This is a genomic window from Mycobacterium sp. NPDC003323 (assembly GCF_053589535.1).
Genome location: NZ_JBSFSB010000011.1, coordinates 1 through 163,864, shown reverse-complemented (window position 1 = coordinate 163,864; position 163,864 = coordinate 1). Strand labels below are relative to the sequence as shown.

The 163,864-nt window shown below is 68.2% G+C and carries 175 protein-coding genes, 2 pseudogenes and 1 riboswitch; of the genes and pseudogenes, 110 read left to right on the top strand and 67 right to left on the bottom strand.

The features are described 5' to 3' along the window. From ACWDUN_RS22470 to ACWDUN_RS22435, 8 genes and pseudogenes are all read left to right on the top strand, one after another. On the top strand, nt 1–2,226 hold a 2,226-nt coding region (locus ACWDUN_RS22470), incomplete at its 5' end, for a beta strand repeat-containing protein (RefSeq protein ID WP_449932210.1). Between the two features lie 22 nt (nt 2,227–2,248). Continuing rightward, nucleotides 2,249–3,748, top strand: coding sequence for a M28 family metallopeptidase (locus ACWDUN_RS22465; protein ID WP_449932209.1), 1,500 nt, complete (start codon nt 2,249–2,251; stop codon nt 3,746–3,748). Continuing rightward, nucleotides 3,745–5,169 carry a M28 family peptidase gene (locus ACWDUN_RS22460; protein WP_449932208.1) on the top strand — a complete coding sequence of 475 codons (1,425 nt, stop codon included), beginning with the start codon at nt 3,745–3,747 and terminating at the stop codon, nt 5,167–5,169. The genes ACWDUN_RS22465 and ACWDUN_RS22460 overlap by 4 nt, the downstream gene beginning before the upstream one ends. 8 nt (nt 5,170–5,177) lie before the next feature. Continuing rightward, the gene (locus ACWDUN_RS22455; protein WP_449932207.1) at nt 5,178–5,438 is read left to right on the top strand and encodes a hypothetical protein; all 261 of its coding nucleotides are present in this window, start codon (nt 5,178–5,180) and stop codon (nt 5,436–5,438) included. A 68-nt stretch (nt 5,439–5,506) separates the two neighbouring features. Further along, a pseudogene (locus ACWDUN_RS22450) lies at nt 5,507–7,602 on the top strand (MMPL family transporter). A 44-nt stretch (nt 7,603–7,646) separates the two neighbouring features. Then, nucleotides 7,647–8,714 (top strand): type III polyketide synthase, encoded by a 1,068-nt coding sequence (locus ACWDUN_RS22445; RefSeq protein WP_449932206.1) that lies wholly within the window; start codon nt 7,647–7,649, stop codon nt 8,712–8,714. Nucleotide 8,715: 1 nt separating this feature from the next. Further along, the gene (locus ACWDUN_RS22440; protein ID WP_449932205.1) at nt 8,716–9,210 is read left to right on the top strand and encodes an isoprenylcysteine carboxyl methyltransferase family protein; all 495 of its coding nucleotides are present in this window, start codon (nt 8,716–8,718) and stop codon (nt 9,208–9,210) included. Next, on the top strand, nt 9,207–10,223 hold the full coding sequence (locus ACWDUN_RS22435) for an NAD(P)/FAD-dependent oxidoreductase (RefSeq protein ID WP_449932204.1): 1,017 nt from the start codon (nt 9,207–9,209) through the stop codon (nt 10,221–10,223). Before ACWDUN_RS22440 ends, ACWDUN_RS22435 begins: the two co-directional genes overlap by 4 nt. Here ACWDUN_RS22435 and ACWDUN_RS22430 read toward each other — a convergent pair. The 8 genes from ACWDUN_RS22430 to thiC all read right to left on the bottom strand — a co-directional run bounded on the left by ACWDUN_RS22430 (nt 10,204) and on the right by thiC (nt 18,203). Then, entirely contained in the window at nt 10,204–11,460 is a 1,257-nt protein-coding gene (locus ACWDUN_RS22430) for a uracil-xanthine permease family protein (protein WP_449932203.1), read from the bottom strand. The genes ACWDUN_RS22435 and ACWDUN_RS22430 overlap by 20 nt on opposite strands. Next, a complete protein-coding gene (locus tag ACWDUN_RS22425; protein ID WP_449932224.1) occupies nt 11,460–12,668 on the bottom strand; it encodes an APC family permease in 1,209 nt (402 codons plus the stop codon). Before ACWDUN_RS22425 ends, ACWDUN_RS22430 begins: the two co-directional genes overlap by 1 nt. 24 nt (nt 12,669–12,692) lie before the next feature. Beyond that, nucleotides 12,693–12,929 carry a hypothetical protein gene (locus tag ACWDUN_RS22420; protein ID WP_449932202.1) on the bottom strand — a complete coding sequence of 79 codons (237 nt, stop codon included), beginning with the start codon at nt 12,927–12,929 and terminating at the stop codon, nt 12,693–12,695. Nucleotides 12,930–12,979: 50 nt separating this feature from the next. Further along, a complete protein-coding gene (locus tag ACWDUN_RS22415) occupies nt 12,980–14,455 on the bottom strand; it encodes a flavin-containing monooxygenase (protein ID WP_449932201.1) in 1,476 nt (491 codons plus the stop codon). A 10-nt stretch (nt 14,456–14,465) separates the two neighbouring features. Continuing rightward, nucleotides 14,466–15,221, bottom strand: coding sequence for a septum formation family protein (locus tag ACWDUN_RS22410; RefSeq protein ID WP_449932200.1), 756 nt, complete (start codon nt 15,219–15,221; stop codon nt 14,466–14,468). Further along, the gene (locus ACWDUN_RS22405) at nt 15,218–15,832 is read right to left on the bottom strand and encodes an alpha/beta hydrolase family protein (protein ID WP_449932199.1); all 615 of its coding nucleotides are present in this window, start codon (nt 15,830–15,832) and stop codon (nt 15,218–15,220) included. Before ACWDUN_RS22405 ends, ACWDUN_RS22410 begins: the two co-directional genes overlap by 4 nt. Then, nucleotides 15,832–16,665, bottom strand: coding sequence for a bifunctional hydroxymethylpyrimidine kinase/phosphomethylpyrimidine kinase (thiD, locus tag ACWDUN_RS22400; protein ID WP_449932198.1), 834 nt, complete (start codon nt 16,663–16,665; stop codon nt 15,832–15,834). Before thiD ends, ACWDUN_RS22405 begins: the two co-directional genes overlap by 1 nt. Next, entirely contained in the window at nt 16,662–18,203 is a 1,542-nt protein-coding gene (gene thiC / locus ACWDUN_RS22395) for a phosphomethylpyrimidine synthase ThiC (RefSeq protein ID WP_449932197.1), read from the bottom strand. Before thiC ends, thiD begins: the two co-directional genes overlap by 4 nt. Further along, nucleotides 18,196–18,304, bottom strand: a riboswitch (TPP riboswitch). (Overlaps the previous gene by 8 nt.) 430 nt (nt 18,305–18,734) lie before the next feature. Between thiC and ACWDUN_RS22390 the strand changes: the two genes are divergently transcribed. Both ACWDUN_RS22390 and ACWDUN_RS22385 read left to right on the top strand, forming a co-directional pair. After that, complete coding sequence (locus ACWDUN_RS22390) at nt 18,735–18,986, top strand: hypothetical protein (RefSeq protein ID WP_449932196.1); 252 nt, start codon at nt 18,735–18,737, stop codon at nt 18,984–18,986. Between the two features lie 202 nt (nt 18,987–19,188). Next, the gene (locus tag ACWDUN_RS22385; RefSeq protein ID WP_449932195.1) at nt 19,189–19,830 is read left to right on the top strand and encodes a class I SAM-dependent methyltransferase; all 642 of its coding nucleotides are present in this window, start codon (nt 19,189–19,191) and stop codon (nt 19,828–19,830) included. Here ACWDUN_RS22385 and ACWDUN_RS22380 read toward each other — a convergent pair. From ACWDUN_RS22380 to ACWDUN_RS22360, 5 genes are read right to left on the bottom strand one after another with little or no spacing between them, the layout of a single operon-like run. Beyond that, nucleotides 19,817–20,464, bottom strand: coding sequence for a hypothetical protein (locus ACWDUN_RS22380; RefSeq protein ID WP_449932223.1), 648 nt, complete (start codon nt 20,462–20,464; stop codon nt 19,817–19,819). The two genes, ACWDUN_RS22385 and ACWDUN_RS22380, sit on opposite strands and share 14 nt — an antisense overlap. After that, nucleotides 20,464–21,234 (bottom strand): exodeoxyribonuclease III, encoded by a 771-nt coding sequence (locus ACWDUN_RS22375; RefSeq protein ID WP_449932194.1) that lies wholly within the window; start codon nt 21,232–21,234, stop codon nt 20,464–20,466. The genes ACWDUN_RS22380 and ACWDUN_RS22375 overlap by 1 nt, the downstream gene beginning before the upstream one ends. After that, the gene (locus tag ACWDUN_RS22370; RefSeq protein ID WP_449932193.1) at nt 21,234–24,584 is read right to left on the bottom strand and encodes an ATP-binding protein; all 3,351 of its coding nucleotides are present in this window, start codon (nt 24,582–24,584) and stop codon (nt 21,234–21,236) included. Before ACWDUN_RS22370 ends, ACWDUN_RS22375 begins: the two co-directional genes overlap by 1 nt. Further along, entirely contained in the window at nt 24,581–25,252 is a 672-nt protein-coding gene (locus tag ACWDUN_RS22365; RefSeq protein WP_449932192.1) for a DUF4194 domain-containing protein, read from the bottom strand. Before ACWDUN_RS22365 ends, ACWDUN_RS22370 begins: the two co-directional genes overlap by 4 nt. Next, entirely contained in the window at nt 25,249–26,658 is a 1,410-nt protein-coding gene (locus ACWDUN_RS22360; protein WP_449932191.1) for a DUF3375 domain-containing protein, read from the bottom strand. Before ACWDUN_RS22360 ends, ACWDUN_RS22365 begins: the two co-directional genes overlap by 4 nt. A gap of 176 nt (nt 26,659–26,834) precedes the next feature. On the opposite strand from ACWDUN_RS22360, the gene gjpA reads away from it, so the two are divergent. After that, a complete protein-coding gene (gjpA, locus tag ACWDUN_RS22355) occupies nt 26,835–28,286 on the top strand; it encodes an outer membrane porin GjpA (protein WP_449932190.1) in 1,452 nt (483 codons plus the stop codon). Between the two features lie 22 nt (nt 28,287–28,308). On the opposite strand, the gene ACWDUN_RS22350 is transcribed toward gjpA, so the two are convergent. After that, a complete protein-coding gene (locus ACWDUN_RS22350; protein ID WP_449932189.1) occupies nt 28,309–29,175 on the bottom strand; it encodes an N-acetylglutamate synthase, CG3035 family in 867 nt (288 codons plus the stop codon). Nucleotides 29,176–29,178: 3 nt separating this feature from the next. Then, nucleotides 29,179–29,772, bottom strand: coding sequence for a peptide deformylase (locus tag ACWDUN_RS22345; protein WP_449932188.1), 594 nt, complete (start codon nt 29,770–29,772; stop codon nt 29,179–29,181). A gap of 126 nt (nt 29,773–29,898) precedes the next feature. On the opposite strand from ACWDUN_RS22345, the gene ACWDUN_RS22340 reads away from it, so the two are divergent. From ACWDUN_RS22340 to ACWDUN_RS22320, 5 genes are read left to right on the top strand one after another with little or no spacing between them, the layout of a single operon-like run. Then, nucleotides 29,899–30,207 carry a DUF3263 domain-containing protein gene (locus tag ACWDUN_RS22340; RefSeq protein ID WP_019513723.1) on the top strand — a complete coding sequence of 103 codons (309 nt, stop codon included), beginning with the start codon at nt 29,899–29,901 and terminating at the stop codon, nt 30,205–30,207. Nucleotides 30,208–30,226: 19 nt separating this feature from the next. Next, nucleotides 30,227–30,697 (top strand): LytR C-terminal domain-containing protein, encoded by a 471-nt coding sequence (locus ACWDUN_RS22335; protein ID WP_449932187.1) that lies wholly within the window; start codon nt 30,227–30,229, stop codon nt 30,695–30,697. A 10-nt stretch (nt 30,698–30,707) separates the two neighbouring features. Next, nucleotides 30,708–31,397: a superoxide dismutase[Cu-Zn] gene (gene sodC, locus ACWDUN_RS22330; protein WP_449932186.1), complete on the top strand. Its 690-nt coding sequence runs from the start codon at nt 30,708–30,710 to the stop codon at nt 31,395–31,397. Continuing rightward, nucleotides 31,378–32,508 carry a glutamate--cysteine ligase gene (locus ACWDUN_RS22325; RefSeq protein ID WP_449932185.1) on the top strand — a complete coding sequence of 377 codons (1,131 nt, stop codon included), beginning with the start codon at nt 31,378–31,380 and terminating at the stop codon, nt 32,506–32,508. The genes sodC and ACWDUN_RS22325 overlap by 20 nt, the downstream gene beginning before the upstream one ends. Before the next feature lie 5 nt (nt 32,509–32,513). Further along, nucleotides 32,514–33,131, top strand: a complete 618-nt coding sequence (locus tag ACWDUN_RS22320) for an LON peptidase substrate-binding domain-containing protein (protein ID WP_449932222.1) — start codon at nt 32,514–32,516, stop codon at nt 33,129–33,131. On the opposite strand, the gene mnhG is transcribed toward ACWDUN_RS22320, so the two are convergent. From mnhG to ACWDUN_RS22265, 11 genes are all read right to left on the bottom strand, one after another. Next, on the bottom strand, nt 33,132–33,473 hold the full coding sequence (gene mnhG / locus ACWDUN_RS22315) for a monovalent cation/H(+) antiporter subunit G (RefSeq protein ID WP_449932184.1): 342 nt from the start codon (nt 33,471–33,473) through the stop codon (nt 33,132–33,134). Then, nucleotides 33,470–33,751, bottom strand: a complete 282-nt coding sequence (locus ACWDUN_RS22310; protein ID WP_449932183.1) for a monovalent cation/H+ antiporter complex subunit F — start codon at nt 33,749–33,751, stop codon at nt 33,470–33,472. Before ACWDUN_RS22310 ends, mnhG begins: the two co-directional genes overlap by 4 nt. Beyond that, complete coding sequence (locus tag ACWDUN_RS22305) at nt 33,751–34,284, bottom strand: Na+/H+ antiporter subunit E (protein ID WP_449932182.1); 534 nt, start codon at nt 34,282–34,284, stop codon at nt 33,751–33,753. The genes ACWDUN_RS22310 and ACWDUN_RS22305 overlap by 1 nt, the downstream gene beginning before the upstream one ends. Before the next feature lie 28 nt (nt 34,285–34,312). Further along, entirely contained in the window at nt 34,313–35,902 is a 1,590-nt protein-coding gene (locus ACWDUN_RS22300; RefSeq protein WP_449932181.1) for a Na+/H+ antiporter subunit D, read from the bottom strand. Next, entirely contained in the window at nt 35,902–36,366 is a 465-nt protein-coding gene (locus ACWDUN_RS22295; RefSeq protein ID WP_449932180.1) for a Na(+)/H(+) antiporter subunit C, read from the bottom strand. Before ACWDUN_RS22295 ends, ACWDUN_RS22300 begins: the two co-directional genes overlap by 1 nt. After that, nucleotides 36,363–39,230 carry a Na+/H+ antiporter subunit A gene (locus ACWDUN_RS22290; RefSeq protein ID WP_449932179.1) on the bottom strand — a complete coding sequence of 956 codons (2,868 nt, stop codon included), beginning with the start codon at nt 39,228–39,230 and terminating at the stop codon, nt 36,363–36,365. The genes ACWDUN_RS22295 and ACWDUN_RS22290 overlap by 4 nt, the downstream gene beginning before the upstream one ends. Nucleotides 39,231–39,375: 145 nt before the next feature. Continuing rightward, complete coding sequence (locus ACWDUN_RS22285) at nt 39,376–41,574, bottom strand: AAA family ATPase (RefSeq protein ID WP_449932178.1); 2,199 nt, start codon at nt 41,572–41,574, stop codon at nt 39,376–39,378. Continuing rightward, nucleotides 41,571–42,431, bottom strand: a complete 861-nt coding sequence (pssA, locus tag ACWDUN_RS22280; protein ID WP_449932177.1) for a CDP-diacylglycerol--serine O-phosphatidyltransferase — start codon at nt 42,429–42,431, stop codon at nt 41,571–41,573. Before pssA ends, ACWDUN_RS22285 begins: the two co-directional genes overlap by 4 nt. Continuing rightward, nucleotides 42,428–43,138, bottom strand: a complete 711-nt coding sequence (locus ACWDUN_RS22275) for a phosphatidylserine decarboxylase (protein ID WP_449932176.1) — start codon at nt 43,136–43,138, stop codon at nt 42,428–42,430. Before ACWDUN_RS22275 ends, pssA begins: the two co-directional genes overlap by 4 nt. A gap of 26 nt (nt 43,139–43,164) precedes the next feature. Then, entirely contained in the window at nt 43,165–44,367 is a 1,203-nt protein-coding gene (gene moeA / locus ACWDUN_RS22270; protein ID WP_449932175.1) for a molybdopterin molybdotransferase MoeA, read from the bottom strand. After that, complete coding sequence (locus ACWDUN_RS22265; protein WP_449932174.1) at nt 44,367–45,287, bottom strand: SDR family NAD(P)-dependent oxidoreductase; 921 nt, start codon at nt 45,285–45,287, stop codon at nt 44,367–44,369. The genes moeA and ACWDUN_RS22265 overlap by 1 nt, the downstream gene beginning before the upstream one ends. 38 nt (nt 45,288–45,325) lie before the next feature. Between ACWDUN_RS22265 and ACWDUN_RS22260 the strand changes: the two genes are divergently transcribed. From ACWDUN_RS22260 to ACWDUN_RS22250, 3 genes are read left to right on the top strand one after another with little or no spacing between them, the layout of a single operon-like run. After that, complete coding sequence (locus ACWDUN_RS22260) at nt 45,326–45,820, top strand: PH domain-containing protein (RefSeq protein ID WP_449932173.1); 495 nt, start codon at nt 45,326–45,328, stop codon at nt 45,818–45,820. Continuing rightward, nucleotides 45,817–47,172 (top strand): PH domain-containing protein, encoded by a 1,356-nt coding sequence (locus ACWDUN_RS22255; protein WP_449932172.1) that lies wholly within the window; start codon nt 45,817–45,819, stop codon nt 47,170–47,172. The genes ACWDUN_RS22260 and ACWDUN_RS22255 overlap by 4 nt, the downstream gene beginning before the upstream one ends. Nucleotides 47,173–47,181: 9 nt before the next feature. Next, nucleotides 47,182–47,997: an HAD-IIA family hydrolase gene (locus tag ACWDUN_RS22250; RefSeq protein WP_449932171.1), complete on the top strand. Its 816-nt coding sequence runs from the start codon at nt 47,182–47,184 to the stop codon at nt 47,995–47,997. On the opposite strand, the gene ACWDUN_RS22245 is transcribed toward ACWDUN_RS22250, so the two are convergent. From ACWDUN_RS22245 to ACWDUN_RS22235, 3 genes are all read right to left on the bottom strand, one after another. Next, nucleotides 47,994–49,733 (bottom strand): DEAD/DEAH box helicase, encoded by a 1,740-nt coding sequence (locus ACWDUN_RS22245; RefSeq protein ID WP_449932170.1) that lies wholly within the window; start codon nt 49,731–49,733, stop codon nt 47,994–47,996. The two genes, ACWDUN_RS22250 and ACWDUN_RS22245, sit on opposite strands and share 4 nt — an antisense overlap. Before the next feature lie 76 nt (nt 49,734–49,809). Then, a complete protein-coding gene (locus tag ACWDUN_RS22240) occupies nt 49,810–50,304 on the bottom strand; it encodes a cupin domain-containing protein (RefSeq protein ID WP_449932169.1) in 495 nt (164 codons plus the stop codon). Nucleotides 50,305–50,314: 10 nt separating this feature from the next. Then, nucleotides 50,315–51,211: an SDR family NAD(P)-dependent oxidoreductase gene (locus ACWDUN_RS22235; RefSeq protein ID WP_449932168.1), complete on the bottom strand. Its 897-nt coding sequence runs from the start codon at nt 51,209–51,211 to the stop codon at nt 50,315–50,317. 79 nt (nt 51,212–51,290) lie between these two features. On the opposite strand from ACWDUN_RS22235, the gene ACWDUN_RS22230 reads away from it, so the two are divergent. Together ACWDUN_RS22230 and groL are read left to right on the top strand one after the other, a co-directional pair. Further along, nucleotides 51,291–51,827: a TetR/AcrR family transcriptional regulator gene (locus tag ACWDUN_RS22230; protein WP_449932167.1), complete on the top strand. Its 537-nt coding sequence runs from the start codon at nt 51,291–51,293 to the stop codon at nt 51,825–51,827. Nucleotides 51,828–51,992: 165 nt separating this feature from the next. Continuing rightward, entirely contained in the window at nt 51,993–53,618 is a 1,626-nt protein-coding gene (groL, locus tag ACWDUN_RS22225; protein WP_449932166.1) for a chaperonin GroEL, read from the top strand. Nucleotides 53,619–53,731: 113 nt separating this feature from the next. Here groL and ACWDUN_RS22220 read toward each other — a convergent pair whose 3' ends face one another. Beyond that, nucleotides 53,732–54,541, bottom strand: coding sequence for an endonuclease domain-containing protein (locus tag ACWDUN_RS22220; RefSeq protein WP_449932165.1), 810 nt, complete (start codon nt 54,539–54,541; stop codon nt 53,732–53,734). A gap of 62 nt (nt 54,542–54,603) precedes the next feature. Continuing rightward, nucleotides 54,604–54,951 (bottom strand): pyridoxamine 5'-phosphate oxidase family protein, encoded by a 348-nt coding sequence (locus tag ACWDUN_RS22215; RefSeq protein ID WP_449932164.1) that lies wholly within the window; start codon nt 54,949–54,951, stop codon nt 54,604–54,606. 31 nt (nt 54,952–54,982) lie between these two features. Here ACWDUN_RS22215 and ACWDUN_RS22210 point away from each other — a divergent pair, with 31 nt between their 5' ends. Further along, complete coding sequence (locus tag ACWDUN_RS22210; RefSeq protein WP_449932163.1) at nt 54,983–55,792, top strand: SDR family NAD(P)-dependent oxidoreductase; 810 nt, start codon at nt 54,983–54,985, stop codon at nt 55,790–55,792. Here ACWDUN_RS22210 and ACWDUN_RS22205 read toward each other — a convergent pair. After that, nucleotides 55,761–56,333, bottom strand: coding sequence for a carboxymuconolactone decarboxylase family protein (locus ACWDUN_RS22205; protein WP_449932162.1), 573 nt, complete (start codon nt 56,331–56,333; stop codon nt 55,761–55,763). The genes ACWDUN_RS22210 and ACWDUN_RS22205 overlap by 32 nt on opposite strands. Further along, nucleotides 56,330–58,054, bottom strand: a complete 1,725-nt coding sequence (locus ACWDUN_RS22200; RefSeq protein WP_449932161.1) for an N-acyl-D-amino-acid deacylase family protein — start codon at nt 58,052–58,054, stop codon at nt 56,330–56,332. Before ACWDUN_RS22200 ends, ACWDUN_RS22205 begins: the two co-directional genes overlap by 4 nt. Before the next feature lie 22 nt (nt 58,055–58,076). Between ACWDUN_RS22200 and ACWDUN_RS22195 the strand changes: the two genes are divergently transcribed. From ACWDUN_RS22195 to ACWDUN_RS22175, 5 genes are read left to right on the top strand one after another with little or no spacing between them, the layout of a single operon-like run. Next, a complete protein-coding gene (locus ACWDUN_RS22195; RefSeq protein ID WP_449932160.1) occupies nt 58,077–58,460 on the top strand; it encodes a VOC family protein in 384 nt (127 codons plus the stop codon). A 25-nt stretch (nt 58,461–58,485) separates the two neighbouring features. Beyond that, nucleotides 58,486–58,998, top strand: coding sequence for a mycothiol transferase (locus ACWDUN_RS22190; protein ID WP_449932159.1), 513 nt, complete (start codon nt 58,486–58,488; stop codon nt 58,996–58,998). Nucleotides 58,999–59,051: 53 nt separating this feature from the next. Next, a complete protein-coding gene (locus ACWDUN_RS22185; protein WP_449932158.1) occupies nt 59,052–60,563 on the top strand; it encodes an aldehyde dehydrogenase family protein in 1,512 nt (503 codons plus the stop codon). 60 nt (nt 60,564–60,623) lie between these two features. Continuing rightward, a complete protein-coding gene (gene ppk2 / locus ACWDUN_RS22180; RefSeq protein WP_449932157.1) occupies nt 60,624–61,481 on the top strand; it encodes a polyphosphate kinase 2 in 858 nt (285 codons plus the stop codon). A 15-nt stretch (nt 61,482–61,496) separates the two neighbouring features. Next, nucleotides 61,497–62,348: a hypothetical protein gene (locus ACWDUN_RS22175; RefSeq protein WP_449932156.1), complete on the top strand. Its 852-nt coding sequence runs from the start codon at nt 61,497–61,499 to the stop codon at nt 62,346–62,348. Here ACWDUN_RS22175 and ACWDUN_RS22170 read toward each other — a convergent pair. The 3 genes from ACWDUN_RS22170 to ACWDUN_RS22160 are packed head-to-tail and all read right to left on the bottom strand — an operon-like array spanning nt 62,321 to nt 65,326. Continuing rightward, entirely contained in the window at nt 62,321–62,602 is a 282-nt protein-coding gene (locus ACWDUN_RS22170; protein ID WP_449932155.1) for a hypothetical protein, read from the bottom strand. The genes ACWDUN_RS22175 and ACWDUN_RS22170 overlap by 28 nt on opposite strands. 10 nt (nt 62,603–62,612) lie before the next feature. Next, nucleotides 62,613–63,308 carry a hypothetical protein gene (locus tag ACWDUN_RS22165; protein WP_449932154.1) on the bottom strand — a complete coding sequence of 232 codons (696 nt, stop codon included), beginning with the start codon at nt 63,306–63,308 and terminating at the stop codon, nt 62,613–62,615. Between the two features lie 5 nt (nt 63,309–63,313). Further along, nucleotides 63,314–65,326 carry a prolyl oligopeptidase family serine peptidase gene (locus tag ACWDUN_RS22160; protein ID WP_449932153.1) on the bottom strand — a complete coding sequence of 671 codons (2,013 nt, stop codon included), beginning with the start codon at nt 65,324–65,326 and terminating at the stop codon, nt 63,314–63,316. 34 nt (nt 65,327–65,360) lie between these two features. On the opposite strand from ACWDUN_RS22160, the gene ACWDUN_RS22155 reads away from it, so the two are divergent. From ACWDUN_RS22155 to ACWDUN_RS22130, 6 genes are read left to right on the top strand one after another with little or no spacing between them, the layout of a single operon-like run. Next, nucleotides 65,361–65,831, top strand: a complete 471-nt coding sequence (locus tag ACWDUN_RS22155; protein WP_449932152.1) for a DUF779 domain-containing protein — start codon at nt 65,361–65,363, stop codon at nt 65,829–65,831. A gap of 31 nt (nt 65,832–65,862) precedes the next feature. Continuing rightward, nucleotides 65,863–67,428, top strand: a complete 1,566-nt coding sequence (locus tag ACWDUN_RS22150) for an ABC transporter substrate-binding protein (RefSeq protein WP_449932151.1) — start codon at nt 65,863–65,865, stop codon at nt 67,426–67,428. Then, entirely contained in the window at nt 67,416–68,384 is a 969-nt protein-coding gene (locus ACWDUN_RS22145) for an ABC transporter permease (RefSeq protein ID WP_449932150.1), read from the top strand. Before ACWDUN_RS22150 ends, ACWDUN_RS22145 begins: the two co-directional genes overlap by 13 nt. Beyond that, a complete protein-coding gene (locus tag ACWDUN_RS22140) occupies nt 68,381–69,181 on the top strand; it encodes an ABC transporter permease (protein WP_449932149.1) in 801 nt (266 codons plus the stop codon). The genes ACWDUN_RS22145 and ACWDUN_RS22140 overlap by 4 nt, the downstream gene beginning before the upstream one ends. Next, a complete protein-coding gene (locus ACWDUN_RS22135) occupies nt 69,175–69,942 on the top strand; it encodes an ATP-binding cassette domain-containing protein (RefSeq protein WP_449932148.1) in 768 nt (255 codons plus the stop codon). Before ACWDUN_RS22140 ends, ACWDUN_RS22135 begins: the two co-directional genes overlap by 7 nt. Beyond that, a complete protein-coding gene (locus ACWDUN_RS22130; RefSeq protein ID WP_449932147.1) occupies nt 69,939–70,553 on the top strand; it encodes an ABC transporter ATP-binding protein in 615 nt (204 codons plus the stop codon). The genes ACWDUN_RS22135 and ACWDUN_RS22130 overlap by 4 nt, the downstream gene beginning before the upstream one ends. Here the strand turns inward: ACWDUN_RS22130 and ACWDUN_RS22125 are convergent. Continuing rightward, nucleotides 70,525–71,400 (bottom strand): cyclopropane mycolic acid synthase family methyltransferase, encoded by an 876-nt coding sequence (locus ACWDUN_RS22125; protein WP_449932146.1) that lies wholly within the window; start codon nt 71,398–71,400, stop codon nt 70,525–70,527. The genes ACWDUN_RS22130 and ACWDUN_RS22125 overlap by 29 nt on opposite strands. Nucleotides 71,401–71,546: 146 nt before the next feature. Between ACWDUN_RS22125 and lpdA the strand changes: the two genes are divergently transcribed. From lpdA to ACWDUN_RS22110, 3 genes are read left to right on the top strand one after another with little or no spacing between them, the layout of a single operon-like run. Next, nucleotides 71,547–72,941, top strand: coding sequence for a dihydrolipoyl dehydrogenase (gene lpdA / locus ACWDUN_RS22120; RefSeq protein WP_449932145.1), 1,395 nt, complete (start codon nt 71,547–71,549; stop codon nt 72,939–72,941). A gap of 10 nt (nt 72,942–72,951) precedes the next feature. After that, on the top strand, nt 72,952–73,227 hold the full coding sequence (locus tag ACWDUN_RS22115; protein ID WP_449932144.1) for a hypothetical protein: 276 nt from the start codon (nt 72,952–72,954) through the stop codon (nt 73,225–73,227). Nucleotides 73,228–73,275: 48 nt separating this feature from the next. Continuing rightward, entirely contained in the window at nt 73,276–74,355 is a 1,080-nt protein-coding gene (locus ACWDUN_RS22110; protein WP_449932143.1) for a diguanylate cyclase, read from the top strand. A 15-nt stretch (nt 74,356–74,370) separates the two neighbouring features. On the opposite strand, the gene ACWDUN_RS22105 is transcribed toward ACWDUN_RS22110, so the two are convergent. Together ACWDUN_RS22105 and ramB are read right to left on the bottom strand one after the other, a co-directional pair. Continuing rightward, nucleotides 74,371–74,922, bottom strand: coding sequence for a carboxymuconolactone decarboxylase family protein (locus ACWDUN_RS22105; RefSeq protein WP_449932142.1), 552 nt, complete (start codon nt 74,920–74,922; stop codon nt 74,371–74,373). A gap of 10 nt (nt 74,923–74,932) precedes the next feature. Next, entirely contained in the window at nt 74,933–76,360 is a 1,428-nt protein-coding gene (gene ramB / locus ACWDUN_RS22100) for an acetate metabolism transcriptional regulator RamB (RefSeq protein WP_449932141.1), read from the bottom strand. Between the two features lie 61 nt (nt 76,361–76,421). On the opposite strand from ramB, the gene ACWDUN_RS22095 reads away from it, so the two are divergent. From ACWDUN_RS22095 to ACWDUN_RS22080, 4 genes are all read left to right on the top strand, one after another. After that, complete coding sequence (locus ACWDUN_RS22095) at nt 76,422–77,219, top strand: acyl-ACP thioesterase domain-containing protein (protein WP_449932140.1); 798 nt, start codon at nt 76,422–76,424, stop codon at nt 77,217–77,219. Nucleotides 77,220–77,468: 249 nt separating this feature from the next. Next, a complete protein-coding gene (aceA, locus tag ACWDUN_RS22090) occupies nt 77,469–78,755 on the top strand; it encodes an isocitrate lyase (protein WP_449932139.1) in 1,287 nt (428 codons plus the stop codon). A gap of 80 nt (nt 78,756–78,835) precedes the next feature. After that, nucleotides 78,836–79,690 (top strand): 3-hydroxybutyryl-CoA dehydrogenase, encoded by an 855-nt coding sequence (locus ACWDUN_RS22085; RefSeq protein WP_449932138.1) that lies wholly within the window; start codon nt 78,836–78,838, stop codon nt 79,688–79,690. Between the two features lie 121 nt (nt 79,691–79,811). Further along, nucleotides 79,812–80,684, top strand: a complete 873-nt coding sequence (locus tag ACWDUN_RS22080) for a cyclopropane mycolic acid synthase family methyltransferase (protein WP_449932137.1) — start codon at nt 79,812–79,814, stop codon at nt 80,682–80,684. A 6-nt stretch (nt 80,685–80,690) separates the two neighbouring features. On the opposite strand, the gene ACWDUN_RS22075 is transcribed toward ACWDUN_RS22080, so the two are convergent. Together ACWDUN_RS22075 and ACWDUN_RS22070 are read right to left on the bottom strand one after the other, a co-directional pair. Next, nucleotides 80,691–81,563, bottom strand: coding sequence for a polyphosphate kinase 2 family protein (locus ACWDUN_RS22075; protein ID WP_449932136.1), 873 nt, complete (start codon nt 81,561–81,563; stop codon nt 80,691–80,693). Between the two features lie 6 nt (nt 81,564–81,569). Beyond that, nucleotides 81,570–82,271: a TetR/AcrR family transcriptional regulator gene (locus ACWDUN_RS22070; protein WP_449932135.1), complete on the bottom strand. Its 702-nt coding sequence runs from the start codon at nt 82,269–82,271 to the stop codon at nt 81,570–81,572. Between the two features lie 78 nt (nt 82,272–82,349). Here ACWDUN_RS22070 and ACWDUN_RS22065 point away from each other — a divergent pair, with 78 nt between their 5' ends. From ACWDUN_RS22065 to ACWDUN_RS22045, 5 genes are all read left to right on the top strand, one after another. Then, nucleotides 82,350–83,639 (top strand): DUF445 domain-containing protein, encoded by a 1,290-nt coding sequence (locus tag ACWDUN_RS22065; protein ID WP_449932134.1) that lies wholly within the window; start codon nt 82,350–82,352, stop codon nt 83,637–83,639. A gap of 88 nt (nt 83,640–83,727) precedes the next feature. Next, nucleotides 83,728–84,186 (top strand): helix-turn-helix domain-containing protein, encoded by a 459-nt coding sequence (locus tag ACWDUN_RS22060; RefSeq protein WP_449932133.1) that lies wholly within the window; start codon nt 83,728–83,730, stop codon nt 84,184–84,186. 11 nt (nt 84,187–84,197) lie between these two features. After that, complete coding sequence (locus tag ACWDUN_RS22055; RefSeq protein WP_449932132.1) at nt 84,198–84,818, top strand: heparin-binding hemagglutinin; 621 nt, start codon at nt 84,198–84,200, stop codon at nt 84,816–84,818. A 40-nt stretch (nt 84,819–84,858) separates the two neighbouring features. Further along, a complete protein-coding gene (locus ACWDUN_RS22050; RefSeq protein WP_449932221.1) occupies nt 84,859–85,140 on the top strand; it encodes a DUF2516 family protein in 282 nt (93 codons plus the stop codon). Nucleotides 85,141–85,144: 4 nt separating this feature from the next. Then, the gene (locus tag ACWDUN_RS22045) at nt 85,145–85,549 is read left to right on the top strand and encodes a DUF2599 domain-containing protein (RefSeq protein ID WP_449932131.1); all 405 of its coding nucleotides are present in this window, start codon (nt 85,145–85,147) and stop codon (nt 85,547–85,549) included. On the opposite strand, the gene ACWDUN_RS22040 is transcribed toward ACWDUN_RS22045, so the two are convergent. The 4 genes from ACWDUN_RS22040 to ACWDUN_RS22025 are packed head-to-tail and all read right to left on the bottom strand — an operon-like array spanning nt 85,550 to nt 88,524. Next, nucleotides 85,550–86,398 (bottom strand): LmeA family phospholipid-binding protein, encoded by an 849-nt coding sequence (locus ACWDUN_RS22040; protein WP_449932130.1) that lies wholly within the window; start codon nt 86,396–86,398, stop codon nt 85,550–85,552. It abuts the gene before it with no gap. Beyond that, on the bottom strand, nt 86,395–87,201 hold the full coding sequence (locus tag ACWDUN_RS22035) for a carbon-nitrogen hydrolase family protein (RefSeq protein WP_449932129.1): 807 nt from the start codon (nt 87,199–87,201) through the stop codon (nt 86,395–86,397). The genes ACWDUN_RS22040 and ACWDUN_RS22035 overlap by 4 nt, the downstream gene beginning before the upstream one ends. Nucleotides 87,202–87,211: 10 nt before the next feature. Continuing rightward, the gene (locus ACWDUN_RS22030; RefSeq protein WP_449932128.1) at nt 87,212–88,039 is read right to left on the bottom strand and encodes a class I SAM-dependent methyltransferase; all 828 of its coding nucleotides are present in this window, start codon (nt 88,037–88,039) and stop codon (nt 87,212–87,214) included. Then, nucleotides 88,018–88,524: a DUF2505 domain-containing protein gene (locus ACWDUN_RS22025; protein ID WP_449932127.1), complete on the bottom strand. Its 507-nt coding sequence runs from the start codon at nt 88,522–88,524 to the stop codon at nt 88,018–88,020. Before ACWDUN_RS22025 ends, ACWDUN_RS22030 begins: the two co-directional genes overlap by 22 nt. 25 nt (nt 88,525–88,549) lie before the next feature. Here ACWDUN_RS22025 and ACWDUN_RS22020 point away from each other — a divergent pair, with 25 nt between their 5' ends. Together ACWDUN_RS22020 and ACWDUN_RS22015 are read left to right on the top strand one after the other, a co-directional pair. After that, a complete protein-coding gene (locus ACWDUN_RS22020; protein ID WP_449932126.1) occupies nt 88,550–89,602 on the top strand; it encodes a UDP-N-acetylmuramate dehydrogenase in 1,053 nt (350 codons plus the stop codon). A 15-nt stretch (nt 89,603–89,617) separates the two neighbouring features. Further along, the gene (locus ACWDUN_RS22015) at nt 89,618–90,898 is read left to right on the top strand and encodes a L,D-transpeptidase (RefSeq protein ID WP_449932125.1); all 1,281 of its coding nucleotides are present in this window, start codon (nt 89,618–89,620) and stop codon (nt 90,896–90,898) included. 14 nt (nt 90,899–90,912) lie between these two features. Here the strand turns inward: ACWDUN_RS22015 and ACWDUN_RS22010 are convergent, their stop codons facing one another. Beyond that, a complete protein-coding gene (locus ACWDUN_RS22010) occupies nt 90,913–91,671 on the bottom strand; it encodes an SDR family oxidoreductase (RefSeq protein ID WP_449932124.1) in 759 nt (252 codons plus the stop codon). Between the two features lie 225 nt (nt 91,672–91,896). Here ACWDUN_RS22010 and ACWDUN_RS22005 point away from each other — a divergent pair, with 225 nt between their 5' ends. From ACWDUN_RS22005 to regX, 6 genes are all read left to right on the top strand, one after another. Then, a complete protein-coding gene (locus tag ACWDUN_RS22005) occupies nt 91,897–93,171 on the top strand; it encodes an ROK family protein (protein ID WP_449932123.1) in 1,275 nt (424 codons plus the stop codon). Nucleotides 93,172–93,215: 44 nt separating this feature from the next. After that, nucleotides 93,216–94,535 (top strand): D-inositol-3-phosphate glycosyltransferase, encoded by a 1,320-nt coding sequence (mshA, locus tag ACWDUN_RS22000; protein ID WP_449932122.1) that lies wholly within the window; start codon nt 93,216–93,218, stop codon nt 94,533–94,535. Beyond that, a complete protein-coding gene (locus ACWDUN_RS21995) occupies nt 94,532–95,026 on the top strand; it encodes a YbjN domain-containing protein (RefSeq protein WP_449932121.1) in 495 nt (164 codons plus the stop codon). Before mshA ends, ACWDUN_RS21995 begins: the two co-directional genes overlap by 4 nt. 23 nt (nt 95,027–95,049) lie before the next feature. Next, nucleotides 95,050–95,793 (top strand): phosphoglyceromutase, encoded by a 744-nt coding sequence (locus tag ACWDUN_RS21990; RefSeq protein WP_449932120.1) that lies wholly within the window; start codon nt 95,050–95,052, stop codon nt 95,791–95,793. 105 nt (nt 95,794–95,898) lie between these two features. Continuing rightward, entirely contained in the window at nt 95,899–97,077 is a 1,179-nt protein-coding gene (locus ACWDUN_RS21985; protein ID WP_449932119.1) for a sensor histidine kinase, read from the top strand. A gap of 13 nt (nt 97,078–97,090) precedes the next feature. Continuing rightward, nucleotides 97,091–97,777 (top strand): two-component sensory transduction protein RegX, encoded by a 687-nt coding sequence (regX, locus tag ACWDUN_RS21980; RefSeq protein WP_449932118.1) that lies wholly within the window; start codon nt 97,091–97,093, stop codon nt 97,775–97,777. Between the two features lie 9 nt (nt 97,778–97,786). Here regX and ACWDUN_RS21975 read toward each other — a convergent pair whose 3' ends face one another. Further along, nucleotides 97,787–98,596, bottom strand: coding sequence for a hypothetical protein (locus ACWDUN_RS21975; protein WP_449932117.1), 810 nt, complete (start codon nt 98,594–98,596; stop codon nt 97,787–97,789). Between the two features lie 28 nt (nt 98,597–98,624). Here ACWDUN_RS21975 and ACWDUN_RS21970 point away from each other — a divergent pair, with 28 nt between their 5' ends. The 9 genes from ACWDUN_RS21970 (at nt 98,625) to ACWDUN_RS21930 (ending at nt 105,901) form a co-directional block, all read left to right on the top strand. After that, nucleotides 98,625–99,605 carry a Ppx/GppA phosphatase family protein gene (locus ACWDUN_RS21970; RefSeq protein WP_449932116.1) on the top strand — a complete coding sequence of 327 codons (981 nt, stop codon included), beginning with the start codon at nt 98,625–98,627 and terminating at the stop codon, nt 99,603–99,605. Further along, complete coding sequence (locus ACWDUN_RS21965) at nt 99,602–100,639, top strand: FUSC family protein (RefSeq protein ID WP_449932115.1); 1,038 nt, start codon at nt 99,602–99,604, stop codon at nt 100,637–100,639. Before ACWDUN_RS21970 ends, ACWDUN_RS21965 begins: the two co-directional genes overlap by 4 nt. Nucleotides 100,640–100,649: 10 nt before the next feature. Beyond that, complete coding sequence (locus tag ACWDUN_RS21960) at nt 100,650–101,495, top strand: sugar phosphate isomerase/epimerase family protein (protein ID WP_449932114.1); 846 nt, start codon at nt 100,650–100,652, stop codon at nt 101,493–101,495. 20 nt (nt 101,496–101,515) lie between these two features. After that, on the top strand, nt 101,516–102,295 hold the full coding sequence (locus tag ACWDUN_RS21955) for a thioesterase family protein (protein ID WP_449932220.1): 780 nt from the start codon (nt 101,516–101,518) through the stop codon (nt 102,293–102,295). 27 nt (nt 102,296–102,322) lie between these two features. Next, on the top strand, nt 102,323–103,174 hold the full coding sequence (gene proC / locus ACWDUN_RS21950; RefSeq protein WP_449932113.1) for a pyrroline-5-carboxylate reductase: 852 nt from the start codon (nt 102,323–102,325) through the stop codon (nt 103,172–103,174). Between the two features lie 137 nt (nt 103,175–103,311). Next, on the top strand, nt 103,312–103,542 hold the full coding sequence (locus tag ACWDUN_RS21945; RefSeq protein WP_057170115.1) for a cell division/environmental response transcriptional regulator: 231 nt from the start codon (nt 103,312–103,314) through the stop codon (nt 103,540–103,542). Between the two features lie 69 nt (nt 103,543–103,611). Then, nucleotides 103,612–103,713, top strand: coding sequence for a 30S ribosomal protein bS22 (locus ACWDUN_RS21940; RefSeq protein ID WP_003402602.1), 102 nt, complete (start codon nt 103,612–103,614; stop codon nt 103,711–103,713). Between the two features lie 29 nt (nt 103,714–103,742). After that, nucleotides 103,743–104,798 (top strand): SDR family oxidoreductase, encoded by a 1,056-nt coding sequence (locus ACWDUN_RS21935; RefSeq protein ID WP_449932112.1) that lies wholly within the window; start codon nt 103,743–103,745, stop codon nt 104,796–104,798. Between the two features lie 38 nt (nt 104,799–104,836). Beyond that, nucleotides 104,837–105,901, top strand: coding sequence for a lysophospholipid acyltransferase family protein (locus tag ACWDUN_RS21930; protein ID WP_449932111.1), 1,065 nt, complete (start codon nt 104,837–104,839; stop codon nt 105,899–105,901). Here ACWDUN_RS21930 and ACWDUN_RS21925 read toward each other — a convergent pair. Further along, complete coding sequence (locus tag ACWDUN_RS21925) at nt 105,898–106,428, bottom strand: FAS1-like dehydratase domain-containing protein (protein ID WP_449932110.1); 531 nt, start codon at nt 106,426–106,428, stop codon at nt 105,898–105,900. The genes ACWDUN_RS21930 and ACWDUN_RS21925 overlap by 4 nt on opposite strands. A gap of 26 nt (nt 106,429–106,454) precedes the next feature. Continuing rightward, complete coding sequence (locus tag ACWDUN_RS21920) at nt 106,455–107,255, bottom strand: HAD family hydrolase (protein ID WP_449932109.1); 801 nt, start codon at nt 107,253–107,255, stop codon at nt 106,455–106,457. Nucleotides 107,256–107,293: 38 nt separating this feature from the next. Between ACWDUN_RS21920 and ACWDUN_RS21915 the strand changes: the two genes are divergently transcribed. The 9 genes from ACWDUN_RS21915 to ACWDUN_RS21875 all read left to right on the top strand — a co-directional run bounded on the left by ACWDUN_RS21915 (nt 107,294) and on the right by ACWDUN_RS21875 (nt 114,126). Then, entirely contained in the window at nt 107,294–107,545 is a 252-nt protein-coding gene (locus ACWDUN_RS21915; protein ID WP_449932108.1) for a glutaredoxin family protein, read from the top strand. A gap of 74 nt (nt 107,546–107,619) precedes the next feature. Next, nucleotides 107,620–108,966, top strand: coding sequence for a glutamyl-tRNA reductase (locus ACWDUN_RS21910; protein ID WP_449932107.1), 1,347 nt, complete (start codon nt 107,620–107,622; stop codon nt 108,964–108,966). Next, nucleotides 108,963–109,898, top strand: coding sequence for a hydroxymethylbilane synthase (gene hemC, locus ACWDUN_RS21905; protein ID WP_449932106.1), 936 nt, complete (start codon nt 108,963–108,965; stop codon nt 109,896–109,898). The genes ACWDUN_RS21910 and hemC overlap by 4 nt, the downstream gene beginning before the upstream one ends. Then, nucleotides 109,895–111,535 (top strand): uroporphyrinogen-III synthase, encoded by a 1,641-nt coding sequence (locus ACWDUN_RS21900; RefSeq protein ID WP_449932105.1) that lies wholly within the window; start codon nt 109,895–109,897, stop codon nt 111,533–111,535. Before hemC ends, ACWDUN_RS21900 begins: the two co-directional genes overlap by 4 nt. Next, the gene (hemB, locus tag ACWDUN_RS21895) at nt 111,536–112,516 is read left to right on the top strand and encodes a porphobilinogen synthase (RefSeq protein ID WP_449932104.1); all 981 of its coding nucleotides are present in this window, start codon (nt 111,536–111,538) and stop codon (nt 112,514–112,516) included. It abuts the gene before it with no gap. Beyond that, nucleotides 112,513–112,932, top strand: coding sequence for a hypothetical protein (locus ACWDUN_RS21890; protein WP_449932103.1), 420 nt, complete (start codon nt 112,513–112,515; stop codon nt 112,930–112,932). The genes hemB and ACWDUN_RS21890 overlap by 4 nt, the downstream gene beginning before the upstream one ends. A gap of 12 nt (nt 112,933–112,944) precedes the next feature. Then, nucleotides 112,945–113,388, top strand: coding sequence for a hypothetical protein (locus tag ACWDUN_RS21885; protein ID WP_449932102.1), 444 nt, complete (start codon nt 112,945–112,947; stop codon nt 113,386–113,388). Nucleotides 113,389–113,401: 13 nt separating this feature from the next. Next, entirely contained in the window at nt 113,402–113,896 is a 495-nt protein-coding gene (locus tag ACWDUN_RS21880) for a DUF3093 domain-containing protein (protein WP_449932101.1), read from the top strand. Beyond that, the gene (locus tag ACWDUN_RS21875; RefSeq protein WP_449932100.1) at nt 113,893–114,126 is read left to right on the top strand and encodes a hypothetical protein; all 234 of its coding nucleotides are present in this window, start codon (nt 113,893–113,895) and stop codon (nt 114,124–114,126) included. The genes ACWDUN_RS21880 and ACWDUN_RS21875 overlap by 4 nt, the downstream gene beginning before the upstream one ends. 8 nt (nt 114,127–114,134) lie before the next feature. On the opposite strand, the gene ACWDUN_RS21870 is transcribed toward ACWDUN_RS21875, so the two are convergent. Next, complete coding sequence (locus tag ACWDUN_RS21870; protein ID WP_449932099.1) at nt 114,135–115,814, bottom strand: DUF222 domain-containing protein; 1,680 nt, start codon at nt 115,812–115,814, stop codon at nt 114,135–114,137. Between the two features lie 214 nt (nt 115,815–116,028). Between ACWDUN_RS21870 and ACWDUN_RS21865 the strand changes: the two genes are divergently transcribed. From ACWDUN_RS21865 to ACWDUN_RS21850, 4 genes are read left to right on the top strand one after another with little or no spacing between them, the layout of a single operon-like run. Then, nucleotides 116,029–116,904: an oxygenase MpaB family protein gene (locus tag ACWDUN_RS21865; RefSeq protein ID WP_449932098.1), complete on the top strand. Its 876-nt coding sequence runs from the start codon at nt 116,029–116,031 to the stop codon at nt 116,902–116,904. Next, complete coding sequence (locus ACWDUN_RS21860) at nt 116,891–117,481, top strand: TetR/AcrR family transcriptional regulator (protein WP_449932097.1); 591 nt, start codon at nt 116,891–116,893, stop codon at nt 117,479–117,481. The genes ACWDUN_RS21865 and ACWDUN_RS21860 overlap by 14 nt, the downstream gene beginning before the upstream one ends. Nucleotides 117,482–117,518: 37 nt before the next feature. Then, complete coding sequence (locus ACWDUN_RS21855) at nt 117,519–117,680, top strand: hypothetical protein (RefSeq protein ID WP_449932096.1); 162 nt, start codon at nt 117,519–117,521, stop codon at nt 117,678–117,680. Nucleotides 117,681–117,689: 9 nt separating this feature from the next. Then, a complete protein-coding gene (locus ACWDUN_RS21850; RefSeq protein ID WP_449932095.1) occupies nt 117,690–118,169 on the top strand; it encodes a pyridoxamine 5'-phosphate oxidase family protein in 480 nt (159 codons plus the stop codon). Here the strand turns inward: ACWDUN_RS21850 and ACWDUN_RS21845 are convergent. After that, nucleotides 118,153–118,536, bottom strand: a complete 384-nt coding sequence (locus ACWDUN_RS21845; RefSeq protein ID WP_449932094.1) for a nitroreductase family deazaflavin-dependent oxidoreductase — start codon at nt 118,534–118,536, stop codon at nt 118,153–118,155. The two genes, ACWDUN_RS21850 and ACWDUN_RS21845, sit on opposite strands and share 17 nt — an antisense overlap. A gap of 9 nt (nt 118,537–118,545) precedes the next feature. Next, nucleotides 118,546–119,727 carry an MFS transporter gene (locus tag ACWDUN_RS21840; protein WP_449932093.1) on the bottom strand — a complete coding sequence of 394 codons (1,182 nt, stop codon included), beginning with the start codon at nt 119,725–119,727 and terminating at the stop codon, nt 118,546–118,548. Nucleotides 119,728–120,017: 290 nt separating this feature from the next. Here ACWDUN_RS21840 and hemL point away from each other — a divergent pair, with 290 nt between their 5' ends. Genes hemL through ACWDUN_RS21805 form a run of 7 tightly spaced genes read left to right on the top strand, consistent with a single transcriptional unit; the run spans nt 120,018 to nt 126,892 of the window. Then, on the top strand, nt 120,018–121,337 hold the full coding sequence (gene hemL, locus ACWDUN_RS21835; RefSeq protein WP_449932092.1) for a glutamate-1-semialdehyde 2,1-aminomutase: 1,320 nt from the start codon (nt 120,018–120,020) through the stop codon (nt 121,335–121,337). A 26-nt stretch (nt 121,338–121,363) separates the two neighbouring features. Beyond that, nucleotides 121,364–121,951, top strand: a complete 588-nt coding sequence (locus ACWDUN_RS21830; RefSeq protein WP_449932219.1) for a histidine phosphatase family protein — start codon at nt 121,364–121,366, stop codon at nt 121,949–121,951. A gap of 29 nt (nt 121,952–121,980) precedes the next feature. Beyond that, entirely contained in the window at nt 121,981–122,532 is a 552-nt protein-coding gene (locus ACWDUN_RS21825; RefSeq protein WP_449932218.1) for a TlpA disulfide reductase family protein, read from the top strand. A 7-nt stretch (nt 122,533–122,539) separates the two neighbouring features. Continuing rightward, a complete protein-coding gene (locus tag ACWDUN_RS21820; RefSeq protein WP_449932091.1) occupies nt 122,540–123,271 on the top strand; it encodes a cytochrome c biogenesis CcdA family protein in 732 nt (243 codons plus the stop codon). Then, nucleotides 123,268–124,836 carry a cytochrome c biogenesis protein ResB gene (gene resB, locus ACWDUN_RS21815; protein WP_449932090.1) on the top strand — a complete coding sequence of 523 codons (1,569 nt, stop codon included), beginning with the start codon at nt 123,268–123,270 and terminating at the stop codon, nt 124,834–124,836. The genes ACWDUN_RS21820 and resB overlap by 4 nt, the downstream gene beginning before the upstream one ends. Nucleotides 124,837–124,840: 4 nt before the next feature. Further along, nucleotides 124,841–125,809 carry a c-type cytochrome biogenesis protein CcsB gene (ccsB, locus tag ACWDUN_RS21810; RefSeq protein ID WP_449932089.1) on the top strand — a complete coding sequence of 323 codons (969 nt, stop codon included), beginning with the start codon at nt 124,841–124,843 and terminating at the stop codon, nt 125,807–125,809. 3 nt (nt 125,810–125,812) lie between these two features. Continuing rightward, complete coding sequence (locus ACWDUN_RS21805) at nt 125,813–126,892, top strand: nucleotide-binding protein (protein WP_449932088.1); 1,080 nt, start codon at nt 125,813–125,815, stop codon at nt 126,890–126,892. On the opposite strand, the gene ACWDUN_RS21800 is transcribed toward ACWDUN_RS21805, so the two are convergent. Next, nucleotides 126,889–127,050 carry a hypothetical protein gene (locus ACWDUN_RS21800; protein WP_449932087.1) on the bottom strand — a complete coding sequence of 54 codons (162 nt, stop codon included), beginning with the start codon at nt 127,048–127,050 and terminating at the stop codon, nt 126,889–126,891. The genes ACWDUN_RS21805 and ACWDUN_RS21800 overlap by 4 nt on opposite strands. A gap of 77 nt (nt 127,051–127,127) precedes the next feature. On the opposite strand from ACWDUN_RS21800, the gene ACWDUN_RS21795 reads away from it, so the two are divergent. After that, nucleotides 127,128–127,400, top strand: coding sequence for a DUF4229 domain-containing protein (locus ACWDUN_RS21795; protein ID WP_449932217.1), 273 nt, complete (start codon nt 127,128–127,130; stop codon nt 127,398–127,400). Nucleotides 127,401–127,463: 63 nt separating this feature from the next. After that, nucleotides 127,464–129,692: a DPP IV N-terminal domain-containing protein gene (locus tag ACWDUN_RS21790; RefSeq protein ID WP_449932216.1), complete on the top strand. Its 2,229-nt coding sequence runs from the start codon at nt 127,464–127,466 to the stop codon at nt 129,690–129,692. On the opposite strand, the gene ACWDUN_RS21785 is transcribed toward ACWDUN_RS21790, so the two are convergent. Next, entirely contained in the window at nt 129,669–130,412 is a 744-nt protein-coding gene (locus ACWDUN_RS21785) for a helix-turn-helix domain-containing protein (RefSeq protein WP_449932086.1), read from the bottom strand. The two genes, ACWDUN_RS21790 and ACWDUN_RS21785, sit on opposite strands and share 24 nt — an antisense overlap. 65 nt (nt 130,413–130,477) lie before the next feature. On the opposite strand from ACWDUN_RS21785, the gene ACWDUN_RS21780 reads away from it, so the two are divergent. Next, a complete protein-coding gene (locus ACWDUN_RS21780) occupies nt 130,478–131,161 on the top strand; it encodes a DUF3159 domain-containing protein (protein WP_449932085.1) in 684 nt (227 codons plus the stop codon). On the opposite strand, the gene ACWDUN_RS21775 is transcribed toward ACWDUN_RS21780, so the two are convergent. Beyond that, nucleotides 131,100–131,969, bottom strand: a complete 870-nt coding sequence (locus ACWDUN_RS21775; protein ID WP_449932084.1) for a 1,4-dihydroxy-2-naphthoate polyprenyltransferase — start codon at nt 131,967–131,969, stop codon at nt 131,100–131,102. The genes ACWDUN_RS21780 and ACWDUN_RS21775 overlap by 62 nt on opposite strands. 83 nt (nt 131,970–132,052) lie before the next feature. On the opposite strand from ACWDUN_RS21775, the gene ACWDUN_RS21770 reads away from it, so the two are divergent. From ACWDUN_RS21770 to ACWDUN_RS21735, 8 genes are read left to right on the top strand one after another with little or no spacing between them, the layout of a single operon-like run. Next, the gene (locus ACWDUN_RS21770) at nt 132,053–132,274 is read left to right on the top strand and encodes a hypothetical protein (protein WP_449932083.1); all 222 of its coding nucleotides are present in this window, start codon (nt 132,053–132,055) and stop codon (nt 132,272–132,274) included. Continuing rightward, on the top strand, nt 132,271–133,050 hold the full coding sequence (locus ACWDUN_RS21765; RefSeq protein WP_449932215.1) for an S-methyl-5'-thioadenosine phosphorylase: 780 nt from the start codon (nt 132,271–132,273) through the stop codon (nt 133,048–133,050). The genes ACWDUN_RS21770 and ACWDUN_RS21765 overlap by 4 nt, the downstream gene beginning before the upstream one ends. Further along, nucleotides 133,047–134,078, top strand: coding sequence for an NAD-dependent epimerase/dehydratase family protein (locus ACWDUN_RS21760; protein ID WP_449932082.1), 1,032 nt, complete (start codon nt 133,047–133,049; stop codon nt 134,076–134,078). Before ACWDUN_RS21765 ends, ACWDUN_RS21760 begins: the two co-directional genes overlap by 4 nt. Nucleotides 134,079–134,131: 53 nt before the next feature. Next, nucleotides 134,132–134,794, top strand: coding sequence for a glycosyltransferase family 2 protein (locus ACWDUN_RS21755; RefSeq protein ID WP_449932081.1), 663 nt, complete (start codon nt 134,132–134,134; stop codon nt 134,792–134,794). Further along, on the top strand, nt 134,794–135,453 hold the full coding sequence (locus ACWDUN_RS21750; protein ID WP_449932080.1) for a TIGR04282 family arsenosugar biosynthesis glycosyltransferase: 660 nt from the start codon (nt 134,794–134,796) through the stop codon (nt 135,451–135,453). The genes ACWDUN_RS21755 and ACWDUN_RS21750 overlap by 1 nt, the downstream gene beginning before the upstream one ends. A gap of 1 nt (nt 135,454) precedes the next feature. Continuing rightward, a complete protein-coding gene (locus ACWDUN_RS21745; RefSeq protein ID WP_449932079.1) occupies nt 135,455–136,084 on the top strand; it encodes an SAM-dependent methyltransferase in 630 nt (209 codons plus the stop codon). Beyond that, nucleotides 136,081–137,181 (top strand): molybdopterin-dependent oxidoreductase, encoded by a 1,101-nt coding sequence (locus tag ACWDUN_RS21740; protein ID WP_449932078.1) that lies wholly within the window; start codon nt 136,081–136,083, stop codon nt 137,179–137,181. The genes ACWDUN_RS21745 and ACWDUN_RS21740 overlap by 4 nt, the downstream gene beginning before the upstream one ends. Further along, on the top strand, nt 137,178–137,639 hold the full coding sequence (locus tag ACWDUN_RS21735) for a hypothetical protein (RefSeq protein ID WP_449932077.1): 462 nt from the start codon (nt 137,178–137,180) through the stop codon (nt 137,637–137,639). Before ACWDUN_RS21740 ends, ACWDUN_RS21735 begins: the two co-directional genes overlap by 4 nt. Here ACWDUN_RS21735 and ACWDUN_RS21730 read toward each other — a convergent pair. Then, nucleotides 137,565–138,920 carry a hypothetical protein gene (locus tag ACWDUN_RS21730; protein ID WP_449932076.1) on the bottom strand — a complete coding sequence of 452 codons (1,356 nt, stop codon included), beginning with the start codon at nt 138,918–138,920 and terminating at the stop codon, nt 137,565–137,567. The genes ACWDUN_RS21735 and ACWDUN_RS21730 overlap by 75 nt on opposite strands. A gap of 72 nt (nt 138,921–138,992) precedes the next feature. On the opposite strand from ACWDUN_RS21730, the gene ACWDUN_RS21725 reads away from it, so the two are divergent. Together ACWDUN_RS21725 and ACWDUN_RS21720 are read left to right on the top strand one after the other, a co-directional pair. After that, complete coding sequence (locus ACWDUN_RS21725; protein WP_449932075.1) at nt 138,993–140,120, top strand: nitronate monooxygenase; 1,128 nt, start codon at nt 138,993–138,995, stop codon at nt 140,118–140,120. Between the two features lie 10 nt (nt 140,121–140,130). Then, nucleotides 140,131–140,970, top strand: a complete 840-nt coding sequence (locus ACWDUN_RS21720; protein WP_449932074.1) for an adenylate/guanylate cyclase domain-containing protein — start codon at nt 140,131–140,133, stop codon at nt 140,968–140,970. Here the strand turns inward: ACWDUN_RS21720 and ACWDUN_RS21715 are convergent. Together ACWDUN_RS21715 and ACWDUN_RS21710 are read right to left on the bottom strand one after the other, a co-directional pair. Further along, on the bottom strand, nt 140,894–141,610 hold the full coding sequence (locus ACWDUN_RS21715) for a cutinase family protein (protein ID WP_449932073.1): 717 nt from the start codon (nt 141,608–141,610) through the stop codon (nt 140,894–140,896). The genes ACWDUN_RS21720 and ACWDUN_RS21715 overlap by 77 nt on opposite strands. 155 nt (nt 141,611–141,765) lie before the next feature. Continuing rightward, a complete protein-coding gene (locus tag ACWDUN_RS21710; RefSeq protein WP_449932072.1) occupies nt 141,766–142,410 on the bottom strand; it encodes a phosphate signaling complex PhoU family protein in 645 nt (214 codons plus the stop codon). Between the two features lie 44 nt (nt 142,411–142,454). Here ACWDUN_RS21710 and ACWDUN_RS21705 point away from each other — a divergent pair, with 44 nt between their 5' ends. The 3 genes from ACWDUN_RS21705 to ACWDUN_RS21695 are packed head-to-tail and all read left to right on the top strand — an operon-like array spanning nt 142,455 to nt 144,287. After that, nucleotides 142,455–143,123, top strand: coding sequence for an AzlC family ABC transporter permease (locus ACWDUN_RS21705; protein WP_449932071.1), 669 nt, complete (start codon nt 142,455–142,457; stop codon nt 143,121–143,123). Continuing rightward, a complete protein-coding gene (locus tag ACWDUN_RS21700) occupies nt 143,116–143,439 on the top strand; it encodes a branched-chain amino acid transporter permease (protein WP_449932070.1) in 324 nt (107 codons plus the stop codon). The genes ACWDUN_RS21705 and ACWDUN_RS21700 overlap by 8 nt, the downstream gene beginning before the upstream one ends. A 23-nt stretch (nt 143,440–143,462) precedes the next feature. Next, the gene (locus ACWDUN_RS21695) at nt 143,463–144,287 is read left to right on the top strand and encodes a GNAT family N-acetyltransferase (protein ID WP_449932214.1); all 825 of its coding nucleotides are present in this window, start codon (nt 143,463–143,465) and stop codon (nt 144,285–144,287) included. Here the strand turns inward: ACWDUN_RS21695 and ACWDUN_RS21690 are convergent. The 3 genes and pseudogenes from ACWDUN_RS21690 to ACWDUN_RS21680 all read right to left on the bottom strand — a co-directional run. After that, a complete protein-coding gene (locus tag ACWDUN_RS21690; RefSeq protein WP_449932213.1) occupies nt 144,281–144,907 on the bottom strand; it encodes a pyridoxamine 5'-phosphate oxidase family protein in 627 nt (208 codons plus the stop codon). The genes ACWDUN_RS21695 and ACWDUN_RS21690 overlap by 7 nt on opposite strands. Next, nucleotides 144,885–146,000: an o-succinylbenzoate--CoA ligase gene (gene menE / locus ACWDUN_RS21685; RefSeq protein WP_449932212.1), complete on the bottom strand. Its 1,116-nt coding sequence runs from the start codon at nt 145,998–146,000 to the stop codon at nt 144,885–144,887. The genes ACWDUN_RS21690 and menE overlap by 23 nt, the downstream gene beginning before the upstream one ends. 93 nt (nt 146,001–146,093) lie before the next feature. Continuing rightward, nucleotides 146,094–146,429, bottom strand: a pseudogene (locus ACWDUN_RS21680) (DUF3349 domain-containing protein); the annotation flags it as partial. 114 nt (nt 146,430–146,543) lie between these two features. On the opposite strand from ACWDUN_RS21680, the gene ACWDUN_RS21675 reads away from it, so the two are divergent. Genes ACWDUN_RS21675 through ACWDUN_RS21665 form a run of 3 tightly spaced genes read left to right on the top strand, consistent with a single transcriptional unit; the run spans nt 146,544 to nt 148,410 of the window. Continuing rightward, a complete protein-coding gene (locus ACWDUN_RS21675) occupies nt 146,544–147,782 on the top strand; it encodes an anion permease (RefSeq protein WP_449932069.1) in 1,239 nt (412 codons plus the stop codon). A gap of 27 nt (nt 147,783–147,809) precedes the next feature. After that, entirely contained in the window at nt 147,810–148,094 is a 285-nt protein-coding gene (locus ACWDUN_RS21670; RefSeq protein WP_449932068.1) for a hypothetical protein, read from the top strand. 7 nt (nt 148,095–148,101) lie between these two features. After that, nucleotides 148,102–148,410 carry a DUF3349 domain-containing protein gene (locus tag ACWDUN_RS21665; RefSeq protein ID WP_449932067.1) on the top strand — a complete coding sequence of 103 codons (309 nt, stop codon included), beginning with the start codon at nt 148,102–148,104 and terminating at the stop codon, nt 148,408–148,410. Here the strand turns inward: ACWDUN_RS21665 and ACWDUN_RS21660 are convergent. After that, a complete protein-coding gene (locus ACWDUN_RS21660) occupies nt 148,319–148,948 on the bottom strand; it encodes a TetR/AcrR family transcriptional regulator (protein ID WP_449932066.1) in 630 nt (209 codons plus the stop codon). The genes ACWDUN_RS21665 and ACWDUN_RS21660 overlap by 92 nt on opposite strands. Before the next feature lie 172 nt (nt 148,949–149,120). On the opposite strand from ACWDUN_RS21660, the gene ACWDUN_RS21655 reads away from it, so the two are divergent. From ACWDUN_RS21655 to ACWDUN_RS21640, 4 genes are read left to right on the top strand one after another with little or no spacing between them, the layout of a single operon-like run. Continuing rightward, nucleotides 149,121–149,549, top strand: coding sequence for an MmpS family transport accessory protein (locus ACWDUN_RS21655; protein WP_449932065.1), 429 nt, complete (start codon nt 149,121–149,123; stop codon nt 149,547–149,549). Continuing rightward, the gene (locus ACWDUN_RS21650) at nt 149,546–152,464 is read left to right on the top strand and encodes an MMPL/RND family transporter (protein WP_449932064.1); all 2,919 of its coding nucleotides are present in this window, start codon (nt 149,546–149,548) and stop codon (nt 152,462–152,464) included. The genes ACWDUN_RS21655 and ACWDUN_RS21650 overlap by 4 nt, the downstream gene beginning before the upstream one ends. Further along, on the top strand, nt 152,464–152,811 hold the full coding sequence (locus tag ACWDUN_RS21645) for a DUF732 domain-containing protein (protein ID WP_449932063.1): 348 nt from the start codon (nt 152,464–152,466) through the stop codon (nt 152,809–152,811). The genes ACWDUN_RS21650 and ACWDUN_RS21645 overlap by 1 nt, the downstream gene beginning before the upstream one ends. Before the next feature lie 5 nt (nt 152,812–152,816). Then, nucleotides 152,817–153,260 carry a DUF5078 domain-containing protein gene (locus ACWDUN_RS21640; protein ID WP_449932062.1) on the top strand — a complete coding sequence of 148 codons (444 nt, stop codon included), beginning with the start codon at nt 152,817–152,819 and terminating at the stop codon, nt 153,258–153,260. A 234-nt stretch (nt 153,261–153,494) separates the two neighbouring features. Here the strand turns inward: ACWDUN_RS21640 and ACWDUN_RS21635 are convergent, their stop codons facing one another. Genes ACWDUN_RS21635 through ACWDUN_RS21625 form a run of 3 tightly spaced genes read right to left on the bottom strand, consistent with a single transcriptional unit; the run spans nt 153,495 to nt 155,871 of the window. Next, the gene (locus tag ACWDUN_RS21635; protein ID WP_449932061.1) at nt 153,495–154,067 is read right to left on the bottom strand and encodes a TetR/AcrR family transcriptional regulator; all 573 of its coding nucleotides are present in this window, start codon (nt 154,065–154,067) and stop codon (nt 153,495–153,497) included. 2 nt (nt 154,068–154,069) lie between these two features. Continuing rightward, the gene (locus tag ACWDUN_RS21630) at nt 154,070–154,441 is read right to left on the bottom strand and encodes a VOC family protein (RefSeq protein WP_449932060.1); all 372 of its coding nucleotides are present in this window, start codon (nt 154,439–154,441) and stop codon (nt 154,070–154,072) included. Between the two features lie 20 nt (nt 154,442–154,461). Next, nucleotides 154,462–155,871, bottom strand: a complete 1,410-nt coding sequence (locus ACWDUN_RS21625; protein WP_449932059.1) for a PucR family transcriptional regulator — start codon at nt 155,869–155,871, stop codon at nt 154,462–154,464. A gap of 142 nt (nt 155,872–156,013) precedes the next feature. On the opposite strand from ACWDUN_RS21625, the gene ACWDUN_RS21620 reads away from it, so the two are divergent. Genes ACWDUN_RS21620 through ACWDUN_RS21600 form a run of 5 tightly spaced genes read left to right on the top strand, consistent with a single transcriptional unit; the run spans nt 156,014 to nt 160,721 of the window. After that, nucleotides 156,014–157,459 (top strand): amino acid permease, encoded by a 1,446-nt coding sequence (locus ACWDUN_RS21620; RefSeq protein ID WP_449932058.1) that lies wholly within the window; start codon nt 156,014–156,016, stop codon nt 157,457–157,459. Then, a complete protein-coding gene (locus tag ACWDUN_RS21615; RefSeq protein ID WP_449932057.1) occupies nt 157,456–158,157 on the top strand; it encodes an SDR family NAD(P)-dependent oxidoreductase in 702 nt (233 codons plus the stop codon). Before ACWDUN_RS21620 ends, ACWDUN_RS21615 begins: the two co-directional genes overlap by 4 nt. Further along, on the top strand, nt 158,154–158,903 hold the full coding sequence (locus ACWDUN_RS21610) for an SDR family NAD(P)-dependent oxidoreductase (RefSeq protein WP_449932056.1): 750 nt from the start codon (nt 158,154–158,156) through the stop codon (nt 158,901–158,903). Before ACWDUN_RS21615 ends, ACWDUN_RS21610 begins: the two co-directional genes overlap by 4 nt. Further along, entirely contained in the window at nt 158,900–159,889 is a 990-nt protein-coding gene (gene speB / locus ACWDUN_RS21605) for an agmatinase (RefSeq protein WP_449932055.1), read from the top strand. Before ACWDUN_RS21610 ends, speB begins: the two co-directional genes overlap by 4 nt. Next, a complete protein-coding gene (locus ACWDUN_RS21600) occupies nt 159,882–160,721 on the top strand; it encodes a polysaccharide deacetylase family protein (protein ID WP_449932211.1) in 840 nt (279 codons plus the stop codon). Before speB ends, ACWDUN_RS21600 begins: the two co-directional genes overlap by 8 nt. Nucleotides 160,722–160,797: 76 nt before the next feature. Here the strand turns inward: ACWDUN_RS21600 and ACWDUN_RS21595 are convergent, their stop codons facing one another. After that, nucleotides 160,798–162,885 (bottom strand): FUSC family protein, encoded by a 2,088-nt coding sequence (locus tag ACWDUN_RS21595; protein ID WP_449932054.1) that lies wholly within the window; start codon nt 162,883–162,885, stop codon nt 160,798–160,800. Nucleotides 162,886–162,904: 19 nt separating this feature from the next. Next, the gene (locus ACWDUN_RS21590; RefSeq protein ID WP_449932053.1) at nt 162,905–163,774 is read right to left on the bottom strand and encodes an SDR family oxidoreductase; all 870 of its coding nucleotides are present in this window, start codon (nt 163,772–163,774) and stop codon (nt 162,905–162,907) included. Between the last annotated feature and the right edge of the window lie 90 nt (nt 163,775–163,864).

The following is a 163,864-nucleotide window of genomic DNA, read 5'->3' as shown; positions in this document are numbered from 1 at the left end:
ACGGTGACGATCACCCTCGGCGAGGATCCGTCGGATGTGCTGTCGTTCACGCCGTCGGGCAATATCACCGGGTCGTATGCCAACGGTGTGTTGACACTGACCGGAAACGATTCCGCGGCGGCGTATCAGGCTGTGTTGCAGTCGGTGTCGTTCAGCACCGGCAGCAACGCCCTGATCGGGATCCGCACCATCGAGTTCGAGGTGACCGACGCCACGGGCCAGACCTCCGCGCTGCCGGGCATCACCGCACTCACCGTGGTCGCCGCCCTGAATGGCGCACCCACCATCGTCGCGACTCCGGTGGGAGCGGTGACGGCAGGTCAGTCGACCACGGTGTCGCCGATCGTGGCGATCGTCAATGAGCCCGGCCAGAACCTGTCCGGCGCGACGGTGACGATCGCCCTCGGTGAGGATCCGTCGGATGTGTTGTCGTTCACCCCGTTGGGAAACATCAGCGGTACGTACGCAAATGGTGTGCTGACACTGACCGGTGACGATTCCGCGGCGGCGTATCAGGCTGTGTTGCAGTCGGTGTCGTTCAGTACCGGCAGCAACGCGCTCATCGGGATCCGCACCATCGAGTTCGAGGTGACCGACGCCGCGGGCCAGACCTCCGCGCTGCCGGGCATAACCGCGCTCACTGTGTCGGCGGCGCTCAACACCGCGCCGACCGTGCTGACCCTTCCGGCGGGGGTGGCCACCGCGGGTCAGTCGACGACGGTGTCGCCGATCGTCACCATCGTCAACGACCCGGGTGAGGAACTCTCGGGAGCGACCGTCACCATCACCCTGGGCGGCGACCCGACGGACGTGCTGTCGTTCACCCCGTCGGGAAACATCAGCGGTACGTACGCAAATGGTGTGCTGACACTGACCGGTGACGCTTCCGCTGCGGCGTATCAGGCGGTGTTGCAGTCGGTGTCGTTCAGCACCGGCAGCAACGGCCTCATCGGAATCCGCACCATCGAGTTCGAGGTCACCGACGCCGCCAACCAGACCTCCGCGCTGCCGGGCATCACGGCGCTGACGGTGGTGGCACCGGTGAATGTGGTGCCGACGATCGTGGCGTTGCCGGTGGGTGTGGTGACCGCGGGCCAGTCGACGACGGTGTCGCCGATCGTCACCATCGTCAACGACCCGAGCGAAGAGCTCTCGGGCGCCACGGTCACCATCGCGCTGGGCGGAAGCCCCTCCGACGTGTTGTCGTTCACTCCATCGGGCAACATCACCGGAACATATGCGAACGGCGTGCTGACACTCATGGGGAACGCATCCGCGGCGGCCTACCAGACGGTGCTGCAGTCGGTTTCGTTCAGTACCGCGAGCAACACCCTGATCGGGGTGCGGACCATCGAGTTCGACGTCACCGACGCCGCGGGCCAGACTTCGGCGCTGCCGGGTGTCACGGCACTGACCGTGGTCGCCGTGCTCAACGCCGCACCGACCATCCTGGCCACCCCGGTCGGCGGTGTGACAGCGGGCCAGTCGACGATCGTCTCGCCGGTCGTCACCATCGTCGACGACCCCGGCCAGAACCTGTCGGGGGCGACGGTCACGATCTCGCTGGGCGGCGACCCCACCGACGAGTTGACGTTCACCCCGTCGAACGGCATCACCGGGTCCTACGAGGACGGTGTCCTCACGCTCACGGGTAACGCTTCGGCGGCCGCGTATCAGACCGTCCTTCAATCGGTGACCTTCTCGACCGGGTCGGGCGCACTGATCGGAGTGCGGACCATCGAGTTCAAGGTGACCGACGCGCTGGGTGCGACCAGCCTGCTGCCCGGACTGACGGCGCTGACCGTGAGCGGGATCAATCTGCCGCCGTTGGTGGTCACCTCCCTCGTCGGCAGTCTGCTCTATACCGCCGGGAGTCCGGCCGTGACCGTCGACCCGCTGATTGCGGTGACGGATCCGACCTCGGACAAACTGTCGAGCGTCACGTTGGCGATCACCGTCGGGCATGACACCGATGACGTGCTCAGCTACACCCGGCCCGCGGGCAACCCGGTCACCGCGAACTACAACTCGGCGACCGGCGTGCTCACCCTGACCGGGGATGGGACACCCGCGCAGTATCAGGAGGCGCTGCGCGCGGTGAAGTTCTATACGCCGCAGGTGCTGCTGGCCGGTAGCCGGACGTTCACGGTGTTCGCCACGGACACCGGCGGACTGTCGAGTCTGCCGCTGCTGATCGCGTTGGTGCTCCTCAGAGATATTCTCTGACCGTCGGCTACCGTGGGTTTCCATGCAGCGCACCTCACGGTCCCTGGTGGCCATGCTGGCCCTGACTGCCCTCGTCGCGGCATGCGGGCACGACGACGTACCGCAGTCTGCGCAGGAACCGGATGTCGCGGCAGCCGACTACGCCGAGGAGGTCAGCAAGCGGCTCGAGGCCGACGCCATGATGGCGCACCTGACCCGGCTGCAGGAGATCGCCGATCAGCACGGCGGCAACCGCGCCCTGGGGACCCCGGGCTATCAGGCCAGCGTGGACTACGTGGTGAAAGCGCTGCGTGACAAGGGCTTCGAGGTGCAGACGCCGGAGTTCGAGGTCCGCATCCCCTTCGCCGAAGAACCGACCGTCGAGGTTGCCGGATCCCGGGTCGCCGCCCTGCCGATGAGCTTCACCATCGGCACGCCTCCCGAGGGCGTGCGGGGACCGTTGGTGGCCGCCCCGGTGGACGAGACACCGGGCTGCGCCGATGCCGATTATGAGGGGTTGGCCACCCAGGGCGCGGTGGTGCTGGTCGACCGTGGCTCGTGTCCGTTCAGCGACAAGCAGGCAGTTGCCGCCAAACGCGGGGCGGTGGCGCTGCTCGTCGCCGACAATGTCGAGCGCCCGGTCGACGAGTTCGGCGGCACCCTGGGCAGCAACACCGAGGTGACCATCCCGGTGTTGGGCATCACCAAGAGCGAGGGTGCCCGGTTGCGCGCCAACCCGGCCGAGACCGAGATCAGGCTCGAGGCGGGCGTCAATGTGGAGCGCAGTCAGAACATCATCGCCCAGACCAGCACCGGGGCCACCGACAACGTCGTGATGGTGGGCGCCCACCTCGACAGCGTGCCCGAGGGCCCCGGGATCAACGACAACGGTTCCGGTGTGGCCGCGGTACTGGAAACCGCACTGCAACTCGGTAGCGCTCCCGAGGTCCGCAACGCGGTGCGCTTCGGATTCTGGGGCGCCGAGGAGGTCGGCCTGATCGGCTCGGACCGATACATCTCCTCACTCGACGTCGAGGCGCTGAAAGATATTGCGCTGTACCTGAACTTCGACATGGTCGGCTCTCCGAACCCGGGATACTTCACCTACGACGGCAACCAGTCCGCGCCTCCGGCACCCGACGGCAGCGTGCCGCGCGTCCCGGAGGGCTCGGCGGGAATCGAACGGATGCTCGTCGCTTACCTCGACGCCGCCGGCAAACCGGCCCAGGACACCAGCTTCAATGGCCGGTCCGATTACGATGCCTTCACCAAAGCCGGAATTCCCTCCGGTGGGCTGTTTTCCGGCGCAGAGGAGAATATGACCGCCGAGCAGGCCGAGATCTGGGGTGGGCAAGCCGACCAGCCCTTCGACCCCAACTACCACAAGGCCACCGACACCCTCGAACACGTCGACGCCACCGCCATGGAGATCCTTGGGCGCGGTGTCGCGTATGCGACGGCGCTGTACGCCCAGGACATCGGCGGCCGCAACGGAGTACCGGTGCGGGAGGACCGCACCCGTCATACCCTGACCAACTCATGAGACGCCTGCTCGCGGCGGCCGCCACCACGCTGGCGCTGGCGTCGTGCAGTCCGGCACCCGAGCCCGCCCCGCTGGGACCGCGAGATCTCGCCGACGACGTCACCGCCGAGGCCATCTTCGCCCACCTCGAGCGATTCGACGACATCGCCGAGTCCAACGACGGCAGCCGAGCCGTCGGCACGCCCGGCTACGACGCCACCGTCGACTACATCTCCCAGGTGCTGCGCGACAAGGGGTTCGAGATCAGCACGCCCGAGTTCGAATGGCTGAAGATGGGCGATCCCGGCAAGCCGACGCTGGAGGTGGCCGGGCGAAGCTATCCCGTCACCCAGGCGTCACCGCTGGCGTCCACCCCGCGCGGCGGTGTCCGCGGGCTGTCGCTGCGCCCCGACGAACCCGCCGGGTGCAAGGCCGCCGACTACGGCGATGTCCGCGGCGCACTCGTCATCGTCGACGACACCGAATGCTCGGTGGTCGCCAAACAGAACGCCGCGGTCGCCAAGGGAGCGGTCGGCCTGCTGGTGATCAGCGACGGCGGCACCAAGGGCCTGTTCGAGCCGGGTTACTACCAGAAGCTGACACTGCCGGTCGCCGTCATCGACCGCACCACCAATGCCGCGCTGCGCCGCACCGACGACCCGGTGCGACTGGTACTCGACGGGCAGGCCAGCGTCGCGCGATCCAAGAGTGTGATCGCACAGACCTCCACCGGGGACACCGCGAATGTGGTGGTGGCCGGCGCGCATCTGGACAGCGCCCCGCGCAGCCCCGGCATCAACGACAACGCGACCGGGGTGGCGGCACTGCTGGCCATCGCCGATCAGCTGGGCTCGGCGGCGCGCATCGACAATGCCGTGCGGTTCGCCTTCTGGGGGTCGCAACGCCTCGGCGCGGCGGGAAAGTACCTGACGGGTCTGGACGACGGTGGGATCAACGATATCGCCGCCTATCTGGACGCCAACATGATCGGCTCTCCGAATCCGGGTTACTTCACCCTGGACGGAGATCAGTCCGGCCAGCCGAACCCGGCCATCGCGGCGGACTCGGTGCCCGAGGGCTCGGCGGGTATCGAGCGCACGCTGGCCGGCTATCTGAACCTCGCCGGTGTCCGGCCGGCCGACATGCCGCTGGACATGACCGGTGATTACGGTCCGTTCCTGACCGCCGGGGTGCCCGTCGGCGGGCTCACCACGGGAGCCAATCAGCAGAAGACGACGGTCCAGGCCCGGCTGTGGGGCGGACGCGCCGGGGCGCCCTTCGATCCGAACTACGGTGGCCCCCGGGACGGGATGGACAATGTCGACCACCGCGCCCTGTCAATCACCGCACCGGCACTGGCCTACACGATCGGCACCTATGCCCGGTCGATCGAGGGCGTCAACGGCGTGCCGGCCCGCGACAGCCGCAATCGACGAGGTTAGGAACCGACATGTACCTGCGCATCGACACCCGGGTGACGCCGCCTGCCGTCGAGGTCGTCGAACCCGAGGACTTCTCCGCCTTCAAGGTCGTCGTGCTCACCGCGGCCCACTCCTGGGTCGACCCCGCTGATCTCACCGAACTCGCCGGCCGCACCGACGACCCGGAGTGGCGCCGGCAACTGACCGGCATGCTGTCCTACGCCGAGAGCAAGGGTTGGCTGGACGAGCAGGGCCGTATCCGCGGGCATGTCGAGGTGCAGACCCCGTAACGCCGCGCATCGGGCACCATGTTCGGGTGGACAACCCCGGCGTCCTGGCACGCCTCGCCCGATACGCCATGGCGGCACCGAAACGGATCCTGGCCTTCGCGGCCCTGATCGCCGTTGCTGCAGCAATTTTCGGGGTGCCGGTCACCCAGGAACTTTCCGCAGGCGGCTTCCAGGACCCGGCCGCCGAATCCTCGGAGGCCGCCGAGTTGCTGACCGGGAAATTCGGTCAGGGCGATATGGAACTGCTGATCATCGTCACCGACCCGGCCGGGGCAACCGGTCCGGCCGCCCGCCGGGTCGGCACCGAGATCGCCACGGCGCTCGATGAATCCGAGCACGTCGCCGAGGTGACCTCGGCCTGGACCGCGCCCCCGCCCGCTGCCGGTGAGCTCATCAGCAGGGACGGCACCGCAGGGCTGATCGTCGCCGGCATCACGGGCGGGGAACAGCACGCCCAGGAGCACGCCAAAGCCCTCACGGACCGATTGGTGCACGACCGCGACGGCGTGACCGTCCAGGCCGGCGGCATCGCGATGGTGAACACGCAGATCACCGAACAGTCCCAGCGCGACCTGCTGGTGATGGAGTCCATCGCGATCCCGTTCAGCTTCCTGGTCCTGGTGTGGGTGTTCGGCGGGCTGTTGACCGCGGCGCTGCCCGTCGTGGTCGGGGTGATGGCCATCCTTGGTTCGCTGGCCGTGCTGCGGTTGATCACCTTTGCCACCGACGTGTCGGTGTTCGCGCTCAATCTGTGCATGGCGATGGGACTGGCCCTGGCAATCGATTACACGTTGCTGATGGTCAGCCGCTACCGCGATGAACTGGCCGACGGCGCCTCGGCCGAGGACGCCCTGGTGCAGACCATGGTGACGGCGGGTCGCACCGTCGTGTTCTCGGCGACGACGGTCGCACTGCCGATGTCCACGCTGGTGCTGTTCCCGATGTACTTCCTGAAGTCGTTCGCCTATGCCGGCGTGGCGACCGTGGTCTTCGCCGCCATCGCCGCGCTCGTCATCACCCCGGCGGCACTGGTGCTGCTCGGCGACCGGGTCAAGGGCAAGCGCGTCCGCACACCCACACCGGTGCAGCAACAATTCTGGTACCGCTCAACGAAGTTCGTGCTGCATCGGGCCGCCCCGATCGGCGTGGCGGTGGTGGTGCTGCTGGTGTTGCTCGGGTTGCCGTTCACCGGGGTCAAATGGGGTTTCCCCGATGACCGGGTGCTGCCCATGTCGGCATCGGCGCATCAGGTCGGCGACCGGCTGAGGGAGGACTTCGCCAACAACTTCGCCACCGAGATCAGCGTCGTGATCCCGGACTCCACCGGGGTCGCGCAGGCCGAACTCGATTGCTTCGCCCGTGAGTTGGCCTCGGCGCCCGATGTTCTGGGGGTGGCGCCGCCGGTTCAACGGGACGGCAGCGCATTCTTGCGAGTGTCGAGTTCGGCGCCGCTGTTCTCCGAGGCCTCCGCGGCGCAGCTCGACCGGCTGCATGCGATAGCGGGCCCCGACGGACGCCGGGTGGTGCTCGGCGGGGTGGCCCAGACCGACCGCGACAGCGTCGCGGCGATCGGCGCCAAGCTACCGCTGGTGTTGACACTGATCGCGGTGATCACCTTCTGCCTGCTGTTCTTGTTGACCGGCAGCGTGGTGTTGCCGGCGAAGGCGTTGGTGCTCAACATCTTGTCGCTGACTGCCACTTTCGGTGCCATGGTGTGGATTTTTCAGGACGGTCACCTCGGCGCGCTGGAACAACCGCGACGGGGACCCTGGTGGCCAATGTGCCGGTGCTGCTCTTCTGCATCGCATTCGGCCTCTCGATGGACTACGAGGTGTTCCTGCTCGCGCGCATCCGGGAGTACTGGTTGGCATCGGAGCGCACATCGGCCGATGTCGGGGAGAGCGTCGCACTCGGACTGGCCCGCACCGGCCGGGTGGTAACCGCTGCGGCACTGGTGATGTCGATCTCCTTCGCCGCGCTCATCGCGGCCAATGTGTCGTTCATGCGGATGTTCGGACTTGGGCTGACACTGGCGGTGTTGATGGATGCCACCCTGGTCCGGATGGTGCTGGTGCCCGCGTTCATGCAACTGATGGGCCGGTGGAACTGGTGGGCTCCGAAACCGTTGGCCAAACTGCACGATCGGATCGGATTGAACCACTGAAGGTAGCGCCCCGTATCAGGGGTATGGGAACTAATCTCGCGGAAATGCCCCGATACAGCACCATCGCCGGCGTGCACGGCGTTCTGCCGCCGCACCGCTACACCCAGGATGAGATCACCGAGGCGATCCTCGCGCTGCCCGGATACGAGGGTGTCGAAGACATCGTCCGCGGCCTGCACAAGAGCGCCAAGGTCAACAGCAGATATCTGGTCCGCCCGCTCGAGGAGTATCCCGGGCTCACCGATTTCGGTGCGACCAACAACCTCTTCATCGACCGTGCAACCGAACTCGGCGCGGCGGCATTGACGGGGGCGCTCGACGAGGCGGGACTGCGGCCCGAGGATGTCGACCTCATCATCACCACCACGGTGACCGGCGCGGTGGTGCCCTCCCTCGACGCGCGCATCGCCGGCCGCATCGGGTTGCGTCCCGATGTGCGCCGGGTGCCCATCTTCGGTCTCGGATGCGTCGCCGGCGCCGCCGGAATCGCCCGGCTGCACGACTACCTGCGGGGTGCCCCGGACAAGGTGGCGGTGCTGGTCTCGGTCGAACTCTGTTCGCTGACAAGCAAACACCATCCGTCGATGCCGACGCTGGTGGCCGGGGCGCTGTTCGGTGACGGGGCATCGGCCGTCGTGGCCGTGGGGGAGCGGCGCGCGCAGCAGCTGAACCCCGTCGGCCCCGACGTGCTGGACTCGCGCAGCCACCTGTATCCGGACTCGCTGCACGCGATGGGCTGGGATATCGGCACCCAAGGCTTCGAGATCGTGCTCAGCGCCGAAGTGCCCTCCTTCGTCGGCCGCTACCTGGGTGCTGACGTCACCGGGTTCCTGGCCGATCACGATCTCGACGTCACCGATATCGGTACCTGGGTCAGTCATCCCGGCGGACCCAAGGTCATCGAGGCCATCATCGACACGCTGTCGCTGCCGTCGGACGCCCTCGACCTGACCTGGCAATCGCTCGCCGAGGTCGGCAACTTGTCGTCCTCGTCGGTGCTGCACGTCCTGCGTGACACCATTCGTAAACGCCCGGCACCCGGCAGCCCCGGTGTGCTGATGGCGATGGGACCCGGTTTCTGCTCCGAACTCGTGCTGTTGCGGTGGCGCTGACATGCGGAGCTTTGTGGTCCTGATCCTGCTGGTCGGTGTGGAACGCATCGCCGAACTGGTGGTGTCGAAGCGAAACCTGCAGTGGAGCACGGCCAATGGCGGCCGCGAGTTCGGGGCCGGGCACTACCCGGTGATGGTGGCGCTGCACAGCGGGCTGCTGGTCGGTGCGGTGGCCGAGGCACGCATCCGCAAGCGTTGGATCTGGCCGGCCTTCTGGGTGGTGGTCCTGGCCCAGGCATTGCGCTGGTGGTGCATCACCAGCCTGGGAAAGCAGTGGAACACCCGGGTCGTCGTGGTACCGGGTGCGCCGCGGATCACCGGCGGACCGTACCGCGTTGTGCCCCATCCGAATTACGTCGCGGTCGTCCTGGAAGGAGCTGCGCTTCCGCTGGTGGGTGGCGCCTGGATCACCGCCGCGGTGTTCTCCCTCGCCAACGCCTTGTTACTGCGCACCCGGATCCGGGTGGAAAACGAAGCGCTGCAGAGCTTGACGTGATCGATCTGCTGGTCGCCGGCGGCGGACCGGCCGGACTGGCCACCGCGGTCCACGCCGCGCAGGCCGGGCTGGACACCGTGGTCGTCGAACCCCGACGCGGACCGATCGACAAGGCGTGCGGCGAGGGCTTGATGCCCCATTCGCTGGCGCATCTGCACAAGCTCGGCGTCGAGCCCGCGGGCCGGGCGTTTCACGGCATCCGTTACCTGGATGGCCGACGCACCGCCGAGGCCCGATTCACCAGGGGGCCCGGTCGCGGGGTGCGCCGCACCGTGCTGCACGCCGCGCTCGCCGAGGCCGCCACCGCCGCCGGGGTGCGGATCGTGCACGCCGACGTCGGCGACATCACCCAGGACGACGACTCGGTGTGCGCGGCCGGATTCCGCGCCCGCCATCTGGCTGCCGCCGACGGCCTGCACTCGCCGATCCGGCGCTCGCTCGGATTGCAGGCCACCGAGTCCGCGCGCCGGAGGTGGGGCATCCGCCGACACATCCAGACCGCCCCGTGGTCGGACTGCGTGGAGGTGTACTGGGGCCGCGACACCGAGGCGTACGTCACCCCGGTATCAAATGACTGTGTGGGCGTTGCAATCCTGAAGACCACCAAGGGCGGATTCGATCAGCACCTGCAACAGTTCCCGACGCTGATGGACCGGTTCCACGGGCTCCCGCACGGACCGGACCGCGCCGCGGGCCCGTTGCGGCAGCGGGTGCGACACCGTGCCGCCGGCCGGGTCCTGCTGGTCGGTGACGCCGCCGGCTATGTCGACGCGCTGACCGGAGAGGGGATGGGGCTGGCCTTCGGTGCCGCCGACCTGTTGGTGGACTGCATCGTGTCCGATCGCACCGATGATTACGACCGGCGTTGGCGTGCGCTGACCCGTCGCTACCGGGTCCTGACCGCGGCCCTGTTGCACGCCACGGCGATCGGGCCCGTGCGAACCGCGATCACCCCGGCTTCGGCGGCACTGCCCGGAATGTTCTCCCGGGTGGTCAACGCGCTCGGCGAATAGCGGCCAGCCCCGTCATGCCGTGGTGGACGGCCAGCGCCGCGATGGCACCGAGCGCGATACCGGTGAACGTCAATGATCCGGCCTGCCATGTGAAATCGGCGATGCCGATGATCAGCGGGATGGCCGCGGTCATCTGGTTGACCGGCTTGGAGAAGTCGACGTGATTGGTCAGCCAGATCCGGATGCCCAGCACACCGACCAGACCGTAGAGAACGATCGTCGCGCCACCGAGCACGCCGGGCGGAATGGCCGAGATCGCCGCACCCACCTTGGGGCACAACGACAACAGGATCGCCACCACGGCCGCCACCCAGTACGCGGCGGTGGAGTAGATGCGCGTCGCGGCCATCACCCCGATGTTCTCGGCGTACGTCGTCGTCGCCGAACCACCCCCGGCGCCGGCCAGCACGGTGGCCACCCCGTCGGCGGCAAGCGCCCGACCCATCAACGGATCCAGGTCGGTGCCGGTCATCTGGCTCACCGACTTCACGTGCCCGATGTTCTCGGCGACCAGGGCGATCACCGCGGGCAGGAACATCGGCAGCACGGCGAGGCTGAGGGTCGGCGTCTGGAACTCGGGTAGCCCGAACCACGCGGCCTGCGCGATCGCCGAGGTGTCCACTTCACCCAGCGCCAACGCCAGCAGATATCCGATGACCACCGCCACGAAGATGGCCAGCCGGCCGATCAGTCCCTTGAAGAACGCCAGCGCTCCGACCAGCAGCACCAGGGTGACCATCCCGACCAGCGGTCCCTGCTCGAAGTTGTTCTTGGCCGCCGGGGCCAGATTGAACCCGATCAGCGCGACCACCGCGCCGGTCACCACCGGCGGCAGCGTAAGGTCGAGCCAGCGGGTACCGATCAGGTGCACCACCGCGCCGATGATGATGAGCAGCAACCCGATCGCGATCAGGCCACCGAGCGCGCTGCCGGTGCCCTCTGCGGCCACGGCCGCGGTCACCGGGGCGATCACCGCGAAGCTCGACCCGAGATAACTCGGCAGCCGGTTGCCGGTGATCAGCAGGAATCCGATGGTGCCGATCCCGGAGAACAGCAGCGTCGTCGCCGGCGGGAAGCCGGTGAGCACCGGCACCAGGAAGGTCGCCCCGAACATCGCCACCACATGTTGGGCGCCGATACCGAGGGTGCGCGGCCAGCTCAGCCGTTCGTCCGGGGCGACGACATCGGCGTCGGGTCCGACATACTTCCAATTCGGCTTCAAGGACAGCTTTGCCATCAGGACACGGTAAACCGTCGCCCGGCATACAGCGCGGCACCGAGCGCGATCACCGCCGAGCCCCACACCACCGAGGTCAGCGGCAAGGTGAACGCCAGCACCACACAGCCCGCGAATCCCACCACCGGGATCACCCGCCGGGCCGGCCGCAGCGTCCAGGCACTGGCATTGGCGATCGCGTAGTACACCAGCACCGCGAACGACGAAAAGCCGATGGCCCCACGCACATCGACGAAGGCGGCCAGCACCGCGACCGTCACCCCGACCGTGACCTCCGCGCGGTGCGGTCCGCCGAACCGTGGGTGCACCGCGGCCAGCGCCGAGGGCAGATGGTGGTCGCGCGCCATGGCCAGCGTCGTCCGGGACACCCCGAGCACCAGCGACAGCAGCGCTCCCAGCGCGGCCACCGCCGCGCCGATCTGCACCACCGGGGCCAAATTCGCGTGCCCGGCCGCGGTCACGGCATCCGCCAACGGTGCGGTCGCCGTGGCCAACCCGTCGCTGCCCAGGACCGACAGCACCGCAACGGCCACCACCGCGTACACCGTCAAGGCGATGGCGAGTGCGATGGGGATGGCCCGGGTGATGGTGCGGGCCGGGTCGCGCACCTCCTCACCGAGGGTGGCGATGCGCGCGTAACCGGCGAAGGCGAAGAACAACAGCCCGGCCGCCTGCAGCACACCCCACAGGTCGGCATCGGCGCCCACCTGCAGCCGGGCCGCCGAGCCCGCCCCGGTCAGTGTCACCACCACGGCGGCCAGCACCGCCAACACGATGGCGACGATGATCCGGGTCAGCAGCGCGGATTTCTGAACTCCCGCGTAGTTCACCGCGGTCAGTGCGACGACGGCCGCGACCGCCACGGCATGGGCATACTCCGGCCAGGCATACACGCCCACGGTCAGCGCCATGGCCGCGCAGGACGCGGTCTTGCCGACGATGAAGCTCCAACCGGCGGTGTAACCCCAGAAGGCGCCGAGCCGTTCCCGACCGTAGACATAGGAGCCGCCGGACTGCGGATAGATCGCCGCCAACCGCGCGGTGGAGGTGGCGTTGCAGTAGGCCACGACGGCCGCGACCGCGAGACCGATCAGCAGACCCGAACCGGCGGCCGCGGCCGCCGGGCCGAGTGCGACGAAGATGCCGGCCCCGACCATCGAGCCCAGTCCGATGACGACGGCATCGAAAGTTCCCAGCCGCCTTTGCATGTGCACGGCAGCAGTGTAGGGCGGCTACCTGTTACGTGCAGCGTTGGCGCCCAGGTACACGACGTACCCGAGCGCGCCGAGCACCGCGAGCTTGCGGGTCTGGGGGACCAGCAGTCCGACACCGATCGCGGTCTCGATGGTGCCGTTGGTCTTGATGTGCCGGGCGGTGTCCCGCGGGAAGGCGGGCTTGGTGATCGGCTCGAAGAGCTGTGGAGCGACGAAGTGTGCCAGACCGGCGCCGACCAGGGAAACCCCTGCCACAGTGGTACCGGTCGAACTCTTCTTCTCGGCCAACGGAATTCCTCTCAGGCTCAGTTGATTGCGTAGTCGCTCAGCGGGAACTCGGAGGCTTCCCTGATCGCGGTGTCGGTGGTGGTGGGTCGCAGCAGCGTCGGCTCACCGGCGGGGTTGTAGTAGTAGGACCGCGCGCTGGCGCAGTTGCCCAGGGTGAACAGGGAATTGCCCAGCAGTTCGGTCATCCGGTCCAGGTACCGGGTGTTGGCCTCCTCGGTCACCTCGAAGGTGGTGGCCTTGCGACGCTGCACCTCGGAGAACAGCCGGTCCATCAACCGCATCTGATACTCCATGGTGTTGAAGAAGTTCAGCCCCAGGAAGGCGTACGGACTGGCCAGACTCAGGTAGTTCGGGAAGTAGGGCATCGACACACCCTGATAAGCCTGAAAGCGTGTCTCACGCCACCACTTTCCGAGGTTGCGACCGTCGCGGCCGATGACCTCGATGGCGGGGAAGTTGGCCTCCCACAGGTCGAAACCGGTGGCCAGCACCAGGGTGTCCACCTCGTTCTTGGTGCCGTCATGGGCGACGATGCCGTCGGACTGGATGTGGTCGATCCCGACATCCTGCAGATGGACATTCCGCCTGGTGAACGCGCGGTAGTAGCCGTTGCTGAATGTCGGCCGCTTACAACCGAAGTCGTAATCCGGGGTGAGTCGCCGACGCAGCTCCTTGTCCCGGATCGTGATGAACCGGTGCAGCTTGGACAGGTCGGCGGCCGAGATGTTGCCGCGCCCGCGGAACGTCTTGTAGTAGACGACGCCGATCGTCACCATCCACTCGTAGATGGAGTCGGTGAGCCAGCGCAGCACGCGCTGGGTGGCCGGGACGCGCGCGAACAGCTTCTTGGTGCGCGGGCCGAACCGCAGGTCGATCTTGGGCACCACCCAGATCGGCGTGCGCTGGTAGACGGTCAGGTCGGCGGCCGAACGGGCCAGCTCCGGGATGAGCTGCACCGCGGTGGCGCCGGTGCCGATGACCGCGATCCGGCGACCGGCCGGATCGAACTCGTCATCCCAGTCGGCGGTGTGGATGACCCGGCCGGCGAAGCTGTCGATACCGGGGATGTCGGGCAGCTTGGGCTGGGACAGGAAGCCGGTGGCCGTGATCAGGTAGCGCGTGGTCAGCGTCTCACCGCCCGCGAGGTTCACCTGCCAGGCCTTGGCGTCGTCATCCCAGCGCGCGCCCTCGACGACGGTGTTGAACCGCATGTGGCGGCGCACGTCGTACTTGTCGGCGACATCGTCGGCGTACTGCTTGATCTCCGGACCGGTGGAGAACAGCCTCGACCAGTTGGGGTTGGGCTCGAAATAGTAGGAGTAGGTGGTGGTCGGGACATCGACGGCCAGCCCGGGATAGTGGTTCACATACCAGGTGCCGCCCAGATCGTCCTCGCGGTCGAGCAGGACGATGTTGTCGATTCCCAACCGTTTGAGCTGGATCGCGGCGCCGATACCGGCGAAACCCGCGCCCACGATGACGGCGTCGAACATGCTTGAGACGCTACTCCTGCAGCGATCCGGTACGCGGCACGTCGGTGGTGGCGATGCACGTCACCGCGCGGTCGCCGCGCTTCCAGGAGTCCTCGGTCGGGTACAGCACGAACATGCCGACCTCGGGATCGGCCATGGCGGCCGGGGAGAACTCCTCCAGCGCCGGCTGGCAACGGTCCTGGTAGTCGAGGATCGTGGCCTGACCAGGAAAATCGCCACCGGGCACATCGACGACGAAGTAGACCTCGCCCTTGTGCGGCTCGGCGCAGTCCACGGTCTTGACCGACGCGACCAGGCTGGCGTCCGAGGGGATCTCCGACAGGCAGTCACCCAGCCCGATGTCGGCAGCGTTCACCGAGTTCGGATCGAAGATGTCGGCGAACTCACTGTCGGCGATCTCGTCCTGATTGGCCACGATCAGCGCCACCGCGGCGATACCGACGATCACCCACAGTGCCGAGAGGACCAGGCCGGCGATGGCCATCCCGCGGCCACCTTGGCCCTTCCTGGCCTTGCTCAGGCCGACGATGCCGGCAACGACGCTGATCAGCACGCCACCGATGACGCCGAAGATCAGCGAGACGACGGCCCACCAGTTGGTGCCGGACTGCTGCGGTGGCGACGGGTACGGCTGGCCGTATGCGTTGGTGTACGGCTGAGGCGGGGGTGGGGGCGGCGGGAGGTGTCCGGCCGGCGGCGCGGGGTACTGCCCAGACGGAGGTGGGGGCGGCTGGTAGCCCTGCGGGTACTCCGGCGGCTGTGTCATGAAAGAAAGATAACCGCGGCCGACACGGTGAGCACCGGCACGTCCAAAGTCTTGGAAACAAGATCATGACGGGCGCCGGTGATCGCCACGATTTCGGTCGATCCGGTGACCAGTCGGGCGGCGTCGCGGACCTCGTCGAGGGTGCCGAACGGATCGGCGGTGCCGTGGGTGAAGACCGTCGGCACGGTGATATCGGGCAGGTGCTCGGTGCGGGCACGCTCGGGCTTGCCGGGCGGGTGCAAGGGATACGACGTCAGGGCCAGGACGTCCGGGCCCGCCTCCCGAGCGGCCACCATCGACGTCATCCGTCCGCCGTAGGAGTGTCCACCGGCGATGACGGGACCGTGCCCGAGCCCGCGCGCCCAGGCGATGGCCTCGGCGATGCCGTCCTGGTCGGACGCGGCGGAGTTCGACGGCGGCCCCTTCGGCCGTCGGCGGCGGTAGGGCAGGTTGTAGCGGACGGCCAGGTATCCCCGGCGAGCCCATTCGTCGCAGAGTCCGACCAGCAGCGTGGCGTCCCGGTTTCCGCCGGCACCGTGGGTCAGCAGCACCGTCCCCTGCGGTGTGCCGGCGGGTTCGTGCGCGATGCCGGCGATCTGCTCGAGGGTCATCACTGCAGCCGGAACAGCGGATTCACCGGACCGTGGCCGTGGCCCAGGGGATAGGCGGCGCGGATGCACTCGGTGATCCAGGCTTTGCCGAAGGCGACCGCGTCGGGGACCGAGAAGCCGTGCGCCAGAGCCGACGCGGTGGCCGCGGCCAGGGTGTCACCGGCACCGTGGTCATGGCCGGTGTCCACCCGCGGCTCGCTGAACTCGTGGAACTCGGTGCCGTCGAACAGCAGGTCCGGGCTCAGTTCCGAGGATCGCAGGTGTCCGCCCTTGACCAGTGCCCATTGCGGGCCCAGCGCGTGCAGTGCCCGGGCGGCGTCCTTCTGGGTGGCCGGATCGATTACGTCGATCCCGGTGATCAGGCGCACCTCGTCGAGGTTCGGGGTGACCAGGGTGGCCAGCGGGAACAGTTCGGAGCGTACCGAGTTCAGCGCCGAGGGATGCAGCAGCGGGTCACCGTGCATGGAGGCGCACACCGGGTCGACGACCAACGGGACGGTGCCCGCCAGCCCTTCGGCCCGCCACGTCTCGGCGACCACACCGATGATCTCCGCCGAAGCCAGCATCCCGGTCTTGGCGGCCTGGATGCCGATATCGGAGGCCACCGCGCTGATCTGTCCGGCGATGATGTCCAGCGGGATCTCGTGGAAACCCTTGACGCCCACCGAGTTCTGTACGGTCACCGCGGTCATCGCCACGGTGCCGTGCACGCCGAGCATGGCGAAGGTGCGCATATCCGCCTGGATGCCCGCGCCGCCACCGGAATCGGACCCGGCGATCGTCATCACCCGCAGCGGCGTCCGACCCGGTTGGGGAAGCGGTAGGAAGTTCATGGCACCAAGGGTAGATAGACGCGATTACCGTGTTCCGCGAACTCCACCGATTTGTCGTTCATGGCATCGCGGATGTCCTGCGTGATGCGCATGGAGCAGAATTTGGGGCCGCACATGGAGCAGAAGTGCGCGGTCTTGGCGGGTTCGGCGGGCAACGTCTCATCGTGGAAGTCGCGGGCGGTGTCCGGGTCCAAGGACAGCGCGAACTGGTCGGCCCACCGGAACTCGAACCGGGCCTTGCTCAGTGCGTCATCGCGCTGCTGTGCCCGCGGATGGCCCTTGGCGAGGTCGGCGGCGTGCGCGGCGATCCGGTAGGCGATCACCCCGTCCTTGACGTCCTTGCGGTTGGGCAGTCCCAGGTGCTCCTTGGGGGTGACGTAGCACAGCATGGCGGTACCGGCCTGGGCGATGATCGCGGCGCCGATGGCGCTGGTGATGTGGTCATAGGCCGGTGCGATATCGGTGGCCAGCGGGCCCAAGGTGTAGAACGGGGCCTCCTCGCAGAGTTCCTCCTCCAGGCGCACGTTCTCGACGATCTTGTGCATGGGGACGTGTCCGGGACCTTCGATCATCACCTGCACGCCATGAGATTTCGCGATCTTGGTGAGCTCGCCGAGGGTCTCCAATTCGGCGAACTGGGCCGCGTCGTTGGCGTCGGCGATGGAGCCCGGCCGCAACCCGTCGCCCAGGGAGAAGGTGACGTCGTATCGGGCCAGGATCTCGCAGATCTCGTCGAAGTGGGTGTACAGGAACGATTCCTGGTGATGAGCGAGCATCCAGGCGGCCATGATGGAACCGCCACGGCTGACGATGCCGGTCACCCGGTCGACGGTCAGCGGGATGTGTGCCAGCTTCACCCCGGCGTGCACGGTCATGTAATCGACACCCTGCTCGCACTGCTCGATCACGGTGTCGCGGTAGGACTCCCACGTCATCTTGGTGGGATCGCCGTTGACCTTTTCCAGCGCCTGATACATCGGCACGGTGCCGACCGGGACCGGTGAGTTGCGCAGGATCCATTCCCGGGTGAGGTGGATATCGCGGCCGGTGGACAGGTCCATGATGGTGTCCGCACCCCAGCGGGTGGCCCACACCATCTTGTCGACCTCTTCGGCGATGGAGCTGGTGACCGCCGAATTGCCGATGTTCGCATTGACTTTGACGCCGAACGCCTTGCCGATGATCATCGGCTCGCTCTCGGGGTGATTATGGTTGGCCGGGATCACGGCCCGTCCGATGGCGACCTCGGAGCGCACCAGTTCGGTCGGCACGCCCTCGCGTTCGGCGATGAACGCCATCTCGGCGGTGATCTCGCCGTTGCGTGCGCGTTGCAGCTGGGTGCCACGGTCGCGGACCACGCCGCCGCGCCGCGGTAGGCCACGTTCCAGATCGATCAGCGCGTTGTCGTCGGTGTACGGGCCGGAGGTGTCGTACAGATCGAGGTGCTCGCCGGTGCTCAGATGCACGCGGCGAAACGGCACGCCGGTGGGCGAGTAGTACTTGGAGCTACCGGAAATGGGACCAACGGACACACTCATCTACACATCTCCCTACGCCGGCATTACCCGGTCAGGTTCGTACGGTCGACGGCCCTAGCCGTCCTCTCAGCGCGCTGGTGCGTGCTCCCGTGTGGACTCGTACAAGGTAACGCATCGCGCTGCGAATGCCGAGGGATCATCGAGGCGGATCGGCGGGGTCGGTTCGGGCCGGTCCGATGCCGCGGCAGTCCGACTCGACCCCGCAGATCCCGGCTGACCGAAGTTGCCAGTTCTTTGCTGAACTCGCAGACCGGCGACACGTACGCGCCCGTGCCGATCTTGCTGGACAAAGCTAGCATCTCTGCAGTTGGAAGGCTGTTTCTAGGCGCGTTGATATTTGCGTATGCAATTCACCCGAAATTCCGACGATGGCGAATTCAAGATCGTAACCTTGCGAGCGGAAATTCCAGATCTTGAATCGGAAATTGGTTGTAACAAGATCGGCTCTAGCTGGGATAACGTAGATGGCAACGGTCCGTCGACTTCGTCGTCCGGATCAGCACAGCGACATATTCCAGGGGGAATAGCAAAATGAAGAAGCTGATTGTGGGGGCAATCGCCGCAGGGTTTGCCGCGGCGGCGGTCGGGGTAGCTGCGCCGGCGCAGGCCGAGGATGCGTGGGAGAGCCCGTGGGACTTCTACGGTGAGGAGATCATCGAACTGCCCTTCCTCGGCAGCATCCGATTTGTCGACGGGCCCGATCTCGAACGCAACTTTCAGGGCGTAAAGAGTCCTCGGGGTCCGGCATCCAGCCCGCGTGAGGCCGGCAACCCCTCCGAATAATCCCCGTTCCCCGATTCCGGGGAACTGCGAGCGAAAGCCCCGCATCCGATCATGGTGCGGGGCTTTCGGCGCGTCGGTGCCTTACCCGTATCCCGGCCGGCGCCACCGCCACGATGCGCTCGGCATTGCCATGGCCGAACGTGCGTACTGTGCGACCGCCGCGAGATTCTCGGCGTAGCGCCCCGCGCCTACACTCGGGACAGTGACCACCGCGCAACGCCGGGCTTTCAACGACGCCATCACCAAATTCTGGAGCTTCGCCGCCCCGGCCTATGACACGGGTTGTCTGCAACGTCTGGTGTACAAGCCGGCCCAGGATGAGGTAATCGCCCAGCTGCGCCAACGCGGTTGCACGCAGATCGCCGATATCGCCTGCGGCACCGGCATCCTGGCCGACCGCATCCAGCGCGAGCTGCGACCCGAGGAGGTCTACGGCCTGGACATGTCCGACGGGATGCTGGCGCAGGCGCGGAAACGTTCCGCTCAGATCCGCTGGATGACGGCGCCGGCCGAGGAGTTGCCGTTCCGGGACGAGTTCCTCGATGCGGTAGTCACCACCTCGGCGTTCCACTTCTTCGACCAGCCGTCGGCGCTCGCGGAGTTCCACCGCGTGCTCGGCCCGGGCGGGATGGTCGCCGTCACGACGATGAGTCCGCGCCAGCCGTTCCCCCCGCTGCATGCGCTGTCGGCCGGCCTGGGCGCGCCCGCGCATGCGCCCACCCCGGACGCGATGCGTCAACTCTTCGAGGACGCCGGTTTCCTGGTCGACGACCAGCATCGGGTGCGGCGACCGTTCTGGACGCCGATCTCCGACCTGATCACCGTCGGCATCAAACCGTCCTGAGCCATTTCTCGCCGGCCTTGGCGGCACGGTGCAGCGCCCCGTACTCACCGAGATAGGCGGCCAGCGCGCCGACCAGCGGGATCATGCCGACATAGCGGTAGATCGCCCGTGGATGCGGGCGCTTGGCCAGCTCATCGCCGACCGCGTTGAGGATGCCCGCCAGGTGCCACAGCTTGGCGACGAGTCCGTCCGGCCACGGCTCGTCGTCATCCGGCGCCGGCGGATCCGGGATGGTCCGCCCGCACAGCACTGCGGCCAGCATCCGCACCCGGGTCTGGCGATCGGTCACCCCGTGCTCGCGCGCCACCGCGCACAGGATCAGCGCCTGCGAGGCGAACCCGAGTAGATCCTGGATCGGTAGCCGGCTCACGATGGCCCCCAGCGCACCGGGCCAGGCCACCGCGACCGTGTCCAGCGCGCCCACCCGCCAGATCCACCAGCTGATCCGGGCGTCGCGGTCCTTGCGCTCCCAGGCGTCGGTGCCCGGCGCCTCGAGGAATTCCAGGTGCGCTCGCACACCGAGGGGGTCGAACTCGGCAAGTACGTCGAGGATCAGATCGGCCAACGCGACGGCGCGGCTCAGCGCATCGGCGACATCGGTGTCGGAAAGCTCGACCTTGGGCAGGATGTCCATCACGACGACAACTCCACCAGCACCGGGGCGTGGTCGCTGGGCGTCTTGCCTTTTCGTTCCTCGCGGACGATCTCGGCATGGGTGACCCGCTGCGCGAACTCGGCCGAGCCGAGGATGAAGTCGATCCGCATGCCCTGCTTCTTCGGGAATCTCAGCTGGGTGTAATCCCAGTAGGTGTACACGCCGGGGCCGGGCGTGTGCGGTCGCACGACATCGGTGAACCCGCTGTCGAGCATGGCCTGGAATGCCGCGCGCTCGGGCGCCGAGACGTGCGTGGATCCCTCGAAGAACGCCGGATCCCAGACATCCTCGTCGGTGGGCGCGATGTTCCAGTCACCGACCAGCGCCACCGGACCGGCCCATGCCGATGCGGTATTTTTCAGCGCGGCAAGCCATTCCAGTTTGTAGGGGTAGTGCGGATCGGCCAGCGTCCGGCCGTTGGGCACGTACAGACTCCAGATCCGCACCCCTGCGCAGGTGGCACCGATGGCGCGGGCCTCCGCGACCCCCTGCCATGCCGGCTGGCCGTCGAAACCGATCTGCACATCGTCCAGGCCCACCCGGGAGGCGATCGCCACCCCGTTCCACTGGTTGAGCCCGACATGCGCCACGTCGTACCCCAACGCCGCGAACGGCATCGTCGGGAACTGCGCGTCGGTGCACTTGGTCTCCTGCATGGCCAGCACGTCGACATCGGCGCGGGCCAGCCAGTCGGTCACCCGGTCCACCCGGGTGCGAATCGAATTGACGTTCCAGGTCGCTACGCGCATCAGACAGGCTCCGGGACTTTCAGTTCACGCCGCAGCGCCGTGAAATCGGTGATGGTCTTGGTGGTGACGTTGGCCACCGGCCGGGCGTTACGGCCGCTGGGCTCGGTCTTGGACACCATCACCACACCCTCGATATAGGGCTGGATGGTGGTGGCGTTCTGCACGGTGGCGACGATGACGAGCTGGAAGCCGAACTTGCGGAACGCCTGCAGTGCCTGCTGGGCGAACTGGGGGTCGGACTTCGAGAACGCCTCGTCGAGCATCAACTGGGCGAAAACGGGCTTGTTGTCCCCACTTTCGGGGTTGGCCAGGTTGAAGCTCAGCGCACCGGCGAGGCAGAACGCCATCAACTTCTCCTGCTCACCGCCGGAGTTGTCACCGGCGTTGCTGTGCGTGCGGATCAGATCCTCGGTGCGCACATCCCATTCGGCGCAGTCGAAGGTGAACCGGTTGCGCACGTCCAGCGCGTCGCGGGTCCACACCCGATCCTCGGGAGTATTGCCCGCCAACCGGTTGCGCAGCCGCAAGATGTCGGCGTACTGCTCCAGGATCGCCTTCTTGTCGCCCAGGCCCACCTCGGCGATGCGCCGCGAGATGGCCTTGACGATATCGGTGAGCTCGGAGACCGCGGCCAGACTGCGCGGGGTGGCGCGCAGGGTCAGCCGGGTACCACGGTTGAACTCCACCGCACCCAGACCGGTGTTCACCCGGTCGATCTGCTCGGCGATACGCCGGGCCTCCTGCTCGGCGACGCGGTGCAGGGTCAGGATCGCATCGGGGGCCTGCTCGGTGATCAGCCGCATCATCCGCTCATAGGCGTCCGGCAGTTCGCGTTCGTCGATGTGTCGGCACACCGCCACGTAATCGTGCACCCGCTCGTCGAGATCATCGGAGTCATTCGGGATGGCGTCCGGGAACGACGTGTCGTAGGTGGCGATGATGCGCGCCAACTCGTCGTGAGAACGCCTGCGGCTCTCGGTGAGTCGATCCCGCTCGCGCCGGATCGCGGCGAACAACGCCTCTCGGTACGGTTCGGGATTGAGCAACTCCAGGGTCACCGGGATCTGCGTGGCGTAGCGGTCGAGCAGATCGGTGGCCGCCTCCGACACCGTGGTCGGGTTGAGCCGGTCCTGCAGGTCGAGTAGTCGGGTGCGACGGGCGTCCAGATCGTCTCGGCGGGTCTGGATGGCACCCCGGCGCGTCATCAGCGTCTGGATGTCGTTCCAGCACTCCTCGGCCCGGATGCTCAGCGCCTCCACATCCGGGTTGTCGGCGATCAACAGGTCATACTGTTCGCGCAACCGGTCGGCATGCCCGTCGGCGGTGTCGGTGTCGATATGACTCCACTGCGGGAACTGCTCACAGATGGCCTTGCAGGCGGCGGCCTGATCGCGCCACTTCTGCCGTTGCGCGGCAATGTCGTCGGCGGCCAGCCGGGCGCTGGCGAAGACGTCCTCGGCGTCGGCGAGCTCGGCGGTCAGGGCGTCCAGCTTGGCGGTGATATCACCCTGATAGATGTACTCCGACGGTTTCAGCGGGCGCCGGTCGTCCTTGATGGCCAATCGGTCGGAGTCCTTATACAGGCCGGTATCGGTGACCGCGCGGCGGAACCGGGCGAACAGGTCCGGGCTGTCGACACAGATGTGGTCACCGGCGGCGGCCAGCACGTCCAGCGCCTCGGGTGCGCACGGATGGTCGGGGTTGACGACGAAGAGCTTGCCCGCCAAGGTGTTCGGCTCAGGCTCCCGGTCGGGCGGATTGACCCGCACATGGTGTAGCGCCAGGCGGCCGCGCATGTTGTTCTCGTTGACGAAGCGCAGCACCTTCGCATAGTGCTGATCCGGCACCAGCAGCCGCAGCCCGACGGAGCGCAACACCTTCTCCACCGCCGCCCGCCAGCGGGTCTCCTCGGGACGCAGGTCCATCAATTCGGCGACGTAGGGCAGCGCCGAAGGCTCGATGCCCACGGCGGCGCAGATGTGTTCACGCATCGTGACGGCGAACTCCGGCAGTGCGGAGCCGACCTGCTCGACGCGCTTGAGCTCCTTGGCGGCGTGATCGCGCGCCATCCGCGCCGCCTTCTGGGCGTACTCGGCGTCGGTGGAGGACTCTCTGCCACGGTCGAGCTGGACCGCAAGTCCGGCGGCCTGCTTGCTCAACTCCTCACGCAGATTCCAAAACTCGTCGGCGTTCTCGGGCACCTCTTGGCCGTGCGCGCTCACCATCTCGGCGTAGGCGGCGTAGCGGCGGGTGACCTCCTCGGCTTGCGCCTCGGCCGCAGCCACCTGGGACTGCAGCGGACCGATACTGGCACTGGCACCGCTGATCTGGGCGTTGAGGGCATCACCTTCGGCCTTGGCGAGATTGAGCTGTCGGGTGATGTCGGCGTACTCGTTCTCCAACTGATCGATGGTCCCGTCGAGCGCCTCGATCTGCGCAGGAGCCTGTCGCAGCCGAAGATGATCGGTGTGCGCGCGCACCATCGGCATGTCGACGAGGTCGATGATGCCCAGATCGGAAGACTCCGAGGCATAGCGCACCTGGATGGACTCGATATCCCCGAGGATCTTGCGCTTGCGTTGCGCGACGGCGAGCAACTCGCGCGCCTCCACCAGCGGGTCGATCTGTTTGAGCGCCTCGGGAAGCCGGGCCAGACTGTCCGGCTCGTCGAGCATGAAGTCGCGGACGAACTGCTCCAGACCGCCGACGCTCTTGAGTGATTTCGCCTTGCCCAGCAGCTGCTGGGCGGCCTCGGAGGCCCGGATGCCGATCGAGGCGTACAGCTGGGCCAGATACTGCGATTCGACTTTGGTGGAGAACCGCCACCCGGACTGTTTGCCGTCGGTGAACACCTTGCTGTCGAATCGTCCCGCCGCCCAACGGTTGCAGACGTTCTCGATGTCCAGGTCACCATCGCCGAGCACGAAACGACTGGAGGAGTCCGAACGGGATTCGCCGGTCAGCCATTTGAGCACCAGCCCGGTGATGGTGCGCCCGGTATTGGAGGTGTAGGTCACCGCGACCGCCGACCAGGTCGTGCCGTCGCCGCGCAGGTACATCACCTGGCTGGTGCCGCCGTCGCTGCGCTGGCCCCACGCGCCGCGCACGTATTTGTCGACGGTGCGTCGGCCCGCGCTGGAACCGGCCGCGGTGTTGTCGCCGGATGCGTTGAAGTTGCGCCGGTTGAACGGCAGGAATCCCAGCGAGATGGCATCCAGCAGTGAGGATTTGCCGCTGCCGGAGGACCCGGCGATCAGCGAGCCGCCCGCGTTGAACGGGATGGAGTGGTAGCCGTCGAAGACGCCCCAGTTGATGACCTGCAACCGGGACAGATGGAACTGCTCGCTCACTCGGCACCACCTTTCAGCAGCTGCTCGAACTGCTGTTGCAGTTCGGTGATCACCGAGGCGGTCATGATGGCGGTGATGACCGGGCTGACGGTGTAGGAGTCCTCGTCGTCGCGGGTGCGGCGCAGGATGTCCAGACCGGCCAACCGGGCGACCGCCGCATCGATGCGCGCGGTGAAGGTGACGGTGTCGCGGTCGGTGTCGTTGAGCACGCCGGAGAAGAGACCGTGGATCTCGTCGCGGGTGATCATGAAGCTGACGTCGCCGCCGGCACGCATCATCTGCGCCAGGTGCAATGCCAGGATGGAGTCGTAGGTGCCCAGCGGTTCCCGGCGCAACAGCTTGGCGCCCTTGGTGGGTTCGTAGCGCGCCTGCTCGATATAGGCGATGTCGACCTGTGCCGAGATCTGCAGTTGTAGATCGAGTTCAGACAGCCGCACCGCCAGATCGTTGCGGTACTCCAGGATCCAGCTGTAGATGTCCGGGTCGGACTCGCTGCTGATATAGCGGCGGGTCAGCAGATGCTGCAGCGCCCAGCATGCCCGGTCGGGCATGACGCTGACATCACCGTCGAAACGGGGCTTGCGGGTACCCGTGCTGCGCCCGGTCCGGTCGACCTCCGGCAGGGAGGCGAAGTCGATTTCCGGTTTCGGCGTGGAGGTGTCGGTCATGAGGCGCCTTCGGTGATCGGCTCGGTGAACATCAGGTGCGGGACCTCCATCTCGCGGTCTTGTCCGTCCAGCGAATGGAAGCGGATGGTGACCGAATCCGTCGATACCGGTGCCGGCTGCTTGAGCGCCCAGGACCACAGCACGATCACATGACCCAGGTACGGCGAGTCCAGCATCGACAGCGCATCCGGAAGAGACACCGGCAGAGCGGAATTGAGCATCGCGGTCAGAGCGGGCGCGTCGACCTGCGTGGTCAGTGAGGAGAACGTCGACAAGTCGACCTCGCCGGCGGCGACCTCGGCGGGTTTGGGGGAGGACAGATCGTTGATCCGGAAGCTCAACGCGCCCACCGAACTGATGGCGTGGCGGGCCAGTGGAACCTCGATGGCCAGCCGTGAGTCGGTCAGTGACTCCTTCAACAGGGCGCGGGCGGCACCGATCGCCTCGTTCAACTGACGTGCGACGCCGCGGCTCTGCTCCAGCGTGCCGAAGGCCGTGAACCGCTTCACCCGCTGCGCGCAGCGCTGCTGGATGCGTTCCACTTCGTCGATCTGATGGCCGACCAGTTCGAAGAAACCCGCCATCACCCGCCGCAGCGCGGGGTCGAGGTCGGGAAGCGCCGAGGCGACCGTGGCGATATCGGCCTCGAACTCGGCGCGCTGGGTGGGATCGTTGATCATGCGCAGGAACACCCGGTGCGAATCGCGGCCGGCGGAATCCCAGGCGGCCTGGTAGTCGGCGTACATGCGGCGCTGCCGGTCGCGGTATTCGGTATTGGTCTCGATGGGGTCGTCCAATGCCGCGGTGGCCTGCTCGATCATGTTGCCGTACAGGCCGATATCGGTGATCAGGCGTTCCATCTGCATGGCGATGGCCCGTGCCTCGTCATGCATGGAGGTCACGTCGGGATCCGGGCGCAACCCGGCGTCGAGTTCGTCCAGTTCGGCGTGCAGCGCCGCGATCTCGGCTTCGATACCGGCGCGGATCCGGTCGGGGTCGCCACCGGCGCGGATGGCCACCTGCTTGAGCCGGGCGGCGATGCCATTGATGGACCCGCCGGTGGCGATGGTGTCGTTGCGACGGACGCCGCGGACGAAGTCCAGGGCGCGCCGGGCGTCCTGGGTCAGGTAGCAGACGTTTCGGTCGGCTTGGGCGACCCGGTGCAACCAGCCCTGACTGGACCAGGACTTGATCAGCGCGAGCCCGGACTGCTCGCCCTCGGTGGCCAGGTCCGCCATATCGCGTTCCAGTCGCACCACCAGATCGGCCTCGGCGATGACGCCGTCGAACAGGTGGCGCTCCATGAGGGTCGCGTACACGGCCAGGTTGGACGTCGCCAGCAGACGCAGCGCGCGTGAGGCTTGGACCTCACGGTTGGCGTCGAGTAGATCAGCGGGCGGCAGCACGACGATCCAAGATACTTGGCGTCGGCCCGACGGCACACTCGCGGCGAGCCGGTATCGCGCTGACCATTGCCAACGAAATAGTTGACACCTGTTTGCGTATTCTGGATACGCCCTACTTCTCGGTAATTTACTCTTCGGTAGGTTCCGCCCCCTACCCCTTGAAGTCAGGAGCATTCATGCAGGTCGCAGCACATTCTCGGAGGTCTCTCGCCGTCTGCGTGGCGGCAGCCGGCGTCGTCGCGATGGCCCCGGTGACCGTGCCGGACTCGGTACCGACTCCGCCGGCCCTCACCTCGGCCGCGGTACAGCTGACGGCGGCCTATGACCCGCTCGAACCCTGGATCCAGGCGTTCGAGACGGCCTACGCGGGTGCCGATCAGATCGGTGAGAGCTTCTCCGAGGCGCCTGCGATCCTGCTCCGACAGTTCCTGTCCAACCAGGCCGGCTATCTGGAGCAGGTGCTGAAGAACCCGGGCAAACTCGGCGACGTCATCGGTCAGGTGCTCGACAACGCCCGGTCCGCAGTGCAGGCGGCCACATTGTTCGGGGTGGACCCCGGCGTGCAGACCGACGCGGGCCTGCAGACGCTGGACGGCTGGCACGCCATCCTGCTCCAGTCGATCCCGAAGATCCTGCCCGAAGGCACGCCCCCGCAGGTTGTCCCGCTGCTCAAGGAGGTACTCAACCTCGTCTCGTCGCCGGTCAGCGGGATCGCGATGGGATTGATCGGGCCGCTCGCGAGCCCGGCCGTGGCACTGGCCAACAGCTTGCACGCTGTGGTCACCTCGGTCCTCGCTGGTGACCTCGCGGGTGCGGTGCAGGACCTGATCAACATCCCGGCGAAGATGGTGGATGCGTTCCTCAACGGGGCCACGCTCAACCTCGACGGTCTGGTGCCGATGCTCAATGCGGCGCGTCTGCTCACCGACACCACGTTGCACAACTTGGACATCGAGTTCGGTGGGTTGTTCAGCGCGGGCGTCACGGGCATCGCGAATGAAGGCATCGGCGGGTCGATCTTCAATGCCATCGGCATGAACACCACCACCGGCATGATGGGCTTCCCGCTCACGCTGGACATCGCCGGTCAGCGCATCGGGCCGCTGGCGGCATTGGTGACCTTCGGTCAGATCATCGCCAAGGCGATCGGCTGGCCGGGGGTGACGACCGGCGCCGCGACGGCCGCGACGGCCGAGACGGCCGAGTTGACCAACGATTCACCGACGGCGCTGCCGAACGCCTCGGCGGTGACGGTCAGCCTGTCGACTCATGCCGAGGGCACACCGGGCGGATCCGAAACCCTCTCAGCGGCAACGGAAACAGATTCCGACGAACAGGCCGAAGCGGAACTGGAGACAAAGCCGGGCAGCGAGGTTGAGGCTCACGCCGAGACCGAGGCCGAGAAGGAGGCCGACGAACAGGCCGAAGCGGAAGCCGCGGCCGAGAAGGAGGCCGACGAACAGGCCCAAGCCGAAGCCGAGGCGGAAGAGGAAGCGGAGGAAAACGCGGAGGAAAAGGTCGAGGCCGAGCAGGACGCCGACGCCGACACCGACACCGACACCTCCAACACCGACACCGACGCCTCCGACAAGGACACCGACACCGGCGAGAACAGCGGATCCGAGTAACGGATAACGCCGGATCGGCGCATCAGATCAACTGGGACGCGGGCACATAGCGGTGCCGGTGGTGCAGTCGGAACCCCAGAGATCCGTAGAGCGTCAGCGCCGGGGTGTTGTCGTCGAGCACCTGCACGTAGGTGCGGGTCGCGCCCAGTTCGGCACCCCAGGACGACAGGGCCGCGAAGATCGACCGGGCCAGCCCCTGTCGGCGCGCCGATTCGGCGACCCGCACACACGACACACCGAGCCAGCGGGTGCCGTCCGGGGCCGTGGTGACCGCGCCACGGCCCACGGCGGCACCCGCACCGGCGAAGGTCACCTGCCCGTCGATCACCGCGGTGAGGATCTCCACCGGCACATCGCGCTCGTAGGTTCGCAGCCACCGGGCATCGGGGATCGGCGACAGCGAGGCGTCCGTGAACGGGGCGGGGGACAGATCACGCACCAGCATGCGCGTCGGTTTGATGCCCGGCGCCTTGGTCGGCAGCAGCCGCTCGGGCAGCGCCAGCCAGGGATCCAGATCGCGCTCGGCGTACCAGGCGATGATCTGCGGCACGGACGCCACCGATGCTGAGAACAGCAGCGGCACAGCCGAGTTGGCGCGGCTGGTGTGGCCGGCGCCGGCGCGTAGCAGCCAGCCGTCGTGCCAATGCTGTGCGGTGCCGGGCCAGGCCAGCGCCGCGGCGTGCTCCAGGGCCCGGATCTCGGAGTTGCGAACCGGGGTGTGCGACAACTCGCGCACCGACACCACGTCGGCCGGGTCGATCTCGATCACCTCACCGGATTTGGTGCGCACCACCACCGCGGGCTGCAGCGCCTCCAGATGACCGACGACGTCGGTCAGGCCGCCGGGGATCTGGTACCGAAGCGACACCCGGGCACCGACGGACACCATGCGCTAGTGGCCGAACGGGTCGGGGTCCTCGCCGGGCATCCAGCTCAGACCCGGAACGCCCCATTTGTTCGCCTTCACCATCTTCTTGGCGGCCCGAGCGTGCCTGCCGATCAACCGGTCCAGGTAGGTGAAGCCGTCCAGGTGCCCCGTCTCGTGCTGCAGCATCCGCGCGAACAGTCCGTTGCCCTCCAGCGTGATCTCGGTGCCGTCGGCGTCCAGGCCGGTGACCCGGGCCCACGACGCGCGGCCGGTGGGGAACGACTCGCCCGGCACCGACAGGCAACCCTCGTCGTCGTCATCGGGGTCGGGCATGGTCTCGGGAACCTCGGAGGTCTCCAGCACGGGATTGATCACCACGCCGCGTCGACGCGCCGTCCTGCCCCGGTCGTCCGCGCAGTCGTAGACGAACACCCGCTCCGTGCGACCGATCTGGTTGGCGGCCAGGCCAACCCCGTTCGCGGCGTCCATCGTGTCGTACATGTCGGCGATGAGTTCGGCCAGTCCGGCGGGTAGTGTCCCGTCGGCGCCCACGGGCACCGGGATGGTCGGGGTGTGCAGGACGGGATCGCCCACAATGCAAATCGGTACGACAGCCACAATTGGCAAGCTTAAGTCAGCCGACTCGCGGGAAGCGATGACGCCTCAACTCCCGGCGTCGTGATTGAATGATCGCCGAACCACACCATTGTCATTTGCGAGTGATCGGAAGGGTCCAACAGCGATATGGATGGCGCCATCGCGCGGACCGGCCAATCCGGGGACGACTCCGAACCCGCGGACGGGCTGACCCGCCGCGAACACGACATTCTGGCGTTCGAGCGCCAGTGGTGGAAGTACGCGGGGTCCAAGGAAGACGCCATCAAGGAACTGTTCTCGATGTCGGCGACCCGGTACTACCAAGTGCTCAACGCCCTCGTCGACCGGCCCGAGGCGTTGGCCGCGGACCCGATGCTGGTCAAGCGGCTGCGAAGGGTGCGTGCGAGCCGGCAGAAGGCCAAGGCGGCCCGGCGGCTCGGTTTCGACATCACGTGAGCCGGTTAGGCTGGCCCCGATGAACCAGCGAGACTCTTCCGGGCTGCCCCTGCGCGCCATGGTGATGGTGCTCTTGTTCCTGGGTGTCGCGTTCCTGTTGATCGCCTTCCAGTACATGGGCTCAGATGGCGAGGATGACGCCGACTCGGTCGCCATCACCGCCACGACCACCAGCAGTCCCACTTCCAGTGCAGAACCGTCGCCCGAGCCGCAAGCGCGTGACGCCGAGGTGCGGGTGTTCAACACCTCCGATATCGCCGGCGCCGCCGAGGGCACGGCCAACCGGCTCCGCGAGGACGGTTGGAACGTGACCGAAACCGGCAACCTCGTCCTGGAGGGATTGCCGGCCACGACCGTGTTCTTCGGGGAGGAGCCCGGCGAGCAGGAGGCCGCCGAGGAGGTCGGCCGCTTGCTGGAAGCTCCGGTGGAGCCCAGGCGTCCCGAGCTCGTAGAGCAACCGCCGGGCGTCATCGTGGCGGTCACCGGCTAGGCTCTCGGACATGCCGATCTCAGCCTCGATTCGTCTTCTCGCCGCCGCCGCACTGACCGTGCCGATTGCCGCCGCTTGCGCACCGAACGAGCCGGTTGCCACCGAGCCGGGCACCACGCCCCCGGTCTGGACCGGATCGACGTCGCCCTCGGCAGCGGCCCCGGCCGACGAGGGCCACGGCGGTGGCCATGGCAGTGGCGAGTCCCACGGTGCGGGCCAGACGCTGACCGCAGATCTGAAGACCTCCGACGGCACCGACGTGGCCACCGCGACCATCGAGTTCGCCGACGGTTTCGCCACGGTGACCGTCGAGACCACCGGCACCGGTGAGCTGACACCGGGGTTCCACGGGATGCACATCCACCAGGTCGGTACCTGTGAGGGCGATTTCACCAGTGCCGGTGGACACTTCCAGGCCGAGGGACACTCCGGCCACCCCTCCAGCGGTGACCTGAGCTCGCTGCAGGTCCGCAGCGACGGCTCGGCCAAGCTGGTCACCACGACCGACGCGTTCACCGCCGAGGAGCTGCTGGCCGGCAGCAAGACCGCGATCGTCATCCACGAGAACGCCGACAACTTCGGCAACATCCCGCCCGAGAAGTACCAGCAGATCAACGGCACCCCCGGTCCCGACCAGCAGACGCTGGCCACCGGAGACGCCGGCGGCCGGGTGGCCTGCGGTGTCATCTCCGCGGAGTAAGAACCGCATCGACTTCGCCGGGTCACCCCGGCCGACCGTTGGTGTCGAGTGGGAGTTCGCGCTCGTCGATCCCGTGACCCGCGACCTGAGCAACGAGGCCGCGGCCGTGATCGCCGAGATCGGCGAAACCCCGCACGTGCACAAGGAATTGCTGCGCAACACCGTCGAGGTCGTCACCGGCATCTGCGACACGGTGCCCGAGGCGATGACGGATCTGCACGACACCCTGGTGCCGGTGCGCCGCATCGCCCGAGAGCGCGGGATGGAACTGTTCTGCGCGGGCACCCATCCGTTCGCCGAATGGGAGATGCAACAGCTCACCGAGGGCGCGCGCTACGCCGAGTTGATCAAACGCACCCAGTGGTGGGGTCGGCAGATGCTGATCTGGGGTGTGCACGTGCACGTCGGGATCTCCTCGGCGCACAAGGTGATGCCCATCATCACCTCGCTGCTCAACCAGTACCCGCACCTGTTGGCCCTGTCGGCGTCCTCGCCGTACTGGGACGGTGAGGACACCGGCTACGCCAGCAACCGGGCGATGATGTTCCAGCAGCTGCCGACCGCGGGTCTGCCGTTCCACTTCCAGAAGTGGTCGCACTTCGAACGGTTCGTCCACGACCAGAAGAAGACCGGGATCATCGATCACATGAACGAGATCCGTTGGGACATCCGGCCGTCCCCGCATCTTGGGACCATCGAGGTACGCATCTTCGACGGGGTGTCCAATATCGCCGAGCTCGGCGCGCTGGTCGCATTGACGCACTGCCTGATCGTGGATCTGGACCGGCGTCTGGACGCCGGCGACCAACTGCCCACCATGCCACCGTGGCATGTGCAGGAGAACAAGTGGCGCGCAGCCCGGTACGGGTTGGACGCGGTGATCATCCTGGACGCCGACAGCAATGAGCGGTTGGTCACCGAGGATCTCGATGATCTGCTGAACCGGCTCGAACCGGTGGCGGCATCGCTGGGATGCGCCGACGAACTGCGGCGGGTGGAGGGCATTTACCGGCTCGGCGGTTCCTATCAGCGGCAACGTCGGGTCGCCGAGGAGAACGACGGCGACCTGCGCGCCGTGGTCGACTCGCTGATCGGGGAGCTGGAACTGTGACCGCCATGTTCCCGCTGGAGGTGGCGATGCTGCCCGGGGAGGAACTGCCGCTGCGCATCTTCGAACCGCGCTATTCGGCAATGGTTTCGGACTGTCTGGCCGGTGAACCCGAGTTCGGGGTGGTGCTGATCGAGGCCGGCCGCGAGGTCGGCGGCGGAGACGTGCGCAGCGATGTCGGCGCGCTGGCACGCATCGTCGAGCACGCCGATCTGGGCGGCGGCAAGTACCGGCTGCGTTGCATCCTGGGCGAGCGGATCCGGGTGGCGCGGTGGCTGGACGACGCGCCGTATCCGCGCGCCGAGATCGTGCCGTGGCCCGACGAGGACGGGCCGTCGGTCACCGGTGCGGATATCACCGCCGTGGAGGATGCCGTGATGGCGTTGTTCGAGCGGATCGCCACCGCGCGCGATGCCGAATTGCCGCCGCGGGAGGTACTGCTCGGTGGTCCCGAGCCGGGTCAACACCCCGGAGATCGGTTGTATGCGTTGGCCGCCCGCATCCCGATCGGTCAGGCCGACCGCTACGCGGTGCTGGCCGCACCCCATGCGGCGGCGCGGCTGGCGGCCCTGCGCGAGGCGGTGGAGACGGTCGCGGCCATGGTCGAGTTCCAGCTGTCGGAGTAGCTAGTCCGGCTTGGGCAGCGGGTTGTGCTTGAGCTCGTCGGTGACGATGTTCTCGCGGACGTTCTGCTCGCGGTAGGCCAGCTGCCCGACGCGGTTGGCCACCACCGGCGCGGTGATGAGGGTGAACAGCCCGGCCAGCACGACCATGCCGACATCGGGATGTCCGCTCAACTGGACGGCAGCCCCGGCCAGCACCAGCAGCAGGCCCAACACCTGCGGCTTGCTCGCGGCGTGCATGCGTGTCAACGTGTCCGGGAATCGCACCACACCGATGGCGGCGGTCAGTGCCAATGCCGATCCGCCGAGCACCAGGACGGCGGTGATGATGTCGACGACGGTCATCGTGCCCTCCGATCATCGGGGTCGCGGTCGGGGACGCGGAAGCGCGCCACGCTCACCGACCCCACGAAGCTGATCAACGCCAGCGCGGTGAGGCTGTAGGTGACGGTGCTGTCCCGGCTGAACGCGGCCCAGGTCCCGATACCGCACATCGACACCGCGACAAAGGCATCCAGCGCCACCAGCCGGTCGAGCGTGCTGGGCCCGGCCAGCAGCCGGTAGATCGTGATGGCGGCGGCGGCCGACAACATGACCGCCGCGGTGATCCACACCAGGTGCATCAGGCGTCCTCCTTCTCGGCAGACGGCCGCCAGTCGGTCTCCCGCTCGAACGCCGCGACCATCAGCCGTTCCACGATTTCGACCTGCCGGTAGAAGCTCTCGACGGCCTTCTCCGAGCCGACGTCGAGCACATGCAGATAGATGAGTCTGCGCTTCTGGTCGATCTCCAGCACCACCGATCCCGGGATCAGCGTCAGCACACCGACCGCCAGGGACAGCACCAGATCGGACTTGATGGCCAGATGGGCGCGCAGCACCGCGGTGGCCGGCGGCGGGCCGGGCTTGATGGCCAGCCAGGCCACCTGATACGACGACACGACCAGCTTCACCGCCACATAGCCGATCAGCCGCAGCAGCGCGAGCGGGCGGACGCGGCCCTCGACGGGTACCGGAGGCAGCGGGAGCAGCAGCGTGATGATCAGTGCGACGACCAGACCGCCGACGATATTGGCTGCAGAGAACGTGCCCCACAACAGGATCCACACCAGTGCCAGCCAGCACAGCGTCCAGATGCGCAGCGTGATCCTCCTCATCGTGCTCCTCGGATCTTCGCGCGGGCGCTCATCGCAACACCGCCGAGATGTATTGGCCGCGGTCGAGTATCTGCTCGGCGGCCCGCTCGCTGTAGGCGTAGATGGGGCCGGCGAACACCGTGAGCGCCAGGCCCACCGCGATCAGGGCGCCGGTGGGTAGCAGCATCCCTATCGGCATCCGCCCGACATCGTTGCGGTCGGCGAACGCGATGTCGTCGTCATCGTCGATCAGGGCCGCCGGAACGGTGTTGGACAGCGCACCGTCGGGGGCGTCGGCGCGGGCCCGCCAGAACGCCTTGGTCCACACCCGGGTCACCGCGTACAGCGTCAGCAGGCTGGTCACCACGCCGCCGCCCACCAGCACCCAGGCCAGCGAGGTCCCCGACTGGGCACCGGCTTCCAGCAGCGCGACCTTGCCGATGAAACCGGAGAACGGCGGGATACCACCGAGATTGAGCGCCGGGACCACGAAGATGAACGCCAGCAGCGGACTGGCCGCGGCCAGTCCGCCCAGACGCTGCAGCGTCGAGGCGCCGGCCTGCCGCTCGATCAGACCCACCACCAGGAACAGGGTCGTCTGCACGACGATGTGGTGCGCCACGTAGTAGACGGCACCGGACATGCCCAGGTGGTTGCCCAGCGCGATGCCGAACACCATGTAGCCGATATGGCTGACCAGGGTGAAGGACAGCAGCCGCTTGATGTCGTTCTGCGCGATCGCGCCCAGGATGCCGATCACCATCGTCAGCAGCGCGGCGATCATCAGCACGTTGTCCAGCTTGCCGCCCGGGAACATCAGGGAGTGCGCCCGGATGATGGCGTATACACCGACCTTGGTGAGCAGGCCGGCGAACACCGCGGTCACCGGTGCGGGCGCGGTCGGGTAGGAGTCGGGCAGCCAGGCCGACAGCGGGAACACCGCCGCCTTGATGCCGAAGGCCACCAACAGCACCGCGAACAGCGCGGTGCGGGTGCCGTCGGGAACATCGGAGAGCCGCACCGCGACCTCGGCCATGTTGAGGGTGCCGGTGGCCGCGTACACCAGCGCGATACCGATCAAAAAGATCAGCGACGAGACCATGGACACCATGACGTAGGCGATTCCCGCCCGCACACGCTCGGCGCTGCCGCCGATGGTGAGCAGCACGAAGCTGGCGGCCAGCAGGACCTCGAACCCGACGAAGAGGTTGAACAGATCACCGGCCAGGAAGGCGGTGCAGACGCCCGCGGACAGGATCAGATACGTCGGCTGGAAGATCGAGACCGGTTGGCGTTCGTCACCGTCGCTGATGCCCTGCCCGATGGCGTAGAAGACCACCGCCAGCAGCACGATCGACGACACCACCAGCATCAGCACCGAAAGCCGGTCGGCCACCAGGGTGATACCGAGCGGGCCCATGCCGGGTTCGCTCTGGCCCCAGCCGCCGACCTGGACGGCCACCGTGCCGTCGCGGTCCACCAGATACAGCAGCACCGCACACACCGCGACGACCGCGGACAGCGCGGTCAGCGAGATCAGTTGCTGGATGCGGGGACTGCGGCCGGCGACCATGGTCACGGCGGCGGCGATGGTCGGAATCAGCACCGGTAACGGCGTGAGGATCTGTGCGACGGCCATCAGCGCGACCCCTCCGCACCGGGAAGCGCGTCGAGTTCGTCGGGCGCGTCGGTGTCGCGCGACGGCACGATATCGGGGATGTCGCGGTCGACGACATCCTCGTCGGCGCGTTCGGCCACCCTGGTGTCCTCGGGATCGTTGCTGACTTCCTCGACGGTGGTCAGCTGATAGGACCGGTAGGCCAGGGCCAGCACGAACGCCGCGACGCCCATGGCGATGACGATGGCGGTCAGGATCATGCCTTGGGCCAACGGATCTGCCGTGGACGTGGCATCACTGCTGCCCCGGCCGTAGATCGGCGGCTTACCGGACGGGCCGCCGACGTTCAGCAGCAACAGATTGACGGCGTTGCCGATGAGCAACAGTCCCAACAGCATTCGGGTCAGGGTGCGTTCCAGCAGCAGATACACACCTGCGCTGGTCAGTCCGCCGATCAGGACCAGGGGAACGAGGTAGGTGATCATGATCGGGCCATCTCCACATCGACGCGGGCACCCAGGCTGCGCAGGATGTCGAGCACCAGGCCGACCACGATCAGATACACACCGAGGTCGAAGAACAGGGCGGTGACGAGCTTGATATCGCCCAGGATGGGCACCTCCAGATGCAGGACCGCCGAGGACAGCACCGGGGCGCCGAGGAACAGCGAGGTGACCGCGGTCCCGGCCGACAGTGCCAGTCCGGTGCCGAGCACCTTGCCGGCGTCCAGGGGCAGCGTCTCGCCGAGTTCGTACCGGCCGCCGGCCAGATATCGCAGCACCAGCGCCAGGCCGGCGGTCAGGCCGCCGGCAAAACCGCCGCCGGGGGTGTTGTGCCCGGCGAAGAACAGATACGCCGAGAGCACCATGATGAGCGGGAAGATGATCCGGGTGGCCACCTCGAGCACCAGCGAGCGGTGTCGCGGATCGCGCAGTTCGCTGCCGCGCAACCAGGTCACGTCGCCGACTGCGGGGCTGTAGGCCCCGATCAACCCGATATCGGGCTGGCCGACGGTGCTCGGTTTGGCCTGCGACACCCGCGGGGCCGACCCGAATCGCCGGTTACGGAACACCATCGACGCGACACCGGTCGCGGCGACGACCAGCACCGAGATCTCACCCATGGTGTCCCAGGCGCGGATGTCGACCAACAGCACGTTGACGGTGTTGGCCCCGTGCCCGCGCAGATACGCGGCATCCGGGAGCAGTTCGGCAATGGGTCGGGTGTCGCGCGCGGCCATCGCGAACACCGCCAGGGCGGTGACGGCCGTCCCGACCGCCAGCGACAGCGCCGCCCGCGGCAGCCGGCTGCGGTTGACGTTGGAGCGGTCGGCCTCGGCGGGCAGTGTCCGCAGCACCAGCACGAAGATCACCAGAAGCAGTGTCTCGACCAGGAATTGGGTCAGCGCCAGATCGGGAGCGCCGTGGAAGGCGAAGATGACACCGCAGCCGTACCCGGTCACCCCGACCAACAGCACGGCGGCCAACCGGTTGCGCATCACCGTCGACCCGAGTGCGGCGGCCAGGATCACCAGGCCGACGACGACCTGCAGCGGCGAATCCCACAGCGCGAGTTCGGGCCGGTTGCGCGCGCCGAACACCAACGCGGCCACCGGAAGCAGCACCAGCGTGCACAGGATCACCGACTGGGTGGTCGGCAGCGAGCCGCGCTGGGTCTGCGCGGTCAACCGCACCGCCAGGACGTCCAGGCCGCGCATGACCTCGTCGTAGATCCGGTCGGCATTGCCCAACGGGGTGTAGCGGGTCTTGGCGCGCGGCAACCGGGCGCGGCCGAAGAACACCGCCGTGCCGGCCGCCAGGATCAGCACCGACAGCAGCAGCGGCAATCCCAGACCGTGCCACAACGCCAGGTAGTAGTTCGAGCCACCGGGGATGGTCGCGGCGTAATCGTCGAGCACCGCGTCCAGTCCGGACGGCCACAATCCGAACAGCAGACCGGCGGCCGCCAGGATCGCCGGTGGCAGCATGAAGTTGATCGGCGGGCGGTGCAGCTCGGCGACCCGGACGCTGGGTTCGGTGGTGCCCTTGTCGGCGAACGCACCCCACAGGAAACGCAGGCTGTAGATGGTGGTGAACACCGAACCGATGACGATGCCGGCCAGGACCGCCGGGGCGTAGGGACCGAGCACCTCACTGTGCAGGACCGTCTCCAGATCGGCTTCCTTGGCGATGAACCCGAAGAACGGTGGCAGCGCGGCCATGCTGGCCGTCGCGCCGATCGCGATGACCAGCAGCGGCCGGTGTGCCCGGCCCAGCCCGGCGAGTTTGCGGATGTCGCGGGTGCCGGTGGCGTGGTCGATGATGCCGACCACCATGAACAGGGCGGCCTTGAACATCGCGTGCGCGCACAACATGGCCAACCCGGCCAGCATCATGTCGGGACCACCGGTGCCGACCATGATGGTGATCAAGCCCAGTTGGCTCACGGTGCCGAACGCCAGGATGAGTTTGAGGTCGTATTCGCGGACCGCGCGCCAGCCGGCCAGCAGCATGGTCAACAGCCCGAGCCCGACCACCATCGGCCGCCAGAACGCGGTGTCGGCGAAGCCAGGTGTCAACCGGGCCACCAGATAGACGCCGGCCTTCACCATGGCCGCGGCGTGCAGATAGGCGCTGACCGGTGTCGGCGCCGCCATCGCGCCGGGCAGCCAGAAGTGCAGAGGCACGATGGCGGACTTGGACAGCGCGCCGATGAGGATCAGCGCGATACCGACGCTGGCGGCCGCTCCCGTCGGCGGCGCAGCGATGAGCTCCGACAACAGATAGGTGCCCGACATCTCGCCGAGCACGATGATGCCGACCAGCATGGCCAGCCCACCGAAGGTCGTCACCAGCAGTGCCTGGGTGGCGGCGCGGCGGCTGGTGGCGCGCTCGGCATAGTGCCCGACCAGCAGGAACGACAGCACTGTCGTCGTCTCCCAGAAGACGTAGAGCAACAGCATGTTGTCGCTGACCACCAGGCCGAACATCGCGCCCGAGAACGCCACGAGTTCGGCGGCGAAGCTCGGTAGCCGTTTCTCTATCCGGCCCTCGTGATGGTGAAAGTACTCGCCGCAGTAGAACAGCACCAGCGCACCGATGGCCAGCACCAGCACGCTCATGATCGCGGCCAGCGAATCGAATCGCAGCGTGATGTCCATCGACAGTTCCGGGACATACGGGATGTGCACCGTTGGGGTGCGATCGGCGCTCGGCCAGTTCAGTCCCACCCAGGCCAGCGATCCCAACGGAACCAGCGCCAGCGGATAGAAGGCGAGGCGGCCCCAGCGGGCGACGAGCAGCGGCGCCACCGCGGTCGCGATGGCATGGGCGAGCAGGACGACGAGCATGGCACTCCGATCGGGTTGGGTCGGGGTGTCAAAGACCGATGAGCACTCACTGGGAGCGCGACGGTGGGTATGACCGGTGGTACGAACCCAGTCTACGTGGGCGGTTTTGGCTTCATCGAACCGGCGAATCCGAAGCCACCGGTGATTACCGGTTCGCGGCGAAATCCCGCAGGGACGCCACCTGCGCCGGGTCCAGCGACGGCCGCACGTTCTCACGCGCCGCGGCGACATCGGCCGCGGTGACATCGGCGGCATCGATGGAGCGTCGCATCGCCGTCAACGCCGACTCCCGCAGCAGCGCGACGCAATCCGCGGCGCTGTACCCGTCCAACTCATCGGCCAGGGCGTCCAGATCGACCTCGGGCGACAGCGGTATCGACTTGCCCGCGGTCCGCAGGATGTCGCGGCGCGCCTCGGCGTCGGGTGGCTCGACGAACACCAGCCGTTCCAGCCGGCCCGGCCGCAGCAGTGCCGGGTCGATCAGGTCAGGACGGTTGGTGGCGCCGAGCACCACGACGTCGCGCAACGGCTCGATACCGTCCAGTTCGGTCAGCAGCGCGGCGACCACCCGATCGGTCACCCCGGAGTCATGACTTTGCCCGCGGCGCGGTGCCAGCGCGTCGATCTCGTCGAGGAAGACCAGCGACGGCGCGGAATCGCGTGCCCGGCGGAACAATTCGCGCACCGCCTTCTCCGAGGAGCCGACCCACTTGTCCATCAGTTCGGCGCCCTTGACGGCGTGCACACTCAGCCGGCCCGAACTGGCCAGGGCACGCACCACGAAGGTCTTGCCGCAGCCCGGCGGGCCGTACAGCAGCACCCCGCGCGGTGGCTGCACACCGAGGCGGGCGAAGGTGTCCGGATGCTGCAGCGGCCACAGCACGGCCTCGGTCAGCGCCTGCTTGGTGGCCACCATGTCGCCGACGTCGTCGAGGGTGACCGAGCCGACCGCGACCTCCTCGGTGGCCGACCGCGACAGCGGCCGGATGACCGACAGGGCCCCGGTGAAATCGTCCTGGGTCAGCGCCGGAGGTTGCCCGTCGGCACTGGCCCGGGCGGCGGCACGCAACGCGGCCTCGCGCACCAGGGCCGCCAGGTCGGCGACCACGAACCCCGGGGTGCGCTCGGCGACCTTCTCCAGGTCGAGATCGACGGCGGGAACGCCGCGCAGCAGCACTTCCAGCAGCGCCTTGCGGGTGGCACCGTCGGGCAGGCTCAGCCCGAGTTCGCGGTCGCACAGATCCGGTGCCCGCAGCCGGGTGTCGACGTTGTCCGGGACCGCCGATGTCGCGATGAAGGCGACACCCTTGGTGGCCACCGCGTTACGCAGCTCGGCGATGATCAGCGTGGCGACCGGTTCGGCGACCGACGGCAGCAGCGCATCGATATCGGTGATCAGCAGGACGCCGCCGGCTCGCACCTCGGCCGTCGCCGAGCTGACACAGGCCAGCCGGTCCTCGGCCTGCAGGGCCCCGATCTCGGGGCCGTCCAATTCGACGAGGTTGCGCTCGGCGCACACCGCCCGCACCAGGGTGGCCTTTCCGACGCCCGCGGGCCCGGACACCAGCACGCCGAGATGCGCTGTCGCGCCCAGGCTTTCCAGCAGTTCGGGTTGATCGAGCGCCAGCTTGAGCCACTCGGCCAGTTTGTCCGCCTGCTTGTGGGCGCCCTTCAGATCGTCCAGCGCCACCGCGGGCGTGCTGGGCCGCTCGGCCCGTGCGGGGGCTCCGGCGGTGCCCTCCATGACCCCGTCGACGATGCCGTCACCCCAGTTGACGCTCGAATTCGGTTGCACGCTCACCGGTCCGGCGGGATCGACGCCCGTGACGGTCAGCAGTTCCGAGGTCCAGGTGATGCCCACCGACGTGGTCAGGGCGGTGCTCGCCGCCGAGGTGGAGGTGCCCGGCCCCAGATCCCGGGGGAGCAGCGACACCGTGTCGCCGACGGTCATCACCTTGCCCAGCAGGGCCATCCGCAGCGTGGCCGGTGACACCGACTGGGTGGCCAACCGTGATCCGGTGAGCGTGACGGCACGGGCCCCCTGCACGATCACCGGCGCGACCACCACGGTCGCGCTCTCGCGCAGCCCGGCGTTGGACAGCGTGACATCGTCGAGCAAGGCGGTGCCGGCCGGTGTGCCCGCGGGTGCGATACCGACCACCGCGGCGGTGGTCCGGGCGCCCAGCAGCGATACCGCATCCCATTCCCGGATGCCGAGCGCGGCAATGGCCTCCGGATGCAGTCGCACCACCCCACGGCGGCTGTCCAGGGCCGAGGTGTTCAGCCGGGCGGTCAATCGCAGATGGGTCAGCGGGTTCTCGTCGTAGCTCTCGAGTTCGGTCATTTGCGGCCCGGCGGCTTACGCAGACCCAGACGCGAGACCGAGCGCCGGTGCGGCTGCTGAGTGCGGCGGATGGCGCGCCGGGTGGCCCGCTGCTGCCGGGGTTTGTCGTTCCAGGACTCCGGGTGCGCGGCGACCCAGCGCTTGCTGCGCACGGCGAACGGGATGTGGATGACATAGGCCACGATGATCGCCAGGATCACCAGGTAACCCTCGAGAATGGCGGCCGCGACCAGGATGGCCAGCAGCGCCAGCAGTGGCGCGACCATATTCGGCGGCACCTTGAACGTGTGCACCTTGCGCATCGGTATGGAGCTCACCGTCAGCAGCGAGACACCGATCATCCACAGCGACACCGCCCACTCGGAGGTCCACCAACCGTGCCCGAACTCCATCATCAAGGCGATCGGACCGATTGCCCCGATGGCGCCGGCCGGGGCCGGCATGCCCATGAAGTATTCCTTCTCGTAGGCGGGCAGATCGACGTCGAGCATGGCGTTGAACCGGGCCAGCCGCAGCACGATGCACACCGCGTACAGCAGCACCACGATCCAGCCGATGCGGGAGTGCTCCAGCAGCGTGGCATACACGATGAAGGCCGGGGCGACGCCGAAGTTCACCGCGTCGGCCAGCGAATCGATCTCTTCGCCCATCTTGGACGTGGCATTGAGCATGCGTGCCGCGCGCCCGTCCAATGCGTCGAGGATCGCCGCCGCCGCCAGCAGCGCCATCGCCTCGGTGGGCCGGCCGTCGAGCGCGAACTTGACCGCCGACAGCCCCAGACAGACCGCGGCGACGGTCAAGGCGCTGGGCAGGATGCGCAGGCTCACCGCCGGCGTCTTGATCCGCGCCTTGATCACGGCAGCTCGGCCAGTATCGTCTCGCCGCCGATGGCGCGCTGGCCGGCCTCGACCAGGATCCGCGAACCCTGCGGGAAATAGGTGTCCAGCCGGGAGCCGAACCGGATCAGTCCGTACGTCTCACCCAGTTCCAGCTTGTCGCCGGTGCGCGCGGTGCACACGATGCGCCGGGCGATCAGGCCGGCGATCTGCACGGCCACGATGTCGACACCGTCGGGGGTGCGGATCCACAGGCTGTTGCGCTCGTTGTCCTCGCTGGCGGTGTCCTTGTCGGCGGACAGGAACCGCCCGGGCCGGTGCACCACGCCCATCACCTCACCGGCCACCGGCGCGCGCTGCACATGGGCGTCGAAGATGGACAGGAAGATGCTGATCCGCGACATCGGGGCGTCGCCCAGACCCAGTTCGGCCGGCGGCACCGCGGTGTCCAGCAGCGTCACCAGGCCGTCTGCGGGCGCCACCACCGCGCCGGGCCTGCTCGGGGCGACGCGCGGCGGGTGCCGGAAGAACAGGGCGCAGAAACTGGCAACGCCAAGGCCGGTGTTGCGCAACCAGCGGCGGTTGCGGCCGGCGGCCGCCACACCGAGGCCGCCCGCGATGAACGGGAGGCCGGCCGGATGCAGCGGCGGAACGGTGGAACGGACCAATTCGATGAAGCGTTGTGCTTCCGAGCTGGGGTCATCGGGTGAGCGCGCAGGTCTGGCCATGTTGGCTCCCGATTCTACGTAAGCGGTCAGCCCGCTGACAGGTCCCACACGTCGAGCTGGGATCCGGCGGGCAGCTTGTCGACATCCGGCGGGATGTCCAGCAGGCAATTCGCCGACGCCAGCCAGCGCAGGTGGTGCGACGCCGGCGGACCGTAACTGGTGACGGTGGTCCCGGCCAACACCCCGCGGCGGAACTGCCGTTTGCCGAGGGGGGAGTTCAGGTCCTCGGTCAGGGTGGCGGTGATCCGGGGACGGTCGGCGATCAGTCCCATCGCCGCGCGCAGCGGTCCGCGCAGGAACACCTCGAAGGACACCAGCGAACTGACCGGATTGCCGGGCAGCGTGACGATGGGAACCCCCGCGACCCGGCCGGCGCCCTGCGGCATACCGGGCTGCATGGCCACCTTGGTGAACTCGACGGTGCCGCCGAGGCTCTCTTTGACCACCTCGTAGGCGCCGGCGCTGACCCCGCCGGTGGTGATGACGAGGTCGGCCTGCCCGGCATGCGACTCCAACGCCGCACGGAACGCGGCGACATCATCGCCGACCATGGTCGAGGCGACCACCTGCGCGCCGGCATCGCGGACGGCGGCGGCGAGCATCACCGCATTGGATTCATAGATCTGGCCGGGCAGCAGCGGCTGTCCGGGCGCGACCAGTTCCGACCCGGTCGACATCACCAGCACCCGCACCGGCGGCAGGACGCTGACCTCCGGCAGGCCCAGCGCGGCGACCAGTCCGAGCGCCGCCGGTGTGAGGCGCTGACCGGTGCGCAGCACGGTGGTGCCTGCGGCGACGTCCTCACCGGCACGGCGGATGTGCTGGCCCTCCCGGGTCGCCGCGCGGATCTGCACCTGCTCGGCAGTGCGGGTGAAATCGGCGTCGGTGGCCTCGACGGGGACGACGCTCGTGGCGCCCGGCGGCAGCGGCGCACCGGTCATGATGCGCTGTGCCGTGCCGGGACGCAGGGGTTGGATATCGGTGCGTCCGGCCGGGATGTCGTCGACGACGGGCAGCGTCACCGGGTGCTCGGCCGAGGCCGAGGCGATATCGGCGGCCAGCACCGCGAAACCGTCCATCGCCGAGTTGTCGAAGCCCGGCAGTGACAACGCCGCGGTCACATCGGCGGCCAGCACCAGGCCCAACGCGTCACCCGGCGCGACCGCCACGGGTTCACGCGCCGCGATCAGGCCCGCGATGACCTGCTGGTGTTCGGAGACCGAGCGCATCAGACCGGGAACGTCACGCCGGTCAGTTCCTCCGACACCGCCCACAACCGGCGCTGGATGGACTGATCATGGGACTGGGCGCTCGAGCTGACCAGATGCGGGTGCCCGACGATCCCCATCGACCGGACCGGGAAGGCCGGACCGTAGTACTGCCCGCCGCGGACGGCCGGGTCGGTTGCGGCCCGCAGCGTTGCCAGGGCACCGACCAGTGGGGAGTTGGTCACCAGGTTGGCCAGCGTGTTGTAGCCGGGCAGTCCCGTTCCCGGGGTGTGGCGCATCAGTTCGGTGTTCGACACCCCGGGGTGCGCGGCGACCGACAGCGCGGACTTGCCGGTCAGCCTGCGGTCCAACTCGTAGGTGAACATCAGGTTGGCGAGTTTGGACTGGCCATAGGCGGCGACCCGGTTGTAGCTGCGCTCCCACTGCAGATCGTCGAAATGGATCTTGGCCTGGTTGCGGTGGGCGATGCTGGCCACCGTCACCACCCGGGAATTCGGCACCGCCAGAACGTTTTCCAGCAGCAGCCCGGTGAGTGCGAAATGGCCGAGGTGATTGGTGCCGAACTGCAGCTCGAATCCGTCGGCGGTGACCTGCTTGGGCGGGTACATCACGCCGGCGTTGTTGATCAGCAGATCGATGCGCGGATGACCGGACTTGAGTTGGTCGGCCGCGGTGCGCACCGAATCCAACGAGCCGAGGTCGAGGGCGACGACCTCGACCTGCGCCTGCGGGCTCGCGGCCCGGATCTTGCCTGCCGCGGCCTCGCCCTTGGCGGTGTCGCGGACCGCGATGACCACGTGTGCACCGCGTTCGGCGAGTACACGGGCCGTCTCATAGCCCAGCCCGGTGTTGGCACCCGTCACGATCGCGGTGCGGCCGGACTGGTCGGGAACGTTCGCTTCGGTCCATTTCTGGCTCATGACTAGAACATACGGCGGCCGGAGGCCATGCTCGAGACATGGGTGCCCGCGTACTGATGGCCGATCCTGCGCATCCACCCAGTAGAAGTGCACCGCTGGTGTGGGCGCTGGGTGCCGCGATTCCCTGGTCGGCCGTCGGTGTCGGGCAGATCGCCTGGTTCGTGCTGGACGGCAGGATGCCGTGGCTGCACCTGACGGTGGCGGTGGCCACCATGGTGGCCGCGCTGGTGTCGATCGTGGTGGTGCCGATCTGGCGCTACCGGGTGCACCGCTGGGAGATCGGCAGGCAGGCGGTGTACACCCGCACCGGGTGGCTGGTGCAGCAGCGCCGTATCGCCCCGATCTCGCGGGTGCAGACCGTCGACACCTACCGCGGACCGTTGGACCGGTTGTTCGGCCTGGCGAATGTCACGGTGACGACGGCATCCTCGGCCGGTGCGGTGCGCATCGTGGCGCTGGATGCCGCGGTGGCCGATCAGGTGGTCGCCCAGCTGACCGATATCGCCGCCCTCGGCGGGCACGACGCCACATGAGTGAGGTGGTCTGGCAACGGCTTTCCCCGCGCATGCTGGTGGTCCACCCGATACACGAGGTGCTCAATCAGATCCCGTTGCTCATCGGTGCGGTCGTGCTGGGCTCCACCACCCAGAACCCGCTGTGGTCGCTGCTCGGCGTCGGTCTCATCGTGGCGTTCGGGTTGGCCCGCTGGTTCACCACCACCTACCGCATCGACGACGAGGAGGTCTCGTTGCGCAGCGGGGTGCTGCAACGCAACGAACTCTCGGTGCCGCGCAACCGGATTCGTTCGGTGCACACCGAGGCCCGGCTGTTGCACCGGCTGCTGGGGTTGACCGTGCTGAGGGTCAGCACCGGCCAGGAGGCCAAGGGCGAGAACGAGTTCCGCCTCGACGCGGTGCGCTCCGAACAGGTCGCCCAGCTGCGCGCCACGCTGCTGGGCGAATCGGCGCAACCCGATCCGGGGCTTGCGCTGGCCCGGTGGCAGCCGTCGTGGCTGCGCTACAGCCCGCTGAGCCTGTCCGGCTTGGTGGCCGTCGGCGCGCTGATCGGCATGGTCTATCAGGCCGGATTCGCAGACCGTCTGCAGGCCTGGATGGTGGTGGCCCTTCTTGTGGTGTCGGTGCCGCTGGCGGTGGCACGGTCCCTGCTGACCTACGGCAACCTGGTGCTGACCCGGCACACCGACACGGTCGGCCTGTCTCACGGGCTGGTCCGGGTGCGCGAGTACACCTACGATCTGCGCCGACTGCGCGGCGGCACCTTGATCGAGCCGCTGCTGGTGCGTGTCGTGGGCGGGGCGCGGCTGGATGCCGTGATGACCGGTGTGTCCGGGGCGGGGGAGTCCTCGCTGCTGTTGCCGCCCTGCCCGGCGGCGACGGCTCGGGACGTGCTGGCGCAGCTCACCGGACGCGCGGATGTGGTCACGGGTCCGCTGGTGTCACACGGGCCCGCCGCGACCCGGCGGCGGTGGGTGCGGGCGATGGCGTTGCCGGTGGTCGCGGCGGTCGTATTGCCGTTCCTCGCGGTGCCGGGCTGGGTCTGGGTGCTGTGGGCGTTGCTGACCGGGGTGTGCGTCGTGCTGGCGGTGGATCGGGTACGCGCACTGGGGCATCGGGTGGACGCGGACTGGTTGGTGACGCGTGCCGGCAGTGTCGAGCGCCGGCGCGACTGCGTGCAGACTGCGGGGATCATCGGCTGGACGGTGCGCCAGACCTGGTTCCAGCGCCGGGCGAACGTCGCGACACTGGTGGCGGCCACCGCCGCGGGAACCAAACGCTATGTGCTGATCGATGTCCCGGCCGACTGGGCGTGGTCGGTGGCGGCGACGGCATCGGTGTGGGTGGCCGACAGTGAGTGGTACGCCTAATCTCGCTTCATGGCTACCGGCGGCGTCCTCTTCGATATCGATGGTGTGCTGGTCACATCATGGGAACCCATCCCGGGGGCCCGCGAGACACTGCAGACGTTGGCCGCCAACCAGATCGCGCGCTCGTATCTGACGAACACCACCACCCGCACCCGGGTGCAGATCGCGGCGCTGCTCTGTGACGCCGGGATGGACGTGACCCCCGACGAGGTGATCACCGCCGCGGTGCTGACCGCCGACTTCATCCGCGACCGCTATCCGGACGCGCGCTGTTTCCTGGTCAACAGCGGTGATATCGCCGATGACATGCCCGGTGTCGACCTGCAGTCGTCGGTGCAGGCCCGCGGCGGCCCGATGCCCGATACCCCGGATGTGGTGCTGCTCGGTGGGGCCGGTCCGGAATACGACCATGTCACGCTGTCCTGGGTCTACGACTGGATGGCGCAGGGCGTCCCGGTGGTCGCCATGCACCGCAGCATGTCGTGGACGACGACCGAGGGACTGCGGATCGACACCGGCATGTACCTGCACGGGATGGAGGAGTGCTCGGGCCGCAAGGCCACCGCCGTCGGCAAGCCCGCACCCGAGGGTTTTCTGGCCTCGGCCGCGCGGTTGGGGGTGGAGCCCGATGAGATGTACATCGTCGGCGATGATCTGAACAACGATGTGCTCGCCGGCCAGGTGGTGGGAATGACCGGCGTGCTGGTGCGCACTGGCAAGTTCCGTCAGCAGACGCTGGACCGTTGGGCCGCAGACGAATTCGCGATGCAACCCAACCACGTCATCGACTCGGTGGCCGATCTGCCGGAGCTGCTGGAACTCTAGTGCTGACCTGAGCGCAACCCGCGCACCGCGTCGATGCGGGCCTTGATCTGCTCGCCGGTGGCCGCCGCCAACGGCGGGCCGCCGCACAGCTGGCGCAGCTCGTTGTGGATCTGGCCGTGCGTCTTACCGGTGCGGTGATGCGCGATCGACACCAGCGCGTTCAGTTCGCGCCGCAGTTCCTGCAGCTGGCCGTGGGTGGTCCGCGGGGGTGGCGGAGCGCCGGTGGCGGCGGCCGCCGCGGTGCGCCTCTGCAGCTGCTCGTCCTGGCGTTTGCTCAGCAGGTCGCGCATCTGGGTGGCATCCAGCAGGCCGGGGATGCCGAGGTAGTCGGCCTCCTCGTCGCTGCCCGCGGCCGCGGCGGTGCCGAAGGTGGAGCCGTCGAAGATCACCTGGTCGAGTTCGGCATCGGCGCCCAGCGACTCGAAACCCCGGTCCTGATCGGTCTTTTCGTCCTTGGTCTTGTTGGCGTCCTCGATCAGCTCGTCATCGAGGCCGTCGGACTCGCGGTGCGGCTTGCCCAGGACGTGGTTGCGCTGGGCTTCCATCTCGCTGGCCAACTGCAGCAGGTTGGGCACCGAGGGCAGGAAGATGCTGGCCGTCTCGCCCTTCTTGCGACTGCGCACGAAGCGCCCGATCGCCTGGGCGAAGAACAGCGGGGTCGACGCACTGGTGGCGTAGACGCCCACGGCAAGCCGGGGCACGTCGACACCCTCCGACACCATGCGCACCGCGACCATCCACGGCGTGGCGGACTCCGAGAACTGCGAGATGCGGCTCGAGGCCGTGGGGTCGTCGGACAGCACCACCGTCGGCTCGAGGCCGGTGATGGTGGTCAGCAGCTTGGCGTAGGCGCGGGCGGTGGTCTGGTCGGAGGCGATGATCATGCCGCCCGCGTCGGGCACGTGTTCGCGCTTCTGCATGAGCCGCTTGTGGGCGGCCGCGATCACGGCGGGCATCCACTGCCCCTCCGGGTTGAGTGCCGTGCGCCAGGCCCGAGCGGTCTGCTCGGCGGTCAGCGGCTCACCGAGACGGGCCGCGTGCTCGTCGCCGGCGCTGTCGCGCCACCGGGCCTCACCGGAGTAGGCCATGAACACCACCGGGCGCACCACGCTGTCGGCCAGCGCGTCGGAGTAGCCGTACACGTGGTCGGCCTTGGAGCGCTGGAAACCGGCGGCGTCGGTCTCGTAGGTGACGAACGGGATGGGGCTGTCATCGGAACGGAACGGCGTCCCGGTCAGTGCGAGGCGGCGCGTCGCGTCGTCATAGGCCTCGCGGATCGCATCACCCCAGGACTTGGCGTCACCGCCGTGGTGGATCTCGTCGAAGATGACCAGCGTCTTGTGGTTCTCGGTGCGGACCCGGTGCCGGGTCGGGTGGCTGGCCACCTGGGCGTAGGTGACCACGATGCCGTGATAATCGCTGGAGGTGTGCCCGGCCGAGTTGCTGAACTTGGGATCCAGCGACATCCCGAATCGGGAGGCGGCCGCCGCCCACTGGGTCTTGAGGTGCTCGGTGGGTACCACGACGACGACCTGGGCGACGGTGCCGTCGGCCAACAGCTCGGACGCGATGCGCAAGGCGAAGGTGGTCTTTCCCGCACCGGGGGTGGCGACGGCCAGGAAGTCCCGCGGCTTGGCCGTCAGGTACTTCACCAATGCCCGACGCTGCCAGCTCCGCAAATCCTGGGTGCTGGGCGCCCCGGCGGTGCCGGGATTCGAGGCTGTGTAAGCCGGCACCCGAGACTCCTATCTGGTCGAAGGGCAGTCTAGGGCAAGGGGTTACGGGTTCGCATATCCGCAGGAGGGTGTCGCGTCAGACGAAGAAATTGTCGTTGTCGATGAACCACTGGGTGCGCTCGTCATCGGTCATGTCGCCCAGCTGGGACAGACCTTCGAAGTAGTGCTCACGCGGAGCACCGGGCGCAAACAGCATCAACATCGCGGCGGGGGCGTCGGCGGTGTTGCGGAAGCCGTGGATGCCGCCCGGCGGGACGTACAGGAAATCGTTCGGGCCGGCCGTCGACCACTGCGCGCCGTCGTAGATCTGCACCTCACCGGAGAGCACATAGAAGGCTTCGCTCATCGCCCGGTGGAAATGCGGCCCGGGTCCGCCCGCGTCGGCGCTCAGCTCGATACGGTACAGGCCGTAGTCGCCGCCGGTCTGCTGCTGGTTGGCCAGGTAGTGGTAACGGACCAGCCCGAGGGATTCGTGGTCGGCCGGAGCGTCAGCGCGGCGGACCCACGCGCTGACCTCCGGCTCGTCCGCGGTGTAGCGCGGCGGGGGATAGGGCGGCACGACCAGTGACACCCCGTCCACGCTAGATGCTGAACGTCACTCCGGTGAGCTCTTCGGACACCGTCCACAGCCGGCGCTGCAGATCGATGTCATAGGACTGGTCGCTGGAGGCGACGACGACCGGCGCGCCCTTGAACTCGGCGACACCGCTGGGTCCGTAGTACTGCCCGCCGAGGGCGCCCGGGTCGGTGGCGGCACGCAGCGTCGGCAATGCGCCGTCCGCGGCGCTCTGGCTGATCAGCGGGCTGACGACCGAGAATGCCCGCTGGGCGACCTCGGGCAGGTTGCGGGCCAACTCGGTGCTGGAGGTGCCGGGGTGGGCGGCCAGCGCGACGGTCTTGCCGCGGGCGGCGAGTCGGCGCTGCAGTTCGTAGGTGAACAGCAGGTTGGCCAGCTTGGACTGGCTGTAGGCGCCCATCCGGCTGTAGGAGCGTTCCCACTGCAGGTCATCCCAGTGGATGGCGCCGCCCATCTTGTGGCCGTTGCTGCTGACGGTGACGATGCGCGAGTCTCCCAGATCAAGCAGCTTGTCCAGCAGCAGGCCGGTCAGCGCGAAGTGGCCGAGGTGGTTGGTGCCGAACTGCAGCTCGAACCCGTCGGCGGTGGTGCTCTTCGGCGGCGTCATCACGCCGGCGTTGTTGATCAGCAGGTCGATGCGGTCATGGGCGTCCTTGAGTTCGGTCGCCGCGGCGCGGATCGAGTTCAGCGAACCGAGATCCAGTTCGTGCACGGTGACATCCCCGGTGAGCTGGGCGGCGGCGCGCTTGCCCTTGTCGGTGTCGCGGACGGCGAGCACGACGGAGGCGCCCTTGGCGGCCAGCGCCCTGGCGGTCTCGAATCCGAGGCCGGTGTTGGCGCCGGTGATGACGGCGGTGCGTCCGGTTTGGTCGGGAATGTTGTCGGTGGTCCAGCGGGCCATGGGAAACTCCTGTCGTCGGGGTTGGTTCCGGTGATATACGGAACGCGCGCCCCGCTTATTTGGTTCCCGGAGGTGTCGGATGCGTGCGGACGCAGCTCGCAACCGTGCCCGCGTCCTGGAGGTCGCCTACGAGACCTTCGCGGCCGACGGACTCGGGGTGCCCATCGACGAGATCGCCCGGCGCGCGGGCGTCGGCGCCGGGACCGTGTACCGGCACTTCCCGAGTAAGGAAGCGTTGTTGGGGGCGGTCTTCGAGCATCGGATGCGGACCATCCAAGAAGGTGCGCGCGCACTGCTGGCCACCGAGGGGCACGGCGGGGCGCTATTTGCCTTCCTGCGTGAGATGGTGCGCACCGGGGCCCGCGATCACGGCCTGGTCGACGCGCTGGCCGGCCACGGCATCGACCTGGAGACCGCCGCGCCCGGCGCGGAGGCCGACCTGATGGCCACCATCGGCGAGCTGCTCGGCGCGGGCCAGCGGGCCGGGACCGTGCGCACGGATGTCGGCGTCGCCGAGATCAAAGCCCTGCTGTTGGTGTGCAAGAGTGCGCAGCTGTACGGCGACGGCGTACCCGACCGCGTGGTGGCCGTCATCCAGGACGGGCTGCGCGCCTGATTCCTTGCACTCGCCATGGTCGAGTGCTAAAAATGACCTTGGCACTCTCGATCTGTGAGTGCCAGGTCGGGACGGTGAGGCAGGGAGCACACCCACGCCGTCCGTCGCGGGCACTGAACCCGACCAACAAGACGTGCAATTCCCAACCGGAGGAATCACTTCGCAATGGCCAAGACAATTGCGTATGACGAAGAGGCCCGTCGCGGCCTCGAGCGGGGCCTGAACAGCCTCGCCGACGCCGTAAAGGTGACGCTGGGCCCCAAGGGCCGCAACGTCGTCCTGGAGAAGAAGTGGGGCGCCCCCACGATCACCAACGATGGTGTGTCCATCGCCAAGGAGATCGAGCTGGAGGACCCGTACGAGAAGATCGGCGCCGAGCTGGTCAAAGAGGTCGCCAAGAAGACCGATGACGTCGCGGGCGACGGCACCACCACCGCCACCGTGCTGGCCCAGGCCCTGGTTCGCGAAGGTCTGCGCAACGTCGCGGCCGGCGCCAACCCGCTCGGCCTGAAGCGCGGTATCGAGAAGGCCGTGGAAGCAGTCACCGGCCGTCTCCTGCAGACCGCCAAGGAGGTCGAGACCAAGGAGCAGATCGCTGCCACCGCGGGCATCTCCGCCGGCGACCAGTCGATCGGCGACCTGATCGCCGAGGCGCTGGACAAGGTGGGCAACGAGGGTGTCATCACCGTCGAGGAGTCCAACACCTTCGGCCTGCAGCTCGAGCTCACCGAGGGCATGCGCTTCGACAAGGGCTACATCTCGGGTTACTTCGTGACCGACGCCGAGCGTCAGGAAGCCGTCCTGGAGGATCCCTACATCCTGCTGGTCAGCTCCAAGGTCTCGACCGTCAAGGACCTGCTGCCGCTGCTGGAGAAGGTCATCCAGTCCGGCAAGCCGCTGCTGATCATCGCCGAGGACGTCGAGGGTGAGGCCCTGTCGACCCTGGTCGTGAACAAGATCCGTGGCACCTTCAAGTCGGTCGCCGTCAAGGCGCCGGGCTTCGGTGACCGCCGCAAGGCCATGCTGCAGGACATCGCCATCCTCACCGGTGGCCAGGTCATCAGCGAAGAGGTCGGCCTGTCGCTGGAGACCGCCGATCTGGCGCTGCTCGGCCAGGCCCGCAAGGTCGTCGTCACCAAGGACGAGACCACCATCGTCGAGGGTGCCGGTGACTCCGACGCCATCGCCGGTCGCGTGGCCCAGATCCGTGCCGAGATCGAGAACAGCGACTCCGATTACGACCGCGAGAAGCTGCAGGAGCGCCTGGCCAAGCTGGCCGGTGGCGTTGCCGTCATCAAGGCCGGTGCCGCCACCGAGGTGGAGCTCAAGGAGCGCAAGCACCGCATCGAGGACGCCGTCCGCAACGCGAAGGCCGCCGTCGAGGAGGGCATCGTCGCCGGTGGTGGCGTGGCCCTGCTGCAGTCGGCTCCGGCCCTGGACGAGCTGAAGCTCGAGGGTGACGAGGCGACCGGTGCCAACATCGTGCGCGTCGCGCTGTCGGCTCCGCTGAAGCAGATCGCCTTCAATGGTGGTCTGGAGCCGGGCGTCGTCGCCGAGAAGGTGTCGAACCTGGAAGCCGGTCACGGCCTGAACGCCGCGACCAACGTCTACGAGGACCTGCTGGCCGCCGGCGTTGCCGACCCGGTCAAGGTCACCCGCTCGGCGCTGCAGAACGCGGCGTCCATCGCGGCGCTGTTCCTCACCACCGAGGCCGTCGTCGCCGACAAGCCGGAGAAGGCCGCCGCACCTGCGGGCGACCCGACCGGTGGCATGGGCGGTATGGACTTCTAAGTTTTTTGGAAGTCCTGGATTTTCAGGAAGGCCCGGTCCCGTTCGCGGGGCCGGGCCTTTCGTGATGTCGGGCTGGGAGCGTCGATGAGCCCGTATCCGGGTTATCGACGCTCTCACGCCGACGTTATGACCGAGCCTCGATGTGCTCCTCTGCGGATGACCGTCAGAATGTCGGCCTCCACCATGTCCCAGCGGTAGACAACATCCTCATACGTCAGCCGAATCACCAGATACCCCAAGCTGATGGCCACCCGGTCCCGCCTCCGGTCGGACTGATATCCGGGCAGATGATGTTCCCGGCTGTCGGCTTCGATGATCAATCGATCGCCGACCAGGAAATCGACACGTCCGACACCGGCGATGTCCACCTGGGTCCTCAGATGAATCCGCCGTGCCAGCAGTCGTAACCGGATCATCGACTCCGTACCGGACTCACTCTTGGGATCGCATCGCTCGGCCAGCTGCAACCGGGCAAACCGCGACGCCGACACGATGTCACGTGCGTCGGCCATCTCGATCATCCGTTTGTTCAGCATCGAGTCCAGAACGATCACCAGGCCCTCGGCATCCAGGCAGTTCGCCGCGGACGCGATGGCGATATCCAGCGGGTCGACCGCCCCGACTATCGGTGGATTGAATCGGTACGGATGGCAGGACCGAACGCCGGGCCGTGCGCGCTGGGCTCGCTCCGCATACCGGATGTGTAGAGCGGAATCGAGGACCCACACCTGGTGGCGTCGTAGTACCGAAGTACAGGCCAGGACGCCGCCGGCTGCCACGGCGCGGACCACCTGCGGATCAGCGGACGGACTGGCGTACCAGCCGTGGCGCACTCGGCTGAAACCTCGAGATACGGCGCCGGCGGCACGAAGTTGTGCGGACGAGAACACCCCGCCGTTCGCCGCGAGGATGTGGTCCAACATCGCTCAATAGCAGCCCACGAAACGTGCTCGGCGACAGTCCCGGTGGCCGATCTGTGGATAACTCAGCCCTTGAGCGACACGCAGTCGTGCACCCCGTCGGGGCTGCGGTGCAGCACCGCGCGACTCGGTGTCAGCCGCAGACCGTCGTCGGTCACCTCGGCGGTGCCGTCGACGATCAACGAGTATCCGGTCGGTTCCCGCGGCGGCCACAGCACCGTGACGGCCGCATGCGCGGCGGCATTGCGGGCGGTGGTGTTGCCGAGCGGACCGATGGTGAACACCCCGTTCTGGAAGACCGGCACGACCGCCACGGTGTGCGCCCGAAAGTCGTCGCCGACCGTGATCAGATAACCGAAGGGGAAATCGGCCAGCGTGTCCGAAAGCTTGTCCAGGTCGACCTTCACGCTCATGGGGTGAGGGTACGGCGTAGGTTCGGAAGGCATGTCGCTTCCCACACCCTCGCCCACCTCGACCGCCGTCGTCACCGGAGCCTCCGCGGGCATCGGCGCCGACCTGGCCCGCGAGCTCGCGGCGCGCGGACACGGCGTGACGCTGGTGGCGCGCCGCGAGGACCGGCTGCGGGAACTGGCTGCCGAACTCGGCGACCGGGTCCGCGTCGAGGTCATCGCGGCCGATATCGCAGATGCCGACGCGCGCGCAGAGCTGTTCGCCGAGATCGAGCGGCGCGGTTTGACCGTCGACATCCTGGTCAACAACGCCGGCCTGGGCACCATCGGAGCGGTCGTGGACTCCACCCCGGAGGCCGAGATCGCCCAGGTCCGTGTCAATGTCGAGGCGCTGATCGATCTGTGTACCCGCGCCGTGCAGCAGATGGTGCCGCGCAGGCGAGGGGCCATCCTCAACGTCGGGTCCACGGCGGGATTCCAACCGTTTCCCGGCCAGGCGGGCTACGCCGCCACCAAGGCGTTCGTCCGGTCCTACACCGAGGGGCTGCGCGCAGAGCTGGCCGGCACCGGCGTGACCGTGGCCGCGCTGCACCCCGGCCCGGTACGCACCGAGTTCCTCCAGGTCGCCGGGATGGACGAGCGCACGTTCGCCGACGCCTTCCCGAAGTTCATGTGGGTCCGCTCGCGGGAAGTGGCCAAGGCCGGTGTCGACGCGCTCGCCGAGAATCGGGGCAGCGTGATCCCAGGGCTGCCGAACCAGATCAGCGCCAAGATCTTCGAGGCGCTGCCGCGGCGGGTGTTGCTGCCGCTGCTCAGGAGCCAGCACCCGGCACTGAAGCGATAGGCCAGGGTCGCATCCAGCCCTCGACGGGCAGGTCGAGACCGTTGCACAGGGTGCAGATGGTCCGATACCAGCCGACGGCGATCAACAGCTCCATGCGCTGCTCGTCGGACAGGCTGCGCCCCAACGCATCCCACGTTGCGGTGCACCACGAACCGGACCGTTCGAGCTCGTCGACGGCAGCGATGAGGACACGCTCGGCATCGGACCAACCCGGATCGGCACCGGTGACCAGCCCGTCGCATTCGGCGTCGGACACCCCGGCGATCGGTCCCCAGAACGCGGCCTGCCCACCCCATTCATAGGCGCAGCCGACCAGCGCGCAGATCCGCAGGATCGCGATAGTGCGCACGCGCGGTGGCAACGTGGTGTCGATGTAGAGGGATTCGCCGAGCGCGCGCAGCTTGGCTGCCATCGCGGGGTGGCGCTGCAAGATCCGCACCAGCAGCAGCGGTTCATATGTCCGGTCGGGATGGCCCCAGGCGCCGATACCCGCGGCATCGTGCTCGCTCCACGGCGGGGCGAGCGGCTGGACCCGGCTCATGCGGTCGGCGCCGATCGGCGTCCGCGCACCAGTTGCCCGGGCCTGGCATCGGTGGGCGCGCCGTTCTCGGCGATGACCACCCCGGAGACGACGGTGGCGACATAACCGTCCGCGCTCTGATTCAGCCGACGTCCGCCGGCGGGCAGGTCGTTGACCACCACCGGCCGGTGCAGCCGCAGCGCATCGGTGTCGATGACATTGAGATCGGCCTTGTACCCCAACGCGATCCGCCCCCGGTCGTGTAGCCCGGCGATACCGGCGGGAACTGAGGTCAGCTCGCGTACCGCCTGTTGCACCGGTAGTGTGCCCGACGCGCGGTCGCGTACCCAGTGCGTCAGCATGTAGGTGGGAAAGCTTGCGTCGCAGATCATTCCGTAGTGTGCTCCGCCGTCGCCGAGGCCGAGAACGACGTCATCGCGGCGGAGCAGTTCGGCGACCGTGTCCAACGAGGCATCACGGAAATTGGCCAGCGTCACCAGCAGCATGGCGTGGCCGTCATCGTCGAGCACCCGGTCGTAGGCCTCCTCCAGTGGGCTGACCCCGCGGGCGGCAGCGCGCGCGGCGATGCTGTCGGCCGGAGACGGTTCGTAGTTCGGCGGGTCGCCGAGCGGGAAGATCCAGTCCCAGGCCTGCACCGCGAACATCAGCGGATGCCCGTCGGAGGACGGGGTGTCGGACAGGATGCGCCGACGCACTTCGGGTCTGCGCATCTCGGCAACCCGCTCGGCCAGTGGTAGATCGGCGATCTCGCGGTAACTGGGGTACAGCACGAACGGATTGCCCGACAGTTGCAGTCCGAGCACCAGTCCGATCGGGCGCGGGAAGATCTGCGCGCTGATCTGGCCGCCGCCGGCGTTGGCCTTCTCCACCATCTGCAGGGCGTCCATGTGCAGTGGCGGCCCGGCATTGCCGATGGCCAGGGTGAAGGTGACGGGCAGGCCGACGTCGGTGGCGACGTCGAACACGGTCTGCAGGGCCTGCTCGTAGTCGGTGGCGAACAGGTCGGGCACGAACTGGATCAGCCCGCCGCCGGCATCATCGACACCCCGCGCGATCGCCTCGATCTCGGCCTGTGCGGCATCGAAACTCGGGATGGGTTGCCCGCTTTCGGTCTTGTGGATGGTCAGCCGCGACGAGGCGAAGCCCAGGGCGCCCACCTCGACCGCCTCGGCGGCCAACTTGCGCATCAGGGCCAGGTCCTCGTCGGTGGCCGGTTCGCGGTCCACCCCGCGCTGACCCATCACGTACACCCGCAGCGGGGAGTGCGGCAGGAACGCGGCGACATCGATATCGCGCTGTCGTGCGGCGACGGCGTCGAGGAATTCGGGGAAGGTCTCCCAGGTCCACGGCAAGCCGTCGACCATGACCACTCCGGGGATGTCTTCGACACCGGCCATCACGTCGACCAGCGTCTCGTGATCCTCGGGGCGACACGGCGCGAAGCCGACACCGCAGTTGCCCATCACGGCGGTGGTGACACCGTGCGCCGAGGACGGTGTCATCCGGTCGCTCCAGATCGCCTGTCCGTCGTAGTGGGTGTGCAGGTCGACGAAGCCCGGTGTGACCAGCAGCCCGGTGGCGTCGATCTCGCGCTCGGCGGTCCCCGCGATATCCCCGATCTCGCGGATCACCCCGCCGGACACCGCCACATCACCCACGAACGGTTCCCCGCCGAGGCCGTCCACGATCGTTCCACCACGGATGACGAGCTCATATGTCATACCCCGAATGTACGGTGAGCGTGTGTTGGATCACTTCGGAATCAACTGCGCGGATTGGGAGAAGTCGAAGGCCTTCTACGACAAGGTCCTCGGCGTGCTGGGGTACACCCGGCAACTGGATTATCACGTCGCCATCGGTTACGGCACCGAGGGCAAACCCGACTTCTGGATCGCGGACATGAGCGCCGGTGAGGCCGCCGGCCCAAACCGGGAGACACACTTCGCCTTCCAGGCCGCCGACGCCGATGCCGTGCAGGCGTTCCATGACGCGGCCGTCGAACTCGGGGCCGAATCGCTGCATGCGCCCCGGCTGTGGCCCGAGTATCACCCGGGCTACTACGGGGCGTTCGTGCGCGACCCGGACGGCAACAACGTCGAGGCGGTCTTCCACGGCGCGGCGCACTGAGGGCGTGCGCGCGTAGGTTGGCGATATGACTGATGCCGCGAGAGAACTCCTGCGCGACTCGTTCACGCGACTGATCGAGCATGTCGATGAGCTGACCGACGGGCTGTCCGACGAGGTGTCGTCGTGGCAGCCCGTCGCCGGCGCCAACAGCATCGCCTGGCTGATCTGGCACAGCGCACGCGGCCAGGATCTGCAGCTGTGCGATATCGCCGGCACCGAGCAGGTGTGGACCCGCGACGGCTGGCGGGAACGCTTTGCGCTGGACCTGCCGGGCAACGATATGGGCTACGGGCACACGCCCGAGGAAGTGGCGAAGGTGCGCGCCCCGGCCGACCTGCTCGCCGGCTACTACCACGCGGTGCACAAGGTCACGCTGGAGTACCTCGCCTCGCTCGACGATGCCGAGCTCAAGCGCATCATCGACGACAGCTGGGACCCTCCGGTCACGGCGAGCGCGAGGCTGGTCAGCATCGTCGACGACTGCGCTCAGCACCTCGGGCAGGCGAGCTATATCAAGGGCACCCTGCGCTCGACTTGACAGGTGTCAACCCCGGTGCGAGCTACGTCACAGGCCGGGTCTAGCATGTGCCTATGACTGCCACTGCAGACCGCTCTGATGTCTCGATCATCCTGAACCCAGCTACCGGCGAGGTCGCCGGTGAGGTGCGGTGGACCAACGCCGCCGACGTCCCCCAGATCGCCGCCGGCCTGCGCGAAGCGCAGAAGGAATGGGAGGCCCGCGGCGCGAAGGGCCGCGCCAAGGTGCTCGCCCGCTACGCCGTGTGGCTCGGTGAACACCGCGAGGAGATCGAGAAGCTGTTGATCGCCGAGACCGGTAAGTCGGCGACCGATGCGGCCCAAGAGGTGCCGCTGCTGATCATGATCCTGTCGTACTACATCAAGACCGTGGAGAAGGCCATGGCGCCGGACAGCCGCCCGGCTCCGCTGCCGTTCCTGTCCATCAAGAAGATCGCCGTGCACTACCGGCCGCGTGCCGTCGTCGGCATCATCGCGCCGTGGAACTACCCGGTCGCCAACGCGATGATGGATGCCATCGGTGCGCTGGCCGCCGGTTGCGCGGTCCTGCTCAAGCCGTCCGAGCGGACCCCGCTGACCGCCGAGGTGCTGCTGCGCGGCTGGCTCGACTCCGGCGCGCCCGAGGTGCTCGCCCTGGCCCAGGGCGCACGCGAGGTGTCCGAGGCCGTCATCGACGCCAGCGACTACATCCAGTTCACCGGGTCCAGCGCGACCGGCGCCAAGGTGATGGAACGCGCCGCGCGCCGGCTCACCCCGGTCAGCCTGGAACTCGGCGGCAAGGACCCGATGATCGTCCTTGAGGACGCCGACATCCCGTTGGCCGCCAATGCCGCGGTGTGGGGCGCAATGTTCAACGCCGGGCAGACCTGCGTCTCGGTGGAGCGGGTGTACGTGCTCGAACCGGTCTACGACCAGTTCGTCAACGCGGTCGTGCAGGCCGTCAACAACCTGAAGGTGGGCGCCGGTGACGGCTTTGCCTTCGGCGCGCTGATCGACGAGTCGCAGGTCGCGGTCACCGCCAAGCATGTCGACGATGCGCTGGCCAAGGGCGCCAAGGCGCTCACCGGCGGCAAACGTGCCGACGGCAAGGGCAGCTTCTACCCGCCCACCGTGCTGGTCGACGTCGACCACTCGATGGCCTGTATGACCGAGGAGACCTTCGGTCCGACGCTGCCCATCATGAAGGTGTCCTCCGTCGGCGAGGCGGTCCGACTGGCCAACGACAGCCCGTACGGTCTGAGCGCGGCGGTGTTCTCCAAGGACGTCGACCGGGCCAAGGACATTGCCCTGCAACTGGATTGCGGTGCCGTCAACATCAACGACGTGATCTCCAACCTGATGTGCACCACCGCACCGATGGGCGGCTGGAAGACCTCGGGTATCGGGGCCCGCTTCGGCGGTGGCGACGGGGTGCGCAAGTTCTGCCGCCAGGAGACCGTGGTCGTGCCGCGGACGAATGTGGGTGCGGGCGGCAACTACTACAACAACTCGCTCAAGGCGCTGGCCCGGATGAACAGGATGATGACCAAGATGGCGCTGGCCCGGCCGAAGCGCGCGGCGAAGTAGATCTCTTGCTGTTCACCCGGGCGTCACCGTCCGGTACGTCCGGGTGGATAGCTTCGGCCGGTGACTTTGGATGTTTCCGGCTACGCCGTCCGTGACGATGACGACGACGATCCCGAACTGTTGCTGATGCCCAGCGGCGACGTCGTCGACACCTGGCGCGAGAACTACCCGTACGACGAGCGGATGCAGCGCACCGAGTACGAGGAGCAGAAACGGCTGCTGCAGATCGAACTGCTCAAGCTGCAGAAGTGGAGCCAGGCCAACGGGCTGCGCCACGTCATCGTCTTCGAAGGCCGCGACGCCGCAGGCAAGGGCGGCACCATCAAGCGGTTCATGGAACACCTCAACCCGCGCGGCGCACGCGTGGTCGCGTTGGAGAAGCCGACGGAGAAGGAACGTACCCAGTGGTACTTCCAGCGCTACGTCTACCACCTGCCCCACGCCGGCGAGATCGTGATGTTCGACAGGTCCTGGTACAACCGCGCCGGCGTCGAGCGGGTGATGGGGTACTGCACCCCCAAGCAGCATGCCGAGTTCATCCGCCAGGCCCCGTTGTTCGAGCAGATGCTGGTCAACGACGGCATCAGCCTGACCAAGCTGTGGTTCTCGGTGACCCAGAACGAACAGCGCACCCGCTTCACCATCCGCCAGGTCGACCCGGTCCGGCAGTGGAAGCTGTCCCCGACGGATCTGGCATCGCTGGACAAATGGGACGCCTACACCGCGGCCAAGGAGGACATGTTCGCCTGGACCGATACCGAGACCGCACCGTGGACCGTGGTGAAAAGCAACGACAAGAAACGCGCCCGGATCAACGCGATGCGCCATGTGCTGAGTAAGTTCGACTACGACAACAAGGACTACGAGGTGATCGGGCAGCCCGATCCGCTGATCGTGGGACGCGCGCTATCGGACTGATGTGAAGGGAGTGCCATGCGGTCACTGCTGGCGCTCCTGCTCTGGCTGGTAACCACGGCGCTGCTGGCCGTCACGGTGCCCGCGCTGTGGGCCCAGCAGCACGTGGTCAGCGAGGACGGGTACGCCGACCTGGCGGCCGGTGCAGCGCGCGATCCGGCGCTGCAGCAGCCGATGGCCGCCGAACTGACCGACCAGATCACCGCCGCGACCGGTACCTCCGGCACGCAGGCCACCCTGATCGGTGCCGCGGCCAACGGCTACACCTCAAGCGAGGTATTTCCCGGCCAGTTCGCGGCCGCCAACCGGGTGGTGCACCGGTGGCTGTTCACCGATGACGCCCAGGGCCAGTGGACGGTCGATCTGACGCCGATGCTCGAGGACACCTCGATCAGGCAGACGCTGACCGATTTCGGCGTGCAGGTCCCGGACGGTATGCAGGTCCCGATCACCGCCGACGCCGCAGGCGGTCTTCGACCGGGCCAGCTGCGTCCGGTCGCCGTGTGGGGCCCGTGGGCCAGTATCGGGGTGGCGGTGCTGACCGGGGTGTTCGCCCTGCTGACGCTGGCCGCGTCCCGGCGCCGGGGCAAAATGATTGGCGCGCTTGGTGTTTCGGGCTTGCTGGTCGGCGCGGCGGGGTGGGCCGGCATCGAGATCGGGCGCCGTTACGTCGAGGACGCGCTGAACCGGACGACGGGCAACATCCGCGGTGTCGCCGAGGTGATGGTCGAGCACGCGATCGACAGCATGCACGTCTGGCTGAACCTCACCCTGACCGTCAGCGGTGGTGTGCTGATCATCGGCGTGATCGTGGCGCTGCTGAGCGGATTGGGCGGTGCCCGTCAGGCGGACGGCTTCTCCAAGCGCTGACGCAACTTCTCCATGGCCAGCGCGGTTTTGACATCCAGCGGTGCGCGGTCGCCCTTGGTCAGGGCGGAGGTGATGCCCAGCGCGATGAGGATGTCTGCGGTGGTGATGAAAAGTCCCGCCCAGTACATCCATTTGATGGTGGCGTCGGGTTGGGCGGCGAAGTAGACGATCAGGAAAATCGGCCCGACGATGCCGCACGTCAACGTCATTCCCTGGATGACGAGATAGCGCAGGAACACCGATGATCCGGACATCGGCGTCAGCCTAGCGTCCGCGGCGTCGCTTGCGCAGCCGTTGCCGCGCTGCGTCGTGTTTGCCATAGCCGGGGTTGCGTGACCCGCGCCGGTAGCCGTAGAGGTAGCACCACAGCGGGATCCCGGCGCCGACCAGCGATGCCGCCGCAGCGATGCGGAAGGGCAACAGATGACCCCTGGCATACGGGAATCCGCGGGAGCCGTCATCGAGACCGAAGAATCCGGCGATGGCAGCCCCGATCGCCACGAGCACGAAGAGTTCGGGCCGCCACCGGGTCACGATCAATCCGAAAGCCGTCAGGCACGCCCCCGCCGCCATCAGCCACCAGACGACCGCCGCTGAATGGCGGCCGTCGTATGTCTCGATTTCCCTGGGCGGGGACAGATCTGGCTGCTCGCCGTCGGCGGGGTCGGGGCGTGCGTGCCGGACCTCGGCGGCGTAGATGCGGCCTTTGATCTTGATGAAGGGTGTTTCGAAGTAGGCGTAGCCGACGGCCGCAACGGTGCCGAAGGCGGTGATGACGATGACGTGGTGCCAGCCCATCGGCACCATCGCCAAGGCAAGGCAGCTGACGGCGATGTAGGCGCACGTCCAGTACAGCGCGCGGGCGACGGAACGGCGCGAGGCACAGTCGGCGAAAATTGTGCCGATCGCGGCCACGAAGGCGCCGATCAGGGCGATCTCCGCCCAGTCATCAACCGTCATCGATCTCAGTGATCGAGCGTCCGCCACAGATACCGGTAGATCAGCGCCGCCCGGAACGCGGCCTGCGCGTTGTCGGCCGCCCCGCCGTGCCCGCCCTCGATGTTCTCGTAGTAACTCACCGGGTGCCCGGCCTCCTCCAGCGCCGCGGTCATCTTGCGGGCATGCCCCGGATGCACCCGGTCATCGCGCGTCGAGGTGGTGATCAGGATCGGTGGGTACGTCCGCTCGGCCGAAATATTCTGATAGGGCGAGTATTTCGAGATGAACTCCCAGTCCGCCGGATCATCGGGGTTGCCGTACTCGGCGACCCAGGAGGCGCCGGCCAGCAGCAGGTGGAAGCGCTTCATGTCCAGCAGTGGCACGCTGCACACCAGCGCCCCGAACCGGTCGGGGTAGCGGGTCAGCATGATGCCCATCAGCAGCCCGCCGTTGCTGCCGCCCTGAGCGCCCAGCTTCTCGACGGTGGTGATGCCACGGGCCACCAGGTCGGCCGCCACGGCCGCGAAATCCTCGTCGACCAGGTGGCGGCCTTCGCGCATCGCCTGCGTGTGCCATCTCGGCCCGTACTCGCCACCGCCACGGATATTGGCCAGGGCGTAGGTGCCCCCGCGTGCCAGCCACAACCGGCCGAGCACTCCGTCATAACCCGGTGTGCGCGACACCTCGAAGCCGCCGTACCCGCCGAGCAGGGTCGGACCGGTCGCGCCGGGGCGGCCCACCACGAAATAGGGGATTGCGGTGCCGTCGGCCGAGGTGGCGAAATGCTGGTTCACCTCGATACCCGTCGCATCGAAGAAGCCGGGCGCCTGCTTGATCGCGGTGACGGGCCCGTCGGCCGTGCCGTGCAGCAACTGCGACGGGGTCACGAAACCGCTTGAATCCAGGAAGATCTCGTCACTGTGCGAATCGGCCGCCGCGATCACGGTATTGGAGCTGGCCGGCACCCCGGCCAGCTCCTCGGACGTCCAGGATCCCGGGGTGACGATCTGTACCCGGCTGGCGACGTCGGCCAGCGTCACGACCACCAGCTTGTCGCGGGTCCAGGAGTACTGATGCAGGCTGGTCCGCGCGTCTGGCTCGAACACGACCGTCAGGTTCTTTGTGCCGGCGACGAATTCGTCATAGTCCGCGGCCAGCAGCGACCCCGCCCGGTAGTGGTCCCAGTCGGTGCGCAGTTCGATGAGCAACCAGTCGTGGTGCACCGACACCGAGGCATCGGTCGGTGCATCGATGCGCACCAGTTCTTCGCCGCGCAGCTCGTAGATCTCGTCGTTGAAGAAATCGACCGCCCGGCTGATGAGCGTGCGCTCGTATCCCGGCGTGCGGTCGACTGATGCCGCGACGATGACATCGGCGCGCTCGCCCTCGTACACCGTCACGGCATCGGTCAGTGGGGTGCCGCGCCGCCAGCGCTTGACCAACCGGGCATACCCGGAATCGGTCAGCGACCCCTCGCCGAAGTCGGTGCCGACCAGCAGCGTGTCCGGATCCTCCCAGCTGATCTGGGTCTTCGCCTCCGGCAGTTCGAAACCGTCGGCGACGAACTCGCGTGTGCGCATGTCGAATTCGCGAATGACGACGGCATCGGCACCGCCACGCGACAGGCTGACCAGGGCCAGTGAATGGTCCGGTTCCAGGACGTCGGCGCCGGCCCACACCCAGTTGGTGTCATCGGCGGTGGCGAGCGCGTCGACGTCGATGACGACGTCCCAGTCCGGCTGATCCGTGCGGTAGCTGTCCAGGGTGGTGCGCCGCCACAACCCGCGCGGATTGGCCTCGTCACGCCAGAAGTTGTAGAGATACTCACCGCGGCGCCGGACGTAGGGGATGCGGGCATCGGTGTCGAGGACCTCCAGCGCCTCGGCGCGCATCGCCTCGAAATAGGCATCACCCAACTCGGCCAGCGTCGGTTCGTTGTGTCGGCGCACCCAGTCCAGGGCGCCGTCGCCGGTGACGTCTTCCAGCCAGACATGCGGGTCTTCCTGGGCGAGCGGAGCGACGGGTGGATCTATAGCCATGTGCTCATTCATACCGTGCGCGTAACCTGAAGACATGACCAGCCGAGCCCTGATCACCGCGCCCGCGGCGGAGCTTCTGAGCACATTGCAGAAACAGCACGGGGCGTTGATGTTTCATCAATCCGGTGGATGCTGTGACGGGTCGTCGCCGATGTGTTACCCCGACGGTGACTTCATCGTCGGCGACCGCGACATCCTGCTCGGCGTGCTCGACGTGGGCGACGGGGTGCCGGTGTGGATCTCCGGACCGCAGTTCGACGTCTGGAAGCACACCCAGTTGATCATCGATGTGGTGCCCGGCCGCGGCAGCGGCTTCAGCCTGGAATCTCCGGAGGGCAAGCGGTTCCTCAGCCGCGGGCGGGTGTTCACCGACGAGGAGAACGCCGAACTCGGGCCGCCGATCACCGGCGCCATGTACGAGGCCGGGCAGCGCCCGGTCGACGAGCAGACCAGGATCGTCGCCGAAGCTGCCGAGGCCTGCCCGGTGCCGGGGCTCACGCGCTGAACTTTTCTGTTTCATGTGTTCAGATGGACACATGAAACGACTGGCGGTGGGGCTGTGCGTCGCCCTGCTCGCCGGCTGCAGCGCGGCGTCCCAGGACGGCACCACCGATCAGATCGTGCTGTCCGACGGCTACGAACTGGGCGGCTACAACCCCGTCAACGGATACGCCGAGTCCGGCGTCTCACCGCTGTACGACGGACTGTTCCGTCCGGCCGCCGACACCGACACCGAGCTGCCCGATCTGGTTCCGGCCCTCGCCGGTCGGGAACCCGAACCGGCGGGACCCAACCGCTGGCGCATCCCGCTGCGCACCGGCGTGGTGTTCTCCGACGGCAGTGCCCTCGATTCGGCCGATGTCGTGGCCACCTATGACGCGGTGCGCGACCCGGCCGTCGCCTCGGAGATCTCGACGTCCATCGCGCCGATCATCGACATCGCCGCCGACGGACCCGACGCCGTCACGGTCGTCCTGAACACCGCCGCAGACCCGCGGCCCTATCTGCTGCTGGGCATCCTGCCGTCGGAGAAGATCGAGGCGGCACCGGCCGCGGACTGGGCCGTGAACACCGAACCGGTGGGTACCGGGCCCTACCGGCTGGAAAGCCTGCGGCCCGATCAGGCCGTCATGGTCGCCCGCGAGGACTACTGGGGCGAACCGGCCCAGCTGAAAAGGGTGGTCTACACCTACACCCCGGACGCCAACGCCCGCGCACAGGCCATGATCTCCGGCGCGGTCGACGGCACCAGCCTGCCGCCGCGGCTGCTCGACGCCATCGAATCCGACGGGATCCGCACCGTCGGTGTCGCCTCGGCGGACTGGCGCGGTATCGCGCTGCCGGCCGGTAATGCGTTCACCGCGGACGTGGCCGCCCGCTCGGCGATGAACATCGGCGTCGACCGCGAGGCGCTGGTGCGCGATGTGCTGGTGGGCTACGGCCGGCCGGCCGGCACCCCGGTCGCCACCGTCTACGGCCGGGCCCACGACCCGGCGGCCGAGTTCCGGTTCGACGCCGACGGTGCCCGGCGTCTGCTCGACGCCGCCGGTTGGCGGGTCGGTGCCGACGGTGTTCGCGAAAAGGGCGGAGCGCGAGCACAATTCGAGGTGCTCTACAACGCCCAGGACACCCTGCGGCGCGATCTGGCGGTGGCCTTCGCCGCCGCGATGCGCCCGCTCGGGGTCGACGTCAGCCCGCGCGGCACCAGTTGGGATGAGATCGACACCCGGTTCGGCGACAGCGCGGTGGTGCTCGGCGGCGGCTCGACGCCCTACAGCATCGACGCCCAGGTCTATGACACCCTGCACACCCGGGTCGCCGATTCCTCGCCGTATGCCAACCCCGGCAACTTCACCGCGCCGGGCCTCGACGAGCTGCTGGAGCGGGCGAGTGCGGCGCCGTCGGGGGCGGCCAAGGACGAGCTGTACCGCCGGATCCAGTCCACCTACGTCGCCGCGCCGTCGCAGGTGTTTTTGGTGTTCGTCGATCACGCCTACGGCTACCGCGATCTGGGCTGGCAGCAGAGCGCGCCCATCCTGGAACCGCATTCGCACGGGGTCGGGTGGGGCCCCTGGTGGAATCTGGCCGCATGGCGCCGTTGAGACTGCTCGGCATCCGCATCGGTGTCGCCGTCCCGCTGACCATCGCGATCTCGGCGGCCATGTTCTGGGTCGCGTCGCGGTCTCCGTTCGATCCGCTGGCCGCCTATCTGGGCGGCAACTATCAGTTCGCCACCGAGTCGCAGCGCGCGGCGATGCGGGCGGCCTACGGCACCGACGTGCCGTGGTGGCAGGCGTGGTGGCGGTGGCTCGGCGGTCTGGTCCGCGGCGACCTCGGTTTCTCCTCCACGCAGTCGCAGCCGGTGACCACCGTGCTGGCCGAACGCATGCCGTTCACACTGATGTTGTCGGGCGCGGCGCTGGTGTCCGCGGCGGTGGTGGCGATCCTGCTCGGTGCCGTGGCCGGCATGCGCCGCGGTGGCTGGGTGGACCGCTGCTGTACCGGCCTGGCGGTGGTGTTCGCCGCGGTTCCCCCGTTCGTGGTCGCGATGGCGCTGGTGATGGCGGTGGCCGTGGGGCTGCGCTGGCTGCCGGCATCGGGCGCCGCCGCGCCGGGGGCCGACTACACCGTCGCCGGGGTGGTGCACCACGGCATCCTGCCGTGGCTGGCGCTGACGGTGTCGATGATCCCGTGGCTGCTGTTGACCATGCGCGCCGCGGTGGCGGCCGGTGTCGAATCCGACGCGGTGCGCGCCGCCCGCGCCCGCGGGGTGCACGGCTGGGCATTGTTGCGCGGGCACGTGGCCCCGGTGTCGGTGCTGCCGACGCTGGCGCTGTTGGGCACCCGACTGCCGGAACTGATCGCCGGCGCGGCGATCGTCGAGACCGTCTTCGGCTGGCCCGGCATGGCCGCGGTGCTGGTGCAATCGGCTGCGGCCCTGGACTTCCCGCTGCTGGCGGCGCTGACGGTGGGAGCCGCCCTGGCGGTGCTGGCCGGTTCGGCCCTCTCGGATGCGGCCGCCGTCGCCATCGATCCGCGGGTGAGGATCCGGGCATGAGGGCGCGTACACCGTGGATCCTGTTGGCGCTCATGGCGTTCGCCGCGGTCGCGATCCCGCTGGCGGCCGGCGAGCAGGTCGCCGACTTCTCCGCGGCACTGCGTCCACCAAGTGCGGCGCACTGGGCCGGCACCGACCACTCGGGCTACGACCTGCTGGTGCGCACCGCTGAGGGACTGCGGGTTTCACTGGTGATCGCGGCGATCTGCGCGGTGGCGGCATCGCTGCTGGGGCTGCTCGTCGGGGTCGCCGCGGCCGTGTTCGGTGGCTGGTTCGACGCCGTGGTGATGCGGTTGGTCGACGGTGTCAACGCGTTGCCGCACCTGGTGGTGGGCATCGTCATCGCCGCGATGTGGCGCGGCGCGCCGCTGGCGATCATCGCCTCGATAGCCGTGACGCACTGGCCCGCGGTGGCCCGCGTGGTGCGCGCCGAACTGCTCGCGGTGGCCGATGCGGGCTGGGTGCAGACGTCGCGGCTGGCGGGCGCATCCCGGTGGTTCATCGCACGCCGGCATCTGCTGCCCGCCGTCACCGGTCAGGCGCTCGTCGCCATGATCATGCTGCTACCGCACGCGGTGTGGCACGAGTCGACGCTGTCGTTCCTGGGCGTGGGACTGTCCCCGGACCGGGCCAGTCTGGGCACCCTGCTCAGCGAGGCGCGCGGTGCCGTCCTCAGCGGTGCGTGGTGGACGCTGGCGGTGCCGGGGACGGCGCTGGTGCTGACCGCACTGGCCTTCGCCGGTGCCGGCGCATCGGCCCGGCGACGGCACCGAGCACCCGTGGGGCAGGTGTGGTGACCGGGGCGAGGTTGGACGCGCTGACCGTGGACATCGCCATCCGTCGCGGCCGCGGTGCGGCGCGGGTGCGGGTGCTCGACGAAGTCCACCTCGACGTGCCGGCCGGATCGGTGACCGCGCTGGTGGGCGAGTCCGGGTGCGGTAAGTCGCTGGTCGCCGCGGCCCTGACGGGGTTGATGCCGCCGGGCGCGGTGGTGACCGGCCGGGTGTTCGTCGGCGAGCAGGAGGTCGGCGCGGGTGACGAGAAACATTGGCGCGCACTGCGTGGGCGACACATCGGGTTGGTCCCGCAGTCCGCGGCCACGTCGTTCACCCCGGTGCGGACGGTGGGTTCGCAGCTCGCCGAGATCTGCGCCCGTCTGCAGGCGGACCGCACACCGGCCCAGCTGTGCCAGGCCGTCGCGCTGCCGGCCGATACGCCGCACCGCTATCCGTTCGAGCTGTCCGGGGGGATGGCCCAGCGTGCGGCGATCGCGGCCGCCCTGGCGGGACGTCCGGGCCTGCTGCTGGCCGATGAACCGACCTCGGCCCTGGACCCCGACAACGCCGCGCTGGTGTGGCGGCTGCTCGGCGAGGCCGCCGCGGACGGTGCCGCCGTGCTGGTGATCACCCACGACATGCCCGCGCTGCTGCGATCCGCGGTGTGCGCCGATATCGCGGTGATGCGCAACGGTCGGATGCTGCGCCAGTCGCCGCTCGTCGATGCGGCGGCCGACGCCGATCCCTATACCCGTGCTCTGCTGCAGACGGTGCCCACGTGATCTCGGCGCGGCGGATCACGGTCCGGTTCGGCACCCGGACCGTGCTCGACGCCGTCGACCTCGACGCCCCGGCCGGCACGATCACCGGGGTCAGCGGAGAATCCGGAAGCGGCAAGACGACCCTGCTGCGGGTGCTGGCCGGATTACAGCGACCCGATGCCGGGCAGGTCAGGTATGGCGGTGAGCCCAGCGCACCCCGCGGATCGGTCGCGCTGTTGGCCCAGCATCCGCGTCTGGTGTGCAACCCGCGCTGGACGCTGCGCGACATCATCGCCGAACCCGTCGCGATCCGCGGCGGCCGCGCCGATGTCGAGACGCTGGCCGCCCGGGTGGGGCTGGACGCGCAGTTGCTCGCGCGCTACCCGGCCCAGGTGAGCGACGGGCAATTACAGCGGGCGTGTCTGGGGCGGGTGCTCGCGCAGCGGGCGGGCACGGTGTTGTGCGACGAACCCACCGCGATGCTCGATCCGATCGCGACGGCCGCGGTGGTGGCGCTGCTGCGCCAGATCGCCGCCGACGGCGCCGCCGTCGTCCTGGTCAGCCACGACCCGGATCTCGTCGCGGCACTCGCCGACCGGCGGGTCAGCCTTTGGCGGACTTCTCCAACGTGAACTGGACGACGTCGATCTGGCCGTTGCGGAACAGGTCGGCGCAACCGACCAGGTACTTCATGTACCGGTCGTAGACCTCTTGGGACTGGATCTCGATGGCCTCCTCGCGGCGCGCCTGCAGCGCCTCGGCCCAGTGGTCCAGCGTGATCGCGTAGTGCGGTTGCAGCGAATGCTCACGGGTCAGGGTGAAACCGCCCTCGGCCGAGTAGTCCTTCACCATGTCGATGGACGGCAGCCGCCCACCCGGGAAGATCTCCTCGGCGATGAACTTCGCGAAGCGGATGCCCTCCATGGTCAGCGGCAGACCCTTGGCCTGCGCCGCCTCGCGGCTGTAGTTGCAGATGCTGTGCAGCAGCATCACGCCGTCGTCGGGCAGCGCCTCGTAGGTCATCCGGAAGAAGTCGCGATAGCGATCGAATCCGAAGTGCTCGAACGCGCCGATCGACACGATGCGGTCGACCTGTTCACCGAACTGTTCCCAGCCCTGCAGCAGGACCCGGCGGTCGCGGGCGGAGTCCATCGCATCGAAGCTGCGTTGCACGTGCTCGGCCTGATTCTTCGACAGGGTCAGACCCACGACGTTGACGTCGTATTTCTCCACCGCCCGGCGCGTGGTGGCACCCCAGCCGCAGCCGATGTCGAGCAGCGTCATGCCTGGTTGGAGGCCGAGTTTGCCCAGCGCAAGGTCGATCTTGGCCAACTGGGCCTCTTCCAGCGTCATGTCCTCGCGCTCGAAGTACGCGCAGCTGTAGGTCTGGGTGGGGTCCAGGAACAGCCGGAAAAAGTCGTCTGACAGGTCGTAATGGGCTTGAACGTCCTCGAAGTGAGGCGCCATGTGCTTCGGCATGATGTTGCCTTCCTGGTCGCGGTGCGACACACCTAAAGGTATTCGGAGCAGCCGAAGACCCGGACGGGTTTTTGCTCGACGGGGCGTACCCATATTGCCAGCATCTCAATCTCTGTCCGCCCGGCGACCCCGATAAGGTGGTATCCGTGACTCACTATGACGTCGTCGTACTCGGAGCCGGACCCGGCGGATATGTGGCGGCCATCCGTGCTGCCCAACTCGGCCTCAACACCGCGATCGTCGAACCCAAGTACTGGGGCGGCGTCTGCCTGAATGTCGGGTGCATCCCGTCCAAGGCGCTGCTGCGCAACGCCGAACTGGCGCACATCTTCACCAAGGAGGCCAAGACCTTCGGCATCACCGGTGAGGCCAGCTTCGACTTCGGGGCCGCCTTCGACCGCAGCCGCAAGGTCGCCGACGGCCGCGTCGCCGGCGTGCACTTCCTGATGAAGAAGAACAAGATCACCGAGATCCACGGCTACGGCAAGTTCACCGACGCCAACACCATCGCAGTTGATCTGAACGACGGTGGCACCGAGACCGTCACCTTCGACAACGCCATCATCGCCACCGGGTCCTCGGTGCGCCTGGTGCCCGGCACCTCGCTGAGCGAGAACGTCGTCACCTACGAGAAGCAGATCATGACCCGGGAGCTGCCCGGATCGATCATCATCGCCGGCGCCGGTGCCATCGGCATGGAGTTCGCCTACGTGATGAAGAACTACGGCGTCGACGTCACCATCGTGGAGTTCCTGCCGCGCGCGCTGCCCAACGAGGACGCCGAGGTCTCCAAGGAGATCGAGAAGCAGTACAAGAAGCTGGGCGTGAAGATCCTGACCGGCACCAAGGTGGAGTCCATCGAGGACTCCGGTGACGAGGTCACCGTCACCGTCAGCAAGGACGGCAAGACCGAGGAGCTGAAGGCCGACAAGGTGCTGCAGGCCATCGGCTTCGCGCCCAACATCGAGGGCTACGGGCTGGAGAACACCGGGGTCGCGCTGACCGAGCGCAAGGCCATCGACATCGACGACCACATGCGCACCAGCGTGGGCCACATCTACGCCATCGGTGATGTGACCAGCAAGCTGCAGCTGGCCCACGTCGCCGAGGCACAGGGCGTGGTGGCCGCCGAGACCATCGGGGGTGCCGAGACGCTAACGCTGGGCGACTATCGGATGATGCCGCGCGCCACGTTCTGCCAGCCGCAGGTGGCCAGCTTCGGTCTGACCGAGCAGCAGGCCCGCGACGAGGGCTACGACGTCAAGGTCGCCAAGTTCCCGTTCACCGCCAACGGCAAGGCGCACGGTCTGGCCGATCCGACCGGCTTCGTCAAGCTGATCGCCGACACCAAGTACGGCGAGCTGCTGGGCGGGCACCTGATCGGGCCCGATGTCTCTGAGCTGCTGCCCGAGCTGACACTGGCGCAGAAGTGGGATCTGACGGTCAACGAGCTGACCCGCAACGTGCACACCCACCCGACGTTGTCGGAGGCGTTGCAGGAAGCCATCCACGGCCTGGCCGGCCACATGATCAACTTCTGACGGAGGCTGTGTGCCGTCCCGGGCAGTGATCGTCGCCGCGATCGGCGGATTGGTCATCGGCCACATGCTGTGGCTGCTGGCCATCTCGCTGGCGATCAACACCAGCGATGTGCCGTTCTGGGTGTTGGTCGTGTCCGGGGTGATCGTCGTGCTGGCCGCGGCCGTGGCGGCGCTGGGCTGGCGCGCTCATCAGCGCCAGGACCGGGTGTGGACGGCGTTCCTGTGGTCGGTGCCGGTGGCGCCGGTGCTGCTGACCCTCACCGTGCTGGGTGTGACTTACCTGTAGCTCGCGCACTTTCAGGACGCTGCGTAGCGAATTTGTGACAATGTCCCCGTGGGCGACGGGGGACGCAGTGACCTGCTGGTTCAGTGGTGGCGCCAGCGCGACGACTATCAGTGGCGGATCGAGTTCCTGCGTGCCCGGGGGTTGCTGCCGATCCTGCGGTGGATGATCGCCGGCATCGGCACGATCATGGGGTTGCTCGGTGCCCTGAACGCATTCATGCCGCCGGTCAACGACACCCCGCTGATCCGGATCGGCTGGGCCGTGGTGTCGATCGGTTCGCTGGCCTGGTCCGCGCGCTGGGTGCTGCGGCCGTGGCCCACCGAACGCACCTCCGCGGCGCTGGTGGTCGGCGTCGACATCCTGATGACGCTGTCGGCGCTGCTGTTCGGCGATCCCAGCCTGGCCATGTCCGGGATCTTGATCCTGTTGTGCGCCGGCGGCTACGTGGTCTTCTTCCACGGTCCGCGACTGCACGTGGCCCACATCCTGTGGTGCACCGCCTCGGTCATCGGCATCGCGACGTGGATGGTCCTCTCGGACTACGGCCTGCAGGTCGCGGTGTCGCGAGCGGTCATCGCCCTGGCGGTGACGGTGTGCGTCCTGCCGGCGCTGCAGTTCGGGTTCTGGTTGCTCCAGGGCAGTTCCATCCAGTCGCTGACCGATCCGCTGACCGAACTGACCAATCGCCGCGGGTTGGAGTTCGCGGTGCGCCGGCTCAACGAGGGTGCTGCCGCGGGTACCGATCTGTGCGCGCTGCTCATCGACGTCGACGGATTCAAATGGGTCAACGACAACCTCGGGCACGCGGTCGGTGATGAGGTGTTGATCCGCACGGCGCGCCGGATCCGCGCCAGTGTCTGCCCGCACGCGGTGGTGGTGCGCTGGGGTGGTGAGGAGTTCCTAGTGGTGGACCGGATCCCGGCCGGGCAGGTCGAGGTCGTCGCCGAGCGGATCCGGGCGGCCGTCGCCGCGCCCGCCGAGCCTGCCGTCACCGTCAGCATCGGTGTGGCCGTGTGCGTCGAGTTGGACTCCGGGCTCGGGGACGTCATCCCGGCCGCCGACCGGGCGATGTACGAGGCCAAGGCGCTCGGCGGTGACCGGGTGGTGGCCTCCAGCGCATTGTGCTGAGTGCGCGGTTGCCGGTCAGTCGGGGAAGTCCAGCGGGATCCGCAGCGTCTCCATGGTGGCGGCCAGCGCATCGTATTGCCCTGCCAGCGTGCAGAATTCGATGATCTGCGCGCGGTTGTACAGCTTGGACAGCGCGGTCCAGGTCTCGGCCGACATCGATCGGGTGATGACGAACTCGTCGGTTGCGGCGATCAGCACCCGTTGATGCGGGGCCAGTCCCTCGGCGTCGGGACCCTCGAAGATCGCGGCCTGGATGTCGGCGGTCAGCCCACGGCTGCGCGCGAGCCGGCGATGCTGTTGCAGCTCGTACTCGCAGTTGCGCAGGTGTCCCACCCGCAGGATCACCAGTTCGGCGTCCTTGCGGTCCAGCTTGCCCGCATACAGCAGGTAACCCGAGAACGGCAGCCAGGCCAGGAACAGCAACCGGTGCTGGCCGAGCACGTTGAACAGGTGGAACTTGGGGGCGCGGATGCCGCGGGCGCCGATCTTGGCGATGGCCCAGTTCAGCGGGCCGAGCTCACGGAATCCGCCGGGCGGGATACGGGCAGGGGCGGTATCGGCGCTCACGGACCCGAGTCTAGGTACTGCGCACCAGATACGGGGACACCGTGCTGCGGTGCTCGTCGAGGTCGAGCGCCTTGCCCAACGCCGGGAAGGCCCGCTGTGGGCAGTTGTCGCGCTCGCAGACCCGGCAGCCCGCGCCGATCGGGGTGGCCGAGACGGTGGGGTCGCCGGCCAGGTCCAGGCCCTCGGAGTAGACCAGCCGGTGCGCATGGCGCAGTTCGCAGCCCAGCCCGATCGCGAAGGTCTTGCCGGGCTGGCCGTAACGCGCCGCTCGCCGTTCCACGGTGCGAGCCACCCACATGTAGTGGCGCCCGTCGGGCATCTGGGCGATCTGCACCAGGATCTTGCCGGGGTTGGCGAAGGTCTCGTAGACGTTCCACAGCGGGCAGGTGCCGCCGCTGGAGGAGAAGTGAAATCCGGTGGCCGACTGACGTTTCGACATGTTGCCCGCCCGGTCGACCCGGACGAAGGACAGCGGCACGCCGCGCATGTCGGGGCGCTGCAGCGTCGACAACCGGTGCGCGATCGTCTCGTAGGACACCGCGTAGAACGCCGACAGTCGCTCGACGTCGTAGCGGAAGCTGCCGGCGATCTCATGGAACTGCCGATAGGGCAGCACGATGGCCGCGGCGAAGTAGTTGGCCAGGCCCAGCCGGGCCAGCGTGCGCGACTCGTCGCTGGTGAACTTGCCGTCGGCGACCAGCTTGTCGATCAGGTCGCCGAACTCCAGGAAGCCGAGTTCGGCGGCGAGCCGGAACACGTACTGGCCGCTGGACAGGTGGCCGCCGAGCTCCAGGGTGCGGGTCTCGGTGTCGAAGCGGTGCAGCACGCCCTCGCCCAGATCGGTGCGGCGCACGATGCGCACCCCGTGCACGCGGGTCAGCCGGTCGGACAGTTCACGGGTCAACTCGGCGCGGTGCATGCGCATCCGGATGGTGAGGTCCTCGGCGGCGGTATCGAGCTCGTGCAGGTAATTCTGCCGCTGATAGAAGTAGTCGCGCACCTCCTCATGCGGCATGGTGATCGCGCCGGATCCCGATTCGGAGGCGCTGAACCGGCCCTCGGTGGCCGCGGCCAGCTGGGTGGTGGTCAGGCGATAGCGCTGGTGCAGATTGACCATGGCGCGGGCGATCTGGGGATGGGCGCTGACGACATCGGCGAGTTCGGCGGGATCGATGTCGACGTCGAGGTCACGGTCCAGGGTGACCTCGCGCAGCTCGGCGACCAGTCGGGTGTCGTCCTGGGAGGCGAAGAATCCGGCGTCCACGCCGAACACCTCGGTGATCCGCAGCAGCACCGACACCGTCAGCGGCCGTACGTCGTGCTCGATCTGGTTCAGATAGCTGGGGGAGATGTCGAGCATCTGGGCCAGCGCGGCCTGGCTGAAGCCCCGCTCGCGGCGCAGCTGGCGCACCCGCGATCCGACGAAGGTCTTGGCCATCGCACCAGCCTAAGCCGTTGCAAATGTTGGCTTTGCATTGTTCGCAGACCATATTGGAAACATGACCGGCTTGGCCAAGACCATGATGCCCGTACCCGATCCGCACCCCGATGTGTTCGATACGCAGTGGCCGCTGCGCGTCGCCGACGTCGACCGCGCCGGCCGGCTGAAGTTCGACGCCGCCACCCGCCACATCCAGGACATCGGCTCGGACCAGCTGCGCGAGATGGGTTATGAGGAGACCCATCCGCTCTGGATCGTGCGCCGCACCATGGTCGATCTGATCGAGCCGATCGAGTTCAAGGACATGCTGCGGCTGCGGCGGTGGTGTTCGGGCACCTCGAACCGCTGGTGCGAGATGCGGGTCCGCATCGACGGACGCAAGGGCGGGCTGATGGAATCCGAGGCGTTCTGGATCAACATCAACCGCGAGACGCAGGGTCCCGCGCGCATCTCCGACGACTTCCTGGCCGGCCTGCAGCGCACCACCGACGTGAATCGGCTGCGCTGGAAGACCTACCTGAAGGCCGGTAGCCGCGAGGATGCCGACGAGGTGCGCCCGTACCCGGTGCGGGTCAGCGATATCGACATCTTCGACCACATGAACAACTCGGTGTACTGGAGCGTCGTCGAGGACTACCTCGCCACCGAGCCCGAACTGCTCAAGAACCCGCTGCGGGTCACCATCGAGCATGATCTGCCGGTGGCGCTGGGCGACCGGCTGGAGATCATCAAGCACACCCACCCGGCAGGCTCGACCGACAAGTTCGGGTCGGAGCTCGCCGATCGCACTGTTACAACGCTCACATATGCCGTCGGCGACGAGACGAAAGCGGTGGCATCGGTCTTCGCGCTGTGATCGACCAGTTTTAACAGTACGGGCGTACTGACCAGCGGATATCGGCTACCGGCGAGTAGCTTCTGAACCGGTAAAGTGCCAAGGCTTCTTCGCAAGATTAGCAAATTGGCATGACCGGTTGGAGAAAATTGGCAGGTTAAACGGGTGGACCTGCGGATATTTGATGAGGCATCCTCGGTCTATCAGCTCAGCGAAACCGCTGCAGCGTTAACAGATAACGCCGAGTTGGCCACTATCGAAGGAGCAGCCATGTCCACCGTTGGCACGCCGAAGAGCCCGGAACAGATCCAGCACGACTGGGACCACAACCCACGCTGGAAGGGCGTCTCGCGCACCTACACCCCGGCCGACGTCATCGCGCTGCAGGGCACCGTCGTCGAGGAGAACACCTTGGCCCGCCGCGGCGCGGAGGTGCTCTGGGAGCAGCTGCACGAGATGGACTTCGTCAACGCGCTCGGCGCGCTGACCGGTAACCAGGCCGTCCAGCAGGTCCGCGCCGGCCTGAAGGCCATCTACCTGTCGGGTTGGCAGGTCGCCGGTGACGCCAACCTGTCCGGCCACACCTACCCCGACCAGAGCCTCTATCCGGCCAACTCCGTGCCCCAGGTGGTGCGCCGCATCAACAACGCGCTGATGCGCGCCGACCAGATCGCCAAGGTGGAGGGCGATCGCTCGGTGGAGAACTGGCTGGCCCCGATCGTGGCCGACGGTGAGGCCGGTTTCGGCGGCGCGCTCAACGTCTACGAGCTGCAGAAGGCGATGATTGCCGCCGGTGTCGCTGGTTCGCACTGGGAGGACCAGCTGGCCTCGGAGAAGAAGTGCGGCCACCTCGGTGGCAAGGTGCTGATCCCGACCCAGCAGCACATCCGCACCCTGACCTCGGCGCGTCTGGCCGCCGACGTGGCCGATGTCCCGACCCTGGTCATCGCCCGCACCGATGCCGAGGCCGCGACCCTGATCACCTCCGATGTGGACGAGCGCGATCAGCCGTTCATCACCGGTGACCGCACCGCCGAGGGCTTCTACCGGGTGAAGAACGGCCTGGAGCCGTGCATCGCCCGCGCCAAGGCCTACGCGCCGTACGCCGACCTCATCTGGATGGAGACCGGCACCCCGGACCTGGAGCTGGCCAAGAAGTTCGCCGAAGGCGTCAAGAGCGAGTTCCCCGACCAGATGCTGTCCTACAACTGCTCGCCGTCGTTCAACTGGCGCAAGCACCTGGACGACGACACCATCGCGAAGTTCCAGCGCGAGCTGGGTGCGATGGGCTTCAAGTTCCAGTTCATCACGCTGGCCGGCTTCCACGCCTTGAACTACTCGATGTTCGACCTGGCTCACGGCTACGCCCGCGAGCAGATGAAGGCCTACGTCGAGCTGCAGGAGCGCGAGTTCGCCGCCGAGGAGCGCGGTTACACCGCGACCAAGCACCAGCGTGAGGTGGGCGCCGGTTACTTCGACAAGATCGCCACCACGGTGGATCCGAACAGCTCGACCACCGCGCTGGCCGGTTCGACCGAAGAGGGTCAGTTCCACTGAGTCATGAGTTGATAGCGTCAGGCCTCGTCCGCCACCTGCGGGCGGGGCCTGACGCCGTTTTTCGGGGATGAGGAGAAGCAGTGGGTATCGAGCGGGTCGGCGTCATCGGCGCCGGGCAGATGGGTGGCGGTATCGCCGAGGTGTGCGCCAAGGCCGGCGCCCAGGTGGTCGTCTACGAGCCGGCCGCGGAGTATCTCGACGCGGGCAAGGCGCGCATCACGGCGTCGCTGGATCGCGCGGCCGCCAAGGGAAAGCTCAGCGAGGCCGACCGGGATGCCGCGCTGGCCCGGCTGTCGTTCACCACCGACATGGCCGAGATGGCCGACCGCCAGCTGGTGATCGAGGCGATCATCGAGGACGACACCGTCAAGACCAAGGTCTTCGCCCAGCTCGACGAGATCGTCACCGACCCCGACGCGGTGCTGGCGTCGAACACCTCCAGCATCCCGATCATGAAGATCGCCGCGGCCACCAAGAATCCCCAGCGCGTGCTCGGTCTGCACTTCTTCAACCCGGTGCCGGTGCTGCCGCTGGTCGAGCTGATCTCCACGCTGGTCACCAGCGACGCGGCGATCGAACGCACCCAGCAGTTCGCCGCCGAGGCGCTGGGCAAGCAGGTCGTGCGCTGCGGGGACCGGTCCGGGTTCGTCGTCAACGCCCTGCTGGTGCCCTACCTACTCGCGGCCGTCCGCATGGTCGAGTCCGGGTTTGCCTCGGTCGAGGATGTCGACAAGGCCGTCGTCGGCGGGTTGTCCCACCCGATGGGACCGCTGCGGCTGTCGGACCTGGTCGGCCTGGACACCCTCAAGCTCATCGCCGACAAGATGTACGAGGAGTTCAAGGAGCCGCTGTACGGCCCGCCGCCGCTGCTGCTGCGCATGGTCGAGGCCGGTCAGCTGGGCAAGAAGTCGGGCCAGGGATTCTATACATACTGAGCACGACTAATAAGTTAGCTAGGCTAATCTAGGGTACAGTCAAACGGCACGGTGCGGGGGCACCCTCTCTGTCGGGTCCACGACCGCATCCATTTGTAGGGACACAAAGGATAGCTTTCGTATGTCAAAAGTTGAGTCCGAGCTGGAGCCGTACTACGAGGAATCGCAGTCGATCTACGACATCTCGAACGATTTCTTCGCACTGTTCCTCGGACCCACCATGGGTTACACGTGCGGGTATTACGAGCGCGATGACATGACGCTCGACGAGTCGCAGAACGCCAAGTTCGACCTCGCGCTCGGCAAGCTCGCACTGGAGCCGGGGATGACGCTGCTCGACATCGGCTGTGGCTGGGGTGGTGCGCTGGAACGCGCGATCACCCAGTTCGACGTCAACGTCATCGGCATCACGCTGAGCAAGGCGCAGTCCGAGTACGCCCGTGAGCGGCTGGCCAAGATCGAGACCAACCGTTCCGTGGAGATCCGGCTGCAGGGCTGGGAGGAGTTCGACGAGCCCGTCGACCGCATCGTGTCGATCGGCGCCTTCGAGGCCTTCAAGGCCGAGCGTTACCCGCTGTTCTTCGAGCGCGCATACAACATCCTGCCCAGTGACGGCCGGATGCTGTTGCACACGATCCTGGCGCACACCCAGGAGTTCTTCCGGACCAACGGCATCAAGGTCACCCTGAGCGACCTGAAGTTCATGAAGTTCATCGGCGAGGAGATCTTCCCCGGTGGGCAGCTGCCGGCCGTCGAGGACATCGAGAAGCTGGCCGCAGACTCCGGTTTCGACCTGCAGCGCATCCACCTGTTGCAGCCCCACTACGCCCGCACGCTGGACATGTGGGCCACGAACCTGGAAGCCGCCAAGGACGAGGCGATCGCCATGCAGGGCCAGGAGGTCTACGACCGGTACATGAAGTACCTGGTCGGTTGCGCCGATTTCTTCCGCCGCGGCATCACCAACATCGGCCAGTTCACCCTGGTCAAGTAGGCGCGGCTAGGCCTGCGCCAGTCGCTTCTTCTCCGCCTCGACGTCGAACTCGGCCGGCGGCCAGGTCAGGTCCATGCTCTTGAGTGCCTCGATCAACAGCTCCAGCACGGCAAGTCGGCTGTACCACTTGCGATTACACGGCACGATGTACCACGGCGCGTAATCGGTCGACGTCTTGTCCAGCATGGCCTGATAGGCCTGCTGGTACAGCGGCCATTTCAGCCGTTCGTCGATATCGGCGGGGTTGTACTTCCAGTACTTGTCGGGCCGGTCCAGTCGCTCGGCCAGCCGCTGCTTCTGTTCGTCGAGTGAGACGAACATGGCGACCTTGACGATGGTGGTGCCGGATTCGACCAATTCCTTCTCGAAGGCGTTGATCTCGTCATAGCGCGCACCCCACACATCCGGTGGCACCAGGTTGTGCACCCTGACGATCAGTACGTCCTCATAGTGTGACCGGTCGAAGACCCCGATGTGCCCGGCGGCCGGCAGCGCCTTGTTGATCCGCCACAGGTAATGGTGTGACAGCTCTTCCTCGGTGGGCTTACCGAAGCTCTTGTATTGAATGCCCTGCGGGTTGCCCGCTCCCACAACGTGTTTGACGATGCCGCCCTTGCCTGCGGTGTCCATGCCCTGCAACACCAGCAACACCGAGCGGTGGTCGCCGCTGCGGCTGTTGGCATACAGCATCTCCTGCAACCCCGCGAAGCGTTCGTTGCGTTCGGCGTGCAGCGCGGGGGCATCGGACTTCGACCCGGTGAAACCGGGCGTCGCGTCGGCGTCGATATCGGAGACCAGATCACCGGGTCGGAACCGGAGGTAGGTGTGCGGCTCGTGGCTCCACAGCTTCGACAGTTCGGACTTGTTGTCTGGGGTCACAGCACGCTAGTCAAGCAGGTGGGACGGCAGTACGGGGGAGGGATGAGGCTGCGAGTTGAACTTCTCCAGCGATCCGCCGACCTCGACGATGCCGCGCAGCGCGCTCCACGACAGCATCGTCAGATAGTCGATCAGCTGCTCGGTGCTCATCCGGGGGTTCTGCATCCACGAGTGGGTGGACAGCTGCACCCCGCCGACGATGTGGAATGCCCACGTTTCCGCCCCGCCGGTGTCCATGCCGACGGCCTGCATGCGCCGGCGCAACATGACCGCGAGCATCCGGGCGATGATCTGCTCGGAATCGTTGACCGCCTTGGTCCGGCTCGACGAGTTGTTGGACATGACGAACCGGTACGGCTCGGGTTCGGCGGCGACCGTGTCGACATAGACCCGGATGACTTCACGCACCAACGCGTAACCGTCCAGATCAGATGACAGCGCCGCCGCCATGTTCGGGATCAGCGTCGTTTGCGCGAATCGCATCATCACCGCAGTGGTGAGATCGGTCTTGTCGACGAAGTAGCGATACAGCACGGTCTTGGAAACACCGATCTCCGCGGCGATCTCGTCCATGCTGACGTTTGCGCCGCGGGCCCGGATGGCCTCCAGCGTGCCGTCTACCAGCTCATTTCGCCGTTCGACTTTGTGCTGGTGCCAGCGTCGTTTACGGCCGTCGGTCTTCACCGCTGCCGAGGTCTGCTGTGCCACAGTCGTGAGAATCCGTTCACTAGGTCGACTCGATAATACGGTGGGCGGGCGATCGGTGCGGTAGCGGATGATGGGGGAGTGGTACACACGAGTTTCGCGGAGTCCCTGGCCGGAGCCGACTCCGCGGCCGATGAGGAACGGCGGCGCGCGCTGCGCCGCATGAAGGTCGTTGCGCTCGGCTTTCTGGTCGGCGCGACGGTGATTTTCCTGGTGTGCACCTGGCTGCAATCACGCGGTGCCGCACCCTGGGTGGGCTATGTGCGGGCCGCCGCGGAGGCGGGCATGGTGGGCGCTCTGGCCGACTGGTTCGCCGTGACGGCCTTGTTCAAGCACCCGTTGGGTATCCCGATTCCGCACACCGCGATCATCAAACGAAAGAAGGATCAGCTCGGCGAGGGGCTGGGCACCTTCGTGCGCGAGAACTTCATGTCCGCCGAGGTGATCTCCACCAAGCTGCGCGACGCCGACGTGGCCGCCCGCACCGGCAAGTGGCTGGCCGATCAGCGCAACGCCGAGCGGGTGGCCGCCGAGGTGTCCACGGTGCTGCGGGTGCTGGTGGAGATGCTGCGCGACGAGGACGTGCAGCAGGTGCTGGACCGGATGATCGTCAAGCGCATCGCCGAACCGAAGTGGGGACCGCCCATCGGACGGGTGCTCTCCAGCCTGCTCGACGAGGGCAGGCAGGAGGCGCTGCTGCAGCTGCTGGCCGACCGGGCCTTCCAATGGTCGCTGAACTCCGGCGAGGTCATCGAGCGGGTCATCGAGCGGGACTCGCCCACGTGGTCCCCGCGCTGGGTCGATCATCTGGTCGGTGACCGCATCCACCGCGAGTTGATGGACTTCACCGACAAGGTGCGCCGTGACCCCAACCACGAGCTGCGCCGGTCGGCCACCAAGTTCCTGTTCGAATTCGCCGGCGACCTGCAGAACGACGAGGCGACGATCCAGCGCGCCGAGAACGTGAAGGAACAGATCATGGCGCGCGACGAGGTCGCCCGCGCCGCCGAGACGGCATGGTCGGCGGCCAAGCGCATCGTGCTGGAGTCCGTCGACGATCCGTCCTCGACGCTGCGCGCCCGGGTGGCCGACACCGTCGTGCGGATCGGGGAGTCGCTACGCGATGATCCCGACCTGCGCGACAAGGTCGACAACTGGATCATCCGGGCCGCCCAGCACCTGGTCGCGCAGTATGGGACGGAGATCACAGCGATCATCACCGAGACGATCGAGCGATGGGACGCCGATGAGGCGAGCCGCCGGATCGAGCTCCATGTGGGCCGTGACCTGCAGTTCATCCGGATCAACGGCACCGTGGTCGGCGCACTGGCCGGTCTGGTGATCTACACGGCGGCGCAGCTGCTGTTCTGAGAGTGCTAGCAGAGTGCTTGCAATTGTTAGCACTCGCTCGTACCGTGGGTTCTGTCAGCAGGAACCCGACGGATTCGAGGTGCGCACCATGTCGCAGGACGAAAATCTTGCCGCCGTGGTGAGCAGCGCTGCCTCTGATATCGGCAGCTATATCCGGACCCAGCGCGAAGCGGCCCAGGTCTCGGTGCGGCAGTTGGCCGAGAAGGCCGGCGTCAGCAACCCATACCTGAGCCAGATCGAGCGGGGGCTGCGGAAACCGTCGGCTGATGTGCTCAATCAGATCGCCAAGGCACTGCGTGTGTCTGCCGAGGTGCTCTATGTGCAGGCCGGGATCCTCGAACCCAGTGAGGCCAGCTTGGTCCGGGACGCGATCGTCACCGATACCGCGATCACCGAACGGCAGAAGCAGGTGCTGCTCGACATCTACACGTCGTTCTGTCAGCAGAACGAAGCAGAAGCAGAAGCAGAAGCAGAAACCGAGGCCGATACAGCGGCCGACGCCGAACCCGCAGACCCGCCGGCTGCGCAACAACCGTCCAACATCTGAAAGGAAATGCCATGACCGAGAAGAATCAGCCCACCATCGACGACCTGAAGGCCCCGCTGCTCGCCGCGGTCGGCGCGGCCGACCTGGCCCTGGCCAAGGTCAACGAGATCGTCGAGACCCTGCGTGACCGCGCCGGCGACGCCCGCACCGACGCCGGAACCCGCGTCGAGGAAAGCCGCGCCCGACTGACCAAGCTGCAGGAGGACCTGCCCGGCCAGTTCGACGAGCTGCGCGACAAGCTGACCCCCGAGGAGCTGCGCAAGCTCGCCGACAAGTACGCCGATGAGGCGCAGAGCCAGTACAACAAGCTGGTCGAGCGCGGCGAGGCCGCCCTGGAGCGGCTGCGCAACCAGCCCGCCCTCGAGGAAGCCGCCTCGCGCGTCGAGGAGGTCACCGACCAGGCCGTCGAGCTGACCCAGGACGCACTGGGCACCGTCGCCACCCAGACCCGCGCCGTCGGTGAGCGCGCCGCCAAGCTGGTCGGCGTCGAGCTGCCCAAGCGTGCCGAGCAGGCCGCGCCCGCCAAGGCCGCTCCGGCCAAGAAGGCCCCGGCCAAAAAGGCCGCCGCCCCGGCCGCCAAGAAGGCCGCTCCGGCCAAGAAGGCCCCGGCCAAGAAGGTCACACAGAAGTAAGTTCGCCAACCCGATGGCACCCGCATAGGCTGCAAGTGTGATGCTTGCAAACCTGGCGGGTGCCATTCTTTTCGCCCTGGGCATTGTCGTGGCCCTGGTGGGGCTCTACGCGTTCATCCATGCCGCGATGCAACGGCCCGACGCCTACACCGCTGCCGGCAAGCTGACCAAGCCGGTCTGGTTGCTGATCCTGGGTGCCGGGGTGGCGTTGAGCCTGCTGATCAGCGGTGGCTTCGGCGCCGCGATCGGCGCCTGCGCCGCCGGTGTGTACCTGGTCGACGTCCGGCCCAAACTGCTGGAGATCCAAGGAAAGTCGCGCTGACCCGATGCGCTGCGTCGCTGTCGCGCTCTGCTCGGCGGGGCTGCTGCTGAGCCCTGCCGCCGTGGCCCCCGTGGCCATCGCCGAACTCGGCCTGATCGACCACACCGAATGGGTGCAGTGGGGTGATCTGAAGAGTCTGCGGGTATATCCCAGTGCGGCCGGCCGCGCGCAGGCCGCGATACCGGGCACCCTGGCCCAGCAGGACCAGGCTTGGGCCGAGGTGCTGACACTCGCGCCCGAGGCCGAGATCGCGGGCATGCGTGCGCAATTCAACTGCCACTGGCAGTTCGCAGAGTTCGTCGAACCCGGCAAGACGAGCTGGAATCTGGAGCCGTGGCGCCCCGTCGTCGACGATGCCGCCCTGGTCGCCGCCGGGTGTAACCCCGGCGGCAGCGAAGAGCCCTTCTAGTTACGGCAACCCGGCGAAGCAGGGATCGCCACCGTCACCGCTGCGCCCCGGCGGCATGACGCCGTTGCGGGTGGCGAACTTCGCGATCACACCGTCCTCGGTGACCTCGACGCTCTCGGCGTGGATGCCCATCGGGTAGTTCTCGGTCATCTGCGCCAGGAACGCATCCAGCGCGGGCTGCACGCTCTCGCGCGGCAGCACGAATCCCAGCCCGGTCAGCTGTTCGACGGTCAGGGTGAGCTCCTGATTGCGCACCTCGGGCTTGGCCACGATGCTGCCCAGCGTGCCCTCCAGTTCGACGGTGCCGTCGCTGGGATTGGTGGTCACGCCGTTGACGAAGCTGCCGATCAGCGGCACCGCGTTCTGGATGGTGCGTTTGATGCCGTCGGCCGACCAGGTGATGGTGGCGTCCAGCGCGCCGACGGTGCCGGGTGACTCCGGATTACCGGTGACCCGGACGTCGTTGATGACGATCTCGGCCTTCATCCCCTCGGCCTCGCGGATGCGGTTACCCGCCGTGGTCGCGGTGATGTTGTTGTAGTGCTTGGCGAAGTGCTGCAGCAGGAACGGCCGTGGGCCGAACGACACGTCGACGGAGTCCTGCACGACGCAGGAGGTGACCCGCGAGACGGTGTCATCGGCGATCTTGCGGGCGATCAGCTCTGCGCCGACGGCGCCGGCCAGGCTCAGCGCGAGGACGATGACGACGACCAGCACGATCGACAGCGGATCGCGGAACAGGCCCTTGACCTTGTCGGACACCGACGACGACGCGTCTGGCTGGGCCGGGTTCGGCGGGGGCGGGGGCGGCGGCACCTCGTCGGTGGGGCGAGCCCAGGGATCGGTCACGCAGTCGATTGTGCCTTAGCGAACTGCGTCCGGTTGCGCAGCACCGCGATGGTCTCCCGGGCGCGGGCCGCCTCATCGAGGTCGATATCGGCCACGACCAGCTGCGGATCGGCCTTCGCCGCGGCGATGATCTGGCCGGTCGCCGAGGCGACCAGGCTGCCGCCGACCCCGGTCGGGCCGCGCGCAGCGATCTCCTCTCCCGGGTAGGCCTGGTCGACGGCGGCCACGATGCCGGTGGTGTCGATTGCCCGGGCCCGCGCCAGCAACGTCCACTGGTCGAGCTTGCCCGGACCGGCGCCCCAGGAGGCGTGCACGGTGATGAGCTGGGCGCCGCGGTCGGCGAGCTCGAGATACAGCTCGGGGAAGCGCACGTCGTAACACAGCGTCAGACCCACGCCCACACCGTCGACGGTGATGACGGTGGGCTGCGAGCCCGGGGCGACGGTCTTGGACTCGGCGAAGCCGAACGCGTCGTACAGGTGGATCTTGTCGTAATGGGCGTCGATACCGGGACCCGCGGCGATCAGGGTGTTGGTGACCCGGCCGTCCCCCGACGGACAAAACATGCCGGCCACCACCGTGATGCCGGTGCGCTCGGCGATCTGGCGCACACCATCGGCCCACCGGCCGTCGCGCGGCTGCGCCACCGGGGCCAGCGGTACCCCGAACCGGCACATGGTGGCCTCAGGAAACAGCACCAGCGCTGCACCGGCGTCGGCGGCCTCCCGGCTGTGGCGGTCGACCAGCTCGAGGTTGGCCGCAGGGTCGGTGCCGGACTGAATCTGTGCCAGGGCGATCCGCATGTGTTCGAGGCTAGCCGCGCCCGGCCACCGTGGCCCACGGCACCGACAGCACCCCGTCACGCAGTCGTCGCCGGGGCGGATCGACCGGGAAACCGGCGTCATGCAGGGCCGTCAGCATCGCCCGCCACCGCACCCGCGGCCCGAAGACCCCCTGTCCGGCCGCAGCGGCCCAGGCGCGGTCGGCCGCCTCCAGCAGGGTGTGGATGGCCTCACCCGCGACATTGCGGTGGATCAGGATCTTGGGCAGCCGCTCGGCCAGATCGGAGGGTTTTTCGATGGCGAACGGGTCACACGCCAGGGTCAGGCTGACCGGACCCTCGGCGTCCAGCAGCACCCAGCAGCACCGCCTGCCCAGCTCATCGCAGGTGCCGTCGACCAGCAGCCCACCCGGCGCCAGCCGACTCGACAGCTGCGACCAGGCGGGTTCCACCTCGTCGACCGGATACTGGCGCAACACGTTGAACGCGCGCACCAGCACCGGTCGCAGGCCCGCCAATTCGAAACCGCCGAGCGCGAAGTCGACGCCGGCGGTGGCGGCCTGCCGGGCGGTGCGCACCCGGTCGGGATGGATCTCCAGGCCGACCACCCGGACATCGGGTCGCACCGTCTGCAGCCGTGCCGCCAGTTCCAGGGTGGTGATCGGCAGCGCCCCGAAGCCCAGGTCGACCACCAGCGGGTCGGCGGCGGAGGTCAACGCGGTGCGCACCCGCGGGGAGTGCACCAGCCACCGGTCGCTGCGGCGCAGTCGGTTGTAGCCCGTGGTGCCGCGCGTCGGCGAGCCGACCGGACGGCCCTGCGGCGAGCCGACCGGCTTGCTCAGGTGCGTTCTCGGATCCACTCGGTGGTGAACTCCTGCTCCAGACGGACCATCTCGGCCAGCTGGCCGCCGATGAAGTTCTCGATCTTGCCGCCCACCAATGGGATCCGCACCTCGATGACGACGTGCACGTCCAGCAGGGCCCCGTCGGGGCCGTCGCGCAGCGCAGCCTCACCCTTCACCCGCACCGGGGCACCGGGTGTCGCGCCGGTGATGGTGCCGGCGGTCCGGCCGTCGACGACCGGCGCCCAGGATTCCGTGCGCCTGAGAGTGAGGTCACCGGAATGGAATTGGCTGACGAACCCGGGCAGCCGATGGAAATTCACGGTCTGGGTGGTGGCGATGTCGAGGCTGCCGTCCGGATGGGCGGCCAGCTCGTCCAGGCTGACCGCGTCGCAGCCGGACTTCTCGAGCCGCTCAATCCAGTACGCCTCGACGGTGAACGCATCGAGCAGCTCTGCGACGCTGCATCCGTAAGCGGCCGCCATGTCGTAGGTACGCGGCATAGCTGGCACGCTACCGTTAGCGTCCGTGGTCAGTCCGACTTTCGCCGGTGCGGCGGTTGCCGAGAACGTGCCGCTCGCATCGTGGACGACATTGCGCATCGGCCCCGTCGCGCAGCGGCTGATCACCTGCGATACCACCGAGAAGCTGATCGCCGTGCTGTCGGCGCTGCCGGTCGCCGAGGACGTCCTGGTGCTGGCGGGCGGATCCAATGTGGTGCCCGCGGACGACCTGTCGGGCCTGACCGTCGTGGCGGTCGCCAACACCGAGATCACCGTCGAGGGCGCGGTGGTACGCGCCGAGGCCGGTGCGATATGGGACGACGTCGTGGTCGCCGCGCTGGCCCATGGTTTGGGCGGGCTGGAATGCCTGTCCGGTATCCCCGGTTCGGCCGGTGCCACCCCGATCCAGAACGTGGGCGCCTACGGCGCCGAGGTCGCCGACACCATCACCCGGGTGCGGCTGCTGGACCGGCGCACCGGAATCGACGGATGGGTGGGCCCGGACCGGTTGGGCTTCGGCTACCGGCACAGCGTGCTCAAACACCAGTCGGCCGTCATCGTCGTCGAGGTGGAGTTCACCCTGAACCCCGACGGCCTGTCCGCGCCGCTGCGCTACGGCGAGTTGGCCACCACCCTCGGCGCACAGCCGGGAGAACGGGTCGAGGCCACCCGGGTCCGGGATGCGGTGTTGCGGCTGCGCGCGGCCAAGGGCATGGTGCTCGACGCCGCCGATCACGACACCTGGAGCGTCGGGTCCTTCTTCACCAATCCGGTGGTCGCCCCCGAGGTGCTGACCCGGCTGCGCGCCGAGTTCGCCCGGGTCCCGAACTATCCGGCCCCCGACGGCGTCAAACTCGCCGCCGGATGGCTGGTCGAGCAGGCCGGTTTCAGCAAGGGTTATCCCGGCGGCGACGCCGCGGCGGGGCTGTCCACCAAGCACGCGCTGGCGCTGACGAACCGCGGAGGTGCCGGTAGCGCCGATATCGTCGCCCTGGCCAGGACGGTCCGCGACGGGGTCCTGGCGCGCTTCGGGATCGAACTCACACCCGAGCCGGTCCTGATCGGGTGCGCCATCTAGGTACCCTTGGACCACGTGAGACCTGCCGGTGAGAACGACGATGCCCAGCTGACCCGGCGTCGTGCGCTCACAATCCTCGGATTGGGCGGAGCCGGCCTGCTGGCCGCCTGCACGAGCACGCCCGGCACCCCGACCGAGGAGACGGCCGCCGCGCCCAAGGCGCCCACGATCACCCTGACCCCCGCGGACGCGGCGGCCGATATCGTGCCCACCGCGCCGGCCGGTGTGAAGGTCAGCGACGGCTGGTTCCAGCGCATCGCGCTGACCAACGCCAACGGCAAGGTCGTCGCGGGCAAACTCAACCGTGACCGCACCGAGTTCACCGTCGCCGAACCGCTGGGCTACGGCGCCGAATACACCTGGTCGGGCTCGGTGGTCGGCCAGGACGGCAACGCGGTGCCAGTGTCCGGCCGGTTCAGCACCGTGAACCCGCAGACCACGGTCAACGGCCGGTTCCAGCTGGCCGACGGGCAGGTCGTCGGCGTCGCCGCGCCGATCATCCTGCAGTTCGACGCGGCCATCGCCGACGAGGACAAACCCGCCGTCGAGAAGGCGCTCAAGGTGACCACCACACCGCAGGTGGAGGGCAGCTGGGCCTGGCTGCCCGACGAGGTCGGCGGATCGCGGGTGCACTGGCGGACCAAGGAGTACTACCCGGCCGGCACCACCGTGCACGTCGATGCCGACCTCTACGGCGTGCAGTTCGGCCCGCAGGCCTACGGCGCCGCCGACTCGACGCTGGATTTCACGATCGGTCGCCGGCAGGTGGTCAAGGCCGATGCGCCGAGTCACCGCATGCAGGTGGTCACCGACGAGGGCGTCATCATGGATTTCCCGTGCAGTTACGGCGAGGGCGACCTGGACCGCAACGTCACCCGCAGCGGAATCCACGTGGTCACCGAGAAGCATGAGGACTTCTACATGACGAACCCGGCCGCGGGTTATTTCAACCTGCGCGAGCGGTGGTCGGTGCGGATCTCCAACAACGGCGAGTTCATCCACGCCAATCCTGCCAGCCTCGGGGCGCAGGGCAGCAGCAACGTCACCAACGGCTGCATCAATCTGTCGCTCGAAGACGCCGAACGGTACTTCCACTCGGCCATGTACGGCGACCCGGTCGAGGTCACCGGAACCCGGATCCAGCTGTCCTATGCCGACGGCGACATCTGGGACTGGGCTGTGGACTGGGACGACTGGACGAGCATGTCCGCGCTGTCGCAGCAGGCGCCCTCGTCCGAGATTCCCGAGACGGCGCCGGTGACCCCGTCGGGTGCACCGACGCCGGCCGGTCGCTGACTTTTCGCGCCGAGTCAGCTCTGCCGGTTGAACCGGGACCCGGTCGCGCCGGTCACCTGATCGCGCGGTCGCACCACGATGAGGTCCAGGTCGACGTGCGCGGGCCGGCTCGCGACGAATCCGATCACCTCGGCGATGTCCTGCGCGACCAGTGGCGTGACCCCCGCGTACACCTTGTCGGCGCGCTCGGCATCCCCCTCGAAACGGTTCAGGGAGAAGTCCGTCTTCACCATGCCCGGCGCAACCTCGGTGAGCCGCACCGGCTTACCGAGCAACTCGCTACGCAGCGTGCGGTGCAGCACGCCCTGCGCGTGCTTGGCCGAGGTGTATCCCGAACCGTTGTCATAGATCTCGACGGCCGCGATCGAGGTGACCGTGATGATGAGCCCGTCGCCGGAGTCGATCAGCTTGGGCAGCAGCGCCTTGGTGACGTGCAGGGTGCCCAGCACATTGGATTCCCACATCCAGCGCCAGTGCTCGATATCGGCCTCGGCCACCGACTCCAGTCCCCGCGCGCCGCCGGCATTGTTGACCAGCACATCGACGCGTTCCATCTGCTGGGCGAGTGCCGCCACCGCCGCCGGGTCGGTGACGTCGGCCACGACGGCGGTCCCGCCGATCTCGGCGGCCAACGCCTCGATCGGGCCCTGTCGCCGAGCCACGCAGACCACGTGAAAACCCTGTGCGGCAAGGGTTCTGGCCGTCGCTTCACCGATTCCGGCACTGGCGCCGGTCACGACGGCGACGCGGCGCTGATCTGTTGGAGTGCTCATGGTGACAACACTAGGCGCGCGCGGCCGACCTTCGCGCGGGCCCGCTGGTCGTGCTACCTTGGCCGCGTGACCTTGATCAGCCAGGCGAGCCGTCTCGCCGCGCGGCGTGCGTGTTGTTGTTGCGCAGCCGCCGCGCCTTGCTGACCAAGAGGACTTTTTCGTCCCGCTGAGTCGTGGGTGTGGCAGAAGCCCGCCCCGCCCGACTCAGACCAGAGGACCACCATCGTGACCACGTTCGCCCCGGCCGCCCCCGTTCGTCGCACCCCCGCCGCACCCGCTCACGCCAAGCGCGCCCTGCTAGCTCGCCACCACATCGTCGCCCCGGCGCTCAAGGTCGCCGATGCCGCCGCGGCGTCGGTGTTCGGCGCGGCCCGGCAGCGCGGCCCGATCGCCCGCGACAGCATCGCCCGCGTCACCGGCCTGTCCATCGCAACGGTGAACCGCCAGGTCACCACCTTGCTCGACGCCGGTGTGCTGCGTGAGCGCGCCGACCTCGCGGTATCCGGCGCGATCGGTCGCCCGCGCGTGCCGGTCGAGGTCAACCATGAGCCCTACCTGACCCTCGGCCTGCACATCGGAGCCAAGACCACCAGCATCGTGGCCACCGATCTGTTCGGCCGCACCCTCGACGTCGTGGAGACACCCACCCCGCTCGGCTCCCAGAGTGCGGCGCTCGCGTCGCTGGCAGGTAGCGCGCGGCGCTACCTGAGCCGCTGGCATCGTCGTCGCCCACTGTGGGTGGGTGTGGCCGCCGGCGGCGTGGTCGACAGCACCTCGGGGTACCTCGACCACCCGCGGCTGGGTTGGTCGCAGGCGCCGGTCGGACCGGTGCTGGCCGAGACGTTGGGCCTGCCGGTCTCGCTGGCTTCGCATGTGGACGCGATGGCCGGCGCCGAACTGCTACTCGGTGCGCGTCGCCCGGGCGCTCAGCCCGGCACCAGCCTGTATGTCTACGCCCGTGAGACCGTCGGCTATGCGCTGTCGATCGGTGGGCGGGTGCATTCACCGGCCAGCGGTCCGGGCACCATCGCTTCGCTTCCGGTGAGCTCCGAATTGCTCGGTGGCACAGGAAAGTTGGAGTCAACCGTCAGTGACGAGGCGGTGGTGACCGCCGCGCGGGCGCAGCGCATCGTCCCGGCCGATGGGCCGGCATCGACGGTGAACTCGGTACTGCGTGCGGCCCGCGGCGGACATGAGGGCGCGCGGGCTCTGCTCACGGAGCGGGCTCGCGTGCTCGGCGAGGCGGTGGCCCTGCTGCGCGACATGCTCAACCCCGACGACCTGGTGGTCGGCGGTCAGGCCTTCACCGAGTATCCGGACGGCATGTCCTCGGTGCGGGACGCCTTCGCAGCCCGCTCGGTGCTGGGCACGCGCGATATCCGGGTGACGGCCTTCGGTAATCGCGTGCAGGAGGCGGGTGCCGGTGTGGTGTCGCTGGGCGGGCTGTACGCGGACCCGATCTCGGCGATGCGGCGTGCGCAGCCTCGCGGTGCTTCCTGATCCCGCAGGTTTAGGCGCTGCGCTGCAGGTGTAGACATGAGGCTGTGCGTGTCGTCCCCGAAACGTCCGGTCTGACGGACGCTCGTCGCGTCGCGGTGTTGTCGGTGCACACCTCGCCGCTGTCCCAACCCGGCACCGGCGACGCCGGGGGCATGAACGTCTACGTGCTGCAGACCGCGTTGGAGCTGGCCCGCCGCGGTGTCGAGGTGGAGATCTTCACCCGGGCGACGTCCTCGGCCGATGCGCCCGTGGTGCAGGTCGCGCCGGGGGTACTGGTGCGCAACGTCGTGGCGGGCCCGTTCGAGGGACTGGACAAGAACGACCTGCCGACCCAGCTGTGCGCCTTCACCGCGGGCGTGCTGCGCGCCGAGGCCACCCACGAGCCGGGTTATTACGACATCGTCCATTCGCATTACTGGCTGTCCGGACAGGTCGGCTGGCTGGCCGCCGACCGCTGGGCGGTTCCGCTGGTGCACACCGCGCACACCCTGGCGGCGGTGAAGAACGCCGCCCTCGCCGACGGCGACGCTCCCGAGCCCGCGCTGCGCTCGGTCGGTGAGCAGCAGGTGGTCGACGAGGCCGACCGGCTCATCGTGAACACCGAAATCGAAGCACAACAACTGGTTTCGCTACATCACGCCGAGCGGCGCAATATCGACGTGGTCCATCCCGGAGTGGACCTGTCGGTGTTCACTCCGGGTTCGCGGCAGGCCGCCCGGGCGCAGCTCGGACTGTCCGCCGATGAGCAGGTGGTGGCTTTCGTCGGCCGCATCCAGCCGTTGAAGGCCCCCGACGTGCTGCTGCGTGCCGTGGCGAAACTGCCCGATGTGCGGGTGCTGATCGCCGGCGGACCGTCCGGGTCGGGGATGGCCACGCCGGACGGCCTGGTTCAGTTGGCCGCCGAGCTGGGTATCACCGATCGGGTGACCTTCCTGCCACCGCAGTCACGCGACGAACTGGTCCGCGTCTACCGCGCCGCCGATATCGTCGCGGTGCCCAGCTACAACGAGTCCTTCGGTCTGGTCGCCGTGGAGGCGCAGGCCTGCGGGACGCCGGTGGTGGCTGCCGCCGTCGGCGGACTCCCGGTCGCCGTGCGCGACGGGGTGTCCGGTGCCCTGGTGGCCGGTCACGACGCCGGCGACTGGGCCGACGCGCTGGGTTCGGTGCTCGCTTCGGACCGCGACCGGCTGGGCGCCGCTGCGACCGCGCACGCGTCGAACTTTTCCTGGGCGCACACCGTCGACGGGCTGCTGAGCAGTTACACCCACGCGATCACCGACTACCGGGCGCGCCATCCGCGCCGCGAGCTGCCCGCCCGGCGCACCGGTCGGCGGTTCGCGCTGCGTCGCGGAGTCCGCGCATGAGTGTCACCGCGATCATCGAGGAGACCCTGCAGGCCAACGACCTGGAGTACGCCCATCACAAGGGCGTCAACGGCGGGCTGCCCGGCCTGGTGGTGGCGCTGCCGGGGGAGCGCCGGCTCAAGACCAACACCATCTTGAGTGTCGGTGAGCATTCGGTGCGGGTCGAGGCGTTCGTCTGCCGGCGGCCCGACGAGAACTTCGAGGCCGTCTACAAGTTCCTGCTCAAGCGCAATCGCCGGCTCTACGGGGTGGCCTACACGCTGGACAATCTGGGTGACATCTATCTGGTCGGCTGGATGGCCAACGGTTCGGTGGACGCCGACGAGATCGACCGGGTGCTCGGGCAGGTGCTCGAGGCCGTCGACAGTGACTTCAACACGTTGCTGGAGTTGGGTTTTCGTTCCTCGATCCAGAAGGAATGGGAATGGCGGGTGGCCCGCGGCGAGTCGTTGAAGAATCTGCAGGCTTTCGAGCACCTCATCGAAGACTGACCGGTCATGAGAGGATCGTCGGCATGCCGACCTTGATCCTGCTGCGCCACGGCGAGAGCGACTGGAACCAGAAGAACCTCTTCACCGGGTGGGTCGATGTCGACCTCACCGACAAGGGCCGGACCGAGGCGGTGCGCGGCGGCAAACTGCTCGCGGAGAAGGGTGTGCTGCCCGACGTGCTGTACACCTCGCTGCTGCGCCGCGCGATCACCACCGCCAACCTGGCGCTGGACGCCGCGGACCGGCACTGGATTCCCGTGCACCGCGACTGGCGGCTCAACGAGCGGCACTATGGCGCGCTGCAGGGTCTGGACAAGGCCGCCACCAAGGAGAAGTACGGCGACGAGCAGTTCATGGCGTGGCGTCGCAGCTATGACACCCCGCCGCCGCCGATCGAGAAGGGCAGCGAGTTCAGCCAGGACGCCGACGTGCGCTATGCCGACGTTCCTGGCGGCGCCCCGCTGACCGAATGCCTGAAGGACGTCGTCGAGCGCTTCGTGCCGTACTTCGAGCAGACCATCGTGCCGGACCTGAAGGCCGGTAAGACGGTGATGATCGCCGCGCACGGCAACTCGCTGCGCGCGCTGGTGAAATACCTGGATGGCATGTCCGATGCCGAGGTCGTCGGCCTGAACATCCCCACCGGGATCCCGCTGCTGTACGAACTGGACGAGGATCTCAAGCCGAAGGTGGCCGGCGGACAGTACCTGGATCCGGAGGCCGCGGCCGCCGGTGCCGCCGCGGTGGCCGCCCAAGGCGCCAAGTGATCAGTAAGTAAACGGTGGCCGAACTCTGGTCTTTGAACGTGTGACTTATCCCGATTTGGCCGCACGCTGCTGGGATGACGTTCACCCGATGCGTACGATTTTCGCGTGAGTGTCGGTTCCGCGCTGTTGTTGGCGGCAGCGCTGGCTCTCCTCGCGTTGGGAGTCGGCATCGCCGTCGGCATGGTGGCGATGCGGCGGATCGTTGACCGCCGAACCCAGCGCGACGTCGAAGAAGGCGGTGGTATCACCGTCTCTCAGATGCTCAGTCATATCGCCGCGCTGTCCCCGATGGGCATCGTCGTGGTCGACACCCTGCGTGATGTCGTCTACATGAACGAGCAGGCCACCGAGCTGGGTCTGGTGCGCGACCGACTGCTCGACGACCGCGCCTGGCAGGCGGTGCAGCGCTGCCTGGCCACCGGGCAAGACGTCGACATCGACCTGTCACCGCGCAGACGGCAGAAATCCGGGCGGTCCGGTCTCGCCGTGCGCGGGCATGTGCGCCTGCTGGTCGAAGAGGCCAATCAGTTCGCCGTGGTGTTCGTCGGCGACCAGTCCGAGCAGGCCCGGATGGAGGCGACCCGCAGAGACTTCGTGGCCAACGTCAGCCACGAACTCAAGACGCCGGTCGGCGCTATGGGTGTGCTCGCGGAGGCCATGCTGGCCTCCACCGAGGATCCCGATACCGTGCGCCGGTTCGCCGAGAAGATGATCATCGAGTCCGAGCGGCTGGCCAACATGGTCGGCGAACTCATCGAGTTGTCCCGGTTGCAGGGCGCCGAGGCGCTGCCCGACCTGGAGAGCGTCGATGTGGACAGCGTGGTGGCCGAGGCGGTGTCGCGCTATAAGGTTGCCGCCGACAGCGCGCACATCAACATCACCACCGATGCCCCGACCGGCTACCGGGTGCTCGGTGACGAGCGGCTGCTGGTGACCGCGATCGCCAATCTGGTGTCGAATGCCATCGCCTACTCGCCCGACGGCTCGGATGTCTCCATCAGCAGGCGGCGGCGCGGTAATGACATCGAGATCGCCGTCACCGACCGCGGTATCGGCATCGCGCGCGCCGATCAGGAACGCGTCTTCGAACGGTTCTTCCGGGTGGACAAGGCGCGATCGCGCGCCACCGGCGGCACCGGCCTGGGCTTGGCCATCGTCAAGCACGTGGCGGCCAATCACAACGGATCCATCCGGCTGTGGAGTCAGCCGGGAACCGGCTCGACGTTCACCCTCTCCATCCCGGCGATACCCGACGACCGATCGGTCGACGATGATGATGAATAAGGAAGGCACTCTGATGACCAGCGTCCTGATCGTGGAAGATGAAGAGTCCCTTGCAGATCCGTTGGCGTTCCTGCTACGTAAGGAGGGCTTCGAGGCCACCGTCGTGACCGATGGCCCCGCCGCGCTGGCGGAGTTCGAGCGGGCGGGCGCCGATATCGTGCTGCTGGATCTGATGCTGCCCGGGATGAGCGGCACCGATGTCTGCAAGCAGTTGCGGTCGCGCTCCTCGGTGCCGGTCATCATGGTCACAGCGCGTGACAGCGAGATCGACAAGGTGGTCGGCCTGGAACTCGGTGCGGACGACTACGTCACCAAGCCCTACTCGGCGCGTGAGCTCATCGCCCGGATTCGTGCGGTGCTGCGCCGCGGCGCCGACAGTGAAGATGTCGGCATCGCCGACGGGGTGCTGGAGGCCGGCCCGGTGCGGATGGACGTCGAACGCCATGTGGTGAGCGTCAACGGTGAGGCGATCACCCTGCCGCTGAAGGAATTCGACCTGCTGGAGTACCTGATGCGCAACAGCGGCCGGGTGCTGACCCGCGGCCAGTTGATCGACCGGGTCTGGGGTGCCGACTATGTCGGTGACACCAAGACGCTGGACGTTCATGTGAAACGGCTGCGCTCCAAGATCGAGGCCGATCCGGCGAGTCCGGTGCACCTGGTGACCGTCCGCGGGCTGGGTTACAAGCTCGAGGGATGAGTTGCGGCCCTACTCGGCGGCGCGGGTGGCAGGATGTATCGCGATCAATCCGAGCTGGCCCCGGCGTCGGCAGATCGCGGCCAGCTCCGCGTACGCCTTGTCGCCCAGCAACTCGGTCAGCTCGGGGGCGTAGGACTGCCATACCGGTTTGGCGCCGACGTGCGCGGCCGGGTCGCCGGTGCAGTACCAGTGCAGGTCGGCGCCGCCCTCGCCCCACCCGCGACGGTCGTACTCCGTGATGGTGGTCTTGAGGATGTCGGAGCCATCCGGACGGGTGACCCAGTCCTGGGTGCGCCGGATCGGCAGCTGCCAGCACACCTCGGGTTTCATCGTCAGTGGCTCGACGCCGAGCTTGAGCGCCTTGGAGTGCAACGCACATCCGATCCCACCGGCGAACCCGGGGCGATTCAGGAAGATGCAGGCGCCCTTGTACTTTCGGGTACGCAGGTTGGGCTTGCCGTCGTATTCGTCGTCTTCGAGGTAGCCCTTGCGGCCCAAACCCTTGGCGCGGAACTGCCAGTCCTCATCGGTCAGCTTCGTGACCGCGTCGTCGAGCATGGCCCGGTCATCGTCATCGGAGAGGAAGGCGCCGTGTGAGCAGCACCCGTCATCCGGGCGGCCGGCGACGGTGCCCTGGCAGGCCGGGGTGCCGAAAACGCAAGTCCAGCGCGACAACAGCCACGTCATATCGGCCGCGATCAGATGCTTGGGGTCCTCCGGGTCGTAGAACTCCACCCACTCGCGGGCGAAGTCGAGTTCGACTTCGCCGCCCACTCCTCCGACCCGCGTACCGCCGACGTGTGACGTCTTCACAGTCATCAACGGTAAACCCATTAACCTTGGTCGCGTGCGATTGGGCGTGCTGGACGTGGGCAGCAATACGGTGCATCTGTTGGTGGTCGATGCGCGCCGTGGCGGTCACCCGACTCCGATGAGTTCCACCAAGGCTGCGCTGCGCCTGGCCGAGGCCATCGACCCGTCGGGCAAGCTGACCCGCAAGGGGGCCGACAAGCTGGTCGACACGGTCGGTGAATTCGCCAAGATCGCAACCAGTTCTGGCTGCGCCGAGTTGATGGCGTTCGCCACCTCGGCCGTGCGTGACGCCACCAACTCCGAGGCCGTGCTGTCGCGGGTGCAGGCCGAGGCCGGGGTCTCGCTGCAGGTCCTCAGCGGTGTCGACGAGTCCCGCCTGACCTTCCTCGCCGTGCGTCGCTGGTATGGCTGGAGCGCCGGGCGCATCATCAACATCGACATCGGCGGTGGCTCACTGGAATTGTCGAGCGGCGTCGACGAAGAACCCGAGGTCGCGCTGTCCCTGCCGCTCGGCGCGGGCCGGATGACCCGCGAGTGGCTGAGCGAGGATCCGCCGGGCCGCCGGCGGGTGGCGATGCTGCGCGACTGGCTGGCCACCGAACTCTCCGAGGCGGGGGCGGTGATGCAGGCCGCCGGGACCCCGGATCTGGCGGTCGCGACGTCCAAGACCTTCCGGTCGCTGGCCCGGCTCACCGGGGCGGCGCCGTCGGGGGCCGGACCCCGGGTCAAGCGGACGCTCACCGCCAGCGGTCTACGTCAGCTGATCGCATTCATCTCTAGGATGACAACGGCCGACCGAGCCGAGTTGGAGGGGGTGAGTGCCGAGCGGGCGCCACAGATCGTGGCGGGAGCGCTGGTTGCCGAGGCGAGCATGAAGGCCTTGGGTGTCGAAACGGTACAGATCTGTCCATGGGCATTGCGGGAGGGCCTGATCCTGCGCAAACTCGACAGTGAAGCCGACGGGACCGCCCTGGTCGAGACCATCCCAGCCACTCCCAAGGGCAAAACACGATGACTGAACCAGACAACACCTCCACCCGCCCCATCTCCGTCGCGGAACTGCTCGCCAAGAACGGGTCGATCGGTGCTCCGGCGCCGGGTGGGCGGCGCCGTCGCCGGCGCGGTAATGCCGATGCGGTCACGGTGGCCGAACTGACCGGCGAGATCCCGATCGTCACGATCGACGAGGCGGCCGAGGCGCCGACCGCCGAAACGCCTCCCGTCGAAGAGCCCGTCGAGGAGACGCCCGCCGAGGCGGCCATCGTCGAGGAGACGCTCGCCGAGACACCCAGTGCCGACGAGCCCGAAGCCGACGAGCCCGAAGCCGACGAGCCCGAAGCGGAAGAAGCCGAAGCCGAGGAGCCGGAAGCCGACGCCCGAGACGCTCAGGCCGACACCGAAGCCACCGACACCGAAGCCACCGACACCGAAGCCGCCACCTCCGACTACGAGGCGCACCTGCAGCAGCGCGAGGCCGATCCCGAGCCCGTCGCGTTCCAGCCCCGCCGTCGCGCTCACGGGTTCTCCCGCCGCAGCGCCGAGGAATCCCCCTTCAACGGGGGCATCGCCGAGGAGATGAGCCCCGACCCGCTGCTGGACGACAGCACCGACGCCGATGCCGACCGCCCGTCATACCTCAAGTCTCCCGCCGACACCCTGTTCGGCGGGGATTCGGTGGCCGACGAGGCGACCCGGCGCACCAAGACCCCCAGCCCCGAGGACATCGATCTCGACGGCACCGCCGACACCGAGGTGCACCGTTTCGACGTGGACGACGAGCCCGCCGGCTCACCGCTGATGCGCGGCTTCTGGATCGTCGCGCAGAGCGTCCTCGCGGTGGCGCTCGGCGCCGGTCTGTTCATCGCGTTCGACCAGCTGTGGAAGTGGAACAACATCGTGGCGCTGGCGCTCTCGGTGCTGGTGATCCTCGGCCTGGTGGTGGGCGTGCGGGTGGTCCGCAAGACCGAGGACATCGCCAGCACGCTGATCGCCGTCGCGGTCGGTGCCATGGTCACGCTCGGCCCGCTGGCGCTGTTGCAATCCACCTGATGCCGAGCTAGTGCGTCCCGCGATCAAGGTCGGCCTCTCGACGGCGTCGGTGTATCCGCTGCGCACCGAGGCGGCGTTCGAACACGCCGCCCGGCTGGGCTACGACGGGGTCGAGCTGATGGTCTGGGCCGAGCCGGTCAGCCAGGACGTCGACGCCATCGAGGCGATGTCGACGCGGTACGGCGTCCCGGTGCTGTCCGTGCATGCGCCGTGCCTGCTGATCTCGCAGCGGGTGTGGGGTGCCAACCCGATCGCCAAGCTGGAACGCAGCGTGCGGGCCGCCGAGCAACTGGGCGCCCAGACGGTCGTGGTGCATCCGCCGTTCCGCTGGCAGCGCCGCTATGCCGAGGGGTTCAGCGAGCAGGTCGCCGAGCTCGAGGCCGGCAGTGACGTGCTGGTGGCCGTGGAGAACATGTTCCCGTTCCGGGCCGACCGGTTCTGGGGCACCGGGCAGCCCTCGATCGAGCGGATGCGCAAGCGAGGCGGTCATCCGGGCCCCGGTTTCTCCGCCTTCGCCCCGTCCTACGACCCGCTCGACGGCGGGCACGCGCATTACACGCTGGACCTGTCGCACAGCGCCACCGCGGGCACCGATGCGCTCGACATGGCACGCCGGATGGGCGACGGGCTGGCGCACCTGCACCTGTGTGACGGCAGCGGTGCGGCCACCGACGAGCACCTGGTGCCCGGCCGCGGCAACCAACCCGCCGCCGAGATCTGCCGGCTGCTGGCCGGTTCCGACTTCACCGGCCACGTCATCCTGGAGGTCACCACCTCCGGGGCGCGCAACGCCGCAGAACGGGAGGCACTGTTGACCGAGTCCCTGCAGTTCGCGCGGAAGCATTTGTTGCGGTGAGCGTCCTGTTCACCGACGCCATGCGCCTGACGTCCACCGGCGACGGCGTCTACGCGGGCGAGCTCAACGAGCACTGGACGATCGGGCCGAAGGTCCACGGCGGCGCGATGCTGGCCCTGTGCGCCAACGCGGCCCGCACCGAACTCGACGACGGCACCGAACCCATCGTGGTGTCGGGCAACTTCCTGTGGGCGCCCGACCCGGGGGCGGTGCGCGTCGTCACCGACGTGCGCAAACGGGGCCGACGGATCAGCCTCGTCGACGTCGAACTGCAACAGGGTGAGCGCACGGCCGTGCGGGCCGCCATCACCATGGGCACCCCGGAGAACGAGACGGACCCGCTGCTGTCGACCAATCCGGTGGTGCCGCTGATGACCCCCGATCCACCGCCCGGACTGGAACCCATCGGCCCGGGTCACCCGATGGCCGACATCGTGCACCTCGCGCATGGCTGTGACATCCGGCCGTCGCTGACCACCATGGAGCCGCGGGCCGACGGCGGACCTCCGGTCATCGAGTACTGGGTGCGTCCGCACGGTGCCGCTCCGGACGTCCTGTTCGCGCTGCTGTGCGGCGATGTGTCCGCCCCGGTGACCTTCGGCGTCAACCGGTTCGGTTGGGCGCCCACGGTCCAGCTGACGGCCTTTCTGCGGGCCGTGCCGGCCGACGGCTGGTTGCGGGTGCTGTGCACGACGACCCAGATCGGCCAGGACTGGTTCGACGAGGACCACGTCGTGGTCGACTCCACCGGGCGCATCATCGTGCAGAGCCGTCAGCTGGCGCTGGTGCCCGGCACCTAGTTTGGATCTTCGTGACATGCTTTCCGGGTGGCAAGAATTGCGATCATCGGCGGGGGCAGCATCGGTGAGGCGCTGCTCTCGGGTTTGTTGAGGGCGGGTCGTCAGGTCAAGGATCTGGTGGTCGCCGAGAAGCACCCCGACCGCGCGCGTCAGCTGTCCGAAACCCATCAGGTGTTGGTGACGTCGGTATCCGACGCCGTCGAGAACGCCACCTACGTGATCGTCGCGGTCAAGCCCGCCGACGTCGAGGCGGTGACCGCCGAGATCGCCGAGACCATGTCGCGCGCCGATGACGACAGCGACGAGCAGGTGTTCGTCAGCGTCGCCGCCGGCGTGGCCACCACGTTCTTCGAGACCAAGCTGCCCGCGGGCGCACCCGTGGTCCGGGTGATGCCGAATGCGCCGATGGTCGTCGGCGGCGGTGTCAGCGCGGTGGCCCCCGGGCGGTTCGCGACACCCGAACAACTCAAGGAGGTCGCGGCCATCTTCGACACCGTCGGCGATGTGCTGACGGTGACCGAGAGCCAGATGGACGCGGTGACCGCGGTATCCGGTTCGGGCCCGGCCTACTTCTTCCTGATGGTCGAGGCGCTCGTCGACGCGGGCGTCGCGGCCGGGCTGTCCCGGGACGTGTCCACCGAACTCGTGGTGCACACCATGGCGGGTTCGGCGGCGATGCTGCTGGAACGCCGCGATTCCACACCGAACGGCGCAATGGACACCTCCGCGGCCGCTCTGCGGGCTATCGTGACCTCACCGGGTGGAACCACCGCGGCTGGTCTGCGAGAACTCGAACGTGGGGGCCTGCGCAGCGCCGTCGCAGACGCCGTGGCAGCGGCGAAAATACGCTCTGAGCAGCTAGGAATTACATCCGAGTAGTTCAAGAATTTCGGACGGATTAGCCCACACCCGTCGCAATAACCCCAGTGGCCACGCTATTCTCCTCGTGTATGCACGCGCTCGTGCCAGCGGTGGGGAAGCCGCTGGCCCGTCCGTGCCTTATGGATTGGGTTGCGATGACGTCATTGAACGGGCCATCGGCGCGGGATTCCGCCGGCGACGGCCAGCCGAAGGCTCAATTTCTCACGGTCGCCGAGGTGGCGAGCCTGATGCGGGTCAGCAAGATGACCGTCTACCGGCTGGTGCACAACGGTGAACTGCCCGCGGTGCGGGTGGGTCGCTCGTTCCGGGTGCATGCCAAGGCGGTGCACGATCTGCTGGAGACCTCGTACTTCGACGCCGGCTGATTGGTTTCGCGCCGGGGCACCCGGGTAAGGTGACTCGGTCAGATCACTCATCGGTAGGTAGCGGAGTTCATGGGTTCAGTAATCAAGAAGCGGCGTAAGCGCATGTCGAAGAAGAAGCACCGCAAGCTGCTTCGTCGCACCCGGGTCCAGCGCAGAAAACTCGGCAAGTAGCTTCCGGCTTCGGCCGCTAGGCTGAGCCGATGGATGAGCAGGGATCCGAACCGAAGGTCGTTCTGGTCACCGGGGCCTGCCGATTTCTCGGCGGTTATCTGACGGCGCGACTGGCGGCGAACCCCGCGATCGACCACGTCATCGCGGTGGACGCCATCGCGCCGAGCAAGGATCTGCTGCGGCGGATGGGGCGCGCGGAGTTCGTGCGCGCCGACATCCGCAATCCCTTCATCGCCAAGGTCATCCGCAACGGCAACGTCGACACCGTCGTGCACGCGGCGGCGGCGTCGTATGCGCCGCGGGCCGGCGGGCGGGCGACCCTCAAAGAGCTCAACGTCATGGGGGCCATCCAGCTCTTCGCCGCCGCGCAGAAGGCGCCGTCGGTGCGCCGGGTGGTGCTCAAGTCCACCTCCGAGGTGTACGGCTCCAGCTCTCGTGATCCGGTGCTGTTCACCGAGGACGGCAGCGCTCGACGCCCTCCGGGTGACGGTTTCGCCCGCGACAGCATCGACATCGAGGGCTACGCCCGCGGGTTGGCCCGTCGGCGCCCCGATATCGCGGTGACGATCCTGCGGCTGGCCAACATGATCGGTCCCGCGATGGACACCGCGCTGTCGCGGTACCTCGCGGGTCCGGTGGTGCCATCGGTGCTCGGTCGCGATGCGCGGCTGCAACTGCTGCACGAGCAGGACGCCCTCGGCGTGCTTGAGCGTGCCACCATGGCAGGCCGGGCCGGGACCTTCAACGTCGGTGCCTCCGGCGTCATCATGATGAGCCAGGCCATCCGGCGGTCGGGGCGGGTGGCGCTGCCGGTGCCGCGTTCGGCGTTGTCGGCCGTCGATTCCCTGCGCCGGGCCACCCGGTACACCGAGCTCGATCGCGAGCAGCTGAACTACCTGAGCTACGGCCGGGTGATGGACACCGCGCGGATGCGAAACGACTTAGGCTATAACCCCAAGTGGACCACCGTGGAGGCATTCGACGATTACGTGCGGGGACGTGGTCTGACTCCGATCGTGGACCCGAAGTGGGTACGCTCTGTGGAAAGTCGGGCGGTGGCGCTGGCGCAACGCTGCGGCGGCTAGGGGATGGCTCGAGACATGGGCTGGGGAGAGGTTGTCACGTGGCGGGTGAATCAAAAGCGAAAGTGATTCCGCTGCGCGCGAATTCGGGTCGCACGACGTCTTCGCGGCGGGCCGCGCAACGCGCCGACAGCGCGCGTCGGCATCCCTCGCTGCTGGCCGATCCCGATACCCGCGCCTCGGCCGAGGAGATCGCCGCCGTCGTCCGTGAGATCGATGAGCACCGCATCGGCGCCGGCGGATCGGCCGACGAGGACGAGCCCAACGAATTCTCCAAGGCCATCTCCGCGATCGCCGAGTTCGTCGGCCGCAGGATGACCGGTGACTACACCGTCGACGAGTTCGGGTTCGACCCGCATCTCAACGATGCCGTCGTATTGCCGTTGCTGCGTGGGCTTTTCAGGAACTGGTTCCGGGTCGAGGTCAGTGGTATCGAGAACCTGCCGCTGGAAGGTGCGGCGCTGGTGGTGGCCAACCACGCCGGCGTGCTGCCGTTCGACGGGCTGATGGCCTCGGTGGCCGTCCACGATCACCACCCCCGGCACCGGGTGCTGCGCACCCTGGCCGCCGATCTGGTGTTCGACATGCCCGTGCTCGGCCAGGCCGCCCGTAAGGCCGGTCACACCCTGGCGTGCACCTCGGATGCGCACCGGCTGCTCGCCGCCGGTGAGCTCACGGCGGTGTTCCCCGAGGGCTTCAAGGGACTGGGCAAGCCGTTCAAGGACCGCTACAAGCTGCAGCGCTTCGGCCGCGGCGGGTTCGTGTCCGCGGCATTGCGCGCGCAGGTGCCCATCGTGCCGTGCTCGATCGTCGGGTCCGAGGAGATCTATCCGAAGATCGGCGATATCAAGCTGCTCGCCCGGCTGCTCGGGCTGCCGTACTTCCCGGTGACGCCGCTGTTCCCGCTGGCCGGCCCGCTCGGAGTGGTGCCGCTGCCGTCGAAGTGGCACATCCGGTTCGGAGAGCCGATCTCCACCGAGGGCTACGACGAGTCGGCCGCCGATGATCCGATGGTGACCTTCGAGCTCACCGACCACGTCCGCGAGACCATCCAGCACACGCTGTATCAGCTGCTGGCCAACCGCCGGAACACGTTCCTGGGCTAGCCCTTCTGGTTGGCGATCATCTTGGCGATCGCGGCGTCGCGTGCCGCCGCGACCTGGGCGCTGATCTCGCCGGCCTCCTCATCGTGGGCCGCCTCGCCCAGGACGGTGATGACGCTGGTCAGCACCGGGTTGCCGTCGTCGTCGGTGACCTCGCCCCGGACCTCGGTGAGGATGGTGCCGTGCGACTCGATGACCGAATCCAGGTAGGAGTCGAACCACAGCTTGTCACCGGCCTTGATCGGGCGATGGAAGGTCAGCTTCTGGTCGCGGTGCATCATCCGCTCCATGTTGATCGGCACATTGAACTGATTGAAGATCTCCAGCTGCACCCGGCGACCGGCCACCGCGATGAAGGTGAGCGAGGCGATCAAACCGTCGTGACCGTGCTCGGCCGCGCCCTCCTCGGTGTGGTGCGCGGGGTGCTCGTCCTTGACGGCGGTCGCGAACTCGCGGATCTTTTCCCGGCCGACCTCGAAATAGTCGGGGTACCGGTAGTGGGTTCCCACGATCTCTTCGGCAATGCCCATGGCGGGTGAGCTTACAGCGCGGCTGTTCAGCGACCGGCGTCGCGGCGAGACGCCACCGCGGCCAGTGCGCCGCCGACCGCGCCCAGGGCCAGTGCCGACGGCACCCCGATGCGGGCGGCCTTGCGGGCGGTGCGGAAGTCGCGGATCTCCCATCCGCGCTCGCGGGCGACATCACGCAGCGCGGCATCCGGGTTGATCGCGACCGCGGTCCCGACCAGCGACAGCATCGGCACGTCGTTGAAGCTGTCCGAGTAGGCGGTGCATCGTCGCAGGTTGAGGCCCTCTCGGATGGCCAGCGACCGCACCGCGTGGGCCTTGCCCGCGCCGTGCAGGATGTCGCCGACGAGGCGCCCGGTGAAGATCCCGTCGACCGATTCGGCGATGGTGCCCAGCGCGCCGGTGAACCCCAGGCGCCGGGCGATCGTGTCCGCCAACTCATACGGTGTGGCCGTCACCAGCCACACCTGCTGGCCGGCGTCGAGGTGCATCTGGGCCAGTGCGCGGGTGCCCGGCCAGATCCGGTCGGCGATGATCTCGTCGTAGATCTGCTCGCCGAGTTCGACGAGCTCGGCGGTCGAGCGGCCCTCGATGAACGCCAGCGCCTTCTGTTTGCCCTCGGCGACGTCGTCGCTGTTCTCCTTGCCGGTGAACTGGAACTTGGCCTGCGCGTAGATGATTCCGGCAATATCGCGGTAGGTGAAGTACTTGCGGGCGGCCAGCCCGCGGGCGAAATGCACCAGCGATGAACCGTGCACCAAGGTGTTGTCGACGTCGAAGAACGCCGCCGCGGTCAGGTCCGGCGGTGGCGGCGGGGGCGTCTCGGACACCGTTCAACATTAAGTCACGCCGGGACGATACTGGTGGTGTGGACCATCAGGTGGTGTTGCTCACACGGGCCGGCTGCAGCTTGTGCGCGAAGGCGGCGTCGACTCTGGCCGAATTGGCCGGCGAACTCGGCTTTGCCTGGGAGTCGACGGACGTCGACGAGGCGGCCGCCGCGGGTCAGCCCGGGCTACGCGCCGAATACGGCGACCGACTGCCGGTCGTACTGCTCGACGGGGCCGAACACAGCTACTGGGAGGTCGACGAGGCGCAGTTACGAAAAGATCTCAGCTAATTTGGTAGCTGCGCAGGTAAAGGCTACTTTGGAGCCTGGTCTGGCCGAGGGGAAGTATCTAAGGTGATGATGCCGTGAGCGTACTGCTATTCGGGGTTTCGCACCGCAGTGCGCCGGTGTCCGTGCTGGAGCAGTTGAGCACCGACGAGGCCGATCAGGCCAAGATCGTCGATCAGATCCTGCAGTCCTCGCTGGTCACCGAGGCCATGGTGCTCTCGACCTGCAACCGCGTGGAGATCTATGCGGTCGTCGACGCCTTCCACGGCGGACTGTCGGTCATCGGCCAGGTGCTCTCCGAGCATTCCGGGATGGGCCTGAACGACCTCACCAAGTACGCCTACGTGCGGTACGCCGAGGCCGCCGTCGAGCACCTGTTCTCGGTCACCAGCGGTCTGGACTCGCTGGTCATGGGGGAGCAGCAGGTTCTCGGCCAGGTGCGCCGCGCCTACGCCGCCGCCGAGGCCAACCACAGCGTCGGCCGCACCTTGCACGAGCTGGCCCAGCGGGCGCTGTCGGTCGGCAAGCGGGTGCATTCCGAGACCGGCATCGACTCCGCGGGCGCCTCGGTGGTGTCGGTATCGCTGGAGATGGCCGCCAAGCGCATTCCCGACGGCCTGACCGGGCGCAACGCCGTCGTCGTCGGTGCCGGTGCCATGGGCGCACTGGCCGCCAAGCATCTGGTCCGCGCCGGCGTCGAGCGCATCGACGTGGTCAACCGCTCGCTGCCGCGCGCCCGCCGACTGGCCCACAACATCTCCGAGCTCGGCGTGCAGGCCCGTCCGTATCTGCTCGACGACATCGCCGGGGTGCTCGCCGACGCCGATGTGGTGGTCAGCAGCACCGGCGCCGTCCGTCCGGTCATGACGTTGGCCGATGTGCACCACGCGCTGGCCGCCCGCGATGACGAGGACCGTCCGCTGGTGATGTGCGATCTCGGCATGCCGCGTGATGTCGACATGGCCGTGGCCGGTCTGCCCGGTGTGCAGGTCATCGACATGGAGCGCATCCAGCGCGAGCCGCGGGCCCGCGCGGCGTCCACCGACGCCGAGGCCGCGCGCACCATCGTGGCCAACGAGGTCGCCAACTACCTGGCCGGCCAGCGGATGGCCGAGGTCACCCCGACCGTCACAGCGCTGCGTCAGCGCGCCGCCGATGTCGTCGAGGCCGAACTGCTGCGGCTGGACAATCGGCTGCCCGGGCTGGATTCGACGCATCGCGACGAGGTCGCCCGCACCGTCCGCCGCGTCGTCGACAAGCTGCTGCACGCCCCCACGGTGCGCGTGAAGCAGCTCGCCGGGGCCCCCGGCGGGGACAGCTACGCCGAGGCGCTGCGTGAGCTCTTCGAGCTCGATCCGCAGGCGGTCGATGCCGTCGCCGGTGGCGAACTGCCTTTGATCGCCACAGATAACGACACTCAGTGATCCGGATCGGCACGCGGGGCAGCCTGCTGGCGACCACCCAGGCCGGCACCGTCCGTGATGCGTTGGTCGCCAACGGGCACGACGCCGAGTTGGTCATCATCTCCACCGAGGGCGACCGCAATCAGGGACCGATCGCCGACATCGGCGTGGGCGTGTTCACCGCCGCCCTGCGGGAGGCGCTGGCCGCCGGCGAGGTGGACGCCTGTGTGCACTCGTACAAGGACCTGCCGACGGCCGTGGATCCCCGTTTCACCATCGCGGCCGTCCCGCCCCGTGAGGACTCCAGAGATGCGCTGGTGGCACGCGATGGACTGGTGCTCGGCGAGCTCCCGCCGGGCTCGGTGATCGGCACCTCGAGCCCGCGCCGGGCCGCGCAGCTTAGAGCACTGGGTCTCGGTTTGGAAATCCGCCCCCTACGAGGCAACCTAGACACCAGGTTGAACAGGGTAAGCAGCGGTGATCTCGACGGCGTCGTCGTCGCCCGAGCGGGCCTGGCCCGGATCGGACGGCTGGACGTCGTCACCGAGGCTCTGGAACCGGTGCAGATGTTGCCGGCACCGGCCCAGGGGGCGCTTGCGGTGGAGTGTCGTTCCGGGGACACCGACCTCGTCGCGACGCTGGCGGAGTTGGATCACCCCGACACCCGCGCCGCGGTCATCGCTGAACGTGTCCTGCTCGCCGAACTGGAGGCGGGTTGCTCCGCACCGGTGGGCGCCATCGCAGAGGTGGTCGAGTCCATCGATGAGGACGGCCGTGTCTTCGAAGAGCTGTCGCTGCGCGGATGCGTGGCGGCGCTGGACGGATCCGACGTGATCCGTGCGTCCGGCATCGGGACTCCCGAGCGGGCACGAGAGCTGGGGCTCTCGGTGGCCGCGGAGCTGTTCGAACTGGGCGCACGCGACGTGTTGGCAGATGCTGGGAGTGACAGATGACTGGGCACGCAGGTAGCCGGGGCCGCAAGATTCGGCCCGGCCGCATCACGTTCGTGGGTTCCGGCCCGGGTGATCCGGGCCTGCTGACATCCCGCGCGCGGGCCGTACTGGCCAATGCCGCGACGGTCTTCACCGATCCCGACGTGCCCGAGGCGGTACTGGCGCTGGTCGGTTCGGAACTGCCGCCGACCTCGGGCCCCGCGCCGGAGGCCGACGGTGACACCCTGCCGGGTGGTCCCGATGTGCGACCGGCGCTGGGTGATCCGGCCGAGGTCGCCAAGACCCTGGCCGCCGAGGCCAAGCACGGCGTGGACGTCGTGCGCCTGGTCGCCGGCGACCCGCTGTCCATCGACGCGGTGATCACCGAGGTCAACACGCTGGCGCGCACCCACCTGAACTTCGAGATCGTGCCGGGTCTGCCGGATACCACGGCGGTGCCGACCTATGCCGGTCTGCCGCTGGGCTCCTCGCACACCGTCGCCGATGTGCGCGACCCGAACGTCGACTGGGCGGCGCTGGCCGCCGCGCCCGGACCGCTGATCCTGCACGCGACCGCCACCCATCTGGCCGATGCCGCGCGCACCCTGGTCGAGTACGGTCTGGCCGAGAACACCCCGGCCGTGGTCACGGCGCACGGCACCACCTGCCAGCAGCATTCGGTGGAGACCACACTGGTGGGCCTGGGCGACAAGTCGATCCTCAACGCGGCCGAGCCCTCCGGTGGTACCCCCGGCCCGCTGTCGGGTCCGCTGGTCGTGACGATCGGCAAGACGGTCGCCAACCGCGCCAAGCTGAACTGGTGGGAGAGCCGCGCCCTGTACGGCTGGACCGTGCTGGTGCCGCGCACCAAGGATCAGGCCGGCGAGATGAGCGACCGGCTGGTCACCCACGGCGCGCTGCCGGTCGAGGTGCCCACCATCGCCGTCGAGCCGCCCCGCAGCCCGGCCCAGATGGAAAGGGCCGTAAAGGGTTTGGTGGACGGCCGGTTCCAGTGGGTGGTGTTCACCTCCACCAACGCAGTGCGTGCGGTCTGGGAGAAGTTCAACGAGTTCGGTCTGGACGCCCGCGCGTTCTCCGGTGTGAAGATCGCCTGCGTCGGGCAGGCCACCGCGGACCGGGTGCGCGCCTTCGGTATCAACCCGGAGCTGGTGCCCGTCGGTGAGCAGTCCTCGCTCGGCCTGCTCGACGAGTTCCCGCCGTACGACGAGGTTTTCGACCCGGTGAACCGGGTGCTGTTGCCGCGCGCCGATATCGCCACCGAGACGCTGGCCGAGGGGCTGCGCGAACGCGGTTGGGAGATCGAGGATGTCACGGCCTACCGCACCGTCCGCGCGGCGCCGCCGCCGGCGCACACCCGCGAGATGATCAAGACCGGCGGGTTCGACGCCGTCTGCTTCACCTCCAGCTCCACGGTGCGCAACCTCGTCGGTATCGCCGGTAAGCCGCACGCGCGGACCATCGTCGCCTGCATCGGTCCCAAGACCGCCGAGACGGCAGTCGAGTTCGGGCTGCGGGTCGACGTGCAGCCGGAGACGGCCGCCGTCGGACCGCTTGTGGAGGCGCTGGCCGAGCACGCCGCCCGCCTGCGGGCCGAGGGTGCACTGCCGCCGCCGCGCAAGAAGAGCCGCCGCCGCTAAATGGGGTACCCGCGGCATCGTCCTCGTCGGCTGCGTTCCACGCCGGCCATGCGCCGGTTGGTCGCGCAGACCACGCTGGAACCGCGGCACCTGGTGTTGCCGATGTTCGTCGCCGACGGACTGACCGAGCCCAAACCCATCTCGTCGATGCCAGGAGTCGTTCAGCACACCCGGGATTCGCTGCGCCGCGCCGCCGCCGATGCGGTCGAGGCGGGTGTGGGCGGTTTGATGCTGTTCGGTGTTCCGCGTGCCGAGGACAAGGACGCCACCGGCAGCGTCGGCCTGGACCCCGACGGCATCCTCAACGCGGCGCTGCGGGATCTGTCCGCCGACCTCGGTGATGCCACCGTGCTGATGGCCGACACCTGCCTCGACGAGTTCACCGACCATGGTCACTGCGGGATCGTCGACGTCGCCGGCCGGGTGGACAACGACGCCACCAACGATCAGTACACCAAACTTGCTGTGGCGCAGGCGCATTCCGGTGCCCACGTGGTGGGGCCCAGCGGCATGATGGACGGTCAGGTCGCCGCCATCCGGGACGGCCTGGACGAGGCCGGTCATGAGGACGTCGCGATCCTGGCCTATGCCGCCAAGTTCGCCTCGGCGTTCTACGGTCCGTTCCGCGAGGCGGTGGACTCCAGCCTCTCCGGTGATCGCCGCACCTATCAACAGGATCCCGGCAATGCCCGCGAGGCGGTGCACGAGATCGCGCTGGACATCGACGAGGGCGCCGACATCGTGATGGTGAAACCGGCGATGAGCTACCTCGACGTGGTCGCCGCCGCCGCCGACATCTCGCCGGTCCCGGTCGCGGCCTATCAGATCTCGGGCGAGTACGCGATGATCAGTGCCGCGGCGGCGAACGGCTGGATCGATCTGCGGGCGTCGGCGCTGGAGTCGCTGACCAGTATCCGGCGTGCGGGTGCCGATATCGTGCTCACCTACTGGGCGGCCGAGGTCGCCGGCTGGCTGGCGTGACCGAGCCTGCGGCAGATCGGACCGGCCGTCCCGAAGAGGTGGACACCGGTGTGTGGCTGTGGGCGGCGGCGCTGGTGCTGATGGTCATCGGCTATCTGATCGATCTGTTCACCGCGCCGCTGGACGTTCCGGGCTATGTGTACGGCGCCTCGGCGTTGTTCGTGGTGGTCGTCGCGGCGGTGGTGGCGGCGTTCACGTATCTGCTGCGCCACGGGTATCGCTGGTCGCGCACGCTGCTGACCGCCGGCGGGCTGACCGCCGTGGTGTATTCGGTGACCAGCCTGTTCACCGTCGACCGCGCGGCGGCGGTCGCGGCCTTCGGGTACGCGGCCTGCACCATTGTCGGTTCGGTGCTGATCATCGGCGGGGTGGTGCTGCTGCACCGCAAGGACGCTCACGAATTTCTCACCCGATAGGCTGCCCGGATCATGAGCCAACCCATTTCTCCTGCGCGCCCGGCCATCGTCAACATCGCTTTCTGGTTGGTTCTGGTGGGCGCGGTGCTGCTGCTGTTGGGCGGGTTGATGGGCCTGAGTAGCGCAGTCAGTGGGCCCACCGATCGCGCGGCGGAAAGCCTGCCGGCCGACAGGGCTCAGGACGGTCGCCTCCTCCTCGGCGGTATGAGTGCATTGTGGGCGGTCTCGGGAATGGCGCTGAGCTTTCTCGTGGGCCGGGCGCGCGCCGGCGACCTTCGTTTCCGGCGCGCCACGGTATCGCTCGCGGTCGCGGTTGCAGTCCTGGTGTTCTTGTTCGTTCTGCTGGCACCGACTCTCATAGCGTGGCCCACCGTGCTCGGTGTGGTTCCGATGGCCATCGGAGCGACGCTGTTCATGCGGCCGGCGGCCTCGGACTGGTTCCTGGAAGTGCAGTGAGGGATCGACTGCAATGACGGATCCGGACGCCACCGAGCGAAGCGCGCAGCCCGAGCAGGTGCTCTTCCACGAGCCGGGCGGCACCTGGTGGTGGCTGCTGGCCGGGCCCGCGGCCGGGCTGGCGATGGCGCTGATCCAGGTGTCCGGCGGCGCCGGCTGGCGACTGGGCGTGCCCGCGGTGTTCTGCATTCTGGTGAGCGGATTCCTGGCGATCCAGATCAAGGCCGCGCGCATCCACACGTCGGTGGAGCTGACGCCGACCACGCTGCGCCAGGGCACCGAGGTGGTCAAGATCGCCGATATCGTGCGGATCTACCCCGAATTGAAGCGCGGCGAGACCGAGAAGTGGCAGGCCTACCGGGCCTTCGGCGAGCTCAGCGGTGTGCCGCGGGGCCGGACCGGGATCGGTATCAAGCTCACCGACAATCGTTCGGGTCAGGCGTGGGCGCGTAAGCACCGCACATTGCGGTCGGCGCTGGTCGGGCTGGTCGAGGAGCAGGTGCCGTGAGGCGGACCGCGGTTATTCAGTTGGCGGTGGCCGTCGTGGCGCTGATCGGCAGTGTGCTCAGCTGGCTGGCGGCCCGTTCGACCGAGCAGTTGCCGCCGGTCCTCGACGGCGAGCCGTCCATGACGACGGTGATCTACTACCCGCCGCTGATCGTGCTCGCGCTGGCCTTGGTCACCGTTGCGGGTGTGCTGGCAGTACTGGGCATCGCGAGGCTGCGCGCGTCGCGATAGGCCCGTGCTCAAAACGGTGGCGGGTCGCTGTCGGTGTAGCCGCCGGCTGTTCTGGGGCCCGGATATGCGCGTGAGGTCTGTGCGCGGGTGTGTTCGAGGGCGAGTTCGGTTGCGTTGCGGGTGCGTTCGGCGTTGATGCGGTATTCGCGGTCGTGTTTTCGGGTGCGTTGCCGTCGTGGCAGGACGGGTGTGGTGTCGTGGTCGTCGATGAGGCTGATGTGCCGGACCGGCGGTATGGGGATGTCGATGGTGTTGTGCGGGAACAGGACCGCGGCCAGGGGTGCGGCGGTGTAGCGGTGGCCGGTCGGGGAGATCCAGGTGGTGGTGGCGTCGGGGTTGGCTTTCGGGGTCCAGCCGGTGTTCAGGGTTTTGAGCAGGTGGTGTTCGCGGCATAGTGGGCGCAGGTTGGCGGGGTGGGTGGCTCCGGCGGGCCAGGGGACCACGTGGTCGAGGTCGCAGCGGTGGGCTGGTTTTCCGCAGCCGGGGAAGCTGCAGGTCATGACAGTCATGCGCACGTAGGCGGCGAGCTTGGCCGACGGGCGGTAGCGCGATTCGGAGCCGAGGTCGGCCGGGCTGCTCAGGGGTCGGACTGTGGCGCCGGTGGCGATGAGTTCGGCGAGTAGGTGGGCGGGGATGATGGTGCCGTCGACGGTGATGCCCGCCCTGGCCCCGGGGGGCGACGCCGGTGTTCTCGGAGCCGGTGGTGTCTTTGCGGCGGGTGCGGCCGGGGGTTGCGGCTCGGCTCCGGGTTCGGTGTCGGGGGTCGGTTCTTCACCGCTGCCGGGGTCTGCGCGAGGCGGGTCCTGGTCGGCGGGTGTGCCTGGTGGTGTCGGGCCGGGTTCTGGGGTGGGGTTGGCGCCGTGTCCGGTGTCGGGCAGTTCATTGGCCAGTACGTAAATGTTGACCGCAGATGCGCGCGGGTCTTTCCCGGAGCCTTCACAGTCGGGGTTCCCGCACAGGCAGGTGAGCCGGTCGGCGCCGGCGGCCAGGGCGGCGGCGGCATCGGCGCGGCGTTCGCGTGTGGTGCGCGGATCGTGGTCGCAGACAGTGTCGGCGAGTTGGTCGAGGCGGGTGTTGGTGATCGTGGCGTCGGTGGCCCGCATGCGTCCCCAGAACGACACGACACCGTCGGGGTCGTCGCTGTCACCGAATTCGATGTAGCGGTCCTTGGCCGCAGCCTTGGAACGGATGACCGCGACCGGGTCGTAGCGGTGGACCCAGTGGTCGACGGCCGTGACCAGCGCTGCTTCGGACAGTGTTCCGTAGCCGGTGGCGTCCTCGGCGATGCCGGCGTCGATATGTGCCATAGCTTCGGGGTCGGTGACCAGGTGGGTGCGCCAGGTGATCGCACCGATCACTTTGGCGGAGAGGGCGCCGGTGGCGAACAGGGCGGCGGTGCGGGGTAGTCGTTGGCGTAGGGCGACGCCGATGCGCATCTGGGTGTTGGTGGCGTGGGGTCCGAGGTTGCAGGCGGCGCTGATCTGGGCTTTGGCCTGTGCCCAGCCGTCGATCAGCTTCAGCGCCGAGTCCTCGTCCTCGTCCTCGCAGTGGCGGGCGGTGACCTCGGCGATCAACGCCAGCCGTTGTGCGGCGGCGGTGGCTTCGGAGCGGGTGGCGGCCGCGACGGCGGTGATGAGCGCTTCGTCACTCATCCCTGCCAGCGTGTCGCGATCGCATCCTTCGAACATGTGTTCTACGATACTCGGCCCCACTGACGCGGCAAGCTCTTCTTCGCTGCCTGTGGATAACTCGAAAGACGCAGATCAAGCCAAGCTATGGCGTCGCGAGGAGGGGGTATCGCGAACGGGGTGGACGCAGGTCGTTGCCCTCACGAGAAGTGCGCGCTATGACTCACGTCATACCCTCTTGGTACAAAAATCAAAATCTGTAACACTGTTCCTCATGACCGAACTGGCCGAGAACACGCCCGAGGCGCTCGACGACGCCCTGCCGCTGGGGCCCGACTCCCTGGTGTGGAAATACTTCGGTGACAACCGGATGTACCTCATCGGCCCGCGGCCGGCCGTGCTGCAGAACATGCTCGCCGAACTCGGGCAGGGCGTGCTCGACCATTCGACGTTCTTCTCCGACACCGCCGAACGCCTCAAACGCACCATCCCGCCCATCTTCAAGACCGTCTACGGCTCGGAGGAGAACAACGCCGGGACCCAGGTGCGCGACTTCCACCATCACGTCAAGGGCGATATGCCGGGGCCCGACGGACAACCGGCCGGCCGCTACCACGCGCTGGATCCCGACACCTACTTCTGGGCGCACGCCACGTTCGTCGAGCAGATCTACTACTTCGCCGACACCTTCGTGAAGCGCCTCACCGATGCCGAGCGTGAGCAGATCTGGCTGGAATCCAAGACCTGGTACCGCCGCTACGGCGTCAGTGACCGGCCCATGCCCGCGACCTACGCCGAGTTCGAGCAGTACTGGGACCGGATGATGAATGAGGTTGCGGTACCGCACAAGTCGGCCAAGTACGGCGTCGGCTACGTCACCAAGGGCTTCCCCTGCCCCAAGGCCGTCAATCCCACCGTTTGGAAGATCGTCGCCAAGGTCTTCGACCCGATCGCGGCCTTCCTGACCACCGGCGGCCTGCCGCCGCGGGCCCGCGACCTGCTGGGGCTGCCGTGGACCGAGCGGCAGGAGCGTAACTACCAGCGATTCGCCGCCTTCTGGCGATCACGGCCGGTCAACTGGGTGTGGGACCGGTTACCGATGTCGGTGCGCTACAGCAAGTTCGCCCAAGCCGGCTATGCCCGGGGCTGACGCTGGCGAGGCAATTCTCGACGCGGCACTCGTCGAGTTGGAGCGGCACGGCTTCCGCAAGGTCGCCCTCGACGACGTCGCCCGCCGGGCCGGGGTCAGCCGCACCACGATCTACCGCCGCTTCGCCAACCGCGACGAGTTGGTCGGCGCGGTCATCGAACGCGAGAACGTGGCGCTGTTCGCCGATATCGCCAGAGAGCTGAAAAGCGCCAAGCCGCAATCGAACTACTACGTCGAGGCGTTCACACTGTCGATCATGCGGTTCCGGCGCCACCGTGTGCTCAACCAGATGATCGTCGACGACCCGGCGCTGGCCCAGGAGCTGCTGCACCGCCACTACGGTGCGGCCGTCGAACGGATGGCCGCCGCACTGCGGGTCATCTTCCCCGATGGTTTCGCCGAACGGATCGGCTCACCCGCGGTCAACGACCTGGCCGACACCATCCTGCGCTACGCGGCGATGGTGCTGCTGCTGCCCAGCGTGCAGCCGCTGCAGACCGCCGACGAGGTGCGCGCCTTCGCCACCAGGCACTTCCTGCCGAGCCTGCCGGTGGCGCTGCACACTGTCCGCGCGTGAGTGTTTCGTAGATCACATATTCGGGCAGCCGTCAGCAATGGCGAAAGAAACTGACGACAAGGACGTGTTCGGCGACTACGACACACCGCGTCCCACCGCGGTGCTGCCGGGCAGCGACGGCACCGTGACCGGGACCGCGGTCAACGACTGGCTCGACGACGACGGAAAACCGATCTACGGGCAACAGAAAGACACCTAAAGTGTCGGTGTGACTCCACTGGAACGGACCGCACCGGCATTCGTCGAGATGGCACATTCCATCGTGTGGGCCTCGGTGGCCACCGCGGATGCCGACAGCAAGCCCCGCAGTCGCGTCCTGCACCCCATCTGGGAGTGGGACGGCACCGACCTGCTGGGCTGGGTGGCGACCGTGCCGTCCCGCGTCAAACACGAGCACCTGGCCGTCAATCCGTATGTCTCGGTGAACTATTGGGCACCCAATCACGACACCTGCAGCGCGGACTGCCTTGTCGAGTGGTACTTCGACGATGACACCCGCACCGCGGTATGGGACAAGTTCGTCGCCGCACCGGAGCCGCTCGGCTACGACCCGACCATCATCCCCGGCTGGGATTCGCCGACGTCGCCACAGTTCGCGGTGCTGCGGCTGGCCCCGTACCGGCTGCGGGTCCAGCCGGGAACCCTGATGACCAGGGCCGAGGGCGAAGTCCTCACCTGGAGCGCGTGAGCAGCAGCGCCGACGCCACCGGCAGCGCCCGCAGCACATGCCGCCACGGACCCTTGACCACGGCCAGCGCCTCGCTCAGCGGCACCACGCGGGGATCCTCGACCAGCAGGCTGCGTCCGTCGATGACGACCTTGCCCGAACCGGCGGCCCGCAGATTGCGCACCCAATCGGTATCGGTCCCATACGGCAGCAGGATGGCGACGCCGTCGGTGGTGGGAAACGCCGTCACCGGAGTGCGGTACTCCGTCCCGCTGCGCCGGCCCACATGGTCGACCGCCGACCACAACGGCAGATAACCGGCCAACGGTTCCACCACGGGATTGACGAACTTGCGGTTGAACTCGGCACGCCGGCGCGCAAGCAACATGTGGGCATCCTATGGCGAATTGTGCGGCGACGTCGGCGTATTCGGCTTTCCGAGCCCGGTCCCGGCGATGGCCGCTGCCGTGAGGGCCAACGCGGCGGCCAGACCCACCAGGCCGACGGTCAGCGTCGCACCGGCGGCGACAGCGCCGACCAGCAGCGGTCCACCGGCGTCACCGAGTTCGCGGCCGACTTCCGCGGAGCCCATGGTCTCGCCCAGTCGTTCCGGAGGCGTCGACGCGGCGAGGGCGCTGAATGCCAGCGGCGTGATGACGCCGGTGCCGACGCCGATCGACACGGCCGCGATCAACAGTGCGGGAAGCCCGGAGAACAACGCGGCCAGGGCGAAACCGGCAGCCGCCAGTACCAGCCCCACGCTGACACCGACCCGGTCGGGCAGCCGCTGTGCGTCGCGGGCACGTCCGGCCCACGGCTGGGTCAGCGCGGCCGCTGCCGCCAGCACCGATACCGCGGCGCCCGTCGTGAACGCGTCGAGTCCGGCGGCGGCCCCGTAGAGCGGCAGGAATCCCACGCCGACGGACATCGCCGCCGTCGCCGCGGCAAGCGCCAGGGTGGGGGTGAGGAAGTTCGGCCGGGTGAGCCGGCGCACCAGATCGACGACGGTGGAACGGGATCGGGGCAGCGCGGGCACGGCCGGCACGACGCACACCGCCCACACCGCGACGGCCACGGCCAGTCCCGCCATGGTGCCGAACAGCAGGGTGAAGCCGCCGACGCTGACCAGCGCACCGCCGATGACGGGACCGAGCGTGTAACCCAGGCCCTTCCACGCACCGTAACTGCCGAAAACCCGTCCGTGCCGCGCAGGCGGGGCCAGTCGGGCCACCATGGTGGAGGCCGCCGGCGAGAATGCCGCCGCCGCGGCACCCTGCGCGAACCGCGCCAGTCCCAGCAGTCCCGGATTACCGGCGACGACAAAGGCCGCCGACGCGGCGGCGAAGGCGATCAGCCCGCCCAGCAGCACCGGCCGTGGGCCGATGCGGTCGGCCAACGCTCCGAACACCGGCTTGAGGATGACCTCGGCACCGTCATAGACGGCCAGCAGCAGCCCGATGGTGAGCAGACTCGCCTGCTGCTCCTGGCTGTACACGCCGAGGCTCGCCGCGATCGAGTGCGCGCCGAACGCGGTGACGAAGCCGGCCGCGTACAGCGGTCGGTACTGGGCGCGCGGCACCGTCGAAAGTTAACAGCCGAAGGACCGCTGCGCCGCGAGCTGCCGACCGAATCGCGCTGTTCGCCTCGTCGGACCGGCACAAATCAGATCCGATATCCGGAGCGGCCGTCTCCTGATGCTGGACCGGGCGGCGTCACATGGCCAGTCGGCGGCGCTTTTGGAATTACTGCAGTTCACGGCTCTATACATGGCACTGCACCAGCCCGTCGACATTCACTCAAGCATTTGCCATCCGCGGCCCACTACACCCTGTAGTTGACGAGTTGCCTCCTGCTGGAACACTGGGAGCCATGAGCAGCACCGTGTCGTCCGTGTCGACGTCCGCTGCGTTGTTCGCCGATGCCTCCGCGGTGATCCCCGGCGGGGTGAACTCTCCGGTGCGCGCGTTCAACGCCGTCGGCGGTACGCCCCGCTTCATCACCAAGGCCGACGGCTACTGGCTGACCGACGCCGACGGCAACCGCTATGTCGATCTGGTGTGCTCGTGGGGGCCGATGATCCTGGGCCACGCGCACCCGGCGGTGGTCGAAGCGGTGCAGCGCACCGCCGCCGACGGGCTGTCCTTCGGCGCGCCGACGCCGGCCGAGACCGAACTGGCCCGCGAGATCATCGACCGCGTCGCGCCGGTCGAGCGCATCCGGTTCGTCAACTCGGGCACCGAGGCCACCATGAGCGCGATCCGGCTCGCCCGCGGGTTCACCGGACGGCCCAAGATCATCAAGTTCTCCGGCTGTTACCACGGCCATAGCGACGCACTGCTGGCCGACGCCGGGTCCGGGGTGGCCACCCTCGGTCTGCCGTCCTCGCCCGGGGTCACCGGCGCCGCGGCGGCCGACACCATCGTGCTGCCCTACAACGACGAGGCCGCCGTCGCCGAGACCTTCGCGGCCTTCGGCGAGGACATTGCGTGCGTGATCACCGAGGCCAGCCCCGGCAACATGGGCACGGTCGCGCCGCTGCCCGGATACTCCGCCGCGCTGCGCCGGATCACCGCCGAGCACGGCGCCCTGCTGATCTCCGATGAGGTGATGACGGGCTTCCGGGTCAGCCGTTCGGGGTGGTACGGGCGCGAACAGGTCGACGCGGACCTGTTCACCTTCGGCAAGGTGATGAGCGGCGGCCTGCCCGCAGCGGCATTCGGCGGGCGCGCCGAGGTCATGGAGCGCCTCGCCCCGCTCGGGCCGGTGTACCAGGCCGGCACGCTGTCGGGAAACCCGGTGGCGATGGCCGCCGGACTGGCGACACTGCGCGCCGCCGACGACGACGTCTACCGCACCCTGGACGCCCATGCCGACCGGCTGCACAGCCTGATCAGCGAGGCGCTCACCGAAGCCTCGCTGGCGCATACGGTGTCGCGGGCCGGCAACTTCCTCACCGTGTTCTTCGGTGCCGAACAGCCGACGAACTTCGCCACCGCCAAGGCCACCGAGACCTGGCGCTACCCGGCCTTCTTCCACGCCCTGCTGGATGCCGGCATCTACCCGCCGTGCAGCGCATTCGAGACCTGGTTCGTCTCGACCGCCCTGGACGACGCCGCCTTCACGCGCATCGCCGAGGCCCTGCCGCATGCCGCGCGGGCGGCGGCGCACGCCTCCGGGCCCACCCGGTGACACCCGTGCGGACCACCGTGCACGTGATGCGGCACGGCGAGGTGCACAACCCGGAGAAGGTGCTCTACGGCCGGCTGCCCGGCTACCACCTGTCCGAGCGCGGCCGGCTGCAGGCCCAGGCCGCCGCGGACTGGCTGGCCTCCCACGACATCAGCTATGTGGTGGCCTCTCCGCTGGAACGCGCGCAGCAGACCGCCGCGCCGATCGCCGCGGCGCACGGACTCGATATCGACACCGACGACGGCCTCGTCGAGTCCTGGAACACCTTCGAAGGCAAGCGGGTGTCACCGGGCGACGGCGCGCTGCGCGATCCGCGCAACTGGCCCCGGCTGCGCAACCCGCGCAAGCCTTCCTGGGGTGAGCCCTATGACGAGATCGCCCCTCGGATGATCGGCGCGCTGCACCGTGCACGCGTGAGAGCAGAGGGCCACGAGGCGGTGTGCGTCAGTCACCAGCTGCCGGTCGAGACGTTGCGCCGCGCGATGACCGGCCGCACGTTGGCGCACCTGCCGTTGCCGCACAGCCGGTTGTGCAATCTGTCGTCGATCACCTCGTTCACCTTCGACGATGACCGCCTGATCCGGTGGAGTTACACGGAGCCCTGGGGAATCTAGTGAAGTGGTTGGCCGCATGGGCGGTGCTGATGGTGGTGCTCACCGGGTGCTCCACCGGTGACGACGCCGTCGCGCAGGGCGGCACCTTCGAGTTCGTCGCGCCGGGCGGCAAGACCGACATCTTCTACGACCCGCCCGAAAGCCGCGGCACACCAGGCAAACTCACCGGACCGGACCTGATGGATCCGGACAGGACGCTGTCCCTGTCGGATTTCGCGGGCCGGGTCGTGGTGATCAACATCTGGGGCCAGTGGTGCGGGCCGTGCCGCTCGGAGATGCCGCACCTGCAGGAGGTGTACGACGCGACCCGGGCGCAGGGTGTGCAGTTCCTGGGGATCGACGTGCGTGACAACAACCGCACGGCCGCAGTCGATTTCATCACCGACCGCAACATCACCTTCCCGTCGATCTATGACCCGGCGATGCGCACCATGATCGCCTTCGGCGGCAAGTACCCGACCACCGTCATCCCGTCGACCCTGGTGCTGGACCGCCAACACCGGGTGGCCGCGGTGTTCCTGCGTGAACTGCTCGCCGATGATCTGCGCCCCGTCGTGGAACGGTTGGCCGCCGAGAAGTGACCGCGACATGACCGATCTGATCACCGGTGGCCCACTGCTGTTCGCCATCGGGCTGAGCCTGCTGGCCGGACTGGTGTCCTTCGCCTCGCCCTGCGTGGTGCCGCTGGTGCCGGGCTATCTGTCCTATCTGGCCGCCATCTCCGGGGGCCCGAGCCGGTGGCGGGTCGCCGGCGCCGCGGGTCTGTTCGTGGCCGGGTTCACCGTGGTGTTCCTGTTGGGCAGCGTCGCGGTGCTGGGCATGACGACGGCGTTGATCACCAACCAGGAACTGCTGCAGCGCATCGGCGGTGTGGTCACCATCGCCATGGGGCTGGTCTTCATCGGTTTTGTCCCGGCCCTGCAACGCGATACCCGGTTCGCCCCGCGCCAGCTGTCCACCCTGGGCGGCGCGCCGCTGCTCGGTGCGGTGTTCGCGTTGGGCTGGACGCCGTGCCTGGGGCCGACGCTGACCGCGGTGATCGCGGTGTCCTCGGCGACGGAGGGTTCGGCGGTGGCCCGCGGCATCGCCCTGGTGATCGCCTACTGCCTGGGTCTGGGATTGCCGTTCGTACTGCTGGCCTTCGGATCCGCCCGCGCCGTGCGGGGGCTGGGCTGGCTGCGCGAGCACACCCGCGGTATCCAGATCTTCGGCGGCGTGCTGATGATCGGCGTCGGGATCGCGCTGGTGACCGGACTGTGGGGTGACTTCGTGGCCTGGGTGCGCGACGCGTTCGTCAGTGATGTGAGGTTGCCGATATGACGCGGGCACTGCAGCGGGTATGGGCGCTGATCCGCAACACCTGGCGCACCCTCACCTCGATGGGCACCGCGCTGGTGCTGCTGTTCCTGCTGGCGCTGGCCGCCATCCCGGGCGCATTGCTGCCGCAGCGCAGCCTCAACGCCGGCAAGGTCGACGAGTATCTGGCCGACCACCCCACCCTGGGCCCGTGGCTGGACCGGGTGCAGGCCTTCGACGTCTTCTCCAGCTTCTGGTTCACCTCCATCTACGTGCTGCTGTTCGTCTCCCTGGTCGGCTGCCTGACCCCGCGGATGTTCGAGCACGTGCGCAGCCTGCGCGCCGTCCCGGTACCCGCACCGCGCAATCTGGGCCGGCTGCCCAAGCACCATGAGGCCGAGATCACCGGCGACGCAGAACAGCTGGTCACCGCCGTCGACGAACGGTTGAAGGGCTGGCGACGCACCACCCGCGCCACCGAGGGCGGTGTCACCGAGATCTCGGCAGAGAAGGGCTATCTGCGCGAGTTCGGCAATATCGTCTTCCACTTCTCGCTGCTGGGCCTGCTGGTCGCCATCGCCGCGGGCAAGCTGTTCGGCTACGAGGGCAACGTCATCGTCATCGCCAACGGCGGGCCCGGATTCTGCTCGGCATCGCCTGCCGCGTTCGACTCGTTCCGGGCGGGCAACACCGTCGACGGCACCTCGCTGTACCCGATCTGCGTGAAGGTCAACGACTTCGATGCCGACTATCTGCCCAGCGGTCAGGCCGTCAGCTTCGCCGCCAATATCGAATACCAGGCCGGCGAGGACCTGGAGAACAACGTCTGGAACGACTACCGGCTGGAGGTCAACCACCCGCTGCGCATCGGCGGGGACCGGATCTATCTGCAGGGCCACGGCTACGCCCCGACGTTCACCGTCACCTTCCCGGACGGGCAGACCCGGACCAACACCGTGCAGTTCCGGCCCGATGACCCGCTGACCCTGCTGTCCTCCGGCGTCGTGCGCATCGACCCGCCGGCCGGCACCTATCCCGACCCCGACGAGCGTCGCGAACAGCAGATCGCGATCCAGGGGCTGTTCGCGCCCACCGAATTCCTGCACGGCACGCTGCTGTCGTCCAGCTTCCCGGCGCTGAACAAGCCAGCGGTCGCCGTCGACATCTACCGCGGCGACGCCGGCCTGGACACCGGGCGCCCGCAGTCGATCTTCGACCTGGATCCGCGGCTGATCGGGCAGGGCCGGCTGAACAAGGAGGCCCGGGTCAACCTCACGGTCGGTCAGGAGGCCCGCCTCGACGACGGCACCACGGTGCGCTTCGACGGCGCGGTGCCCTTCATCAACCTGCAGGTGTCCCATGACCCGGCTCAGGTGTGGGTCCTGGTGTTCGCGCTGACCATGATGGGCGGGTTGCTGGTGTCGCTGGTCGTGCGGCGCCGACGCGTCTGGGTTCGGATCACCCCCGCTTCGGCAGGTACCGTGAGCGTCGAGCTGGGAGGACTGGCCCGCACCGACAACTCCGGGTGGGGCGACGAGTTCGAGAAGCTGACCGACCGGCTGCTCGCAGTAAAGGCAGTAAAGGAATGAACACGTGAACAGCACAGACATCGATCTCGGCCTGGCCCGGTATTCGGACTGGGCGTTCACCTCGTCGGTGGTGGTGCTGACGTTCGCGCTGCTACTGCTCGCCGTCGAGTTGGCCTACTCGCGCAGCCGCAAGGTCGAGGCGCGCGAGCTCGTCGGTGCCGGTGTGGGCCGCGCCAGCGACACCCCGGGCATCGTCGTCGACGACAGGTCCCGATCGGCCGATGAGCGGATCGGCCGCGCCGGTGTCGGCCTGGCCTATGTCGGCATCGTCCTGCTGGCCGCCTGCATCGTGCTGCGCGGGCTGTCCACCGCGCGCGTGCCGTGGGGCAACATGTACGAATTCATCAACCTGACCTGTTTCTCGGGTCTGGTCGCCGCCGCCGTGGTGCTGCGCAAGCCGCAGTACCGGGTGCTGTGGGTTTTCGTGCTGGCGCCCACGCTGATCCTGCTGACCGTCTCCGGCAAGTGGCTCTACACCCATGCCGCCCCGGTGATGCCGGCCCTGCAGTCCTACTGGCTGCCGATCCACGTCTCGGTGGTGAGCCTGGGGTCGGGGGTGTTCCTGATCGCCGGTGTCGCCAGCCTGCTGTTCCTGCTCAAGATGTCGCCGCTGGCCGAGAAGGACAACGGCCTGGGCCGGGTCATCGAGAAGCTGCCCGACGGACAGGTGCTCGACCGGATCGCCTACCGCACCACCATCTTCGCCTTCCCGGTATTCGGGTTCGGCGTCATCTTCGGCGCCATCTGGGCCGAGGAGGCCTGGGGCCGCTACTGGGGCTGGGATCCCAAGGAGACGGTCTCCTTCATCGCGTGGGTGGTCTACGCCGCCTATCTGCACGCCCGTTCGACCGCGGGCTGGCGCGACAAGAAGGCGGCCTGGATCAACGTCGTCGGCTTCATCGCGATGGTGTTCAACCTGTTCTTCATCAACCTGGTGACCGTCGGACTGCACTCCTACGCCGGGGTGGGCTGACCGGTGCCGGGCACGGGGGAGAGCTTCCGGGAGCAGCAACGCTTTGTGGACCCGGCGCAGGAGGTGCCGCCGGAATGGACGGCGCCGACGCCCCCGCGCGGGATCCCGGCTCAGCCGACACCGGATCTACCCCCGCAGACCAGCCCGGTCCCGCTGCCTGCGCCCTACCTCGACCTGTCGACCGTCGCCCTGCTCGGCCGGCCCAAGCAGGCACCCACCAGCGGCTGGCGGCGCTGGCTGTACCTGGGTTCGTTCACGCTCATCAACCTGGGCGAAGGCCCCAAGGTCAACAATCAGCTCTCCCTGCTGGAGGAGGCCTCCCGGCCGCTGCGCGGCTGCTACCGGATCGCGGTGCTGTCGCTGAAGGGCGGCGTCGGCAAGACGACGGTCACCGCGACGCTGGGAGCCACCTTCGCCGCCACCCGCGGCGACCGCGTCATCGCGGTGGACGCCAATCCCGACCGCGGCACGCTGAGCCAGAAGGTGCCCCTGGAGACCCCGGCGACGGTTCGCCACCTGCTGCGCGATGCCGAGGGCATCGCCAGCTACAGCGATGTCCGCCGCTACACCTCGCAGGGGCCGAGCCGGCTGGAAGTGCTGGCCTCGGAATCGGATCCGGCCGTCTCGGAGGCGTTCAGCTCGGAGGACTACGCCCGCACCGTCGAACTGTTGGAGCGGTACTACAGCCTGGTGCTCACCGATTGCGGAACCGGCATGCTGCATTCGGCAATGGCCGCGGTGTTGTCCAAGGCCGATGTCCTGATCGTCGTCAGTTCCGGCTCGGTGGACGGGGCACGCTCGGCCTCGGCGACGCTGGACTGGCTGGACGCGCACGGCCATCAGGATCTGGTGCGCAATGCCGTGGCGGTCGTGAACGCGGTGCGGCCGCGCTCGGGCAAAGTCGATCTGGAGAAGGTCGTCGACCACTTCTCCCGGCGCTGCCGGGCGGTGCTGCAGGTGCCGTTCGACCCGCATCTGGAAGAGGGCGCCGAGATCAGCCTGGACCGGCTGAAACCGCCGACCCGTGATGCGCTGCTGCGACTGGCGGCTGTGGTGGCCGCGGGGTTCCCGGCCTCGGCTTAACTGCGGGGGTTGTCGCCGTCGCGAAGGCGGCGCAGGAAATCGGGATCGTCATCGGGGCCGATCACCCGCGGCCGCGGACGGTTGGCCGAAGCGCGCAGCATCCGGAATGTCATGTAGGCGAGCCCGGCCACCATCAGGGCCAGGAGTAAGTACTGCAACGAAAACCTCCTTACTCCGAATATACGCGTCCCGTAGGTAGGCTCGGGCCGTGTCTGATCCTCGGCCGGGTACCCGGATGCTGCGTGACGTGGGAGCCTATCTGCTGGCACGGCTGGCGCTGGCCGCCGTGCTGACCGCGGTCATCCTGGGCGCCGGTCACCTGGTCGGGCTGCGCGAGTTCCCGGTCGTGGTGGCCGTGTTGTTCGCCATCGTCGTGGCGCTGCCGCTGGGTATCTGGATCTTCGCGCCGCTGCGCCGCCGGGCCACCGCCAGCATCGCGGCCTTCGACGAGCAGCGGCGCCGGGACAAGGAGACACTGCAGGCCAGGCTGCGCGGCGAGGACTCCTGACGCGCCACGGCGCGCGACGCCGGACTTGAGTGTGCCGCTGCGTCCGGGTGTTGCATGGTCGATGTGACGACGACGCTGACCGACTCCGATTACGCACGCGCCGAACAGATGCTGGCCCCGTACCGGGCGATGAAGGTGCCCGGCAGCAAGCTGGTGCCGCAGTGGCTCGCCGACGGTGCGCGATTCTGGTACCAGGTGGGCACCCGCTGGGTCGTTGTCGACCCGGCGGCCGGCACCCGCGCCGACGCCTTCGACCACGACGCCCTGGCCGCGGCACTGTCGGTGACGACGGGGCAACCCGCCACCGGCTCCGACCTGCCGATCGTGGCCGTCGACATCCGCGATGACGGCAGCGTGCGGTTCACCGCTTTCGGGGACCGCTGGGTCTGGTCGGACCGCGCGGGCATGCGGCCCTGCGATCGGCCCGCCCCCGTTCCCGGCGAGGTGCCCTCGCCCGACGAGCGGTGGATCGCGTTCCGCCGTGACGGCAACATCTGGATCCGGCCTGCCGACGGGGGTGACGAGTTCGCGCTCACCGACGATGCCGAACCGGACTTCGAATACGGCGGCCTACCCGACACCACCGGGGCCAAGGCGCTCATGCGGATCCTCGGCCTGCCGACTCCGTTCTTCTTCCACTGGTCACCGGACTCGACACGAATCCTGGTGCAGCGCATCGATCAGCGTGATCTGCCCGAGTTGGTGCTCGTCGAATCCAGCCCGGCCGACGGGGGCCGCCCGGTGGAGCACCGCACCCGCTACACCATGCCCGGTGAGGAGGCGGTCGCGACGATGACATGGAACGTCCTCGACATCGCGGAGCGCAAAGCCGTTCGGCAGCACGATGATCCGACGATCATCATGCACAACACCGCACTCGTCTACGCCTGGTGGGCGCACGGATCGGTGTACTACCTGCAGCATTCCCGCGACGCCCGTACCCTGGCGCTGCGCCGGCTGGATCCGGCGACCGGTGCGACGTCGACGTTGATCACCGAGACCGGCCAGACCCGGGTCGACCCGGCGGTGCTGCTCGGTGACCCGCACATGGTGCGGGTGCTGGACACCGGCGAACTGCTGTGGTGGTCACAGCGCGACGGCTGGGGCCATCTGTACCTCTACTCGGCCGACGGATCGACGTGCACCCGGATCACGCAGGGACAGTGGCTGGTCCGTTCGCTGCTGTGGGTCGACGAGGACCGCCGGCAGCTGTGGTTCGCGGCGGGTGGACTGGTACCCGAGGATCCCTACCTCCGACAGATCTGCCGCATCAACCTGGACGGTTCCGGGTTCACCCGGCTCACCGATGACGATCTCGACCACGACGCGGTCAGCCCGCCCGAGGGCGGGTATCTGCTGGACCGGGCGTCCTGTCCGAGCCGGCCACCGCGCTCGGCGGTGCTCGACGGTGACGGCCGCGAACTGGTCGTGCTGGAGCAACCCGGCACCGAGGCGTTGGAGAAGCTTGGCTGGCGACCCCCGGAACGCTTCCGCGTCACCGCCGCCGATGGCAAGACGCCGATCTACGGTCTGTTGTGGCGCCCGCACGATCTCGACCCGGACAAGCGCTACCCGATCATCGAGCACACCTATCCCGGGCCGCAGAACTTTCGGGCCGAACCGACTTTCGACGCGATGCACCAGGGCGAACCCGAGGCGTACGCCGCACTCGGTTTCGCTGCGGTGGCCATCGACGGCCGCGGAACCGCGGGGCGCGGCAAGGCCTTTCACGATCACTCCTACGGCGACCTGGGCAACGCGGGGGCGCTGGACGATCATGTGGCCGCCATCCGCGAACTCGGTCACCGGTATCCCTGGCTGGACACCTCGCGGGTCGGGATCACCGGCCAGTCCGCGGGCGCCTTCGCCGCCGCCCGCGCGGTGCTGACATATCCCGACTTCTACCGGGTGGCCGTGGCCACCTCCGGTAACCACGACAACGCCGTCAACCTGGCGATGTGGGCCGAGCACTATCATGGGGACGTCAGCGACGAGGGTAAGCAGGCGATCTCGAATGCGGCCCTGGCCGGCAACCTCACCGGCAAGCTGCTGCTCATCCACGGCGAACTCGACGACAACGCGCACCCGTACATGACGATGCGGCTGGCCGATGCACTGATCAAGGCGGACAAGGATTTCGACCTGATCATGATCCCGGGCGCCGAGCACGCGCTGATCGGCAGGCAGCATTACTTCCTGCGGCGTACCTGGGACTATTTCGTGCGGCACCTGCACGGCACCGAGCCGCCGAGCTACCGGCTCAAGCCGCTACCGCTGCCCGCGCTGGGCTGACGCCCGCAGGATGTCGCGGGCCCGGCGCAGCACGTCCAGCTGCGCCGGGTTGTACAGATCGGCCATCGCGTCACCGATGGCCTTCTCGGCGAAGCTCTCACCGCGCGGGGCGTCGGCGCGGACCTCGACCAGGCCGGGATGGTCCTCCCGGACCGACAGGATGTAGGGAGCCAGCCGCTCGGCGAGGTCGGCGCGGGTCGCCTCGTCGGCATCGGCGGGCAGCGCGTCCAGTTCGGCGGCGGCCGGGTCCTCGCGGGTGTCCCTGATCAGATCCGCGTAGATCTGCCTGCCGCGCGGACCCAGCACCCGGGTCAGCACCACCACCAGTTGCCGGTCCGCGTCGGTCATCTTGGCGACCGCGTCGGGGGCGGCGAAGTCCGGCGGCAGGTCCGTCGGCACCGCGTCGCGCAGCACGACGCCGAGTTCGTCCCGCGCACGCTGCAAGCGCTCGATGGTCGCCGCCAGCTCGGCGTCCAGTTCGCGCAGCGCCTGTTCGGGGTGGTCGTCGTCGGTGCCCATCGCCGCGATCTGAGGCAGCGAGAAACCGAGATCGACGAGGCGTTTGATGCGCACCAACCGGACCAGATGCGCCACGCCGTACTGCTTGTAGCCGTTGGAGCGGCGCTCCGGTTCGGGTAGCAGGCCGACCTGGTGATAGTGGCGCACCGCCCGCAGGCTGGTGCCGGCCAGCTCGGCGATCTCCCGGGTGCTCCACGCCACGGATCCATCTTGGCCTACACCGCAGAACTTGACTGTGCCGCTACGTCCGAGTGTGCGATGAGCACATGCCCGATACGACCGAGGAACGCGAACCGACACTGCTGGAACGGATGGGCGGGATCGCCGGATTGGTGTACGCCAGCGTGCCCACCTTCGCCTATGTGATCGTCAATGCCATCGCCGGCCTGACCGTGGCGGTACTGGTGGCGCTCGCCGTCAGCGCCGGGCTGATCGTGGTGCGGCGGCTGCGCGGTGAGCCCATCCAGCCGGCGGTGTCCGGCCTGCTCGGCGTCGCGCTGGCGGCCGGGATCGCCTACTTCACCGGTTCGGCCGACAACTACTTCCTGCCGGGCATCTGGATCAGCCTGGCCGCGGCGGCGGCGTTCACGGTGTCGGTACTGGTGCGTCGTCCGCTGGTCGGGGTGATCTGGAATCTGTTGCGCAGCACGGGGCCCGACCCGAACTGGCGCGCGGACAAGGCGGTGCTGCGCGGATTCGATGTCGCGACCATCGCGTTCGTGGTGTTGTTCGCCGCGAGGTTCGTGGTTCAGCAATGGCTGTACGACGGTGGCCACACCGGCTGGCTGGCGTTCGCCCGGATCGCGATGGGCTATCCGCTGCTCGGTGTGGCGCTGCTGGTGGTGTTCTGGGCGGTGCGCCGGGCCAACCGGTTGACGGCGACGGTGCCTACCCCAGACCCAGCGCCAGGCTCACCGTCACCGACCACACCAGCATCGTCAGGCCGGTGAACTGCAGCACCGGGATCAGCGCCGCGCCGCCGGAGCCGCCGCGCACCGGAGCGGCGGCCTTCACCGCCAGCGGCACCGCCGCGAATCCGACCGCACACCAGGGCGTGGCGAACATCAGCACCAGGGTGAGCACGAAGGTCACCGCCACCAGGGCCTGGAACAGCAGCCGGGTGCGCGCGTCTCCGAGGCGGACCGCCAGGGTGATCTTTCCGGAGTCGGCGTCGGTCGGGATATCGCGCAGGTTGTTGGCGACCAGCACCGCCGAGGACAACGCCCCGACGCCGACGGCCAGCGCCAGGCCCACCCAGTCCACCCGCAACGCCTGGGTGTACTGGGTGCCCAGCACCGCGACCAGACCGAAGAACACGAACACCGCCACCTCACCGAGGCCTCGGTAGCCGTACGGTTTGGAGCCGCCGGTGTACAGCCAGGCGCCGGCGATGCAGACCGCGCCGACGGCGATCAACCACGGCGCGCTGACGATGGCCAGCGCCAGGCCGGCGATCGCGCCGATGAGCAGGCTGACGATGGCGGCGGTCAGCACCGCGCGCGGGCCGGCGGCCTTGGAACCGACCAGGCGCATCGGCCCGCTGCGCACGTCATCGGTGCCGCGGATGCCGTCGGAGTAGTCGTTGGCGTAGTTGACGCCGATGATCAGGGCCAGCGAAACCGCCAGCGCCAGCAGCGCCTTCCACCACACCGCCGATCCGAGCCAGGCCGCCGCACCGGTGCCCGCGATGACGGGAGCCACCGCGTTGGGCAACGTGCGAGGGCGGGCGCCGGAGACCCATTGCGCAAAGCTAGCCACGCGGGCAATGGTTGCACGGTCCTCTCACCTGGCGTGACGCGGCGCACCTTGTCACATTGTGAGGCGCGCATGACACTGATCAAATGACTGACCGACTCAGCAAGAGCGAAATCGCCAAGGACGCCCTGCAGGAGGGCGTGGAATCCGTGGCGTCGACGGTCGGCGAGGTCGCCGGCATCATCACCACCGCCGTCAAGGATGTCGCGAACGCCATCGGCGGGCTGGCCACCGACGCCTTCGCGATCCGCGATGCCGCCCGCCAAGCCGCCGAACGGGCGGAGCTGGACGGTCAGACCGAGAGCTGATGCTCGCAGTCATCGGCGGCAGCGGTTTCTACACCTTCTTCGGAGCCGACGCCCGCACCGTCAATCTGGATACGCCCTACGGCGCGCCGAGCGCCCCGATCACCGTCGGCACCGTCGCCGGACACGAGGTGGCGTTCCTGCCGCGGCACGGCGTGCGCCACGAGTTCTCCCCGCACACCGTGCCCTACCGGGCCAACATGTGGGCGCTGCGCGCGCTCGGCGTGCGGCGCATCTTCGGACCCTGCGCGGTGGGCAGCCTGACCCCCGAGCTCGGTCCGGGTGCGATGGTGGTGCCGGATCAGCTCGTGGACCGCACCAGCGGACGCGCGGACACCTACTTCGACTCCGGCGGCATCCACGTCGGGTTCGCCGACCCGTACTGCCCGACACTGCGGGCCGCCGCGACCGATCTGCCGTCGGTGGTCGACGGCGGCACCATGGTCGTCGTGCAGGGGCCGCGCTTTTCCACCCGTGCGGAGAGCCAGTGGTATGCCGGTCAGGGGTTCACCCTGATCAACATGACCGGCCATCCCGAGGCGGTACTGGCCCGCGAACTCGAAATGTGTTACGCCGCAATTGCGTTGGTGACGGATCTGGACGCCGGGGTGGAGGCCGGTGCCGGGGTCCGCGCGGTCGACGTGTTCGCCGAGTTCGAACGCAACATCGGCGGGTTCAAACAGCTGGTGCATGAGGCCATCGCCGGGGTCGCACCGGAACGGACCTGCACGCACTGCCTGGCCCACGAGGGCGTGACCCTGCCCTTCGAGCTGCCGTGAGGGTGCTGCTCACCGGGGCCGCCGGGTTCATCGGCAGCCGGATCTGGGCACGTCTGACCGAGGCCGGGCACGAGGTCGTCGCCGTCGACACCATGCTGTCGGCCGCGCACCGCGAGGGTGCCGATCCGCCTCCGGACTGCCACCGGGTCGACGTGCGCGACGCGACCGCGATCGCCGGGCTGCTCGACGGGATCGACGTGGTGTGCCACCAGGCCGCGGTGGTCGGAGCGGGGATCAACGCCGCCGACGCCCCGTCCTACGGCAGTCACAACGATTACGGCACCACGGTGCTGCTGGCCCAGATGTTCGCCGCGGGCTGTTCACGGTTGGTGCTGGCCTCCTCGATGGTGGTCTACGGGCAGGGCGGTTACGACTGCCCCGAGCACGGGCCCGTCGATCCGCTGCCGCGCACCCGCGCGGACCTGGACGGCGGGGTGTTCGACCATCGCTGCCCGATCGGCGGGGAGCCGCTGCGGTGGCGGCTGGTCGACGAGGATGCGCCGCTGCGGCCGCGCAGCCTCTACGCGGCCAGCAAGACCGCCCAGGAGCACTATGCGCTGGCCTTCGCCGATTCGGTCGGCGGTTCGGTCGTCGCGCTGCGCTATCACAACGTCTACGGCCCCGGCATGCCGCGCGACACAACGTATTCCGGGGTGGCGGCCATCTTCCGCTCCCAGCTGGAGGCCGGCCAGGCACCCAAGGTGTACGAGGACGGCGGGCAGATGCGCGATTTCGTGCATGTCGATGATGTCGCGGCGGCCAATGTCGCGGCGGTCGAAGCGCAGATGGGCGGGTTCGCCGCGTTCAACGTGTGCTCGGGACGGCCGGTGTCGATCCTCGACGTGGCGACCCGGATCGCCGCTGCCCGCAACGCTCCCGCGCCGATGGTCACCGGCCAGTACCGCAGCGGGGACGTCCGCCATATCGTGGCCGACCCCGCTCGGGCGGCGCAGCGGCTGGGCTTCCGCGCCGCCGTCGCGCCCGACGACGGCCTGCGCGAGTTCGCCTTCGCGGCACTGCGGGACTAGCGGTCCGGGTTAGCTGAGTGCGTTCGGCCGCGCGGCGGCCTAACGTGCAGGGCATGGCCGACACTGTCGCGAACTCCGTCACGGTGGTGCTGCCGTGCCTCAACGAGGCGCAGTCGCTACCCGGTGTGTTGAACGGCATACCGAGTGGGTATACCGCGCTGGTGGTCGACAACAACAGCACAGACGACACCGCGAGCGTGGCTCGCGCGCACGGCGCGACAGTGGTGACCGAGGTGCGGCCCGGATACGGCTCGGCGGTGCACGCCGGCGTGCTTGCGGCCGAGACACCGATCGTTGCGGTCCTGGACGGAGACGGTTCGCTGGATCCGCGAGAACTCCCGGAACTGGTCACCGAACTCGACCGTGGTGCCGATCTGGCGATCGGCCGGCGCCGGGCGGTTCCGGGACTGCACTGGCCGTGGCACGCCCGGCTGGGCACCGCGGCGGTGTGCTGGCGGCTACGGCACAAGTATCGGCTGCCGGTGCACGATATCGCCCCGATGCGGGTTGCCCGGCGCGATGCGCTGCTGAATCTCGGTGTGACCGACCGTCGTTCGGGCTATCCGCTGGAGCTGATGGTCCGCGCGGCACAGGCGAACTGGCGCGTCGTGGAACGTGATGTGGCCTATGGCCCCCGAACCGGCGGCACCTCCAAGGTCAGCGGTTCGGTGCGCGGCAGTGCCATTGCCGCGCTCGATTTCTGGCGCGCGCTGTGATGTGGCCGGGGACGGTCTTGGTGGTGGCCAAGGCGCCGGTCCCGGGATTGGCCAAGACCCGGTTGGCGGCCACTCTGGGGGCCGAGGTGGCCGCCGATATCGCCGCCGCGGCGCTGCTGGACACCCTGGACGCGGTCGCCGCCGCGCCGGTGGCCCGCCGGGTGGTGGCGATGACGGGTGATCTGCGCACGGCCTGCCGGGCCGATGAGATCGCCGAACGGCTGGTCGATTTCACGGTGATCGAGCAGCGCGGTGACGGTTTCGCCGAGCGGCTCGCCCACGCCCATGCCGACGCCGCCGAGGCCGGTCTGCCGGTCCTGCAGATCGGGATGGACACCCCGCAGGTCAGTCCGGAGCTGATCTGCCAGTGCGGGCAGGCGTTGGGCGACGCCGACACGGTCCTCGGGCTCGCGGCCGACGGTGGCTGGTGGGTACTGGGGGTGCAGGACCCGGCGATGGCCGACTGCCTGTGCGCGGTGCCGATGTCGCAGCCCGATACCGGGGCGCGCACGCTGCTGGCCCTGTTCGATGCCGGGATCGGGGTACAACTGATGCCCGAACTCGCCGATGTCGACACCGTCGGGGACATCGACACCGTTCGCTGCGCATGCGCGCCCGCCGGTCGCTTCGCGCGGACCACCCGGCTGGCGGGCGTCTGACGTGCAGGGTCAACTCTACGAGGAAGCCCTCGGCGGGCAACGATGTTGGGTCCGGCATTCCGACGGCCGCCGACACCTGCTGCCGGTGCACAAGTGGCTGGTCGGCACCCATGCCGACCGCAGCTTCGACCGGGCGATCGTGGAGCTGTCCTCCGGTCCCACCATCGACCTGGCGTGCGGTCCCGGACGGCTGGTGGCCGGACTGGTGCAGCGCGGTCTTCCCGCGCTGGGGGTGGACAAATCGGAATCCGCGGCGGAACTGGCGCGTACCAGCGGTGTGCCGGTGCTGTGCTGCGATCTGTTCGGCCCACTGCCGGGAGTCGGTCGATGGCAGACCGCCCTGCTGGCCGACGGTAACGTCGGCCTCGGTGGCGACCCGTGGCGGGTGCTGCAGCGCGCCGCCGACCTACTGCGCCGCGGCGGTCAGTGCCTGGTCGAATTCGACACCAGGACAGTCGGAGTCGACCGGCAATGGGTGCGGCTGGAGTCCGCCGAGGGCAACGGGCCGTGGTTCCGGTGGGCATCGGTGGGGCTGGACTGCGCCGCGCGGATCGCCGCCGATGTCGGGCTCGCGCTGCGGGCGGTGCATCCCGTCGGGGATCGGGTGATCGCGAGCCTGGTCGCGCAATGACGGCGCTGCGCGGCACCGCCGTCACCAGCAGGGTCGGCGTCGCGCTCGGAATCGCGATCACGGTGTGCTTCGTCACCGGACTGCTCAGCCATCTCATCCAGCACCCGCAGCCCTGGTTCGTCTGGCCCACCCGCCCGGTGGGGTTGTACCGGTGGACGCAGGGACTGCATGTCGCCTCGGGGATCGCGGCGATCCCGCTGGTGGTGGTCAAGCTGTGGTCGGTGTGGCCCAAACTGTTCGAGCGTCCGGTCCTGGGTGGTCCGGTCCGGATGCTGGAACGGGCGTCGATCCTCGTGCTGGTGGCCTCGATCCTGTTCGAGCTGTCGACCGGGCTGCTCAACATCGCACAGTGGTATGCGTTCCAGTTCTATTTCCCGACAGCGCATTACGCGGTGGCCTATATCGCGGTGGGCTCGGTGCTGGTGCACCTGGCGGTCAAGTTGCCGATCGTCCGGCGCGCTCTCGGCGAGCCCGCCGACGCTCCGGCCGATCGTGCTCGTGCCGGCCCGACCCGGCGCACTGTGTTGCGCGGTACCTGGTTGGCGGTCGCGGTGGCAACGGTGGTGACCGTCGGGCAGACGGTGCCGCTGTTGCGGCGGGTGTCGGTGCTGGCACCGCGCACCGGCGAAGGGCCGCAGGGGGTTCCGGTGAACCGCAGTGCGGCCGCCGCCGGGGTGCTCCGGACTGCCTCGTCCCCGGAGTATCGGCTGACCGTCGCGAACGGAGCGATGCAGCGGGAGTTCACCATCGACGAGTTGCGCGCCATGCCGCAGACCACCCACCGGCTACCGATCGCCTGCGTGGAGGGGTGGAGCGCCGACGCGGAGTGGACCGGGGTGGTGCTGGCGGATCTGCTTGCCGCGGTGGGTGGTTCACCGGATACCGATGTGCGGATGATCTCGCTGGAGCAGCCGGGCCCCTATTCGCGCACCGTGCTGCCCGCGCGTCACGCCCGTGATCCGCAGACGCTGATCGCCCTGCGCGTCAACGGCCAGGTCCTCGACCTCGACCACGGGTACCCGTGCCGGTTGATCGCCCCGAGCAGGCCCGGTGTGCTGCAGACGAAATGGTTGACGCGGATCGAGACGCTGCGATGACCGTCGTGCGGGTCGTGTTGGCGGCACTCGGGTGTGCCGCCATGGCGTACGGCGTCGTCCTGGTGGCGCAGAACCCGCCGGTGATCATCCTGCGGATCCTGATCTGGGCCGTGGTCGCGGTGGTGGTGCACGATCTGGTGTTCGCACCGGCCTGCGCGGCCCTCGGATGGGCCGGCCGCAGGCTCGTCCCGGTGCGGTGGCGGTCACCGGTCGCGGTGGCCGCTCTGTGCAGCGTCGTGCTGGTCCTGCTGGCCATCCCGGTGTACGACAAGCCGGGGCTGAAACCGGACAACCCGTCGGTTCTGGACCGCGATTACCCGCTCGGGCTGGGGATCGCGTTGGCGGTGGTGTGGCTCAGCGCTGTGCTGTCGCGGTTGATCCGGCTACCAGTTCGTCAGGATCAGATGGTTGATCGCCAGGGCACCGATGACGTTGAGCGCCAACCACCAGCAGTGTGAGCGCGCCGTTAGCAGGGCTCCGGCGGCCGTCAGCCACACCGTGAACGGCAGCCAGATCCGTTCGGTCTCGGCCTTGCTCAGCATGCTCATATCGGCGGCCAGGATCGCCAGCAGCGCGCCGACCAGGATGACGGGCAGGCCGGCGCGCCCGCGCAGCGCCCGGACATCCAGGGCCCGGCCCAGACCGGCCACACTGGCCAATCCGATGGCGCAGACCGTCGAGGCCAGATTCGCCCAGCCCCAGTACTGGAACGGGCGGTCGTTGGCAATGCCCTGCCAATAGCGTTCCTGTACCAGGACATAGCCATCGAACCACCAGAAGCCGGCGGCATAGAACACCGCGACCACCGCCAGTGCGGCCACGACGGCGGGCAGCAGCGCGCGCAGCGCGGTGCGCCGCCGGTCGGCGGTGATCAACACCGCCACCGCGGGGATGGCCATCAGCCCCAGGCCGTAATTGAGGAAGATCGCCCACCCCAGCACCAGCCCGGCCGCGGCGGCCAGGGCCGGCCGGTACCGCGGGGTTGTGTGCACGGCCAGCGCCAGCAGGGCGATACCCCAGGCCGCCACGCCCGCGAAGTAACCGTCGGCCGAGGCCGCGATCCAGATGGCGGTCGGTGCCACCGCCACGAACGGCGCGGCATGGCGCGCGGTGGCCTCGTCGGCGACGGCGCGCACCGCGATGAGGATCGCCGCCGCGGCGCTGGAACCGACCAGCAGACACAACAGTCCCGCCCACGCACCACCGCCCAGGCCGATACGGTCCATCCACACGAAGGTCAGCAGCGCCCCCGGTGGATGACCCGAGACGTGGGTGATCCAGGAATCCGGTTGGTAGTCCAGGATCCGGTCGGAGAAGGTGCGCAGCGCCTCGGGGATGTCGGTGACCGTCGGCACCTGTCGCAGGTATTCGTGCCGGGCGGTCAGCCGGCCGGCGAACCCGCGCTCCCATCCGTCGATCATGGCCAGCGAGAAGGCCCACAACGCCGAGGTGCCCCAGGCCGCCGACACCAGCATCCGCCACGGCAGCCGGGCCGCCACCGCCGGGCCCCACAGCACGGCGGCGACACCGATGAGCACCGCGGGCACGGTGCCCCATCCGACATGTGCCTCCCACCACCCGAAGATCGGCGCGGTGTCGGCGAAGGCCTGGATGCGCTCGGGTGTGCTGTTGATCAACGGGGTGACGATTCCGAGATCCAGGTGCGGCACCACGAACGCCGCGACCACGAGCGTCACCCCGATGGTCAGCGCCACTGATTCCCGTCGGCCTATGCGCATGGCCTCCACACTATGGGTGGCCCGTCCGCGACCCGCTTCACAAGAAACTTGACAGGTGTTAATAATGGGCGGATGACTACCTCATCGGCGGCATTCTGCGCGCGTTATGGCATCGACTTTCCGCTGTTCGCGTTCAGTCACTGCCGCGATGTGGTGGCCGCGGTGACCAACGCCGGCGGGTTCGGCGTCCTCGGCGGCGCGGCCTACTCGCCCGAGCGCCTCGATCAGGAGCTGACCTGGATCGACCAGCACGTCAACGGCAAGCCGTATGGCATCGACATCATCGTGCCCGCCAAGTTCGAGGGCAAAGGCGAGAAACTGTCGGGTGACGACCTGGCCTCGCGCATCCCCGACAGTTACCGCGAGTTCGTCAACAAGCTGCTCGCCGACCACGGTATCGAGCCCGACACCGAGGTCCGCACCGGCAAGCCCGTGCTGGCCGGGGGCAACGGCGAGGAACTGCTCGCGGTCGCGATGAGCCACCCGATCAAGATGATGGCCAATGCCCTGGGTGTCCCACCGGACTACATGATCGAGGCCGGCCGCGAGCGCGGGATCCCGGTGGCCGCTCTGGTCGGTGCCAAGGAGCATGCCGTCAAGCAGGTCGCCGCAGGGGTGGACCTGATCGTGGCGCAGGGCACCGAGGCCGGCGGGCACTGCGGTGAGGTGTCCACGCTGGTCGTCGTCCCCGAGGTCATCGATGCCATCGACGATGCGGTGCCGGTGCTGGCCGCCGGCGGCATCGTGACGGGTCGGCAGATGGCCGCCGCGGTCGCGCTGGGTGCGGCCGGTGCCTGGACCGGTTCGGTGTGGCTGACCACGGAGGAGGCCGAGACCGAGCCGCACACCGTCACCAAGATGCTGGCCGCCGGTTCACGCGACACGGTGCGGTCGGCCGGTCGCACCGGTAAGCCGTCACGACAGCTGCGGTCGGACTGGACCGATGCCTGGGCGCCGAATCCGGGTGGGCAGCAACCCCTTCCGCTGCCACTGCAGAACATGTTGTCCGAGCCGGTGCTGCGCCGCATCGACGCGCTGGCCGACCAGGGGCATGAGGGTGCGCGGGCGCTGTCGACGTACTTCGTCGGGCAGGGCGTCGGCCTGATGACCAAGGTGAAACCGGCCCGCGATGTCGTGCTGGAGTTCATCGAGGACTATCTGGCCGCCACCGAACGGCTGAGTAACTCGCTGCCGGACTGATAATCGAACGGTGCCGACACGCGAGCTGGTCCTGCTGATCATCACGGGGCTGCTTTTCGCGGCGTCGGTGACCTTCCTGGTGCTGTTCATCGTGAGCCGCCATCAGCTGGGCAAGGTCCGCGGCGAACTGGCCCAACTGCTCGCCGAGCAGGACGAGCGCCGCCGCCGGCGCCGTCGGGGTGTGGCCCCGCTGGCCATCAAGACGGTCTTCCAGACCGCCGACATGATCATCAACAAGGGGCTGGGCGCCACGGTGCGCAACTCGATCGAGGATCTGGCCGGCTGGGCGCAGGTGGAGCGGCCCGACCTGGCCCGGCTGACCGCCGACGGGCGCGTCGTCATCGTGTTCTCCGATATCGAAGGCTCCACCGAGGCCAACGCGGCGATGGGGGATCGGGCCTGGGTGCGGCTGTTGGGCAAGCACAACAAGCTCGTGGAGTCCCGCGTCGCCAAGCACGGCGGGCACGTCGTCAAGAACCAGGGCGACGGTTTCATGATCGCGTTCGCCGACCCGGAGAACGCCGTGCGCTGCAGTACCGATGTGCAGTCCGCGCTGACCGACGAATCGCGGTGGGCGGGCATCCGGGTGCGCATCGGTGTGCACATGGGAACCTCGGTGCGCCGCGGTGATGACCTCTTCGGCCTCGACGTCGCGATGGCCGCGCGGGTGGCCGGTCAGGCCGACGGCGGTGAGATCCTGGTCAGCGAACCGGTGGCCGCCGCCATCGGCGATCTGGACGACCTGTGGCTGGGGTCACCGCGGGAGTCCGAACTCAAGGGGTTGCGCGGGACGCACTTGCTGTATCCGGTTTCTCGTCGCGCTCTTGAACTGCCCGCTGCGACGCCTTGACCAGCTTCGCCGTCCATTCGGCGCCCAGCTTGACCAGGCCCGATTCCGGGTAGCGGACGTGGGACTCCCAGTCCCGGCCCAGCGAACACACGGGGTCGGCGGGCGCGCACAGGTCGGCGGTGCGCGGGCCGAACACCGTGCTCATCCGGGTCAGCGGATTGCCGATCCGGGCCGACGGATTGCCGAACACCACCAGCGAGGCGATGTGCGGCACCACGGACGCGGGCAGCGGGGCGGTGTAGCCCAGCCCGGCGATCGGCGCGGTCGCCACGACGTCCACCACGGCGGCGCCCTGGGAGTAACCACCCAGCACGATCTTGGTGTCGGGGCATTGCGCGGCGACGGTCTGCACCCGCTTGCTCATGTCGTTGGCGCCGACGGCCGCCTTCATGAAGTCCCAGGTGGCGGGGTACTTGACGGCGTAGGTGTTGATCGAGGTGCCCTTCAGCATGGGGCGCAGCGTCTCGACGAAGGACTTCCCGACCTTCCCGATGCCGGCGGGTTCGTCGGTGCCGCGGGCGAAGATCACCTCGACATCCGCGCATTCGGGGGCGGCCGAAGCGGTCGCGACGGTGAACGGGCTGAGCATGGCGGCGGTCAGTCCGGCGGCGGCGAGCATGGTCGTGTATCGGGCGGCCATTTCTCTCCTCGGGCGGGACACCGGTCCACTACAGGTGTCTCATCAGTACCCATTATTCACAAAAATCACTCTATTAACATCCGTGACATTTTCTGTGGGCACCGACACGCCCGCGGATGCGAGTGTTCGGTTGCCGGATAGGGCGTGCCGGGCCGTCAGCGAGAGGAGTTGTCGGCGAGCGGAACCTCGCCGATCTCCTGGAAGATCACCTTTCGGGCGATCTCGACGGCGTTGTCGGCGAACCGCTCGTAGAACCTGCCGAGCAGCGCGGTGTCGGAGGCCGCCTGGATGCCCGCGGACCAGCGTTCGTTCAGCACGGTGGCCAGCAGTTCGCGGTGCAGATCGTTGACGGCCGCGTCGCCGAGCCGGACGCGTTCGGCCTCGTCGGTGTCGCCGCCGGTCACCGCACGCCGCGCGTGTTCGGCCAGTGCCACCACGTGCTCGCCCAGCCGCGCGAGGATGGGGACCGTCACCTCGGGCACCGGCCCGTCGAACCGCGCGATATTGGCCGCCAGCGCGCCCATGCGGTCGGCATTGGCCGCGATGGAGAAGGCCGACATCACCAGGCGCAGATCATGGGCGACCGGGGAGTGGCGGGCCAGCACCGAGAACGCGCGGCGGTCGACGCGCTCATTGAGGACGTCGAGTCGGCGCAGCGCCTGCCGGACGCGGCCCCGCGCCTGCGGGTCCGCGTCGATCAGCGCGGTCGTGGCGTCGGCCGCGGCCTCCCCGGCCAGCGCGCACATCTCACCGAGCTCGGCGGTCAGCCGGTCGAGTTGGGCGTGGAACTCGGTGCGCATGATCGGCCCGTGTACCCGCTGGGCGCGGCTGACAAACTGTGCCGATGTCTGTTCTGCGGGTGACCGCCCCGATCGGGTTGGCCTTTCTGCCGCTGGGCATGGCGCTGGGATTTCTGGTGGTCCACGCCGGGCTGGACTGGTGGTGGGCCCCGGTGTTCGCCGCCGTGATCTATGCCGGCTCGCTGGAATTCCTGATGGTGGGGTTGGCTGCGGCCGGCGCGCCGCTGGCCACGGTGGCGTTGACGACGTTGATCGTCAACTCCCGGCACGTCTTTTATGCGTTGTCCTTCCCGCTGCACCGGGTGCGGGGGCCGCTCGGCAAGGCCTACAGCACCTATGTGCTCTCCGATGAGGCCTATGCCGTCGGCGTCAGCCCGGACGCCGCGACGTGGACATCACGGCAGATCCTCGGCATGCAGTGCGGCCTGCATCTGACCTGGACCGTGTCGGCGGGGCTGGGCGGGCTGCTCGCGTCTGCGCTGCCGATCGACAAGCTGGCCGGTCTGGAGTTCGCGCTGACGGCGCTGTTCATCGTGTTGGCCATCGAGGCCTATCGGCAGCACCCCGACCGGCTCACCGCGGTGGCGGCGGCGTGCTGCGCGCTGATCGCCTGGCTGCTGGCGCCGGGCCAGCTGCTGGTGTGGGCGTTCGCGGCGTTCACGGCGCTGTTGCTGGTGCGGTTGGCGGTCCGATCGGGGGCCGCCGATGCCTGACACCGGATACATCGCAGCGCTGGTCGGGATGTCCGCGGCGCTCACCTGGGCGCTGCGGGCATTGCCGTTCGCGGCGCTCGCGCCGCTGCGGCACAGCACCGTCGTGCGCTATCTGAGCCTGCACATGCCGCTCGGGGTGATGGTGATGCTGGCGCTCTACACCGTGCGCGATGCGCCGGAAGCCGAGACGCGCCAACAACTCTGGCTCGGTATCGCGGTGGCGGCGACGATGGGAGTGCAGCTGTGGCGCCGGCATGCGCTGCTGTCCATCTTCACCGGCACATTTATTTATGTGGCGCTGATGTCGCTGTGGTGACAGAGTGTGGCGCCGTGAACATGCTGTTTTGTGGCACCGATCTGGCGCGACGCATCGAGCACGCCGAGGCGGCGCTGATCACCGCGGCGGTACGGGCTGCGGTGGCCCGCGGCACCGACGGTTTCGCGTTGCCCGTCGCCGGTGGTGTCGCGGCGTACGCCGAACCGGGCGCCCCGTTCAACAAGGTGGCGGGCCTGGGCTTCGGCGGTGTGCCCGATACCGCGCAGTTCGACGAGATCGAGCGCGCCAACACCGACCGCGGTGCACCCACCGTGGTGGAGTTGAGCACGCTGGCCGACCCGCAGATCCTGGAACTGCTCGCCGGGCGGGGCTATCACGTGCTGGCCTTCGAGGACGTGCTCGGCCGGGTTGTCGACGACCGGACCCGGCCGCTGCCCGAGGGAATCACCGTTCGGCCCGCGCATGCCGACGAGGTGGACGCCTGGGTCGACGTGGTGGTCGAGGGCTTCGCCCATCCCGACGTCGAGGGCGTGCCCAGTCCCGAGGAGTTCCCCCGCGATGTCGTCGAACGGGCCGAGCGTGACTTCACCACCGCGGGCGTGAAACCCTATGTGGCGCTGCGCGACGGGGAGATCGCCGGCGGTGGCAGCCTGCGGGTGACCGACGGGGTGGCGCAACTGACCGGGGCGGCGACGGCACCGGCTCATCGACGCCTGGGGGTGCAGACCGCCCTGCTGGAGTGCCGTCTGCGCGACGCGGCCGACGCCGGCGCCGAGATCGCCGTGGTGACGACCGCACCGGGCTCGAAGTCACAACAGAACGTGCAGCGTCAGGGCTTCCACCTGCTCTACTCGCGGGCGGTGCTGGCCAAGGCGCCTGCTCAGTAGAGGTGCTTGCGGTAGTTGTCCTCGCTGTAGTAGGCCTCCAGTTCCTCCAGGCTCTGCTCGGCCTTGAAGGATTTCGCCAATTGCGCTGTGCTGGGCACCGATTCGGGGTTCCAGGTGTCGGGTGCCCAGGCATCCGAGCGCAGGAATGCCTTGGAGCAGTGGAAGAACACCTCCTCGACCGTGACCTCCAATGCCAGGATGGGCCGCTTACCCTGCACCGTCAGGACGTCGAAATAATCTGCGTCCGCGACGATCCGGGCGCGCCCGTTGACCCGGACGGTGTCACCGCGGCCGGGGATGACGAACAGCGTGCCGACATGCGGGTTCTGCAGGACGTTGAGGTACCCGTCCACCCGCTTGTTGCCCGGGCGCTCCGGAATGGCGATCGTCGAGTCGTCGATGATGTGCACGAAACCGGGCGGATCGCCCTTCGGCGACACGTCGACCCGGCCGTCGGCATCGGTCGTCGCCACGAAACACAGCGGTGAGTTGGCCAGCCAGGTGCGGTGCACGTCGGCGAGCTTGGGGGCCACCTTGTTGGCCACCACCGGATGTGGATGCCCGACGATCTCGCGGAGCTGTGCGGCCGTCGTCACTTCAGTTGTGCTCACCCGTCCCATCATGCCTGGCGAACCGTTCGATCAGGGCGCGCCGATCGAGCTTGCCGATACCGCGGCGGGGGAGCCGGTCGATGAAGTGCAGCTCCCGCGGGGCGGCGGTGACGGGCAGCGTCGCGCTCACGTGGGCGCGTAGCGCGGCCACGTCGGGCGCGGGGTGTCCGACCGCGAGAACGATGGCGGCGACCACCCGCTGACCTAGCCGGGCATCGGGCACACCGAAGACCGCGCACTCGGCGATCGCAGGGTGATTCGCCAGCGCATTCTCGACGAGCTGCGGCAGCACCGTGAGACCGCCGGTGCTCACCGCGTCGTCGACCCGGCCGAGGATGCTCAGGGTTCCCGAATCATCCAACACGCCAAAGTCATCGGTGCGAAACCAGCCCGGTTCGGCGAACGGGTCCGGGGTCACCGGGTCGCGGTAACCCGAGGCGACTGTCGGCCCGCCCAGCCACACCCGGCCATCGTCGATGCGAACCGTGACACCGTCCAGCGGCACACCGTCATACACGCAGCCGCCGGCGGTCTCACTCATACCGTAGGTGCGCACCACCGGCACACCGGCGGCGGCGGCGCGCTCCCGCACCCCGGCGGGCAGCGGGCCACCGCCGATCAGCACGGCGTCGAACTCGGCCAGCGTCGCCGCGGCCGCGGGATCGGCGAGCGCCTTGTCCAGTTGGTTGGCCACCAGCGAGGTGTAGCGCCGCCCGGGGCCCATCTCGCTCACCGCGGCCACCAGTTGATGCGGTTCGAAATTCGCGGGCACGGCGACCGGAGCCTGCCCGGACACCAGACTGCGGACCAGCACCTGCAGCCCCGCCACGTGATAGGCCGGCAGCGCCAGCAGCCAGCGCCCCGGCCCGCCGAGGCGCCGATGGGTCGCCTCGGCGCTGGCGGTCAACGCCGCGGCGGAAAGCAACGCGCCCTTCGGTGTTCCGGTGGTGCCCGAGGTCGACACCACGACCGCGATGTCCTCGTCGATGGGTTCACCGGCGCGCAGCGCGTCGATTAGCAACCGACTCTGGCGGTTGTCGTCGGCGGGCACCGGCAGCACGGCGGATGTTCCGCGCAGCGCGGCCTCCAGGTCCGGCAGGATCGCCACCGCCGCCTCGCCGGTGCCGACCGGCAGCGGGGTCAGGATCGCGGTGGCGGACCCACCATCGCGCTGCTCGCGCGGATCGTCGAGCGGCCAACCCTGGGCGGCCAGCCGCAACCGCACCCGTTCGATGTCCTCGGCGCGCGGCAGTTCATCGGTGATTCCGGTGATCAGCACGCCGATGTCGACGTGGTCGAATTCGCCGCGATCCATCAGATCCTGGGCCACCGCGCGGACCTCGTCATTGGACAACCGCCGGGTGAGCAACGCCAACAGGGGCACCCGATCCGGGCCCGGAACACCCTCCGGGTAACCGGCGGTCAGCCATGCCGCGATTCTCGCCAGGAATCCGTTCACGCATCCGAAGCCTGCCAGATTCCGCGCGGTCGTGCGTCTGACGCCGATGACGTGGAACAACGCACGACTCATACATGAACGTTTGGTGAACAGAACCGCCCGTTCAGGCAAAGCGCCTGCTCCCACCGCACAAACACCGCCCGCATAACTACCCGAAATGCTGAGAGATGTCTCAGGATGAGGGGCATGAGCGCGGAGCTGATCATTCTGGTGCTGCTGATCGTCACGGCACTGGCATTCGATTTCACCAACGGGTTTCACGACACCGGTAATGCCATGGCCACCTCGATCGCCACCGGCGCGCTCAAGCCGAAGACCGCGGTGCTGCTGGCCGGTGTGCTGAATCTGATCGGCGCATTCCTGTCGGTGGAGGTCGCGGTGACGGTCACCACCTCGGTGCTCAAGGTTCAGGACACCAAATCCGGTGAGCTGCTTGCGGGTATCGACGCCTCGACCGGGTTGACGATCATCTTCGCCGGGTTGATCGGCGGCATCCTGTGGAACCTGCTCACCTGGTTGTTCGGTATCCCGTCGAGTTCCTCGCACGCACTGTTCGGCGGGTTGATCGGTGCCGGTCTGGCTGCGTTGGGACTGGCGGGGGTGAACTGGTCCGGGGTGACGCAAAAGGTGCTCATCCCGGCGGTCGCCGCACCGGCCATCGCCTGCCTGGTCGCCGCCTGCGGCACCTGGCTGGTCTATCGCCTGACCCGCAACGTCGCCGAGAAGCGGCGCCGGGAGGGCTTCCGCTGGGGTCAGATCGCCACGGCCTCGCTGGTGGCGCTGTCGCACGGCACCAATGACGCGCAGAAGACCATGGGTGTGATCGCCCTGGCGCTCATCACCACCGGGCATCTGACCGGTGACGTCAAGGAGCAGGGCCTGCCGTTCTGGATCATCTTCAGCTGCGCGGTCGCCATCGGTCTGGGCACCTACCTCGGGGGCTGGCGGGTCATCCGGACCCTGGGCAAGGGACTGGTCGAGATCGAGTCGCCGCAGGGTTTCGCCGCCGAGGCATCTTCGGCCGCAATCATTCTCAGCTCCAGCGCGGCGGGTATGGCGTTGTCGACCACGCACGTGGCGACCGGGTCGATCCTGGGTAGCGGTGTCGGCAAGCCGGGCGCGGAGGTGCGTTGGGCGGTGGCCGGCCGGATGGCGGTGGCCTGGCTGATCACCCTGCCGGCCGCCGGTGTGGTCGGGGCGCTGTCCTTCTGGTTGTCGCACGGCATCGAATCGCTCACCGGGTCCGCACTCGTCGGTGACGGCCTGATCTTCCTGATCCTGGTCGGCCTGTCCGGTTACATGTGGTGGCGCGCCCAGCAGCAGAAGGTCGACCACAGCAATGTCAACGCCGACTGGGATGCCTCCACCAACTCGGTCGTCCCGGCCGATCTGCGTGATGTCCCCAAGCCCACCGCCGCGGTCTGATCCGGCTCTAGCGCAAAGGAACTGGAAATGATGTATCTGGAGAGCATCCTCAAGGTGCTCGGTGTCGGTCTGCTGCTCGGGGCCGGCCTGCCCGCGGTGTTCGCCCTCGGCCTGGTGGCCTACTCACGCGGCGCGGGAAGCGACGAGGCCAACGGTACCGTCACCGCGCCCAACCCGGCCTTGAAGTATCTCGGTGTCGCGCTGTTCGTCTTCGTCGGATGGGTGATCCTGACCGCGGTCCTGTGGATCACCCGGGCGACCATCATCCACCACACCGGATTCGACCTGTTCCCATTCCTGCCCGAGAAGTGAGACTGCGATGACGGAGAGCAAGAGCGTTCTGGACAATGTGCTGAACTGGCTGCATCGCGGTTATCCGGAGGGTGTCCCGCCGACGGACTATTTCGCGCTGCTGGCGCTGCTGAAGCGCTCCCTCACCGAGGAAGAGGTCGTGGCGGCGGCCAAGTCGGTGCTGCGCTCCGGCGACGGTGTCAGCCCGGTGACCGAGGCCGAGATCAGCGGTGCCATCCAGCTGATCATCGACAAGGAGCCGAATCCCGAAGAGCTGCACCAGGTTGCGTCGCGGCTGGCATCGGTGGGATGGCCGTTGGCGGCACCGGCACGCTGACGCACAGCAGCGAGCGCCGCAGCAGGATCTCGCGCAGTTGCGCGTCCGGGACGTGGCGCAACGCCGGATCCGTCGTGCAGAAATAGAGCCCGGTGACGGCCACCGACAGCGCCACCCGTGCCGCGTCATCCGGGTGCTGACCGAGAACCAGGGCCTTGAAGCGTTCGGCGATACCGCGCAGTTCGTCGTTCTCGGCGATCATCTGCTCCACCACCGGGTCGCGGCGCAGCAGGCAGGATGCCCGGCGCTGATCGACGGCCAGGTCGACCAGACCACTGACCGCGACGTGCTGGCGACGGGCTCCCGGCGGTAGAGCCGCCAACCGGTCGGCCAGTGCGGCGATGCCGTCGAACATCGGTCGCAGCAGTGCCAGGACGAGGTCGTCCTTGGAGTGGAACTGGTAGTACACAGCGCCTTTCGCGACGCCGAGGCGGTCGGCGATCATCCGCAGCGAGGTGCCCTGCACGCCGTGCTCGGCGAACAACTCGACGGCGGCGTCGATCACGCGCTCCCGCGCGGTGCCGGGATGGTCGGACACCCTGCGCCCTCTCTCACTGTGCTGTACGACTCACTCATGTATAAACATGTGATGGGCCACACTTAGCCGCTTGGCTTGTTTGAAGTAGTCCGAGTGTATAACTTGAATGCGTTCGATGGCGTGGGGCGTCATCGGTGGGCTTTGCACGGCACTGCGGAAGGGCGTCGGGAATATGCAGCTGCTCAAGCGGACATGGTTGCCGCTGGTGATCGTCGTGGTGATCGGTATCGGAGGTCTCGCCGTGGATCGGATCCGCGGCATCTTCGCCTCCGACCCGCCGCTGGTGACGCCGGTGAACTTCGCCAACGATCCCGAGCCGTTCGATCCGAAGGTGGTCACCTACGAGATCTTCGGTCCGGAAGGGGCTGCGGTGGACGTGAATTACGTGGACCTGGCCGGCGAGCCGCAACGGGTGGACGGCGCGATCCTGCCGTGGTCCATCACGCTGCAGACCACCGAGCCCTCGGCCGCGGCCAATATCGTCGCGCAGGGCAAGACCAGCTTCCTGGGGTGCCGGGTACTCGTCGACGGTGAGCTCAAGGATGAGCGCACCCAGTCCGGGACCAATGTCCAGACCTTCTGCATCGTGAAGTCCGCATGAGCGCGGCCCGCCACGGCGGCGAGCCGCCCATCGATACCGGCGCGCCGACCGGGCCCATCGCGGTTCAATCACCGCATCAGACAGCGCATTTCGGCCGCATCGCCCGGGTTTTCCGCAAGCTGTCGGTGCCCTTCATCCTCGCCTGGATCGCCATCGCGGTCGTCCTGAACGTCGTGGTGCCGCAGCTGGAAGCCGTCGGCGAGATGCGTTCGGTGTCCATGAGCCCCGAAGAGGCGCCGGCGGTCATCGCCACCGAGCACATCGGCGACGTCTTTCAGGAGTACGAATCCAACAGCTCGGTGATGATCGTGCTGGAGGGCCAGGAAGCCCTCGGCGAGGACACCCGGCGCTACTACTCCGAGCTGATCGCCAAGCTGGAGGCCGACACCAAGCACGTCGAGCACGTCCAGGATCTGTGGAGTGATCCGCTGACCGCCACCGGCGTCCAAAGTGGTGACGGCAAGGCCGTTTACGTGTCGGCGAACCTGGCGGGCAACCAGGGCGAGGCGCTGTCGCTGGAGTCCATCGAGGCCGTCAAGAACATCGTCGAGAGCACGCCCGCCCCCGAAGGGGTCGACGTGTATGTGACCGGTTCGGCGGCCATGACGGCCGAGCAGACCGAGGCCAGCCACGGCAGCATGCGCCTGATCGAGGGGCTGACCTTCCTGGTCATCATCGTCATGCTGCTCATCATCTTCCGCTCCGTCATGACGATGGTGCTGATGATCGTGATGGTGGCCGTCAGCCTGCTGACCGTGCGGGGCGCCGTCGCCGCACTCGGTTACTACGAGATCATCGGGCTTTCCACGTTCGCCACCGGCCTGCTGGTCACGTTGGCCATCGCGATCTCGGTCGACTACGCGATCTTCCTCATCGGCCGATATCAGGAGGCCAGAAGCGCCGGTGAGGATCGCGAGCAGGCCTACTACACCATGTTCGGCGGCACTGCCCACGTGATCGTCGGCTCCGGCTTGACCATCGCCGGCGCCACGTTCTGCCTGAGCTTCACCCGACTGCCGTACTTCCAGACCCTCGGGGTGCCGCTCGCGGTGGGCATGCTGGTGCTGATCGTCACGGCCATGACGTTCGGCCCGGCCATCATAACCGTCGGCGGACGGTTCCTGGATCCCAAGCGCGCCAACCGCGTTCGTGGCTGGCGCAAGGTCGGTGCCGCGGTGGTGCGCTGGCCCGGCCCGATCCTGATCACCACCATCGCGGTCTCACTGATCGGCCTGCTGGCATTGCCGGGCTACAAGACCAGCTACAACGACCGGCTCTACCTGCCGGACGACATCAGCTCCAACGAGGGTTACGCCGCGGCCGAGCGGCACTTCTCACCGGCCCGGCTCAACCCCGAGATCCTGATGATCGAAAGCGACCGCGACCTGCGAAACCCCGCCGACTTCCTGGTCATCGAGAAGATCGCCAAGGCGATCTTCCAGGTCGACGGTATCGGTCGGGTGCAGACCATCACCCGACCCGACGGCACGCCGATCGCGAACACTTCGATCCCGTACATGATCAGCCAGAACAGCACGCTGCAGCGGCTGAACGAGAAGTACAACCAAGACCGCACCGCCGATATGACCAATCAGGTCGCGGACATGGACCGCACGATCGCGAACATGGACCGGATGCAGGCCATCACCGAGCAGATGGCCGCCACCACCAATGAGATGGTGACGTCGATGGACGGCATGGTGCTCAATCTCGAAGAGCTGCGCGACAATATCGCCAATTTCGACGACTTCTTCCGACCGATGCGCAACTACTTCTACTGGGAACCGCACTGCTACAACATCCCGATGTGCTGGTCGCTGCGGTCGGTGTTCGACGTCATCGACGGCATGGACGTGATGACCACCGACATGAACGAGATGATGCCGCAGATGCACCGGCTCAACGAGTTGATGCCGCAGATGATCGCGATCATGCCGGAGATGAAGCAGACCATGGTCAGCATGAAGGAGATGATGCTGACGATGCAGCAGACCCAGGCGGGTATGCAGGAGCAGCAGCGCATCATGAGCGAGACCTCCACCGAGATGGGCAAGGCCTTCAACGACGCGATGAACGATGATTCGTTCTATCTGCCCGCAGAGGCGTTCGACAACCCGGACTTCGCACGAGGTTTGGAGCAGTTCCTGTCCCCGGATGGGCACGCGGTGCGGTTCATGATCAACCACGAGGGCGACCCGATGTCCGCCGAGGGCATCGAGAAGATCGAACCGATCAAGACCGCGGCAAAGAACGCCATCAAGGGCACGCCGCTGGAGGGCTCGACGATCTATCTGGGCGGCACCGCGTCGACGTTCAAGGACATGGCCGACGGCACCCGGTATGACCTGCTGATCGCCGGTATCGCCGCCATCTGCCTGATCTTCCTGATCATGCTGCTGCTCACCCGGGCCATCGTGGCCGCGGCCGTCATCGTGGGCACCGTGGTGCTGTCGCTGGGCGCATCCTTCGGTGTGTCGGTGCTGTTGTGGCAGCACCTGCTCGGCATCGAGTTGCACTGGATGGTGCTGCCGATGGCGGTGATCATCCTGCTGGCCGTCGGTGCGGACTACAACCTGCTGGTGGTGTCGCGGCTCAAGGAGGAGATCCATGCCGGCCTGAACACCGGCATGATCCGGGCCATGGGCGGTAGCGGATCGACGGTCACCGCGGCCGGCATGGTGTTCGCCTTCACCATGATGGTCATGGCGGTCAGTGACCTGACCATCATGGGTCAGGTCGGCACGACCATCGGGCTGGGACTGTTGTTCGACACTCTGGTGATCCGCGCCTTCATGACCCCGTCGATCGCCGCGCTCATGGGCAAATGGTTCTGGTGGCCGCAGCAGGTGCGGTTGCGGCCCAAGCCGCAGCCGTGGCCCCCGATTCAACGTCGACCCCAGGATGTGTTGGTGTGATGAGGAATTCGACGGTGAGGGCGGCCCTGGCCGCCGGTGCGGCGGCGTTGGCGCTCGGGGCGGCCCCGGTGGCCCAGGCCGACCGTGACGAGGCATTCGCCGATCAGCTGCACACCTACGGCATCTACGGGCAGAAGGACTTCAACGCCTGGATCGCCAAGATCATGTGCAAGCGACTGCACAACGGCCTGGACAAGGACGCCTATGCCGCGGCCGAGTTCGTGCACGACCAGTTGCAGAACGGTTCCAGCACCGAACAGGCCTGGCAGTTCGTCGGGGCCGCGATCCCGGCCTATTGCCCGGATCAGGCGCCCCTGCTGTACCGAGCCGCCGAGACCGAGGAGTGAAAGCCATGTCCCGTACCAAGTTTGCACTCGCCGGGCTGGCCGCCGTCACGGCGCTGACGCTGTCGCCTGCCACGGCGTCGGCCGATGCCACCGACGAGTACCCCATCCCGAGCAACATGCTGCGCACCACGTGCACCGTCGACCAGTACATGGCCGCCGTGCGCGACACCAACCCGGTGTACTACGAGCGCTACATGATCGACTACAAGAACAAGTCGCCCGAGGTGCAGAAGTGGGCGCGCGACCGGATCACCTGGTTCTTCTCGATGGATTACGCCGGACGTCGCCAGTACTCCGAGGACACCGCCACCAACGCGTTCTACGAGCAGCTGGCCTGGAACTGGCCGAACTGGGCCAAGTTGTTCTTCAACAACAAGGGCGTCGTCGCGCACGGCACCAAGAACTGCGCCACCTACCCGCCGGCCGACCCCACCGTCTGGACCTGGTAACCCCGCCCACCTTCCGCCCAAACGAACAAACGGGCGGGAAAGTGCGAGTGGATGACGCCTTTTCGTCGATCTCGGCGACCGCCGGCAGCGGTGAGTGGCCGTATCTACCTGAGTTCAGCCGCGACGTCGTCGACCGCACCGCGCTGCATCCAGGGAGCTCTACGCCGCGAATCTCCTACCTCGGTTCAGTCTCGAGTGCCCTCGGCCACCGAAGGCTGAAGCCAGGTAGGCCCGCTACTCGAAATACCCGGTGGTTCTCAGCAATTGCTGCGCGGCCGCCAGCAGAGTGCGGTGCAATTCCTCGTCGCCGACATCCTGCAGATCCTTATCGGTGACCGCGGCGTACACGCCGTTGGTGACCATCGAGATGATCACCCGCCCGGCCGGGCTGTGCCCGTCACCGAGCAGCAGGTTGGTGAAGCGGTCGACGATATCGGCCAGATCCTCGCGGGATCGAATCAGACTCTCCAGCACCGGATCACCGGCCAGCACCGCGGCCAGGCGGCGGTGGCGCACGCTGAACTCGATGAAACCGCTGATGGTGATCTCGCGGCGGGTGTGCGCGTCGGGCACCGCTTCGGCGATCGTCACCACCCGCGCCATATCGTCGAACATCGGTTGCGCCGCGGCGATGACGATGTCCTCTTTGGAGTGGAACTGGTAGTAGACCGAGGCCTTCCCGACGCCGATGCTGTCGGCGATCATCTGCAGGGTGGTGCCGCTGACGCCGTGTTCACCGAACAGCGTCAACGCCGCCTCCAGCACACGAGCGCGTGCCGTCCCGCGTCCCAGTACCGACTTGGCCATGGCTAATCCCGGATGTCCCGGCGCAGCGGATGGGTGTCGGGGACCTGCACGAAGATCAGGGTGACGCCGTCGGGATCGGTGACGTGCATCTCATGCAGCCCCCAGGGTTCCTCGGTGGCCGCCCGTGCGATCGGCACGCCGCGACCGGTCAGTTCGGTCTCGGTGGCGTACACATCGCGCACCTGCAGCCACAGCGCGCCGCCGGCCGACGGTGCCCCGTGCCCGGCCAGCTCGATCAGCGACTGCCCCGCGTAGAACACCGTGCCCCCACCGTATTCCCGGGCGATGGCCAGGCCGATGCGATCGCGATAGAACTCCACCGACCGCGCGTAATCGGCCGGCCGTATCAGCACCTGGCTGGCCAGGATCTCCATACGAACGTGTCTATCACGCGTCATGCCGATTCGGCCGCACCGATCGCCGGTCCGGACATATGACTTCGGTCCGCCGCCCGCAGCCCGATAATGAACGCCGCCTGGTCCTCGAAGTTCAGCGGGTTGCGCCCGGTGATCTGGGTGATCCGGGCCAACCGGTGGCGCACGGTGTTGGTATGCAGGAACAGTTCGCGGGCCGTCTCGATCAGCGACCCGTTGGCGGCCAGGAACACCCGCAGGGTACGGATGTGTTGGGTGCCACGGTCGCGGTCCAGCGCCTCCAGCGGATCGATGAGTTGCATCTTGAACGGTGCAAGCCGGCTCGGCGGCAGCCCTTCCAGCAGGCTGCCGAAGGTGCTCAGCTGATCCGGCCCGATGCTGCCGCCACGCTGGCGGGCCAGATCCAATGCGACGCGCGCCTGGCTGATCGAAGCGCCCAACTCGGTCAGTGGTGCCGCGGCCGCATGTCCGGACGGCATCGACAGCTCGGCCGCGATCTCGGCGGGGCGATCGGCTCCGGTGGTCAACACCAGGCACACCTCGGGGGCGTCCGCGACCAGCGCATCGGGAAAGGCCATCGACAGCAGCGCACCCGCGCCGGCCGGCCACGCCGAGCAGTCGATGTCACCGGCGGCCAGGCCGGGCCAGTCCAGCAACTGGCCCAACGCGTCGGGCAGCAGCATCCGTCGTTCCACCAGCGAAAGCAGCTGGCCGACGCGCTCACGGGCCAGCGCCGCCTCGATATCGCGCTCACCCTGAGAAGCGGCCAGGAACCGGGCGATGATGTCCAACACGGCCGGTTCGGGCGGGTCACCGCGGCCGACCCATACGACCGTCCCGACACCGTCCACCGATGTCGTCACACCGTCGGCGGCATGACCGGGCGGTTCCAACAGGAAGTAGCAGCCCAGCACCTGCCCGGCGCGGTCCAGCAGCGCGCGGGCGGACTCGCGGCGACGTTGTGAGGAAAGCAGCTCGGGGACAAGGGCGTTGGTGGCGCGTGCGGTGGCGACGGCGCCGCCGAACTGGAAGTCGACGATATAGCGGCTGACGGTGGCGAACGGCACCTCCGGCGGCGCGATCAGCAGCGGCAGCCCCCACCGGCGGCAGGCATCGACCAGAGCCGGCGGGGTGACGTCGTGGACGTCACCGATCCCGAAGCAGATCCCGGCCACGTCGGCGCGGTGCAACGATGCGACGAAGTCCTCGCAGTCCGCGGCGGTCTGCAGGCTGATGCCGACCGTGCACACCAGCTCGCCGCCGCGCAGATAACGCGACGGGTCGCGCAGTTCGGTGGTGTGCGACCAGGTGATCGGCCGCTGCAGCAGGGCCGCGGCCCCCTCATCGGCCTGCAGGCCCAGGCCGGACCGTTCGAGCAGGTCGCGGAAGGTCGGCGCGGCCGCCTCCTTGCCGCCGCCCGGGGTGTTCATGAGTCGATCGTAATGTCGACGTCATATTTGCGCCGGGTTTCATTGTGCGATCCTCCAACGCTCGCGCAGGGTGGCGGTGGGTTCGCAGCGTCTTCGCCGGGAACGATGGCATCGCGGTGGTGATCGGCGTGATAGTTCGTCCATGGACCAGCCACAGGTACTGCGCCGCGAATTCTCCCTCTGGTCGGCGTTCGCGTTCGCCTTCGCCTTCATCTCGCCGATCGTCGCGCTCTACGGCATCTTCGGCCTGGCGCTGTCGGCGGCCGGCCCCAGCTTCTGGTGGGGTTTCGCCCTTGTGTTCGTCGGTCAGTTCCTGGTCGCGCTGGTGTTCGCGATGTTGGTGTCGCGTTGGCCGCTGGAGGGATCGATCTACCAGTGGTCACGCCGGCTGCTGGGCACCACGTACGGCTGGTTCGCCGGCTGGGCGTACATGTGGACGCTGGTCATCGCGATGGCCACCGTCGCGCTCGGGGCCGCCGGGTTCACCGCCAACATCTTCGGCGTCGAGGACCCGTCCGGGACGACGCTGGCGCTCATCGCCCTGGCGATCCTGCTCGCCGGCACCGCAGTCAACCTGGCCGGACGGCAGGCGCTGAAGATCTTCATGGTCGGCAGCATCATCGCCGAGGTCATCGGCTCGGTCGTGCTGGGCACCTGGCTGCTGCTGTTCCACCGGCAGAACTCGCTGTCGGTGCTGTTCGACGGCGGCGGCCCCGACCTGGACGCCTGGTCCTACCTGAGCGGACCGTTCCTGCTGGCGGTCGCGTTCATCGGCTGGTCCTTCGTCGGCTTCGAGAGCGCCGGGTCCATCGCCGAGGAGGTGCACGAACCACGGCGATATCTGCCCAAGGCGGTGCTGTTCTCGCTGGTGTTCATAGCGCTGGTGGTGGGGTACTCCAGCCTGGCGATCATCCTGGCCATCCCGGACCTGGACGCCGTCGCGCAGGGCGCGGTGGCCGACCCGGTGTACGAAACCCTCACCGTCGCACTGGGTCACGGTATCGCTCGGCCCGTCGAGGTGATGTTCGTGATCGGGTTCCTGGCCAGCTTCCTGGCGCTGCAGACCTCGGCGTCGCGGGTCATCTGGGCCTACGCCCGCGACGGTGCCCTGCCGGCCGCCGCCGTGCTGTCCCGGCTGCGCGGCCCGGCCCGGATCCCGGTGGTGGCGATCGGAGTCACCACGGTCGTCGGTGCCGCCCTGTTCCTGCTGAGCATCGTCGCCGGTGACATCTACTCGCTGATGGTCAACTTCACCGCCGGCGGTTTCTATCTGGCGTTCCTGTTCCCGCTGATCGGCTTCCTGGTGGTGCTGGTGCGCCGGGCCTGGACGCCGGCCAACTTCTCGCTGGGTCGCGCGACGCTGCCGGTCGCGGCCGCCGCCGTGGTGTGGGCCGTTCTGCAGTTCATCAACATCGCCTGGCCGCGGGCGGCTTTCGAGCAGCGCTACCTGGACTGGTCGGTCTGGATCGGGATCGCCGTGCTGCTGGTGCTCGGCACCGCGATCCTGGCGACGGTGCGATCCCGTATCGTCGAGGCTGCCGTCATCGAGGAGATCGAGGCACGTGACGAACTCGCCGAACGCCCATGAGTGACGCCGAACCCGTGGCCGTCGTGACCGGTGCCGCCAGCGGTATCGGAGCGGCCGCCGCCGCGGCCCTGCGCCGGCGCGGTTACCGCATCGGAGCACTGGACCTGTCCGGTCGCGCCGAGGCCGATCATGCTGTGGCGGTAGATGTTTGCGATCACGCCGCGGTGGCCGCCGCGGTCGGGGAGATCCGCGACCGGCTGGGGCCGGTGGCGGCCCTGGTCACGTCGGCGGGCTACTACGAGATGGCCACGGTCGATCAGATCGATGCGCAGTCCTGGCGCAGGATGCTGCGGGTGCATGTGGGTGGCCTGTTCAATGCGGCGCGCGCCTGTCTGCCCGATATGCTCTCCGCCGCAAACGGTTCCGTGGTCGCGGTGGCCAGCGAGCTCGCGGTCGGCGGCGGTGATCAGGAGGCCCACTACGTCGCGGCCAAGGGGGCGATCATCGGCCTGGTCCGCAGCCTGGCCGCCGAGGTCGCTTCGGCCGGTGTGCGGGTCAACGCCGTCGCCCCCGGGCCCACCGACACCCCGCTGCTGGCCGCCGACTCGCCCTGGCGGGCACGGAACTACCTGGACACGCTGCCGCTTCGCCGGCTCGCCACACCCGTAGAGGTCGCGCGCTGCATCGAATACCTCACGTGTGACGCCACTTTCAGCGTCGGTGATGTCGTCAACGTCAACTCGGGAGCGGTCATATGAGCAGGGTCGCGCTGATCACCGGCGCGGCGCAGGGGATGGGCGCCGCACACGCCCGGCGGCTGGCCGCGACGGGAATGACCGTCGCCGTCAACGATATCCGCGCCGGCGCGGCACTGGATGATCTGGCGGCCGAACTCGGCGGGATCGCGGTGCCCGGCGACGTGTCCGACCCGGCCGAGTGTGTCCGCATCGCCGACGCGGTGGCCGAGCGGGCGGGGCGGCTGGACGTGCTGGTGGCCAACCACGCCTACATGACGATGGCGCCGCTGCTCGAACACGACGAACAGGACTGGTGGCGCGTCGTGGATACCAACCTCGGCGGCACCTTCCACCTGGTGCAGGCGGTGCTGCCGCACCTGCGTCGCCGCGGCGAGGGCCGCATCGTCGTCATCGCCAGCGAGTGGGGCGTCACCGGCTGGCCCGAGGCCACCGCGTACGCCGCGTCCAAGGCCGGGCTCATCGCGCTCGTCAAGGGGCTGGGTCGCGAGCTCGCGCCCGAGGGCATCATCGTCAACGCGGTGGCCCCCGGGGTCACGGATACCCCACAACTGCAGGTCGACGCCGACGCCGCCGGAGTCGATCTGGCGACCGTGCAGACCCGGTACGCGGCGGGAATTCCGTTGGGCCGCATCGGCCAATCGGACGAGATCGCCGCCGCCGTGGAATTGCTGGCCGATTTCGAGGTGGCGGCCATCGTCGGTCAGGTGATCGCCTGCAACGGCGGATCGACCAGGAGCAGAGCGTGACAGAAGGGGAGCAGGTGGACAACGCACGCCATGTGCGGTCGGCATCGGGAAACATCGGGCAGGTCAACGCGCAGGAGGTGCCGCGGTACGCGGGCCTGGCGACCTTCGCCCGGCTGCCGCAGCGGCACGAGGTCGACCGCTACGACATCGCCGTGGTGGGGGTGCCGTTCGACAGCGGCGTCACCTACCGGCCCGGCGCCCGCTTCGGCCCGGCCGCCATCCGTCAGGTGTCCCGGCTGCTCAAGCCGTACAACCCGGCACTGGACATCAGCCCCTTCGCACAGGCGCAGGTGGTCGACGCCGGCGACATCGCGGCCAACCCCTTCGACATCGAGGCGGCGGTCGACCAGGTGCGCGAGGGCATCTCCGAACTGTTGAGCACCCCCCAACAACGGGTGCTGATCCTCGGTGGCGACCACACCATCGCGCTGCCGGCGCTGCAGGCCGTCAATCGCGTGCACGGTCCCGTCGCACTGGTGCATTTCGACGCGCACCTGGACACCTGGGACACCTACTTCGGCGCCCCGTGCACACACGGCACCCCGTTCCGGCGCGCCTCGGAGCAGGGGCTGCTGGTCAAGGACCGCTCCGCGCACATCGGTATTCGCGGATCGCTGTACGACAGGGCGGATCTGCTCGACGATGCCGCCCTGGGCTTCACCGTGGTGCACTGCCGCGATATCGACCGCATCGGCGTCGACGGCGTCGTCGAACGCATCCGGGACCGGGTGGGTGATCACCCCGTCTACGTGTCCATCGATATCGACGTGCTGGACCCGGCTTTCGCCCCGGGCACCGGCACACCCGAGATCGGCGGCATGACCAGTCGGGAACTGGTGGCCATCCTGCGCGCCATGCGGGGGCTGCCGATCGTTGGTGCCGACGTGGTCGAGGTGGCGCCGGCCTATGACAGCGGTGAGGTGACGGCGGTGGCCGCGGCCAACATCGGCTATGAGCTGATCACCCTGATGGCCGATGATGCCTGATTTGGCCTGGCCGGCGGGCAAGGTCGCGGCCGCGGCGTTCACCTTCGACGTGGATGCCGAGTCCGCGGTGCTGTGGGGCAACGAGGCGGTGGCCGCGCGGATGAGCGTGCTGAGCCATCAGGCGTATGGGCCGCTGGTCGGGATCCCACGAATCTTGGATCTGCTGGAACGCCACCAGATTCGGTCGACGTTCTTCGTGCCGGGCCATACCGCGCACCGCTATCCCGAGGCGGTGCGCTCCATCGTGACGGCCGGTCACGAGATCGCCCATCACGGCTATTTGCACGAGCAGCCGACCGCGCTGACCCTGGACGAGGAGATCGAGGCCATCGACCGCGGTCTGGAGGCGCTGGCCGAGGTCGCCGGCGTCACCCCGGCCGGTTACCGCGCGCCGATGTGGGATCTGTCTTGGCGCACACCGGAATTGCTCGCCGAACGCGGCTTCCTGTACGACTCCAGCTTGATGGATGCCGACCATCCGTATGAGCTGGCCGTCGGACAGCGGTCCCTGGTGGAGATTCCGATCCAGTGGGCGCTGGACGACTGGGAGCAGTACTGCTACCTGCCGGATATCTACAGCGGGACCATCGAGAGTCCGCGCAAGGCACGCGAATTGTGGCAGCTGGAGTTCGACGCGCTGCGTGCGGTGGGTGCGTGCTGGGTGCTGACCAATCACCCGTTCCTGACCGGGCGGGCCTCACGGGCTGCCGAACTCGGCGATCTGATGCGCTACGTCGTCGAGCACACCGACGTCTGGACCACCAGCCTGGGTGCGATCGCCGAACACGTGCGCTCGCTGGGCCTGCCGCCGCGCAGCATCACCCGCCCCTGAACCCGTTCCCCTGTCCCCGGCGAGCGTGCGTGTCTGCTGCCCAACACGCCTTCGCAGGCAGGGAGTTTGCGCACGCTCAACCCCGCGGATACAGCAACTCCAGCTCACCCAGGTGCGCCGCGACGGTCAGCAGCGGCAGCGCCGCGGACACCGACAGTTCGTTGTCACCGGCCTCCGCCCGCAGCGCCAGCACGAAATCGTCACTGATGGGCGCGCCCGCCGCACCCTGGGCGCATACTCGGTCGGCATGCTCTTCGAGCAGCTCGCGGGCCCGCGGGTACACGCCCAGCGGTGGGGGTACCACATCGGCCACCAGCTCGGCGGCGGCCCGCAGCCGCACCACCCGGTTGGACGCCCGCACGATCGGCGCACGCACATCGGTCTGCCCGCCGTTCTCCGAAAGATATTGGCGCACAGCATCATCGAGGGTGCGGCTGGCCTCCAGTGCGCTGCGGCTGAGCGTGAACACCTTGTTGTCGGCGGCCTCGGATGACCCGCGGATCACGCGCAACACCGCCGCTTTGAGCAGTGCCGCGCCCGCGGCGTGGGCACCGTCGACCGCCGCGGACACCGTCGCCGACGCACCGCGTGGCCACAGCAACACCGACACCGCGACGCCGACCAGCGCGCCGACCACCACATCCTCGACGCGGATGAGTCCCACCGCCCAGCCCGAGGGTTGGATGAGGTTGAAGATGATCAGCACCATCATGGTGAACGCGGCCTGCCCGGCGATGAACGACGCCACCTCGGGGACGTAGGCCGAGCCGAAGGCGACCATCGGCAACAGCATCCACATGACCACCGGGTCGACACCGACCAGTTCGATCACCGCGACGCCCAGTGCGAAACCGAGGACGGTGCCGGCAACCGCACGCAGCACCCGGGTGCCGGTGGTCAGGGCGCTGCTGCGCAACACCGACAGCGCGCCCAGCACCACCCAGAAACCGTGTTCGACGGGGAACACGTGGGTGACCCCGACGGCCAGCGCCAGCCCCAACCCGGTGCGCAGGCTGTTGCGCAGCACCACCGCCCGGGTGGCCAGGAACCCCTTGGTGATGGCCGCGACGGCGGTGGTCTCGGGCATCACCCAGTCCGCGGCACCGGTCTCGGGAAGCCGCCGGCCCAATACGCGCGCCCAGACCGGACGGGCGTCGGCCAGCGCGGCGTTGCGGATGATGCGTCCGGTGACGCCCACGGTGGCCGAGAAGGTGCGCCGGCCCAACAGGACCCGTCCGACCTCGACGGCGGTGGCATCGTCGGGGACGGCCAGGATCTGCTCGATGTCCTGGCGGTAGCTGCCCTGGGCGATCGCCCGCAGCTCGGTCAGCGCGGCATTCAATTCGGCGCCGCGGGCGGCGCGCAACCGCGGGTCGGGGATGCGCAGCACCGCCGCGCAGTCGCGCAGCACGGCGACGATGGGTGGTTTCAGCTCGCCCAGCGTCGCGCCGGTGCGATCGGTGATCCGGTCCGACAGCCAGCCGAGGTCGTCGACGACGCGCACCAGCGCCCGGCTGCCCGCGGTCAACGCGACCGGACGGAAGTCCGCGTTGACGAAGTTGGCCCACAGCGCGTTCATCGCCCGGTTGACGTCCTTGACCGGCGCGGCCCCCTCCAGACAGTCGGCCAGCGCGCGGCACACCCCGGCGGCGTGTCGGCGCAGATCGTCGTGGTGGCGCGGCGGCAGCAGGAACAGCGCCGCGGGCACGCACACGGCCAGCGCGATGAGCCAGCCCGCCAACCGTTCGTCGATCGGGCCGGGTGGGGTGCAGGCCGGCAGCACGAACGTCAGCAGCGTGGCGCGCTGCCCGGCGGCGACGGTTTCGCTGAGCACCCCGCTGAACATGACGGTGACGCCGAGGATGAACATCAGCGCGACGCTCAGCCATGGATGCGGCGCGACCAGGGTGCCGATGCTGATCAGCACGGCACCGTTGATGCCCAGCCCGGCATAGGCCAGCGCGCGGACCGGTCGGTTGCCGGGGAAGTCGGTGATGATCAGCAGTGCCACCGACCCGAAGATGGCGAACATCGGCGCCTGCGTATCGCCGGCGATCAGGAAGCTCAGGCCCGCGGCGACGGGCACGATGATGGCGGCCCGGACGGCCCGACGCAGCGCGTCGTATTCGGGGTCCTTCTGCTGAATCCGGTCCAGGGTCAGCATGAACGCCGATGGTAGGCGACTACGACGGTTCGACGACGCCACGCTTCATGATGACGCCCAACAGGCCGGGTGCCACGCTGTCGATCGCCTTGGCCGTCACGGCCATCCGCGGGGCGATGCGCACCGGTCGGGTGCGCGCCGCGGTCACCATCCAATCGGCCGCCTCCTCCGCCGAGAGCCCGGGCATCGCGACGAACTCCTTGGTGGGCTCGATCATCGGGGTCTTCACCAGCGGGTAGTACAGCGTCGTGGAGTGCACGCCCTTGCCCGACCATTCGGTTTCGGCGACCCGGCTGATGGCCGTCAGCGCCGCCTTGGAGGCCTGATACGCCGCGAACAGCGGTGAGGACTCGTTCATCACGCCCCAGGTCGAGACGTTGATGACCTGCCCGTCACCGCGTTCGATCATGCCGGGCACCAGCGCGCGCATCAGCCGCAGCGGCGCGTAGTAGTTCAGCGTCATGGTGCGTTCCAGATCGTGCCAGCGATCGAGCGATTCCAGCAGCGGGCGCCGGATGGAACGACCGGCGTTGTTCACCAGGATGTCGACGCCACCGTGGCTGTCGAGCACCTGGGTGGCCAGCGCGTCGACGGCGTCCAGGTCGGACAGGTCGGCGGTGATCGCCTCGGCGATACCGCCGTTGCCCCGGATTCGGTCGGCCACCGTGTTGAGCAGGTCGTCGCGGCGGGCGACGACGATCACCGAGGCGCCCAGCTTGGCCAGCTTCACCGCGGACGCCTCGCCGATACCGGAGGAGGCCCCGGTGATGAGGATGCGCTTACCGCGCAGTTCGACCTCGGGACCGCGGCCCAGGTATTCGGTCAGCGGGGGCCGCATGCTGGTCAGCACGACCTGGTCGGCCAGACGGCGCAGGGGGTTCTTGCTCACCGCGACAGTCTAGGGACTGCGATTTCGGTGAGGATACGTGCGCCTACCGCACGTATCCTCACCGAAAACACCGCACAGAATAATCTGGGG

What these genes read in the sequence shown, in the direction of transcription:
- ACWDUN_RS22465 (WP_449932209.1), top strand. Translation starts at nt 2,249, where the DNA reads ATGCAGCGCACCTCACGGTCCCTGGTGGCCATGCTGGCCCTGACTGCC.
- ACWDUN_RS22460 (WP_449932208.1), top strand. Translation starts at nt 3,745, where the DNA reads ATGAGACGCCTGCTCGCGGCGGCCGCCACCACGCTGGCGCTGGCGTCG.
- ACWDUN_RS22455 (WP_449932207.1), top strand. Translation starts at nt 5,178, where the DNA reads ATGTACCTGCGCATCGACACCCGGGTGACGCCGCCTGCCGTCGAGGTC.
- ACWDUN_RS22445 (WP_449932206.1), top strand. Translation starts at nt 7,647, where the DNA reads ATGCCCCGATACAGCACCATCGCCGGCGTGCACGGCGTTCTGCCGCCG.
- ACWDUN_RS22440 (WP_449932205.1), top strand. Translation starts at nt 8,716, where the DNA reads ATGCGGAGCTTTGTGGTCCTGATCCTGCTGGTCGGTGTGGAACGCATC.
- ACWDUN_RS22430 (WP_449932203.1), bottom strand. Translation starts at nt 11,460, where the DNA reads ATGGCAAAGCTGTCCTTGAAGCCGAATTGGAAGTATGTCGGACCCGAC.
- ACWDUN_RS22425 (WP_449932224.1), bottom strand. Translation starts at nt 12,668, where the DNA reads ATGCAAAGGCGGCTGGGAACTTTCGATGCCGTCGTCATCGGACTGGGC.
- ACWDUN_RS22415 (WP_449932201.1), bottom strand. Translation starts at nt 14,455, where the DNA reads ATGTTCGACGCCGTCATCGTGGGCGCGGGTTTCGCCGGTATCGGCGCC.
- ACWDUN_RS22410 (WP_449932200.1), bottom strand. Translation starts at nt 15,221, where the DNA reads ATGACACAGCCGCCGGAGTACCCGCAGGGCTACCAGCCGCCCCCACCT.
- ACWDUN_RS22405 (WP_449932199.1), bottom strand. Translation starts at nt 15,832, where the DNA reads ATGACCCTCGAGCAGATCGCCGGCATCGCGCACGAACCCGCCGGCACA.
- thiD (WP_449932198.1), bottom strand. Translation starts at nt 16,665, where the DNA reads ATGAACTTCCTACCGCTTCCCCAACCGGGTCGGACGCCGCTGCGGGTG.
- thiC (WP_449932197.1), bottom strand. Translation starts at nt 18,203, where the DNA reads ATGAGTGTGTCCGTTGGTCCCATTTCCGGTAGCTCCAAGTACTACTCG.
- ACWDUN_RS22390 (WP_449932196.1), top strand. Translation starts at nt 18,735, where the DNA reads ATGAAGAAGCTGATTGTGGGGGCAATCGCCGCAGGGTTTGCCGCGGCG.
- ACWDUN_RS22380 (WP_449932223.1), bottom strand. Translation starts at nt 20,464, where the DNA reads ATGGACATCCTGCCCAAGGTCGAGCTTTCCGACACCGATGTCGCCGAT.
- ACWDUN_RS22375 (WP_449932194.1), bottom strand. Translation starts at nt 21,234, where the DNA reads ATGCGCGTAGCGACCTGGAACGTCAATTCGATTCGCACCCGGGTGGAC.
- ACWDUN_RS22365 (WP_449932192.1), bottom strand. Translation starts at nt 25,252, where the DNA reads ATGACCGACACCTCCACGCCGAAACCGGAAATCGACTTCGCCTCCCTG.
- gjpA (WP_449932190.1), top strand. Translation starts at nt 26,835, where the DNA reads ATGCAGGTCGCAGCACATTCTCGGAGGTCTCTCGCCGTCTGCGTGGCG.
- ACWDUN_RS22350 (WP_449932189.1), bottom strand. Translation starts at nt 29,175, where the DNA reads ATGGTGTCCGTCGGTGCCCGGGTGTCGCTTCGGTACCAGATCCCCGGC.
- ACWDUN_RS22340 (WP_019513723.1), top strand. Translation starts at nt 29,899, where the DNA reads ATGGATGGCGCCATCGCGCGGACCGGCCAATCCGGGGACGACTCCGAA.
- ACWDUN_RS22335 (WP_449932187.1), top strand. Translation starts at nt 30,227, where the DNA reads ATGAACCAGCGAGACTCTTCCGGGCTGCCCCTGCGCGCCATGGTGATG.
- sodC (WP_449932186.1), top strand. Translation starts at nt 30,708, where the DNA reads ATGCCGATCTCAGCCTCGATTCGTCTTCTCGCCGCCGCCGCACTGACC.
- ACWDUN_RS22320 (WP_449932222.1), top strand. Translation starts at nt 32,514, where the DNA reads ATGTTCCCGCTGGAGGTGGCGATGCTGCCCGGGGAGGAACTGCCGCTG.
- mnhG (WP_449932184.1), bottom strand. Translation starts at nt 33,473, where the DNA reads ATGACCGTCGTCGACATCATCACCGCCGTCCTGGTGCTCGGCGGATCG.
- ACWDUN_RS22310 (WP_449932183.1), bottom strand. Translation starts at nt 33,751, where the DNA reads ATGCACCTGGTGTGGATCACCGCGGCGGTCATGTTGTCGGCCGCCGCC.
- ACWDUN_RS22305 (WP_449932182.1), bottom strand. Translation starts at nt 34,284, where the DNA reads ATGAGGAGGATCACGCTGCGCATCTGGACGCTGTGCTGGCTGGCACTG.
- ACWDUN_RS22300 (WP_449932181.1), bottom strand. Translation starts at nt 35,902, where the DNA reads ATGGCCGTCGCACAGATCCTCACGCCGTTACCGGTGCTGATTCCGACC.
- ACWDUN_RS22295 (WP_449932180.1), bottom strand. Translation starts at nt 36,366, where the DNA reads ATGATCACCTACCTCGTTCCCCTGGTCCTGATCGGCGGACTGACCAGC.
- ACWDUN_RS22290 (WP_449932179.1), bottom strand. Translation starts at nt 39,230, where the DNA reads ATGCTCGTCGTCCTGCTCGCCCATGCCATCGCGACCGCGGTGGCGCCG.
- ACWDUN_RS22285 (WP_449932178.1), bottom strand. Translation starts at nt 41,574, where the DNA reads ATGACCGAACTCGAGAGCTACGACGAGAACCCGCTGACCCATCTGCGA.
- ACWDUN_RS22275 (WP_449932176.1), bottom strand. Translation starts at nt 43,138, where the DNA reads ATGGCCAGACCTGCGCGCTCACCCGATGACCCCAGCTCGGAAGCACAA.
- moeA (WP_449932175.1), bottom strand. Translation starts at nt 44,367, where the DNA reads ATGCGCTCGGTCTCCGAACACCAGCAGGTCATCGCGGGCCTGATCGCG.
- ACWDUN_RS22265 (WP_449932174.1), bottom strand. Translation starts at nt 45,287, where the DNA reads ATGAGCCAGAAATGGACCGAAGCGAACGTTCCCGACCAGTCCGGCCGC.
- ACWDUN_RS22260 (WP_449932173.1), top strand. Translation starts at nt 45,326, where the DNA reads ATGGGTGCCCGCGTACTGATGGCCGATCCTGCGCATCCACCCAGTAGA.
- ACWDUN_RS22255 (WP_449932172.1), top strand. Translation starts at nt 45,817, where the DNA reads ATGAGTGAGGTGGTCTGGCAACGGCTTTCCCCGCGCATGCTGGTGGTC.
- ACWDUN_RS22250 (WP_449932171.1), top strand. Translation starts at nt 47,182, where the DNA reads ATGGCTACCGGCGGCGTCCTCTTCGATATCGATGGTGTGCTGGTCACA.
- ACWDUN_RS22235 (WP_449932168.1), bottom strand. Translation starts at nt 51,211, where the DNA reads ATGGCCCGCTGGACCACCGACAACATTCCCGACCAAACCGGACGCACC.
- ACWDUN_RS22230 (WP_449932167.1), top strand. Translation starts at nt 51,291, where the DNA reads ATGCGTGCGGACGCAGCTCGCAACCGTGCCCGCGTCCTGGAGGTCGCC.
- groL (WP_449932166.1), top strand. Translation starts at nt 51,993, where the DNA reads ATGGCCAAGACAATTGCGTATGACGAAGAGGCCCGTCGCGGCCTCGAG.
- ACWDUN_RS22220 (WP_449932165.1), bottom strand. Translation starts at nt 54,541, where the DNA reads ATGTTGGACCACATCCTCGCGGCGAACGGCGGGGTGTTCTCGTCCGCA.
- ACWDUN_RS22215 (WP_449932164.1), bottom strand. Translation starts at nt 54,951, where the DNA reads ATGAGCGTGAAGGTCGACCTGGACAAGCTTTCGGACACGCTGGCCGAT.
- ACWDUN_RS22210 (WP_449932163.1), top strand. Translation starts at nt 54,983, where the DNA reads ATGTCGCTTCCCACACCCTCGCCCACCTCGACCGCCGTCGTCACCGGA.
- ACWDUN_RS22205 (WP_449932162.1), bottom strand. Translation starts at nt 56,333, where the DNA reads ATGAGCCGGGTCCAGCCGCTCGCCCCGCCGTGGAGCGAGCACGATGCC.
- ACWDUN_RS22200 (WP_449932161.1), bottom strand. Translation starts at nt 58,054, where the DNA reads ATGACATATGAGCTCGTCATCCGTGGTGGAACGATCGTGGACGGCCTC.
- ACWDUN_RS22190 (WP_449932159.1), top strand. Translation starts at nt 58,486, where the DNA reads ATGACTGATGCCGCGAGAGAACTCCTGCGCGACTCGTTCACGCGACTG.
- ACWDUN_RS22185 (WP_449932158.1), top strand. Translation starts at nt 59,052, where the DNA reads ATGACTGCCACTGCAGACCGCTCTGATGTCTCGATCATCCTGAACCCA.
- ACWDUN_RS22175 (WP_449932156.1), top strand. Translation starts at nt 61,497, where the DNA reads ATGCGGTCACTGCTGGCGCTCCTGCTCTGGCTGGTAACCACGGCGCTG.
- ACWDUN_RS22170 (WP_449932155.1), bottom strand. Translation starts at nt 62,602, where the DNA reads ATGTCCGGATCATCGGTGTTCCTGCGCTATCTCGTCATCCAGGGAATG.
- ACWDUN_RS22165 (WP_449932154.1), bottom strand. Translation starts at nt 63,308, where the DNA reads ATGACGGTTGATGACTGGGCGGAGATCGCCCTGATCGGCGCCTTCGTG.
- ACWDUN_RS22160 (WP_449932153.1), bottom strand. Translation starts at nt 65,326, where the DNA reads ATGGCTATAGATCCACCCGTCGCTCCGCTCGCCCAGGAAGACCCGCAT.
- ACWDUN_RS22155 (WP_449932152.1), top strand. Translation starts at nt 65,361, where the DNA reads ATGACCAGCCGAGCCCTGATCACCGCGCCCGCGGCGGAGCTTCTGAGC.
- ACWDUN_RS22150 (WP_449932151.1), top strand. Translation starts at nt 65,863, where the DNA reads ATGAAACGACTGGCGGTGGGGCTGTGCGTCGCCCTGCTCGCCGGCTGC.
- ACWDUN_RS22145 (WP_449932150.1), top strand. Translation starts at nt 67,416, where the DNA reads ATGGCGCCGTTGAGACTGCTCGGCATCCGCATCGGTGTCGCCGTCCCG.
- ACWDUN_RS22140 (WP_449932149.1), top strand. Translation starts at nt 68,381, where the DNA reads ATGAGGGCGCGTACACCGTGGATCCTGTTGGCGCTCATGGCGTTCGCC.
- ACWDUN_RS22125 (WP_449932146.1), bottom strand. Translation starts at nt 71,400, where the DNA reads ATGCCGAAGCACATGGCGCCTCACTTCGAGGACGTTCAAGCCCATTAC.
- ramB (WP_449932141.1), bottom strand. Translation starts at nt 76,360, where the DNA reads ATGGCCAAGACCTTCGTCGGATCGCGGGTGCGCCAGCTGCGCCGCGAG.
- ACWDUN_RS22095 (WP_449932140.1), top strand. Translation starts at nt 76,422, where the DNA reads ATGACCGGCTTGGCCAAGACCATGATGCCCGTACCCGATCCGCACCCC.
- aceA (WP_449932139.1), top strand. Translation starts at nt 77,469, where the DNA reads ATGTCCACCGTTGGCACGCCGAAGAGCCCGGAACAGATCCAGCACGAC.
- ACWDUN_RS22080 (WP_449932137.1), top strand. Translation starts at nt 79,812, where the DNA reads ATGTCAAAAGTTGAGTCCGAGCTGGAGCCGTACTACGAGGAATCGCAG.
- ACWDUN_RS22060 (WP_449932133.1), top strand. Translation starts at nt 83,728, where the DNA reads ATGTCGCAGGACGAAAATCTTGCCGCCGTGGTGAGCAGCGCTGCCTCT.
- ACWDUN_RS22055 (WP_449932132.1), top strand. Translation starts at nt 84,198, where the DNA reads ATGACCGAGAAGAATCAGCCCACCATCGACGACCTGAAGGCCCCGCTG.
- ACWDUN_RS22050 (WP_449932221.1), top strand. Translation starts at nt 84,859, where the DNA reads ATGCTTGCAAACCTGGCGGGTGCCATTCTTTTCGCCCTGGGCATTGTC.
- ACWDUN_RS22045 (WP_449932131.1), top strand. Translation starts at nt 85,145, where the DNA reads ATGCGCTGCGTCGCTGTCGCGCTCTGCTCGGCGGGGCTGCTGCTGAGC.
- ACWDUN_RS22035 (WP_449932129.1), bottom strand. Translation starts at nt 87,201, where the DNA reads ATGCGGATCGCCCTGGCACAGATTCAGTCCGGCACCGACCCTGCGGCC.
- ACWDUN_RS22025 (WP_449932127.1), bottom strand. Translation starts at nt 88,524, where the DNA reads ATGCCGCGTACCTACGACATGGCGGCCGCTTACGGATGCAGCGTCGCA.
- ACWDUN_RS22010 (WP_449932124.1), bottom strand. Translation starts at nt 91,671, where the DNA reads ATGAGCACTCCAACAGATCAGCGCCGCGTCGCCGTCGTGACCGGCGCC.
- ACWDUN_RS21995 (WP_449932121.1), top strand. Translation starts at nt 94,532, where the DNA reads ATGAGTGTCACCGCGATCATCGAGGAGACCCTGCAGGCCAACGACCTG.
- ACWDUN_RS21990 (WP_449932120.1), top strand. Translation starts at nt 95,050, where the DNA reads ATGCCGACCTTGATCCTGCTGCGCCACGGCGAGAGCGACTGGAACCAG.
- regX (WP_449932118.1), top strand. Translation starts at nt 97,091, where the DNA reads ATGACCAGCGTCCTGATCGTGGAAGATGAAGAGTCCCTTGCAGATCCG.
- ACWDUN_RS21975 (WP_449932117.1), bottom strand. Translation starts at nt 98,596, where the DNA reads ATGACTGTGAAGACGTCACACGTCGGCGGTACGCGGGTCGGAGGAGTG.
- ACWDUN_RS21965 (WP_449932115.1), top strand. Translation starts at nt 99,602, where the DNA reads ATGACTGAACCAGACAACACCTCCACCCGCCCCATCTCCGTCGCGGAA.
- ACWDUN_RS21955 (WP_449932220.1), top strand. Translation starts at nt 101,516, where the DNA reads ATGCGCCTGACGTCCACCGGCGACGGCGTCTACGCGGGCGAGCTCAAC.
- ACWDUN_RS21945 (WP_057170115.1), top strand. Translation starts at nt 103,312, where the DNA reads ATGACGTCATTGAACGGGCCATCGGCGCGGGATTCCGCCGGCGACGGC.
- ACWDUN_RS21940 (WP_003402602.1), top strand. Translation starts at nt 103,612, where the DNA reads ATGGGTTCAGTAATCAAGAAGCGGCGTAAGCGCATGTCGAAGAAGAAG.
- ACWDUN_RS21935 (WP_449932112.1), top strand. Translation starts at nt 103,743, where the DNA reads ATGGATGAGCAGGGATCCGAACCGAAGGTCGTTCTGGTCACCGGGGCC.
- ACWDUN_RS21925 (WP_449932110.1), bottom strand. Translation starts at nt 106,428, where the DNA reads ATGGGCATTGCCGAAGAGATCGTGGGAACCCACTACCGGTACCCCGAC.
- ACWDUN_RS21900 (WP_449932105.1), top strand. Translation starts at nt 109,895, where the DNA reads ATGACTGGGCACGCAGGTAGCCGGGGCCGCAAGATTCGGCCCGGCCGC.
- hemB (WP_449932104.1), top strand. Translation starts at nt 111,536, where the DNA reads ATGGGGTACCCGCGGCATCGTCCTCGTCGGCTGCGTTCCACGCCGGCC.
- ACWDUN_RS21885 (WP_449932102.1), top strand. Translation starts at nt 112,945, where the DNA reads ATGAGCCAACCCATTTCTCCTGCGCGCCCGGCCATCGTCAACATCGCT.
- ACWDUN_RS21880 (WP_449932101.1), top strand. Translation starts at nt 113,402, where the DNA reads ATGACGGATCCGGACGCCACCGAGCGAAGCGCGCAGCCCGAGCAGGTG.
- ACWDUN_RS21870 (WP_449932099.1), bottom strand. Translation starts at nt 115,814, where the DNA reads ATGTTCGAAGGATGCGATCGCGACACGCTGGCAGGGATGAGTGACGAA.
- ACWDUN_RS21865 (WP_449932098.1), top strand. Translation starts at nt 116,029, where the DNA reads ATGACCGAACTGGCCGAGAACACGCCCGAGGCGCTCGACGACGCCCTG.
- ACWDUN_RS21860 (WP_449932097.1), top strand. Translation starts at nt 116,891, where the DNA reads ATGCCCGGGGCTGACGCTGGCGAGGCAATTCTCGACGCGGCACTCGTC.
- ACWDUN_RS21855 (WP_449932096.1), top strand. Translation starts at nt 117,519, where the DNA reads ATGGCGAAAGAAACTGACGACAAGGACGTGTTCGGCGACTACGACACA.
- ACWDUN_RS21845 (WP_449932094.1), bottom strand. Translation starts at nt 118,536, where the DNA reads ATGTTGCTTGCGCGCCGGCGTGCCGAGTTCAACCGCAAGTTCGTCAAT.
- hemL (WP_449932092.1), top strand. Translation starts at nt 120,018, where the DNA reads ATGAGCAGCACCGTGTCGTCCGTGTCGACGTCCGCTGCGTTGTTCGCC.
- ACWDUN_RS21830 (WP_449932219.1), top strand. Translation starts at nt 121,364, where the DNA reads ATGCGGCACGGCGAGGTGCACAACCCGGAGAAGGTGCTCTACGGCCGG.
- ACWDUN_RS21825 (WP_449932218.1), top strand. Translation starts at nt 121,981, where the DNA reads ATGGTGGTGCTCACCGGGTGCTCCACCGGTGACGACGCCGTCGCGCAG.
- ACWDUN_RS21820 (WP_449932091.1), top strand. Translation starts at nt 122,540, where the DNA reads ATGACCGATCTGATCACCGGTGGCCCACTGCTGTTCGCCATCGGGCTG.
- resB (WP_449932090.1), top strand. Translation starts at nt 123,268, where the DNA reads ATGACGCGGGCACTGCAGCGGGTATGGGCGCTGATCCGCAACACCTGG.
- ACWDUN_RS21795 (WP_449932217.1), top strand. Translation starts at nt 127,128, where the DNA reads ATGCTGCGTGACGTGGGAGCCTATCTGCTGGCACGGCTGGCGCTGGCC.
- ACWDUN_RS21780 (WP_449932085.1), top strand. Translation starts at nt 130,478, where the DNA reads ATGCCCGATACGACCGAGGAACGCGAACCGACACTGCTGGAACGGATG.
- ACWDUN_RS21770 (WP_449932083.1), top strand. Translation starts at nt 132,053, where the DNA reads ATGACTGACCGACTCAGCAAGAGCGAAATCGCCAAGGACGCCCTGCAG.
- ACWDUN_RS21755 (WP_449932081.1), top strand. Translation starts at nt 134,132, where the DNA reads ATGGCCGACACTGTCGCGAACTCCGTCACGGTGGTGCTGCCGTGCCTC.
- ACWDUN_RS21750 (WP_449932080.1), top strand. Translation starts at nt 134,794, where the DNA reads ATGTGGCCGGGGACGGTCTTGGTGGTGGCCAAGGCGCCGGTCCCGGGA.
- ACWDUN_RS21740 (WP_449932078.1), top strand. Translation starts at nt 136,081, where the DNA reads ATGACGGCGCTGCGCGGCACCGCCGTCACCAGCAGGGTCGGCGTCGCG.
- ACWDUN_RS21735 (WP_449932077.1), top strand. Translation starts at nt 137,178, where the DNA reads ATGACCGTCGTGCGGGTCGTGTTGGCGGCACTCGGGTGTGCCGCCATG.
- ACWDUN_RS21730 (WP_449932076.1), bottom strand. Translation starts at nt 138,920, where the DNA reads ATGCGCATAGGCCGACGGGAATCAGTGGCGCTGACCATCGGGGTGACG.
- ACWDUN_RS21725 (WP_449932075.1), top strand. Translation starts at nt 138,993, where the DNA reads ATGACTACCTCATCGGCGGCATTCTGCGCGCGTTATGGCATCGACTTT.
- ACWDUN_RS21715 (WP_449932073.1), bottom strand. Translation starts at nt 141,610, where the DNA reads ATGGCCGCCCGATACACGACCATGCTCGCCGCCGCCGGACTGACCGCC.
- ACWDUN_RS21710 (WP_449932072.1), bottom strand. Translation starts at nt 142,410, where the DNA reads ATGCGCACCGAGTTCCACGCCCAACTCGACCGGCTGACCGCCGAGCTC.
- ACWDUN_RS21705 (WP_449932071.1), top strand. Translation starts at nt 142,455, where the DNA reads ATGTCTGTTCTGCGGGTGACCGCCCCGATCGGGTTGGCCTTTCTGCCG.
- ACWDUN_RS21700 (WP_449932070.1), top strand. Translation starts at nt 143,116, where the DNA reads ATGCCTGACACCGGATACATCGCAGCGCTGGTCGGGATGTCCGCGGCG.
- ACWDUN_RS21690 (WP_449932213.1), bottom strand. Translation starts at nt 144,907, where the DNA reads ATGGGACGGGTGAGCACAACTGAAGTGACGACGGCCGCACAGCTCCGC.
- ACWDUN_RS21675 (WP_449932069.1), top strand. Translation starts at nt 146,544, where the DNA reads ATGAGCGCGGAGCTGATCATTCTGGTGCTGCTGATCGTCACGGCACTG.
- ACWDUN_RS21670 (WP_449932068.1), top strand. Translation starts at nt 147,810, where the DNA reads ATGATGTATCTGGAGAGCATCCTCAAGGTGCTCGGTGTCGGTCTGCTG.
- ACWDUN_RS21665 (WP_449932067.1), top strand. Translation starts at nt 148,102, where the DNA reads ATGACGGAGAGCAAGAGCGTTCTGGACAATGTGCTGAACTGGCTGCAT.
- ACWDUN_RS21655 (WP_449932065.1), top strand. Translation starts at nt 149,121, where the DNA reads ATGCAGCTGCTCAAGCGGACATGGTTGCCGCTGGTGATCGTCGTGGTG.
- ACWDUN_RS21650 (WP_449932064.1), top strand. Translation starts at nt 149,546, where the DNA reads ATGAGCGCGGCCCGCCACGGCGGCGAGCCGCCCATCGATACCGGCGCG.
- ACWDUN_RS21645 (WP_449932063.1), top strand. Translation starts at nt 152,464, where the DNA reads ATGAGGAATTCGACGGTGAGGGCGGCCCTGGCCGCCGGTGCGGCGGCG.
- ACWDUN_RS21640 (WP_449932062.1), top strand. Translation starts at nt 152,817, where the DNA reads ATGTCCCGTACCAAGTTTGCACTCGCCGGGCTGGCCGCCGTCACGGCG.
- ACWDUN_RS21635 (WP_449932061.1), bottom strand. Translation starts at nt 154,067, where the DNA reads ATGGCCAAGTCGGTACTGGGACGCGGGACGGCACGCGCTCGTGTGCTG.
- ACWDUN_RS21630 (WP_449932060.1), bottom strand. Translation starts at nt 154,441, where the DNA reads ATGGAGATCCTGGCCAGCCAGGTGCTGATACGGCCGGCCGATTACGCG.
- ACWDUN_RS21625 (WP_449932059.1), bottom strand. Translation starts at nt 155,871, where the DNA reads ATGAACACCCCGGGCGGCGGCAAGGAGGCGGCCGCGCCGACCTTCCGC.
- ACWDUN_RS21620 (WP_449932058.1), top strand. Translation starts at nt 156,014, where the DNA reads ATGGACCAGCCACAGGTACTGCGCCGCGAATTCTCCCTCTGGTCGGCG.
- ACWDUN_RS21615 (WP_449932057.1), top strand. Translation starts at nt 157,456, where the DNA reads ATGAGTGACGCCGAACCCGTGGCCGTCGTGACCGGTGCCGCCAGCGGT.
- ACWDUN_RS21610 (WP_449932056.1), top strand. Translation starts at nt 158,154, where the DNA reads ATGAGCAGGGTCGCGCTGATCACCGGCGCGGCGCAGGGGATGGGCGCC.
- ACWDUN_RS21600 (WP_449932211.1), top strand. Translation starts at nt 159,882, where the DNA reads ATGCCTGATTTGGCCTGGCCGGCGGGCAAGGTCGCGGCCGCGGCGTTC.
- ACWDUN_RS21595 (WP_449932054.1), bottom strand. Translation starts at nt 162,885, where the DNA reads ATGCTGACCCTGGACCGGATTCAGCAGAAGGACCCCGAATACGACGCG.